The organism is Pseudomonas sp. B21-041 (assembly GCF_024748675.1).
Lineage (GTDB): Bacteria > Pseudomonadota > Gammaproteobacteria > Pseudomonadales > Pseudomonadaceae > Aquipseudomonas > Aquipseudomonas neuropathica.
Window position 1 is genome coordinate 3,057,813 of the sequence record NZ_CP087175.1, and the last position, 230,686, is coordinate 3,288,498.

210 protein-coding genes and 3 pseudogenes (2 of these 213 only partly in view) are annotated in these 230,686 nt (G+C 58.9%); 106 read left to right on the forward strand and 107 right to left on the reverse strand.

Translation table 11 applies throughout. The features are described 5' to 3' along the window. The 9 genes from LOY43_RS13610 to LOY43_RS13650 form a co-directional block, all read right to left on the reverse strand. A protein-coding gene (locus tag LOY43_RS13610; RefSeq protein ID WP_095048858.1) for a hypothetical protein crosses the window boundary here: on the reverse strand, nt 1-483 show its beginning. 822 nt of this gene lie to the left of the window's left edge; the window shows 483 of its 1,305 coding nt (coding positions 1-483); its start codon is at nt 481-483; its stop codon lies off the left edge, out of view. Nucleotides 484-528: 45 nt separating this feature from the next. Continuing rightward, nucleotides 529-1,275, reverse strand: coding sequence for a hypothetical protein (locus LOY43_RS13615; RefSeq protein ID WP_095048859.1), 747 nt, complete (start codon nt 1,273-1,275; stop codon nt 529-531). Between the two features lie 44 nt (nt 1,276-1,319). Further along, nucleotides 1,320-2,000: a C39 family peptidase gene (locus LOY43_RS13620; RefSeq protein WP_095048860.1), complete on the reverse strand. Its 681-nt coding sequence runs from the start codon at nt 1,998-2,000 to the stop codon at nt 1,320-1,322. Between the two features lie 63 nt (nt 2,001-2,063). Continuing rightward, entirely contained in the window at nt 2,064-3,056 is a 993-nt protein-coding gene (locus LOY43_RS13625; protein WP_095048861.1) for a heme utilization protein, read from the reverse strand. A gap of 73 nt (nt 3,057-3,129) precedes the next feature. Beyond that, entirely contained in the window at nt 3,130-3,705 is a 576-nt protein-coding gene (locus LOY43_RS13630) for an adhesin (RefSeq protein ID WP_095048862.1), read from the reverse strand. A 1-nt stretch (nt 3,706) separates the two neighbouring features. Next, nucleotides 3,707-4,159 carry a hypothetical protein gene (locus tag LOY43_RS13635; protein WP_038361181.1) on the reverse strand — a complete coding sequence of 151 codons (453 nt, stop codon included), beginning with the start codon at nt 4,157-4,159 and terminating at the stop codon, nt 3,707-3,709. A 357-nt stretch (nt 4,160-4,516) separates the two neighbouring features. Then, nucleotides 4,517-5,041 carry an AAA family ATPase gene (locus LOY43_RS13640; RefSeq protein ID WP_258709843.1) on the reverse strand — a complete coding sequence of 175 codons (525 nt, stop codon included), beginning with the start codon at nt 5,039-5,041 and terminating at the stop codon, nt 4,517-4,519. Then, complete coding sequence (pnuC, locus tag LOY43_RS13645) at nt 5,038-5,601, reverse strand: nicotinamide riboside transporter PnuC (RefSeq protein WP_095048865.1); 564 nt, start codon at nt 5,599-5,601, stop codon at nt 5,038-5,040. Before pnuC ends, LOY43_RS13640 begins: the two co-directional genes overlap by 4 nt. 295 nt (nt 5,602-5,896) lie before the next feature. Next, a complete protein-coding gene (locus tag LOY43_RS13650; RefSeq protein ID WP_095048866.1) occupies nt 5,897-7,531 on the reverse strand; it encodes a methyl-accepting chemotaxis protein in 1,635 nt (544 codons plus the stop codon). 305 nt (nt 7,532-7,836) lie between these two features. Between LOY43_RS13650 and LOY43_RS13655 the strand changes: the two genes are divergently transcribed. Next, nucleotides 7,837-8,667 carry an undecaprenyl-diphosphate phosphatase gene (locus LOY43_RS13655; RefSeq protein WP_095048867.1) on the forward strand — a complete coding sequence of 277 codons (831 nt, stop codon included), beginning with the start codon at nt 7,837-7,839 and terminating at the stop codon, nt 8,665-8,667. After that, nucleotides 8,664-9,095, forward strand: coding sequence for a DUF1294 domain-containing protein (locus LOY43_RS13660; protein WP_258709844.1), 432 nt, complete (start codon nt 8,664-8,666; stop codon nt 9,093-9,095). Before LOY43_RS13655 ends, LOY43_RS13660 begins: the two co-directional genes overlap by 4 nt. A 118-nt stretch (nt 9,096-9,213) precedes the next feature. Here the strand turns inward: LOY43_RS13660 and LOY43_RS13665 are convergent, their stop codons facing one another. Together LOY43_RS13665 and LOY43_RS13670 are read right to left on the reverse strand one after the other, a co-directional pair. Next, a complete protein-coding gene (locus LOY43_RS13665) occupies nt 9,214-9,573 on the reverse strand; it encodes an MmcQ/YjbR family DNA-binding protein (protein ID WP_258709845.1) in 360 nt (119 codons plus the stop codon). Continuing rightward, nucleotides 9,570-10,478 carry a LysR substrate-binding domain-containing protein gene (locus tag LOY43_RS13670; RefSeq protein WP_093432790.1) on the reverse strand — a complete coding sequence of 303 codons (909 nt, stop codon included), beginning with the start codon at nt 10,476-10,478 and terminating at the stop codon, nt 9,570-9,572. Before LOY43_RS13670 ends, LOY43_RS13665 begins: the two co-directional genes overlap by 4 nt. Before the next feature lie 128 nt (nt 10,479-10,606). Here LOY43_RS13670 and LOY43_RS13675 point away from each other — a divergent pair, with 128 nt between their 5' ends. Together LOY43_RS13675 and LOY43_RS13680 are read left to right on the forward strand one after the other, a co-directional pair. Then, entirely contained in the window at nt 10,607-11,218 is a 612-nt protein-coding gene (locus tag LOY43_RS13675) for an FMN-dependent NADH-azoreductase (RefSeq protein ID WP_095048870.1), read from the forward strand. A gap of 235 nt (nt 11,219-11,453) precedes the next feature. Beyond that, entirely contained in the window at nt 11,454-12,491 is a 1,038-nt protein-coding gene (locus tag LOY43_RS13680) for a dienelactone hydrolase (RefSeq protein WP_095048871.1), read from the forward strand. A 123-nt stretch (nt 12,492-12,614) separates the two neighbouring features. On the opposite strand, the gene LOY43_RS13685 is transcribed toward LOY43_RS13680, so the two are convergent. Together LOY43_RS13685 and LOY43_RS13690 are read right to left on the reverse strand one after the other, a co-directional pair. Continuing rightward, the gene (locus tag LOY43_RS13685; protein ID WP_095048872.1) at nt 12,615-13,802 is read right to left on the reverse strand and encodes an MFS transporter; all 1,188 of its coding nucleotides are present in this window, start codon (nt 13,800-13,802) and stop codon (nt 12,615-12,617) included. 258 nt (nt 13,803-14,060) lie between these two features. Then, nucleotides 14,061-15,647, reverse strand: coding sequence for an ABC-F family ATPase (locus tag LOY43_RS13690; RefSeq protein ID WP_095048873.1), 1,587 nt, complete (start codon nt 15,645-15,647; stop codon nt 14,061-14,063). A gap of 222 nt (nt 15,648-15,869) precedes the next feature. Here LOY43_RS13690 and LOY43_RS13695 point away from each other — a divergent pair, with 222 nt between their 5' ends. The 3 genes from LOY43_RS13695 (at nt 15,870) to lpxO (ending at nt 19,423) form a co-directional block, all read left to right on the forward strand. Continuing rightward, on the forward strand, nt 15,870-16,412 hold the full coding sequence (locus LOY43_RS13695) for a hypothetical protein (protein ID WP_258709846.1): 543 nt from the start codon (nt 15,870-15,872) through the stop codon (nt 16,410-16,412). Nucleotides 16,413-16,446: 34 nt separating this feature from the next. Continuing rightward, nucleotides 16,447-18,198: a hypothetical protein gene (locus LOY43_RS13700; RefSeq protein WP_258709847.1), complete on the forward strand. Its 1,752-nt coding sequence runs from the start codon at nt 16,447-16,449 to the stop codon at nt 18,196-18,198. 325 nt (nt 18,199-18,523) lie between these two features. After that, entirely contained in the window at nt 18,524-19,423 is a 900-nt protein-coding gene (gene lpxO, locus LOY43_RS13705; RefSeq protein ID WP_220556138.1) for a lipid A hydroxylase LpxO, read from the forward strand. A 117-nt stretch (nt 19,424-19,540) separates the two neighbouring features. On the opposite strand, the gene LOY43_RS13710 is transcribed toward lpxO, so the two are convergent. Continuing rightward, a complete protein-coding gene (locus tag LOY43_RS13710) occupies nt 19,541-20,407 on the reverse strand; it encodes a Ku protein (protein ID WP_095048876.1) in 867 nt (288 codons plus the stop codon). Nucleotides 20,408-20,596: 189 nt separating this feature from the next. Between LOY43_RS13710 and LOY43_RS13715 the strand changes: the two genes are divergently transcribed. Together LOY43_RS13715 and LOY43_RS13720 are read left to right on the forward strand one after the other, a co-directional pair. Further along, on the forward strand, nt 20,597-20,917 hold the full coding sequence (locus tag LOY43_RS13715) for a hypothetical protein (protein ID WP_220556139.1): 321 nt from the start codon (nt 20,597-20,599) through the stop codon (nt 20,915-20,917). Nucleotides 20,918-20,968: 51 nt separating this feature from the next. Continuing rightward, the gene (locus LOY43_RS13720; RefSeq protein WP_095048878.1) at nt 20,969-22,123 is read left to right on the forward strand and encodes a PQQ-dependent sugar dehydrogenase; all 1,155 of its coding nucleotides are present in this window, start codon (nt 20,969-20,971) and stop codon (nt 22,121-22,123) included. A 106-nt stretch (nt 22,124-22,229) separates the two neighbouring features. On the opposite strand, the gene LOY43_RS13725 is transcribed toward LOY43_RS13720, so the two are convergent. Next, the gene (locus LOY43_RS13725; protein WP_095048879.1) at nt 22,230-23,330 is read right to left on the reverse strand and encodes a GNAT family N-acetyltransferase/peptidase C39 family protein; all 1,101 of its coding nucleotides are present in this window, start codon (nt 23,328-23,330) and stop codon (nt 22,230-22,232) included. A gap of 92 nt (nt 23,331-23,422) precedes the next feature. On the opposite strand from LOY43_RS13725, the gene LOY43_RS13730 reads away from it, so the two are divergent. The 4 genes from LOY43_RS13730 (at nt 23,423) to nudC (ending at nt 27,773) form a co-directional block, all read left to right on the forward strand. Continuing rightward, nucleotides 23,423-24,997: a RimK family protein gene (locus LOY43_RS13730; protein WP_095048880.1), complete on the forward strand. Its 1,575-nt coding sequence runs from the start codon at nt 23,423-23,425 to the stop codon at nt 24,995-24,997. A gap of 7 nt (nt 24,998-25,004) precedes the next feature. After that, entirely contained in the window at nt 25,005-25,928 is a 924-nt protein-coding gene (locus LOY43_RS13735; protein WP_095048881.1) for a magnesium transporter CorA family protein, read from the forward strand. 195 nt (nt 25,929-26,123) lie between these two features. Then, nucleotides 26,124-26,936 carry a crotonase/enoyl-CoA hydratase family protein gene (locus tag LOY43_RS13740; RefSeq protein ID WP_258709848.1) on the forward strand — a complete coding sequence of 271 codons (813 nt, stop codon included), beginning with the start codon at nt 26,124-26,126 and terminating at the stop codon, nt 26,934-26,936. Nucleotides 26,937-26,942: 6 nt separating this feature from the next. Then, a complete protein-coding gene (gene nudC / locus LOY43_RS13745) occupies nt 26,943-27,773 on the forward strand; it encodes an NAD(+) diphosphatase (protein ID WP_220556142.1) in 831 nt (276 codons plus the stop codon). Here nudC and LOY43_RS13750 read toward each other — a convergent pair. After that, nucleotides 27,741-28,520 carry a TSUP family transporter gene (locus LOY43_RS13750; protein WP_258709849.1) on the reverse strand — a complete coding sequence of 260 codons (780 nt, stop codon included), beginning with the start codon at nt 28,518-28,520 and terminating at the stop codon, nt 27,741-27,743. The two genes, nudC and LOY43_RS13750, sit on opposite strands and share 33 nt — an antisense overlap. A 359-nt stretch (nt 28,521-28,879) precedes the next feature. On the opposite strand from LOY43_RS13750, the gene sfnG reads away from it, so the two are divergent. Further along, a complete protein-coding gene (gene sfnG, locus LOY43_RS13755) occupies nt 28,880-29,962 on the forward strand; it encodes a dimethylsulfone monooxygenase SfnG (RefSeq protein WP_258709850.1) in 1,083 nt (360 codons plus the stop codon). Between the two features lie 110 nt (nt 29,963-30,072). Here the strand turns inward: sfnG and LOY43_RS13760 are convergent, their stop codons facing one another. Together LOY43_RS13760 and LOY43_RS13765 are read right to left on the reverse strand one after the other, a co-directional pair. Continuing rightward, nucleotides 30,073-30,552 (reverse strand): nuclear transport factor 2 family protein, encoded by a 480-nt coding sequence (locus LOY43_RS13760; protein WP_095048885.1) that lies wholly within the window; start codon nt 30,550-30,552, stop codon nt 30,073-30,075. A gap of 54 nt (nt 30,553-30,606) precedes the next feature. Continuing rightward, nucleotides 30,607-31,170: a TetR/AcrR family transcriptional regulator gene (locus LOY43_RS13765; protein ID WP_258709851.1), complete on the reverse strand. Its 564-nt coding sequence runs from the start codon at nt 31,168-31,170 to the stop codon at nt 30,607-30,609. Between the two features lie 204 nt (nt 31,171-31,374). Between LOY43_RS13765 and pssA the strand changes: the two genes are divergently transcribed. Further along, the gene (pssA, locus tag LOY43_RS13770; RefSeq protein WP_186623279.1) at nt 31,375-32,718 is read left to right on the forward strand and encodes a CDP-diacylglycerol--serine O-phosphatidyltransferase; all 1,344 of its coding nucleotides are present in this window, start codon (nt 31,375-31,377) and stop codon (nt 32,716-32,718) included. A gap of 131 nt (nt 32,719-32,849) precedes the next feature. Here pssA and efeO (LOY43_RS13775) read toward each other — a convergent pair whose 3' ends face one another. From efeO (LOY43_RS13775) to efeU, 4 genes are read right to left on the reverse strand one after another with little or no spacing between them, the layout of a single operon-like run. Next, complete coding sequence (gene efeO, locus LOY43_RS13775) at nt 32,850-33,674, reverse strand: iron uptake system protein EfeO (protein ID WP_095126287.1); 825 nt, start codon at nt 33,672-33,674, stop codon at nt 32,850-32,852. Between the two features lie 28 nt (nt 33,675-33,702). After that, nucleotides 33,703-35,001 (reverse strand): iron uptake transporter deferrochelatase/peroxidase subunit, encoded by a 1,299-nt coding sequence (gene efeB / locus LOY43_RS13780; RefSeq protein WP_093432742.1) that lies wholly within the window; start codon nt 34,999-35,001, stop codon nt 33,703-33,705. A gap of 18 nt (nt 35,002-35,019) precedes the next feature. Beyond that, nucleotides 35,020-36,219, reverse strand: coding sequence for an iron uptake system protein EfeO (efeO, locus tag LOY43_RS13785; protein WP_095126288.1), 1,200 nt, complete (start codon nt 36,217-36,219; stop codon nt 35,020-35,022). 8 nt (nt 36,220-36,227) lie between these two features. Further along, on the reverse strand, nt 36,228-37,067 hold the full coding sequence (efeU, locus tag LOY43_RS13790) for an iron uptake transporter permease EfeU (RefSeq protein WP_095048889.1): 840 nt from the start codon (nt 37,065-37,067) through the stop codon (nt 36,228-36,230). A gap of 300 nt (nt 37,068-37,367) precedes the next feature. Here efeU and LOY43_RS13795 point away from each other — a divergent pair, with 300 nt between their 5' ends. From LOY43_RS13795 to LOY43_RS13820, 6 genes are all read left to right on the forward strand, one after another. Next, nucleotides 37,368-38,384: an AraC family transcriptional regulator gene (locus tag LOY43_RS13795; RefSeq protein ID WP_095048890.1), complete on the forward strand. Its 1,017-nt coding sequence runs from the start codon at nt 37,368-37,370 to the stop codon at nt 38,382-38,384. Nucleotides 38,385-38,651: 267 nt separating this feature from the next. Beyond that, nucleotides 38,652-40,316 (forward strand): AMP-binding protein, encoded by a 1,665-nt coding sequence (locus LOY43_RS13800; RefSeq protein WP_095048891.1) that lies wholly within the window; start codon nt 38,652-38,654, stop codon nt 40,314-40,316. Between the two features lie 16 nt (nt 40,317-40,332). Then, the gene (locus tag LOY43_RS13805) at nt 40,333-41,094 is read left to right on the forward strand and encodes an SDR family NAD(P)-dependent oxidoreductase (protein ID WP_095126290.1); all 762 of its coding nucleotides are present in this window, start codon (nt 40,333-40,335) and stop codon (nt 41,092-41,094) included. Nucleotides 41,095-41,106: 12 nt separating this feature from the next. Further along, nucleotides 41,107-42,300: an acetyl-CoA C-acyltransferase gene (locus LOY43_RS13810; protein WP_258709852.1), complete on the forward strand. Its 1,194-nt coding sequence runs from the start codon at nt 41,107-41,109 to the stop codon at nt 42,298-42,300. Nucleotides 42,301-42,442: 142 nt separating this feature from the next. Further along, complete coding sequence (locus tag LOY43_RS13815) at nt 42,443-43,570, forward strand: acyl-CoA dehydrogenase (RefSeq protein ID WP_220556146.1); 1,128 nt, start codon at nt 42,443-42,445, stop codon at nt 43,568-43,570. Nucleotides 43,571-43,585: 15 nt separating this feature from the next. Continuing rightward, complete coding sequence (locus LOY43_RS13820) at nt 43,586-44,359, forward strand: enoyl-CoA hydratase (RefSeq protein WP_095048895.1); 774 nt, start codon at nt 43,586-43,588, stop codon at nt 44,357-44,359. Nucleotides 44,360-44,556: 197 nt separating this feature from the next. Here the strand turns inward: LOY43_RS13820 and LOY43_RS13825 are convergent, their stop codons facing one another. The 10 genes from LOY43_RS13825 to argH form a co-directional block, all read right to left on the reverse strand. Then, the gene (locus tag LOY43_RS13825; protein WP_095048896.1) at nt 44,557-45,708 is read right to left on the reverse strand and encodes an acyl-CoA dehydrogenase family protein; all 1,152 of its coding nucleotides are present in this window, start codon (nt 45,706-45,708) and stop codon (nt 44,557-44,559) included. Nucleotides 45,709-45,711: 3 nt separating this feature from the next. Further along, the gene (locus LOY43_RS13830) at nt 45,712-46,818 is read right to left on the reverse strand and encodes an enoyl-CoA hydratase/isomerase family protein (protein ID WP_258709853.1); all 1,107 of its coding nucleotides are present in this window, start codon (nt 46,816-46,818) and stop codon (nt 45,712-45,714) included. A gap of 252 nt (nt 46,819-47,070) precedes the next feature. Continuing rightward, nucleotides 47,071-47,757: an HPP family protein gene (locus LOY43_RS13835; protein ID WP_258709854.1), complete on the reverse strand. Its 687-nt coding sequence runs from the start codon at nt 47,755-47,757 to the stop codon at nt 47,071-47,073. Between the two features lie 157 nt (nt 47,758-47,914). Beyond that, on the reverse strand, nt 47,915-49,093 hold the full coding sequence (locus LOY43_RS13840) for an MFS transporter (protein WP_095048899.1): 1,179 nt from the start codon (nt 49,091-49,093) through the stop codon (nt 47,915-47,917). A 163-nt stretch (nt 49,094-49,256) separates the two neighbouring features. Beyond that, complete coding sequence (locus LOY43_RS13845; protein WP_220556152.1) at nt 49,257-50,144, reverse strand: polysaccharide deacetylase; 888 nt, start codon at nt 50,142-50,144, stop codon at nt 49,257-49,259. Continuing rightward, entirely contained in the window at nt 50,137-50,982 is an 846-nt protein-coding gene (locus tag LOY43_RS13850) for a polysaccharide deacetylase (RefSeq protein WP_220556153.1), read from the reverse strand. Before LOY43_RS13850 ends, LOY43_RS13845 begins: the two co-directional genes overlap by 8 nt. Nucleotides 50,983-51,190: 208 nt before the next feature. Next, the gene (locus LOY43_RS13855) at nt 51,191-52,015 is read right to left on the reverse strand and encodes an ABC transporter substrate-binding protein (RefSeq protein ID WP_095048902.1); all 825 of its coding nucleotides are present in this window, start codon (nt 52,013-52,015) and stop codon (nt 51,191-51,193) included. Nucleotides 52,016-52,053: 38 nt separating this feature from the next. After that, the gene (locus LOY43_RS13860; protein ID WP_064587499.1) at nt 52,054-52,818 is read right to left on the reverse strand and encodes an amino acid ABC transporter ATP-binding protein; all 765 of its coding nucleotides are present in this window, start codon (nt 52,816-52,818) and stop codon (nt 52,054-52,056) included. Nucleotides 52,819-52,828: 10 nt separating this feature from the next. Continuing rightward, nucleotides 52,829-53,707: an amino acid ABC transporter permease gene (locus LOY43_RS13865; protein ID WP_095048903.1), complete on the reverse strand. Its 879-nt coding sequence runs from the start codon at nt 53,705-53,707 to the stop codon at nt 52,829-52,831. Between the two features lie 151 nt (nt 53,708-53,858). Then, complete coding sequence (gene argH / locus LOY43_RS13870; RefSeq protein WP_220556155.1) at nt 53,859-55,286, reverse strand: argininosuccinate lyase; 1,428 nt, start codon at nt 55,284-55,286, stop codon at nt 53,859-53,861. Nucleotides 55,287-55,582: 296 nt separating this feature from the next. On the opposite strand from argH, the gene LOY43_RS13875 reads away from it, so the two are divergent. Then, nucleotides 55,583-56,548: a LysR family transcriptional regulator gene (locus tag LOY43_RS13875; RefSeq protein WP_220556156.1), complete on the forward strand. Its 966-nt coding sequence runs from the start codon at nt 55,583-55,585 to the stop codon at nt 56,546-56,548. 2 nt (nt 56,549-56,550) lie between these two features. On the opposite strand, the gene LOY43_RS13880 is transcribed toward LOY43_RS13875, so the two are convergent. The 10 genes from LOY43_RS13880 to arnB form a co-directional block, all read right to left on the reverse strand. Beyond that, a complete protein-coding gene (locus LOY43_RS13880) occupies nt 56,551-57,069 on the reverse strand; it encodes a GNAT family N-acetyltransferase (RefSeq protein WP_258709855.1) in 519 nt (172 codons plus the stop codon). Between the two features lie 107 nt (nt 57,070-57,176). Further along, on the reverse strand, nt 57,177-58,799 hold the full coding sequence (locus LOY43_RS13885) for a glycosyltransferase family 39 protein (protein ID WP_258709856.1): 1,623 nt from the start codon (nt 58,797-58,799) through the stop codon (nt 57,177-57,179). Next, entirely contained in the window at nt 58,772-60,151 is a 1,380-nt protein-coding gene (locus LOY43_RS13890) for a UDP-glucose/GDP-mannose dehydrogenase family protein (RefSeq protein WP_258709857.1), read from the reverse strand. Before LOY43_RS13890 ends, LOY43_RS13885 begins: the two co-directional genes overlap by 28 nt. Beyond that, a complete protein-coding gene (gene arnF, locus LOY43_RS13895; RefSeq protein ID WP_258709858.1) occupies nt 60,148-60,552 on the reverse strand; it encodes a 4-amino-4-deoxy-L-arabinose-phosphoundecaprenol flippase subunit ArnF in 405 nt (134 codons plus the stop codon). Before arnF ends, LOY43_RS13890 begins: the two co-directional genes overlap by 4 nt. Next, nucleotides 60,549-60,893, reverse strand: a complete 345-nt coding sequence (arnE, locus tag LOY43_RS13900; protein WP_095048910.1) for a 4-amino-4-deoxy-L-arabinose-phosphoundecaprenol flippase subunit ArnE — start codon at nt 60,891-60,893, stop codon at nt 60,549-60,551. Before arnE ends, arnF begins: the two co-directional genes overlap by 4 nt. Further along, a complete protein-coding gene (gene arnT / locus LOY43_RS13905) occupies nt 60,890-62,542 on the reverse strand; it encodes a lipid IV(A) 4-amino-4-deoxy-L-arabinosyltransferase (RefSeq protein ID WP_258709859.1) in 1,653 nt (550 codons plus the stop codon). The genes arnE and arnT overlap by 4 nt, the downstream gene beginning before the upstream one ends. Next, on the reverse strand, nt 62,539-63,423 hold the full coding sequence (arnD, locus tag LOY43_RS13910) for a 4-deoxy-4-formamido-L-arabinose-phosphoundecaprenol deformylase (protein ID WP_258709860.1): 885 nt from the start codon (nt 63,421-63,423) through the stop codon (nt 62,539-62,541). Before arnD ends, arnT begins: the two co-directional genes overlap by 4 nt. Further along, complete coding sequence (gene arnA / locus LOY43_RS13915) at nt 63,423-65,414, reverse strand: bifunctional UDP-4-amino-4-deoxy-L-arabinose formyltransferase/UDP-glucuronic acid oxidase ArnA (protein ID WP_258709861.1); 1,992 nt, start codon at nt 65,412-65,414, stop codon at nt 63,423-63,425. Before arnA ends, arnD begins: the two co-directional genes overlap by 1 nt. Next, nucleotides 65,411-66,433 carry an undecaprenyl-phosphate 4-deoxy-4-formamido-L-arabinose transferase gene (gene arnC / locus LOY43_RS13920; protein WP_220556160.1) on the reverse strand — a complete coding sequence of 341 codons (1,023 nt, stop codon included), beginning with the start codon at nt 66,431-66,433 and terminating at the stop codon, nt 65,411-65,413. The genes arnA and arnC overlap by 4 nt, the downstream gene beginning before the upstream one ends. Continuing rightward, nucleotides 66,430-67,578, reverse strand: a complete 1,149-nt coding sequence (arnB, locus tag LOY43_RS13925; RefSeq protein WP_258709862.1) for a UDP-4-amino-4-deoxy-L-arabinose aminotransferase — start codon at nt 67,576-67,578, stop codon at nt 66,430-66,432. The genes arnC and arnB overlap by 4 nt, the downstream gene beginning before the upstream one ends. A 447-nt stretch (nt 67,579-68,025) precedes the next feature. Between arnB and xerC the strand changes: the two genes are divergently transcribed. Beyond that, nucleotides 68,026-68,871 (forward strand): tyrosine recombinase XerC, encoded by an 846-nt coding sequence (xerC, locus tag LOY43_RS13930; RefSeq protein ID WP_256579900.1) that lies wholly within the window; start codon nt 68,026-68,028, stop codon nt 68,869-68,871. A 5-nt stretch (nt 68,872-68,876) separates the two neighbouring features. Here xerC and LOY43_RS13935 read toward each other — a convergent pair whose 3' ends face one another. From LOY43_RS13935 to LOY43_RS13955, 5 genes are all read right to left on the reverse strand, one after another. Then, nucleotides 68,877-69,431: a membrane integrity-associated transporter subunit PqiC gene (locus tag LOY43_RS13935; RefSeq protein ID WP_258709863.1), complete on the reverse strand. Its 555-nt coding sequence runs from the start codon at nt 69,429-69,431 to the stop codon at nt 68,877-68,879. 17 nt (nt 69,432-69,448) lie between these two features. Further along, nucleotides 69,449-71,104 carry an intermembrane transport protein PqiB gene (locus LOY43_RS13940; RefSeq protein WP_258709864.1) on the reverse strand — a complete coding sequence of 552 codons (1,656 nt, stop codon included), beginning with the start codon at nt 71,102-71,104 and terminating at the stop codon, nt 69,449-69,451. Nucleotides 71,105-71,288: 184 nt separating this feature from the next. Next, a complete protein-coding gene (locus LOY43_RS13945; protein WP_258709865.1) occupies nt 71,289-72,590 on the reverse strand; it encodes an FAD-binding oxidoreductase in 1,302 nt (433 codons plus the stop codon). Beyond that, complete coding sequence (locus tag LOY43_RS13950) at nt 72,587-73,675, reverse strand: polyamine ABC transporter substrate-binding protein (protein WP_258709866.1); 1,089 nt, start codon at nt 73,673-73,675, stop codon at nt 72,587-72,589. Before LOY43_RS13950 ends, LOY43_RS13945 begins: the two co-directional genes overlap by 4 nt. Nucleotides 73,676-73,752: 77 nt before the next feature. Then, on the reverse strand, nt 73,753-75,111 hold the full coding sequence (locus LOY43_RS13955; protein ID WP_258709867.1) for a glutamine synthetase family protein: 1,359 nt from the start codon (nt 75,109-75,111) through the stop codon (nt 73,753-73,755). A gap of 162 nt (nt 75,112-75,273) precedes the next feature. On the opposite strand from LOY43_RS13955, the gene LOY43_RS13960 reads away from it, so the two are divergent. The 4 genes from LOY43_RS13960 to LOY43_RS13975 all read left to right on the forward strand — a co-directional run bounded on the left by LOY43_RS13960 (nt 75,274) and on the right by LOY43_RS13975 (nt 80,190). Next, on the forward strand, nt 75,274-76,173 hold the full coding sequence (locus LOY43_RS13960) for a helix-turn-helix domain-containing protein (protein ID WP_220556164.1): 900 nt from the start codon (nt 75,274-75,276) through the stop codon (nt 76,171-76,173). A 90-nt stretch (nt 76,174-76,263) separates the two neighbouring features. Then, nucleotides 76,264-76,773 carry a sigma-70 family RNA polymerase sigma factor gene (locus LOY43_RS13965; RefSeq protein ID WP_258709868.1) on the forward strand — a complete coding sequence of 170 codons (510 nt, stop codon included), beginning with the start codon at nt 76,264-76,266 and terminating at the stop codon, nt 76,771-76,773. Then, nucleotides 76,773-77,720 (forward strand): FecR domain-containing protein, encoded by a 948-nt coding sequence (locus LOY43_RS13970; protein WP_258709869.1) that lies wholly within the window; start codon nt 76,773-76,775, stop codon nt 77,718-77,720. The genes LOY43_RS13965 and LOY43_RS13970 overlap by 1 nt, the downstream gene beginning before the upstream one ends. A gap of 67 nt (nt 77,721-77,787) precedes the next feature. Then, nucleotides 77,788-80,190, forward strand: coding sequence for a TonB-dependent siderophore receptor (locus LOY43_RS13975; protein WP_258709870.1), 2,403 nt, complete (start codon nt 77,788-77,790; stop codon nt 80,188-80,190). Between the two features lie 47 nt (nt 80,191-80,237). On the opposite strand, the gene LOY43_RS13980 is transcribed toward LOY43_RS13975, so the two are convergent. The 6 genes from LOY43_RS13980 to LOY43_RS14005 form a co-directional block, all read right to left on the reverse strand. Next, nucleotides 80,238-81,230 carry a LacI family DNA-binding transcriptional regulator gene (locus tag LOY43_RS13980; RefSeq protein WP_258709871.1) on the reverse strand — a complete coding sequence of 331 codons (993 nt, stop codon included), beginning with the start codon at nt 81,228-81,230 and terminating at the stop codon, nt 80,238-80,240. A 75-nt stretch (nt 81,231-81,305) separates the two neighbouring features. Further along, nucleotides 81,306-82,775, reverse strand: coding sequence for a glycoside hydrolase family 32 protein (locus LOY43_RS13985; protein ID WP_408980838.1), 1,470 nt, complete (start codon nt 82,773-82,775; stop codon nt 81,306-81,308). A 29-nt stretch (nt 82,776-82,804) separates the two neighbouring features. Then, nucleotides 82,805-83,950 (reverse strand): ABC transporter ATP-binding protein, encoded by a 1,146-nt coding sequence (locus LOY43_RS13990; RefSeq protein ID WP_256579899.1) that lies wholly within the window; start codon nt 83,948-83,950, stop codon nt 82,805-82,807. A 27-nt stretch (nt 83,951-83,977) separates the two neighbouring features. Beyond that, entirely contained in the window at nt 83,978-84,820 is an 843-nt protein-coding gene (locus LOY43_RS13995; RefSeq protein ID WP_095048928.1) for a carbohydrate ABC transporter permease, read from the reverse strand. Next, the gene (locus tag LOY43_RS14000; RefSeq protein WP_258709873.1) at nt 84,817-85,779 is read right to left on the reverse strand and encodes a carbohydrate ABC transporter permease; all 963 of its coding nucleotides are present in this window, start codon (nt 85,777-85,779) and stop codon (nt 84,817-84,819) included. The genes LOY43_RS13995 and LOY43_RS14000 overlap by 4 nt, the downstream gene beginning before the upstream one ends. A gap of 21 nt (nt 85,780-85,800) precedes the next feature. Continuing rightward, the gene (locus tag LOY43_RS14005; RefSeq protein WP_095048930.1) at nt 85,801-87,075 is read right to left on the reverse strand and encodes an ABC transporter substrate-binding protein; all 1,275 of its coding nucleotides are present in this window, start codon (nt 87,073-87,075) and stop codon (nt 85,801-85,803) included. Between the two features lie 166 nt (nt 87,076-87,241). Here LOY43_RS14005 and LOY43_RS14010 point away from each other — a divergent pair, with 166 nt between their 5' ends. From LOY43_RS14010 to LOY43_RS14030, 5 genes are all read left to right on the forward strand, one after another. Then, entirely contained in the window at nt 87,242-88,807 is a 1,566-nt protein-coding gene (locus LOY43_RS14010; protein ID WP_258709874.1) for a carbohydrate porin, read from the forward strand. 93 nt (nt 88,808-88,900) lie between these two features. Further along, nucleotides 88,901-89,650, forward strand: coding sequence for a hydroxypyruvate isomerase family protein (locus LOY43_RS14015; protein ID WP_258709875.1), 750 nt, complete (start codon nt 88,901-88,903; stop codon nt 89,648-89,650). 129 nt (nt 89,651-89,779) lie between these two features. Continuing rightward, on the forward strand, nt 89,780-90,184 hold the full coding sequence (locus LOY43_RS14020) for a thioesterase family protein (RefSeq protein WP_258709876.1): 405 nt from the start codon (nt 89,780-89,782) through the stop codon (nt 90,182-90,184). 97 nt (nt 90,185-90,281) lie between these two features. Further along, nucleotides 90,282-90,815: a DinB family protein gene (locus LOY43_RS14025; RefSeq protein ID WP_258709877.1), complete on the forward strand. Its 534-nt coding sequence runs from the start codon at nt 90,282-90,284 to the stop codon at nt 90,813-90,815. 293 nt (nt 90,816-91,108) lie between these two features. Next, nucleotides 91,109-92,044 (forward strand): LysR family transcriptional regulator, encoded by a 936-nt coding sequence (locus tag LOY43_RS14030; protein ID WP_258709932.1) that lies wholly within the window; start codon nt 91,109-91,111, stop codon nt 92,042-92,044. On the opposite strand, the gene LOY43_RS14035 is transcribed toward LOY43_RS14030, so the two are convergent. From LOY43_RS14035 to LOY43_RS14050, 4 genes are all read right to left on the reverse strand, one after another. Further along, nucleotides 92,029-92,475 (reverse strand): heme-binding protein, encoded by a 447-nt coding sequence (locus tag LOY43_RS14035; protein WP_258709878.1) that lies wholly within the window; start codon nt 92,473-92,475, stop codon nt 92,029-92,031. The two genes, LOY43_RS14030 and LOY43_RS14035, sit on opposite strands and share 16 nt — an antisense overlap. An 11-nt stretch (nt 92,476-92,486) precedes the next feature. Beyond that, entirely contained in the window at nt 92,487-93,836 is a 1,350-nt protein-coding gene (locus tag LOY43_RS14040; protein ID WP_258709879.1) for an amidohydrolase family protein, read from the reverse strand. A gap of 188 nt (nt 93,837-94,024) precedes the next feature. Then, a complete protein-coding gene (locus LOY43_RS14045) occupies nt 94,025-95,182 on the reverse strand; it encodes a S9 family peptidase (RefSeq protein WP_258709880.1) in 1,158 nt (385 codons plus the stop codon). Nucleotides 95,183-95,241: 59 nt separating this feature from the next. Beyond that, a complete protein-coding gene (locus tag LOY43_RS14050) occupies nt 95,242-96,204 on the reverse strand; it encodes a LysR family transcriptional regulator (protein ID WP_258709881.1) in 963 nt (320 codons plus the stop codon). Between the two features lie 257 nt (nt 96,205-96,461). On the opposite strand from LOY43_RS14050, the gene LOY43_RS14055 reads away from it, so the two are divergent. From LOY43_RS14055 to LOY43_RS14110, 12 genes are all read left to right on the forward strand, one after another. Then, nucleotides 96,462-97,403, forward strand: a complete 942-nt coding sequence (locus LOY43_RS14055) for a VOC family protein (protein WP_258709882.1) — start codon at nt 96,462-96,464, stop codon at nt 97,401-97,403. Nucleotides 97,404-97,417: 14 nt separating this feature from the next. Beyond that, the gene (locus LOY43_RS14060; protein WP_258709883.1) at nt 97,418-97,780 is read left to right on the forward strand and encodes a Rieske (2Fe-2S) protein; all 363 of its coding nucleotides are present in this window, start codon (nt 97,418-97,420) and stop codon (nt 97,778-97,780) included. A gap of 134 nt (nt 97,781-97,914) precedes the next feature. Continuing rightward, the gene (locus LOY43_RS14065) at nt 97,915-99,051 is read left to right on the forward strand and encodes an FAD-dependent oxidoreductase (protein ID WP_122609318.1); all 1,137 of its coding nucleotides are present in this window, start codon (nt 97,915-97,917) and stop codon (nt 99,049-99,051) included. Between the two features lie 57 nt (nt 99,052-99,108). Continuing rightward, the gene (locus LOY43_RS14070) at nt 99,109-100,806 is read left to right on the forward strand and encodes a DUF1302 domain-containing protein (protein ID WP_258709884.1); all 1,698 of its coding nucleotides are present in this window, start codon (nt 99,109-99,111) and stop codon (nt 100,804-100,806) included. A 12-nt stretch (nt 100,807-100,818) separates the two neighbouring features. Next, nucleotides 100,819-102,207 carry a DUF1329 domain-containing protein gene (locus LOY43_RS14075; protein ID WP_095125958.1) on the forward strand — a complete coding sequence of 463 codons (1,389 nt, stop codon included), beginning with the start codon at nt 100,819-100,821 and terminating at the stop codon, nt 102,205-102,207. Nucleotides 102,208-102,266: 59 nt separating this feature from the next. Beyond that, nucleotides 102,267-103,370: a YCF48-related protein gene (locus LOY43_RS14080; RefSeq protein WP_258709885.1), complete on the forward strand. Its 1,104-nt coding sequence runs from the start codon at nt 102,267-102,269 to the stop codon at nt 103,368-103,370. A gap of 4 nt (nt 103,371-103,374) precedes the next feature. Further along, complete coding sequence (locus LOY43_RS14085; protein ID WP_258709886.1) at nt 103,375-105,849, forward strand: RND family transporter; 2,475 nt, start codon at nt 103,375-103,377, stop codon at nt 105,847-105,849. Next, nucleotides 105,839-107,086, forward strand: a complete 1,248-nt coding sequence (locus LOY43_RS14090) for an MFS transporter (RefSeq protein WP_258709887.1) — start codon at nt 105,839-105,841, stop codon at nt 107,084-107,086. Before LOY43_RS14085 ends, LOY43_RS14090 begins: the two co-directional genes overlap by 11 nt. 13 nt (nt 107,087-107,099) lie before the next feature. Further along, nucleotides 107,100-107,681, forward strand: coding sequence for a cupin domain-containing protein (locus LOY43_RS14095; protein ID WP_258709888.1), 582 nt, complete (start codon nt 107,100-107,102; stop codon nt 107,679-107,681). After that, nucleotides 107,678-108,661 carry a fumarylacetoacetate hydrolase family protein gene (locus LOY43_RS14100; protein WP_258709889.1) on the forward strand — a complete coding sequence of 328 codons (984 nt, stop codon included), beginning with the start codon at nt 107,678-107,680 and terminating at the stop codon, nt 108,659-108,661. Before LOY43_RS14095 ends, LOY43_RS14100 begins: the two co-directional genes overlap by 4 nt. Before the next feature lie 9 nt (nt 108,662-108,670). Then, nucleotides 108,671-109,672, forward strand: a complete 1,002-nt coding sequence (locus LOY43_RS14105) for an NAD-dependent epimerase/dehydratase family protein (protein ID WP_258709890.1) — start codon at nt 108,671-108,673, stop codon at nt 109,670-109,672. Beyond that, nucleotides 109,650-110,444 (forward strand): cyclase family protein, encoded by a 795-nt coding sequence (locus tag LOY43_RS14110; protein WP_095048952.1) that lies wholly within the window; start codon nt 109,650-109,652, stop codon nt 110,442-110,444. Before LOY43_RS14105 ends, LOY43_RS14110 begins: the two co-directional genes overlap by 23 nt. Nucleotides 110,445-110,539: 95 nt before the next feature. Here the strand turns inward: LOY43_RS14110 and LOY43_RS14115 are convergent, their stop codons facing one another. Then, nucleotides 110,540-111,613, reverse strand: a complete 1,074-nt coding sequence (locus tag LOY43_RS14115; protein WP_258709891.1) for an aromatic ring-hydroxylating dioxygenase subunit alpha — start codon at nt 111,611-111,613, stop codon at nt 110,540-110,542. A gap of 36 nt (nt 111,614-111,649) precedes the next feature. Continuing rightward, entirely contained in the window at nt 111,650-112,603 is a 954-nt protein-coding gene (locus LOY43_RS14120) for a PDR/VanB family oxidoreductase (RefSeq protein ID WP_258709892.1), read from the reverse strand. A 284-nt stretch (nt 112,604-112,887) separates the two neighbouring features. Between LOY43_RS14120 and LOY43_RS14125 the strand changes: the two genes are divergently transcribed. The 5 genes from LOY43_RS14125 (at nt 112,888) to LOY43_RS14145 (ending at nt 116,710) form a co-directional block, all read left to right on the forward strand. Further along, complete coding sequence (locus tag LOY43_RS14125) at nt 112,888-113,358, forward strand: MarR family winged helix-turn-helix transcriptional regulator (RefSeq protein ID WP_258709893.1); 471 nt, start codon at nt 112,888-112,890, stop codon at nt 113,356-113,358. Between the two features lie 100 nt (nt 113,359-113,458). Further along, nucleotides 113,459-114,175 carry an SDR family oxidoreductase gene (locus LOY43_RS14130; protein WP_258709894.1) on the forward strand — a complete coding sequence of 239 codons (717 nt, stop codon included), beginning with the start codon at nt 113,459-113,461 and terminating at the stop codon, nt 114,173-114,175. Nucleotides 114,176-114,399: 224 nt separating this feature from the next. After that, nucleotides 114,400-114,789, forward strand: coding sequence for a putative quinol monooxygenase (locus tag LOY43_RS14135; protein WP_258709895.1), 390 nt, complete (start codon nt 114,400-114,402; stop codon nt 114,787-114,789). A 127-nt stretch (nt 114,790-114,916) separates the two neighbouring features. Beyond that, nucleotides 114,917-115,432 carry a cupin domain-containing protein gene (locus tag LOY43_RS14140; RefSeq protein WP_258709896.1) on the forward strand — a complete coding sequence of 172 codons (516 nt, stop codon included), beginning with the start codon at nt 114,917-114,919 and terminating at the stop codon, nt 115,430-115,432. Nucleotides 115,433-115,651: 219 nt separating this feature from the next. Next, entirely contained in the window at nt 115,652-116,710 is a 1,059-nt protein-coding gene (locus tag LOY43_RS14145) for an ArsO family NAD(P)H-dependent flavin-containing monooxygenase (RefSeq protein ID WP_220556177.1), read from the forward strand. A 55-nt stretch (nt 116,711-116,765) separates the two neighbouring features. Here the strand turns inward: LOY43_RS14145 and LOY43_RS14150 are convergent, their stop codons facing one another. Continuing rightward, nucleotides 116,766-117,542 carry an SDR family NAD(P)-dependent oxidoreductase gene (locus tag LOY43_RS14150; protein ID WP_258709933.1) on the reverse strand — a complete coding sequence of 259 codons (777 nt, stop codon included), beginning with the start codon at nt 117,540-117,542 and terminating at the stop codon, nt 116,766-116,768. Between the two features lie 43 nt (nt 117,543-117,585). Next, nucleotides 117,586-118,524 (reverse strand): LysR family transcriptional regulator, encoded by a 939-nt coding sequence (locus LOY43_RS14155; RefSeq protein ID WP_258709897.1) that lies wholly within the window; start codon nt 118,522-118,524, stop codon nt 117,586-117,588. Between the two features lie 121 nt (nt 118,525-118,645). Here LOY43_RS14155 and LOY43_RS14160 point away from each other — a divergent pair, with 121 nt between their 5' ends. Continuing rightward, the gene (locus tag LOY43_RS14160) at nt 118,646-119,572 is read left to right on the forward strand and encodes an alpha/beta hydrolase (protein WP_258709898.1); all 927 of its coding nucleotides are present in this window, start codon (nt 118,646-118,648) and stop codon (nt 119,570-119,572) included. Nucleotides 119,573-119,740: 168 nt separating this feature from the next. On the opposite strand, the pseudogene LOY43_RS14165 reads toward LOY43_RS14160, so the two are convergent. Continuing rightward, a pseudogene (locus LOY43_RS14165) lies at nt 119,741-120,396 on the reverse strand (dTMP kinase). A gap of 57 nt (nt 120,397-120,453) precedes the next feature. Beyond that, complete coding sequence (locus LOY43_RS14170) at nt 120,454-121,635, reverse strand: XylR family transcriptional regulator (protein ID WP_077572858.1); 1,182 nt, start codon at nt 121,633-121,635, stop codon at nt 120,454-120,456. A 175-nt stretch (nt 121,636-121,810) separates the two neighbouring features. Here LOY43_RS14170 and xylA point away from each other — a divergent pair. From xylA to LOY43_RS14190, 4 genes and pseudogenes are all read left to right on the forward strand, one after another. Then, nucleotides 121,811-123,125: pseudogene (gene xylA, locus LOY43_RS14175) on the forward strand (xylose isomerase). 149 nt (nt 123,126-123,274) lie between these two features. After that, entirely contained in the window at nt 123,275-124,276 is a 1,002-nt protein-coding gene (gene xylF / locus LOY43_RS14180; protein WP_095048965.1) for a D-xylose ABC transporter substrate-binding protein, read from the forward strand. Nucleotides 124,277-124,439: 163 nt separating this feature from the next. Next, nucleotides 124,440-125,996, forward strand: coding sequence for a D-xylose ABC transporter ATP-binding protein (gene xylG, locus LOY43_RS14185; RefSeq protein ID WP_258709899.1), 1,557 nt, complete (start codon nt 124,440-124,442; stop codon nt 125,994-125,996). Further along, nucleotides 125,997-127,133 carry a sugar ABC transporter permease gene (locus tag LOY43_RS14190; protein ID WP_007913196.1) on the forward strand — a complete coding sequence of 379 codons (1,137 nt, stop codon included), beginning with the start codon at nt 125,997-125,999 and terminating at the stop codon, nt 127,131-127,133. It begins immediately after the preceding gene. Nucleotides 127,134-127,143: 10 nt separating this feature from the next. Here the strand turns inward: LOY43_RS14190 and LOY43_RS14195 are convergent, their stop codons facing one another. Both LOY43_RS14195 and LOY43_RS14200 read right to left on the reverse strand, forming a co-directional pair. Then, nucleotides 127,144-128,067 carry a LysR family transcriptional regulator gene (locus tag LOY43_RS14195; RefSeq protein WP_258709900.1) on the reverse strand — a complete coding sequence of 308 codons (924 nt, stop codon included), beginning with the start codon at nt 128,065-128,067 and terminating at the stop codon, nt 127,144-127,146. 94 nt (nt 128,068-128,161) lie between these two features. Then, entirely contained in the window at nt 128,162-129,361 is a 1,200-nt protein-coding gene (locus LOY43_RS14200) for an MFS transporter (RefSeq protein WP_095048968.1), read from the reverse strand. Nucleotides 129,362-129,668: 307 nt separating this feature from the next. Here LOY43_RS14200 and LOY43_RS14205 point away from each other — a divergent pair, with 307 nt between their 5' ends. From LOY43_RS14205 to LOY43_RS14225, 5 genes are all read left to right on the forward strand, one after another. Next, nucleotides 129,669-130,937 carry a c-type cytochrome gene (locus LOY43_RS14205; protein ID WP_408980839.1) on the forward strand — a complete coding sequence of 423 codons (1,269 nt, stop codon included), beginning with the start codon at nt 129,669-129,671 and terminating at the stop codon, nt 130,935-130,937. Continuing rightward, on the forward strand, nt 130,934-131,407 hold the full coding sequence (locus LOY43_RS14210) for a (2Fe-2S)-binding protein (RefSeq protein ID WP_095125976.1): 474 nt from the start codon (nt 130,934-130,936) through the stop codon (nt 131,405-131,407). Before LOY43_RS14205 ends, LOY43_RS14210 begins: the two co-directional genes overlap by 4 nt. Beyond that, nucleotides 131,404-133,638: a molybdopterin cofactor-binding domain-containing protein gene (locus LOY43_RS14215; protein ID WP_258709902.1), complete on the forward strand. Its 2,235-nt coding sequence runs from the start codon at nt 131,404-131,406 to the stop codon at nt 133,636-133,638. The genes LOY43_RS14210 and LOY43_RS14215 overlap by 4 nt, the downstream gene beginning before the upstream one ends. A 170-nt stretch (nt 133,639-133,808) precedes the next feature. Next, the gene (locus LOY43_RS14220) at nt 133,809-134,921 is read left to right on the forward strand and encodes an alkene reductase (RefSeq protein WP_258709903.1); all 1,113 of its coding nucleotides are present in this window, start codon (nt 133,809-133,811) and stop codon (nt 134,919-134,921) included. 251 nt (nt 134,922-135,172) lie between these two features. After that, nucleotides 135,173-136,132 (forward strand): DMT family transporter, encoded by a 960-nt coding sequence (locus LOY43_RS14225; protein ID WP_258709904.1) that lies wholly within the window; start codon nt 135,173-135,175, stop codon nt 136,130-136,132. Between the two features lie 20 nt (nt 136,133-136,152). Here the strand turns inward: LOY43_RS14225 and LOY43_RS14230 are convergent, their stop codons facing one another. Next, the gene (locus LOY43_RS14230; RefSeq protein ID WP_095048974.1) at nt 136,153-137,067 is read right to left on the reverse strand and encodes a hypothetical protein; all 915 of its coding nucleotides are present in this window, start codon (nt 137,065-137,067) and stop codon (nt 136,153-136,155) included. Between the two features lie 294 nt (nt 137,068-137,361). On the opposite strand from LOY43_RS14230, the gene LOY43_RS14235 reads away from it, so the two are divergent. Continuing rightward, nucleotides 137,362-138,660 (forward strand): MFS transporter, encoded by a 1,299-nt coding sequence (locus LOY43_RS14235; RefSeq protein WP_095048975.1) that lies wholly within the window; start codon nt 137,362-137,364, stop codon nt 138,658-138,660. Between the two features lie 42 nt (nt 138,661-138,702). Here the strand turns inward: LOY43_RS14235 and LOY43_RS14240 are convergent, their stop codons facing one another. Then, nucleotides 138,703-139,818 carry an aromatic ring-hydroxylating dioxygenase subunit alpha gene (locus LOY43_RS14240; RefSeq protein ID WP_258709905.1) on the reverse strand — a complete coding sequence of 372 codons (1,116 nt, stop codon included), beginning with the start codon at nt 139,816-139,818 and terminating at the stop codon, nt 138,703-138,705. 158 nt (nt 139,819-139,976) lie between these two features. On the opposite strand from LOY43_RS14240, the gene LOY43_RS14245 reads away from it, so the two are divergent. Beyond that, nucleotides 139,977-141,110: an alanine--glyoxylate aminotransferase family protein gene (locus tag LOY43_RS14245; protein WP_258709906.1), complete on the forward strand. Its 1,134-nt coding sequence runs from the start codon at nt 139,977-139,979 to the stop codon at nt 141,108-141,110. A gap of 111 nt (nt 141,111-141,221) precedes the next feature. On the opposite strand, the gene LOY43_RS14250 is transcribed toward LOY43_RS14245, so the two are convergent. Beyond that, nucleotides 141,222-141,917, reverse strand: coding sequence for a B3/4 domain-containing protein (locus LOY43_RS14250; RefSeq protein ID WP_258709907.1), 696 nt, complete (start codon nt 141,915-141,917; stop codon nt 141,222-141,224). Between the two features lie 157 nt (nt 141,918-142,074). On the opposite strand from LOY43_RS14250, the gene LOY43_RS14255 reads away from it, so the two are divergent. After that, nucleotides 142,075-142,677, forward strand: coding sequence for an XRE family transcriptional regulator (locus LOY43_RS14255; protein ID WP_180697804.1), 603 nt, complete (start codon nt 142,075-142,077; stop codon nt 142,675-142,677). A gap of 38 nt (nt 142,678-142,715) precedes the next feature. Here LOY43_RS14255 and LOY43_RS14260 read toward each other — a convergent pair whose 3' ends face one another. Then, nucleotides 142,716-143,630, reverse strand: coding sequence for a LysR substrate-binding domain-containing protein (locus tag LOY43_RS14260; protein ID WP_016984524.1), 915 nt, complete (start codon nt 143,628-143,630; stop codon nt 142,716-142,718). Between the two features lie 198 nt (nt 143,631-143,828). Here LOY43_RS14260 and LOY43_RS14265 point away from each other — a divergent pair, with 198 nt between their 5' ends. From LOY43_RS14265 to LOY43_RS14290, 6 genes are all read left to right on the forward strand, one after another. Then, nucleotides 143,829-144,578 carry an SDR family NAD(P)-dependent oxidoreductase gene (locus LOY43_RS14265; RefSeq protein ID WP_016984523.1) on the forward strand — a complete coding sequence of 250 codons (750 nt, stop codon included), beginning with the start codon at nt 143,829-143,831 and terminating at the stop codon, nt 144,576-144,578. A gap of 100 nt (nt 144,579-144,678) precedes the next feature. After that, nucleotides 144,679-145,977 (forward strand): MFS transporter, encoded by a 1,299-nt coding sequence (locus tag LOY43_RS14270; RefSeq protein WP_016984522.1) that lies wholly within the window; start codon nt 144,679-144,681, stop codon nt 145,975-145,977. A gap of 17 nt (nt 145,978-145,994) precedes the next feature. Continuing rightward, entirely contained in the window at nt 145,995-146,843 is an 849-nt protein-coding gene (locus LOY43_RS14275; protein ID WP_186615155.1) for a transketolase, read from the forward strand. Then, nucleotides 146,840-147,868, forward strand: coding sequence for a transketolase family protein (locus tag LOY43_RS14280; protein ID WP_258709908.1), 1,029 nt, complete (start codon nt 146,840-146,842; stop codon nt 147,866-147,868). Before LOY43_RS14275 ends, LOY43_RS14280 begins: the two co-directional genes overlap by 4 nt. A gap of 123 nt (nt 147,869-147,991) precedes the next feature. Next, entirely contained in the window at nt 147,992-149,113 is a 1,122-nt protein-coding gene (locus tag LOY43_RS14285; RefSeq protein ID WP_258709909.1) for an SMP-30/gluconolactonase/LRE family protein, read from the forward strand. 254 nt (nt 149,114-149,367) lie between these two features. Continuing rightward, nucleotides 149,368-149,619 (forward strand): DUF2790 domain-containing protein, encoded by a 252-nt coding sequence (locus LOY43_RS14290; protein WP_160040049.1) that lies wholly within the window; start codon nt 149,368-149,370, stop codon nt 149,617-149,619. Nucleotides 149,620-149,695: 76 nt separating this feature from the next. On the opposite strand, the gene LOY43_RS14295 is transcribed toward LOY43_RS14290, so the two are convergent. After that, nucleotides 149,696-150,622, reverse strand: coding sequence for a LysR family transcriptional regulator (locus LOY43_RS14295; RefSeq protein ID WP_150729215.1), 927 nt, complete (start codon nt 150,620-150,622; stop codon nt 149,696-149,698). A 221-nt stretch (nt 150,623-150,843) separates the two neighbouring features. Between LOY43_RS14295 and LOY43_RS14300 the strand changes: the two genes are divergently transcribed. From LOY43_RS14300 to LOY43_RS14310, 3 genes are read left to right on the forward strand one after another with little or no spacing between them, the layout of a single operon-like run. Then, a complete protein-coding gene (locus tag LOY43_RS14300) occupies nt 150,844-152,280 on the forward strand; it encodes an NAD-dependent succinate-semialdehyde dehydrogenase (protein ID WP_169841580.1) in 1,437 nt (478 codons plus the stop codon). A gap of 11 nt (nt 152,281-152,291) precedes the next feature. Continuing rightward, nucleotides 152,292-152,624, forward strand: a complete 333-nt coding sequence (locus LOY43_RS14305; protein ID WP_034154073.1) for a carboxymuconolactone decarboxylase family protein — start codon at nt 152,292-152,294, stop codon at nt 152,622-152,624. Beyond that, nucleotides 152,625-153,626, forward strand: a complete 1,002-nt coding sequence (locus tag LOY43_RS14310) for an NAD(P)H-quinone oxidoreductase (protein ID WP_258708221.1) — start codon at nt 152,625-152,627, stop codon at nt 153,624-153,626. A 208-nt stretch (nt 153,627-153,834) separates the two neighbouring features. Here the strand turns inward: LOY43_RS14310 and LOY43_RS14315 are convergent, their stop codons facing one another. Then, a complete protein-coding gene (locus LOY43_RS14315; protein WP_258708222.1) occupies nt 153,835-154,791 on the reverse strand; it encodes a fimbrial protein in 957 nt (318 codons plus the stop codon). 326 nt (nt 154,792-155,117) lie between these two features. Between LOY43_RS14315 and LOY43_RS14320 the strand changes: the two genes are divergently transcribed. Continuing rightward, on the forward strand, nt 155,118-155,657 hold the full coding sequence (locus LOY43_RS14320; protein ID WP_093431579.1) for a hypothetical protein: 540 nt from the start codon (nt 155,118-155,120) through the stop codon (nt 155,655-155,657). Between the two features lie 75 nt (nt 155,658-155,732). On the opposite strand, the gene LOY43_RS14325 is transcribed toward LOY43_RS14320, so the two are convergent. The 6 genes from LOY43_RS14325 to LOY43_RS14350 form a co-directional block, all read right to left on the reverse strand. Next, nucleotides 155,733-157,361, reverse strand: a complete 1,629-nt coding sequence (locus LOY43_RS14325) for a methyl-accepting chemotaxis protein (RefSeq protein WP_258708223.1) — start codon at nt 157,359-157,361, stop codon at nt 155,733-155,735. A gap of 115 nt (nt 157,362-157,476) precedes the next feature. Further along, complete coding sequence (locus LOY43_RS14330; protein ID WP_093431574.1) at nt 157,477-157,938, reverse strand: hypothetical protein; 462 nt, start codon at nt 157,936-157,938, stop codon at nt 157,477-157,479. A gap of 309 nt (nt 157,939-158,247) precedes the next feature. Then, nucleotides 158,248-158,631, reverse strand: coding sequence for a hypothetical protein (locus tag LOY43_RS14335; RefSeq protein WP_093431571.1), 384 nt, complete (start codon nt 158,629-158,631; stop codon nt 158,248-158,250). Nucleotides 158,632-158,735: 104 nt separating this feature from the next. Continuing rightward, on the reverse strand, nt 158,736-162,368 hold the full coding sequence (locus LOY43_RS14340; protein WP_258708224.1) for a transporter substrate-binding domain-containing protein: 3,633 nt from the start codon (nt 162,366-162,368) through the stop codon (nt 158,736-158,738). A gap of 7 nt (nt 162,369-162,375) precedes the next feature. Next, nucleotides 162,376-163,083: a response regulator transcription factor gene (locus tag LOY43_RS14345; protein WP_093431564.1), complete on the reverse strand. Its 708-nt coding sequence runs from the start codon at nt 163,081-163,083 to the stop codon at nt 162,376-162,378. Nucleotides 163,084-163,257: 174 nt separating this feature from the next. Then, nucleotides 163,258-164,478, reverse strand: a complete 1,221-nt coding sequence (locus tag LOY43_RS14350; protein WP_095048990.1) for an EAL domain-containing protein — start codon at nt 164,476-164,478, stop codon at nt 163,258-163,260. Nucleotides 164,479-164,800: 322 nt separating this feature from the next. Here LOY43_RS14350 and LOY43_RS14355 point away from each other — a divergent pair, with 322 nt between their 5' ends. From LOY43_RS14355 to LOY43_RS14370, 4 genes are all read left to right on the forward strand, one after another. Next, entirely contained in the window at nt 164,801-165,406 is a 606-nt protein-coding gene (locus LOY43_RS14355) for a fimbrial protein (RefSeq protein ID WP_093431558.1), read from the forward strand. Between the two features lie 68 nt (nt 165,407-165,474). After that, nucleotides 165,475-166,224 (forward strand): molecular chaperone, encoded by a 750-nt coding sequence (locus tag LOY43_RS14360; RefSeq protein WP_095048991.1) that lies wholly within the window; start codon nt 165,475-165,477, stop codon nt 166,222-166,224. Between the two features lie 197 nt (nt 166,225-166,421). Next, entirely contained in the window at nt 166,422-168,890 is a 2,469-nt protein-coding gene (locus LOY43_RS14365; RefSeq protein ID WP_408980843.1) for a fimbria/pilus outer membrane usher protein, read from the forward strand. 215 nt (nt 168,891-169,105) lie between these two features. Then, complete coding sequence (locus LOY43_RS14370) at nt 169,106-169,501, forward strand: hypothetical protein (RefSeq protein ID WP_258708226.1); 396 nt, start codon at nt 169,106-169,108, stop codon at nt 169,499-169,501. A 97-nt stretch (nt 169,502-169,598) separates the two neighbouring features. Here LOY43_RS14370 and LOY43_RS14375 read toward each other — a convergent pair whose 3' ends face one another. From LOY43_RS14375 to LOY43_RS14385, 3 genes are all read right to left on the reverse strand, one after another. Beyond that, entirely contained in the window at nt 169,599-169,730 is a 132-nt protein-coding gene (locus LOY43_RS14375; protein ID WP_086936038.1) for a hypothetical protein, read from the reverse strand. 147 nt (nt 169,731-169,877) lie between these two features. After that, a complete protein-coding gene (locus LOY43_RS14380) occupies nt 169,878-170,387 on the reverse strand; it encodes a nucleoside deaminase (protein ID WP_258708227.1) in 510 nt (169 codons plus the stop codon). 31 nt (nt 170,388-170,418) lie between these two features. After that, on the reverse strand, nt 170,419-171,750 hold the full coding sequence (locus LOY43_RS14385) for a nucleobase:cation symporter-2 family protein (RefSeq protein ID WP_258708228.1): 1,332 nt from the start codon (nt 171,748-171,750) through the stop codon (nt 170,419-170,421). A 214-nt stretch (nt 171,751-171,964) separates the two neighbouring features. Between LOY43_RS14385 and LOY43_RS14390 the strand changes: the two genes are divergently transcribed. Further along, nucleotides 171,965-172,879, forward strand: a complete 915-nt coding sequence (locus tag LOY43_RS14390) for a LysR family transcriptional regulator (RefSeq protein ID WP_095048995.1) — start codon at nt 171,965-171,967, stop codon at nt 172,877-172,879. Nucleotides 172,880-172,930: 51 nt separating this feature from the next. Here LOY43_RS14390 and LOY43_RS14395 read toward each other — a convergent pair whose 3' ends face one another. The 5 genes from LOY43_RS14395 to LOY43_RS14415 form a co-directional block, all read right to left on the reverse strand. Further along, nucleotides 172,931-176,020: an efflux RND transporter permease subunit gene (locus tag LOY43_RS14395; protein ID WP_258708229.1), complete on the reverse strand. Its 3,090-nt coding sequence runs from the start codon at nt 176,018-176,020 to the stop codon at nt 172,931-172,933. Then, nucleotides 176,017-177,126 carry an efflux RND transporter periplasmic adaptor subunit gene (locus LOY43_RS14400; protein ID WP_258708230.1) on the reverse strand — a complete coding sequence of 370 codons (1,110 nt, stop codon included), beginning with the start codon at nt 177,124-177,126 and terminating at the stop codon, nt 176,017-176,019. Before LOY43_RS14400 ends, LOY43_RS14395 begins: the two co-directional genes overlap by 4 nt. Before the next feature lie 125 nt (nt 177,127-177,251). After that, nucleotides 177,252-178,523 carry an OmpP1/FadL family transporter gene (locus tag LOY43_RS14405; protein ID WP_258708231.1) on the reverse strand — a complete coding sequence of 424 codons (1,272 nt, stop codon included), beginning with the start codon at nt 178,521-178,523 and terminating at the stop codon, nt 177,252-177,254. A gap of 201 nt (nt 178,524-178,724) precedes the next feature. Then, the gene (locus LOY43_RS14410; RefSeq protein ID WP_258708232.1) at nt 178,725-179,351 is read right to left on the reverse strand and encodes a TetR/AcrR family transcriptional regulator; all 627 of its coding nucleotides are present in this window, start codon (nt 179,349-179,351) and stop codon (nt 178,725-178,727) included. Between the two features lie 58 nt (nt 179,352-179,409). Beyond that, nucleotides 179,410-180,576, reverse strand: coding sequence for an MFS transporter (locus tag LOY43_RS14415; RefSeq protein WP_258708233.1), 1,167 nt, complete (start codon nt 180,574-180,576; stop codon nt 179,410-179,412). 94 nt (nt 180,577-180,670) lie between these two features. On the opposite strand from LOY43_RS14415, the gene LOY43_RS14420 reads away from it, so the two are divergent. The 4 genes from LOY43_RS14420 (at nt 180,671) to LOY43_RS14435 (ending at nt 184,269) form a co-directional block, all read left to right on the forward strand. Then, entirely contained in the window at nt 180,671-181,576 is a 906-nt protein-coding gene (locus tag LOY43_RS14420; protein ID WP_194935087.1) for a LysR family transcriptional regulator, read from the forward strand. 88 nt (nt 181,577-181,664) lie between these two features. Beyond that, nucleotides 181,665-182,918, forward strand: a complete 1,254-nt coding sequence (locus LOY43_RS14425) for an MFS transporter (protein ID WP_258708234.1) — start codon at nt 181,665-181,667, stop codon at nt 182,916-182,918. Nucleotides 182,919-182,985: 67 nt separating this feature from the next. Continuing rightward, nucleotides 182,986-183,810: an AraC family transcriptional regulator gene (locus LOY43_RS14430; protein ID WP_258708235.1), complete on the forward strand. Its 825-nt coding sequence runs from the start codon at nt 182,986-182,988 to the stop codon at nt 183,808-183,810. Between the two features lie 72 nt (nt 183,811-183,882). Beyond that, nucleotides 183,883-184,269 carry a cupin domain-containing protein gene (locus tag LOY43_RS14435; RefSeq protein WP_258708236.1) on the forward strand — a complete coding sequence of 129 codons (387 nt, stop codon included), beginning with the start codon at nt 183,883-183,885 and terminating at the stop codon, nt 184,267-184,269. A 234-nt stretch (nt 184,270-184,503) separates the two neighbouring features. On the opposite strand, the gene LOY43_RS14440 is transcribed toward LOY43_RS14435, so the two are convergent. After that, nucleotides 184,504-185,097, reverse strand: coding sequence for an NADPH-dependent FMN reductase (locus tag LOY43_RS14440; protein WP_258708237.1), 594 nt, complete (start codon nt 185,095-185,097; stop codon nt 184,504-184,506). Further along, nucleotides 185,094-185,951: a sterol desaturase family protein gene (locus LOY43_RS14445; protein ID WP_095126003.1), complete on the reverse strand. Its 858-nt coding sequence runs from the start codon at nt 185,949-185,951 to the stop codon at nt 185,094-185,096. Before LOY43_RS14445 ends, LOY43_RS14440 begins: the two co-directional genes overlap by 4 nt. Before the next feature lie 67 nt (nt 185,952-186,018). Here LOY43_RS14445 and LOY43_RS14450 point away from each other — a divergent pair, with 67 nt between their 5' ends. Next, nucleotides 186,019-186,981, forward strand: a complete 963-nt coding sequence (locus LOY43_RS14450) for an AraC family transcriptional regulator ligand-binding domain-containing protein (RefSeq protein ID WP_095049007.1) — start codon at nt 186,019-186,021, stop codon at nt 186,979-186,981. Nucleotides 186,982-187,131: 150 nt separating this feature from the next. Here the strand turns inward: LOY43_RS14450 and LOY43_RS14455 are convergent, their stop codons facing one another. Continuing rightward, nucleotides 187,132-187,521, reverse strand: coding sequence for a helix-turn-helix domain-containing protein (locus LOY43_RS14455; protein ID WP_095126004.1), 390 nt, complete (start codon nt 187,519-187,521; stop codon nt 187,132-187,134). 112 nt (nt 187,522-187,633) lie between these two features. On the opposite strand from LOY43_RS14455, the gene namA reads away from it, so the two are divergent. Together namA and LOY43_RS14465 are read left to right on the forward strand one after the other, a co-directional pair. Further along, a complete protein-coding gene (gene namA / locus LOY43_RS14460) occupies nt 187,634-188,674 on the forward strand; it encodes an NADPH dehydrogenase NamA (RefSeq protein WP_095126005.1) in 1,041 nt (346 codons plus the stop codon). A gap of 40 nt (nt 188,675-188,714) precedes the next feature. Then, nucleotides 188,715-189,098, forward strand: a complete 384-nt coding sequence (locus LOY43_RS14465) for a nuclear transport factor 2 family protein (protein WP_258708238.1) — start codon at nt 188,715-188,717, stop codon at nt 189,096-189,098. Nucleotides 189,099-189,227: 129 nt separating this feature from the next. Here the strand turns inward: LOY43_RS14465 and LOY43_RS14470 are convergent, their stop codons facing one another. Next, entirely contained in the window at nt 189,228-190,238 is a 1,011-nt protein-coding gene (locus tag LOY43_RS14470) for an NAD(P)-dependent alcohol dehydrogenase (protein ID WP_095126007.1), read from the reverse strand. Nucleotides 190,239-190,410: 172 nt separating this feature from the next. Between LOY43_RS14470 and LOY43_RS14475 the strand changes: the two genes are divergently transcribed. The 5 genes from LOY43_RS14475 to LOY43_RS14495 all read left to right on the forward strand — a co-directional run bounded on the left by LOY43_RS14475 (nt 190,411) and on the right by LOY43_RS14495 (nt 196,152). Next, on the forward strand, nt 190,411-191,325 hold the full coding sequence (locus tag LOY43_RS14475; protein WP_095126008.1) for a LysR family transcriptional regulator: 915 nt from the start codon (nt 190,411-190,413) through the stop codon (nt 191,323-191,325). Between the two features lie 170 nt (nt 191,326-191,495). Continuing rightward, the gene (locus LOY43_RS14480) at nt 191,496-191,957 is read left to right on the forward strand and encodes a hypothetical protein (protein ID WP_258708239.1); all 462 of its coding nucleotides are present in this window, start codon (nt 191,496-191,498) and stop codon (nt 191,955-191,957) included. Nucleotides 191,958-192,167: 210 nt separating this feature from the next. Then, on the forward strand, nt 192,168-192,683 hold the full coding sequence (locus LOY43_RS14485) for a sigma-70 family RNA polymerase sigma factor (RefSeq protein WP_150729239.1): 516 nt from the start codon (nt 192,168-192,170) through the stop codon (nt 192,681-192,683). Next, the gene (locus LOY43_RS14490; protein ID WP_258708240.1) at nt 192,670-193,650 is read left to right on the forward strand and encodes a FecR domain-containing protein; all 981 of its coding nucleotides are present in this window, start codon (nt 192,670-192,672) and stop codon (nt 193,648-193,650) included. Before LOY43_RS14485 ends, LOY43_RS14490 begins: the two co-directional genes overlap by 14 nt. Nucleotides 193,651-193,761: 111 nt before the next feature. Continuing rightward, complete coding sequence (locus LOY43_RS14495; RefSeq protein ID WP_220556211.1) at nt 193,762-196,152, forward strand: TonB-dependent siderophore receptor; 2,391 nt, start codon at nt 193,762-193,764, stop codon at nt 196,150-196,152. Nucleotides 196,153-196,324: 172 nt separating this feature from the next. Here LOY43_RS14495 and LOY43_RS14500 read toward each other — a convergent pair whose 3' ends face one another. Beyond that, nucleotides 196,325-197,539, reverse strand: coding sequence for an MFS transporter (locus LOY43_RS14500; protein ID WP_258708241.1), 1,215 nt, complete (start codon nt 197,537-197,539; stop codon nt 196,325-196,327). A 229-nt stretch (nt 197,540-197,768) separates the two neighbouring features. On the opposite strand from LOY43_RS14500, the gene LOY43_RS14505 reads away from it, so the two are divergent. The 5 genes from LOY43_RS14505 (at nt 197,769) to LOY43_RS14525 (ending at nt 203,873) form a co-directional block, all read left to right on the forward strand. Then, nucleotides 197,769-198,701, forward strand: coding sequence for an AraC family transcriptional regulator (locus tag LOY43_RS14505; RefSeq protein WP_258708242.1), 933 nt, complete (start codon nt 197,769-197,771; stop codon nt 198,699-198,701). 77 nt (nt 198,702-198,778) lie between these two features. Beyond that, entirely contained in the window at nt 198,779-199,234 is a 456-nt protein-coding gene (locus LOY43_RS14510) for a (2Fe-2S)-binding protein (protein ID WP_007955170.1), read from the forward strand. After that, nucleotides 199,234-201,486 carry a molybdopterin cofactor-binding domain-containing protein gene (locus LOY43_RS14515; protein ID WP_220556212.1) on the forward strand — a complete coding sequence of 751 codons (2,253 nt, stop codon included), beginning with the start codon at nt 199,234-199,236 and terminating at the stop codon, nt 201,484-201,486. Before LOY43_RS14510 ends, LOY43_RS14515 begins: the two co-directional genes overlap by 1 nt. A gap of 17 nt (nt 201,487-201,503) precedes the next feature. Then, a complete protein-coding gene (locus tag LOY43_RS14520; RefSeq protein ID WP_095049016.1) occupies nt 201,504-202,856 on the forward strand; it encodes a cytochrome c in 1,353 nt (450 codons plus the stop codon). 12 nt (nt 202,857-202,868) lie between these two features. Then, nucleotides 202,869-203,873: an XdhC family protein gene (locus LOY43_RS14525; RefSeq protein ID WP_095126014.1), complete on the forward strand. Its 1,005-nt coding sequence runs from the start codon at nt 202,869-202,871 to the stop codon at nt 203,871-203,873. Nucleotides 203,874-203,882: 9 nt separating this feature from the next. Here the strand turns inward: LOY43_RS14525 and LOY43_RS14530 are convergent, their stop codons facing one another. Beyond that, the gene (locus LOY43_RS14530; RefSeq protein WP_258708243.1) at nt 203,883-204,470 is read right to left on the reverse strand and encodes a TetR family transcriptional regulator; all 588 of its coding nucleotides are present in this window, start codon (nt 204,468-204,470) and stop codon (nt 203,883-203,885) included. 223 nt (nt 204,471-204,693) lie between these two features. On the opposite strand from LOY43_RS14530, the gene LOY43_RS14535 reads away from it, so the two are divergent. The 10 genes from LOY43_RS14535 (at nt 204,694) to LOY43_RS14580 (ending at nt 215,177) form a co-directional block, all read left to right on the forward strand. Then, a complete protein-coding gene (locus LOY43_RS14535; RefSeq protein WP_034154110.1) occupies nt 204,694-205,482 on the forward strand; it encodes an SDR family oxidoreductase in 789 nt (262 codons plus the stop codon). Nucleotides 205,483-205,589: 107 nt separating this feature from the next. Then, nucleotides 205,590-206,588: an NADP-dependent oxidoreductase gene (locus tag LOY43_RS14540; protein WP_220558870.1), complete on the forward strand. Its 999-nt coding sequence runs from the start codon at nt 205,590-205,592 to the stop codon at nt 206,586-206,588. A 118-nt stretch (nt 206,589-206,706) separates the two neighbouring features. Further along, nucleotides 206,707-207,519: a DUF1206 domain-containing protein gene (locus LOY43_RS14545; RefSeq protein ID WP_034154112.1), complete on the forward strand. Its 813-nt coding sequence runs from the start codon at nt 206,707-206,709 to the stop codon at nt 207,517-207,519. Between the two features lie 116 nt (nt 207,520-207,635). After that, nucleotides 207,636-208,538: a bestrophin family protein gene (locus LOY43_RS14550; protein ID WP_095049020.1), complete on the forward strand. Its 903-nt coding sequence runs from the start codon at nt 207,636-207,638 to the stop codon at nt 208,536-208,538. 315 nt (nt 208,539-208,853) lie between these two features. Next, nucleotides 208,854-209,411: a GTP cyclohydrolase I FolE gene (folE, locus tag LOY43_RS14555; RefSeq protein ID WP_034154114.1), complete on the forward strand. Its 558-nt coding sequence runs from the start codon at nt 208,854-208,856 to the stop codon at nt 209,409-209,411. 81 nt (nt 209,412-209,492) lie between these two features. Continuing rightward, nucleotides 209,493-210,035 (forward strand): DUF3833 domain-containing protein, encoded by a 543-nt coding sequence (locus LOY43_RS14560; protein ID WP_093431483.1) that lies wholly within the window; start codon nt 209,493-209,495, stop codon nt 210,033-210,035. Beyond that, complete coding sequence (locus tag LOY43_RS14565) at nt 210,032-210,742, forward strand: SDR family NAD(P)-dependent oxidoreductase (protein WP_258708244.1); 711 nt, start codon at nt 210,032-210,034, stop codon at nt 210,740-210,742. The genes LOY43_RS14560 and LOY43_RS14565 overlap by 4 nt, the downstream gene beginning before the upstream one ends. A gap of 14 nt (nt 210,743-210,756) precedes the next feature. Continuing rightward, a complete protein-coding gene (locus LOY43_RS14570) occupies nt 210,757-211,062 on the forward strand; it encodes a DUF6482 family protein (protein WP_034154117.1) in 306 nt (101 codons plus the stop codon). 325 nt (nt 211,063-211,387) lie between these two features. Further along, complete coding sequence (locus LOY43_RS14575) at nt 211,388-213,793, forward strand: glucose/quinate/shikimate family membrane-bound PQQ-dependent dehydrogenase (RefSeq protein WP_220556216.1); 2,406 nt, start codon at nt 211,388-211,390, stop codon at nt 213,791-213,793. An 85-nt stretch (nt 213,794-213,878) separates the two neighbouring features. Continuing rightward, the gene (locus LOY43_RS14580; RefSeq protein ID WP_258708245.1) at nt 213,879-215,177 is read left to right on the forward strand and encodes a carbohydrate porin; all 1,299 of its coding nucleotides are present in this window, start codon (nt 213,879-213,881) and stop codon (nt 215,175-215,177) included. 64 nt (nt 215,178-215,241) lie between these two features. On the opposite strand, the gene LOY43_RS14585 is transcribed toward LOY43_RS14580, so the two are convergent. Next, a complete protein-coding gene (locus LOY43_RS14585) occupies nt 215,242-215,487 on the reverse strand; it encodes a hypothetical protein (RefSeq protein ID WP_095049097.1) in 246 nt (81 codons plus the stop codon). A gap of 175 nt (nt 215,488-215,662) precedes the next feature. Further along, entirely contained in the window at nt 215,663-216,310 is a 648-nt protein-coding gene (locus LOY43_RS14590; RefSeq protein ID WP_093431462.1) for a hydrolase, read from the reverse strand. Between the two features lie 178 nt (nt 216,311-216,488). Between LOY43_RS14590 and LOY43_RS14595 the strand changes: the two genes are divergently transcribed. Together LOY43_RS14595 and alaE are read left to right on the forward strand one after the other, a co-directional pair. Continuing rightward, on the forward strand, nt 216,489-217,412 hold the full coding sequence (locus LOY43_RS14595) for a LysR family transcriptional regulator (RefSeq protein WP_095126019.1): 924 nt from the start codon (nt 216,489-216,491) through the stop codon (nt 217,410-217,412). Nucleotides 217,413-217,449: 37 nt separating this feature from the next. After that, nucleotides 217,450-217,911: an L-alanine exporter AlaE gene (alaE, locus tag LOY43_RS14600; protein ID WP_220556220.1), complete on the forward strand. Its 462-nt coding sequence runs from the start codon at nt 217,450-217,452 to the stop codon at nt 217,909-217,911. An 86-nt stretch (nt 217,912-217,997) separates the two neighbouring features. On the opposite strand, the gene LOY43_RS14605 is transcribed toward alaE, so the two are convergent. The 14 genes and pseudogenes from LOY43_RS14605 to LOY43_RS14670 all read right to left on the reverse strand — a co-directional run. After that, nucleotides 217,998-218,360 carry a hypothetical protein gene (locus LOY43_RS14605; RefSeq protein ID WP_258708246.1) on the reverse strand — a complete coding sequence of 121 codons (363 nt, stop codon included), beginning with the start codon at nt 218,358-218,360 and terminating at the stop codon, nt 217,998-218,000. Nucleotides 218,361-218,451: 91 nt separating this feature from the next. Next, the gene (locus LOY43_RS14610) at nt 218,452-218,940 is read right to left on the reverse strand and encodes a DUF2867 domain-containing protein (protein WP_258708247.1); all 489 of its coding nucleotides are present in this window, start codon (nt 218,938-218,940) and stop codon (nt 218,452-218,454) included. 77 nt (nt 218,941-219,017) lie between these two features. Next, nucleotides 219,018-219,152 (reverse strand): annotated as a pseudogene (locus LOY43_RS14615) (glutamine synthetase); the annotation flags it as partial. 51 nt (nt 219,153-219,203) lie between these two features. Beyond that, nucleotides 219,204-221,909 carry an AAA domain-containing protein gene (locus LOY43_RS14620; protein WP_258708248.1) on the reverse strand — a complete coding sequence of 902 codons (2,706 nt, stop codon included), beginning with the start codon at nt 221,907-221,909 and terminating at the stop codon, nt 219,204-219,206. Nucleotides 221,910-222,017: 108 nt separating this feature from the next. After that, complete coding sequence (locus LOY43_RS14625; protein WP_258708249.1) at nt 222,018-223,601, reverse strand: M20/M25/M40 family metallo-hydrolase; 1,584 nt, start codon at nt 223,599-223,601, stop codon at nt 222,018-222,020. Next, nucleotides 223,583-224,383, reverse strand: coding sequence for an amidohydrolase family protein (locus LOY43_RS14630; protein WP_176471316.1), 801 nt, complete (start codon nt 224,381-224,383; stop codon nt 223,583-223,585). The genes LOY43_RS14625 and LOY43_RS14630 overlap by 19 nt, the downstream gene beginning before the upstream one ends. A 63-nt stretch (nt 224,384-224,446) precedes the next feature. Continuing rightward, the gene (locus LOY43_RS14635; RefSeq protein ID WP_095049032.1) at nt 224,447-225,235 is read right to left on the reverse strand and encodes an ABC transporter permease; all 789 of its coding nucleotides are present in this window, start codon (nt 225,233-225,235) and stop codon (nt 224,447-224,449) included. Further along, nucleotides 225,232-226,035, reverse strand: a complete 804-nt coding sequence (locus tag LOY43_RS14640) for an ABC-2 family transporter protein (RefSeq protein ID WP_095126026.1) — start codon at nt 226,033-226,035, stop codon at nt 225,232-225,234. The genes LOY43_RS14635 and LOY43_RS14640 overlap by 4 nt, the downstream gene beginning before the upstream one ends. Beyond that, entirely contained in the window at nt 226,035-227,021 is a 987-nt protein-coding gene (locus tag LOY43_RS14645) for an ATP-binding cassette domain-containing protein (protein ID WP_095049034.1), read from the reverse strand. Before LOY43_RS14645 ends, LOY43_RS14640 begins: the two co-directional genes overlap by 1 nt. 81 nt (nt 227,022-227,102) lie before the next feature. Continuing rightward, on the reverse strand, nt 227,103-227,921 hold the full coding sequence (locus tag LOY43_RS14650; protein WP_258708250.1) for a hypothetical protein: 819 nt from the start codon (nt 227,919-227,921) through the stop codon (nt 227,103-227,105). 73 nt (nt 227,922-227,994) lie between these two features. Next, nucleotides 227,995-228,642, reverse strand: a complete 648-nt coding sequence (locus tag LOY43_RS14655) for a class I SAM-dependent methyltransferase (RefSeq protein WP_095049036.1) — start codon at nt 228,640-228,642, stop codon at nt 227,995-227,997. A gap of 36 nt (nt 228,643-228,678) precedes the next feature. Continuing rightward, nucleotides 228,679-229,803 carry a PQQ-binding-like beta-propeller repeat protein gene (locus LOY43_RS14660; protein WP_095126028.1) on the reverse strand — a complete coding sequence of 375 codons (1,125 nt, stop codon included), beginning with the start codon at nt 229,801-229,803 and terminating at the stop codon, nt 228,679-228,681. Beyond that, a complete protein-coding gene (locus LOY43_RS14665; protein ID WP_095049038.1) occupies nt 229,797-230,231 on the reverse strand; it encodes a VOC family protein in 435 nt (144 codons plus the stop codon). Before LOY43_RS14665 ends, LOY43_RS14660 begins: the two co-directional genes overlap by 7 nt. After that, nucleotides 230,228-230,686, reverse strand: the final stretch of a protein-coding gene (locus LOY43_RS14670; RefSeq protein WP_258708251.1) for a M48 family metallopeptidase. It continues 795 nt past the right edge of the window; the window shows 459 of its 1,254 coding nt (coding positions 796-1,254); the start codon falls outside the window, past its right edge; it ends in the stop codon at nt 230,228-230,230. The genes LOY43_RS14665 and LOY43_RS14670 overlap by 4 nt, the downstream gene beginning before the upstream one ends.

A 230,686-nucleotide genomic window follows, 5' to 3' on the forward strand; every position in this document is an offset into this window, starting at 1 on the left:
ATCCAGCGCGAGGAAGCCGTTGAGAATCAACTGGCGCGTGTCATAGCGCGAATAGGTGATGCCGGTTTCGACGCTGAACTTGCCGCCGCCGAAGAAGCCACTGGCCTCGTCGTACAGGTTGGAAACGCTCTGCGCCGGTTGCGAATCGTCCGCCAGCGATTGCCCGTAAGAAGCGCCACTGCCCCCGGCGGCGCCTCCTGATGCGGCTGCCGCACCGGTACCGGTGGCGACGCGGTTGCCTTTCATGTCCGATGGTGATTTGGCCAAACGTTTTGGCGGTGGGGCGGCGGGTTGCTCTTCAACCTGGCGGACTCGTTGTTCGAGGACCGCCAGGGCCTTTTGTTGTACTTCGTATCTTTGCTTCAGCTCCAGAAGCTCTTGTTTCAGGGTTTCTACATCGGCGTCCGGTGCCGCTTGCAGCATCGCGGCCGGGAGAAGAGTGCTCAAACACACTGCGGCACGCAGTGATACTGATCGATACATGAATAAGCCGTCCCTTTAAGCCCAATGATCGAGACTCAGCGTAGTTCAATATCCAATAGTGCGTAGTGCCCTGAGTTGACTCAGGTTGCAATCCAGTGCGCCGGCACTCATGCCGTTATTGTTCAATACGACGTTGAGTTGAGTCATGTTATTGACCACGTTGGCACTGCCCAGCAGACGGGTATTCTGCAGCAAGCCACCTTGGGCGACTTGTTGCAGGGCTGTGCCCTGATTGCCGGCGGCTTGAATGGCCATCTGTACGCCGCCACCGTTGGCCGAAACGGCCACGCTGCCCGCGGCATTGCTGCCGCCAATGGTTTGTCCGGCCATCAGTGCCTGCCCTTGAGTGGGCACCAGCGCGGGGGCCTGATTGGCTTCCGAAACGTTGATGGCTACATTGTTGTAGGCGGTATTGCTGTCGCCAGCGGCACGCACGCTCTGCGTCACGCCCTGGCTGCTGTTGAGGCCGGCGCCACCAGTGATCGTGCCGGTACCCGCAGGAAGGGGACTGCCGTTGCCGTGCTCCTTGATCGTTTGCACATAAAATTCGGGTCTAACCGTTGCTGCCTGAAGTTGCATCGAGGTGGCTGCCCCGATCAAATCTCCGCTGGCATTGCGCCAGGTACTGCTCATGACAATGCCGAAGCTGATAATCCGCCCCGGCATGACATAACGACCACGCAGCTCGGCGAGCTCCTGGTCCTTGATCTCTATGGGTTTGAATCCTGCATTGGCGTAGCCCGATGCGCTCGCTGCCAGGCAGGCGGCGGCCAGCCAGTATGAGGTTTTCATCTGCTGCTCCCGGGACATCCAGTCCCATTTTCTATAATCGGCGATTAAAAGAAGTCGCTCTGAATGAACCCAAAATCCATCAATTCAGCATCTTTGACCGGGTTGAAACCGTCGAGCTTGTTCTTGGCCGTCAATGGCACCGGAGGGCTGCGCAAGGCGTTGGCCTTGTCATATCCGGGACCGACGATGGCGAAGACAATGCCGTTCCAGCCTTTGACAAAGTCATCATGTTTGTAGCGTTTATGGCCGAGAACCGGGTCTCCGATGTAAACCCAATCCTTGTCCGAACGCTGCAACACGACGAAATGCTTGTAGCCGCGAATTTCCATCAGTACCACCACCGGGATCGTTACCGCTTCGAGCTTTTCCGGTGGAATCTTGTAACCCCTGGCGCGCATGCCGATGCTTTCTATGTAGCGCTTCATGTCGAGCATGGAAAACCCTTGAGTACGAACAAGGTCCTGGTCAGCGTTGACCAGCATGCCTTTGATGATGTGCTCCTCATCGACGTCGAGCCAATAGGCTTGGCGTAATACCGTGGCCAGTGCAGCAGCGCCGCAGCTGAAATCGGTTTTCTGTTCGACGATGTCGGCAAACTTGCGCTCACGGATGCTCTGCACGTTTTTGTAGACGAGCGTGCCACCCGGCAGGGCAGCGACGGGCATCTGACCGGCCTGAGTCAGGCCACAGACGAAAAGCAGAGCGAGGAGAGCAGGCTTACGCATGATCGATACGCCTTTGCGGACTGAGGAAAAGCCCCGTTTCCGGGGCTTTCGTTTCGATCGCAGTTACAGGCAGGCTCTGCAGCCAGCAGCGATGGACAGCGAGTTGCTTTGTTGGTTGCCCACACCCGCCGAGACGTTGGCTCCGCCGTTGCCGGAGAAGTTGTTCATCGAGTTGGTCATGTTGGCGTTGTTGACCACTGGCGCTTTCCAGCCGTCTTTGGTCATGACTTGCTGAGTGGTTACGCCAGCGAGGCCAAAGGTACCCACGGCTTCGAACTTGGCTTTCTGGTCATCGTTGCCACCGTGACCGCCGCCACGATTGCCCCAACCGCCGTGATCATTATCGTCTTCGATGGTTGCAGTGCCTTTTGCCTTGAACACGCCGGCAGCGGCATAAGTGCCGGTGAGGGTGTCGGTTTTGTAGGTCTGCACGCCTTTGTTTTCTACAACCAGGCCAGTGGAAGACTGGTTGGCAGAAGCAGCAGCCTGAGCTACGCGGCCACCGGATACGGCGATCGCCAGGTTGTTTTTCTGCTGGTTGAAGTTGCCGGCAGTGACGTTGATACCGATGTTGCCGGAACCATTGTTGCCTGCGTTGTTGAGCGTAGCGTTATTGAAGGTGGACGAGTTTTTCACATAGTTGTTGGTGTTGACTTGAGTGGCACTCGAAGCAGCAACAGCGTTACCGAAGATGAAGCTTTCGTCAGCGGTGGCCAGCGCAGCAGCGTTGTCCTGCTGGTTGCCGTCGCCGGCTGCAACGTTGGCGCCCATGTTGCCGTTGGAACCGTTGAGCGAATCACTGGCATTAGCGTTGTTCAAAGTGCCCTGGTTTTTCACCACGTTGCCGTCGCTGTCTTGCACGTCAAGCACAGCGGCACCGGCGCCTGCGGTGATTTGCAGCAGTTGTTCCAGGGTTGGGCCTTTAGGCTGGTTATTACCATGCCCGTTGCCGTGCCCATTACCATGATCGTCATCACGACCGCCTGCCTGTGCTGCGATTGCCATCACTGCTGCAAGTGCGAAAACCAGTGGTTTGAGAGCCATTGTAGGTTTCATGGTGTTTCTCCATCGTGCTTATTAGTTGGTTAAGTGTTGGTACTTTCTAATTGCACTGCTTTTGTTGTTTGGGTCAGTCAGCGACCCGGATGCTCAGGGTGTTAGCCATTCGGTTCCCCACCCCGGCACTCTGGTTCACCTGGATTACCCCGCGGCTGCCGGTGAAGGCCTGATCACTTGTCGTGACCTGGCGACTGCCGGGTGAGGTCCCAGTTGCTCCTGAGCTTGGTAAAAGCGCCACGTTCTGTTGTGAAAGGGCACTGTCGTCAACGCTCTGCGGGGCAGCACTGATGCTGACGCGCGTGACGTTGGCCATCTGGTTGTTGGCGCCGGCACCCTGGTTCACACCGAGGATCCCGTTGCCATTACTGAAAGAGGTGCCGCCAATGGATGCGCTGGCGTCGATGGAGCGCGAGGCCGGTGTGTCGATTTTCTGCATGACGCTGGTACTGGCGTGGGATTCGGTGCCGATTGCCACTGCCTTGACGTTGGTCTGCTGCATTTGATCGCCAGCCGCCTGGTTGACGTTGAAGTTGCCGCGATAATGGACGCCGGAGTCTTGAATATTGGCGTTGTTCACTGAAACGGGATCAGCAGCCATAACTGTGGTGCAACCGAGCAGGGCGAGCAGAAGGAGTGAACGATTCATCTCATTGGCCTCCGGCCATGCGGGTCAGGGGGGCAAGGCCGGAACTCATGGCGCGGTTGATCGTGCCGGAAATCGCACCACCGGAACCGCCGCCGTGTCCTGCGCTCATGCCGGGCATGCCGTTGGGATTGGTGACGGTATTGAGGCCTGGCAGGTTGCTGCCGGCCTGGACATTGTTGACGGTGCGGAACGCGCTGCCGCTGGCGACACCGGCGAAGTCGCCATCGCTCAATTCGGTGCTGTTCATGGTGGAATTGATGCGCGCGGACGGGTTGGCATTGACGGTGGTCGGGTAGGGGTCTTTGCCACCATTGCGACCGATAGGAATAGGCTGAACATCGCGGTTGAGGACGATGACGCCGTTGCCTTCCGCCTGCACGTTGAAGCTGATCAGCGTACTGGCTGCTGATCCGATCAGCAGAAGGCAGGTCAAACCTTTTTGGATATTCCCCACGGCTGCAATTCCTTCTTCAGTGGGCTGGCCCGAGTCAGCGTTGTGAAGGAGAGAGCGAAAGCTGTGCCGCTTTTTAAAAGTTTTTGAATTTCAATGAGTTGGCAAATAAACACGCGCAGCTGAAACACGAGCTGTTTCAGCGTTGAAACACCCACGGCCGCGCCGAGCTGTCTATTGGCTGAGCAAAGCTCTGGAACAAGGGTTTGCGACGATGTGTTTCAACCACGTAACAACTCGGATGACAAAGCCATGAACAGCGCTGAAACGGGCACTCTGCACGTCAACGAGTGTTTCAGAATCGGACACTTTGTCCCCAAAACAGGGGAAAGTGCCGGGGAAGGTGACCCGTTGACCGGGTCATTCGACCAGTAATTGCTCGACGGCGGCAAAGGCCTGCACTTGGCGCTCGGCCCAATTGCCCTGGATGACCTGAAAGTGCTGGTGGTGGTTTTCCAGCCAGTTCTGCGTGGCTTGGTAAAACGCCAGACGCTCGTCCAGATCCGGTTGGCAGCGCTGACCGTCATCGGTCCAGTTGATCTGTTCCGGGGACAAAAGAAGGTGCAGGTCGTAATGCCGTGCCAACAGCTCGGTTTCCAGCCAGTCCGGACAGTCAGCAAACAGCGTCTGGCTCCACAGCATGTTGCTCAGCAGATGGGTGTCGAGAATCAGCAGTGACGGCTGTTGCGCCCGAGCCTCATCCTCCCATTGCAACTGGCCCCGAGCGATATCAGGGATGTCGGCCAGGCATGTATCGCGGGGATTGAGTTCGATAAACCGACGCACGTATTCATCCACCCGCAAGCCGCCAAAGCGTTGTTGCAGGCCCGCCGCCAGCCAGCTCTTGCCAGTGGATTCGGGGCCGGTCAGGACCACAACCTTCATGGGCGCAACGCCGGGTCGGCGCGCCATTCGCGATAGCCTTGCACCGCCAGCAGGGTGAATAGCCCGTACAGCGCAGCGGTCAGGTACAGCCCTTTGTAGATGAACAACCCGACAAAAATCACATCGAGTACGAACCATAGCGCCCAGCATTGCAGGCGTTTCTGTGCCATCCACAGTTGCGCCACCAGGCTGAAACCGGTCAGCGCCGCATCCAGCCACGGTTGCGCGGCGTCGGTCCAATGCGCCATGGCCGCGCCGAGCAAGACACTGCCGACCGCGCCAACGCTGAGGCCGAGCAACAGAGTGCGGCGATCGAGGCGAGTGACCTCGCGGCCGTCATGCATCGTCCCGGCGCGGGTCCATTGCCACCAGCCATAAACTTGCAGCGCGGCGTAGATCACTTGCAGCAACATGTCCGAATACAGCTTCACTTCAAAGAAGATCCAGCTATAGAGCAACACCATGACCAGACCGATCGGCCAGCACCACGGATTCTGTTTGACCGTCAGCCACACGGCGATCACCCCGAGGGCGGCGGCAAACAGTTCAAGCCCGGACATGGGGGTTCCTTGGGGGAGTGAAAGAAGGGGGCGGATTGTACTGCATTGGGCTAGGTACTGATGATCGCTGTAGATCAAAAGCCCCTCACCCTAACCCTCCCGAAACGTCGGACCGCCCGTAGGGAGAGGGGACTGAGCGAGTTGGATGTTCGAGATACGCCGACCTGATCTTTCTGCGTTGAATCCATAATCGACTCGATTTTTCAGGTCGACGTATAGCTTGAGACACCTCGGTCGGCCCCCTCTCCTTGGGGAGAGGGGTGGGGTGAGGGGTGGGCTCACCACAGTACACGGGTCAGACGCGGAACTGGCGCAGGAGGGCGTTGAGTTGTTCGCTCAACTGGCCAAGTTTCAGGCTGGCCGCACTCGATTGTTCGGCAGCGATCGCCGTGCTGTGCGAGAGGCCGGCCGCCTGAGTGACGTTCTGATTAATGTCCTCGACCACATGCGCCTGCTGCAACGTGGCGCTGGCAATCGACGCGTTCAGGCCATTGAGATTACGCAGTGCCTGGCCAATGGCATTCAGGCTCGCACCGGCCAACCCGGCTTGTTCGATGGTCAGTTGCGACGCCTTGCTGCTGTCGCCGATCACTTTTACGGCGGCTTCGGAGTGGTTCTGCAGGCGCTCGATCATCGACTGGATTTCCGCCGTCGACTTCTGCGTACGTTGCGCCAACAAGCGTACTTCATCCGCCACCACGGCAAACCCGCGACCTTGCTCCCCGGCCCGCGCCGCTTCAATCGCGGCATTAAGCGCGAGCAGGTTGGTCTGTTCGGCAATCGAACGGATCACCTCCAATACGCTGCCGATCTGCGTGCTTTCGGCAGCCAGGGTGCGAATCACTTCCACCGCTTGATCAATGGTGCCGGACAGCTTGTCTATCTGCTGCAAGCTGCCGTCGATATTGATCTGGCCCTGTTGCGCCTGCGCTTCGGCATCGCGCATTTCGGCGGCGGCGTGCTCGGCGTTCTTTGCCACGTCCTGCACGCCATAGGTCACTTCGTTGATCGCCGTGGCCACCAGTTCCATCTGCTGCGATTGCTGCTGGCTGCGTTGCTGAGCCTGCGAGGCGTCGTTGCCCAGTTCGCTGGACGACTGGCCCAAGGCGCTGGCCGACACCTGCAAATCACCGATCACCCGGCGCAGCTTGGCGGTGAAGGCGTTGAAGTGATGCGCCAGTTCAGTGACTTCATCTTTGCCATGGGTATCGAGGCTGCGGGTCAGGTCGCTTTCACCGCTGGCAATGTTGGCCATGGCGTTCACGGTTTCCTGCAATGGGCGGACGATGCTGCGCGCGATGAGGATCACCAACAGCGCCATGATCACGGCGATCACCAGGCCGATGACCGTAGCCTTGATCACTTGGCCCTGGAATTCCGCCTGCACATCGTCGACGTAAACCCCGGAGCCGAGCACCCAGCCCCACGGTTCGAAAAGTTTGACGTAGGACGTCTTGGCCACCGGCTCACTGGCGCCCGGTTTTGGCCAGCGGTAGTCGACCATGCCCGCGCCTTTCGATCGGGCGATGGCGACCATTTCGTTGAACACCGCAAAGCCGTCCGGGTCACGGATCGCCGAGAGGTTCTGGCCTTCGAGTTTCGGGTTGGTCGGGTGCATGACCATCACGGGCGTGAGGTCGTTGATCCAGAAGTAATCGCTCTGGTCGTAACGCAGGCCGCGAATTGCCGTCAGCGCCTGTTTCTGTGCAGCCTCTTTGCTCAGGGTGCCGGCGGTTTCGAGGTCGTGGTAATAGGTCAGCAGGCCGCTGGCGGTCTGCACGACGTGCTGGGTTTTCTGGGCTTTGGCATGGTAGAGATCGTCGTGGATCTGCTTGAGCATCAACACGCCCAAGGTCAGCAACATGACCACCGCCACAATCAAGATGAGCCACAAGCGTCGGCTGATCGACACACTGCGCAAGCTGTTCATAACGCTGTCACTCCGGATTCTTTTTCTTGTAATAAACGACCGCCAGCATCCAACCACGATTTCGTGAGCGGGCATACGCGACCCAAGTCGTATAACGCGGCAGCGCTAATAAGGCTTGTCTGTTAGGATTTCGGCCCCGCGCGTGAAAACCTGAATCCAAATTGATATTTCACGGAATTTTGACCGTTTCGTGTGGATCCTGTGCGTGCGGAATCGGTACAGCCATAAACAGCTACGCTGATCGCAGTGAACGCTAGAAAAATACTATCGGGGCATGCCGGCGCGCATCGCTCTTTGGGGGATTGATGGATCTTTGGACGGCCTTGCAGGCACTGATACTAGGAGTTGTAGAAGGGCTGACGGAGTTTTTGCCCATTTCCAGTACCGGACACCAGATCATTGTTGCCGACTTGCTTGATTTTGGCGGCGAACGGGCCATGGCGTTCAATATCATCATCCAGCTCGGCGCGATCCTCGCGGTGGTCTGGGAGTTTCGACGCAAGATTTTCGATGTGGTCATCGGTTTGCCGACGCAGCCCAGCGCCCGTCGTTTCACCGCCAACCTGCTGATCGCATTTCTGCCCGCTGTGGTGCTGGGCGTGATCTTTGCCGACCTGATCCACGAATACCTGTTCAACCCGATTACCGTTGCGACCGCGTTGGTGGTGGGCGGCATCATCATGTTGTGGGCGGAAAAGCGTCAGCATGAAGTGCACGCCGAAACGGTCGACGAGATCACCTGGAAAGATGCCCTGAAAGTCGGCTTCGCCCAGTGTCTGGCGATGATTCCCGGCACTTCGCGTTCTGGCTCGACGATCATTGGCGGCTTGCTGTTCGGCCTGTCGCGAAAGACCGCTACCGAGTTTTCCTTCTTCCTTGCGATGCCGACCATGGTCGGTGCGGCGGTTTACTCGGGCTACAAGTACCGTGACTTGTTTGTACCAGCGGACTTCCCGGTGTTCGCCATCGGTTTCGTCACCGCATTCATCTTCGCCATGATCGCCGTGCGCGGTTTGCTCAAGTTCATCGCCAGCCACAGCTATGCAGCATTTGCCTGGTATCGGATCGTATTTGGTCTAGTCATTCTGGCGACGTGGCAGTTTGGCTGGATTGATTGGGCGGCGGCCAAGCCATGAGTGATTCCCGCGCACGCCGGCCCGAAGGGCGACCTTCGGGCGGCAACAACATCCAGCATCTGAAGCTGAAACTGCTGGTTCTGCTGGTCGTCTGCGCGCTGCCGTTGTTCGGCTCGGTGTCGATGTGGTTGCGCGGGATTTCGTTGGTGCCGCTGACGGCTTACGGTGTTGTGAGTGTGTTGGCGTTCTTCATGTACTGGGCCGACAAGCGCAAGGCGCGCGCCGATGCCTGGCGCACACCGGAGAATATCCTCCATGCTCTGGAACTGGCGGGCGGCTGGCCGGGCGCATTGATCGCCCAGCAGGTGTTCCGGCACAAGACGCGCAAGGTGTCGTTTCAGATTCTATTCTGGGTGATTGTCGTGTTGCACCAAGTGTTCTGGATCGACCAGCTGTTTCTCGGCTCGAACTTGCTGACGCTGTTCTGAATACACCGCAATTCCCTATGTAGGAGCTGCCGAAGGCTGCGATCTTTTTGATCTTGCTTTTAAAAGATCAAAGTCAAAAGATCGCAGCCTTCGGCAGCTCCTACACAGGGGGTCGGGTTTACAGCAACAAACCTATTTGGGTTTTCTTCGGCAACTTGCTCACCACCAACTGATGCGAGCGCTGCAACAACCCGCACAATTCCTCGGCACCCAGCGGGTAGGGCGGATGCATGATGATCCACTGCGCCCGCGCCAGATACGGCGCCGGGTGAATGCCCGGGCGGTCGCAATGACCGAGAAACAGATCTTTATCAACCTTGAACGCCAGCGAATCCCCACGCAGCCCCTGCAAGGCAAACATCTTGTTGCCGGCAATCGAAAACACTCGCACGCCGCCCCATTTGTAATCTTCCCGAGCGCCCGGCAATGCCAGGCAGAACGCCGCAACGTCGGCTTCGTTCATCTTTCCCTTGCTCATAACAACCGTTCCCCACAGGCATTGAACGACTCGACCAGATGATCGATCCACGCGCGCACCGCCGGCATCACCCCGCGTCGATGCGGATACACCGCTTGCAGCCAGCCGCCGGGCAGTGACCACTCCGGCAACATCTGCACCAGCGTGCCGTTTTCCAGCTCCGCCTCGCAATACATCATCGGTAACAGGGTAAATCCCTGACCGGCGAGGACGCAGGCCTTGCGTACGACAAAATCATCGATGCCCAGGCGAGCCTCCATGTTCAGTTCGAAACTGTGGCCCTGCTGATCGAGCAGGCGCACATGCACCATGCGATCGGCCTCCAGCGCACCCAGTACGGGCAGATGCTTCAAGTCTTGCGGATGGTTGATCGTCTTGCCCTGTAAAAACGCCGGGCTGGCCACCACGACCATCTGCGCCTGACGCAGGCGTCGGGTCACCAGCAGCGGATCCTCGTCACCGTGCTCACGCACGCGCAACGCGACATCAAAGCCTTCACCGACCAGATCGACCCGGCGATTGAGCAGTACGACTTCCAGTTGCACCTGGGGGAATTTGCCGAGGAAATCGCTGATCACCCACGGCAACATTTCCCGGGCCAGACCTGTAGGGCAGGAAACGCGCAGTCGCCCGCGCGGCTCGCTGGACATGCTCGCCACCGCCTCATCGGCCATTTCTGCTTCGAGAAGCATCGCCTGACAGTGGCGCAAGTAACGTTCGCCAACCGCGGTGAGATTGAGTTGCCGGGTGGTGCGTTGCAGCAAACGCGCGCCAAGGCGTTCTTCCAGTTCGGCAATGCGCCGCGATAACCGTGATTTGGGAATCCCGAGCAATCGCCCGGCCGCAGCAAAACCGCCGGCCTCGACGACTTTGGCGAAATAGTAGAGATCGTTGAGGTCTTGCATCAGGGACATCCGACTGTTCTATCAGTGGGACAAACTATCGCATTTCAGGCGGCTAATCATCCATTGGTTTCTTGCGTAGGATTGTCTCCATTCCGTCGCCACCGGCGATTCCTTCCAGGAGATTCCACATGAAACTGCTGCATATCGATTCGAGCATTCTGGGCGACAACTCGGCTTCCCGTCAGTTGAGCAGCGAAGTTGTCAAAGCCTGGCAAGTTGCCGAGCCAAGCGCCGTGGTGACCTATCGCGACCTGGCCGCCGACGCCATCAGCCACTTCTCGTCGACCACCCTGGTCGCCGCTGGCACCACCGCTGAGCTGCGTAACGCCGCACAACAGCACGAAGCCGAACTGAGTGCTTCGACCCTGGCCGAGTTCATCGCCGCCGACGCGGTTGTGATCGCGGCTCCGATGTACAACTTCACCGTACCGACCCAACTCAAGGCGTGGATCGACCGCGTTGCAGTCGCCGGTCAAACCTTCCGTTACACCGAAGCCGGCCCTGAAGGTCTGTGCGGTGGCAAGAAAGTGGTGATCGTATCGACTTCCGGCGGCATTCATGCCGGTCAGGCCAGCGGCATCGCTCACGAAGAATATCTGAAGCTGGTACTGGGCTTCCTCGGCATCACCGACATCGAAATCGTCCGCGCCGAAGGCTTGGCGTATGGCGACGAAGTGCGTAACAACGCCATGACCGCTGCACAAGCGAAGATCAGCGAGCAACTGTTCGCCGCCGCGTAAGGCTTGCGTAAAGAACAGCTGATGTTCAGGTAACACCCAAAAAACTCTGTATTCTGGTTCCGCAAGGGGCGAATACGGAGTTTTTTGTATCTGACTGTTACATAATCTGGCCCGGGTTATGCAGTCACACAATCAGCGTCTGAGTGCATTGTCGTACCGGAACACCGAATCCCCGGGTTTCAGGCCCGCAACGCAACGGAACTTTCGATTGAGTAACAACAGGGTGGGGCATCCCATGATGCGTCTTTGTGCAACGTTACTGATTTGCCTGCTCGGCAGCCTTAACACAGTGCATGCCGCGCCTGGGCGACACCCGGTCTGGAGCGTCGGTTATCACGAGATGACCTTCCTCGATCCGCTCGACCTGCAACCGATGCGCGCCATCGCCTTTTATCCCTCCAGCGATCGTGAACACCTGAGTCTGCTTGAGGGCTATTCGGTCGAAGCCGGCGAAGACACCAAAGTCGCCATCGGCCGCTTTCCGATGCTGATGCTGTCCCACGGCAACACCGGCACGCCGCTGGCGTTGCACGACCTGGCGACCTCGCTGGCGCGCAAAGGCTTTGTTGTGGTGGCGGTGATTCACCCCGGCGACAATTCCAAAGACCACAGCCGACTCGGCACCCTGAGCAACCTCTACGGGCGGCCGATCCAGATTTCCGAAGCCATCACCGCGACCTTGGGCGATCGCATGCTTGCGCCGTACGTCAACGCCGATCAAGTCGGGGTGATCGGTTATTCCGCAGGCGGCGAGACCGCGTTGATCCTGTCCGGGGCGCAACCGGATCTCGATCGCCTGCGTCGGTATTGCCAAGAGCGCCCGGACGATCGTGATGCCTGTAATACGCAAGGTGAGTTGATCGTTGATCGGGATGATCTGCAACCGGTGGCCGATCCGCGCGTTCATGCGCTGTTGCTGATGGCGCCGCTGAGCCTGAAGTTTGGCCGTCACACCCTGGCCGATGTGCATGTGCCGGTGCTGCTCTACAGCGGTGATGGTGACAAACTGGTGGCCTTCGACAAGAATGCGGCCGCGCTGGCGCGCAAACTGCCGACGGCACCGGATTTCAAATTACTCGCAGGGGCTGGGCACTTCGTATTTATGGCGCCGTGTAACGAAGAGCAGATTCGCGCGATGCCGGCGCTGTGCACCGATGCTGATGGTGTGGATCGCGAAGATATCCATCGCAACCTGATCTCGGAGGCCGGGCGATTCTTCTCGCACACCTTGGGTAAACCGACCCGGGCCGGCATGCAGACCGCGGATCAATAGTCAGGTGCAGAACCCTTGTGGGAGCGAGCCTGCTCGCGAAAGCGTCATACCATTCAACATATTAGGTGACTGACACACCGCTATCGCGAGCAGGCTCACACCTACAGGGGATCGCGGCGAACTTCAGGACATCGCCCGGCGCTGCAGCAGTAGGGTCAGCCCCAACCCAACCACCGACAACAGCGCCGCACTGAAGAAAATCCACGAATACCCCAGATTCAAAGCCACCGCGCCCATCAACGGCCCGGCAATCGCCAGTGCCAGATCGAAGAACACTGCATAAGCCCCCAACCCGGAACCACGACTGGAGCTGGGCACCTGTTTGATCGCCTCGACACCCAGCGCCGGGTACACCAGCGACAGGCCAAACCCCGCGAGTCCTGCGCCGATCAGGGCAAACGCGGTGGACGGTGCCACCCACAACAGCACCAGCCCCACGGTTTCGATGCTCATGCAGGCAATGGCTGAGCTGAAGCCGCCGAAACGACTGATCGCTGAAATAAACATCAGCCGTGACAGGATGAAGCACACGCCAAACACCGTCAGACAGTACGCCGCGCCGGACCAGCCACGGTTGAGGTAATACAGCGTGATGAAAGTGGTCAGGGTGCCGTAACCGATCGAGGCCAGGGTCAGACTGGCGCCATACGGGGCGATTCGCCCGAACACCGCCCAAAACGGCAGGCGTTCGCCACGGATCACCGGCACCGACGGTTTGTTGCGGATCAGCAGCAGTGCACCGGCCGCCAGTACGGCCAGCGCGATGCCGAGGCTGGTGAAACCGTAATCAGCGACCATCACCACGCCTAAGGGCGCACCAATGGCAATCGCCCCATAGGAGGCAATGCCGTTCCAGCCGATGGATTTTGCCGTGTGTTCAACGCCGACCTGGCCCATGCACCAACTGATCGTACCGACACCGATCAAGCCCTGCGCGATGCCGAGCAGCAAGCGGCCGATGATCAGAATGATCAGGCTTGTCAGCGGCCAAGTCTGCAGCAGGGTGGAGAGCAGCGTCAGCAAGCCACTGAGGACAATTCCCCACAAGCCATAAATGATCGCCCGTTTCGTGCCGACCGTGTCCGACATGCGCCCGGCCATTGGCCGGCTGAGCAGGGTGGCCAGGTATTGCGAGCCAATCACCAGCCCGGCGATGACCGCGCTGAAACCCAGTTGCTCATGCACATAACCCGGCAACACCGCGATCGGCAGGCCGATGCAGAGGAACGCAATAAAGGTGTAGAACACGATGGAAACGATCTGCAGGGTGATCGCCATGGAGCTTTGCGGTGGCAGTTGCTGCGCAGACATGAGGACTCGTTCGCGGGCGGCGGTGGGAGAGTTCGCATCATGGCTTGGGCTTGAGATAAAAGAAAGCAGGCTAACTATCTTTCCAGATTGATCGTTCCCACGCTCTGCGTGGTAACGCCGCCACGGACGCTCCGCGTCCCGCTCGTGTGACGCTCCGCGTCACGGGATGCATTCCCACGCAGAGTGTGGGAACGATCAGCGCGCTGAATGCAAAAAGCCCCGTCACATGGACAGGGCTTTTCAGTTTTCAGCTGCTTTTTAGAACACCACACCCTGACTACGCAGGTAGTCATCGTAAGTGCCGCTGAAGTCGGTCACGCCATTCGGGCTCAGCTCGATGATGCGCGTGGCCAGGGACGATACGAACTCACGGTCGTGGCTGACGAAGATCAGCGTGCCCGGGTAGTTTTCCAGCGCCAGGTTCAGCGCCTCGATCGATTCCATGTCCAAGTGGTTGGTTGGTTCGTCCATGATCAGCACGTTCGGCTTTTGCAGGATCAGCTTGCCGAACAGCATGCGACCTTGCTCACCACCGGAGATGACCTTGACCGACTTGAGGATTTCGTCGTTGGAGAACAGCATGCGCCCCAAAGTACCGCGAATCATCTGCTCGCCCTGAGTCCACTGACCCATCCAGTCGAACAGGGTGACGTCGTCTTCGAAATCGTGCGCGTGATCCTGAGCGTAGTAGCCCAGTTCTGCCGCGTCGGTCCACTTGATGCTGCCGGCGTCCGGGGTCAGTTCGTTGACCAGAGTGCGCAGCAGGGTGGTTTTGCCGATACCGTTCGGGCCGATGATCGCCACGCGCTCGCCGGCTTCAACCTGGAAGCTGAAGTCTTTGAACAGTGGTTTGCCGTCGAAGCCTTTGGCCATTTTTTCGACGATGACCGCCTGGCGGTGCAGCTTCTTGTTCTGATCGAAGCGAATGAACGGGCTCACGCGGCTCGAAGGCTTGACCTCGGCCAGCTGGATCTTGTCGATCGCCTTGGCGCGGGAAGTAGCCTGCTTGGCTTTCGAGGCGTTGGCCGAGAAGCGGCTGACGAACGATTGCAACTCGGAAATCTGCGCTTTCTTCTTGGCGTTGTCCGACAGCAGTTGTTCGCGGGACTGGGTCGCCACGGTCATGTACTCGTCGTAGTTGCCCGGGAACAGACGCAGCTCGCCGTAATCCAGGTCAGCCATGTGCGTGCACACGCTGTTCAGGAAGTGACGGTCGTGAGAGATGATGATCATCAGGCTGTTGCGCTGGGTCAGCACGTTTTCCAGCCAGCGAATGGTGTTGATGTCCAGGTGGTTGGTCGGTTCGTCGAGCAACAGCACTTCTGGATCGGAGAACAGCGCCTGCGCCAGCAATACACGCAGTTTCCAGCCTGGCGAGACTTCGCTCATCGGGCCGAAGTGCTGCTCGATGCCGATGCCCAGGCCCAGCAACAGTTCACCAGCGCGGGATTCGGCGGTGTAGCCGTCCATCTCGGCGAATTCGGTTTCCAGCTCGGCCACGGCCATGCCGTCTTCTTCCGACATTTCCGCCAGCGAGTAGATGCGGTCGCGCTCGGCCTTGACCTTCCACAGCTCTTCGTGACCCATGATCACGGTGTCGATCACGGTGAATTCTTCGTAGGCGAACTGGTCCTGGCGCAATTTACCCAGACGCACGTTCGGCTCGAGCATGACCTGACCGCCGGACGGGTCGAGGTCGCCGCCGAGGATTTTCATGAAGGTCGACTTGCCGCAACCGTTGGCGCCGATCAGGCCGTAGCGATTGCCAGCACCGAATTTGACCGAAACGTTTTCGAAGAGCGGCTTGGCGCCGAACTGCATCGTGATGTTAGCTGTGGAGATCAATTACCTTACCTATCAATGGGTTAGAGCTGGTGTTTTGTGTGTCTGATACCGCTTCGATACCAATCCGGAGCTTGTCCAGCTCCACCCAGTCTGAGCTTGAGTTAAGTCAACGCGCATACGTCGCCAGCAGCATTGACCGGTGTGGCCACGCTGCTGAACGACGAATACGGGGTCTGTGTTTGGACATTGCGCGCATTGTCGCATAAGTAGGACGGCAGTTGTATGACGGGCGATAACGAACGTCTAGCGCGAACAGGGCTTCTACGCAGCGCCGGTTTCGGTGGTCGCCTTCTGGCTATGGGCGAAAGTGCTGCTATTTTTACGGGGTTGTGGCACGGTGCCATGACTTGCGCGAGCTTCGGTAATGAAAGCAATCATTCGCTCGCCAGCGACTTCAAAACGCCCCGACAATCTGGACTCGAACCGATGCTCATGATTCGGCATGAACAGCTGCATGCATTTCAAACTGATTCGACGGTTAAGTTCGCCGAAAAAATTCTGCCTGAAATGAAAGCGGCTTACCCGGACGCGGTCGCTGGGGTCAGCGACGACGCATTCAGGCAGCGATTGATTACCTATATAGACAGGGCCCAATCCTATGGCCTGGAAGAATCGCGAGACATCGTGGCCTACATAAAGCTAACGCTTTGCATGGGCTGCGAATTCATGCAGCGGTCAGCGATAAGTCAGGTTTTGATGGATGTAAATATTCCGCCGCATCAACGGATGGGGATCCTGTTGAACTCGCTGATGTCGGTTCGTTAAAAATAGTTACTCGCGTCTATGGAGCAGCAATGCGATGGAATGCAAAAAATGTGTGAGTGTCGCCGACATTAAAAAGGCTCATGCCGAAGACCAGTCGGGCGAAAGTGTCGGAGTGAAAACGGTATGCCCCAAGGATAGCGCAAGCGCCAGTTCTTCCGTTGTCGAGTCATCGTTGTCTATGCCGGTCATGGTTTCTGTTCCTGTGGAACCCTACAAAACCATGGCAGAGTGCAAGACTGCTAAAAAATACATTGAGAGTCAGCGCGCCTATCAGAATTCGTTCATTGGCCATTGTTTTCGAAGTGTGATGACCGAACACTCGAGTGTGGGATTCGAGTTTGAGTTTACCGGACACTCAATATTTGCCCTGGATTCGCACGTTGCGCTGGGGAGTTCCGGGGCGTTATCGGCTTTGTTTGGTATTTGTTTCGAGCTGGAAAGCGATTCTGGGCAAATTATCGAAATAGGCATGCCGCCGTTTTTGATCCCTAGAATCGAAGGTAAACATAACAAGGAGGAAATCGCTGCGGTCTTCGCCTGTATGAAAGATGCGATGCTGAGCATTAAAAGGGTTGCAGTAAACGATAAGCACAGCCTTGATAAATTGCTTTGCCTTGTTGAGCAGGAAGGCATCGGAGATAAATGGTCAAAGAAAACCCAGCGCATTCTTGAGGTCTGCGAGCCCACTTCTGATAAGGCTAAAGGCGATAATGTCTATTCTCAAATGAATATTTCCATGAGCGCCATTGAAAGTGCGGATTTGATTACGGCGTCGAGAGAATGGTTTGCCGAAGAAAAAGACTGGAACGAATGTGAAAAATCGTTCATCGGTGATACTTACCGTACCCTGGAAAATTTGCACAACGGCAAGCAAGCGGCAGTCATTCACATCAACAAAGCCTTGGTGAATACACTGGCTATTCCTTCTCTAGTCTATCCACGACGCAACGGAAATCCGGTACCGGAGAACATGGATTACTCATCGATGGTCAAGGAAATGGCCAGTGTCTGGGTGAAGGATTCTCCAGCCAATATTTTGGCGACGTTGGCAGAGCCTGGCGATCGTGAAGAGTTGAAGCAGCATGCGGAGTTTGCATTTGAAACAGTTATCAAGCCGAAGCTCAACACGCTGATCGGTTATATGAGGGTTGATGAGGAGGGGGCTGTTGGCAGGCCATTCGCGTACGAGAAAGAACAGTGGGCAAAAATCAATACGGTTTTTCAAGGGGAACCGGAGTGGATCTGTGAGGACACTCGTAGCAAGTTATTGGTTTTAGGTAAAACTGTAGCCATTTCTTTTGAGCCTGTCCTAACTAGACTCGATGAGTGGGGAAAGCTAATCAAAAATGATGATTACAGGGAGTTTGATGATCTTGTTAAAGAGGGCTTTTTGGCAGTTGAGGTGGGTGATGAAAGCGTCGATCGTGAGTCGACGCGTGCTTCTTTCTATGCTGACCGTTATAGGCAAATAAAAGAGGCGATTGACACGGCGTGTCAAAAAGCAGTTGCGGAAGCGAGCACTCAGACTGTCTACAACGATATTGAGAAAGAAGTCACTCATATGATCGGCCGCTTAGGGGGCGGTGCCGTTGATTTTGGCGCGCACTCGTTTGGCAACGAAACATTTGGCGAAGGATTTGGCGTGAGAAAAGATACCTTCGTCAAATATTTCAAATCTGAGTGTCCGAGTCGGGCGTCGGGGATGCCAGAGCTTGTATATAACGTCGTCGAGATTCGCAGCGATCTTGCTGTTAAAAAGTACCTGGGTATCGCAGTTGTCGTATAGCGCATCTGAAGCCTTTTACCGCTGATCTTCCGTAGCCCTCTAGAGGATGATGCAAAGGGGAGGCGTCTGAAAAAGCGGCGGGACTGCTGTTGTGAAAGCGCTGCCAAGGACGCCGGGACAGCATCTGGCGCAATCGAAGGACAGATTTTCACAGATGAAGGCTCACCCTCAGTTACAAACTGTGGCTAAAATGCCACCTTTCACCGAGCGTCCGGTTACGGCGCGGGCCAAGGACGTGCCATGTGTATTCAGACCACTGCATAAGACGCTGGGCCTCAGGCCGCCAGGCGCGCAGTTTGTTCACTTTTGACGTGTGACGATTTCCGTGAAACTCATCATTGCTGCTATTTATGTCATTTCCATTGCGTACGTTCACCTGCGTGGGCGTGTGCGACACAAACTCGGTCGACAACTGAGCGACCATTCGACGTTTCTCGCGCCGATCAACTGCTTCCTTTATCTGTTTTCGAAAAAACCGAACAAGCCGTACCTGGACCCGAGCGAGTTTCCTGACTTGAGCCCGTTGCAGGCGCACTGGGAAGAAATCCGTGAAGAGGGGCAGAACCTGCTGCGTGCCGGCGAGATCAAGCGCTCCAACCAGTACGACGATGTCGGTTTCAACTCGTTCTTCAAAAGCGGCTGGAAGCGGTTTTACCTGAAGTGGTACGGCGAGAGCCATCCGTCGGCCATGAAGCTGTGCCCGCGCACCACCGAACTGGTGCAGAGCATTGGTTCGATCAAGGCCGCGATGTTTGCCGAGTTGCCCCCGGGTTCGAAACTGGTGCGTCACCGTGACCCGTATGCCGGTTCCTATCGCTATCACCTGGGCCTGGACACGCCGAACGATGCCGGCTGCTACATCAACGTCGACGGTGAAAATTACCATTGGCGCGATGGCGAAGCGGTGATGTTCGACGAGACGTTTATTCATTACGCCGAAAACACCACCGACAAGAACCGTATCATCCTGTTCTGCGATATTGAACGGCCGCTGAAGTACCGCTGGGCCGCCGCCTTCAACGCCTGGTTCAGCCGCACGGTGATGTCGGCGGCGGGCGCACCGAATGATGCCAGCGACCGCACGGGCGGGATCAACCGCTTGTTTACCCGGATCTACAAGATTCGTCTGCGTGGCAAAGAGCTGAAAAAGCGCAATCGCAAGCGCTACTACATGGAAAAGTGGGCGATCTTCGGTGGTTTGCTGGCGATCTTCATTATGATCTGAATTCAAGGTAAACGCTGCTGACGCCATCGCGAGCAGGCTCACTCCTACATTTGAAATGCGTTCCCCTGTAGGAGTGAGCCTGCTCGCGATGACGGTCTCAAGGGCAACCAATCACTATCAGGAAGCCTTCTTGGTCTTCTTCGCCGGCGCAGATTTCGCCGTTTTCTCTGCTTTCGCTTTCGGCTTCGCCACCGCTTTCCCGCCCAGACTGCGTTTGAGCAGCTCGGTCAAGTCGATCACATCAGCGGTTTTACGCTCTTCCTCGCCGCCCACCGTCTCAACATCCTCGATCTTGCCTTCATGGGCCTTTTTCTCGACTAGCGCCATGATCTTGTCTTCGAACTCATCCTTGTAATCCTCGGGCTTCCAGTCTGCGCTCATGTCCTGCACCAGCCGTTTGGCCATGTCCAGCTCACCCTTGGCTAACTGCGGCTTGGTCACTTCGCTGCCTAGTTCCAGCTCATCGAGACCACGTACCTCCTGCGGCCAGCGCAACTTCACCAACACCAGCGCCGATTCCAGCGGCATTAACGCTGCGAGGTATTGGCGCGTATGCAAGACAACGCGGGCGAGGGCGACCTTGTTGGTTTTGCTCAGGGTTTCACGCAGTAACGCGTAGACCTTGCCACCGCGTTTGTCCGGCGCCAGATAGTAGGGCGTGTCGATGTTTTGCAGGGGAATCTGATCGGCGTCGACAAACGAGAATATGTCGATGGTCTGCGTTGAAACAGGGTGTGCCGAGCGGATCTCTTCTTCGCTGAGCACCACATATCGGCCTTTTTCGTAGGCCACGCCTTTGACAATGTGTTCCTTGGTAACTTCTTTGCCGGTGACCTTGTTTACCCGTTTATAACCAACGGGATCCATGCTGCGGCTGTCGAGCCAATCGAAATCCACGCCCTGCGACGAGGTCGCCGAGACCAGTGCGACAGGGATGTGCACCAGTCCAAAACTGATTGCGCCTTTCCAGATTGCCCGAGCCATGGTGAGTTCTCCGAGTGATGATCGGATGACCTGCGGCCACGACTGAAAGTTTCCCCGGGATGCGCGGGTTACCAGCCACTTGGTCAAGCCGTGTTACATGTTGTTTAAGCCTGACGGGTTAACAAATCCGAACCCTCGGCGTAGCGTGGACTCGAAGGCTCTATCCCACGCCCATCGAGAGGCAGCGTCATGAACCGAATTCTGCTTGGCATCGTCGTCCTTGCCCTCAGTGGTGGGCTGGTTCATGCCGACGTGCTGTTGGCGCAAAGCCCCACTGGTAACAGCAATAACCCCTACAACAGCCCGATCCGCCGGGCCAATCCGAACAGCATGCAGGGCACTCAGCCCAGCGCTCCCCCCATTCGGGGGCCGAACACCGTACCAACGCCGCGCCAGCCTACGGTCGAGAACCGGGGCATTGGCAACGGCCAGCCGATCCGTTCGGTGCCGAGCACTCCCCCCACGTTCATTCCCAACCCACCTTCGCGCGGCGGAGACAGCAATCGTTGAGCGCCAGGACTGAAGTTCTGTCGGCCCTTCAAACGAAAAAAGGAATCGTGCATGTTGCGTAAAACCCTTCTAGCCACACTGTGTGCCGGTGCGCTGATCAGTGCTCCGGCCTTTGCCGCCGCGCCCAAAGAGCTGCAAAGCGAACAGGGCACCCTCGAAGTCACGACCATCACCGCAGGCCTTGAGCATCCATGGGCGCTGGCGTTTCTGCCGGATCGCCAAGGCATGCTGGTCACTGAGCGTCCGGGCAATCTGCGCGTGGTGGCGGCAGACGGCACGCTGTCAGCACCGATCTCCGGTGTACCGCAGGTCTGGGCCAAGGGGCAGGGCGGGTTGCTGGATGTCGCGCTGTCGCCGGACTTCAAACAGGATCGTCTGGTCTATCTGTCCTATGCCGAAGGCGGCGGAGCCGGCGACAAGGCTGGCACCGCCGTAGGGCGCGGGCGGCTTGCGGATGACCTGAAGACGTTGAAGGACTTCAAAGTGATCTTTCGCCAGGAGCCGAAGCTTTCGGTCGGCAATCACTTTGGCTCGCGGCTGGTGTTTGATCGCGACGGTTATCTGTTCATTACCTTGGGCGAGAACAACGACCGGCCGACTGCGCAGGATCTCGACAAGCTGCAAGGCAAGGTCGTGCGCATCTACCCCGACGGCAAGGTGCCGGACGACAACCCCTTTGTCGGCCAGTCCGGCGTTCGCCCGGAAATCTGGGCCTACGGCGTGCGCAATCCGCAGGGCGCGGCGCTCAATCCATGGACTGGCACGGTATGGGAGAACGAGCACGGCCCGCGCGGTGGCGACGAAGTGAACATCATCGAGCGCGGCAAGAACTATGGCTGGCCACTGGCGACCCACGGCATCAATTACTCGATGCAGCCGATTCCGGAAGCCCAGGGTAAAACGGCCGAAGGCACCGTCGCGCCGCATCATGTGTGGGAGAAATCGCCGGGCGTTACCGGCATGACGTTTTACGATGCCGATCGTTTTAAACCGTGGCAACACAATGCGTTTATCGGCGCACTGGTGAGTCAAGAACTGATCCGCTTGCAGTTCGATGGCGACAAGGTCGTGCATGAGGAGCGTTTGCTCGGCGAACTCAAGCAGCGGATTCGTGATGTGCGGCAAGGGCCGGATGGTTATTTGTATGTGCTGACCGATGAAGAGAAGGGTTCGCTGTACAAAGTTGGCCTGAAGCCGACACCTTGACGGGTAGGCCCCTGTAGGAGCTGCCGCAGGCTGCGATTTTTTTGATCTTGATCTTCACAACAAAATCAAAAGATCGCAGCCTTCGGCAGCTCCTACATGTGGAGGCTTACGTTTCGCGAGAATACAACACCACCGCCGCACGCAATTTACCCCGGCCAAACCGGCACATTTTCTCGAACTCGCCATGACTCACCGGCACATGCTGGCAATCCATGGGTTGTCGATGCTGGCTATGATCGACATCCGGATCATGCAGGTAAACGAAATCTTCGTCACAATCGGTCACGACCACCCAGTGCGGCGATTTGGAGCGCGTCAGTCGATAGCTGCTGATCAACACCAGTGGCTGCCCTCCGGCATCCAGCAAACGCGGCAAATCCAGCGACGCACCGATCACACACTCGACATCGGTCTCCTGCAATTGCGCCGTGAACTCTTCGTGTACCAGGCGCATGACGTCTTTTTTATGCGCATCCCGCACACCGTCGAGAAACAATGGCCCGGCAAGGCTTAGTTGCAAACCTACCTTGTAGCCTCGACGCCACGCCGCCAATGCCAACCCCTGAGGGCTGCACCCGCCGTGGCCGGAGGTCATGAACACCGTGGTCGCTTCCCGCCAGATCTGCAACTCTTCGCGCCGCTCCAATAAACGTTCCGATTGCAGTGCACCCATAGCCATCAACAGGCACGCCGGGCCACAGGTGAAATCGGTGGTTTGCGGGTAGTAAGGCACCTTGATGCTGCGCGAGTCGCGGTGCTGGAGAATGCGTTTCTCCAAGCGCAGCGCGTCGGCGTGGTCTTCGTAGTAATCATGGATCAGCGCAAAGCGCCGGTAGCCATTGCGTTCATACAGGGCGATGGCCGCAGGGTTGTCGATGCGCACCTCCAGGCGCAAGTACGCACAATCGTGCTCCAGCGCCATCGCTTCGATGCGTTGCAGCAGTTGCTTGCTCAGACCGGTCCCTCGCGCTTCAACGGCCAGTGCAATGGAATACAGCCGGGCGAGCGAAGTGCCGCGATGAAACAACACCAACGCATAACCCAATAATTGACCGTCGCACTCCGCCACCAGCAACTGCCCGTGAGCACGGGTGATCATCCACTGAAAGCTGCGACTGGTGAGCCGGTCTGTGGTGAAACATTGCATTTCCAGTGCCAGCAGCGCCGGCAAGTCTTCAACTACCGCCAAACGAAAAACAGCCTTCATATGACCACCGTAAAAGTTGCGTAACGAAACGAGACTTTCAAAAAACTTCGTGCTTAATAGAAAAGGTCTTGTTCTCCAACGGATCAATCTCTATGTCAGCGGTACAGGGTCATTGGCGCGAAGTATCCGAGCAAAGTTTGCCGGCGGCAACTTATTTAAGTTCGGCGATTAAGGCATCCAGCCAAGTGTTGATTATTGTCGAGCGCAAGGAAGACTGGGCTTCATACTTCCCCAGTGAAGACATCCTAACGGCGCAGGAATACCTCGAGCACAGCTGTGACAGCGAGCCGGGCAAGCGTGTGCAGGTGATCAATCTGTGCCGCAGCTACAAGTATCTCGGTCATGGCTACTACTGCTCGCTGCTGGCCGAAGCGCGGGGGCACAAGGTGATTCCCTCTGTGCGCACCATCAGCGAACTGACGAAAAAATCACTGTATGGCCTGGCGCTGGATGATCTCGATAAAACGCTCGAGAAAGCCCTCAGTCATCATCTCTACAGTGATACCGAAGGGTTTACCCTGACCCTGTATTTCGGCCGGACACATATCGAACCCTTGCAGGATCTGGCGCGGCAATTGTTTGAAGTGTTTCCCTGCCCGATTCTGTTAGTTGAGTTCCGCCGAACTAACGGCTGGCACATTGAAGGCATAAAATCCGGTGCTCTGCACAAGTTGCGCGATGATCAGGAAGATCAGTTCGCCAACGCGCTGGACGGGTTCAGCCGTAAAGTCTGGCGGGTGCCGCGCTCGCCGCAAGTGGCACGCTACGACCTGGCGATATTGCACGATCCGCAGGAGGCGTTGCCGCCATCCAACGCCAAGGCACTGGCGAATTTCGTCCGGGTCGGCAAAGGCATGGGCATCGACGTCGAGTTGATTGAGCGCAAGGATTACGCGCGTCTGGCCGAGTACGACGGCTTGCTGATCCGCGAGACCACCAGCGTTGACAACCACACTTATCGCTTCGCCAAGAAGGCCGAAAGTGAAGGATTGGTGGTGATGGATGATCCGACGTCGATTCTGCGCTGCACCAACAAGGTCTACCTGACTGACTTGCTCAACAGCCATCAACTGGGCATGCCCGCCACCGAAATCCTCTACAAGGAGCGACCCGAAGACTTCGAGCGTGTGGGCGAGCGCCTCGGCTTTCCGCTGGTATTGAAAATCCCCGACGGCTGTTTTTCCCGTGGCGTGATCAAGGTCGAAAGCCAGCAGGCTTTGCTTGAGGCGACCGCCGAACTGTTCGAACACTCGGTGTTGCTGCTGGCGCAGGAGTTTTTCTACACCGAATACGACTGGCGCATTGGCGTGCTCAATCGCAAACCGATCTTCGCCTGCCAGTACTTTATGTCCAAGGGCCACTGGCAAATCTACAATCACAAAGCCAAGGGTCAGGACGTCAACGGCGAATGCCGGACCATGGCGATCCACGAGGCGCCGCGGGCGGTGGTGGAACTCGCGGTGAAGACCGCTAACCTCATCGGCGACGGCCTCTACGGCGTCGATCTGAAACAGGCCGGCGACAAGGTGGTGGTGATCGAAGTCAACGACAACCCCAACCTCGACGCCGGCATCGAAGACGCCTATTTGCACGACGATCTGTACGCACTGGTGCTGGAGGAGTTCGTGCGCCGCCTGGAGCTGAAGCGTCGCGGTCAGGCGTGGTGAGGCGCCGATGATCAACAGCTTTGCACTGAGCCACGGCGCCCTGCAGCGGGTCGAGCGACTGGATGCCGAGGTGATGCTGTTCAGCAATCCCGATGCTGCCGAACGCGACTTGCTGCACAGTCATTTCAAGGTCGATGAGCATGCACTGGCGTCAGCGCTGGACCCGGACGAGGTGTCGCGCATCGAGTTCCATCCCGACCATTTGTTCCTGATCTGGAAACGCCCGGAAAACTATTCGGGTGGTGGCAGCCTGGCGTTTGAAGTGTCGTCCTGCGGATTGCTGTTTGCGCCCGGGCAACTGCTGGTGATCGCCACCGACGACACGCCGCTGCACGGCCTCGGCACCCGCCAACCGTTGAACACGCCGCTGGATGTATTGCTCGACTTGCTGTTCAACAACATCCATCACTACCTCGGGCACTTGAAGGTGATCAAACTGGTCGCCCGCGAACTGCAGCAGAAATTCAACGCCTCGATGCAAAACCAGCATCTGGTGCAGATGTTCAACCTCAGCGAAAGCCTGATCTATTACATCAACGCGTTGCACAGCAACGGCGCGGTCCTCACGCGCCTGCGCAACCATGCCGAGAAGCAGCATTTCGGCAGTGAAGCGCTTGGCCTGATCGACGACCTGATCATCGAGAACAACCAGTGCTACAAGCAGGCGGAAATCTACTCGACGGTGTTTTCCGGGCTGATCGATGCGCGTGGCAACCTGATGAACAACAGCATGAACAACCTGCTGCGCAAGCTGACGTTGATCAACGTGGTGTTTCTGCCGTTGAACCTGATTGCGAGTATTGGCGGCATGTCGGAATTCAGCATGATGACGGCAGGGACGCCGTGGTGGATTTCCTATCCGGCATTTCTGGCGGTGATGTTGCTGGGCGCGGGCGGGATGTTGTTTGGGCTACGGCGTTTGGCCAAATAATCGGCGTGTGCAAACAACCTATGTAGGAGCTGCCGAAGGCTGCGATCTTTTGATTTTGTTTTTAAGGGCCGGGATCGCAGCCTTCGGCAGCTCCTACAGAGAACGCGCTCTGCAGTCCCGCATTTGGCCGAACCGCCACTGTGATGCCTTGTTATAGTTCGGGCCTCATTTTCTGCCCGGTAAAGGATCACTGCCATGACTCAATACTCCGCTTTCAGCGTCGAACTGGCCGACAACATCGCCCATGTGCAGATCAATCGCCCGGAAAAGATCAACGCGATGAACGCGGCGTTCTGGAGCGAGATCGTCGAGATCTTCCAGTGGATCGACGACACCGACGAAGTGCGCGTGGTGGTCCTCAGTGGCAACGGTAAACATTTTTCCTCCGGCATCGACCTGATGATGCTCGCCGGCGTCGCCAATGAACTGGGCAAGGACGTCGGCCGCAACGCGCGCCTGCTGCGCCGCAAGATCCTCACCCTGCAAGCCTCGTTCAACGCCGTCGACAACTGCCGCAAACCAGTACTGGCGGCTATTCAGGGCTATTGCCTCGGGGGCGCGATCGATCTGATCGCCGCCTGCGACATGCGCTACGCCGCTGAAGACGCGCAATTCTCGATCAAGGAAATCGATATCGGCATGGCCGCCGATGTTGGCACTTTGCAACGGTTGCCACGGATCATCGGTGACGGCATGCTGCGTGAACTGGCTTACACCGGTCGCACGTTCGGCGCTGACGAGGCGCGCAGCATTGGCCTGGTCAATCGCGTCTACAACGACAAAGACGCGCTGCTCGAAGGCGTGCTGGACATCGCTCGCGAGATCGCTTCGAAATCGCCGATCGCGGTTACCGGTACCAAGGAAATGATCAGCTACATGCGCGACCATCGTATCGACGACGGTCTCGAATACGTTGCCACCTGGAACGCCGCCATGTTGCAATCCACCGACTTGCGCGTGGCCATGGCCGCCCATATGAGCAAACAGAAACCCGAATTTCTGGACTGAGAAACCATGACATCTCGCTGGACCACTGCAGTACTGGACACCGATCAACCCGGCGGCTGGGCCGTGGCGCGCAGCCCGGAAGGCTTTTTGTTCGACGACAACGGCGCGCTGTTCCCACGTGAATGGCTCAAGCGTCAGGACTTGTCGATCCTCGCCGAGCACGGCATTGGCCATCTCGACGGTGAGCCGGTGTACTTGCTGGAACTGCACAACGCCAGCGAAGTGCCGGGTTGTAACTGGAAAGGCCTGCGGGCGTTCATGCTCGATGGCGAGCACACGATCTACAAAGTCCTCGGTTACGCCGCACAGATCGGTACGTGGGCGCGCGAGCATCGTTTCTGCGGCAATTGCGGGCAGGCAATGACCCAGGTCCCGCGCGAGCGGGCGATGTATTGCCAGCCGTGCGATCTGCGCAGTTATCCGCGGATTTCGCCGAGCATGATCGTGCTGATCACCCGTGGCGACGAGATTCTGTTGGCGCGCTCACCGCGTTTCGTCACCGGGGTCTATAGCACGCTGGCCGGATTCGCTGAACCTGGCGAGTCGGCTGAGGATTGCCTGATTCGGGAAGTGCGCGAAGAAGTGCAGATCGAGGTGCAGAACATTCAGTACATGGGCAGCCAGTGCTGGCCGTTCCCGCATTCGATGATGCTCGGCTTCCATGCCGAGTACGCCGGTGGCGAGATTGTCTGTCAGGAAGACGAGATCGAAGACGCTCAGTGGTTCAACGTGCACGACCTGCCGCCGTTGCCGGCGTCAAAGTCGATTGCCCGTTACCTGATCGACGTCTACGTGGCGCGACGCTTAGGCCACGCTGAACCAGTGCTGCCAGGCTAGGCGCACGGTCAAACCCAGCACCACGGTGATGAACACCGGGCGAATGAACTTGGCGCCGCCGCTGATCGCGGTGCGCGCGCCAAAGAACGCGCCGACCATCACCGACAGGCCCATGCTCAGGCCGATGACCCAGTCCACCTGCCCGGAAAACACGAACACCGACAGCGCCGCAATGTTGCTGACGAAGTTCATGCTGCGCGCCACGCCGCTGGCCTTGACCAGGTCGATCGGGTAGAGCAGCAGGCTGCTGACTGTCCAGAAGGCGCCAGTGCCAGGGCCGGCCACGCCGTCATAGAAACCGAGGCTGAAGCCTTGGCTCGATTGCCATTTCTTTTTGATCGGCGCATTGCTGTCCAGCGGCGCTTTCGGTGTGCCGCCGAATAGCAGATACAAGCCACAGGCGAAGACGATCACCGGGAGCATTTTGTTCAGCCATTCTGCTGGCAGGTAATGGGCGACGACGGCGCCGGTCAATGCACCGACCAACGTGCCGACGATGGCGTGGGTCCACTGTCGCGGGTGGAACAATTTGCGTTTGTAGAAGGTGAAACTGGCGGTGGCCGAGCCGAACGTCGAACTCAACTTGTTGGTGCCGAGCACCAGATGCGGCGGCAGGCCAGCGGTCAGCAGGGCAGGCGTGGTCAACAGACCGCCACCGCCGGCGATGGCATCGATGAAACCGGCAATGAAAGCGACAAGGGCCAGGATGGCGAGGGTGGTGAGGTCAACGCTGAGTTCGAAAGGCATGGAATCGGCTTATTCGGCAGGGCGCAGAACGTGAGCTGCGGGGAGGGCGGTCATGTTACTCATTTCCAAGTGTTGCGGCGACCCATCTGACGCCATCGCTGGCAAGCCAGCTCCCACAGGTTTTTGCGTTGTACCCAAGATCATTGTTCACCCTGATCCTTGTGGGAGCTGGCTTGCCAGCGATGAGGACAGTCGAGCCAACAAGTAAACCAACTGTTGCCCACACAACAACCTGCCAACAAATCCCCCTCTACAAAACATCAATCTCACGCCGAACATCAATAAAGCCGGGCATTCCAGCCCTGGCACGCTTGCTGCTCTACCACTCCCATCTCCGCAAATGTCCCGAGGACACGCCAATGAGTCAGCAAGCCGTAAAATTTGCCTACTGGGTGCCGAACGTCAGCGGTGGGCTGGTGGTCAGCAAGATCGAACAGCGCACCGATTGGGGCATCGACTACAACCGTAAACTGGCGCAACTCGCCGAGGCCGCCGGGTTCGAATACGCGTTGACGCAGATCCGCTTCACCGCCGGGTATGGTGCGGAGTTCCAGCATGAATCCGTGGCGTTCAGCCACGCATTGCTCGCGGCCACCAGCAAACTCAAAGTGATCGCCGCGATCCTGCCCGGCCCATGGCAACCCGCGTTGGCGGCCAAGCAACTGGCAACCATCGACCAACTCACCAACGGCCGCATCGCGGTGAATATCGTCAGTGGCTGGTTCAAAGGTGAGTTCCAGGCCATCGGCGAGCATTGGCTGGAGCACGACGAGCGTTATCGTCGCTCCGAAGAGTTCATTCGCTCACTGCGAGGCGTGTGGAGCCAGGACAACTTCACCTTTCGCGGCGATTTCTACCGCTTCGATAATTACAGCCTGAAACCGAAACCATTGGGTCGTCCGGAAATTTTCCATGGCGGCAGTTCCCGTGCCGCGCGGGACATGGCCGCACGGGTTTCGGACTGGTATTTCACCAACGGCAACAGCGTTGAGGGGATCAAGGCGCAGGTCGACGATATTCGTGCCAAGGCAGCGGCGAACAATCATTCGGTGAAGATCGGCGTGAATGCCTTTGTCATCGCCCGTGAGACTGAAGAAGAGGCGCGGGCGGTACTTGCGCAGATCATCGATCAGGCCGATCCGGAAGCGGTAAACGCTTTTGGCGATGCGGCGAAACAGGCAGGCCGTGCATCGCCGGAAGGTGAAGGCAACTGGGCGAAATCAACGTTTGAGGATCTGGTGCAGTACAACGATGGTTTCAAGACCAATCTGATTGGTACGCCGTTGCAGATTGCCGAGCGGATTGTCGCGCTGAAAGCGGTGGGTGTGGATCTGGTGCTGGCGGGGTTTCTGCACTTTCAGGAAGAGGTGGAATATTTCGGGCGGCGGGTGTTGCCGCTGGTGCGCGAACTGGAGGCCGAGAGGACTGCGGCCGTCGCCTGAACACCACAAATCCCCTGTAGGAGCTGCCGAAGGCTGCGATCTTTTGATTTTGTTTTTTAGGATCAAGATCAAAAGATCGCAGCCTTCGGCAGCTCCTACAGGGTCGATTGTTACAGACCGAGGTCGGACAGGCTCGGATGATCATCCGGGCGGCGGCCCAGCGGCCAGTGGAACTTGCGTTCGCTTTCCTTGATCGGCATGTCGTTGATGCATGCATAGCGCTGGAACATCAGGCCATGCTCATCGAATTCCCAGTTTTCATTGCCGTAGGAACGGAACCAGTTACCCGAATCATCGTGCCATTCATAGGCGTAACGCACGGCGATACGGGTATCCGAGTAAGCCCAGAGTTCCTTGATCAAACGGTAATCCAGTTCCTTCGCCCATTTACGGGTCAGGAAGGCCTTGGCTTCTTCGCGGCTGTTGGCGAATTCGGCGCGGTTGCGCCATTTGGTGTCGAGGGTGTAAGCCAGCGATACCCGTTCCGGGTCGCGGGAGTTCCAGCCATCCTCGGCCAGGCGAACTTTCTCGATGGCTGATTCACGGTTGAAGGGCGGCAATGGCGGACGTACCTGGGCTGCAGTAGACATATCAGTCTCCCGATCTAATTAATAATTGAACAACAAGTCCGGCTTATTAAGGCGTTACAGGTCCAATAACTTTCGCGCCATGCATTGCGCATTATCGGCGACACTGTGATCACCCATCACAAGCGCTACGGTAATGGCACCATCAATCAGGATCAGCAGCTGTTTGGCCAGCAGTTGCGGATCCTCGGCGCCATGTTCGGTACACAGCTCGCACACGTAGTCGAGCAGCTTCTGTTTGTGTTCTTTCGCCACCAGCCGCACCGGGTCCTGCGGGTCACCGGTCTCGCCGCTGGTGTTGATGAACGCGCAGCCGCGAAAGCCTTCGGAGGCAAACCAGCTCTTGAGCACGGTAAACAGGTTGAGCAGGCGATCGGCCGGGGTTTCGGCCTGATCGACAGCGCTTCTGTACCAGTGCATCCAGCGCACGTCGCGGCGTTGCAGGGCGGCGACGGTCAGTGCGTCCTTGTCGGCAAAGTAGCGGTAAATGCTTTTTCTGGAGACGCCTGCGGTTTTCACCAGAAGATCCATGCTGGTGGCAGCGATGCCACTTTTGTAGATCAACTTTTCGGTGACATCCAGAATGATGTCGCGTGTGTCGTTGCTAGTGATTTCGTTCATGTGGCGAACAGTAGAACGATTGTTCTCCTTTGGCAATGGTTTTTTAAAATCAAAAGATCGCAGCCTTCGGCAGCTCCTACATTGGCCCGTGTAGGAGCTGCCGAAGGCTGCGATCTTTTGATCTCTTTACGGGCACTAACAAGACCCGAAGGATGCGATGGTGTAAGCTCTCGGGTTCTTCGGATTCGACCCATTGCGAGCCCTATGCCGTTGCTTTTCAAACGTTCCTTGCTGCCCAAATTGCGCAGCTTTCCGCTGACCGCCGAGGCCGTGACCATTCTGTCCGGCGCCGCCGAGTTTCGTCGTTGCCTGCTGGAGAAAATCGCCACGGCGACCCAGCGCATCTACATCGTTGCGCTGTATCTGCAGCAAGACGAAGCCGGTCAGGAAATCCTCGATGCCTTGCACGCCGCCAAGCTCAAGCGCCCCGAGCTGGAGATCGCCGTGGTCGTCGATTGGTTGCGTGCCCAGCGCGGGCTGATCGGCGCTGGCAAGCAGCCGGGTAACTCGGCGTGGTATCAGGAAATGACCCGCACGCACCAGAGCGAAGTGCCGGTGTACGGCGTGCCGGTGCAGACCCGCGAGTTGTTCGGTGTGCTGCATTTGAAGGGCTTTGTGATCGACGACTGCGTGGTTTACAGCGGTGCGAGCCTGAATAACGTTTATCTGCACAAGTTCGACAAGTACCGTTTCGACCGTTATCACGTGCTGCACAGCGCTGAGCTGGCCGACTCGATGCATCACTTGGTCAAACATGGCCTGATCGAATCGAAAGCCGTGCATCGCCTCGATCTGCCGAACCTGCCAACCACACGCAGCCTGCGCAACGACATCGGCGATCTGCGCAGCCGTCTCAAGTACGCGACGTACGACACCGCCAATGGCAGCGTCGCCAGAGACGGCCTGTCGGTCAGCCCGTTGCTCGGCGTCGGCAAGAACAACCCGTTGAACCGGGCGATTCTCGAACTGATCGCCAGCGCGCAAAAACAGCTGACCATCTGCACGCCGTACTTCAACCTGCCGCTGGGTGTGATTCGCGAGATCAACCGAGCGCTGGCCCGTGGCGTGAAGATCGATATCGTGGTCGGCGACAAGACGGCCAACGACTTTTATATTCCGCCGAGCGAGCCGTTCAAGGTGATCGCGGCGTTGCCGTATCTGTACGAAATCAGCTTGCGCCGCTTCGCCAAACGGCATCAGCGCAACATCGACAGCGGGCAGTTGAACCTGCACCTGTGGCGTGACGGCGACAACACCTATCACCTCAAGGGCATGTGGATCGATCAGCGTTATACGTTGCTGACCGGCAACAACCTTAATCCACGAGCGTTTCGTCTGGATCTGGAAAACGCCTTGTTGATCGATGACCCGAAAGGGGAATGGCTGGAGCCGCGGGCGAAGGAACTGGAAGAGATTTTCCGCCATACCACGCGGATTGACAGCTTTCAGAGCCTGGAGACGCTGCCGGAGTACCCGGCCGGGGTGGCCAAGTTTCTCAAGCGCGTGAGTCGGGTGCGGATTGAGCGGTTGCTTTACCGGATTTTGTAGGCTGCTGAAAATGCCATCGCTGGCAAGCCAGCTCCCACAGGTTCTATGGTGTACACAATATTTGTGAATGACCGAGAACACTGTGGGAGCTGGCTTGCCAGCGATGGGGCCCGCTTAGACGCTACAAAAAATCAATTCAGACCCAACTTGCCACGCAACGTGGACAGGTCTTCCGCCAGCGTATTCACCGGCCCAACCAACGCTTTACGGTCGTTGTCCTTCACCTTGTCATACGTCTCGAAACCACCATCCTTAGTCTTGTACTTGGCCAGAATCTTGTCGACCGTGGCAAAGTTCTTGTCCACCTTCGCAGCAAAAGCCTTGTCCTGCTGCTCGATCTGCGGACGGAACAGATCAACGATTTTCTTCGCGCCGTCGATGTTGCCCTGGAAGTCATACAGGTCGGTGTGGCTGTAGCGATCCTCCTCACCGGAGATCTTGGTCGCGGCGACTTCTTCCAGCAGCGCGGCGGCACCGCCGACGACTTTTTCCGGCGGGAAAGTCAGGCCGGCGACGCGGGTTTGCAGATCTTTTACGTCGCTGTTGAGCTTGTCCGCCAACTCGTTAAGGCCCTGGGTGCTTTTTTCCGAGAACAGCGAGTATTCGATGCGGTGGAAGCCGGTGAAGTCGTCAGCCTTCACGCCTTTCTCGTGGTCGTCGACGCGGGAGTCGATGGACGCATCGAGGTCACTGAACAGCTCGGCAATCGGCTCGATCGACTCGTAGTAAACGCGGGTCGGTGCGTAGAGCTTTTGCGCGGTGGCCAAATCGCCTTTCTTCACGGCATCGGTGAATTGTTGGGTGTGGCTGCCCAGCTCATCCAATTGCTCGGTAACGTAAATCTTGTAGTCCGAAACCGGCCCCACCAGATCCAGCGGTGCAGTGGCGGCGAATGCCGACAGCGGGGTGTTGAGCAAACCAAGGGTCAGCAATAACGCGAGTGGCGTCTTTTTCATCGGGGGCGGCTCCAGTGTCGAGATTGTTTTATGCGGCTGTTTTCGGTTGTGTGGCGTTGAGCAGCGAGCGACCGATAAAGTCCTTGTCGCCCGTGACACCCGGCAGGGTGAAGAAATAGCCGCCGCCGACCGGTTTGAGGTATTCCTCCAGCGGCTCGCCGTTGAGGCGGGTCTGCACGGTGATAAAGCCTTTTTCCAGGTCGGCCTGGTAGCAGATGAACAGCAGGCCCATGTCGAGCTGGCCGTTCTTGTTCACGCCATTCGAATAGTTGAACGGCCGGCGTAGGATCAGGTTGGCTTGGCTCGCGGCGGTGCGCGGGTTGGCCAGGCGAATGTGCGCGTCGAGCTTGGTCAGCTTGCCGGCCGGGTCTTTGCTGTAGTCCGGGACTTCAGTCTCATGCTGCGCACCCATCGGCGCGCCGGTAGTTTTGACCCGGCCGATGATGCTTTCCTGTTCCTGCAATGGCGTACGGTCCCAGCGCTCGACAAAGTTGCGGATGATCCGCACCGCTTGATAGCTGCCGTGAGCAGCCCAGGCCGGTTCGTCACTGCCCGGTTGCACCCAGACCAGGCGATCCATGGCTTTAGCGTCGTTGGAATCGGGGTTGGCCGAGCCATCGCGGAACCCCAGGAAGTTACGCGCCGATTGCGCCGGCACACCGGCTTTTGCCGGGGCTTGCGGCGGCACGCTGCCTTCCTGTTTCCAGCGCACCAGCAGCAGGTCGGGAAGGTTTTTGACGATATCGCGCAGGGCGTGAATGTTGGTGTCGGCGGTGTTCGAGCAGAACTGCAGGCTCAGGTCGCCGTGGCAGCAATCGGCGTCCAGCGCATCGTTGGGAAACCCGACCATGCGCATCAGACGCTTGGGCTTGGCGTCGGCCAGACCGAAGCGCTCGTCGAACAGCGACTCGCCGACCGAAACGGTGATGGTCAGGTTGTCCGGGGTTACATTCGGGCCAAGGATGCCGGAGTCCGGCGGCGGCAGTTTCGGATCGATCTGCGCCACCGGGCCGCCCTTCATCAGGAACGCGATGCGCTCGTTGAGGGTGCGGAACAGCCGCTCCAGATCTTCACGATCACTGGCCAACACGTCGAACGATACGAGCATGCCCGACGCCGGGCGCGGGGTGACGATGCCGGTCTGGTGGATGCCGTGGAAATCGTGACGGTCTTCGGTCTTGTCACTGCTCGGTGCTTCGGTGACTTGTGCCGGCGCGGCGGCCATGGCCGGACAGCTCAGGGCCGAGCCGGCGAGGGCGACACCGGCGGCGCCCATGCCCATCAGGACACGGCGACGTTGCAGGTTGAGTGGTTCGCTATCTTTCATCGTCAAAGGGTCTTCTGCTTACAGGCCGGAGAGGCCGAGGGCGGGATCGATGCCATCCAGAGCGTCGGCCAGAGCCTGGGCCTTGTCGGCAATCTGCTTGCGTTGTTCGCCGCTGATGGCGTCGTAACTGGCGTAGCCGTCCTTGATCTTGTAGGTGTCGAGTTCGCTGTCGAAGTCCGCCAGTGCCTGGTCGATTTTCGGCAACAGCTCGGCCGCCGACTTGGTCAACATTGGCCGCAACAGATCGACGACTTTGTGTGCGGTTTGCGCGTTGGCAGCGAAACCGTTGAGGTCGCTGTGGCTGTAGCGTTCTTCTTCACCGCTGGCAGCACGGACGTCGGCCAAGGTGTTGAGGTTGCGCACGATGATGCTGACCAGTTGCTCCGGTGGCAGGCTCTGCGCGAGCAATTGCTGTTTGAGCGTGGTGACATCGCTGAGCAGGCGCTGGGCAACGGGCGTCAGTTGGTCGAGATTGCGTTGCTGGAACAGTGCGTATTCGATGCGGTGGAAACCGACGAAGGCCGGATCCTGTTCGCGCTTTTCGAAATAATCGGCGCGGGCGTTGATGCTGTTGTCCAGTTCCGCCAGGCGTTGCGCGGCAGGGGCCAGACGCTGATAAGCCGCGCGGGCCGGTAAGTACAGCGCTTGAGCCTGACTCAAGTCGCCGCTTTCAATCGCTTGATCGAGCGCGGTCACGGCTTTGATCAATGCGTTGCTCTGGCTGGCCAGGTACACACGAAATTCCGACAGCGGCCCGACGAAGGCGACCATCGATGGCTTGGCTTTGGCCGCAGCATCAGAGGCGGCAGTTGGCGTCACGTGCAGGGTGCCGCGCGGGTTGCTCAGCAGGCCGCAGGTGATCGCGTAATCGCCCGGTTGCAGGTTGGCGTTGATCACTTGGCTGAGGCCCGGCGCAATGTTTTCCCGCTCCTCGACGACGAGCACGCCGTCGAGGATTTCCCATTCCACCGCGCGGTCGGAGCGGTTGACGATGCGGAAACTGGCGCGGCCGGCCGGCACCGTCAGCGCGTTGGGTTCACAACTGCCCGGATGAATGTTCACCACCACTTCATCGTGGTTGTGCTGACGCTTGGCCGCAGCCATTTTCGAGGCGTAATAAAACAGACCACCGGCGGCGATCATCACCACCACCGAACCGGCCACCGCCCAACGCAAGGCGCGAGGAGGGGAGGCCTGAGGAGTATTAGGCTTTGACATGAATGCCCTTATTGGCTGGAAACGGAAGACGATTGCGCGGAAGGCTTGGGCGCGGGGAGAAAGAACATCACCAGTGCCACCAGCAGATAAAGCAGATAGGCACCGAGGGTGCTGACGGTCGGCGCATCCTGATAACCGAACATACCGGCCAGCACCGAGCCCAACGGGCCATCCATCGGCAGCGTCGCGCTGAAGTCGAAGAGTACGGTTTGCAGGTGATTCCACAGCCCGGCTTCATGCAGGGCTTGCACCGAGTTGGCGAGAATCCCGGCGGCCACCACCAGAATGAACAGGCCGGTCCACTTGAAGAACGCTGAAAGATTGAGGCGCATGCTGCCGCTGTAGATCAGGAAACCGACGATGATCGCCAGAATCAGCCCGAGCAGGGCACCGATGGGCGCGCCGGGGCCTTCGCTTTGCTGGAATACCGCGAGCAGGAAGAACACCGTTTCCAGGCCTTCGCGAGCGACCGCGAAGAACACCATGGCGATCAGTGCGATCACTTGGTGTTTCGAGGACGTTAGCGCCTCGTCCAGCGAAGCTTGCAGCGAATGTTTGATCGAACGCGCCACTTTGCGCATCCAGAACACCATCGAACTGAGAATACCCACGGCCACCAGCCCGACGATGCCTTCGAACAGTTCCTGCTGCTTTTGCGGGAATTCAGCGCTGACCAATTCAAGACCACCGCCCACCAGCAGGGCGAGGGCAGCGGCGAGAAATACGCCGATCCACACGGCAGGCATCCATTGACCACGGCCAGTCTGTTGCAGGTAGCTGGCGATAATGCCAACGATCAGCGCGGCTTCAATGCCTTCGCGCAGCATGATCAGGAAGGGAACAAGCATTCGGTATCCAACAAGTCATTCGAAGAGGTTACAAGTTGTAACATAATGAAAGTCATTCTCACATGACATTGATTGACATAAACCTGAACACAAGCTGAACAAAGTAAAGAACAACCATTCTCATGCGGGTGACACCGGAACCCTGTAGGAGCTGCCGAAGGCTGCGATCTTTTGATTTATAGAATCAAGATCAAAAGATCGTCCGATCGCGGCCCGAACCTTCGGCAGCTCCTACATGGGTATTTGTGTTAGCTGCGGTAATATGCCTGCCACCCAAAACAACAAGGTTCACCGCGCTCCATGTCGGAAAAAGACACCATCGCCGTGCAACTGGTGCGTGAAGCGCTGCTGCAAAGTTGTGCCCCGGGCGCAGCCACCGAAGAGGTGTTGAACAAGGTCGGGATTGCTCCGGCGTTGCTGCAAACCGAACACGGCCGGGTGCCCGCCTCGCAGTACGCCAGACTCTGGCGCTTGTTGGCCCGACGCGGGGATGACGAGTTCTTTGGCATGGACCCGCGCAAGCTCAAGTCTGGCAGCCTCGAATTCCTCTGCCGCAGCACCATGGCGCAATCGACGCTGGCGGCGGGTTTGAATACGGGCCTGAGCTTTCTGTCACTGATGCTCGAACGCCTGCCCGCACAACTGGTGCACCAGCAAAGTCTGGCGGAAATCGTTTTGCTCGAGGACGATCCCGAGCCACGCCGCGCTTTCACCTATTTCACCTACTGGATGATCGTCCACGGCGTGGCCTGTTGGCTGGCGGGGCGGCGGATTCCGATTCTGGCGATCGAACTGCGCTGTGCGGCGCCGGAGTTCACCGATGACTATCGAGTGATGTTCTCGGAAAACCTGCGTTTCGAGCGTCCACGCACACGGATGATCTTCTCTGCCGATTGTCTCGATCTACCGATCAAGCGCACCGCCGAAGAACTGAAACGCTTTCTCGCCCACGCCCCGGCCAACATCCTGGTCAAGTACCGCGACCCGGAGAGCCTAGCCAGTCGGATCAAGCACGATCTGCGGGAGTTGCCGGCCGAGCAGTGGCCGGAAACCGAGGCCCTGGCCCAACAGTTGTGCATGTCGGCTTCGACACTGCGCCGGCGTTTGGCCGAGGAAGGGCAGACCTACCAAGGGCTCAAGGACAGCGTGCGTAAAGAGCTGGCGATTATCTGGCTGGCGGAGCCGTCGATCAGTTTTGTCGAGATTGCCAGCCGCTTGGGATTTGCCGATGCGAGTTCGTTCTACAAGGCGTTTCGCAAATGGTCGGGGTCGAATCCGGGCCACTATCGCCAACTGATCCTGAATGAGGTTGTCTGACCCAACACATTCCGCCGCTTGATCGTTCCCACGCTCCGCGTGGGAATGCCTCAAGGGACGCTCCGCGTTCCAGCTCTGGAGCGGACGCAGAGCGTCCGAGGCTGCATTCCCACGCAGAGCGTGGGAACGATCAGTGTGGTAGCGGTCTTGGCCAAACCAGTCAGCCACATTGATGGCTTTGACCATTGCCGCCGCCGCCCCACAGCGCGACTATCCCCCTGTTGTTTACGCTTCCCAGCCTAATAAAAAAACAGAGGGATTCTGGCAATGCGCGATTACTTGTCTGCCACTGAACAGTTCAACTATCAGCACACCGTGGATGCCGCGCTCAGCGGTACGCTGGCGGCGCTCAACGCCTGCGTCGAATGTTGCGACCGTCATGCCTTGCCCGGGCGCATTGCGCTGTTCTGGGAAGGCCGCGACGGCGCGAGTGCGACGTACACCTTCAGCGAGCTCCAGGACAAAGCCGCGCGTTTCGCCAACTTCCTCCTCGCCCAAGGCGTGCAGAAGGGTGACAAGGTCGCCGGCCTGCTGCCGCGCAACATCGAATTGCTCATCACCGTGCTCGCCACCTGGCGCATCGGCGCGGTGTATCAACCACTGTTCACCGCCTTCGGCCCCAAGGCCCTCGAACATCGCCTGAACAGCTCCGGCGCAAAAGTTGTGATCACCGATGCGGTCAACCGGCCGAAACTCGCCGAAGTCGCTGACTGCCCGACCCTCGTTACCGTTGGCGGCGCGAAAGGCCAGGGCATCGTCCGTGGCGACTTCAGCTTCTGGGCCGAACTGGCCAATTATTCCAACGTCTGCGAACCGGTATTGCTGACTGGCGAAGATCCGTTTCTGTTGATGTTCACGTCCGGCACCACCGGCCCTTCGAAAGCGCTGTCGGTACCGCTCAAAGCCATCGTCGCGTTCCAGAGTTACACCCGCGATGCCGTAGACCTGCGTCCCGAAGACGCCTTCTGGAACGTCGCCGATCCGGGTTGGGCCTACGGCATCTACTTCGGCGTCACCGGGCCGTTGTCGATGGGCCATCCAATCACTTTCTACGATGGGCCGTTCACCCTCGAAAGCACCTGCCGGGTGATCAACAAATACGGCATCACCAACCTCACCGGTTCGCCCACCGCTTATCGCTTGCTGATCGCCGGTGGCGACGAATTCGCCAAGTCGATCAAGGGCAAGTTGCGCATCGTCAGCAGCGCCGGCGAGCCGCTGAACCCGGAAGTCATCCGCTGGTTCGCCGACAACCTCGGCGTGGTCATCCACGACCATTACGGCCAGACCGAACTGGGCATGGTCCTGTGCAATCACCACGGCCTTGATCACGCGGTGCACGTTGGTGCCGCCGGTTTCGCCTCGCCGGGCCATCGCATCGTGGTGCTTGACGATCAGTACAACGAACTCGGCGTCGGCCAGCCGGGCATTCTCGCCATCGACCGTGCGCAATCGCCGATGTGCTGGTTTGGCGGCTATGAAGGTGCGCCAACCAAAGCCTTCGTCGGTGATTACTACCTCAGCGGCGACACCGTCGAATGGAACCCGGACGGCAGCATCAGTTTTGTCGGCCGCAGCGATGACGTCATCACCACATCGGGCTACCGCGTAGGCCCGTTCGATGTCGAAAGTGCGCTGATTGAGCACCCGGCGGTGGTCGAAGCAGCGGTCGTCGGCAAACCTGATCCGGAGCGCACCGAACTGGTCAAAGCCTTCGTCGTGCTGAGCGCGCAATACCGTGCCGCGCCCGAGCTGGCCGAAGAACTGCGCCAACACGTGCGCAAGCGTCTGGCCGCGCACTCATACCCACGTGAAATCGAATTTGTCAGCGAATTGCCCAAGACCCCGAGTGGCAAATTGCAGCGCTTTATCTTGCGCAACCAGGAAATCGCCAAGGCTCAAGAGGCCGCGGCGCATAACGTTTCAGCTTGAATCAGGAAATACAGTCATGCAGATCGAGAACAAGGTTTTTATCGTCACCGGCGGCGCCTCTGGCCTGGGTGCTGCCACCGCTGAATTGCTGGTCAGTGCCGGCGCCAAAGTGATGCTGGTGGACATGAATGCCGAAGCTGTCGCCGCACAGGCTCAGCGTTTGGGCGCGCAAAGCGTGGTTGCCGATATCAGCAACGAAGCCGCTGCTGAAGCTGCCGTGCAGGCCACCGTTAAAGCCTTTGGCAGCCTCAACGGTCTGGTCAACTGTGCCGGTATCGTCCGTGGCGAGAAGATCCTCGGCAAGAACGGCCCGCATGCACTGAGCAGTTTCGCCCAAGTGATCAACGTCAACCTGATCGGCAGCTTCAATATGCTGCGCCTGGCCGCTGCGGCCATCGCCGAAGCCGAGGCCAATGCCGACGGCGAACGCGGCGTGATCATCAACACCGCCTCGGTCGCAGCGTTTGACGGCCAGATCGGCCAAGCGGCGTATTCCGCTTCGAAAGGCGCGATCGCCAGCCTGACCCTGCCGGCCGCCCGTGAACTGGCACGCTTCGGCATCCGCGTGATGACCATCGCACCGGGCATTTTCGAAACGCCGATGATGGCCGGCATGACCCCGGAAGTCCGCGATTCGCTGGCCGCCGGCGTACCGTTCCCGCCGCGTCTGGGCAAGCCTGCCGAGTACGCCGCGCTGGTTCGGCATATCATCGAAAACAGCATGCTCAACGGCGAGGTGATCCGTCTCGACGGTGCCTTGCGCATGGCCGCCAAGTAAGGAGGATTTGTCATGACTATTTCCAACGATCCGATTGTCATCGTCAGCGCCGTGCGCACGCCGATGGGCGGTTTTCAGGGCGAACTGAAAAGCCTCACCGCGCCGCAACTCGGTGCTGCTGCGATCAAGGCTGCGGTTGAACGTGCCGGTGTTGCTAGTGACACGGTTGATGAAGTGCTGTTCGGTTGCGTACTGCCTGCGGGCCTCGGCCAGGCACCTGCACGTCAAGCGGCACTGGGCGCCGGGCTGGATAAATCGACCCGTTGCACCACGGTCAACAAGATGTGCGGTTCGGGCATGGAAACTACCATTCTCGCTCACGACATGCTGGTGGCTGGCAGTGCTGATGTGGTGATCGCCGGTGGCATGGAAAGCATGTCCAACTCGCCGTACCTGCTGGATCGTGCCCGCGCCGGTTATCGCATGGGTCATGGCCGCGTGCTCGACTCGATGTTCCTCGACGGCCTCGAAGACGCCTACGACAAGGGCCGCTTGATGGGCACCTTCGCCGAAGACTGCGCCGAGACCAACCACTTCAGCCGTGAAGCGCAGGACGCGTTTGCCATCGCCTCGACCACCCGCGCGCAGCAGGCGATCAAGGACGGCAGCTTCAAGGACGAAATCGTACCGCTGACCGTGACCGTCGGCAAAGAGCAGGTGCTGATCAGCCACGACGAACAGCCACCGAAAGCCAAACTGGACAAGATTGCCTCGCTGAAACCGGCGTTCCGCGAAGGCGGCACGGTGACGGCGGCGAACTCCAGTTCGATCTCTGACGGCGCGGCGGCTCTGGTGCTGATGCGTCAGTCGCAGGCACAGAAACTCGGGCTGAAACCGCTGGCGGTGATTCATGGTCATGCCGCGTTTGCTGATACCCCGGGCCTGTTCCCGGTGGCGCCGATTGGTGCAATCAAGAAACTGATCAAGAAGACCGGTTGGTCGTTGGGTGATGTCGATCTGTTCGAGGTCAACGAAGCGTTTGCCGTGGTTGGCATGGCGGCGATGACGCACCTGGAAATCCCCCATGACAAGTTGAATGTGCATGGTGGCGCCTGTGCGCTGGGCCATCCGATCGGCGCGTCGGGTGCGCGGATTCTGGTGACGTTGCTCTCAGCGCTGCGCCAGAGAAAACAGAAACGCGGTATCGCGGCGATCTGCATCGGCGGCGGCGAAGCCACGGCCATGGCCGTGGAATGCGTTTACTAACGTTGACACTGGACCCTGTGGGAGCGGGCTTGCCCGCGATGGCGGTGGGTCAGACAGCCAATATGTTCAATGACACGGCCCCATCGCTGGCAAGCCAGCTCCCACAGGGTTCTGTGTGGTAACCCGGATTTAAGGATTCACCATGATTCCCAACGAAGACCAAACCCAGATCCGCGACATGGCCCGGCAGTTCGCCGAGGAACGCTTGAAGCCGTTCTCCGCCGAGTGGGATCGCGAACATCGATTCCCCAAGGAAGCCATCGGCCAGATGGCTGAGCTGGGCTTCTTCGGCATGCTCGTGCCGGAGCAGTGGGGCGGCTGCGACACTGGTTATCTGGCCTACGCCATGGCCCTGGAAGAAATCGCCGCTGGCGACGGCGCCTGCTCGACGATCATGAGCGTGCACAACTCGGTCGGCTGCGTGCCGATCCTCAAGTTCGGCAACGACGATCAGCGTGAACGCTTTCTCAAACCGCTGGCCAGCGGCTCCATGCTCGGCGCTTTTGCATTGACCGAACCGCAGGCCGGTTCGGATGCCAGCAGCCTGAAAACCCGCGCACGGCTGGAAGGCGATCACTACGTGCTGAACGGTTGCAAACAGTTCATCACCTCCGGGCAAAACGCCGGGATCGTGATTGTGTTTGCGGTGACCGATCCGAGTGCCGGCAAACGCGGTATCAGCGCGTTTATCGTGCCGACCGATTCACCGGGCTATAAAGTCGCTCGCGTCGAAGACAAGCTCGGCCAACACGCTTCCGACACCTGCCAGATCCTCTTCGAAGACGTCAAAGTACCGGTAGCCAATCGCTTGGGCGAAGAGGGCGAGGGCTACAAGATCGCCCTGGCCAACCTTGAAGGCGGTCGCGTCGGCATCGCTTCGCAAGCGGTGGGCATGGCCCGCGCGGCGTTTGAAGCGGCACGTGATTACGCCCGTGAACGCGACACCTTCGGCAAGCCGATCATCGAACATCAGGCCGTAGCTTTCCGCCTCGCCGACATGGCCACGCAGATCGCCGTCGCCCGGCAGATGGTGCATTACGCGGCGGCCCTGCGTGACAGTGGGCAACCGGCACTGGTCGAGGCGTCGATGGCCAAACTGTTCGCCTCGGAGATGGCCGAGAAGGTCTGCTCGATGGCGTTGCAAACCCTCGGTGGTTACGGTTACCTCAACGACTTCCCGCTGGAACGTATCTACCGCGACGTACGCGTCTGCCAGATCTACGAAGGCACCAGCGATATTCAGCGCATGGTTATTTCGCGCAATCTTTGACAAGGAATTTTAATCATGACTTACCAAACCATTCTGCTCGAAACCCACGGCCGCGTTGGCCTGATCACCCTCAACCGCCCGCAGGCGCTGAACGCGCTGAATGCGCAACTGGTCAGCGAAGTGAACCAGGCCCTTGATGCGCTGGAAGCAGATGCGAACATCGGTTGTATCGTCATCACCGGTTCGAAAAAGGCTTTTGCCGCGGGTGCCGATATAAAGGAAATGGCCGAACTGACTTACCCGCAGATCTACATGGACGATCTGTTCAGCGACAGTGACCGCGTGGCCAACCGGCGTAAGCCGATCATTGCCGCCGTCAACGGTTTTGCCCTTGGCGGTGGTTGTGAACTGGCGTTGATGTGCGACTTCATTCTGGCCGGTGACAACGCCAGATTCGGTCAGCCGGAAATCAACCTTGGCGTGTTGCCGGGCATGGGCGGCACTCAGCGCCTGACCCGCGCAGTAGGTAAGGCGAAAGCCATGGAAATGTGCCTGAGCGGACGTTTGATCGATGCAGTGGAGGCCGAGCGTTGCGGCATTGTTGCACGGATCGTGCCGAGCGATGAACTGCTCGACGAAGCGCTGAAGGTTGCTGCGGTGATTGCCAGCAAATCGCTGCCGATTGCGATGATGATCAAGGAAAGTGTGAATCGTGCCTTTGAAGTGAACCTGACTGAGGGCGTGCGCTTCGAGCGTCGGGTGTTCCATGCGGCGTTTGCCACGCAGGATCAGAAGGAAGGGATGGCGGCGTTTATTGCCAAGCGTGAGGCTGAGTTCAAGGGCAAGTAACGCGTCCCCTCACCCTAACCCTCTCCCGGAGGGAGAGGGGACTGATTGGGGGATGCTTGGGAGGTACGCCGACCTGAAAGTGCTTTATTGAATCCGTAATCGACCCGGTCTTTCAGGTCGACGTATAACGCCAGACACCTCGGTCGGCTCCCTCTCCCTCTGGGAGAGGGCTGGGGTGAGGGAAGGGGCCAACACCATCACAACTGATAGTTCTTCAACTCCCGCGCAATCACCATCCGCTGAATCTCGCTCGAGCCTTCATAGATCTGGGTAATCCGCGCATCACGGTAATACTTCTCGACCGGATAATCCTCCAGATACCCATACCCGCCATGAATCTGAATCGCTGACGAACAGACCTTCTCGGCCATTTCCGACGCAAACAGTTTGGCCTGTGACGCCTCCGACAAACACGGTTTGCCCGCCGTGCGCAGTCGCGCCGCATGCAGGATCATCAGGCGCGCCGCGTTGATTTGCATGTGCATGTCAGCCAGCAGGTTGGCGATGCTCTGGTGTTCGTTGATCGGCTTGCCGAACTGGATGCGATCGCGCGAATACACCAGCGCTGCTTCAAACGCGGCACGGGCGATGCCCAATGCTTGCGCGGCGATGCCGATGCGTCCTCCTTCAAGGTTGGACAGGGCGATCGCCAGGCCTTTACCGCGTTCACCGAGCAGATTGGCCTCGGGAATGCTGCAGTCGTTCAGCGTCACCGCGCAGGTGTCGGAGGCGCGGATGCCCATCTTGTGTTCGGTGCGATCGACGATGAAGCCCGGGGTATCGGTCGGCACCAGAAACGCCGAAATGCCTTTCTTGCCCAGATCCGGATCGGTCACGGCAAAGACGATCGCCAGTTTCGCCCGTTTGCCGTTGCTGACAAATTGCTTGGCGCCGTTGATCACCCACTGGCCGTCACGCAGCTCGGCGCGGGTGCGCAGGTTGTGCGCCTCGGAACCGGCCTGCGGTTCGGTCAGGCAGAAGCAGCCGATGGTTTGCCCACTGGCCAGATCCGCCAGCCAGGTCTGTTTTTGCGCTTCGCTGCCGTAATTGAGCACCGGACCGCAGCCGACCGAGTTATGGATACTCATGAAGGCGCCGGTTGCGCCATCACCGGCAGAGATCTCTTCCACGGCCAAGGCATAGGCGACGTAATCGACGTAGGTGCCGCCCCATTCCTCGGGTACCACCATGCCGAGCAAACCGAGTTCGCCCATCTTCGCGACGAGCGCGTCATCGATCCAGCCAGCCTTTTCCCACGCCTGCGCATGGGGCGCGATTTCGCCACGGGCAAAGTCCCGGGCCATGTCGCGGATCATCACTTGTTCTTCAGTCAGTTCGAGATCGTGCATGGCTCAGCTCCCGCTCTCAGCAAACCCGTGGAAGAAACTCGCGACATGCTCTGCGTCCAGCGCAGCGAGGGTCGGCGGGTTCCAGCGAGGTGTCTTGTCTTTATCGATCAGCAGGGCGCGGACGCCTTCGATCATGTCGCCGCGGGCGAACCACTGGCGATCCAGATGCAGTTCCAGCGCGAAGCACTGTTCCAGGCTCAAGTGGCGGCCGCGACGCAGCATCTCCAGGGTCACCGCCATGGCCAACGGCGAGCGGGTTTCCAGCAGGTCAGCCGTTGTGGTCGCCCATTCGTGGCTGTTGGCAACCGTCACTGCGCGTAACTGCTCGACCATGCTCGGTACGTCCGGCAGGGCGAAGAAATGGTCGATGGCCGGCCGCAAAGCCTCAAGTGGCGCATCGGGCAAGGTTTGCACGGCGTGTTTGGCGAGCAGGTTTTGCAGGGCCTTGAGCGGCGTGTCCTGCCATTCCATCTGATCGAGTCTTTCGTCGAGCAGCGCCAGTTTGCTGCTGTCCAGATACCAGTCGGCCAAGCCGCAATACAGCGCGTCGGCGGCACGGATCTGCACGCCGCTGACCCCCAGATAGATGCCCAGCTCACCGGGAATGCGCGGCAGGAAATAACTGCCACCGACATCGGGGAAATAACCGATGGCCACTTCTGGCATGGCCAGACGGCTCTTCTCGGTGACCACGCGCAGATCGGCGCCTTGCACCAGGCCCATGCCGCCGCCGAGGACGAAACCGTCCATCAGCGCCAATACCGGTTTGCGGTAATGATGAATCGTCAGGTCGAGGGCGTATTCCTCGACGAAGAAATCTTCGTGCAGCGTATCGCCGCTTTTGAAACTGTCGTACAGGGAACGAATGTCGCCACCGGCACAGAAGGCTTTTTCACCGGCACCGCGCAGGACCACGGCGTGAACATCGATGTCAGTCGCCCAGGCGTCGAGCTGCTGCTGCAGCAAGCGCACCATGTCGAGGGTAATGGCATTGAGACCGGCGGGGCGGTTGAGGGTCAGGTGACCGATATGATTGCGAACCTCGGCCAGCACTTCGTTTTGCGTGGCATCCAAGGACGGGGTCCGCGGGGATGAAGCCTGAGCTGTCATCAGTAACTCCCTGCTTTTATTGTCTTTATTCGAGAAGCTCGCGCGCGAGCGTTACCGGATCGTAACAGTGCAAATTTGCCCTGTACAACCGGGATATTCGCAGGGGGAGTTTGCGTTTTTACATCACCCGAAATCACCGGGTTCCTATGTAGGAGCTGCCGAAGGCTCGGGCTGCGATCTGTTGACCTTTAAAACACAAGATCAAAAGATCGTCCGATCGCGGCCCGAGCCTTCGGCAGCTCCTACACGGGGTCAGCGGAATGTTTCGGTAATGCTGCGGCGCTTGGCGTGCAGTTCGCTGGAGTGAATCAGTTGCTCGAGATCTTCAGGGGTGACGTCGATAAACGCTTCCATCTCGGCCAAGGCAAGTTTCAGGTCTTCGGCGGTGATCGCCTGACTGTCTACCGGCCCAAGCAACGGCGCCGGTTCTGCCGGGCGTTTCGGGTAGCGGATGCGGGTCAGGTTGTTGTAGGCGAGCGCACTGAGCAGCATGCACGCGGCGCCGAGCATCACCGGTTCCATGGCTTTCCAGTCCATGGCGATTGTCGCCGGATCGGCTAGCACCAGCGTCAGCGCCAACGCGCCAGCGGGCGGATGCAGGCAGCGCAGCCAGCACATCAGGATCAGCGCCACACCCGCCGCCAGACAGGCGCTGCCAAGGGTTCGGCCAAGCACATGCGCCACCAGCAACGCGACCACGCCAGCACATAAATAGCCGCCGAGAATCGACCACGGCTGGGCGAGGGCGCCGGAGGACACGGCGAACAGCAACACCGCCGACGCGCCCAGCGGGCCGATCAGGTGGTAGGCCACTTCATGGCCGAACACCTGCGCGCACAGCCACACACTGAACAATGTGCCCAGCGCCATGCCGATGGCGGCGCGGCTCCATTCGGTCGGGCGGGTATTGATGGCGGCGGGCAACCAGCGAGCGAGCATGTGAATCCAATCCTTGCAGCAAATTCGAGGCAAAAAAAAGGACTTGTCCGGCATATCCGGAAAGCCCTCGAAGTGTTCCAACATTGGGGGAGGAACGCGCACAGTGTGCCGGGCAAACTCGATGCTGACAAATTCATATTAATGAAGATTTAGTGCATTAATGTTGAATTGAATCCGCGCGACGTCCGCTAAGAAAGCACAGGGTGCCGCCCATCGCGGTGAGTGCGCTCAAGGCATAGAACATCGTCGGTGCCGGTGTGTGCATCAGCAGGAAGCCGCAGATCACCGGGCTCAGTGCACCGCCCAGCGCCGCCAGATTCTGCGCGCCGTAGTAGCTGCCGCGCAGTTCTTCCGGAGCGAGGGTGTCGACAAAGAGGAACTCCGACGGGTAAATGATCATTTCGCCCAAGGTGAAGATGAACATGGCGATGCACCAGCTCAGCAAGCTGTCAGCCAGGCTGAAGCCGATAAGACCGAGAATGAACAGGCCGGTGCCGGCGGCGATCCAGTAGCGCAGTTTCTCGCGGCTGAGGAAGCGGCCGATCTGGTATTGCAGCAGGATCACCGTGATCGCGTTACAGGCGAGCAGGGCGGCCATGACTTGCAAGGCGCGCTTGGAGTCGCTGACCACCAGCAGGTATTGCGACAGATATAGGGTGAAGCGCCCGTGCACCACCGTGCTGAGCAGGCAACCGCAGGTGAACATGATCAGGGTGCGATCGTTTTTCAGGGTGACGAGGGTTTTCAGAAAGCTTGGCGGCTGACTGACCACGGCAATCGGGCTGGTGTCTTTGGGGATGCCGATCATCAGGAAGATACTGCCGAAGGCGATGGCGGCGGCGATCAGGAACGGTGCGATCGGGTAATGCCCGGCGATCACCACACCGAGCATCGGCCCGGTGGCGTAGCCGATGTTGGTCAGTGTATAGCGCAGGGAAAACGCCTTGGCCCGTTGGCTCATCGGCAGGTTTTCGCTGAGGATCGCCTTCGAGCCGATGAGGAACAGTGCCGACGCGGTTTCGGTAATCACCAGAGTCGCGGTGGTCAGGTACAGATCCTGGGCGAACGTCAGCAGGACGAAACCGATGGCACTGGAGAGCATGGCGACAATCAGCAGCCGGCGTTTTTCCAGGCGATCGATGATGTAGCCGCCATACAGCGCAAGCAGGGTGGCGATAAACACCGCAATGCCCAGCAGCAGCCCTACGTCCTGCTGGTTGAGACCGAGTTTGGTGCTCAGAAACAGCGTCAGCAGCGGGCTGGTGATGGCGCGGCTGACAACAATGGTCAGCGAGACAATCATCAGACGGCGGATGACGAGCGAGTAAGTGGCCACGGGGAATCGAATGTCCTTGTTTCAGTTGTTTTTGTGTTCGACTACAGACCGCGTCGTGCCCTTCGCGAGCAGGCTCGCTCCCACAGGGAATGTCTGAACAGTGAAGAACCCGTGTGGGAGCGAGCCTGCTCGCGAAGGCGCCAGATCAGCCAAATGCGTTCGGTCATGACAGATAGTCCCGATAGTGCTGCTCATAAACCGCTGCCGGGTGATCCGCGCCGACCGGTGCTGCGGTTTCTGCCCACCATTGCGCAACCTCGGCACCGGTGGCGATCCACACATCGTCATGTTGTTGAATGCCTTGCAGCAATTCGCGCAGCACGCTGATGCGTCCGGGTGTGGCGATGATTTCCGGGTGCAGGCGCAGCACATAACACAGGCCGAAGCGATGAAATCCGGCGAAGTCCATTTGCAGGTTGCCCAAGGTGTGACTGTAAGAGGCGATCCGCGATTGCGCCGGTGGCACGGCGGGGCTGAGATTGAAGGCGAAGTACGGTTCGTCTTCCAGTTCATAGTGCAACGGCAGTTCGATCACCTCAGGCGCAGTGGGATGGGCGAATGGCAGATCATCGCCGCGCCACGAAGAGGACCAGACGATGCCATGATCTTTCAACGCGGCCATAAAACCCGGCGCGCCGTTGCCGGCAGGGAGGCGAAACCCGCTCGGGCGTTGACCGGTCAGGGCTTCAAGTGCCGCACATCCCTTGCCGACGTCGGCACTTTGCGCCGCCAGATCAAGCCCGTCGTAATCCTGATGGTGGTAGCCGGCGCAAGCGATCTCATGCCCGCCGGCGCGAATCGCAGCGATGTGCTGCGGATTTTCTTCGGCGACGATACCGGGCACGAACCAGCTGCTGCGCACGCCCAGTTCCGCGAATAGGTCGAGCAAACGCGTGACGCCACGCTGGCTGCCATATCGCCAGACCGACAGGGTCTTGTCGCGACCTGCCACTTCCGGCGCCTGGGTGAGAATGCCGTGGATGTCGTTGTAATCGACGGTCAGCACAACTGCGCAGCGCTTGCCAGCGGGCCAGATCCTGGAATCAACCATGGTGATGCTCCTTCAGCCACCAACGGGCGACATCGCGGCAGGTGGCGAACCACACGTCATCTCGCTGGCGCATGTGTTCGAAGAGTTTTTCCAGCAACAGGATGCGTCCCGGTTTGCCGGTGATTTTCGGGTGGAACAGGGTGGTCAGGCACAGGCCTTCATTCATCGCGCCGTCGTATTCGCGCTGCCAGTTGTCGAGGGTCAACGCATAACTGGCGGTGCGATCAAGGCCGGACGGAAAGTTCGGCGCGCGGGTGTAGGCGAGGGAGGCGTAATCGTCCATCTCCCAGCGACCGGGGATTTCCACCAGCGGCGTGCTGTGGCCGGGGACGTTGACCAGATACGGGCGATCGTCGCCGCGCATGCTGCTGGAGTAAATGACGCCGTTGTCCGCAAGCATCGCCGGGGTTTCGGCGCGCCAGTCGCCGGACGGGGTACGGAAACCCTCGGCGCGGATGTGCAGGTGTTGCCAGAACACGTCCCTGGACTTAGCCATGACGGTTTGCTGTTGCTCCAGCGTCAGGGCGTAGAAAGATTCGTGTTTGTAGCCGTGATAAGCGACTTCATGGCCGCGCTCGACGATGGCCTGACATTGCTTCGGCCAGTTTTCCACGACCCATGCCGGGACGAAAAACGTGGTTGGCAACTTGAACGCGTCGAGCAGATCGAGCAGGCGAGGCAGGGCGCGGTAAGGGCCGTAGCCGCCGAAACCGAAGTACTCGGGTTTGTGCCAGATCGAGCCATTGAGCATGGCGTCGCCAGTCGGGCCGTCAAGGTCGAAGGCCAAGGCGAGGCAGGCTTTGTGTGGGGCGGGCCAAGTGGGTTGGCACGAAGACATGGTTGTGGCTCTCCGGTGTTGATCAATAGAAAACCTCACCCCAGCCCTCTCCCGGAGGGAGAGGGCGCCGACCGAGGTGCTCTTTAGCGCGACATCGACCTGAAAGACCGCGCCGAGCTCAGGTTTCGAACACTTGAAGATCAGCTCCCTTTCCCCCTCGCCCCCTTGGGGGAGAGGGTTGGGGTGAGGGGGGGATCGATCTCGAAGGTTACTTGCCAGCGTTGATGGTCACTTCCTTGATCGCGCCCAGTTCCAGCTCCCACTTCTTCAGGATCGCGCCATAGCTGCCGTCATCGACCATGCTCTGCAGGGCAACCTTCACCGCTTCACTTAGCTCAGGCTTTTTCTTGCTCACACCAAGGCCGGTGAACTGCACGGAGATCGGCTGGCCGACGGTCTTGTACATGTCCTTTTCCTGAGTCTTCAGGTACGACAAAGTCTCGCTGCCTTGCATCGCCGCGTCGATGCGACTCTGGCGCAGTTGCGCACGAGCGTCGGCCGAGCCTTCGGTGCCGATCACGTTGATCGCCGGTTTGCCGGCCGCTTCGCAGTTGGCCTTGCTCCACGCGGCGATTTCCGCCGGGAACGTGGTGCGGCGGCTGGTTCCGACTTTCTTGCCGCACAGGTCGATGATCTCGTTGGTCGCGGCGTTTTTCTGCAAGGTGTAGAACTGCGGGCCGCTGGTGAAGTAGTCGACGAAGGTGACGCTGGCCTGACGCTCGGCGGTGTCGGTCATGCCCGACAGCACCATGTCGACGCGGTCGGTGGTCAGCGCGTTGATCATTTGCTCGAAGCCGGTTTCCTGCCATTTGATCTTCACCCCCAGACGTTCGGCGAGGGCATTGCCCAGGTCGTAGTCCAGGCCGGTGAGGGTGTTGGTCGCCGGGTCCTTGAAATCCATCGGTGGATAGTTGGGCATGATCGCGACGACGATCTCGCCTTTTTCCTTGATGCTGGCCGGCAAATCGGCGGCCACGGCGAAACCGCAAGACATGACGGACGCGAGTACAGCGGGGATTACGAAATTCTTCATGGTCGTTCTCTTATGCGTGTTGTGACACCAATCGGTGCTTAGGTTCGAACGGCAGAAATGAAGCTTTGGGTGCGCGGGTTTTGCGGACTTATTAGTATTTCTTCGGGGCTTCCAGCCTCCACGATCTGCCCGCCGTCCATGAACACCATGCGATTGGAAACCTCGCGGGCGAAGCCCAGTTCATGGGTGACGACGATCATGGTCATGCCGGTCTGCGCGAGATCTCGCATCACCGACAGCACCTCACCGACCAGTTCCGGGTCGAGTGCCGAAGTGGGTTCATCGAACAGCATCAGCTTCGGACGCATGGCCAACGCTCGTGCGATCGCCACACGTTGCTGCTGACCGCCCGACAATTCGATCGGATAGCTGTCGCGTTTGTCGGCGAGGCCGACGCGGGCCAGCAGTTCCAGGGCTTCTTCGTGCGCCTCTTTCGGCGAACGCTTGAGCACCTGGCACGGGCCTTCGATGATGTTTTGCAGCACAGTCATGTGCGGGAACAGGTTGAAACGCTGGAACACCATGCCGGTGGCCAGGCGTTGCCGGGCGATCTGCGACTCGTTGAGTTCGTGCAGTTTGTTGCCGACCACGCGGTAGCCGACCAGTTCGCCGTCAACCCAGAGGCCGCCCTTGTCGATCTTTTCCAACTGATTGACGCAGCGCAGCAGGGTGCTCTTGCCCGAGCCGGACGGGCCGATGATGCACAGCACTTCGCCTTGCTCGACCTCGATGTTGATGTCCTTGAGCGCGTGGTACTGGTCGTAATACTTGTTCAGGCTGACGGCCTTGACGATGCTTCTCATGTTCGACTCCTCAAGAACGCTTGCCGGCGCCGCGAGCGAAACGACGCTCCAGACGGCTTTGACCGAAGGACAGCACGGTGACGGTGGCCAGGTACCAGATACCGGCGACGATCAGTAGCTCCATCACGCGGGCGTTGGCGTAGTAGATGTTTTGCGCGTTGTAGAGCAGTTCCGAGTACTGGATCACGCTGGCCAGCGAGGTCATTTTGACCATGCCGATAAACTCGTTGCCGACCGGTGGAATGATGATGCGCATGGCCTGCGGCAGGATGATCCGGCGCAGCGCTTGCAGGCGCGGCATGCCGATCGACTTGGCGGCTTCGTACTGGCCGGTGTCCACCGACAGCAGGCCGGCGCGCACCACTTCAGCGGTGTAGGCGCCCTGATTGATGCTCAAACCGAGCAGCGCGGCCACGAACGGCGTCATCAGGCTGACGGTGTCGAGTTCGAACACGCCCGGAATGCCGATGGTGGGGAAAATCAACGCCAGGTTGAACCACAACAGCAGTTGCAGAATCAGCGGCGTACCGCGAAATAACCAGGTGTAGGTCACGGCCACGTAGCGCAGGATCGGGTTGGCCGACATGCGCATGATCGCCGTGATCACCCCGAAAACGATGCCCAGCGCCATGGCCAGCACCGCCATGATGATGGTGTTGAACAGGCCCCACATGATCGCTTCAGAGGTGAGGAACTGGCCGATGTACGACCATTCGATCTTGCCTTCGGCGAAGGCGCGCACCAGGCCGATAATCGCGATGACAATCACGGTAGCGAAGAAAATCCGCCCGTAATAGCGCCGAGGCACGTGCTGGTACTGGGTGATATCGAACTGGTTTTCCGCCAGTTTGCGCTCCGACTGGAGTCGTTCTGCCTGGGTCTGGCTCATGGTGTTTCTCCCAACTGTTCTTTCAAATCCAACACATTCCACTGTAGGAGCGAGCCTGCTCGCGAAGGCGACAGCACCTTCAACATCGCAGTTGGCTGACCCATCGCTTTCGCGAGCAGGCTCGCTCCCACGGGGTTTTGCGTTGGCGGCTTCAGAGGCGGAAGCCCTGGTAGTTTTCGGTCCACTGCTGTTGCGCGGCGAGGGTGGTTTTCAAGCGGCCGATCTGTTCGCGCACCTGTTGCGGCGCAGTACCACCCCAACCATTACGGGCCGCAATGGCGGCTTCCAGCGTCAGGCTGTCGCGCACATCGGCGGTCAGGCGTGGATCGATCTCGGCCAGCAGCGCCGGCGAGGCCTCCCACAATTCGATGCCGTGTTTTTCACAGGCCTGCACCAGCGCCCCGGTGATTTCGTGGGCTTCCTTGAACGGCACGCCGCGCACTGCCAGCCAGTCGGCAACCTCGGTGGCGAGGGTGAAACCCAGCGGGGCTTGGCGGCGCAATTCTTCGACGTTGACGGTCATGGTCGCGACCATCCCGGCCATGGCTGGCAGCACCAGCAGCAACGTGTCGACGCTGTCGAGCACGCCGTGCTTGTCTTCGCTGAGGTCGCGGTTGTACGACAGCGGCAAGGATTTCAGCGTCGACAGCAAACCAGTGAGATTGCCGATCAAGCGTCCGGCCTTGCCCCGCGCCAGTTCGGCGATGTCCGGGTTTTTCTTCTGCGGCATGATCGAGCTGCCAGTGGCGTAGGCATCGTCCAGATCGACCCAGCGGAACTGCCGTGATGACCACAGGCAAAACTCTTCGGCCAGCCGCGAAATGTTGATCCCGAGCATGCTGGCGATAAACAGGAATTCGGCGACGTGATCGCGACTGGCGACGGCGTCGATGGAGTTTTCGCAGACCCCGGCGTAGCCCATTTCCTTGGCCGATTGCTGCGGCTGGCGGGCTATCGCCGAACCGGCCATGGCCGCTGCGCCGAGTGGCGACAATGAGGTGCGCGCGTCCCAGTCCACCAGACGCTGCACGTCCCGCAGCATCGATTGCGCGTGGGCCAGCAAGTGGTGAGCGAATACGATCGGTTGCGCCTGCTGCAAGTGAGTGAAACCCGGGCAGATGCTTTCGACGTGTTGCTCGGCCTGAGTCACCAGCGCTTGCTGCAAGGCGAGGACTTCGACGGCGAGGGTGCGTACGTGATCGCGCAGAAACAGGCGCAGGTCGTTGGCGGTCTGGTCGTTGCGCGAACGGCCGGCGCGCAGCTTGCCGCCGAGGGCGCCGAGGCGTTCGGTCAGCAGGCGTTCGATAAAGGTGTGAACGTCTTCGTCATCCAGCGTTGGCGCAATACGTCCGGCGCGGAAGTCGGCACCGATGCCGTCCAGGGCTTCCAGCATGGAGCGGGTTTCCTGCTCGTTGAGCAGACCGGCCCGCTGCAGTTCGCCGGCATGCGCCTTGGAACCGGCCAGATCGTACGGCGTCAGGCGGAAATAGCGCTCGGGGCACCGGGAGAGGGCGGCCAGGGCGGCTGAAGGGCCGCTTTTGAAACGGGCACCCCAGAGACGGTCGGTGGCTTGAGACATGTGTTGTTTTCCTCGTCGGTAACGCGAACTGAAATCGCTGTGCATGGCCGTGATCGTTGCTGGAAAGTCAGCAGACGGCGTCAGGCCAAAACAGTGTTCAAGAGGGCAGTTGCTAGAGAGCGAGAACTGATCGAAGTGTCAGCTTTTAATGTTTCGAGATCAGTGAGTTGGCACTGATGTTCGGGATTTTTTGGCGGTTGCCAAGGCTGGTTTTCTGTGATCATTATTATTAGCCGGCGATGTTTTTGTTGTTGGACACAGATTGTTGAACATTGCGCCAGAGGTAAATCAGCATTATGGAAACCCCACTTTCCAATTCCGGAAACCCGCCACCGAAAATGGCCCACCGAGCACCGCTGACCCTCAGCGGACTGGATTTCAAACTGCTCAAGGTGTTCAAGGCGGTGGTCGAGGCAGGAGGCTTCAGCGCCGCGCAAAACGAGCTGAACGTGGGCCTTGCGGCCATCAGCAAGCAGATCTCCGACCTGGAAATCCGCATCGGCATGCGTCTGTGCACACGCGGCCGCGAGGGGTTTCACCTGACCGAAGAAGGTCGCCTGGTGTATCAGGCGTCGATTGATCTGTTTGCGTCGGTGGACAACTTTCGTGATCGACTTAGTTCTGCGCAGAATGAACTTATCGGTGATCTGGGTGTGGGCGTTATCGACAATACGATCAGTGATGAAAACTCACCGCTAGTTGCCGCGCTAAAACAACTTAACGAACAATCGCCGAAGGTCAGGTTTCAACTTCAAGCATCGCAACTGGATGAAGTGGAAAGAGGCGTGGTAGAGGGGCGTTTAGTGGCTGGAATAGTGCCGGTTTATCAACGCCGTGAAGAGTTCGATTATTACCCGCTGTACGAGGAGCGCTCGGAAGTCTACTGCGCGGTCGGGCATCCGTTGTTCGACATGGCGGAGGCGCAAATGGGCAGCAATGTCTTGCAGGAATACGAGTGCATCAACCACCGCTACGCGATCCATCGCGACAAGCTCAACTATGCGCGCTATGACAGTTTCTCGGCGTCAGCGACCCAGGTCGAAGCCGTGGCCTTGCTGATCAAGACCGGCCGTTTCGTTGGTTTTCTGCCCCGGCATTACGCGGCAACGCTGGTGGCAGCAGGGCAGATGCGTGCGGTGCTGCCCGAGCGGATCAACATCATGACGCCGTTCAATCTGATCCTGCGGCACAACACCGTGCGCAGTCCGTTGGTGAAGGCATTCGCAGAGGCATTGGGCGTCGATCTGAAAGCCACGATCTGATTTCAAGGCAACGTCAGGCGCATGGCGCAGCGCCGGTGGCCGGGTAAACCGTGGGCGATTTCATCGTTCAAGGCGTCGACTAAATACCCGCTTGTTTCCTCGCTATTCAAACGCTGGAAACCGATCTTCTGATAGAACGGCGCATTCCACGGCACATCAAAGAAGGTGGTCAGCGTCACGGCGCAAAGTTGTTGCGCCCAGGCATGCTCGATGACCGCCGACAGCAACTTGCGGCCAATACCCTGACCCTGAAAGTGCTGGCTGACGGACAGCTCCTCTACATGCAGTTGGTTATCGACCGGGACGGCCCGCAAGAACCCGGCAAGTTGCCCTTCAGGGGATCGTGCGACCCAAACCCTGGCCTGCTCGATGGCCTGTAAATGCAATTCGACGCCGGCCACTTCGGCGTCGGCCAGCCAGGCCAGTTGCGGATCGAGGCGAAACAGCCCGGCGGCCGAGCGTTCGATGGCGGGGAGGGCGGGCGCGTCAGCGGGCTGCGCAAGACGGATGGTCATATTCATGTAGGAGATGCCACAGTCTACGATTTTGAATTTGGGACGCGGAGCGTCCCAGGCTGCATGCCCACGCAGAGTGTGGGAACGATCAAGATCGCAGCCTTCGGCAGCGCCTACAAGGGATTAGCGTAAAGCAGGACGTAATCGTTTTTGTCGAAGCGGCCACTGAGTATCGGTTGCAATTCACCCAGCGGCGTCCCCCGCAGGGCCAGAAAATCACTGCGATCCATCATCAGCCACGCCGGACCTTTGAGCGCCTCCAGTTGCTGGATCGAGTCGCTGAACTGCGGTTGCAGATCCTGCTCGATATTGACCATGAACTTAATCGCCTTCGCATCCTTGCCCATGCCATGCAACACCAGCGGCGCCGGCTTTTGTTGAACCTGGGCAAACACCGCGTGACTGAATCCCTGGGTGTCGTACAAACGCCGCTCCACCGGCTCGAACACTGCCGCGTACACCGTCCACAGCGCCAACACCGCAGACAACGCCAATACCTCGACACGCCAACGCGGGATCAACAATCGCGACAACGCCAAGAGTTGCAGCAGGCCCAGCACGATCAACACCAAAGACACTTCACTCAATTGCTCGGGAAAGCGCCGTCGAGCGACCAGTAACACAACCATCAACAATCCCGGCGTAACCAGCCAAACACCCAGCATCAACCCGCGCAACCAACGAAACACCCGCCCATGCGCGACCTGAAACGGATACGCCGCAATGATCGCCGCCATGGGCAGCATCGGCAGCAAATACCGCGCCTTCTTCGCCTGGGGAATCGACAGCCCGACCATCACAATCATTCCCGCCGCCGCGCAGTACTGCACCAGACGCAGCGCCGGGCCACGTTGCTGCGGTTTGCCCAGCCAGGCCGCCACCAGTACCAGTAATGCCAGCGGATAGGCCAGCGCATAGTTGCCGAACGAACTGGTGAAGTAATACAGCGAACCGCTGACGCCTTCGCTGCCGTCCATGCGCCCCATGAACTGCATGCGGATCACGTCCTGCAAGAAGACCGGGCCACCGCTGAGTTTCGCCAGCCACAACAGCAGGCCGACACAGACTGCGAGCAACAGCGAAGCCAGTACGCCGAACACCAGCAGACGCGTCCACTCACGGTTGAGCAGGTAATAGCTGCACAGCATGCCGGTCGGCACCACCAGACCAATCGGTCCGCGAATGCCGAAGCCGAGCAGCAGCAACGCGAAGATCAGCGGCCAGTGACGCTTGCCGGCAAAATGCTCATGGGCATAACCCAGATAGAACACCGTGAAGGCCACCGCTGCGAGCATCAAGTCCTGCGACACCGCGCGCACTTCAGTGACGAAACCGCTGGTGAGCATCAGCAACGCAATACTGATCAACGCCCAACGGCGCGAGTACGGTGCCAGCAGTCGATACATCAGCGTCACGATCAGCGCGCCGGCGCCGGCACTTGGCGCCCACGCCGTAAACGCATTCACCGCGCCGAACGGCAGCGACAGCAGCCAGATGAACAGCGTCGAAACCGCTGAATAATCCGCATACGGTTGATCATAGGTGGTCGGAAACACCGTCGGCCCATGCCGCAGCATTTCTTGCGCGAACAACACGAACCGCGAATCGAAACCGATCGGCGCCTGCCCGTAGACCCCGGCGATGAACACTAAAAACGCCAGCAGCCCTGCGATCAGGGACTGCCGGCGAATCTCAGGCGATAAGCTGATCAAGCGACGTCGGACGCGTGTGGCCATTGTTGCAGCGGGATCGGCAACTTACGCGATTCGCCACGGCCCATCGGGAAGTACTGGAAACCATTGCGCGCCAGTCGCTCGGCGTCGTACAGGTTGCGGCCGTCGAAAATCACCGGGGTGTTGAGGCGCTGCTTGATCAAATCGAAATCCGGGGCTTTGAACTGCTGCCATTCGGTGCAGATGATCAGTGCGTCGGCGCCGGGCAGTACCGATTCCGGCGTGCCCATCAACATCAGCTTCGACTCGTCCGGGTAAAGGTTCTGGGTTTCCTGCATGGCTTCCGGGTCGAAGGCGCGCACGCTGGCACCGGCGGCCCACAGCTCCTCCAGCAGGACACGGCTTGGCGCATCGCGCATGTCATCGGTGTTGGGTTTGAACGCCAGCCCCCACAGGGCGAAAGTCTTGCCGCGCAGATCACCCTTGTAGAACGCGTTGATGCGCTCGAACAGCTTGTGTTTCTGCCGCTGGTTGATCGCCTCGACCGCTTGCAGCAAGTCGCTGAAGCAGTGCGCTTCTTCGGCGCTGTGAATCAATGCGCGCATGTCTTTGGGGAAGCACGAGCCGCCATAACCGCAGCCGGGGTAGATGAAGTGGTAACCGATGCGCGTGTCGGCACCGATGCCCTGGCGTACCGATTCGATGTCGGCGCCCAGGTGCTCGGCGAGTTCGGCGATCTGGTTGATGAAGCTGATCTTGGTCGCCAGCATGCAGTTGGCGGCGTACTTGGTCAGCTCGGCGCTGCGCAGGTCCATGAACATGATGCGGTCATGGTTGCGGTTGAATGGCGAGTACAGATCGCGCATTACGTCGCGCACCTCATCACCTTCGCAGCCGATGACGATACGGTCCGGGCGGCGGCAGTCAGCGACTGCCGAGCCTTCCTTGAGGAATTCCGGGTTGGAGACGATATCGAACTGCAGCAGGCGGCCGACCTTGATCAAGGCTTTTTCGATGTGCGTGCGCAGGGTGTCGCCCGTGCCTACCGGCACCGTGGATTTCTCGACGATGATCAACGGCTGCTCACGATGCCGGGCAATCGCATCGCCGACCGATAGCACGTAACGCAGATCTGCCGAACCGTCCTCTCGCGACGGCGTACCCACGGCAATAAACGCTACCCGAGCGTGCTGCACAGCGAGTTTTTCATCGGTGGTGAATTGCAGGCGTTTCGAATCCAGACCTTCACGTACCAGGCTGGCCAGCCCCGGTTCGAAAATGCTCACGTGACCCTGGCGCAACAGGTCGACCTTCTTCTGGTCGACGTCCATGCACACGACATCATGGCCGACTTCGGCCAACACAGCCGCTTGCACCAGACCGACGTAACCGCTGCCAAATACTGTGATTTTCATGGAGCACTCCTGAATTCGGGCGCACGAGCCGGACGAGTGTTGATGGTGATGACCCCGAGCATGACCAGCGCCACGCCCAGTGATTTAGTGAAACTGAAGGATTCGTTGAACAGCGGCAGACTGGCCGCCAGCAGGTACACCAGCGCATAGCTGATGCTCAGCAGCGAGTAAGCCCGGCCCAGCGGCAGATCGCGCAGGGCGGCGAGCCAGCAAAGCATCGACAGGGCGTAGGCAAAAATCGCCGCAATGACCACGGCCAGGGCCAGCCAATCGAGGCTGTCGATGTGCAGCCATTGTTCCGGCACGGGCAGGCGGGTCATGCTCCAGCGCATGCCCAGTTGCGCAGCGCTGACGAGGAACACACTGCCTAGCGCGAAGGTGATGCCGCGACGTTGATTCATGACTGTTGTCCCAGCAAAACCACGCCGCCGATCACCAATGCCACGCCAAGCCAATGCTGGCGGTCGATGGGTTCACGGAAGACGAAGCGCGCGATCAGGGTGATCAGCACAAAGTTGAGGCTGAGCATCGGGTAGGCGATGCCGACTTCCAGACGCTGCAACACCAGCAGCCAAACCAACAGACCCGAGCCGAGGGCGAGCAGGGCCAGCCACAACCACGGCGTACGCAGTTTGTCGGCCCAGCCCGACTCGACACCGCGCCAGCTCTCCACGGCGTGCTTCTGCGCAACCTGCCCGAGGCAGGTGAGCAGGCACGCAGCCAACAGCAGCAACAGGCTCATGACGCCTCCTTGGGCAGGATCATGATCACCAGGTTGCCCTGCTCATAACGGACGCCGTCCTTTGGCAATCTGTCGATTTCGTCCAGTTCGTCCTGCCCCTTGACGCGCATCACCACGCCGACCGCACCGCTGCGGCGTGCCTCGCGCATCCACTGTTGCACGTGATCGGGATCGACCCGCTGTTGAATGCCGTCAGGATAGGCAAGGCCATATTTCAATTCGCCTATCGTGTTGTACAACGCGACTTGCGGGGTTTTCAGGCGCCAGGCCAGTGCGGACGCGGCACCGAGGTCGTTACTCAGCAGGTGGGTGGTTTGCGCCAGTTCGGTGACGTGATGCTTGATGAACTGATCCGGCATCTTGTTGGCGACCACCGATTTGGGCAGCGCCGCCGGCAACACCGCGATCAGCAACAGGCTGCCCAGCGCCGGAGCCGCCCAGCATTGCAGCGGCAGAAAGGCTTGCAGCAGGTTGGCGATGATCCAGCCGATCAGGGCAATGAACACCAGCACCAGGCTGTGCAGTTCGTGGTCGTAGACCGGTTTGGTCAGTTGCAGATAGACCAGCGCGATCAACGTGACGATGCCCAGCAACAGATTCAGCACACCGTTGATGCTCAGCGCCCGACCTTGTTCCAGACGCAAACGATCGGCCAGCGCATTGCCCAGCAGCAACGCCATCGGCAGCAGGCACGGCAGGATGTAGGTCGGCAATTTGCCGTTGCTCAGGCTGAAGAACAGCAACGGCAGCAGCAGCCACAGCAGCAGAAAAACCACTTTGGGCTGCGCGCGGGTTTGCCACGCCTGTTTGAATGCGGTCGGTAATAACCCGGCCCACGGTAGGCTGAATGCGATCAGCAGCGGCAAGTAAAACCACCACGGCGCATCGTGTTGCGCATCGTCACCGGCAAAGCGGCGGATGTGCTCATGCCAGAAGAAGAACCGCCAGTAGTCCGGCTCCTGTGCATGCACCGAGAGCACCCACGGCAGGCTGATGAGGATCGCCACGGCAATCGCCACCGGGCCGAAGATCAGCAGTTCACGCCAGCGTTTTTGCCAGAGCATCCACGGCAGGGCGATCAACACCGGCAGCAGCCAGGCAAGAAAGCCTTTGGTCATGAAGCCCATGCCACACGCCAGCCCCAATACCGCCCAGGCCGCCATGCGCTTGCCGCCGGTTTGACTGTCGACGGCAAACCACAGCGCCACCAGACTCAGGTTGACCCAGAAGGTGAATTGCGGATCGAGGTTGGCGTAACCGGCCTGACCGGCGACGATGGTGAAACTCATATAGAGCAGGGCGCAGACGAAGCTTTTGCGCGGTTCGTTCCACAAGCGCCGGGCGACCAGATAGCACAGCAGCACGCTCAGGCCGGTGCTCAGTGCCGATGCAAAGCGCACGCCGAACAGGTTCTGCCCGAACAACGCCTGACCCAGCGCGATCATCCAGTAGCCGGCAATCGGCTTCTCGAAATAACGCAGGCTCATGAAGTGCGGCGACACCCAGTTGCCACTGAGCAGCATGTCCTGGCTGATCTGTGCGTATCGAGTCTCATCAGGAATCCACAAACCGTGCGTGCCCAGCGGCAGCAGGTAAGCCAATAAGCAAATACCCAGCAACAGCAGTGGCAGCGTCCAGCGTTTAATCATGCGCCTTGTACTCCCAGCCAGCCTTCACGGCCGTCGAGGGTGCCGCGTTGCACGCGCCCCACGGGCAAGGTGTTGAAGAACTCGGGCAGCAAGTCGCCCAGTGGTTTGAAGTCGATTTGGCGCTGACGCGCATCGGCGAGTAATTGACGAAAACCCTCAGCCATCAGAATCCCTTCTACTTCGGCGTGAATGGTGTAGACGTTGAGCTGTTGCGGGCGGAAGTGATCAAGGATGAAACCGTTGAAATCCCGCGCCGCGACGATGGGGCCGACGACTTCATCGAAGGTCGGCAGGTCCACCGGAATCTGCGGCGTGCCCGGCGTGCCATCGGCCAACAGCGGACGAAACAGACGCCGCCCACGGCAATCGCTGTTGTAGCGAAAACCGAAGGCTTGCTTGGCCTCGATTACGCGCTCGTCGGCACGCCAACCGGCGGCGGCCGAGCACTGGATTTTCTCGCCGAGAATGTCGCTCAAGGTGTCGACGCCCTGACGGATCTGCTCGATCAGTTGCGCATTGCTCCAGCGCCCGGCGTTGGCCTGCCAGCCGTGGTGATCCCAGGCATGCAGACCGACTTCATGACCTGCATCGCGCGCCTGACGCATCAGGTGCCCGAGGTCACGGCCAATCGGTTTGCCCGGCCACGCGGTGCCGGCCAGTAGAATGTCCCAGCCATACAGGCCGGCGGCATTGGAGCGGAGCATTTTCCAGAGGAACTGCGGGCGGATCAGGCGCCACAGATGCCGGCCCATGTTGTCGGGGCCGACACTGAAGAAGAACGTTGCCTTGATCTGCGCCTCGTCGAGCATTTCCAGCAAGCGCGGCACCCCTTCACGGGTGCCGCGAAAGGTGTCGACGTCGATGCGTAGACCGGCCTGCATCAATGCTTGTCCGCTTGTTCGAGCATGGCTTCGCGCAGGAAGAAATCCAGCGTATTGCCGATGGTCTCGCGCATTTCCACGGTCGGCGTCCAGTCGAGCAGGCGCTTGGCGTTGGCGATGCTCGGTTTGCGATGCTCGACATCCTGATAACCGGCGCCGTAGAACGCCTTGCTCTCGACGTCGCGGAAACCGGCGAACGGCGGGAAGTTGTCGCGCAGCGGATGCGCTTCGAACTGGCGTAGCAGCTCTTCGCCCAACTGACGAATACTGGCTTCGTTGTCCGGGTTACCGATGTTGATGATCTGGCCGTTGCAGACGTCGTTGTCGTTATCGATGATCCGTGCAAGTGCCTCGACGCCGTCAGCGATGTCGGTGAAGCAGCGTTTTTGCTCGCCACCGTCGAACAGGCGAATCGGCGTGCCTTCGACCAGGTTGAGGATCAACTGGGTGATGGCGCGGGAGCTGCCGATGCGTGCCGAGTCCAGGCGATCGAGACGCGGGCCCATCCAGTTGAACGGGCGGAACAGGGTGAAATTCAGACCCTTGGCGCCGTAGGCCCAGATCACCCGGTCCAGCAGTTGCTTGGACACGGAGTAGATCCAGCGCTGCTTGTTGATCGGGCCGACCACCAGGTTGGAAGTGTCTTCATCGAAGTGTTTGTCCTGGCACATGCCATAGACTTCCGAGGTCGACGGGAAGATCACGCGCTTGTTGTACTTGACGCAGTAGCGCACCAGTTTCAGGTTTTCTTCGAAGTCAAGTTCGAACACACGCAGCGGGTTGCGGGTGTATTCGATCGGCGTGGCGATGGCCACCAGCGGCAGGACCACGTCGCACTTCTTGATGTGGTACTCGATCCACTCGGAGTGAATGCTGATGTCGCCTTCGACGTAGTGGAAGTGCGGATGGCTGCGCAGACGGTCGATCGCGTCGGAACCGATGTCCAGACCATAGACTTCGTAGCGGTCATCACGCAGCAGGCGCTCAGACAAGTGATTGCCGATAAAACCGTTGACGCCGAGGATCAGCACGCGAGTACGGCGTGGCGCACGGCCGGACTCGGCACCGCGCAACAGCGAGCCGTCGACCAGACCCAGTTCACTGGCCAGTTGCGGGCCGCTGAGGAACAGACCGTTGTCGTTGCGCTGACCGGAGAGGATCACCAGCGAATCTTCGCCGCAGGCAATGCGCAGCGGATTGACGCTGATTACTCGGCCCGGTGCCTGGCCGTCGTTGCCCTTGGCAACTTCAGCGCTCCAGACGATCAGTTTGTGCTCGCCCACAGCGCAGAACGCGCCCGGGTAAGGTTGGGTCACGGCACGCACGAGATTGAACAGTTGCTCGGCCGGTTTCGCCCAGACCAGTTTGCCGTCCGCGGCGGTGCGACGACCGAACACCGTGGCTTTCGATTCGTCTTGTGGGGTTTCGCTGATCTTGCCTTGCAGCATGGCCGGCAAGGTGTCGCGCAGCAGATCCGTCGCGGCGATGCGCAATTTGCCGTGCAGGCTCAACGCGGTGTCGCTGCGTTCAATGGCGATACGCTGTTGGGCAACAATGGCGCCGGCATCGGCACGTTTGACCATGCGGTGCAAAGTGACGCCGGTTTCGCTTTCGCCGTTGACCAGTACCCAGTTGGCCGGGGCGCGGCCACGGTAGCTTGGCAGCAGCGAACCGTGCAGGTTGAACGCACCTTTTTTCGCCAGTGCCAGCAGCGGCTCGCTTAGCAGGTTGCGATAGTAGAACGAGAAAATATATTCAGGATCGAGCTTGGCGATGCGCTCGATCCACAGCGGGTGGTTGACGTCTTCCGGCGCATGCACCGGGATGCCTTTGGTGGCGCACAGTTGTGCGACCGAGCTGTAAAACGCGTTCTCTTTCGGGTCATCGGCGTGAGTGAACACCGCCGCAATGTCATAGCCGCTGTCGAGCAGGGCTTGAATGCCGGCGCAGCCAATATCGTGGTAAGCGAAGACAACAGTTTTTGCACTCATGAGTGAACCTGACCGGTAGTAGAAGTAGAAGAGAGACCGTCAACCGTGACGGCAGGCGCTGGCTCGGCGGCGTGGCTGCGCAAGACTTTTTCGATGAAGAAACGCGGGCGGGCGCGCACGTCGCTGTACATGCGCCCCAGGTATTCGCCGAGCAGGCCCATGCCGATGAACTGGCCACCGGTGAACACAAACAGCACCGCGAACAGCACGAACATGCCGTCACCGGCCCAGCCGGAACCGAAAGCCAGACGCATAACGATCAGTGCGAAAGCAAACAGCAACCCAAGCCCGGCCATGGTGAAACCGACGATGCTCAGCAGGCGCAAAGGTGTAGTGGTCATGCAGGTGATCAGGTCGAACATCAGGTTGATCAGGCGCATCGGGCTGTACTTCGAATCGCCGTGCTCACGTTCGGCGTGGGCGACGACGATTTCGGTGGTGTGGCGGGCGAAGCTGTTGGCCAGAATCGGGATGAAGGTGCTGCGTTCACGGCAGGCGAGCATTGCGTCGATGATCGTCCGGCGGTAAGCGCGGAGCATGCAGCCGTAGTCGCTCATGGCGACGCCGGTGGAGCGTTGCACGGCGAGGTTGATCAGCTTCGATGGATAGCGACGCAGGGCCGAGTCCTGTCGGTTGCCGCGCACGGTGCCGACCACGTCGTAACCCTTTTCCGCTTCGGCAACCAGCCGGGGGATTTCTTCCGGCGGGTTCTGCAGGTCGGCGTCGAGGGTGATCACCACATCGCCTTTGCATTGTTCGAAACCGGCCATGATTGCTGCGTGCTGGCCGTAGTTACGGTTGAGGATGACCGCCACGAACGGGCTGTCTTCACGGGTCGCGGCTTCTTCCAGAAGGTTGGCGGACTCGTCACGGCTGCCGTCGTCGACGAGGACAATTTCAAAGTCGTGACGCAGCATCTTGCAGGCGGCTTCAGTACGGCGCAGCAGTTCCGGCAGGCTGTCCTGTTCGTTGTAGACCGGGATGACGATCGACACACAGCGGATCGGATAGGTTTTCACGGGCGTTTGTCCATAAGGGTGGCGATGGCGCCGACCACGCGATCAAGGTCCTGATCGCTCATGTCGGGGAACAACGGAATCGAGCACAGCCGCGCCGAGTTCCACTCGGTGTCGGGCAGGTAAAGGTCGGGGTCACGCTGGCGATACCAGGTGTGCAAGTGGGTGGCGATGAAATGGATGCCGGTGCCAATGCCTTGGTCCTGCAAGCCTTTCATGAAGGCTTCGCGGTCCATGCCGCAGCGCTCGCTGTCGATGCGCAGGATGAACAGGTGCCAGGCGTGGGTTTGTGCGTAGGCGGGCAGGGCCAGCGTTTGCACCGGCAGGCCTTCGAGTTTTTGCCGGTAGGCGGCGGCCAGTTCGGTGCGGCGCGCATTGATTGCGTCGAGACGCTCCAGTTGCACCAGGGCAATCGCGGCATTGATGTCGGCGAGGTTGTATTTGAACCCCGGTTCCATCACTTGCGCCTGCGGCTTGCGGCCACCGGTCAGACGATCGTAGGCGTCGACACCGAGACCGTGGAACTTGAGCATGCGCACGCGGCTGGCCAGCGCTTCGTCGTCGGTGACGAACATCGCGCCTTCGGCGCAGGTCATGTTCTTGATCGCGTGGAAGGAGAAAATCGCCGTGCCTTGCACACCGACGTGCCGGCCCTTGTAACGGGTGCCAGCAGCGTGGGCGGCGTCTTCGATAATGGCGATGCCGTGTTTGTCGGCCAGCGCGTACAGCGGATCAAGATCAAACGCGGCGCCGGCGTAATGCACAGGAATGATTGCTTTGGTGCGTGGGGTGATGGCGGCTTCGATGCGCGCGGCATCGGTCATCAGGGTGTCGCGATCAACGTCGACGAACACCGGTGTGGCGCCGAGCAGGGAGATCATGTTGGCGGTCGAGACCCAGGTCTGCGACGGGGTAATGACCTCGTCACCCGGGCCAATGCCCAAGGCCAGCAAAGTGATGTGCATGCCGCCGGTGGCCGAGGAAAGTGCCACGGCGTGTTTGCAACCGACATAGTTGGCGAAGTGTTCTTCCAGTGCCTGGTTTTTAGGGCCGGTGGTAATCCACCCTGACCGCAATACTTGTTCAACGGCGGCTATTTCTTCATCGCCGATACTCGGGCGGGAAAACGGCAGAAACGCTTGACTCATAAGAACCTCGAGGCGATAGCCATCCTTCAGCCGATTGTCTGAAAAACACGGAATTTCAAAGGGTTGAGATACCGGCCGGGGAATACCTGATTGACTTTTCAGTCCGCGGTCGGCAGGGTTGCAGGCCTTTCGGGGCAACCTGTTGTAACTAAGGTTATGCGCGTTTTTGTGAAAGGAACATGAAAAAACGGTCGGCGATTCGTCTATCTGTAAGCCATACAGCCACCGTTCAGACTTCTTCCGTTTATCGGCTGTTTTAGTAGAAAAGTTTTACGGAAGAGTCGCTCTTTATATAAGTTTCTTTGCACTTTTAAGTTGTTTTGTTGAACTGTTTTCTATTCAAGGCCGTTTCGTTTGATTGACTTGTCGAGTACTGAATCCACCCCGTCCAACACTAATCCGCTGACGCTTTATCTGGCCCGCCTGGCGCCGTCCAGCCAACTGACCATGCGTTATGTCTTGCAGGACGCCGCTGACCGTCTTGGTTTTGAAGACGTGGACATCGAGGAAATCCCCTGGCACGGGCTGCAACCGGAAGACGTCGTGGCGCTGGTCGCCGCATTGCGCTCCGACGGTTATGCGCCGAATACCTCGTCGCTGTACGTGAATGCCGTGCGCGGTGTGATGAATGAAGCCTGGCGCATGAGCCTGATCAGCCAGGATCATCTGCTGAAAATGCGTTCGGTCAAAGGCATCGCCGGCACGCGGTTATCTCAGGGGCGCAACTTGAAGCGCACCTTGATTCACGAATTGATGGAAGTCTGCGCCGCTGATCCGCGTCCGCAAGGGCTGCGCGACGCAGCGGTGATTGCGTTGTTGTACGGCACCGGCATGCGTAAATCAGAGTCGGTGGACCTGGACTTGAATCAGGTCGATTTCACGGAGCGCAGCCTGACCGTCACCGGCAAAGGCAATAAGCAACTGATCAAGTACGCACCGGCCTGGGCGTTCGCCAAACTCGATGCATGGCTGGAACTGCGGCGTTCAGAGCTGAAGGAGGGCGAGAGTGACGATGCCTTTCTGTTCAACCGCATCCGTCGCGGCAGCCATATCACTCGCGAGCGCATCACCAAACACGCGATCTATTACATCGCCCGCCAGCGTGGCACCCAGGTCGGGGTGAAGATCATGCCGCACGATTTCCGCCGTTCGTTTATTACGCGGGTGATCGAGGAGCATGATTTGTCGATTGCGCAGAAACTGGCGCACCACAGCAATATCCAGACCACCGCCAATTACGATGTGCGGGACGACAACGAGCGGCGGCGCGCGGTGGATCGCTTCGATCTGTAGGTCCGTCAGGACGGGGAAGGGCAGGTGCGCGCGTTGCCGGTTGCCGCCCGACTGATCTGCTCGGCCAGCCGTTTGACGTTGTGCTGCTGGGCCCCCACCAGATCATCGATGGTCGGGCCGGACGGTGTTTGCAGGGTCGAACGGCAGGTCAGCGAGCCATTGTCAGTGGCGCCGACAGCACGCAAGCGCCATTTGGCGTCGATCAGGCCGTACTGACCGGGGATCGAGTCGAAGCGTTGCACTTCGATGCGCACCGAAACGTTGCCTTGCCCACCGGTATTGCTCAATTGATCGGCCAACGCACCGCGCAACTCATCCGCCAGTGTCGCGCCCCACCAATCAGTTTCAAGAATCGCCAGGCCGCTGTTGCCCTGGCGGATAACGATTTGCGCACGGTCGACCTGCGGCGGCACGCTCAGCGCTTCAATCGGAATCTGCGCGCCGGTCCGTGTGTTGGCGATCTGCACCGGCGTCAGGGTGTGAAAGCTGATCGGGTCGCTGCGACAGGCGCTCAGCAGCATGAACGCAGCGAACACGGTGATCTTTAGCGGTAAAGCCATTGTGTTAGCTCCTGTGCTCAATTGCGTGGCGGTCCTTTCAGATCGATAGGTGCTGCGTTATCGGGGCGACCACGAATCAGCGATTCCGGATGACGACCGAGGTAATCCGACAGCTCACGCAGCGAACGCGACATGCGCCCGAGTTCGTCGAGGGTTTCCGTGAGTTTCTCGCGTTGTGGCGAATCTTCGGCCAGGGTTGAACTGGCGGACTGCAAGGTCTTGCTGACGTCGGCGAGCGTGCTCTGCACGCCCGGCAGGGTCTTGGCGTTGAACTGAGTCAGACCTTTGCGCAGCTCGATCAGATTGCTGTCGAGGTTGTTGGCGATGCGATCCACTGGCAACTTGTTGAGCTTGTCGACCACCGCTTCGAGTTTTTCCTGCAACTGTTCGAGGCTGCCGGGCACGGTCGGTAGAACGACCGGGCGAGCGCTCGGGTCGAACGCGACTTTCTCCGCTTTCGGGAAGAAGTCCAACGCGACGTACAACTGGCCGGTCAGCAGGTTGCCACTGCGCGCCTGGGCACGCAGGCCATTATCGACGAAGGTGCCCAGCAAGCGGATGCCAGCGGCTTCGTCGTTGGGGTCGTGCTTGAATTCGGTGAGCATCTTTTTGTAGGCCTGACCGAGACGCTGCGGGTAAATGACGATACCGACGTTAAGCGGGAAGGTGCGTTTTTTCGCATCGAAATCCAGGTTGATGCCCACGACCCGGCCGATTTCCATACCGAGGAACTCGACCGGCGCATCGACCTTGAGCCCGCGCAGTGACTGTTCGAAACGCAGCACCATGTATTGCGCCTTGCCATTCGGTGGGGCGAGGGCGCTCTGCTGGTCGGCGAACAGTTCGAAATCTTTGTCGTCTGCGGCGGCCACATCGTTGGGACTGTAATCCGGAGCACGGAACGCAATCCCGCCCACCAGCATGGTCGACAGCGATTCGGTCTTCACGGCAAAGCCGTTGGCACCGACATTGATGTCGATGCCGCTGGCATTCCAGAAACGGGTGTTTTCAGTGACGAACGCGTCGTTCGGCGCGTGAATGAACACCTCGATATCCACCCCTTTGCCTTCGGGGTTGAGGGCGTAGGTGACGACCTGGCCGACCGGAATCTTGCGGTAATAAACCGGTGAACCGATATCCAGTGAACCGAGGTCCGGCGCATGCAGCATGAAGCGCTTGCCGGGTTCGCCGTAGGTGATCGGCGGCGGATTTTCCAGGCCTTTGAAGTGTTTGGCGCGGTTGTCGGCCTGACCGACGTCGGCGCCGATGTAGTCACCGGAAAGCAGGGTGTCGATGCCCGAAACGCCGCCGGCGCCAATGCGCGGGCGCACCACCCAGAACTGTGAGTCTTCGCGCGTGAAGGTTTCCGCCTGTTTTGACAGTTTAATGGTGGCGTCGACACTTTTCTGGTCGTTACTCAACTCGACGTCCGTCACCTGACCGATGACCACGTTGCGGTATTTGACCTCGGTCTTGTTGGCCGTCAGGCCGCTGCCGGTCTTGAAGTTGACGATGATCGTCGGCCCTTCCTGCATCACGTTGTGCACCACCAGCGAGATGCCCACCAGCACCGCCACAATCGGCACGATCCAGACGAGTGAAATGCTGAAACGGCGGGTTTTGACTGGGGCTTGGCCTGGTGCTCGCGGCTCGTCGGTGGCTGACGACTTCATCCATGTCCTCCTCGATTGATTGGGCACTGAGCGTCAGGAACGCCAAAGCACCTCATCAATATAGAAGTGCTTGGCGATAGAGCAAATGTGAATAGCTCACCTGCGCTCGATGATCGTTCCCACGCAGAGCGTGGGAACGATCAAAGCCGGGATCGATTAGATCGTGTCAGCGCGGTTTGTGCTGTCAGCCGAGCATTTCCCGCAGGCGATACCAGAACATCCCCAGTGCCAGCAGTGGCGAACGCAAGGCCGGACCGCCCGGGAAGGTCATGTGCGGCACGCCGCTGAACACATCCATGCCTTGGCTGTGACCGGCATGAATCGCCTCGCCGAGCAGTTTCGCGCACCAGTGCGTGACGTTCAGGCCATGGCCGGAATAGCCCTGCGCATAGAACACGTTCGGGTGCTGCTTGAGCCGGCCGACCTGTGGAAAACGGTTGGCGGTGATGCCAATCTTGCCGCCCCACTGGTAATCGATGCGCACGTCGGCCAGTTGCGGGAAGACCTTGAGCATCTTCGGGCGCATGTAAGCGGCGATGTCCGCCGGATCACGCCCGGAATAGTGGCAGGCACCGCCGAACAGCAGGCGCCGGTCCGCCGAAAGCCGGTAGTAATCGAGGCCGACTTTCTGGTCGCACACCGCCAGATTGTGCGGGATCAGTTGCGCGGCGCGCGCCTCGGACAACGGTTCGGTGGCGATGATGTAACTGCCGGCCGGCAGCACCTTGCCACTGAGTTGCTGTTCGAGTTCGTCCAGATGCGCATTGCAGCCGAGCACCAGACTGCCGGCACGCACTGAGCCCTTGGCGCAACGCACCTGCACGGTCGGGCCATGGATGATTTCCAGCACTTCACTCTGCTCGAAAATCCTTACGCCCAACGATGCTGCAAGTCGCGCTTCGCCTTGCACCAAATCCAGCGGATGCAGATGACCGGACCCCATGTCGACCAGGCCACCGGCATAGATGTCGGAGTTGACCACCTGCTGGCGCACCTGCTCCGGGCCGATCAGGCGGGTTTCATGGGCATAGCCGAGTTCGGCGAGGTCGACCAATTCATCCTTGAAGGCAGCGAACTGCGCCGGGGTGTTGGCCAGATCGCAAAAGCCCCAGCGCAGATCACATTCGATGCCGTTGTCGCCGATGCGCTGACGCACCAGTTCGACCGAATCGATGCCGGCGCGCTGCAAGTAACGCACGCCTTCCTGACCGACATACTTGGCGAACCCCGTGACCTCATGACCGATCCCGCGAATCAACTGGCCACCATTGCGCCCACTGGCGCCCCAGCCGATGCGCCGGGCTTCGATCAACACCACCGACAACCCGCGTTGCGCCAGTTCGATGGCCGTGTTGACCCCGGTGAATCCGCCGCCGATCACGCAGACATCGGCAGTCAAGTCACCGTCCAGCAGCGGATAAGGTGTGCTCGCCCGGGCCGAAGCGGCGTAGTAAGAGCGAGCGTGTTCTTGGGTGTACTGATTCATTTGTTCGACTTCACTTTGCTCCAGGACCGGGTCATCAGACGCATGATCGCCTGGGGCGGGGTAGATGAGATGTAGAGCTTGTCCAGCACTGCCTGGGATGGGTAAACCTCAGGGTTGTTGACCAGCTCTTGATCCATGTATTGCTTGGCGGCCGGGTTCGGGTTGGCGTAACCGACCGAAGCGCTGACTTTGGCGATCACTTGCGGATCAAGCAGGTAATTGATGAAAGCGTGCGCTTCTTTGGTGTTGCTCGCATCGGCGGGGATGGCCAACAGATCAAACCAGAGATTGGCGCCTTCTTTCGGAATGGCGTAAGCGATGTTCACGCCGTTCTTGGCTTCCTTGGCGCGGTTGGCGGCCTGGAACACGTCGCCGGAGTAACCGAAGGCTACGCAAATATCGCCGTTGGCCAGATCCGACACGTATTTCGAAGAATGGAAATAGGTGATGTATGGACGGATGCTCAGCAGTTTCGCTTCAGCCTTTTTATAGTCTTCCGGGTTTTCGCTGCGCGGGTCCATGCCCATGTAATTGAGTACCGCCGGGAAGACTTCGTCGGCGGAGTCCATCATCGACACCCCGCACTGGCTGAGTTTCTTCAGGTTCTCAGGCTCGAACAGCACGGCCCAGGAATCGATGTGGTCGACGCCCAGCACTTGCTTGACCTTGTCGACGTTGTAGCCGATGCCGTTAGTGCCCCACAGGTACGGCACCGAGTGCTCGTTGCCCGGGTCGTTTTTCTCCAGCAGTTCGAGCAGTTTCGGGTCGAGGTTCTTGAAGTTCGGCAGTTGCTCGCGATCCAGTTTGAGGAACGCGCCGGCTTTCACCTGACGGGCGAGGAAATGGTTGGACGGCACGACCACGTCGTAGCCAGTGCGACCGGCGAGCAGTTTGCCTTCCAGGGTTTCGTTGGAGTCGAAAACGTCGTAGATCACCTTGATCCCGGTTTGGCTCTGGAAGTCGGCGAGGGTGGTTTCGCCGATGTAGTCGGTCCAGTTGTAGACGCTGACCTGGGGTTGAGCTTGGGCTACCGCGCTGAACAGCACGCTCAGGGCGACCGGGAGTACGGATTTCAACAGACGCATTTCGACACCTCTTTTTCGAATGATCGTTCCCACGCTCTGCGTGGGAACGATCGACACAGGGGATCTTTTGGCTTTGCTCAGACGCTCAGCATCAGGAACTCACGCTCCCACGAACTGATCACGCGTTTGAAGTTTTCATGCTCGGCACGCTTTACCGCGACATAGCCACGGACAAACTTGTCGCCGAGGTATTGCGCAACGGCTTCGCACTCTTCCATTTGCGTCAGCGCTTCTTCGATGGTGATCGGCAGGCGCAGATTGCGACGTTCGTAAGCGCGGCCTTGTACCGCAGCGCTCGGCGCGATGCCTTCAACCATGCCGATGTAACCGCAGAGCAGGCTCGCGGCGATTGCCAGGTACGGGTTGGCATCGGCGCCCGGCAGACGGTTTTCCACACGCATGGCTTCCGGGCTGGACGTTGGCACACGCAGGCCGACGGTGCGGTTTTCTTCGCCCCATTCGACGTTGACCGGCGCCGAGGTGTCCGGCAGGAAGCGGCGGAACGAGTTGACGTTTGGGGCGAACATCGGCAGCACTTTCGGGATGTACTTCTGCAAACCACCGATGTAATGCAGGAACAGTTCGCTCATCTGCCCGTCAGCGTTAGCAAAGATCGGTTTGCCCGTGGCGATGTCCACCACGCTCTGGTGAATGTGCATGGCGCTGCCCGGCTCGTCGCCGATCGGCTTGGCCATGAATGTCGCCGCAACGTTGTGCTTGAGTGCGGCCTCACGCATGGTGCGCTTGAACACAGTGATCTGGTCCGCCAGATCGAGGGCGTCGCCGTGACGGAAGTTGATTTCCATCTGCGCCGGGCCGTCTTCGTGGATCAGCGTGTCGAGGTCCAGGCCTTGCAGTTCGCACCAGTCGTAGACGTCTTCGAACAACGGATCGAATTCGTTGGCGGCATCGATGGAGAACGACTGCCGACCGCTTTCAGCACGGCCCGAGCGGCCCAGCGGTGCCTTCAGCGGCAGATCCGGGTCTTCGCAGCGTTGGGTCAGGTAGAACTCCATTTCCGGCGCCACAATCGGCTTCCAGCCTTTGTCGGTGTACAGCTGCAAGACTTTCTTCAACACGTTGCGCGGCGACAGTTCGATCGGGTTGCCGAACTTGTCGAAGGTGTCGTGGATGACGATGGCGGTCGGCTCGATCGCCCACGGAATCACGTAGACCGCGTCAGCTACGGGCTTGCAGACCATGTCGATATCGGCAGGATCGAGCAGGTCGTAGTAGATGTCGTCGTCGACAAAATCCCCGGTTACCGTTTGCAGCAGGACACTTTCCGGCAGGCGCATGCCTCGCTCATGCAGGAACTTGTTGGTCGGTGCGATCTTGCCGCGGGCAATGCCGGTCAGGTCGCTGACCACACATTCGACTTCGGTAATCTTGTGATCTTTCAGCCACGTGAACAGCTGATCGAAAGGGGCATTCATAAAGACCTCGTTATTGGTTTTATAGACGCCGGGGAGGGCGGGTTTCATCTTCCGCCCCTTCCCCTGTGGCGCGTTGACGACTATCTTGGGCGAGCCTTGCAGTTCCATCTATCCACTTTAAGCAGCACCAAAGCGCACCAAAAGAGTGCGCAAGGTCACCCCATGACAACGTGCAATTCGCTCCAGGTTCAAGCGTTCAACACCGCCGATGTGGCCGAACAAGTCCGCGCCACACCGGGCTGGGTCCAGCATTACCAACAGATGTCGCCGGGCCATTTCGCCGGGCAGATCCGCTATCTGGATCTGCAGGGCGTCGAGGTCTACGAAGAGCAGATGAACACCCGCGTCGAGCAGAACTTCAGCGCGCCGTCGGGTGCTTTGGCGTTCTGTTTCGATCGCAGTGACAACGCGCTGTATCTGCTCAATGAAGAGAGCCGCAACATCTGGATCACCCCGGAGAACTACCAGGAAATCGCCGTGGTGTTCGGTCCGGAATTTGTTCGCCAGCACGGTCTGAATGTGGCGAAACTCGAAGGGTTGTTCATGACCCAACTCAACTGCGGGCAGAACGCCTTGTTCAGTCGCTGGTTAAGCTCGACTCTCACGAAGATGTCGCAAGCTGTTGATCTGCTTGATAAAGATGCGCTGACAAAGCAACTGCTCGAAGACTGTCTGTTCATTCTCGACAACGCTCACACCAGTCTTGATCGCGGCGGATTACAGCGGCGTACTGAAGAGCGGATGATCATGAAACGGGTAGGGGAGTGGGCGGCCGATTCGCCGGAAGACACGGTCAATCTGCTGGAGCTTTCGCAAGTGGCCGGGGTGCCGTTGCGCCAATTGCAGCAGGCGTTCAAGGCCTACACCGGGATGACCCCGAGTCACTGGCTGCGCCTGCGCCGGTTGAACAGCGCACACCGTGAATTGCTCAAGCGCCGACCCACGGAAACCACCGTGGCGGAGGTGGCGATGCACTGGTCGTTCTGGCATTTGGGAAGGTTTTCCAGCAGTTACCGGGCGTTGTTCAAGGAGTTGCCGAGCGAGACCTTGAAGCGCTCATGAAAGCTGTCGCGGTTAAAAAGGCTTTGTGTCGGCGCTCAAGTTAAATAGAATCACTCTCATTTGAAACTGACTTCGCGCAGGACTCTTGAGATGACTGAAGCAGCGACGCCATCGCCGCAGCACCTGCACGAACTGTATCGCGACCATCGAGGCTGGCTGGAAACCTGGCTGCGGCGGCGCATGGGCAACGCGTGGGATGCGGCGGACCTGAGCCAGGATACCTTCTTGCGCGTGCTGTGCAGCGCTCAGCCGATTGCAGATATGCGCGAGCCGCGCGCGTATCTGCTGACCGTGGGCAAACGCCTGCTGAGCAATTTCTACACCCGCCGCAGCCTGGAAAAGGCCTATCTCGAAGCACTCGCGCAGTTGCCCGAGGAATTCGTGCCGTCGCCCGAGCAACGTTGGCTGCTGCTGGAAACCCTGCAAGCGCTGGATGAGCTGCTCGATGGTTTGCCGCGAGCGGTGCGTCGGGCCTTTCTCCTGAGTCAGCTCGAAGGCCTCGCTTACCGTGAAATTGCCGAACGGCTGCAGGTTTCTGAACGCAGTATAAAACGTTACATGGCAATGGCTTACGAACATTGCTTGATGTTGGATCTATGATGCGTGTTGCGCCCAGCACCGAATCGCGCGAAGTTGCCCGTGCCGCCGCACAGTGGTTGGCATTGCTCGAATCCGGCGAGGCCAGTGAAGCCGATCACGTGCGACTGAAGCACTGGCGCGACAGCGATAGCCGCCATGAAAACACCTGGCAGAAGATTCAATTACTGCGCCAGCGCTTTTCCAGTCTGCCAGCAGAATTGGCCATGGCCACACTCGATCGCCCGGATCTGGCGCGGCGTGCAGCTCTGAAAAGGGCGCTGGGTCTGGCGGCGCTGGTGCCGACGGCGTGGTTGATCAGTCGCCAGTTGCCGCTCGACGTCTGGCGCGCGGATTTGCAGACTTCCACCGGCGAACACACGCGAACACGGCTGGCCGACGGCAGCACCTTGCAACTGAACACCGCCAGTGCGGTGAACGTCGATCTGGCCAGCCGTCAGTTGACGTTGGTGCGCGGCGAAATGGCGCTCAACGTTCCGGGTAGCACGGCGTTGACGGTCAACGCGCCGTACGGTCGGATCATTGTCAGCCGCAGCGAAGTCTGCGTGCGCCTCAACCAGCGTGATTGCACCGTGTCGGTGGTCAGCGGTTCGGTGCAATTGCAGCCGTTGCACGGGCCGGCGCTGCAGTTGAACGCCGGGCAACAGGTCAATCTGCAGGCTTCCGGCGCCGGGTCGGTCGCGCTGTTCGACGCCAAAATGCCGGGCTGGCGTGACGGTGTGTTGATGGCGCAAAACCAGCCGTTGGGGGACTTTCTTCGCGAGTTGAGCCGTTATCGCTCGGGGCATCTGCGCTGGGAGCCGGCACTTGAACGTCTGCGTGTCACCGGCAGTTTCCGCCTCGACGACACCGATAAAGTGCTGACGCTGCTGGCGGCGAGCCTGCCGTTGGAGGTGCATTCGCGCACGCGTTTCTGGGTAACGCTGGCGCCGCGAAAAAATTTCGTCTGAAGCCTGTCCCTTTTTTTCGCCTCACCGGTCATTGCAGGTAAGTGAACAAAATCGAGAGCTTCTTCCAATGCCCGCAGTATTCCCAAGTCGTTTGCGTCCGTTGTTGCAGTTGAGCCTCCTGCTGAGCCTGAGTGCCAGCCCTGTGTTGATCCAGTCCAGTTGGGCCGAAGACGCCGCTCGGCGCAGTTACCAGGTGCCGGCCGGTAGTTTGAGCGCCGCACTGACCCGCTTTGCCGGGTTGGCCGGGGTCAATCTGTCGGTCGATCCGGCACTGGTGCGTGGCCGCAACAGCAACGGCTTGTCCGGTGAATTCGCTGTGGAGGAGGGGTTCGCTCGCTTGTTGCTGGGTTCCGGTCTGCAACTGCAACCGCTGGGTGAGCAGGCCTATACACTGATTCCAGCCGCCGAGGGCAGCAGCCTGCAACTGGCGCCGACGTCGATTCTCGGTGCCACCGGTTCCAGCGATGCCGATGTGTTTGCCGGCGGCCAAGTCGCGCGGCGTGGCTCGCAGGGTTTGCTGGGGTCGAAAGACTTCATGGAAACCCCGTTCAGCATGACTACCTACACCAGCGAGACGGTGAAAAACCAACAGGCGCGCACGCTGGGCGATCTGATCGCCAGCGACCCTTCGGTGCGCGCGACCAATCCGGCCGGTGGACGTTACGAGCAGTTCACCATCCGTGGTTTCAGTTTGTTCAACAGCGACGTCGCCTATAACGGCCTCTATGGGGTGCTGCCGACTTACACGATCGACATGGAAATGGCCGATCGCGTCGACATTCTGAAAGGCCCGAGCCAACTCATTAACGGCATCTCGCCACGGGGTAGCGTGGGCGGAGGCATCAATGTGGTGCCCAAGCGTGCCACCGACAAACCGATCACCTCGCTGACGGCCAACTATGCATCGAACAATCAGGTCGGCGGCGCGGTGGATGTCGGCCGGCGGTTCGGTGAGGACAATCAGTTCGGCCTGCGCTTCAACGGCGTCAAACAGTCCGGTGATACCGAGTGGGATGATCAAAGTGTCGACCGCGACATGGCCGTGCTCGGCCTGGATTTTCGCGGTGAGCGCTTGCGACTTTCGACCGATATCGGTCACACCGAACGCGACACCGACGCGCCGCAGGAGCGCGTGCAGGTCGCGGCCAATGCCAAGGTTCCGAGCGCGAACAAGGTGCATCGCAACTACGCGCAACCGTGGACTCAGGCGAAAACCGAGGACACCTTCGGCACGCTCAACGCTGAGTTCGACGTCAATGATTCGGTGATGCTGTACGGCGGCGTCGGCGCGCGCAAAAGTAATCATGACTTCTTGCGCCACGCCGTTTCCGTCACCAACGATGCCGGTGATTTCAGCGTACTGCCGCGCGACTTCACCCGCGACGAAAACGTGCGCACGGCCACGGCCGGCGTGCGCAACTGGTTCCATACCGGGCCGGTGAGCCATGAGGTCAATCTGGTGGCCAGCTACTTTTATATGGATTTCGAGAATGGCGGCGCGCGTTATGCGGCCGGGCGCAGCAATCTGTATGACCCGGTGGAAACCGCCAAACCCGGTACGCCGACGCGCTACGACGCCAAGGTGTACACCGAAAACCGCTTCAGCGGCGTGGCGTTGTCCGACACCTTGGGCTTCTTTGATGATCGGCTTCTGTTAACCCTCGGTGCGCGCTGGCAACGAGTGAAAGTCGATGACTGGAGCGATGACGTCAAAGGCGACACGGCTTACGACGAGGAAAAGGTTTCGCCCTCGGGCGGCATACTGTTCAAGGCGACTGACAAGCTGTCGCTCTACGCCAACTACATGGAAGGCCTGAGCCAAGGCAAGATTGCGCCGTCAACGTCAGTGAACGAAGACGAAATCTTCCCGCCGTTTATCAGCCGTCAGGTCGAGATCGGAGCCAAGTACGACGCCGGTTCGTATGCTTTAACGGCAGCAGTATTCAGGATCAAGCAACCCGCCTATGAAACCAACGCCACGACCCGGGTCTTCGGCCCGAACGGCAAACGACAGAACAACGGCGTGGAGCTGAGCATGTTTGGCGAACCGCTCAAAGGCGTCCGGTTGCTCGGCGGCGTGATGTACATCGACAGCGAGCTGACCCACACCACCAACGGCACGTTCGACGGCAACCGTGCGCCGGCGACGCCGAAATACAACGTCAATCTGGGCGCAGAGTGGGACGTGCCGAGTGTGCAGGGGCTGACGCTGACAACCCGTGGCATCTATTCCAGTTCGCAGTATCTGGATCAGTCGAACGAGAAGGAGATCGACGCTTGGGAGCGCTTCGACGTGGGTACGCGGTACGCCTTCAAAGTCGATGAAAAAAACATCACCCTGCGCGCCAATGTCGAGAACGTTCTGGATAAAAGCTACTGGAGTTCAGCAGGCGCTTCGGATGACAGTGAACCGGGGTTGACGTTGTCGACACCGAGAACTTATCTGCTTTCAGCGACAGTGGATTTCTGATTCCACTCGGAAAATCAAAAGCGTGCTATCAGCGAGCTGACCCACTCTTACAGTGATGTCCTGACCACCAATGGACAGTCAACTCGCTGAGTGCCCGAAAGCTCCAGGGTCTCGATCAGATGCCGTGCAGCCTGGCGCCCAATGTCGTAGTACGGCAGTTGCACGGTGGTCAGCGGAGGGATGAACAACTCGGCAATGCCGATCATGTTGTCGTAGCCGAGGACGGCAACATCGTCGGGAATTTTCAGGCCACGCCCCAACAACAACTGATAGGCACAAAAGGCAATGCGGTCGTTGCCGCAGATCAAAATATCAAATTGGGGACGACCATCAATGACATGCCGGTCGAGAATGGCGGCTGTTTCACCATAGGCATCATGATCGGAAAGGTCGTATTGCAAGAGCATTTCAGGCGCTAGGCCAAATGCCTGACAGGCACGCTGCAGGCCTTTTTGTCGCAGCCCCCATGCCAGACTTTGTTTCGGCAGATTGATACACAGCGGACGCTGGTAGCCGAGGCTCAACGCGTGGTGTACGGCGCGATACTGGCCCATTTCGTCGTCGGGTACATAGCTGACGAGGCTGCTGTCATCTGCCAGACAATTGGCAAGCACTAAAGGCTTGCTCTTCAAGCGCTCGGGAATGCTGACCTGGCGAAATCCCATGGCGCTGAAGATCAAGCCGTCCGGACGGTGCGACAGCATCAGGTCGATGTTCTGGTCGGTGGGCGGGTTGCTGAGCAGGTTGAGGATAAAGACATTCCAGCCGGCCTGTTGCGCGGTCTGCTCAATGGACAGCAGCAGTTCGACCGCGAAGGGCGTGGTCGCAGTGTCCAGCGCGAACACACCGATGGTTCGCGACTGCAGGTTGTCACCGCGCATCTTGCGCGCTGACAGGCTGGGTACGAATTGCAGTTCATCAATGGCACGACGCACCCGTAGAAGGGTTTCGGGGCTCAGTTTTTCCGGAGTATTGAGCGCTCGAGACACCGTCATCAGGGACACGCCGGCCAGTTGTGCAACGTCTTTCACTGAAGTCATGCGAGGTGCGGCCGGTCAGGTTGACGCAGAATCATGACACAGGGCCCGGGCTTCTCGCGACCCGAATGACGCCGCTCATGACCATGCAGAACCGAGCGGCCATGCCTTGGCAATCGAGACGCGTCCGCCACTCCCGCTTGCCACCAGCTTCACGCCCAGACTGTCGGAACGCGGATAGAGGCGACTGCTGAGGCTGAAGCGGCCGTTTTCGTCGAATACCTCGATGGATGAGCGATCAAGAAACACGCGCAGTTCCAGGCGCTCTTGTGTCGGGTCTATCGCCACGCTGCGCTGGCCTGTGACTTGCGCACCCGAGCGGCTGCGATCAAGCACCAGACGCTGCAGTGATGCATCGTAATAGAGCAGGGTTTCTTCACGGCCATCGTCGCTGCAACGCAAAGCGACTCCCAGGTGGCCGTCAGTGCAGCCGAGCAGATCCAGATGCACATGGATTTCGAGCATGTCGCCGTTTACTTGCGGTACCCAGCGAGTTCCCGAATCTCCCCACCACGGCGTACCCGGCAATTGCGCCATTCGCAGCGCGCTGAGCTCCCGTGCCGGATACACGCAAAGGCGATCGGCGCGCAGCTCAAGTTCGCGGGGCAATCCGAGCATGCCGCACCAGTGATGGGCCTGGCTGGGCATCGGGCTTTCCCACATGTCCAGCCACGCCCAGATGAGGCGCCGACCATCGGCGGCCAACAGCGTCTGCGCCGCATAGAAATCGTGGCCGTTATCCAGCTCGATAAAAGGCCCGCCCGTGAAGTGCCACTGGTTGTCGAGTTGGCCCACTCGATAACCGGTCTGGTACTTGTTGAGCCGATCGTAACCGTCGGCTTGCATGCCTTGCGGAGAGTACAGCAGCACATCGCGTCCATTCAGGCGAAACAGGTCCGGGCATTCCCACATATAGCCATCGCCTTCGCTGCCGGCGGACACATAGTCGAGGAATTCCCAGACGCGCAGATCCGTGGACCGGTACAACGGCAGCAGCGGTCTGTCGCCCAAACGTGCGCCGGCAATCAGGTACCAATAACCATCGTCCTGCCAGACCTTGGGGTCACGAAAGTGCATGATGGCGTCTTGCGGCGCGCTGTCGATGACGGCCCCGTGTTTGACGAAGCGGATGCCATCGGTACTGGTTGCCAGGCACTGCACTTGACGGATCAAGCGTTCGTCACCCACTTCGCCCAGCCAGGTGTGCCCGGTGTAGATCAGCGCCAGGGTATCGCCACAGACCACGGCGCTCCCGGAAAAACAGCCGTCGCGGTCGCAGTCATCGCCGGGTGCCAGCGCAATGGGCAGGTGTTGCCAATGCACCAGATCGGCACTCTTGGCGTGGCCCCAATACATCGGCCCCCATTTCGCATCGAAGGGGTGATGCTGATAGAAAACGTGATATTCGCCACGGAAGTACACGACCCCGTTCGGGTCGTTCATCCAGCCTGCCGGCGGGGCAATATGATAACCGGGTAGATAATCCTCGATGACGCGAGACTGGCTGTCAGCCAGGGCGCGCTGCGCAAGGTCAAGGGTCGAAGACATGGGATCGCTCGGAGTATTCAAAGACAAGGTCATAGGGCGCCTGCTCGGACTGAGCGCAAAGAGAGGTCATCCTGCGCGGATTCAATGGCGTGCGGGTGGCGCTTCAATGCCGTGCCGTCGCTGTCGAACAGATGGATCTTGTTGATGTCCAGCTGCAGTTCGACCCGATCGCCCGCCTGCCATCCGGCGTTGACTTCACAACGACAGATAAGTGGCTCGTCCTGCCCGGTATCCAGGTGCACATAGGTTTCACTGCCCAGGTATTCGACCCCGGTCACGACGACGCCTGCCGTGCCCTGCGCCGCTTTGAGCGACAGGTGTTCCGGACGAACGCCCAGGCTCAGCGAGGCTTCTGCCGCCAGGTCCGAGCTGTCGAAGGGCAGGGTGGTCATCCCCAAAACAGTTGCATCGACCAGGCTGGTTTCGCCCGGCGCATGCAGGCGGGCCGGCAGGAAATTCATTCTCGGCGAACCGAGAAAACCGGCGACAAAGCGGCTGGCAGGGCGCTCGTAGAGTTCGCGCGGTGAGCCGACCTGCTCGACGTGACCGCCATTGAGCACGACAATTTTGTCGGCCAGGGTCATCGCTTCGACCTGATCGTGGGTGACGTAGATCATGGTTGAGCGCAGTCGCGCATGCAGCCGGGCGATTTCGTTGCGCATCTGCACCCGCAAGGAAGCATCCAGGTTGGAGAGCGGCTCATCGAACAACAAAATGTCCGGTTCCCGCGCCATGGCTCTGCCCATTGCTACACGCTGACGCTGCCCTCCAGACAACTCTTTTGGCTTGCGTTGCAGCAGTTTGTCCAATTGCAGGATTTGCGCAGTTTTCAGTACGCGCTCGCGCAGGCTGCTCTTTTCAGTCTTGGCCAGTTTGAGGCCAAAACTGATGTTGTCGTAGACGCTCATGTGTGGGTACAGCGCATAGGACTGAAACACCATGCCGACGCCACGCTCGCGCGGCTCCAGGTCGTTGACCCGGCGCCCGTCGATCAGCAGGTCGCCGGCACAGATCGAATCCAGTCCGGCGATCAGCCGCAGCAGCGTCGACTTTCCGCAGCCCGAAGGGCCGACGAACACCACGAATTCACCCGCAGCGATCTCCAGGTTGATGTCGCGAAGAATCCGCGCGCCGCCCAATTGTTTGTTCACGTTGTCCAGTTTCAATTTCATCACGATGCGGTTCCTTGTCTTTATTGGGCATCAACCCTTTAACGCGCCGGCAGTGAGGCCGGAAACGATTCGGCGCTGGAAGATCAGCACCAGAATCACCAGTGGGACGGTGACCAGCACCGAGGCGGCCATCAACAAGCCCCAAGGCAACTCATGGGGGCTGCCGCCGGAAATCAAGGCAATGGCCACCGGCACCGTGCGTTGGCTGTCGGTGAGGGTGAACGTCAGGGCAAACAGGAACTCGTTCCACGCCGCGATGAAGGCCAACAAGCCAGTGGTGATCAGGGCGGGCCAGAGTAGCGGCAATAGCACGCGGGTCAGCGTCACCCAGGGCGACGCACCATCCATGATTGCCGCTTCCTCCAGTTCATGGGGCAGTTGTCCCATAAAGGTGGTCAGCACCCAGACGGTGAAGGGCAGGGTGAAAATCGTGTAGCTGAGGATCAACGCCCACGACGTGTTGTACAGGCCCAAGGCGCGGATCACTTCGAACAGTCCCGACAGCACCGCGACCTGGGGAAACATCGACACGCCAAGCACCATCATCAACACCGTGCCACGCCCACGGAATTTCACCCGGCCCAAGGCATAAGCAGCGGTCAGGCTGAGGAAAAGCGCCAGGGTGACCACGCACAGCGCAACCACCAGTGAATTACCGATTGCTCGCAGGAACGAGGCCTGGTGGAGGACCGCAGCGTAATTGGAGAAGTCAGGATTTTCGATCCAGTAGCTCACCTCGAACAAGGCGCTGGAGGGCTTCAGCGACGTCACGATGGCGTAGTAGAACGGGAAAACCGCATACAGCAGCAAAACCCCGATCAGGCACCAGAATCCGAGGCGCAACAGCGCTTTTTTCAGCAGGCGCGGGCTCATGCGCGGACCTCCAGTTGACGGCGTCCGAGGTAGAGGTAAAGCATGGCGATCACCGCGACCACGAGAAACAACAGCGTCGACGCCGCGCTGCCGTAACCGACATCCTGGAACTCCACCAAGTGCTGGCGGGCATACACCGACATGCTCATGGTGCTTGAGGAGTTCGAGGTCAGCACATAGATGACGTCGAATACCCGCAGCGAATCAAGGATGCGAAAGATCGCCGCCACCAGCAGTGCAGGCATCAACAGTGGCAGGGTGACGCGCCAGAACACCTTCAGCGGATGAATGCCATCGACCCTGGCCGCTTCGTAGCAATCGCTCGGCAACATCTGCAAGGCCGCCAGCATCAGCAGCGTGACGAAAGGCACGGTCTTCCAGACATCAACGATGATCACCGCCCACATCGACAGGTCGGCATCTGCCGTCCAGGCCAGGGGAGCATCAATCAGGCCGAGGCTGAGCATCAGGTGATTGATGATGCCGAACTGGTCGTTGAGCATCCATGACCAGATCTTCGCCGAGACAATCGTCGGAATCGCCCACGGAATCAGAATCAACGCCCGCACCAGAGAACGGCCGGTGAATTTGATGTTCAGCAGCAACGCCACCAACAACCCCAGCACGACCTCCAGTCCCACCGAGACCACCGTGAAATACAACGTGTTGCGCACTGCATTCCACCACTGTGGATCGACGAGGATGCCCGACCAGCCGGAACCGCTGAACAACAGATAATTGCTCAAGCCTATGAAGGTTGCGCCACCGGTGTCCGCCAGGCTGGCGTCGGTCAGACTGAACCAGAATGTGCGCAGCAGCGGCCAGGCGGCGACCAGGGCCAGGCAGACCAGCATTGGCGTCAGAAACAGCCAGGCAGCGCGCACCCGGCGACGTTGTACAGGCGTTTCCCTCGTGAGCAGCAGCTCGTCAAAGAGGGCATGGGTTGTAGAGACAGACATGGTGATTTCCTTCCTTGTGGCTTACCAGTTCCGGCGTTTGATGCGCGTAAGTTCGCTTTCCAGTTCGGCCAGTGCCTGATCGACGGGCAACTCGCCCGCCAGCACGCCATGCACCCGATCGAAGAACGCATTGGAGACCCGTGGATAACGATCGGCGGTGATGGCGGCGGGGCGCATGACCCCAGCGTTGAGAATGCTGTGCAGTTGAGCGTAATAAGGCATGGCCGCGAGCAACTCGGGATCTTGATACAGCGACTCGATTACCGGGTTATAGCCGCCTTTCAGCGCTCGACGTTTTTGCTCTTGGGCACTACTCAGGTAGCTCACCAGCTCAGCGGCAAGTTTGGGATGCGCGCTGTAACGCGATACCGCCAGGCCCCAGCCACCGAGGGTGGAGGCATGCTCGCCGGTTTCGCCGCCGCGGGGCAGGGGAGCGACGCCGACCTTGTCTTTTACGGCACTGTCCTGGCTTTGCACCAAGGCCCAGACATAAGGCCAGTTACGCATGAACAGCGCATTGCCCGACTGGAATACGCCACGTCCTTCTTCCTCGGTGTAATTGAGCACGCCACGCGGAGAGATGTCTCCGACCCAGCTTTTCGCCAGGGTCAACGCCGCTCTCGAGGCCTGACTGTTGACCACGATGTCGCCGCGTTGATTGATCAGGCCGCCTTGCGGTTGGCTACTGATCCACTCCAGCGCATTACACGTCAGCCCCTCGTAGGCACGTCCCTGAAAGATGTAACCCCAGGCATTGGCGTTCCCGGCGTTGCGTTCAGCCTGTTGCACATCCCTGGCGGTAGCGGTCATTTCCTCCCACGTTTGAGGAACCTGTTTGTTGTATTTCTCAAGCAGGTCCTTGCGGTAATACAGCAACCCCGAGTCGGTGAACCACGGCATCGTCACCAGCCGGCCGTTGACCGTGGCGTTATCGACCTGGGCCTGGAAATAGCCTTGGGTCGCGTTGGCGGGAAGCACCTCCCGCAGATCCAGCAGGTGTTTGGCCAGCATCCCCGGCCACACCATGTCGATTTGAATGATGTCGATGTCGGTGGACTGCGCACTGAGGATCTGCTGGTAGAACGACAACCTTTCGGTTGCCGAGTTAGGCGTGGAGACCACCTCGACGTTGTTGCCGGTCTGTTTCGACCATGTCTCGACGGCCTCTTTGCACAGTTGCAACTCCGCACCCACCGCACCGCAAGAGATCGTCAGATCGGTTGCGTTCGACACGGATGGCAGTGCGGCAGACAGGGTGATCAATGCGACTGGCAGGAGCGATTTCAGGTGTTTCATCGAGCGTCCTTTATTTTTGTTTTTAGAAAAGTTAACGTTAACATCGCCAAATGTAGCAGCGTATTTGCGAGGAGGCATCCTTTTTTTGTCGTTTGTGACAACTCGCGATTCACGCAAAAAAGGCAACTGCGGCAACCAAAAAATAAAAACAAAACAGGGAATCAACATGCAGAAAGGATCAAGCTGGCTACTGGTCGGCGTGCTCGGCACATCGGCGGCGGCTTCTCAGGGCGCGACACTGGAAGAGCGCATGGCCGCACTTGAAGCGCGTGCCAGCGCAGCGGAAAAGCGTGCAGCCACGGCCGAACAGCAGACCCAGGCACTTGCCCAGGAATTGCAGCAGGTCAAACGCGCGACGCCGCCCTTGCAACCGGTCGCCTCTAACGCAACAGCCATTTCGGCACCTGCTCTGGACACCCGACTGGCAAAACTCGAAGCCCGTCAGCAAAGCCTGGAAAAGGAGGGCAGTACTGGGAACCTCACCGATGGGTTCAGCTTCAACGGCTATGCGCGCTCCGGATTGCTGGTTGACGAGGGGCTGGGTGGCGGGCGTGGCGGCCCTTATACAACGCCGGCCGGTTCGGTGGGCGGGGCAGTCGGGCGACTCGGTAACGAGGACGACACCTACATGCGTATCGACCTGTCGAAAGAGGTCTATGCGCAAAACGGTACCCGTTCCAAGTTCACGGTCTCCATCGCCGACGGCGTGGAAAGCTCCAATGACTGGACGGCCGACGAAAGCAACCTCAACGTGCGCCAGCTGTTCGCCACGCTCGATCATGTCGCTGCGTTCAAAGGCAATTCAGTCTTCGAGAACGCTACGCTGTGGGCGGGCAAGCGCTTCGATAGAGATAATTTCGATATCCACTGGCTGGACTCCGACGTCGTTTACCTGGCCGGCACCGGCGGTGGAATTTACGATGTGCAGATGAACAAGCATTGGCGCTCGAATTACTCGTTGATTGGGCGTAGCTACGGAGATTTCAGCCAAGGCGGGATTAATGCCGATGTGGAAAGTTACATCCTGACCTCCAACCAGTTCTTCGAGGATGGCCAGTGGCAGTGGATGTACAACGCCATCGGCGCCAAGAAAAACGATTTCGGCACCCGCACCAACAAAGCCGGTTTGACGCCTGCGGATTCCGGTTTGCACAGCATGTTGGCCAACCATCAGAAAAGCTTTTTCGGCAGGGAAGGCTTCTTCAAAACGGCGCTGCTCTATGGGCAAGGTCTGGGGGCCGAGGTCAAGAACGTTGGCTCGGACGGTGAGTTGATCGACGAGGCCCGCGCGCTGCGTCTGGCGCTTTACGGTGAGACCCCGCTGACCTCTGACTGGCGCATCGGGCCCAGCTTGCTGGCCGAACAGAGCAAGGATCGATACGTCAAAGGTGACGACTACCGCTGGCTGACCCTCAACGTGCGCTTGGCCAACAAAATCAACAGCAACTTTGAAATGGCCTACGAAATGAGCTGGCAAACCATGAACCTCGACCCTAAAGGCTATCTACAACGTAATGCGGTCGATGGTAACTTCTGGAAATTCACGGTCGCCCCGACATTCAAGCTTGACGTTGGCGATCTACTCACGCGTCCGGAGTTGCGAGTGTTCGCCAGCTACATGAACTGGTCTTCTGATCTGGACAGGTTCAGTACTAACGACTCCTTTGGCATGTCCGACTTCCAGGCGGGAGGCGTGTGGCAATACGGCATCCAGATGGAAACTTGGTTTTAATCGTTGAACGCACTTGCGATAGTGCAGTGCTGGAGCGGTGAAGGATGCTCCAGGCTAATGATGTCGTTTCTTCCCAGGATGGATGATTACCCAATGCTCAAGTTCAATGCTCATCTCGGTTTCCAATTCAATGAATTGCCTTTTCTGCAACGCATCGAAGCCGCCGCAGCCGCCGGTTTCCGGGCAGTGGAGTTCCCGTCGCCGTATGAATTCGACGCCAGTCTGCTTGCCGACCATCTAGCCCAATACAGTTTGCCGTTGATTCAGTTCGCCGCCCCGGCGGGCGTGACCAAAGGCATCGCCGCGTTACAGGGCAGGGGCGAGGAGTTTCGCGACGGGTTGCTCCAGGCCGCCCGCTACGCAAAGACCTTGGCGTGTGCGGATGTCCACATCATGTCGGGCGTCACCACGCAGAATGACGCTGAGCGAACCTACGCTGGCAACCTGGAATATGCGGTCAAGTACTTGGAAGACCAGGGGCTGCGGCCGCTTATCGAAGTGATCAGCGCGGAGGCGATGCCGGGCTATTACATGTCCGACTTCAGCAAGGCGCAACAGGTACTGGAGACCTTCCCGAGTGTCGGGCTGATTCTTGATCTTTACCATGCCCAGCTTTTGACTGGAGACGCAGCGGATGTGCTGGCGCGGTTTTATGACAGAACCGTGCATGTGCAAATTGCCGATTGCCCGGGTCGTCACGAGCCGGCAACGGGGAGTATCGACTTTGCTGCCTTGTTCGAGGCGCTGGAGCAGCGCGGCTACGCAGGATGGATCGGATGTGAATACCGTCCTTCTGGAACTACCGTTGCGAGTCTTGACTGGTTCAAGCAGCTAAGTGCTTAGGTGCTAGACGAAAATCTTTGAGTCGCTGATGTGGGGACAATCGCCGGCCATCAAAGGCAGAAGCCCTTGATGGCCGAGCGAGAAGAACTCATCGATATCGGCCTGACGTTGGCGAGTAGGGGGGAGTAAATGCCTGATGCGGTTTTTGTAAGCAGAACTATCTTGTTCGGAGATTGTGATCCGGCAGGGGTGGTTTACACCCCGCGATTCTCATATTTTGCTGTAGAGGCCATTGGTGTAGCACTCGACAGATGGGTAGGGGGGCCGGGGCTTAGAGCGGTGATGAGTTTTAATATATTGCCGCCGGTGCGTGCGATGTCGATCGAGTTGCTGGCTCCGGTGACGTGGGATGACGAAATGATTATTAAAGTTGGCGTGGCCAGGTTGGGCGAGCACTCTTTTACTTTTTTGGTTGAGGGGTTTATAGGCGAAGGCGTGCTGGCATTTACAGCGAGTGTCACACACGTTTGTGTCTCACCGGAAAGTAAGGAAGTTGTACCCATTCCAGCTCCGTTGCGAGCGCTTCTTTCATAGACGATCAGACGGTTCCTCACAACAAAGCGCAACACTGGGCTGGGATGCAAGATAAGCGTGGATCGATTGCAAGCGATTCATTGAAAGGACGAGGACGATGAGCCGAACCAGTCATATTTGCCTGATGGCCAACTATAACGAATGGATGAACGCAAAGATTTATGAGGCAGCCAGAAGCCTGTCAGATGAAGAGCTCTCAGTGGATAGGAAAGCATTCTTTGGTTCAATTCTCGGGACGTTGAACCACGTGGTGGCCGGCGACACTGTCTGGCTAAATCGATTCGCCAAGCACCCTGCTAACTACTTGGCACTGGCACCGATTCAGCAGCTTCCTGCCCCCAAAAGCCTCGACCAGTTGCTTTTCTCGAATATCCGAGATCTTTCGGCACATCGAGTGTGGCTTGATCAGCAAATTGTAAAGTGGTCTGACTCCATTGCAGAGCCGGACATGGATGCCCCCCTCAATTACACAAGCATCAAAGGAATACCCGCTGACAGGAGCTTTTATGGCTTGGTCATGCATTTTTTCAACCATCAGACGCACCACCGCGGACAAGTGACAACGTTGCTTTCACAAGCGGGTGTCGACATAGGTGATACGGATCTGGTCGCCCTCATTCCGCTTACATAAAGGGGCAAGGCATCGTGCTCTACAATCGCTCATCCCAAGCAGTGTTTGATGTAGCGTTCGGTCAGTTCGACCTTCTTCTAAAGGGTGAATCAGTACCTATCGCAACAACGTTTGGTGGCTTCCCTTGTGTAACTGATTCACGCGCACTGGCGCTTGGTATCTTCGTTAGCGATACCTCCCAACGACGCATGCGATTGGCGCATGGGTACACAGCTCGCTAAGGTCATGATTCGGTTTTGATCCTGCCCGTAAACAGTGGCAAAAACGTCACCATCACCTTCAGCGGAACCTACATGCGATATCGACGCCTCGACCTTAATCTCTTGGTTGCGCTCGACGCTTTACTGAGCGAATGCAGCGTCAGCAGGGCGGCCGAGCGTTTGTGCCTGGGACAGTCAGCTGCCAGTTCGGCACTGGGTCGCCTGCGTGAACATTTCAACGACCCGTTACTGGTGCAAGTGGGGCGCCGCCTGGAACCCACGGCGCTGGGTCTGGAGTTGCTGCCAAAAGTGCGTGCAGCGTTGGCACTGACCCGGGAGATCGTCGACGCGCCGCTGAATTTTGACCCGGCGAACTGCGATCGGCACATCACTCTGGTAGCCTCCGATTACGTCGCCGATGTGCTGCTCCCAGCGGTCAGCCGTGTTTTGGCGCGTATCGCTCCGGGTATTCGCTTGAGCCTGCGCGACATGCCTGTTCCACGCGACGGCGATGTCGTCAGCGAAGCGCTGGATTATCGGCGCAGTGATTGCGTGATCGTGCCGCAACGACGGCTGAATCCGGCCTATCCCCAGGTGCCGCTCATGACTGACCAGCTCTGTTGTATCGTCTGCGCGCAACAACCACAGTTTGCCGAGCAACTGAGCCTGGCCGACTTTTGCGGCGCGGCGCACGTGGTGCGCGAGTTTGCCAACGGGCAAAACCTGGCAATGGATGCCGTGCACCTGCATGAGCTCGGCATTGAGCGGCGAGTGGCGGTGACCGTTGAAAGCTTTGTGCTGATGCCGCAATTCATTGTCGGTACCGCACGCATTGCCACGGTGTTTCAACGACAGGCGCAACGCTTCGCCCAGTGTTATCCATTACGCGTCCACCCGGCGCCGTTGGCTTTTCCCGAGGCCGTGCAAGTCTTGCAATGGCATCCCTATCAAGAACATGACCCGGCCATGCAGTGGTTTCGCGGCCTGCTCCTGGAACAGGCCGCATTGCTCGATCAGCCCTCTGGTTGATCGCCGCTGTCGGCGACCAATCCAGCCTTGGCGATTGCCAGTAACGCGCAGCGTTCGTCATTGTCCGAGGTATCGCCGCTGATGCCGATGGCCCCGAGAATCATGCCCTCGGCATTTCGAATCAGCACGCCGCCCGCTACCGGAATAACCTCGCCGCCGGTCAAACTGTTGATAGCGTCGAAAAACGCCGGCATGGCCTGCGCGCGCCGCGCCAGCTCACGTCCGCCAAAACCCATGCCCAAGCAGCCACGCGCCTTGCCGATGGCGATTTGCGGGCGCAGGAAAGTGGCGTCTTCGTCGCGCAAAACCGCCAAGGGATGACCGGCAGCATCCATTACGGCGACGCCCAGAGGTTTGATCCCGGTTTCCCGAGCGATGCGGATGGCATCGCTGGCCATGTTCGTCGCAGTCAGTAGATCAAGTCGTTGCATGGCCTCAGTCCTCATACAGCCCACTTGCCCAGTTGAGCAACGCGGTCGCGGGTGTAAAGGTCCGTCCATTTCAGCGAATTGAAGTCGGACACTTGCTTGGGGTTGTAGGGGCTGCGATCCATGCGCACCGGTTGGCCGGCCTTGTAAACGGCCTTCAGGCGCGAACGATCCTGAAGGATGCGGATGTCATTCAGCGGTGAACCGTCGAGCACGAGGAAGTCTGCCTGCTTGCCCACTTGCAGCGAGCCGAGGGTTTCACCGCGCGGCATACAGCGCGCACCGACAGCGGTCGCGGCATATAGCGCTTCGGCCGGAGTGAATCCCAGGCGCGTGACCAACAGCTCCAGTTCGCGCGCATGCCATTCGCCATAGGGCGTCACCGCAAAACCGCTGTCACTGCCGCAGGCGAACGGTACGCCGGCCGCTTTGGCGCGTTTGAGTACCGCCGAGCCGACGTCCAGTGTGCGAGCACAATAACCGGCATAGCCGGTGCTGATCGCCGGATCATGGGGCTGGCAGAAGTCCACGGTGTTCTGCGGGAACGTCATGGTCGGGGCAAGGATGCTGCCGGCCTCAAGCAGCGCTTCGATGCACGCGTCGTCCATGTAAAAGGCATGAAAGACCAGATCAACGCCCGCGCGCGCCGCGTACATCACGGCTTCGCGACCGTAGGCATGGGTGGCGACCTTGCAGCCCAGACGATGCGCTTCCTCGACCATTTCGAAGGTTTCGTCGGCAGTGAAGGCCGCAATGATTTCGCCGTTGGGACGGCGGTGCGTGCCGTCCATGGCGATCTTGATCAGGTCGACGCCGTCCTTGGCCTGCTTGCGGATCTCCGCGAGGGCGTCGCTACGGCTGGTGACCAATTGGGCGGTGAAGTATTCAGGAGCGCCGACCCGACTCGGGAACCAGTCATTCAGACTCTGGCGATTGGTGATGACGCGGCTGCTGGCTGCGATCCTCGGCCCTTCAAATAAACCGGCGGTCACCGCATTGCGCACGGCGATGCTGAGCTGGCCGCTATCGCCGGGGCAGACCATGCTGGTGACGCCGGCGGCCAGTACGTGTTGCGCGAAGAACATCCCGCGCAACGCGCGAAATTCGTCACTGGTCCATAGATCAATGTCTTCTTCGCTTTGAGCGTTGCCGAAGGCCAAATGCGTGTGCACGTCCACCAGCCCCGGCATCACGAAATTATCCCCCGCATCCACCTGGGTATCGCCTGGCTTGGGAGCGGGTGCCAGCGCGGTGGGTCCGACGTAACTGAGCAAGCCGTTTTCGACGATCAATGTCTGTTGTTGGCGGGTTTGCAGTCCGGTGCCGTCAAACAGGGTCTGGCATTTCAGGTACAGGGCAGTCATGGCGTCTTCGCTATGTGATTGTTATGCAAAGAGAGGCTAGTGAGCAGGCGAGGAGACGACCAGCAGATTGCATCGATGGCTGCGTATTGATGGCATCAATAACTGCGCCAGCGCTTGAATTCGTTAATGCAAAACGCCGGACAATCGAAAGATTGTCCGGCGTTTTTTATGGCGTGTTTTTCAGTGGATCAAGCGGTGCGACCGCCGAGGGTTTCAGCAACCCAGTCAGCAATGTATTGCCCGGCATTGATGCTGTTGTCGAAGCTCGAATGCTGCACACCACCTTCACGTTCGGTGAAGATTTTCAGTTCACATTTTGGACTGTTGACCAATTGTTCGTAGGTGCGATGCGCCCATTTCAACGGAATCTGCGAATCCTGCTCACCATGGGTCACGAGGAAGGGCACCTTGATCCGGTCGAGCACGCCATCGAGGTGGACGTTTTCGGCGATGGTCATGAACTCTTCGACGTCCTTGGCGCCCCACACCCAGCAGACATGCGCCCAGTAGTGCGGTACCGGGAAGCTGCCTTCTTTTTCCAGTCGACGCTTTTGCACATCACGCCAGTCGTGGTTGGCGCCCCACACAACGCCGCAGGCGAAGCGCGGTTCGAATGCAACCGCACGCGGGCAGTAATAGCCGCCCAACGAGACACCTTCGAGTCCAATGCGTGCAGCATCAACGTCGCTTCGGGTTTCCAGCCAATCCACCACGCGACTGGCCCAGTGTTCACTGTCGAATCGTGCGGTCAGGCCATGCAGGCGCAGCGCTTCGCCGGTGCCGGGCTGGTCGATGATCAGCGAAGAGATGCCGCGTTTCGCCAGCCACGCTGGCAGGCCCACGCGGTATTTCATTTCTTTGGTCGAGTCCAGACCGTTGACCTGCACCAGTATCGGCGCCGGCCCCTCGACGCCTTCGGCGCGCACGAGCAAGCCGGAAAGATGTTTGCCCTCGTAAGGGATTTCCACCCGTTCACAGTTTTCACGCGACAGTTCGATGCCGCGCTTGAAGGTTTGCAGGAAGCGTTGATAGAGCTCGGTACGCCCCGGCGCGCCATGGGCTTGCAGGCGCTCGCAGGTTAAATAGTAGGTGGCGGCGCGGTTGTATTTTTCGCCTGCCGAGAGCATCCGGCCATTGCCTTCGTCTTCTTCGGCCAGACCGCAGAGCTTGTCGGCCATTTTCGCCCAGGTTTCGCGAAAGGCTCGAGTGCCGGCGGCGTCCGGCTGCTTGGCCGCCTCTTGCAGCGGGGCGCACATCTCTTCGATTTCGCCCATGCGCGCGCCCATTTCAATGGCCAGGTCGACAGAGAGATTCCAAACGTAGTTGGTCGGGAAATAGCGAAACATGATTATTGTTGTCCTTATGGTTGCCTTGGCATTCCCAAGGCACGTTAAGGATCACCCGACTAATTGGCCAATCGTGACGGCGGATACGAGGTATCGCGAGATACGATGGGCACGTGTTGCAGATGCTGGATGGATTCGCTGATGCGTTCGCGCAGCCAGCGGTGCATCGGGTCGCCGTCAACGCTGCGGTGCCACAACATGTACTCGCGCATGACCGGGATTTTCACCGGTGGCGGCAGGATGCGCAGCGGCAGATAGCGCGCGTAGAGGTTCGCCAGACGCTGGTGCATCGTGGCGATGCGCTGCGTGCCGACAATCAGTTGCGGCAAGGTATTGAAGTCGCTGGTGATCACTTCAATGCGCCGATTGAAGCCGTACTGATTCATGAACCATTCTTCGATGCTCATGTGCCGGGTACGGCCGAAGCCCACCGAGACATGGCCCATTTCCATGTACTGCTCAAGGGTCAGGCTGTCGCCGACTTGCGTATTGCCTTGCCACACCACGCACACGTGTTCTTCTTCGAACAGCAGGCGCGAAGGGTGGCCTTCAATGATGTAGCGCTCGGGAACAATCATCAGATCGACCTCGCCACGCACCAGCAACTCGCCGGAATTGTCGCTGGGGCCAAGCATTTCAAAGGTGATGTTGGGCGCTTGCTGGTGAATGTTCTGGATCACCTGGGCGAACAGCACGCTGATCAGATAGTCCGAGGTCACCAAGCGAAAATGGCGCTTGCTGGTGGCCGGGTCGAACACCGGTTTGGCGGTGATTGAAGACTGGATCGTCAGCAGGACTTCACGCACCGGTTTGGCCAGTTCCGTGGCATAGGGCGTGGGCTGCATCTTGCGTCCCACCTGGACCAGCAACTCATCCTCAAAGTAGGTGCGCAAACGCGCGAGCACGCCGCTGGTGGCGGATTGGGTCATGTGCAGGCGTTCGGCAGCGCGGGTGATGTTCTGCTCCTCGAGCAATACATCGAGCGCGACCAGCAGGTTCAGGTCCAGATGGTTGAAACGCATGGGCAGGTCCGTTTTTGTATTTATTTTCGCAATACATTCGAACGAATCCATCGGCGCGTCAACCTTCGTCACAGGTATCGCGTTTGCCGATAGGTCGCATCCCGACTCGCGATTAGTCAGCGCTCAGCCCTTACGCCAATCTTCGCCGCAGTCGGCCCTGCAGCCGACACCACCACCGGTTTCCAGTCAGGCCTGACGTGCTGCAAGGCGTCCATGGCGACCGTCACCGGATCATAATTTCAATGGAGTGGTAAGCCATGAACATCATTGGCCTTGATGCCCTGATTTTTGGCGTCGATGACATTCAAGCCTGCACCGATTGCCTGCGCGACTACGGCCTTGCGCCGGTCGGCGTTGACAGCGAAGGCGGGCGTTTCGAAGCGCTGGACGGCACCGCCGTGATTATCCGTCGAGCCGACGATCCTGATTTGCCGCTGGCGATCGGCCCGGCGCCGTCGATTCGCGAGACGGTCTACGGGGTCGGCGCGATCAGCGATCTGGATGCCATCGAAGATGAGCTGGCCCGAGATCGCATCGTCCGTCGTGATCAGCACGACGTGCTGCACAGCGTTGACGACATGGGTTTCGCGATCGCTTTTCAGGTCAGCGTACGCAGGCCTTACAGCGCACCGGATGACCTGACCAATGCCGCCGGTCATGCGCCACAGCGGCCACTTAACCAGCCGGGCATTACCCTCGATATGGGCGCTGCTCCGCGCACTTTGTCCCACGTGGTGTATTTCGTCCCTGATGCGGCAAAGGCTGAAGCCTTTTACGCCGAGCGTCTGGGTTTTCGCACCACCGACACCTTCATTGGCGCCGGGCCGTTCATGCGACCGGCAGGCTCTGATGATCACCATTGCCTGTTCATGATCCAGACCCCGCCGCACATGAAAGGCTGCGAACACTTCACCTTCCACATGGGCAGCGGCACCGAAGTGCTGCTGGCCGGGACGCGTTTCGAGCAAAAAGGCTGGACCAGTTTCTGGGGGCCGGGCCGTCACCTGTTTGGCTCCAACTGGTTCTGGTACTTCAACAGTCCGCTGGGCTGCCACATCGAATATGACGCCGACATGGACAAGCACGATGACGCCTGGGAGGCCCGTCGCGCACCGCTGTCGGCGGATAACTCGCAGCTGTTCCTGTTCAGCGCCAAAGAAAAATGGGCCCCGGGCGGACCACCGCCAAAACTCGGTTGAGGGCCGCGCTGATCATGAGCGCTATTGCGCAGCCATTGTGTCGGCTGGACGAACTGGAGGAGGGCCGGGCGCGCGGGTTCGATCCGTTGGCGCAGGGGCGCGACAGCGTGTTTGCCCTGCGTCACGACCATCAGGTGCGGGTCTATCGCAACCGTTGCCCGCATCTGGACGTGCGCCTGGAGTATCGCAAGGACAAGTTCCTGTCCGCCGATGGCCAGTTGATCGTCTGTTACGCCCACGGTGCGCAATTTCTGCCGGCAACGGGCGAGTGCATTTACGGGCCGTGCCTGGGCCAGACGCTGGAGGCGCTGCCGTTCTGCGAAAAGGATGGCTGGCTGCTGGTGCAAATGCCTGAAGGCTTGCCGCTGCCAGGATAAATCGAGGTATCGCGTACGGCGATACATCGCATCCCTACTCGCGATTAGTCAAATCCCTGCTTTGCCGGGAAGCTTCATCCAACGATGCCGTGCCCGACGCAGCATCGATCACAAGAATAAAAAGAGAGAACACCATGAGTGCAGTGAACAACGTTCTGATCGTGGGCGGTGGTATCGGCGGCTTGTGTGCGGCCATCGCCTTGCGGCGTAAAGGTATCGAGGTCGACCTGATCGAGCTCAAGTCCGAATGGACAGTCTACGGCGTCGGGATTATTCAGCAGAGCAACGTCGTCCGTGAAATGGCCAAGCTGGGCGTTCTCGACGGTTATCTGGACGCCGCGTATGCCTTCGAAGACGTCGCCATCTACGGCCCCGGCGGACAGCAACTGGCGCGCATTCCGGGTCAACGCCTCGCTGGTCCGCAGTACCCAGCCAACGTCGGCATTTCCCGCTTGGCGCTGCACAAGGTCCTCAGCGAAACCGCCTTGCAACTCGGTGCCAACGTCCGTTTGGGCCTGAGTGTGGAAGCGCTGGACGACAACGGCACAGAGGTCGACGTGTTGTTTACCGACGGCAATCGCGGCCACTACGACCTGGTGGTCGGCGCCGATGGTCTGTTCTCAAAAGTGCGCAGCCTGGTCTTCGGCGATGCCTACACCCCGCGTTTCACTGGCCAATCGGTGTGGCGCTACAACTTTCCCCGCGCGCCACAAATCGATCATCTGGCCAACTATCAAAGCGCTGACGGCAACGCCGGGCTGGTGCCGCTGGCCGGCGATTTGATGTACCTGTTTCTGACGTCCCACGAACCGTCCAATCCGTGGATGGATCCTGCCGATCTGGCTGCGCAGATGCGCCAGCGCCTGCAAGGCTTTACCGGGCTGATCGGCGAGCTGCGCGAGCAAATCACCGACAACAGCCAGGTCGTCTACAAGCCGATGGAAGTGGTGTTCGTCGATGAGCCGTGGCATCGCGGACGCGTCCTGCTGATCGGCGATGCGGCCCATGCGACCACGCCGCACCTCGGCCAAGGCGCCGGCATGGCCATCGAAGACGCGATTGTGCTCAGCGAAGAACTGACTCGCGAGCAGTCCGCCTCCACCAGCGTCGAGCAGCAGTTGCAGCGCTTTATGGCGCGGCGTTTCGAACGTTGCAAATACATCAGTGAAAGCTCGGTGCTGGCCGGCGACAAGGAGATGCAACACGACCGCGCCTTCGATCGCATTGGCCTGGTCAAGCAAATGCTCGCGCGCACTGCCGAGCCAATCTAAGCCCCACCTGCGACGCATCCACAGCAGTTACCACTATAAAAACAAGAGGTTAACGCGATGGTTAGTTCTACGACTGCGGCGCTCGCGCGTCGCTCGGTCTGCTCGTCTGCACCCTTTGGTTTGAGCGTTGCTGCGCTGCTGGTGCTGTGCAGCCAGGCCGCTCACGCTTTCGACATCGATACCGGCAACCCGGATTTCAAGCTGCGCTGGGACAACACGATCAAGTACAGCGCTGCCTGGCGCACGCAGAATCCGAGCAGCAAGTTGACCGAGGGTCAGGTGGCGCTCAATCAGGACGATGGCGATCGTGCGTTCAAAAAAGGCCTGATCTCCAATCGCACCGACATCCTCTCGGAGCTGGATCTGTCGTTTCAGGATTTCGGCGCACGTTTGAGCGGTGCAGCGTGGTACGACAGCGAGTACCAGGGCAACAACGACAATAACGATCCGTCCCGTGCCAACGCACGTTCCGTGGGCTACGACGAGTTCACCGATGACACCCGTCATTTACACGGGGGTGACGGCGAAATCCTCGACGCGTTCGTCTACTGGAACGGTGAACTGGCCGACCGCGCAACGTCAGTGCGCGCCGGCCGTCATGGCCTGATCTGGGGCGAAAGCCTGTTCTTCGGCGCCAACGGCATTGCCGGTGGCATGGCCCCGGTTGACGTGGTCAAGGCGCAGTCGGTGCCTAACACGCAGTTCAAGGAAATCACCCGTCCGGTCAATCAACTGTCTGGCACCTTCCAACTGACCGATGACGTGTCCCTCGGTGCGTTTTACCAACTGGAGTGGGAAGAAACACGCTTGCCTGGCGCAGGCAGCTACTTTTCTACCAGCGACACCATCGGTGAAGGCAATGAACGCCTGATTGTCGGCGCACCGTTTCCGGCGTTTCTGGGTGGTAACGCCAGCAGTCCGGCGGCGTTTTTCCATGGCAAAGACAAAGATGCCAGAGATTCGGGGCAGGGTGGCCTGCAACTGAAATACAGCGCCGAGACCGTGGAGTACGGTCTCTATGCCATTCAGTACCACGACAAGACCCCCAAGCTGTACCTCAGACCTTCCACTGGCGCACCGAACTTCAGCACGGGCCAAATCGGCGATTACTACTGGGTTTACCCAGAATCCATCCGCGCGCTGGGCGCGAGTTTCTCCACCACGGTCGATGCCTACAGCTTTGCCGGTGAAGCCTCGATGCGCTGGAACATGCCGCTGGTGTCCAACGGCGTCACGGTGCTACCGGGGGTTGCTGCCGACAACGATGATGACGCGCTTTATGCCGTCGGGCGCACCGCGCACATCAACCTCAATGTGATCGCATCGTTCGGGCCGAACTTCATTGCCAAGGAGTCCGGATTCGTCGGTGAGGTCGCCTGGAACCGTCTGCTCAGCGTCACGAAAAACCGTGCCGCACTAGACCCCAACGCCACCGATGACGGTCTCGGCTTCAAGATGGTTTACACCCCGACTTATCGGCAGTTTTTCCCCGGCGTGGATATCAGCATTCCGGTTGGCCTGAGCTATTTCCCGCTTGGCAAATCGGCGGTTGTCAGTTCGTTCGGCGCGGATAACGGCGGTGACATGAATATCGGTATTACCGCGACCTACCTCGACCGTGTGACCGCCGGCCTGACGTACACGCATTACTACGGCCCCGAGAACACCAACCTCAACGCGGCCAGCCAATTCAATTTCCAGCAATCGCTGAAAGATCGGGATTACCTGGCTTTCTCCGTCAAGACCACGTTTTAAGAGGACTTGCGCATGACTTCTCACCACCACAATCGTCTCCCGCGCCTGAAGGCTCTGTGCTTTGCCTTGCTCGGAACGCTTACCGTCCTGAGCCAGGTTGCGACTGCGGCCACCGCAGAAGAGGCGGCCAAACTGTCGAGCAGTCTCACGCCAATGGGGGCCGAGCGCGCAGGTAATGCCGACGGCAGCATTCCGGCGTGGCAGGGCGGTTACACCAAAGTTGACCCGGCGTACAAACCCGGCGGCAAACGCAACGATCCGTTTGCGGCCGACAAGCCGCTGTTCAGCATCACCTCGAAGAATCTTGCGCAATACGCCGCCAAGCTCAGCGATGGCACCAAGGAGATGTTCAAGCGTTTTCCCGACACCTATCGCATCGATGTCTATCCGACCCGTCGCACGGCCGCCGCACCGCAATGGGTGTATGACAACACCCTGAAAAACGCGACCCGCGCCAAGCTGGTCGAGAGCAGCGCTGGACCTGTGCCCGAAGGTGCGTTTGGCGGTATTCCATTCCCGATTCCGCATAACGGCGCGGAAGCCATGTGGAACCACATCCTCAACTGGCGCGGCACGTCACTGGCCATGCACTTTCGTCATTACCTGATGACTGCAGACGGCAAACAGGTGATGACCACCGACGGCCAGGCGATCCAGGACATGCCGTATTACTACCAGGACGGCACGCCGGAAAGTTTCGCCGGTGATTACTGGCTGTTCCGCCTGCTTAACGTCGGCCCGCCGTTGCGTGCCGGTGAGCAAATCATGGGGCGCACCAATATCAACGGCGACAAGTCCCAGGCCCACGTCTATCTGACCGGCCAGCGCCGCGTGCGCAAGTTGCCGAATGCCTGCTGCGACACACCGACGCCGGCCACCGCCGGGGTGATGTCGTTCGATGAGTTGAGCGTGTTCCAGGGACGCATCGATCGCTTCGACTGGAAGCTGGTCGGCAAGCAGGAAATGTACATCCCTTACAACACCAACAAAGTCCTGACCGCCGGCAAACCGGAAGACCTGTTTCTGGCTCACCACATGAACCCTGATTACGTGCGCTGGGAATTGCATCGCGTGTGGGTGGTGGACGCCGAACTCGCGCCGGGCAAGCGTCACCAGTTGCCGAAGGGCCGCTACTACCTCGACGAAGACACCTGGCAGGCCATGCTCGGCGATCGCTGGGACGCCAACGGCCAACTCGCCAAAACCTTGTGGTCGCTGCCCGCCGTGCTGCCGGATCTGCCAGCGCAGGCGCAGCTGTCTTCGGGTTTCTACGACCTGACCTCCGGCGCCTGGTTTATCCAGAACGTCTACACCGGCCTGCCTGAGCAATATGGCGTGGTCGATCGCTACAAGGCGTCTGAATTCTCGCCGGCGGCGATGGCGGGTGCCGGGGTTCGTTGAATCGGGCCGGATCGCGACAGGTGTGGCGATCCGGTTTCACAGGTGGTTTCGAGGTCGGTATGAATAGAATCTGTCAGGTGCTCGGGCGGTTGTTAGCGCTGCTGGCGCTGCCTTGCGTATTACCCGTAAGCCAGGCTCAGGCCGCTGCCGTCGGCGATGTATTGCACACCCCGGCGATGCGCGCGCCACAGGCCCGGCAAGCGGTCTTGCTTGATCTGGCGCGGGCAGGTGCGCGGTTGGTGGCGGTCGGCGAACGCGGCATCGTCTTGCTCTCCGACGACAACGGCATCAATTGGCGGCAGGCGCAGGTGCCGGTGTCCGTCAGCCTTACGGCGGTGCAATTTGTCGATGCGAACACGGGCTGGGCGGTCGGTCATGCCGGTGCGGTGCTGGTCTCCCATGACGGTGGTGAAAAATGGGCTTTGCAGCTGGACGGCAACCGTGCTGCGCAACTGGAGTTGCACGCCGCACGCGAGCAACTGCCCACAGCGACTGACCCCGACGCAGCGACGGCACGCGTGCAAACCGCCGAACGGATGGTCAGCGAAGGCGCGGACAAACCGTTTCTCAGCCTCAAGTTCACCGATGCGCGTCACGGCCTGATCGTCGGCGCCTACGGCCTCGCCTTTACCACCGAAGACGGCGGCGTGAGCTGGCAGTCGCTGATGGGCCATATCGACAATCCGATGGGCGCGCACCTGTATGCCATCGCGCAACAAGGCGAGCGTTGGTTCATCGCTGGCGAGCAAGGCTACGTGGCCCGTTCCGAGGACGGCGGACAATCCTTCATCGCGCTCGACAGCCCGTACAGCGGCAGTTTCTTCGCCCTGCAACTGCGCGATGACGGAGCGCTGCTGGCGGCAGGGCTGAAAGGCAACGCCTTCATTTCCACCGACGGCGGCAACAGCTTCGTGCCCGCGCCGGTACCGATGCCGGTGTCCTTCAGTGATGCGATCCGCAGCGCTGACGGCCAGTTGCTGTTGGTCAATCAGACGGGCGCAATGTTTCGCACCTCGGGTGATGCACCCACCCTAGAGCCTTTCGGCAAACCGCTGGGCAAACCGATTGCCAGCGTCGTGCAGGCCGCCGATGGCAGCCTGGTGCTGGCCGGTTTCACCGGGGTGACGCGCTTGGCGTCGCCCACTGCTACAGCTTCGGAGTGAGGTTATGAAACCATTCGACAACGCCACGGCGAGCCTGGCGAGTTTCGACCCGCGCTCCGGCTCGGTCGTGGAACGCACTTTGTTCAATCACCGGTTGTGGGTGTTGCTGGTGTGCCTGGTGACCACGCTCTTCTTGGGTTATCAGGCCACGCGCGTCGAGCTGAACGCCAGTTTCGAAAAGATGATTCCCACGCAACAACCCTACATCGCCAATTATCTGCAACATCAAAAGCAACTCAGCGGTCTGGGCAACTCCTTGCGCATCGTCGTCGCCAATCGCCAGGGCGATATCTACGACGCTGACTATCTGAAAATCTTGCAGGCGCTGAGCGACAAGCTTTACCTGCTGCCCGGCGTCGACCGTGCCTACATGAAGTCGCTGTGGACGCCGGCAACTCGCTGGGTCGCAGTGACGGAAGACGGCCTGGATGGCGGCCCGGTGATCCCGGACGATTACGCTGGCACCCCGGCCAGTCTCGAGGCCTTGCGCCGCAACGTGCAGCGCTCCAACGAACTCGGCCAACTGGTCGCGTTCGATCAAACCTCGAGCATCATTTATGTGCCGTTACTGGCGACGACTGCCGACGGCCAGGCGCTGAATTACTCGGTGCTGTCGGAGCAACTGGAAGCGTTGCGCAGCGAGTACCAGAACGACAGGATCGACATTCACATCACCGGTTTCGCGAAAAAGGTCGGCGACCTGATTGCCGGGCTCAAGCAGATCCTGTTGTTCTTCGCCGTAGCGATTCTGATCACCACCGCCGTGCTGTTCTGGTACACACGCTGCCTGCGCAGCACGTTGCTCGTGGTGTTCTGTTCGCTGGTGGCGGTGGTCTGGCAGCTGGGTCTGTTGCCGTTGCTCGACTATCAACTGGATCCGTATTCGGTGCTGGTGCCGTTTCTGGTGTTCGCCATCGGCATGAGCCACGGCGCGCAGAAAATGAACGGCATCATGCAGGACATCGGTCGCGGCATGCACCGGGTCGTTGCCGCACGGTTCACTTTTCGACGGCTGTTTCTGGCCGGGCTGACGGCATTGCTCTGCGATGCAGTGGGTTTCGCCGTGCTGATGCTGATCAAGATCCAGGTGATTCAGGATCTGGCGGTGATCGCCAGCATCGGTGTGGCGGTGCTGATTTTCACCAACCTGATTCTGCTGCCGGTGTTGCTGTCCTATGTCGGCGTAACGCCGCGAGCGGCGCAACTTAGCCTGAAGAGCGAGCAGAACGATCAGGCCGGCGCGCGGCGTCATGGCTTCTGGCGTTTTCTCGATCTGTTTACCCGACGTCGCTGGGCCAGCCTGTGCATTGCCATCAGCCTGGCGCTGGCGGCATTGGGTTTTGTGGTCAGCCTGCAATTGAAGATCGGTGATCTGAATGCCGGTGCACCGGAGCTGCGGGCCGACTCACGCTACAACCAGGACGATGCGTTTTTGACCCGGCATTACGGCGCCAGCAGTGATTTGTTCGCGGTGATGGTCAAGACCCCGGCCGGGCAATGTGCGCGTTACGACATCCTCGCCAAGGTCGATGCGCTGGACTGGCAACTGCGCGCGCTGCCTGGGGTGGATTCGACCAACTCGCTGGCCTTGCTCAACCGACGCATGCTGGTTGGTCTGAGCGAAGGCAGTGCCAAGTGGTACGAGCTGCAGAACAATCAGGCGATGCTCAACATGATCACCGCCAGTGCGCCACGCGGCTTGTACAACGAGGATTGCAGCCTGCTCACGCTGTACGCCTACCTCACCGACCACAAGGCTGAAACGCTGACGCGGCTGGTCGAGCACGTCGAGCAATTCGCCGCCGCCAATAACAACGATGATGTGCAATTCCTCCTGGCAGCGGGCAATGCCGGCATCGAAGCGGCGACCAATATCGTGGTCAAGCAAGCCAATCGCGAGATGTTGTTCTGGGTCTACGGCGCGGTGATCGTCCTGTGCCTGATCACCTTCCGTTCGTGGCGCGCAACGCTGTGCGCGGTGATTCCGCTGATGGTCACCTCGATCCTCTGCGAAGCATTGATGGTCTGGCTGAACATCGGCGTGAAGGTCGCGACGTTGCCGGTGATCGCGTTGGGTGTCGGCATTGGTGTCGACTATGCGTTGTACGTGATGAGCATCTTGCTCGGCCATCTGCGCCAGGGCGCAAGCCTTTCAGAAGCCTATTACCGCGCACTGGTGTCCACCGGCAAAGTGGTGATGCTCACTGGCATCACGCTCGCCATTGGCGTGGCCACGTGGATCTTCTCGCCGATCAAATTCCAGGCTGACATGGGCGTGCTGCTGGCGTTCATGTTCGTCTGGAACATGGTCGGCGCGCTGCTGCTGTTGCCAGCGCTGGCGTACTTCCTGCTGCCTGCACGGCGGACGAACACCGACGCAGAAACGCCGGAGGAGGCCATCAGTCTGGCCGTGCCGTCGCGAGCGGTGGCGGTAGATGTTCATCAAGCGCGTCATCGGGAGACCTGTCATGGCCGTTGAGTCTTCAATTGAAAACAGCGGCCGCCACGCCGGTTTGACGCAATCGTTGCTGTTGCTGCTCGGCAGCTGTCTGCCAGTGCTCGGCGCGGTATTGCTCGCACCGGTATTGCCGCGCATGCAGGCCCATTTTGCCGAGGTCGCGGGCAGTACCGTGCTGGTGCCGATCGTGCTGACCTTGCCAGCGTTGGTGATTGCATTACTGGCGCCGTTCGCCGGGGTCATCGCCGATCGGCTCGGACGCAAACCGCTGTTGTTGGCGAGCATGGCCTTGTACGCGCTTTGCGGTGTGTTGCCGCTGTGGCTGGATTCTCTGCTGGCGATTGTCGCCAGCCGCGCCGGCATCGGTCTGGCGGAGGCGGGGATCATGACCTGCTGCACCACGCTGATGGGCGACTACTACAGCGGCGCACGCCGTGAACGCCTGTTTGCACTGCAAATGGTCGCGACGTCTCTGTCTGCTGCGGTGTTTATCGCACTGGGTGGTTTCCTCGGACAGGACGACTGGCGTACACCGTTTGCGCTGTACGCGGTCGGGCTGATTTTCCTGCCGCTGATGGCGTGGAAACTCTGGGAACCGCAACCCCGCGTGCAACCGGTGACAACGGTGCCGGTGTCAGCCCCGCGCACATTTCCATGGCGGGCACTCACGCCTATGTATGCGTTGTCGCTGCTCGCGGGCCTGAGCCTGTTCATCGTGCCGGTGCAGGCCGGCTACTTGCTCAACTTGTTGCACGTGGATGCGCCGCAGCAGATCGGCATGACCATGGGCGCCAATCAACTTGGCGTGCTCGTCGGGGCCTTGAGTTTTCGCCTGTTGAGCGGCCTGCGCAGCCAGCATGTGTTGCTGATTGCCTTTGGCCTGGCCGGCATTGGCGGCTTGTTGATGGCCGCGGCCGGCAGCCACGCGCAGGTGGTGGTCGCGGTCTTGGTCAACGGTCTGGGCATCGGCCTGATGTTGCCGACATTGATCACCTGGATCATGGCGCAAGTCGGCTTTGCTCAGCGTGGGCGAGCGGCGGGGTGCTTCACCGCCGCGATTTTTGCCGGCGAGTTCATCAGCCCGCTGGTGGTACTCGCCATCACTTCCGGGACTTCCACGGCGTTGCCTCAAGCATTAGCCATGATCGGTTGGTTGCAACTGGTCGTGGCGCTGTTTTGTCTGTCCGTACCGAGGCTCGGTGGACTGTTGACCCGCACCCATGTCGGCGGTCACGACTCCATCGGCAACGGCCATTGAACGAGGATTTTCCATGCAAGCGCTTCCCCCTTTCAAACGCGTGGTCACCGGGCATGACGCCCAGGGCCGTGCGGTCGTCGCCAGTCTCGGAGCAACCGCTAACGTCTTCGCACTGCAAGCGGTGCCAGGCACGGTGTTTCATGAAATATGGAACAGCAGCGGCAGTCCGGCCCTGCTCGACAATGCCGATGATCCAACCAGCAAACCCTTACAACTGAGCCCCGGCCCGCAGGGCAGTGTGATTCGCGTCGTCGACATTCCGCCAGACAGCGTGCAGAACCAGGTCAGCGCTGCCGATGCAGCAGCCGCATTTGCCGAGATTGGCCAGACGCATGCCGGTACCGGTCAGGCGAACTCGCGGCACAAACTAATGCACCGCACCGAAACCCTCGATTACGGCATCGTCACCGAAGGCGAAGTCTGGCTGGTGCTCGACGATACAGAAGTCCACCTCAAACGCGGCGATGTGGTGGTTCAGCGCGGCACCAACCACGCGTGGAGCAACCGTACCGAGGCCATGGCGCGCATGGTGTTTATTCTGCTGGACGGGCGTTTCGCCGCTGAATTGCAAGACTGCCCGGGAGAAAAATCATGAAGCTCGCAACCTTGAAAAACGCTAGCCGTGACGGCCGATTGGTGGTGGTTTCGCGCGACATGGCCCGGGCGCTGGACGCCCGTTCGGTAGCGCCGACCTTGCAGCACGCCATCGAAAACTGGGCTGAAGCCGAGCCGCGTTTGCAAGCCCTGGCGCGTGAACTTGAAAATAACGATTGCCGCGAAGCCTTTGCCTTCGACCCCGCGCAGGCGATGGCACCGTTGCCGCGTGCTTACCAATGGTGCGATGGCTCGGCGTTTCTCAGTCACGGTGCACTGATGCAGAAGGCGTTCAACCTCGACCCGATCGAAGGCGCTGACCGCACGCCCTTGATGTACCAGGGCGCCGGTGATGACTTTATCGGCGCACACGATGACATCGAACTGCCGAGCGAAAGCCAGGGCATCGATTTCGAAGGCGAATTTGTCGTGCTGATCGATGATGTGCCGATGGGCTGTTCGGCCGAAAGCGCGTTACAGCACGTCAAACTGATCCTGCAGATCAACGATGTCAGCCTGCGTGCACTCGCTCCGCGGGAAATGCGCACCGGGTTTGGTTTCCTGCAAGCCAAACCGTCCTCCAGTTTTGCCCCGTTGGCGATTACCCCGGATGAACTCGGCGAAGCCTGGCGAGACGGCCGCGTCAATTTGCCCTTGCAAGTGCAGTGGAACGGCGAGTGGTTTGGACAGCCGCACGGCGCGCAGATGAACTTTCACTTTGGCGAGCTGATCGCTCACGCGGCCCTGACCCGACGCTTGCGCGCCGGCACGCTGATCGGTTCCGGCACGGTGTCGAACGCCGAGCGCAACGTAGGCTCGGCGTGCATCGCCGAACGCCGGGCCATTGAGATGATCGAGCAGGGCGCGCCGGTGACAGGATTTATGCGCTTCGGTGATCGCGTGCGCATGGACGTCACCGGCAGCGATGGTAAGTCACTGTTTGGTGCGATCGATCAACGCGTCGTCAAAGCCAACGGCTAAGGAACGCTCATGCGTGTACTGATTACCGGAGCCAATGGCTTTGTCGGCCGTGAACTGCTGCGTTGTCTGCTCGCACGCGGCAGTTTGCGCGGGCAAGTCATTCGTTCGTTGCTGGTGCTGGACACCGATATCCAAGGCCTGCCAGACGACCCGCGCCTGCGTCGGCACAGCGGCAGCGTGACGGATGCGGCGTTGATGCGCCGTGTCCTGGCCGATGGCATCGACGTGGTGTTTCACTTGGTCAGCATTCCCGGCGGAGCGGCGGAGGCGCATTACGAATCGGGTTATCAGGTCAACCTGCTGGCCAGCCTCGAACTGCTTGACCAATTGCGCAACAAGGCGCGACCTCCGGTGTTGGTGTATGCCAGCAGCGTGGCGGTGTACGGCGCTGATCTGCCGGCAAAGATGAACGAGCAGGCTGAACTGCACCCGCAATTGTCGTACGGCACACACAAGATGATGGTCGAGCGCGCGCTGATCGATCTGGGTCGGCGCGGTGAGGTCGACAGCCGCGCGGTGCGCCTGCCGGGCATAGTCGCGCGCCCGCGTGAACCCAACGGTTTGCGCTCGGCCTTCATGAGCGACTTGATGCGGGCCTTTGCCGAGTGCGCTGAGTATTGCTGCCCGGTATCACCGCAAGCAACAGCGTGGTGGATGTCGGCGCGCTGTTGCGTGAACAACCTGATCCACGCCGCCGAACTGGATGACGCCACCGCGCAACAGCGGGTCTGGCAACTGCCGGTGCTGCACTTGTCCATTGCCCAGGTCATTGATGCACTGGCGGCGAATTACGGCGAGCAACGCCGTGCGCTGATCAGTTTTGCCGCTGACCTTGACCTTGAAAATCTGTTTGGGCGCATGCCGCCCTTGAAAACCCCGCAAGCCCGCGCTGTCGGCTTCAGCCATGACGGCAACGTCGCCACGCTTATTCGCAACGCCCTCAACCCAGCCCCTTTTCGGCATCTGCCGTTGAACGGAGATACGCCTCATGTCACAGCCTATCCAGCGTAAACGTCGTCTGGTCGACCTTTCGGTGACCCTCGATAACAACCCGTACACAGATCCGCCGCCGCTGTTGCCGAAAATCGATTACATGGACCACCAGCAAGGCTGGCCGGAGATGGCGGCGATGTTTCCGGGTTTGCAGCTTGAGCAGATGCCCGGCCATGAATCGTGGGCCGCCGAGCGCTTGCAGATCACCACCCACAGCGGCACCCACATGGACGCGCCGTGGCATTACGCCTCGACCACCGATGGCGGCGAGCCGGCGTTTGGCATTGATGAGTTGCCGCTGGACTGGTGTTTGCAGCCGGGGGTCAAACTGGATTTTCGCCATTTGCCCGACGGTCACGTGGTCACGGCAGAAGAGGTCGAAGCGGAGTTGGCGCGTATCGAGCACACGCTGCAACCACTGGATATCGTGCTGATCAACACACGCGCCGGTGCACTGTTCGGGCAGCCCGGGTATCTCGACGCCGGCATTGGCATGGGACGCGAAGCGACGATGTATCTGCTGGAACGTGGTGTGCGCGTGGTCGGCACTGACGCCTGGAGCTGGGACGCGCCGTTCAAATACACCCGTGAGCGTTTTGCTGCCAGCGGCGATGCCTCGATCATCTGGGAAGGGCATAAGGCCGGGCGCGATATCGGCTACGGGCAAATGGAAAAACTGGCCAACCTCGAATCCCTGCCAGCGAGCGGCTTCACGGTGTCGTGCTTTCCTTACAAGATCCGCCATGCGTCGGCAGGTTTTGTGCGCGCGGTGGCAATTTTCGAAGAGTGATCGGTCTGTTTGAGGCATTCCTTTAACGACAGTAAGAGAACGGCAGGCTTTGAACACAGTGGACGGCGTTTGCCGCCGCCACTGTTCTGAAGCAATCAACCCGTTGGATTGCGCAGCCGCTCGATGATTCTGCGGGCACGATTGGCCCCGACGTCGACGTGAATATCAATCATCGGACGTGTACCGAACCGGCACATGTTCTGGTACTGCGCCTCGATCACCACTTTGTCTTCATCGAACGTCAATCGCGTCTGATGCAGAACTTTGGCTGTGACGGCCTCGGGATCATGTTCAGGGTTAGTGGCCATGGTCCAGAAATAGTGGCTTGTGGTGTCTGTTTCAGGTGTCACGCCGTGAAAACCACGCATGTGGAAGCCGCCTCGATCCGGGTTGTTCAGATCGTCCGTGCCCGCATCTATCGCGCCGGTCCAGATGCGCAGGTGATTGATGTGAAATTCGATCTCCTGCCAGCGGTCAATGTTGCCTTTGAACGGGTAGGCCGCGGTGTAGGTCGGCGGCGGAACGGAATCGGGCATGTGGCGAACCACGCGAACCATTGAGTCATCACCATCGACGTTCATCTTCGCGTTCATATGAATGCTGGCGTTGCCGCCAATGGTGTGCAGATGGACGTAGCCCAGGTGACTGAGATCCATGAGGTTGTCGTGGATGAGTTGATAAGGCGCGTCGTAGTGATAGACATCACCGTCGAACAGGTATTTGCCGCTGCTGTGCACGTCGTAGGTCGGTGGCGCGAATGTCGGCTCGGGATGCTCGGCGCTGCCGAACCAGATCCAGATGATCTGATCCTGCTCCCGGACGGTGTAGGCAGGGACTTTGGCTTTGCTCGGGATCTTGTCCTGGCCCGGAATTTCAATGCATTTACCGCCTTCATTGAATAGCAGGCCGTGGTAACCGCAGCGCAAACCGCGCTCTTCCACCGTGCCGCCGGACAGCGGCAATGCGCGATGGCAGCAGCGGTCTTCTAGCGCGGCGACCTGGTTATCTGCCGTGCGGAAAAGCACCACCGGTTTGTTCAGTAACGTACGGCCAAGGGGTTGGTCTTTCAGCTCGCGGCTCAAGGCTGCGACGTACCATTGATCGAGGGGGAAGCTCGGCGCAGTGGCCGAGGCAATTTCATGGGCAAGGGGGTGGTCAGCGGTAGTCATGATGTTCTCCGGCGAGCGGTCGAGGCTCGGTTCAGGTCAAAGATCCAATACCAGGCGGGGCGATTTGGCACGTGAGCAGCACGGGGTGAAACGGTCGTTGGCAGCGTGTTCTGCAGCCGTCATGAACTGATCACGATGATCAGCAATGCCTTCGAGCAAGCCGGTGACACAGGTGCCGCAGACGCCTTGCTCGCACGATGACTCGATGGCAATCCCGGCCTCATCGAGCACTTCGAAAACCGTGCGATCGGCGGGGATGTAAAAAATCTGCCCTGTGCTCGCCAACTGAACTTCGAAAGGCGAATCAGCGCTTGCATCGACAGGTGCGGCGGCGAAGAACTCTCTGTGCACGTGATCTTCGGGCCAGCCAGCGGTCTGCGCGGTGTCGAGGATGAAAGTCATGAAGCCGGCCGGGCCACACACGTAAAGGTGGCTTGTGGTGTCTGGCGTGGCGAGGAGGGCGGTTGCATCAAGTTTCTGTTCGAACTCTCCGCTGTCGTCATGCAAATGCACGTGGCTGGCGAAGGGCGCTTGCCTCAGGTATTGGATAAACGCGGCACGCTCGCTGGATCGGAAGCTGTAATGCAGCTCGAAATCTGCGCCTTGATGATGAAGTTCATGGGCCATCGCCAACATCGGTGTGATGCCAATGCCGCCGCCGAACAGCAAGTGACGCTTCGCTGAATCGGCGAGTGGGAAGAGGTTGCGTGGTTCGCTGATGCTGAGTGTCTGTCCCTGACTGATGCTGTCGTGCATCGCGTTGGAACCACCGCGGGAGGCGGGATCCTTCAGCACACCGATCACGTAGCGATGACGCTCTCGGGAGTCATTGCACAGCGAGTATTGCCGGGTGAGGCCGCCGGCAATGTGGATGTCGATGTGTGCACCGGCGTTGAACGGTGGTAACGGCTGCTCGTCCGCTGCGCACAGCTCGAAACTGCAAATACCCTCGGCCTCAACGACTTTACGGGTGACGTTGACTTGAAGCATGACTTCTCCCTCCACATTGAAGTGGCTGCTGAAAAACGAAAGGGGGCTTGCGGGTGACGAATCAGCCAGGCAAGAAGAAGTAGAAAGGCTGGGTAATCAAGGGCGCCAAGGAAGGGCACAGTTGGGGAGCGTTCATAAGCAAGACCTGTTAATTATTTTTTTGAGGTTGTGCTACGGCGTATCATGCGGCGCATCGTCCGCAATGCCAGCCTGAGTGAATCCTCAGATAATTTAGTTGCGGTGTCAACCAAATTGCAAGATCTTCGATCTACGGTGTTTTCTCGATGCCTACCGATACACAACTGAACCTGTCGCGTTATGTACCTGGCCTGGTGACGTTCCTGGCGAACAAACTCGCCACCGGAGCCTCCCAGTGCTATCGCAAACACTTCGGCATCGGCGTGGTTGAATGGCGAATGCTTTCGATGCTTGCCGTTGAATCCGACATCACCGCCAATCGAATCTGTCAGGCGATCGGTCTCGACAAGAGCGCGGTTAGTCGTTCATTGCAGACGCTGGAAGCGGCGGGGCGGATCACCAGTCAGCTGGATCCCAAGGACGCGCGGCGTTACACCGTGCGATTGACGGCCAGCGGCAAGGAATTGCATGACCGCGTGCTGAAAGTTGCACTTGAGCGAGAGTCGCGCCTGCTCAGCGGATTGACCCCGGCTGAGGTTGATACGTTGGTTGACTTGCTTGGGCGCCTGCATTTGCAAGTGCCCAATGTGAACAGTTATGAGCCGAGTGAGGAGTAAGTTGCGGCAGACTGCAGCGTTGAAAGCAGCTGGTGCCGCTCAGCGCCTCAAGTGGACTTTGTTAGCAATAGATTTGGCGTCGGATGATGAGAGAGTAACCATGAACAACAGCCGAACGGCACTGGTCACTGGTGCAACCAAAGGAATCGGTTTCGCGCTCAGTACTCAATTGAATCAGGCAGGCTGGAATGTGGTCGGCATTGCCAGGCATCCGGTTGATGATTTTCCCGGAAAGCTGTTGCTCTGTGATTTAACCGATGCTCAACAAACGAGGGAAATGCTCGAGAAACTCCTGGAGCGAACCTCTATTGATGCCGTCGTCAATAACGCAGGCGTTGCGTCTCCGCAAAGCCTGGAAACGCTTGAACTTGAAACACTCCAAAACGTTTTTGACCTGAATGTCCGAGCCTCGGTACAAATCGCCCAGGCTTGCCTGCCGTCTCTCAAGCGATCTTCTGCAGGGCGCATCGTGAATGTCTGCAGCCGTGCCATTTTTGGAGCCCGGGACAGAACCGCTTACGCTGCCGCAAAAAGCGCATTGGTGGGAGTTACTCGTACGTGGGCACTTGAGTTGGCGCCCATTGGCATTACGGTCAACGCCGTCGCACCTGGCCCTATAGACACCGAGCTTTTCCGAAAAAACCGACCCGTGGGAAGTGAGGGTGAGCGTCAAATATTGTCCACGATTCCGATGCAGAGACTGGGAACGCCATCAGAAGTGGCCTCGCTGATTACCTTCCTGCTCAGCGAGGAGGCATCCTTCGTTACCGGCCAAGTGATCAGCGTCGATGGGGGAGGGAGTCTCGGTGGGAAATAGCGATACGAAGCGGATTTTCAGCCTGCGTTGTTAATCTGTCAGTCTGCAGTCTCGAAGCGCTCGACAGACGAAATCGGCCAGAAGCGGTCGGTGGACAAAGACCTTCACAGGGAAAACTCGTCGCCCTTTACCAAGAGGCTGCCCCATGGATGTTATTGCCGATTACTCAAAACACCATCGACCTTGCGCGGGCGTATGCGCTGCCGCAGTGAAGGAGGGGAAGCATGATAGGTAAACGTTTATTAGGTATGGTCGCATTGGCAGGATTACTAGCAGGACGAGCCCTGGCCGACGAGGAAAATGGCTTGGTGGTGCGCATCGCGCAACTCGAAATCGATCCTGCACAGGTTGCGGCCTATCAAGCCGCAGTCCAAGAAGAGATCTCAGAATCGACTCGAACAGAGCCGGGCGTTATATCAATCTATGCTGTCGCCGAAGTCGACCGCCCGAACTGGTTTCATTTCTTCGAAATCTACGCCAGCGATTCGGCATACCGAAGCCATATCGAATCGCCGCACTTCAAAAAGTACGCTGCCACTACCAAGTCGATGATTGTGTCAAAGCGCTTGATTGAAACCACACAAATCGAACTTAGTCCCCATCCTGGTCCGTAATTCAAAAGCAGTGGCGCGAGCGTGGCCCTATATTTACTAGAAAGCTTGCAGTTCATGTTTAACTACACTAAATGGTCGTTTAGTCGAGTTAACGTAAATTAGCAGCATATTCGGCGGAGAAGAGCCCATGATCAAACGTGAAGCCAAAGCTGGAGACATTATTAGAACATTGGATCTGCAGCCTCACCTCGAAGGTGGCTACTTCCGCAGAACCTATCAGGCCGATCATCGCGACCCACTCGAAACCCCCAGCGGCCCACGGTATCTGATGACCTCGATTTACTATCTGCTGGATCAGCAATCACCGGTGGGCCAGTTTCATTTCAATCGATCCGACATCCTGCATTATTTCCACCTGGGCGACGCCATTGAGTACAGCCTGATTCATGCTGACGGCTCGTTGCAGACATTGGTGATGGGCGCCGACATTCTGGCAGGACAGCTTTTACAATTACACGTACCGGGTGGACTATGGAAAGCTTCGCGGTTGCTCGAAGGCGAAAACGGATTTGGGCTGATCAGCGAAGCCGTTTCGCCAGGATTTGATTTTGCCGATATGGAAATGGGTGATCGGCAGAAACTCACGCAACAATTTCCACAGCATCGAACGCTGATTGAAAAGCTGACGCGTGATGAGGGTTGAGCGCCGTCGAATTCAAGGAAAAGCAGTGGATCGGATTCAGGTCGATTCTGTAGGTTGAAATCCACTGTGCAACCGGGCTGATCTCGAAACATCTTGTTACGTGTAATGTATATTATGTTAAATCATATCCATTACAACGCCGCCGATTGAGCAACATCAACAAACGTCCGCTTCAAATGTATTAACTTAACCTGAACCTCGCTGACCCAAGGATTCCCCATGCCTGCCGACGTGGATGTTGCAATTATTGGCGGTGGCCAGTCTGCACTCGCCGTGGCTTACTTCCTGCGCCGTACCGGGCGTTCCTTTGTGATTATTGATGCCGAAGCAGCACCGGGCGGCGCTTGGCGGCATGGCTGGGATTCCCTGCGACTGTTTTCACCGTCGACCTGGAGTTCCATCGCCGGTTGGATGATGCCTCCGGTCACTGACGGTTACCCCAGTCGCGACAACGTACTCGATTACCTGCGCCAGTATGAGCAACGCTACCAGTTTCCTGTCGCACGGCCCTACTGGGTCAACGCTATTGAACGTCGGGGTAATCACCTCAACGTAAAAGCCCAGGGCCGCAGTTGGCTGGCCCGCACCGTGGTCAGCGCGACCGGCACCTGGCGCCATCCTTACCTGCCGCATTACCCCGGCAGCGAAACCTTTACCGGCCAGCAATTGCATTCGGCCCACTACGTTAACGCCAAACCGTTTGCCGGAAAAAAAGTCCTGGTGGTAGGTGGTGGCAATTCCGGTGCACAGATCCTCGCTGAAGTCTCGCAAGTGGCCGATGCCACTTGGGTCACTCCGCAGCCACCAGAGTTTCTTGCCGATGACGTTGATGGACGCGTGCTCTTCGAACGCGCCACCGAGCGCTGGAAAGCGCAACTGGCCGGTATCGTCATTGAACAGCCGGTTGGCGGCCTGGGCGATATCGTGATGGTGCCGCCAGTCGTTGAGGCACGGGAGCGCGGCGTGTTGCACGCGGTTCGGCCGTTCCTGCGCTTCACCGAGACCGGCGTGACTTGGGCTGATGGCTCGCAAACGCCGGTCGACGCGGTGATCTGGTGCACCGGCTTCCGCCCTGCCCTCGGCTATCTGGAATCACTGGGCGTGTGTTCCGCCGACGGGCGCGTGGCCGTCAAAGGTACGCATTCGATTCAGGAACCGCGTTTGTGGTTGGTGGGTTATGGCGACTGGACTGGCGCCGCTTCCGCGACACTGATCGGCGTAACCCGAACGGCGCGCAGTACCGTTGAGGAAATTGAGCGGTTTTTGCTGGAGCAGTGAGTCAGCGCGGCGCGGTTCAGGCAACGTTGAGGTCCCTCTCAGGAATTAAAATGTCTTAACCCGCTTTGTTCTCAACCAGGCAATTGCCTCCATCCACCACGAGCAATTCCCCTGTGATGTAACTCGCTTCAGGTGAAGCCAGGAATACAACGGCTGCGGCCACTTCGTCTGGTCGCCCCGCTCTCCCGAGAGGCGTAGAACGTGCGGCTTTGACTTCATCAGGCGTGCTCGACCCTGTAGCTATCCAGCCAGGGGCAACTGAATTCACAGTGATACCTTGATGAGCCACCTCAAGAGCTAGACTCATGTTCATTCCTACCATTCCCGCCTTTGCAGCACTGTAAGCAGCCTCCCCTGGATTACTCGCCCGTGTGCCGGTAGTTGAGCTGATGTTCACTATGCGGCCATAGCCTCTCGCTCGCATCCCAGGCAACACCCCTTGGGTTAACAGAAACGCAGTTGTCAGATTTCTAGCGATGGAAAGATTCCAGCTTTCGAGGCTCGTACTCGTGAACTCGGAGAACTGTTCTGGACTCCCTTGCATCGCCATACCGGCATTATTTACAAGAATATCGATGCGGCCCCAGACGGCCTCAGCCCAAGCGACGAATTCACTCACCTGAGTTTCCTGAGTCAAGTCGACCGGTCGACCCACTGCTTCGAAGCCGGCGCCACGTAACGCCGCAACCCGCTCATTGATGCGTGCGCTGCTTGCCGTGACGATCAACTTGGCCCCTTGAGCCCCAAGACGATGGGCAATGGCCATACCGATTCCAAGCTCACTGCCCGCTCCACTCACAAGTGCCACTTGATCTGCCCAGGTTGAATTCATCATCGTTGCCTCTGTAATTGCAATTACGCACCTCGCTCACTGATCAACCTGAGTGAGTGCCTTCCCCTAGGTGATGCTCCCATGGCGGGCATGGCGACCAAGCCTCCACGAGCTTATCGATGAAGAGTCGAATTTTTGGAGATAGGTGCCGCTTGCTAGGGTAGATCACCCGAATAGGCTCTGCGGCCTCTGCATACCCAGCGAGCAATTGAACAAGCTTGCCGCTCCTCAAATCGTCGTTCACCACGTAGGAAGGAAGAGTCGCGATACCCAGGCCAGCTACAGCTGACTGGTGTAATGACTCAGCACTGTCCATCTGTAGCCTTCCACCATGAGTAACGGACACAGAGCTACCATTCACGCGAAAATTCCAAGGAAGCAATCTCCCACCACTCACGAAATGCAGGCACTGGTGCTCGGATAAATCCTCCGGCGTTTTAGGCTCGGCGTGCTCAGCCAAATATTTGGGGGAAGCGCAGGTAATCATTTGTTGGTAGGCCACAGTGCGCGTCAACAACCGAGAATCTTCCTTCGGTGGCCCGATGCGCATGGCCAAATCAAATCCCTCATCGATCAGATCGACCAGCCTGTCAGAAAAGGTGATATCCACGCTCAGGGAGGGCCAATCCTTAAGGCAGCACTCAATGTGCTGAAGGACATGAAGTCTGCCCAGCGCAACCGGCAGACTCATCCGCAGTCGCCCACTGGGTGTCGAACGACGAAACGCAAGGGCATCCTCCACGTCGTCCAGATCCTGAAGAACGCCCACACAGCGCTCATACAGAACCTGGCCGTCATCCGTCATGCTTAAACTGCGCGTAGTGCGATTCAGTAAACGTACCTGTAAACGAGCCTCGAGCCTGACTATCGACTTCCCCACTGCAGAGCGCGTAAGGCCAAGCTGTTTTGCCGCCGCAGTGAAGCTTCCAGCGTTTACCGAGCTCACAAACGCGGCAATATCATTCAGGTTATGGAGTTCCATACGGCCTCGGTAGTCTCAACGTTCGGGCGGCTCAGCACCTGTTATGGGGAACCCTATTCCCCAATACTAAGCATAGTATCTCAATTAGCTAATCCACTCCCAACGATCAATTGAGGTCATTATGAACACTAAAGTCCAAGCAGCCGTCCAAACCTGGGCCAATAGCCTTAGCGATCTGGTACCCGTTCTTAAGGAAATCGATACCACCACAAAAATGAGCGACATCCGCGACTTTTACGCAAAAATGCTCGCGCAAAATCCAGCGCCAGCTGGCGTTAAATTCGAAGCAGTCGACATGGGCGGCGTACCCGGCACACTGGTTACTCCGGACGAGATCAAAACCGACGCGGTCGTGATGTACATCCACGGCGGCGCCTACATTGTAGGTAGTCCAGACGGCTACCACGGCATCGGCGGCAACTACGCGAAAATGCTCGGTGCTCGTGTGTACATGCCGGACTACCGACTCGCTCCTGAGCACAAGTTTCCAGCCTCTATTGACGACACATTGCGCGCTTACGAATGGTTGCTTGAGCAGAAAATCCCGGCTAACAAAATTGCGTTCTCTGGCGAGTCGGCTGGCGGCGCAATGGTTGTCAGCGTCATGGTCGCGGCTAAATCGAAAGGGCTTCCATTGCCTGCGGTTGGCTCCTCCATCTCACCATGGGCGAACCTCGAACACACCGGTGCTTCCATGAGCAACCGTGAAGGTCTGGATCCTCTGAACTCCAAGCCTGTCCTGGACATCCTCGCCAGAGCATTCCTGGGCGACACATTGGCCAGTCATCCTCTGGCCTCACCTGTGTTCGCGGACGTCACCGGTCTTCCACCAATCTTGGTGCAGATCGGCGAGAACGAGCTGATGTTGAGCGATGCAATGCGCCTTGCAACTCACCTGGCTGATAACCGAGTTCGCGTGAACCTGGAAGTATGGCCTGCGATGTTCCACGCCTGGCACTTCTACGCCACCATGCTGCCAGAAGGTCAGCAGGCTATGGAGAGTTCCGTTCGCTTCATCGAGGCTGGCTTGGCCGACGCTAACCGCTAAAACGCAGAACAACCGCGATGGCTTTGTGGCTGTCGCGGTTTTGCTCATCCTGTTTCTATAAAACCTTCATCAGGCTATTCACAGAGCCTGAGCAAACGCCCTGCCCAACCCCAGAAAATCTAACCAAACGGCCTTCCTGGCAGGGCCGTGTCCACTGAACTTCAAGGTCTACGCGATACCCTGAGCGCCAAGCCTGGCATCCACTTCGACGTTCAACCCAAGCACCTCATAGATCCGAGAAACCACCAGCATCGTCGCCTGCTCAACCGTTCCTTCATTACGGCACAACATCCAGCCGTGATCCTTGACCGCTTGCTCGAACATTTCCGTACACGCCACATGCTCTGCGTGCTTCTGGATCACAGTGCCGCCCAGTCCTCGTGATCGGTTAGCAGCCCTGGCCCATGAAATATCCGGATCGGTGACGACGCCGACATGCAGATCTGGCACCCGCACGTCTCGTTCCATATTCAATTGAAGAATCTCGGCAAACGGGATGGTTTGGCGAAACGCGGCATCCGAGGGATACCAGCGATCGATCAAGATGATGCTGTCCAGCGGCTGCTTCGTCAGAACGTTCTGGGAGATCCAGCGACGGCTATCCGCGAGGCGCTGACACACAGCCCACTCCAGATCCCGGCAAGGATTTCTCGCCAGAGTGTTGACCAAGGCCATGGTTTCACCCTGAACGGATCGCTTTTTCTCTCGCAAAGCCGGATGACTTTCTGGTTGCCCGCCCTCAATACTTGCGTAACGGCTTCCAACAGTGTGGTTTTGCCGGTGCCTTTGGGCCCATCCAGAGAAACGAACAGCGGACGATTCATTGTTCACGCAACAATCAAGACATTGATGCCCACTCTAACCTCATTTCCGGTATTCCATCAGCGCATCCCTGCCCCTTGCTGATACTCACGCGGCGTACAGCCAAACTCCCGGCGAAACACCGTGTGCAGATACTGCGCAGATTTAAACCCGCAACTGCGCGCCACGTCGGCGATCACCGAGTCAGTATTTTTCAATCCGCTGGTGGCAGCTGCCAGTTTGAAACGCAGGATCTCGTCGTGCACGCTGCAGCCTCGCTCGGCGCGGAAATGCGCTTCGAGTGACGAACGCGACACACCGACATACGCCGCCACCTGCGCCGTTTTGATGCCCTGGCAAGCATATTGTCGGATAAACAGCAGCGCCTGCATCACGTACGGATTGCCCAACGGTTGGTGCAAGCTCGACACCTGCACGTTCACAGCATCCGGCGGGATCAGGATCTGCGTACCGGTGGACGGCATGCCGTGCAGCATCTGGTGGAGTAATTGCGCAGCGGTTCGGCCCATGGTTTCCGTGCCCTGAATAACAGAACTCAGCGGCACGCGGGTCAGGCTGCGTGTCAGCGGATCATTGTCGATGCCGATCAATGCCACCTGTTCCGGCACGGCAATCCCGGCGGTCAGACAGGCTTGCAGCAACTGGCGCGCGCGGGCGTCGCTGACGGCGATGATGCCGATGGGTTTGGGCAGGCTTTGCAGCCAGGCGATCAGTTGTTCGACGGCGCTGTCCCACAGCGGTGCGCTGGTGCCCATGCCGCGATAGATTTCGCCGTGCAGGCCGTCGCGTTTCATCAGTTTGCGAAAGGCTTTTTCCCGCTCCTGCGCCCAGCGATTGGCTTGCGCTTCCGGCAGGCTGAAGCAGGCAAAACGTTGCAGTCCTGCTTCTATCAAATGCGTATAGGCCAGCGTCATCAGCGCGTTGTTATCGGTGGCGACGTAGGGAATCGCTTTCGGATAGGCGCGCTTATCCTCGTACGAGCCCCCTACCGCTACCACTGGCATCTGGATATCGGCCAGCGCCTCGCCAATCAGCGGATCGTCGAAGTCGGCGATGATCCCGTCGCCCTGCCAGCGCTCGATGCCTTTCAAACGACAGAGAAAATCCTCCTCGAGAAACAGGTCCCAGGAGGCACGGGTGCTGCTCAGGTAGTTGCCGATGCCGCTGATGATGCCACGGTCGTAGATCTTGCTGCCGTTGAACAACAGAGCGATGCGGTGAACAGGCGGTACGGTTTTCATTGTTTTTATGCTTGTCCCGAGCCCCTTGTCACAGAGGCGATTGACACAGACTAGGCGCCTGGTCGAAGAAGCTCAATACGCAAAATCGCACTCCGTGTTGATGCTTTTCATAATCAGCGGGGTCGGGGCCGTTGCTAGTATCGAGACACCGCCAAGAACAACAAGGACAAGGTCCATGCAGTATTTCCCTGATGTCGAGCCGATTCGCTACGAAGGCCCAAACAGCGATTCCCCCTCTCCTTCCGTCACTACGACGCCGACAAACTCATCCTCGGCAAACCCATGCGTGAACACCTGCGCATGGCCGCCTGTTACTGGCACACTTTCGTCTGGCCGGGTTCCGATGTGTTCGGTGCGGGACGTTCAAGCGCCCTTGGCAACACGCCGGCGATCCCATGGAATTGGCGATCGGCAAAGCAGCCGCGTCCTTCGAATTCTTCTCCAAACTGGGTATCGACTATTACTGCTTCCATGACACGGACGTCGCCCCGGAAGGCCAGTCACTGAAGGAGTACCGCAACCATTTCGCGCAAATGGTCGATCACCTCGAGCGACATCAGGAACAAAGCGGGATCAAGCTGTTGTGGGGCACCGCCAATTGCTTCAGCAACCCGCGTTTCGCTGCCGGCGCCGCGAGCAATCCGGATCCTGAAGTGTTCGCCTGCGCCGCTGCGCAAGTGTTCAGTGCCATGAACGCGACCCATCGCCTGAAAGGCGCCAACTACGTGTTGTGGGGCGGTCGCGAAGGCTACGAAACCCTGCTCAACACGGACTTGAAGCGTGAACGCGAACAACTCGGGCGTTTCATGCGCATGGTGGTCGAGCACAAGCACAAGATCGGGTTCACCGGCGACCTGCTGATCGAACCGAAGCCGCAGGAGCCGACCAAACACCAATACGATTACGACAGCGCAACGGTGTTCGGCTTTCTCCAGCAGTTCGGGCTGGAGCACGAAATCAAGGTCAACATCGAGGCTAACCACGCGACTTTGGCCGGGCATAGCTTCCATCACGAGATTGCGACCGCTGTCTCCCTGGGGATTTTCGGCAGCATCGACGCCAACCGGGGTGATCCGCAAAACGGCTGGGACACCGATCAGTTCCCCAACAGCGTCGAAGAAATGACCCTGGCCACCTATGAAATCCTCAAGGCTGGCGGGTTCAAGAATGGCGGTTTCAACTTCGACTCCAAAGTGCGCCGGCAAAGCCTCGATCAGATCGATCTGTTCCATGGCCACGTCGGCGCCATGGACGTTCTCGCCCTTTCTCTGGAGCGCGCAGCGGCCATGGTCCAGAACGACGAGCTGCAACGGCTCAAGGATCAACGCTACGCCGGCTGGCAAAAGCCGTTCGGGCAGGCGGTGATGGCCGGTGACTTCAACCTTGAGTCGTTGGCCGAGCACGCGTTCACCAACGAGTTGAACCCGCAAGCCGTCAGCGGCCGCCAGGAAATGCTCGAGAACATCGTCAACCGCTACCTCTATCGCTGATCGCTACGAGAATCTGCCGGCGCTTTGACGCTGTGACAATTGCACGACAAATCTGTGCCTGCGGCGTCTGCGGATTCTCTACAGTTTTACCAGCCCGATACTCATCGTCAGGCCGTGTCTTTCCAACAACAATAAAAGGACGCCCCACTATGAAGAACGTAAAACGCACGCTGTTGGCCACTGCCCTGGCGCTGCTGTCACTGCCGGTGATGGCTGACGCTGCCCACCCGAAAATAGGTTTCTCCATTGATGACCTGCGCCTGGAACGCTGGTCGCGTGACCGTGATTACTTCGTCGCGGCGGCAGAAAAAATGGACGCCAAGGTCTTCGTGCAATCGGCCGATGCCAACGAGCAAAAGCAAATTTCCCAGATCGAAAACCTTATTTCCCGGGGCGTCGATGTCATCGTCATCGTGCCGTTCAACGCCACGGTGCTGACCAACGCGGTGGCCGAAGCGAAGAAAGCCGGGATCAAAGTTGTGTCCTATGATCGGCTCATTCTCAACGCTGATGTCGACGCCTACATTTCCTTCGATAACGAAAAGGTCGGCGAGATGCAGGCCCGCGGCGTGCTGAATGCCGCACCCAAGGGCAACTACTTTTTGCTCGGTGGTGCGCCCACCGACAACAACGCCAAGATCCTGCGTGAAGGCCAGATGAAAGTGCTGCAACCGGCCATCGACAAGGGTGATATCAAGATCGTCGGGCAGCAGTGGGTGAAGGAATGGAACCCGACCGAAGCGCTGAGCATTGTTGAAAACGCCCTGACCCGCAACGACAACAAAATCGACGGCATCGTTGCCTCCAACGACGCCACGGCGGGTGGTGCCATTCAGGCATTGGCGGCGCAGCAACTGGCCGGCAAGGTGCCGATTTCCGGGCAGGACGCCGACCTTGCTGCTGTCAAACGTGTGATCGCCGGCACGCAAACCATGACCGTTTACAAGCCGCTGAAACTCATCGCCTCCGAAGCGGCCAAGCTTTCGGTGCAACTGGCACGCAACGAAAAACCCGCCTTCAGCTCGCAGTACGACAACGGCAGCAAAAAAGTCGACACCATCCTGCTCACGCCAACCCCGCTGACCAAGGACAACATCGACCTGCTCGAACAGGACGGCTTCTACACCAAGGCGCAAATTGCCGGGAAGTGACCCCATCACAAATCCCCGGTTATACGAAAACCCTTGTGGGAGCGAGCCTGCTCGCGAATGCGCTGTGTCAGTCAACGAAGCATTGTCTGAACTGACGCTTCGCGAGCAGGCTCGCTCCCACAGGTTTCGTGGTGTGTGAGTCTTTGATATACGAGCCCTCTCCATGTCCGACTATCTGCTGCAAATGAACGGCATCGTCAAAACCTTCGACGGTGTCAAAGCGCTGAACGGCATCGACATCAAGGTCAGGCCCGGCGAGTGCGTTGGCCTGTGCGGCGAGAATGGCGCCGGCAAATCCACGCTGATGAAGATCCTCTCGGCGGTGTACCCGCACGGCGCCTGGGACGGTGAAATCCTCTGGGACGGGCAACCGCTCAGGGCGCAATCGATCAGCGAAACGGAAGCCGCCGGTATCGTCATCATTCACCAGGAACTGACGCTGGTGCCCGACCTGTCGGTGGCCGAAAACATTTTCATGGGCCACGAGCTGACACTACCCGGCGGACGGATGAATTACCCGGCGATGATTCACCGCGCCGAAGCGCTGATGCGCGAACTGAAAGTCCCCGACATGAACGTGTCGCTGCCGGTTTCGCAGTACGGAGGCGGCTATCAGCAATTGGTGGAAATCGCCAAGGCTCTGAACAAACAGGCCCGCCTGCTGATCCTCGACGAGCCATCATCGGCGTTGAGCCGTTCGGAAATCGAGGTGTTGCTGGATATCATCCGCGACCTCAAAGCCAAAGGCGTGGCCTGCGTCTACATCTCGCACAAGCTCGATGAAGTCGCCGCCGTGTGCGACACCATTTCGGTGATCCGCGACGGCGAACACATCGCCACCACCGCCATGGCCGACATGGATATTGCGCAGATCATCACGCAGATGGTCGGGCGGGAAATGAGCAACCTCTACCCCTCCGAGCCGCACGATATTGGCGAGGTGATTTTCGAGGCCCGGCACATTACCTGCTACGACGTCGACAACCCCAAGCGCAAACGGGTCGACGACGTTTCCTTCGTGCTCAAACGCGGCGAGATCCTTGGTATCGCCGGTCTGGTCGGTGCCGGCCGCACCGAACTGGTGACCGCGCTGTTCGGCGCCTACCCCGGTCGCCATGAGGGCGAAGTCTGGCTCGATGGGCATCCCATCGACACCCGCACGCCGCTCAAATCAATCCACGCCGGCCTGTGCCTGGTGCCGGAGGACCGCAAGCGCCAAGGCATCATTCCGGACCTGGGCGTTGGCCAGAACATCACCCTCGCCGTGCTGGACAACTACTCGAAACTGACCCGCATCGATGCCGAAGCCGAACTGGGCAGCATCGATAAGGAAATCTCGCGCCTGCACCTCAAAACCGCCAGCCCGTTCCTGCCGATCACCAGCCTCTCGGGGGGTAATCAACAAAAAGCCGTGCTGGCGAAGATGCTGCTGGCCAAACCCCGGGTGTTGATTCTCGACGAGCCGACCCGAGGCGTGGACGTCGGCGCCAAATACGAAATCTACAAGTTGATGGGCGCACTGGCCGCTGCCGGCGTGTCGATCATCATGGTCTCGTCGGAACTGGCCGAAGTGCTTGGCGTTTCCGACCGCGTGCTGGTGATCGGCGAAGGCCAGTTGCGTGGTGACTTCATCAACCATGAACTCACCCAGGAACAGGTACTCGCCGCCGCCCTCAGCCAGCCTGGCAGTCATAACAATAATGATCGGAAAACCGCGTAAATGAATCAGGTCAAACAACTGTTCACCCGCTACAAAATGCTCGCGCTGGTGTTTGCCGTGGTGCTGATCTGGCTGTTCTTCAGTTGGCAGACCGAAGGCGGATTCCTGACCCCGCGCAACCTCTCCAACCTGCTGCGGCAAATGTCGATTACCGGCATTCTTGCCTGCGGCATGGTGCTGGTGATCATCAGCGGCGAGATCGATTTGTCAGTCGGTTCATTACTCGGCCTGCTCGGTGGTCTCGCGGCGATTCTCGATGTTGTCTACCACATTCCGCTGCTGGCCAACCTCAGTCTGGTCGCCCTGTGTGGCCTGATGATCGGCCTCGCCAACGGCTACATGACGGCTTACCTGCGCATCCCCTCGTTCATTGTCGGACTCGGCGGCATGCTGGCGTTTCGCGGGATTCTGCTGGGGATTACCGGCGGCACGACCATCGCACCGGTATCGCCGGAGCTCGTTTACATCGGTCAGGGTTACCTGCCCCACGCGATCGGCACTGGCCTGGGCATTTTGCTGTTCGCGCTGACCGTGTTCCTGACCTGGAAACAGCGGCGCAATCGCGCCCTTCACGGCCTCGCGGCGCATTCGTTGGTGCGTGACGTCATCCGCGTATTGGTGATCGGCGCCGTGCTCGCCGGTTTCGTTCAGACGCTGAACAGCTATGACGGCATTCCCGTGCCGGTCTTGTTGTTGCTGATTCTGCTGGGCGTGTTCAGTTACGTCACCAGTCAGACCGTGTTCGGCCGGCGCGTCTATGCCGTGGGCAGCAATATGGAAGCGACGCGCCTGTCCGGGATCAATGTGCAGGCGGTGAAGCTGTGGATTTTCGGGATCATGGGCGTGATGTGCGCCCTCGCCGGCGTGGTCAACACCGCGCGCCTCGCCGCCGGTTCGCCCTCGGCCGGGAGCATGGGCGAACTCGACGCCATCGCCGCCTGCTTTATCGGCGGTACCTCCATGCGCGGCGGCTCCGGCACGGTGTACGGCGCCCTCCTCGGTGCGCTGGTCATCACCAGTCTGGATAACGGCATGTCGATGCTCGACGTCGACAGTTACTGGCAGATGATCGTCAAGGGCAGCATTCTGGTGTTGGCGGTTTGGGTGGATGTGAGTACGCGGACCGGGCGCCGTTGAGCCGCAGGCATCACGCAGCGGGCGTGGTCGCGGGCGTCGGGCTGAGAATTTCCATCAGGAAGTCGATAAACACATTGATCCGGCTGGACCCACGGTGATTGGGTAAATACAACGCGTTGATGCACGTGCTGGCGCTGCCGGGATTGACCTCGTACTGTTCAAGCAAGCGGGTCAGCCGGCCGGATGCGACGTCGTCGCGTACCAGCCAGTCAGCCAACAGCGTCACCCCGCCGCCGCCGATGGCGGCTTCGCGCAGGATGTCGGCATTATTACTTTGCAGCCGCCCGTGGACATTGAGCTGAATGGGCGCGTCTTCATTCTGAAAAGTCCAGTGCTGGTGGGTGGCGCCGTAATCGAAACGCAGGCATTGATGCTCCAGCAAATCCCGTGGGTGACAGAGCACTGCGCTACGCGCCAGATACGCCGGACTCGCTACCACCCAGCGTTCGAACTGCCCCACGCGTTTGCTGACGATGTCTTCACTGACCACCGACGATCCGAGCCGCACGGAAACATCGATCTGCTCGCTGAGCAGGTCGCTGACCTGATCGCTCAGCGACAGACTGATCTCAAGTCCCGGATGCCGCTCGAGCAAGCGGCTCAGGTGCGGCGCAATCAGGCGCCGGCCGAACTCCACCGGCACGCTGATGCGCAGACGGCCCTGCGCTTCGGCGCCACGATCGGCAACGACGGCATCGGCCTCGTCAATCGCGTCGAGAATCGCCACGGCTTTTTCGAAATAGGTCTGGCCGGCAACGGTCACGCTGGTGTTGCGCGTGGTGCGATTGAGCAGGCTCGCGCCCAGCTCGTGTTCCAGCCCCGCGACTTGCCGGGTCACTGACGACGTTGATATCCCGAGTTTGCGCGCTGCCGAGGAATAGCCCCCGCAGCGCACGGTTTCCACAAACATCTTCAGTGCCAGCAACTTGTCCATAAGCGGAGTCCGGTCGAAAGGGAACGCGGATGATTGTGCATCACTGTTCCCCCGTCGTCTTGTACCACCGTGCTTGCCCGCGCTCGCCGGTTGTTCAGACATCGGCCTGGCGACCCAGGAACAAGCCGAGCGCCAGCGCTGGCAACAGCGCCACCGCGACAGCGGACAGGTTCCAGCCGAAATGCTCGTACAACGGGCTTGCAACCAGCGACCCCAGCGCGCCGCCGACGAAAATACTGGTCATGTACACGGCGTTCAGGCGCGCACGGCTGTGGGGATCGAGGGCGTACACCTCACGCTGGCCGAGCACCATGTTCAATTGCACGGCGAAATCCAGCAGCACCGCGCACACCACCAACCAGACATAGCCGCTGCCCGGGAGCGCAGCGATCAGCAGCGAAACCGGCGCCAGCAGCAATGCGACCAGCGTGCCGCGACGACCATGCCCGGCATCGGCCAGACGTCCGGCAATCGGCGCGGCAATGGCACCCACCGCACCGACCAGCGCGAAGATCGCGACTTGTGCCTGAGTGAAGCCGTGGTGACGCATCAGTTCAATCGGTGCAAGGGTCCAGAACAGGCTGAAACTGGCAAACAGCAACCCTTGATACAGCGAGCGCTGACGCAACAGTGGATAGCGCCGGGCCAAGGCAAACACCGAACCGATCAACGCAGCATACGAAGCTTTATGCGTCGGCAGCCGACGCGGCAGCGCCACCGCAGTGATCAGCGCGATGACCGCCATCAGGGCCGCCGCGCTGTAAAACACCCCGCGCCAGCCGAACACTTCAACCAACAGGCTCGACAGTGGCCGCGACAACAGAATACCCAGCAGCAGACCGCTCATGATATTGCCGACGACGCGGCCACGACTGGCCTCGGGCGCCAGGTGTGCCGCCAACGGCACAAGGATCTGCACGGCCACCGAGGTCAGACCGATGAGTAAAGACAACAGCAGGAACATCGACGGTGAATGGGTCAGCCCGGCGCACAGCAATGTGACGCTCGCCGCCAGGGTGAAGCCGACCACCAGCCGACGGTTTTCCATCAGGTCGGCCAGTGGCACCAGCAGTAACAGGCCCAGTGCGTAGCCAAATTGCGTCAGCGAAACGATCAAGCTGGCATTGGCGCTGGACAGTCCGATCTGCGGTGCAATCAGTTCGACGATCGGCTGCGCGTAATAAAGATTGGCCACGACCGCGCCACAGCAAAATGCCAAGAACGCGACCATCAGGCCGGACAGTGAAGTTGGCTGTTCGGCATTCGCCGCAACGGCCGGATTGCCTGTGAGCATGATGACACCTCATTGAGTTCAGGAAAGTGCTGCCAAGGCTACGGCCCTGTGGCGATGCGCAGAATCCACGCGGCGGGCAACGCAGTGATGCGTCCGGCGCAACGGCGCAGGCGTTGCTTCTCGCGCAACGCGCTGTTGCGCGCGCCGCTGATTCTCCCGCGCAGACGGTTTCTCTACGCTTTGGCCTCTGGCGCTGTCGTCCCCAGCGGCGCCCTCCCCCGGCTGTTACAAGGAGCGTTGTCATGATCCGTATCCCATCCGTTCTGCCATTGCCTGCCGCGTTGTTCTCCGTCCCATGAACCGCCATTTGCTGAAGTCCAGAACGCTATGGATCAGCGTGGCAGTCATCGCTGTGCTCGGCCTGATCGGTGCCGTTTGGTTGATGTGGCGTCCGGCAATTACACCCATCGAGCGCCCGACGCTGTTCGATACTGCGCAATTGCAACGCGGGGCGCGGGTGGTCGAGGCCGGCGATTGTGCGGTCTGCCATACCCGCCCCGGCGGTGAATATCTGGCCGGCGGGCTGCCGCTGGTAACGCCGTTCGGCACGCTGTACAGCACCAACATCACCCCGGACGCTGAGACCGGTATCGGCCAATGGTCACTGCCGGCCTTCGAGCGGGCGATGCGTCAGGGCATTGCTCGCGATGGTCACTTGCTCTATCCGGCGTTCCCCTACGTGCACTACCGGCGCATGAGCGCAGCAGACATCGCCGACGCCTATGCCTACTTGATGAGCGGCCCCGCCGTGCACGCGCCGGCCGCGCAGAACCAGATGAATTTCCCGATGAATATTCGTCCGTTGGTGGCGTTCTGGAACCTGCTGTTCCTGCACGGTGAGCCACTGACGCCTCTGGCGGGACGTAGCGAGGCGTGGAATCGCGGGCGTTATCTGGTCGACGGCCCGGGCCATTGCGCCGGCTGCCATTCGCCGCTGAACCTGATCGGCGCGGAAAAGTCCTCGGCATACCTACAGGGCGGCAGCGTTGACGGCTGGCACGCGCCGGCGCTGGTCGGCATGGGCCAGCGCAGCAACCCGTGGAGTCGTGAGCAACTGGTCGGCTATCTGCGCGCTGAGATCGTTGATGGCCACGGCACACCCGCCGGGCCGATGCGTCCGGTCAGCTTGAGTCTGGCCCGCTTGCCCGCCAGTGAGGCCGAGGCGATTGCCGAATACCTGCTCAGTTTGGAAAACCCGCTTTCGGTGACAGAGACAACAGCGCAGCGCGCCGCCAATGCCCCGGCAGACCACTCGACCGGCGCCCTGCTCTTCAGCAGCGCCTGCGCCGGTTGCCATGGCCCAGCGGCGCCGATGCGCACCATCGATGGTCGCCCGGGGTTGCAAAACACCTCGGCGCTGCAAGCGGCCAGCTCGCGCAATTTCCTCAAAACCGTGCTTGAAGGCTTGCCCGCCACACCCGGATCGCCCGGTCCGCTGATGCCTGCATTCGCCGCCAGCCTCGACAACGCGCAACTCGGCGCACTGGCCGCGTATCTGCGTCAGCAAGCCAGCCCCGATCAACCGTGGGCCGACCTCTCTTCCACTATTGAAGCGTTACGTCAGGAGACGAAATGAGCCAGATCACTCTCAACGTCAACGGAGCCGCGCAAGCGCTTGAGCTGGAGCCGGACATGCCGCTGCTGTATGCGCTGCGCAATCACTTGAACCTCAACGGCGCCAAATACGGCTGCGGTCTCGGTCAGTGCGGCGCCTGCACGGTGATCGTCGATGATCAACCGGTGTTCGCCTGCCTGACGCCCTGCGCCGGTCTCGAAGGCAAAAAAATCCGCACCGTGGAAAGCCTCGGTAGCGCAGAAGATCCTGGCCCCCTGCAAGCGGCGTTCATTGAGAAACAGGCCGCGCAATGCGGTTACTGCATTGCCGGCATGCTGATGCGCGCGCAAGCGTTGCTTGAGCGTAATCGACACCCGGATGAGGCGACCATTCGCGAGCACATGGCTGGCAACCTGTGTCGCTGCGGTACGCACTTGCGCATCATCGAGGCGATCAAACAGGTGGCCGGGCACAACGGGAGCCTGACATGAGTGAGTCGAATGAATTGAATCCGAGCCGACGCGCCGTCCTGCGCGGTGGTGCGTTGCTGATGGCGTTCACCCTGCTGCCGGTCGCGCGGCGTGTGTTAGCGGATACGGAAGTCGATACGCTCGGCACCGTGGTCCTCGCCCCCGACCTGCCCGGAAGCCTGCGCACCAATCCGTTTCTCGACGCTTGGATCCGCATCGGCGCCGACGGCATTACCGTCTACACCGGCAAGGTCGAATTGGGCACCGGGGTGAAAACCGCGCTGCTGCAAATCGCCGCCGAACGTTTGCAGGTGCCGGCGTCCGCGATCAACCTACTCACCGCCGACACCGCGCTGACACCCAACGAAGGCTACACCGCCGGCAGCCACAGTATTTTCGACAGCGGTACCGCGTTGTATAACGCCGCCGCACAGGTACGCGAAATGCTCGTCGATGCCGCCGCGCGCAGTTGGCAGGTTGATGCAGCACTGCTGAGCACCCGCGACGCTGTGATCGAAGGCCCGGCCGGCCAGCAGATGAGTTACGCCGACGCGGTCAAGCATGTCGATGTGCATCAATATGCCAAGGCTCAGTCACCGGCGATGGCCGCCGCTGATTTCAAACTGATCGGCCATTCGTTGCCGCGCCTCGACATTCCGGCGAAGGTCAGCGGTGGTGCGGCCTTCGTCCAGGACATGCGCCTGCCGGGCATGCTGCATGCGCGGGTGATCCGCCCGCCTCGTCCGGGCTGCACGCTGCAAGCATTCGATGCGGCGTCCATCGAAGCGCTGGCTGGCGTGGTCAAGGTGATCCGCGACGGCAACTATCTGGCGGTGGTCGCCGGTGATGAGTGGCAAGCGATCAAAGCCATGCGCCGTGCCAGCGAAGTCGCGCAGTGGAGCAGCGGCGAGGCGATTCCCGAGGCGGCCGAGATTCATGGCCTGCTCAAACGCCTGCCCTCACGGCGCTATCCGATCAGCCACAGCGGCACGCCAAACGGCGCGGCCGACACGCGTTTTCAGGCGCGGGTCACCAAGCAATATCTGATGCACGGCTCGATCGGCCCGTCTTGCGCAGTCGCCTGGTTCAAGGACGGCACGCTCACCGTCTGGACCCACACCCAAGGCGTTTACCCGCTGCGCGCCGGCATTGCCGAAATGCTCGGCCTGCCACCTGAGCGGGTGCGCTGTATTCATACTGAAGGCTCAGGGTGTTACGGCCACAACGGCGCAGATGATGCCGCCGCCGATGCAGCATTGATTGCCCTGCGCGTGCCCGGTACGCCGGTGCGCGTGCAATGGATGCGCGAACAGGAAAATCTTTGGGAGCCGTATAGCTCGGCGATGGTCACCGAAGTCGACGCCGGCCTCAGCCAGGGCCGCCTGCAGGACTGGGCCTACGAACTCTGGACCACGCCGCACAACGAACGCATCGTCAACGCCGGGCGTCTGTTGCCGGCCCGCTTGCTCGCGCGCCCCTTCGCCTCGGCGCCCTCCGTGCCGATCGCCCAGCCCGAAGGCGATGGTGATCGCAACGCGGTGCCGCTGTACGAGTTGAACTCGACGCGCATCAACATGACCTTCGTCACCGAGATGCCCTTTCGCACCTCGGCCATGCGTTCGCTGGGTGCGCACATCAACATCTTCGCCATCGAGGCGAGTATCGACGAGCTGGCGATCCGGGCCGGCATCGACGCGGTCGCCTTGCGTCTGGCCCATCTCAGCGACCCGCGTGCTCGCGCGGTGGTGGAACGTGTGCGTGATGAGATCGGTTGGCCGCAAAAAAGCAACGAGCCCGGCGCCGGTATCGGTTTCGCCTTTGCCCGCTACAAAAACATCATGGGTTACTGCGCCATCGCGGTGAAACTTCGCGTGCATCCGCAGACTGGCGAGATCCGCATCGATCACGTGGTGACGGCGGTGGATGTCGGCCAGATCGTCAGCCCCGATGGCCTGCGCAATCAGGTCGAGGGCGGCATCGTGCAGTCCGCGAGCTGGACCCTGTACGAAAAAGTCGCCTACGACGCGGGGGGCATTCGCAGCTACGACTGGAGCGGTTATCCGATTCTGCGCTTCACGCAACTGCCGAAAAAAGTCGATGTGCATTTGCTCGACCAACCGGGAGAACCCTTCCTCGGTGCCGCTGAAATCGTTCAAGGGCCGATGGCCGCCGCCCTTGGCAACGCCGTCGCCAACGCCACTGGCCGGCGCTGGCTGAACCTACCGCTCACGCGCTCAAACCAATCCGACTGAGCCACGCCCGTGTTCATCGCTGATGAGCACGGGCGCCGTTGCGTTGCGCGCAAAACAGCGTAGCGCCGGTCGCCGATTATCAGCCCCGCTGAGCGCGGTTAAGTTAGCGGCACTGGTTCGCGGCCCCGCTGCCGCGCTTGAATTCCTTCAATTGAAATCTGGAGCTACCCATGACCCGTCGTCTGTTCCAACCCCTCGCACTCGGTCCTTACACCCTCGCCCATCGCGTGGCGATGGCGCCGTTGACGCGCTCACGCGCCGGCCAACCGGGCGATGTACCGACGCCGATGAACGCCGAGTACTACCGCCAGCGGGCCAGTGCCGCGCTGATCATCACCGAGGCCACACAAATCTCCCGGCAGGCTCAGGGTTACGCCTGGACGCCGGGCATCTACAGCCCCGAGCAGGTCCGCGCTTGGCGTGATGTCAGCGCGGCGGTGCATGAGGCCGGCGGCCTGATCTTCATGCAACTGTGGCACGTCGGCCGGGTGTCCCACCCCAGTTTTCAACCCGATGCTGGCCTGCCGGTTGCGCCCAGCGCGCTGCCGGTGCCGGGCAAGACGTTTATCGTCGACGAAAACGGTAACGGTGTCTGGGGTGATGTGCCGGTGCCGCGCGCGCTGGAAACCGCGGAAATCGCCGGCATCGTCGAGGACTACCGCGTGGCCGCGCGCAACGCATTGCAGGCAGGCATGGACGGTGTAGAGATTCATGCCGGCAACGGTTACCTGCTCGACCAGTTTCTTAACAGCAACAGCAACCAGCGTGACGATGCCTATGGCGGCAGCGTGGAGAACCGCGCGCGGTTTCTGCTGGAAGTGGTCGCGGCCGTGGCTGAAGAAGTCGGTGCCGAACGGGTCGGCGTACGCCTGACGCCGATGGGGCGCTTCATGGGCATGGGCGATGACACCCCGGAGGCAACCTTCGGCCACCTCGTCGAAGCGCTCAATCATTGGAATCTGGCCTACCTGCACCTGGTCGAGCCGGCGATGGTCGGCACAGTCAAAGACGAGAACTTCGACCCGCGCTGGGACGCGATCATTGCCCTGTTGCGCAAGACCTGGAACGGCGTGCTGATCCTGGCCGGCGGCTACGATGCGCAATCTGCCGAACAGGCGCTGATTGCCGATCGTGCCGACATCATCGCGTTTGGCCGGCCGTTCCTGGCCAACCCGGACTTGCCGCGTCGGCTGCACGATGGCCTGGCGCTCAACGTGCCGGATCCGAGCAGCTTCTTTGGCGGGGATAAGCGTGGCTACATCGATTATCCATTTCATGCCTGAGCAGAAGCAGACCACCCACCTCTCATGATGTGTAAATCCAAGCAGGGGCCGATGCGCCCCTGCCCTACCAAGTCGTACGATCTCTACGCTTAGTCAAATAGGTAAAAAACCGGCTTAACGCCGAACATATGCGTAGCTGTGCGCTTTCAGGTCTATTGCCCGACGTCGCCGAATGCGATAAAACGGGCTAGTTGTACGATAACCTAATAAAAACCAAGTCGTTCGAACGGCTAACAATCCTGAGATCTGCCATGCCTCGCCCTACCGCTACGCAAACCGTGCCGCCACCCTACCCCCGTTATCTGGCGGTGATCATTCTGTTGTGCATGGGCTGTGCGTTTGCCGGCAATCATGTGGCGGCGCGAGTCGCATTTGATGATGGTGCGGGAGTGTTGCTGGCGATTTTGATGCGTTCCGGCGGGACCTTGCTGGTGCTCGCCATGCTGGTGCTGTGGCAAAGACAAAGCCCGCGTTTGCCGGCGGGCGCATGGCGCTGGCAACTGCTGCTGGGGTTGCTGATCACTGCGCAGAGTCTGTGTCTGTATTCCGCTGTCGCACGGGTGCCGGTGGCGCTGGCCCTGCTGGTGGCGAACGTATTCCCTATTCTGCTGGCATTGCTCACCTGGGCGTTGGGTGGTCCGCGACCGAGCGCCCGCACCGCGACGTTAATGGGGTTGATTCTGTTGGGTCTGGTGTTTGTGCTGGACGTGCCCGGGCGCCTCTCGACCACGACAGACGTCAGTGCGCAATGGCTGACCGGCGTCGCGCTCGCGTTCTGCGCCGCCAGCGTGTTCGCCTGCGCGCTGTGGATCACCGACCACAAACTGTCTCAGGTACGCGGCTCGGTGCGCAGTCTGCTGACCATTTTCATCGTGTTCAGCAGCGTCAACCTCGCAGGGCTGACGGGCGCTCTTCCCGGCGGATTGAACCTGCCCGCCACCTCGACCGGATGGCTGGCCCTCGCCACTCTGGTGGTGCTGTACGGCACAGGTTTTATCGTCTTGTTCATTTCCGTACCTCGACTCGACATGCCGCGCAATGCGCCGGTGATGAACATCGAACCATTGGCAACGCTGCTGATGGGCTGGATTGTGCTGGATCAGATGCTCAGCAACGGACAGATTCTCGGCGGGGTAATTGTGGTCACGGGCATCGTTTTGCTGACATATCGTAAATCAGTGGCTAAGGCTGAGGTTAAAGCCAGTGCGTGAAGGGTTCTCGCCAGCGGTTCTCACGGTCGAGTTTGGCCTGCTTCGGCCAGCTTCTTTTGCACATAAAAAAGCATCAACACCGAATTTGTCTGAGCCTGTCGAGATTGCTGCTCAAACAACGCCACAAGCTCTTCTTCACGCTTGCACTCAGCGTTGATATCGCCCCTTGCAAATTCGCAGCTACCGTATTGGCCCCAGCCTTTGCGGGCCTCATCGGTATCTCGGGCGGGATACACCCAATACGCTTGCCATGCACCGTCGACGACAGGTTTGCCGGCCGCGTCTATCTGCTCAATCGCCTGCAAGGTTGCTGTCGCAGCGGCGTCCAGAAAACCTTGAGGGGTGGCGTCGGCTTTACTCGCCTCATCACGAAGCGCCTGACACTGCGCGTCAGACAAGTCGAACAATGGCAGCGCTTCAATGCTCTCGAACTCATCAAACGGATCGGCATGATTGCCCGGCAACTTGGCGTGGTAAGCCGGCACGACATGGCCGGGGACGCTCATGTCCTGTATGTAATGCAAGACCCTTCCCGCTTGCTCGTATACCGCAACGGGATCGGCACCGGGTTCCACCAGCAGCGCGTTCAGCTTTTCAATACGTTTGGAAAAGATCACGTCCAGGCTTCGGTTGGCGAACCAGAATGGCTCAAGTTTTTTGTTGCGGTTATAGAAGTGCCAATTGGTAGCGCGTTGAGGGAGCGTTAGCAGGTTTGAATCCTCAGCGTCAGTGCCTGCCGCCAAAGCCTCCGCCAACTGTTCGGGCAACTTCACCCCCGGGCAGCGTTGATACGCCTGAGCTGCTTTCAGTGCATAGGCCGAATGCAAGTCGGGGTTGAAGGCGAAGGCTGGGGTTGACGGGTTGAACAGCAGCGATAGGCCAAATACTGCGAGGTAACGTGTTGCGGCTCTTCGGCCTATCCGGGTGGCTTCCATGCTGTTGATCTCCAGAAACTTGCGTGATTGCGGAACACTTATCGTACGCGCGGCAATTTAGCACTTAGGTGGTGGCAAAAAGCTGTTTTTTGCTCAGCCACTCAGGACAAGCATAAAGGGCAACCCCTGCGTCCTAACGTCGCAGCAAACAACTATTGGCAAATCCTGCACAAGCCTTAGAATCCCGCGCTCTCTTGCAGCCCCCTCGGTGTCTGCCTGCACCACAACACACTTCGGCTTGGCAATCGCATGCGCAGCGGCGCACGTTGCGCTGTTCGTCCTCTAGAGGTTTTTATGTCTCCGCGTTTGCTGGCCATGGCGCTGGCGCCCCTGCTCGGGCTGTTCATTGTTGCGCTGGGCAACGGTTTCATGTCGTCGCTGACCACCCTTCGACTGGACGCTGCCGGTGCCTCCACCACGATGATCGGTATCGTTTCATCGGCCTACTTCATCGGCCTGACCCTGGGTGCGGTGTTCAATGACCGTTTGATTCTGCGCATCGGCCATATCCGCGCCTATGGCAGTTTCGCCTCGCTGATCGCCGTGACCATCCTGCTGCAGGGCTTGTTCTATGACACTTGGGGCTGGTTCGCCCTGCGCCTGATCAACGGCTGGGCCACGGTCGGCGTGTTTCTGGTGATCGAAAGCTGGTTGCTGCTGGCGGGCGACGCGAAGATTCGTGGGCGCTTGCTCGCGTTGTACATGATCGTCTTGTACGGCGCCGGTGTGCTGGGTCAGGCAACGCTAGGGAAAATCACCGGGTTGAGCGACAGCGCACCGTTCATGGTCGCCGGCATGCTCGCCTCGTTGTCGGTGCTGCCGATCGTGATTCTGCCGCGCGTATCGCCATTGCTTGATCAGGTTGAACCGCTCAAACCCCGGCAACTGCTAGGCGTGACGCCGACCGGGCTGGTCGGCTGTTTCGGCTCGGGTGTGACCATCGCGGCGATCTACACCTTGCTGCCGCTGTATCTGCAACGCAGCGGTCTGAATGTCGGTGAAGTCGGCAGCATGATGGCTTGGACGATTCTCGGCGCGATGCTCCTGCAATACCCAGTCGGGCGCTGGTCTGACCGCAAGGATCGCTTGCAAGTGCTGACCATTCTGACGGTGGCATGCACGGTGCTATCGCTGGTGATCGTTCTGGTGCCGTTGTCCTCGACCATGCTCGCGGTGATGTTGTTTCTGCTTGGTGGTGGTGTGTTCGCGCTTTACCCGGTCGCGGTCAGCCACGCCGCCGACCGCGCCCCGGCCGAAGCCTTGGTGCCGATGATTCAGGGCTTGCTGCTGATCAACTCGCTGGGCTCGGCGATCAGTCCGATGATGATTTCGCCGGTGATGAATTCGTTCGGTGCCAATGGTCTGTTCTGGGTGTTTGCGCTGGTCAATCTGTGCATGGTCACCTTCTTCCTGTGGCGCCGTGGCAAACGCCCGGTTCCGGCCAATCCCGCACCTTTTGCGGCGGCAGCGACGTTCTCGCCGACTGGTGCGGAGCTGCGGGTGACTGAAGACTTGCGTCAAGCGGTGCAGGAGCATCCGCCGATGGTCGATGCACTGAGCGGCGAGCCTTCGCCGCAATGTGAGACGCGCTAGGGGTTGCGCCAGTCTGCGCCAAGCGCAGGCTGGCTCGCACCACTATTGGGATTCGTGGGTGATGTCCACGAGCGGAATCGGCTCAATCGCCCAAGCGCGAATCTGACGACGTTCAGGGCTGGGTATCGCGCAGGCCTTGCGTCCGGTGAAAGTACGCGCAAGACGCTCTTCATCGATGCGCCAACCGCGCTGTTCCAGTGCCTGTACGTCTCGGCGAAAGGCAATCTGCAGCGCGTCGGATTTCAGCGAAACCTCCTGCTGAAAAGAGTCCGGCACACGTTCCGGCCGCACGTTTTTCAGTACGGCGTGATCTTGTTCGAAGATACGGATATTGCTCGCAATGAACCTGCGATCCAGCAGTCGGGTGCGCAGGAACGTTCTTCCCATCATCCACCAAGTGCGCGTGCGGTTAGCGTCAATCGGAACATGCGCCGAGACGATGTAGATCCGCCAGCCGTTCGGTAATTCAAGTTCCAGCGTTGTGCATGGGCCCGACAAATGGAAGCCCGGAACAGTCACCACACTGACAAACTCAGTGGAGGATTTACGCCGCAGCAGCCCTTTGCGTGCCGGCCTGCGCATAAGCATTTGCGCGCTGCCGCTCCACGCATCGCTGTCGACTTCGAATGATTCAATCTCGGGATGATCCGGATCGCCGAAGGTTGATCCATGGACAAACGGTGCGTGCGCGAAGTCCAGACCGTTTTCGATAATCCGGTCCCAACTGGCCTGCCAGTCAAAGTGACCCGAGACCACGCGGATGGCGGGATCGTCGATCCAGTCGAGCATCGGCAAGGGTGGACGCTCAGACTCAGGCAGATCACCTAAAAACGCCCAGATCCAGCCGTATCGCTCCAGTGTCGGGTAGGCATCGACGCGGGCCTTGGCGGGAATCCGCAGGTCGGGCTGCGCCGGTATCTGCGTGCACACGCCATCACCGCCAAACCGCCAGCCGTGATAGGGACACTGCACGCTGTTGCCGACCTTGCTGCCGGCTGACAGTGAACCGCCGCGATGCACGCAAATATCTGAAAGCACATGAGCGACGCCCGCGTCATCGCGGAACGCAACGAACGGTTGTCCGAGCAATTTAACCGGCATCAGTCCATCAGTCAGCTGTGACGATGGGAGAACGACATACCACAGGTTTGTAAGCATGGGGGGCGTGCGATCCGTCAGTACGGTGAGTTCAAATCAGAAAAACCCTGGAGTGCAAAACTAAACCAGAGGGCTCCACTTGGCCAACGTGATTTGCCAGTGCCCTTTGCCTACACTTGCTTGCCAATGATGTTTACCTCTCTGCCGAAGGAGTCACCATGTCCAAGCTCTATCCGAGCATCGATCCCGAGGGATTGGTCGAGTATTCCGTGGTCTACACCGACCGCTCGCTCAATCACATGTCGCAGTCCTTTCAAGGCGTGATGAAGAACATTTCCACGACCCTGAAACAGGTCTACCACGCCGAAGCGGTGGCGGTGGTTCCGGGCAGCGGCACGTTCGGCATGGAAGCGGTGGCGCGGCAGTTCGCCACCGGCCAACAGTGCCTGGTGATACGCAACGGCTGGTTCAGTTATCGCTGGAGCCAGATCCTTGATATGGGCAATATCCCGGCGGCCACCACGGTGCTCAAAGCCCGGCCGATCGAGACGGGTCGCCAGGCAGCCTACGCCCCGCCGCCACTGGACGAAGTGCTGGCAGCCATCGCCGCACAGAAACCGCAGGTGGTCTTCGCGCCCCACGTTGAAACTTCATCCGGGATCCTCCTGCCCGACGAGTACCTGCGGGCAGTCGGCGACGCCGTGCATGCAGTGGGCGGGCTGTTTGTGCTGGACTGCATCGCCTCCGGCACGATTTGGGTGGATATGCACCAATGCGCCGTCGACCTGCTGATCAGCGCCCCGCAGAAAGGCTGGAGCGCCTCCCCTTGCTGCGCCCTGGTGATGTTCAGTGCTGCGGCGCTCGAGCGTATCGAACAGACGCAAAGCAGCAGCTTCGCCTGCGACCTGAAAAAGTGGCTGCAGATCATGCAGGCCTACGAACAGGGCGGACATGCCTATCACGCGACCATGCCCAGCGATTCCCTCGCGCGGTTCAACGACGTGATGAAAGAGACGCAAGTGTACGGCTTCGACAAGATCCGCGATGAACAACAGGCGCTGGGCGATCGGGTGCGCGTCCTGTTGACCGGCAGAGGTTTCAAAAGCGTCGCCGCAGCCGGCTTTCAGGCCCCGGGCGTGGTGGTGAGCTACACCGATGATGCGGATATCAAGAACGGCAAGAAATTTGCCCAGCACGGCCTGCAGATAGCCGCGGGCGTGCCGTTGCAATGCGATGAACCGGCGGACTTCCAGACCTTCCGCCTCGGGCTGTTCGGGCTCGAGAAGCTGCAGAATATCGAGCGCACGGTCAGCATGCTTGAGCAGGCATTGGATGAGGTGATGGTTGGCTAAGACCCAATGGTGCCCGCAGCAAATTCCGAACCTTTGAACTCAAGAACGGCATCCCGACGTGTGCCCTTCTTCCAGCGAGGCGGCTCATCATTATGTTCAGTGGTCTGGCGACTATTTGGCCCCGGGGCCAATCAGCGAGCTTTCAATCTGCACGCCGGGCATCATTTGCTGCAAACCTGCGATCAGCTTGTCCCCGGCTTCAGTCAAGGCTTCAAGCGGCATCGCTGGCAAACTCTCGAGAATGAACCACATGTTCTGCGCATCGGCACCGAGACGGGTTCTGACACCTTGTCGCCAATTCCAGCGGCGGCAGGTCACGCCTTTCTCATCGCGCCAGACAACTTCGCCGGCATCAGGATACTCGACAGCAGGAACGCCCTCTTTCATCGTGTCAAACGGCTCGGTGCCATCGGCGACGACAAGACGCGGAGAGCCGGCATAGGCGTCTATGTTTTCCCCGCCCACCGGAATGGCGTACTCGATGCTGATGGCGTTGTAGAGATCGACGATGGGATCGAGGCTCGGCAAGGTCCCGTCACGTAAAACCCTTTTACGCAACGCTTCGGCTGAACAAGGCGTGCGCTGCGGCTTGGCCCCGAACTTTCTGAAGGCGTCGGCCCAGGCGGCAAGGTGAGCGTCTCCCCAGCTTGGACCACCTGCCTGCACAGCCTTGCAAGCATGATCCAGGGCGGCCCGAGCAACTTCAGGACGAGTGAGTGGTGCAGCTTCCACCACAATGCTCAGGGCCCGGAACTCCGGAGCCAGTTCTGCAACGGCTGGATCGATCAACGGCAGTACGGACAGCATCAAAAACCTCCAGGATTCAAATGGTGTTTCATGCTATCTATCGATGACCGATTTAGTCAATATAATGACCGCCATGTTCCGCTTCAGTGGGTGAGTCGATTGACGCCACGATCGTTAAGGGCCGAAAATTCCAGCACTTTTTTCATGAACCTGATCAATGACCATGAATGCCAGTTTGTCGACTACCCCGGGTGCTGATGCTCAAGCCGTCAGCCTGGCCGTCGCACGCACACTCAAACAAGCCCGCAAGGCACAGAAAATTACGCTGGACGAGCTTTCTCGGCGCTCAGGCGTGAGCAAAGGAATGGTCGTTGAAATAGAAAAATGCACCGCGAATCCCAGTATCGGCATTCTTTGCAAAATCGCAGCCGCGCTCGGCCTGTCGGTTGCCGACATCGTCAATGTGACCGAGGCACCCTCTGCCCATATCATCGAAAGCCAGGATATCCCTACGCTCTGGACCGGTGACCTTGGAGGGACCGCGCGACTTCTTGCAGGAACGTCCGGCCCGAACATGATCGAGTTATGGCGCTGGGAAATGCATCCAGGCGAATCGTTCGCTTCACCGGGGCACCCTCAAGGCACGCTTGAACTGTTCCATGTAGAGAAAGGCACGTTGAAATGCATGATCGGGGAAACAGAGCTGATCATTCCTGCCGGGAGTTCGGCAGTGGCGAAAACCGATGTACCTCACTCCTATTCCAACGCGGGCAGATCCAAATTGGTGTTCACCATGTCCGTGACCGAGATACATCAGTAGATACCCGACATTCGGGCACAGGCTTCCCGACATAACCGTCAGTAGTTGAAGTCGTGCCCCAGCTCATTCTGCATCCACTCCAGAAATCGCCTGACCCGAGGAAAGCCGGCATGCGCTCTCGGGAACACCAGGTGGTGTGCGGTGATCGGGGCACTCAAGCCTGGCGTCACTTCGACTAACGCGCCGCGCGCCAGATAATCCTGCGCAAGCAACGTGCTTTCCAACGCAAACCCAAGACCGTGGCTGGCCGCCTCCAATGTCATGTAGGAGCGGTCAAAGCTGAGTGAATAGGGTTTTTCAGGGCGCGACAGGCCATGTTGAGCAAACAGCTGCGGCCACTTGATCAGCGTCGCTTCCGACAGGATCAGATTGCAGTCGAGCAGATCCGCGACTGTGCGGATCGGGCGCTGCTGCAGCAGTTTCGGTGACGCCAGAACCGCGATCTTTTCATTGCGCACCGTACGGACTTCGAAACTTGGCCAATTGGGCATGCCGTGACGGATGTCGACATCGATCTTGTCGCGACTGAAATGCAGTGATTCGTAAGAACACGACAGATTGAGCTGGATGTCGGGATGACTCTGGCGGAACTGTTCCAGCCGCGGCATCAGCCACAGCAGCCCGAAGCTGGGCGACGAGTGCAACCGCAGGCAATCGAGGCTGACATCGCTGGCGGCACGCTCTGTCGCCACCGCCAGGCTGTGCAGGATGCCGGACACTTCAGTCAGGTATTGCTCGCCCACTGGAGTCAGTGTCACGCCTCTGGCTGTTCTGAGAAATAGCTGACGCCCGATCATCGCCTCCAGCTTGGCCAACTGGTGACTGACCGCTGACGGGGTCAAGTCCAGCAATTCGGCGGCGCGGGCAACGTTGCCGAAGCGCGCCGTTTGCTCAAAGGCCTGAATGGCTTTCAGGGGTGGCAGGGTCGCAGGTGCATCGCCAGATGAACTCATGATGATTGTTTTTCCGCTGCAAGTGGCTTGGGCCGGGCTTATGGCTATTCAAGCATTGGCAGACAGCGCTGGCGAGTGCTGAATTTTTTTCAGCACCCAGTGAAGTTTGCGTTATTGCTCAGGGCCGGTCTGGAGGACAAGCTGAGTCATCGGTTCTTTGCGGACCGAACCCATAAAAACAATTAGAGGAACACCTCCATGCTTCTCCAAGGCAAAGTCGCAATCATCACCGGTGCCGCATCTGCCCGTGGCATCGGCCGCGCTACTGCGACGACGTTCGCACAACAAGGCGCACGTGTCGTCATTCTCGATCTGGATGCCTCCGCAGCGCGTGACGCCGCCGCATCGTTGGGCGAAGGTCACCTGGGACTGGCGGCTAACGTCGCGGACGATGCACAGGTTCAGCAAGCCGTTGCCACCATCATCGAGCACTTCGGTCGTATTGATATCCTCGTCAACAACGCCGGCATCACCCAGCCACTCAAAACCCTCGACATTCGTCCTTCGGACTATGACAAGGTGCTGGACGTCAGCCTGCGCGGCACCCTGCTCATGTCCCAAGCGGTGATTCCGCTTATGCGTCAACAGGCCAGCGGCAGCATCGTCTGCATGTCGTCCGTGTCAGCCCAACGCGGTGGCGGCATTTTCGGTGGCCCGCATTACAGCGCGGCCAAGGCCGGTGTGCTGGGTCTGGGTAAAGCCATGGCGCGGGAACTGGGCCCCGACAACATTCGCGTCAACTCCATCGCGCCGGGCCTGATCCACACCGACATTACCGGCGGCCTGATGCAGGATGAGCGCCGTCACGCCATCATCGACGGCATTCCGCTGGGTCGCTTGGGTGAGGCGCAAGACGTCGCCAACGCTGCGCTGTTTCTCGCCAGCGACTTATCCTCTTATCTGACTGGCATCACCTTGGATGTGAACGGCGGCATGCTGATTCACTGAGTACTTCTGGGCGGGCCTGTGCGGCCCGTGCGGTTCTGGATCGATGATGCAGCCGGGCCTGATGGCCTGGCGGTCAATAAAAACAAGAGATCAGACCATCATGACTACCCTGTCGCTCGAAGCGGTTTCGACCGTGCGCTCCTCTGCCTATCGCAAAACGGCCTGGCGCCTGATGCCGTTCTTGATGCTGTGCTATTTGTGCGCCTATCTGGATCGGGTCAACGTCGGCTTCGCCAAGCTGCAAATGATGAACGATCTGGCCCTCAGCGAAACGGTCTACGGATTGGGCGCCGGCGTGTTCTTCATCGGCTATTTCCTCTGCGAAGTGCCGAGCAACATCATCCTGCACAAGGTCGGTGCGCGCGTGTGGATCGCGCGGATCATGATCACCTGGGGCATCGTCTCCGCGCTGTTCGCCTTCGTCGAAACCGCGTGGCAATTCTATGCGTTGCGCTTTCTGCTGGGGATTGCCGAAGCCGGTCTGGCGCCGGGCCTGTTGCTCTACCTCACCTACTGGTTTCCGTCCTACCGTCGGGCACGCATGACGGTGCTGTGGTTCATCGCCATTCCGCTGTCAGGCATGGTCGGTGGTCCGCTGTCCGGCTGGATCATGAACCACTTTGCCGGCGTGCACGGTTGGGCCGGCTGGCAGTGGATGTTCGTTCTGGAGGCGGTACCGACCGTCATCGTCGGGCTGCTGGTGCTGAGCTATCTGAAAGACGGCGTGCATCAGGCCACTTGGCTGAATGACGAAGAAAAAGCCTTGATCACCCGCGAACTGGCCGAAGACGATCAGCAAAAAGTCACCCACGCCTCGGTTGGCGAGTTCATTCGCGATCGCCGTCTGTGGCTGCTGGCGGCCATCTACTTCTGCGTGGTCATGGGCCAGTACGCAATCACCTTCTGGCTGCCCACACTGGTGCGCAATGCGGGGGTTTCCGACCCGCTGCACATCGGTTTCATGACCAGCCTGCCCTACCTGTGCGCCATCGTCGCGATGTTGTTGGTGGGCCGCAGTGGTGACAAACATCGCGAACGCCGCTGGCACCTCATCGTGCCGATGATTGCCGGTGCGATCGGTTTAAGCCTAGCGGCGATGATGGGCGGCAACTCAACGCTGTCGATCCTCAGTCTGTGCCTGGCCGCTTCCGGCATTTTGTCCGCAACGTCGCTGTTCTGGATGCTGCCCACCACGCTGCTCGGCGGGGTGTCTGCCGCCGCCGGCATCGCTGCGGTCAACAGCTTCGCCAATCTCGCCGGGTTTTGCTCGCCTTATCTGATCGGCTGGATCACCACCCTGACCGGCTCCAGCGCCATCGGCATGTACCTGATTACGGGGGTGCTGTTCCTCGGCGCCAGTCTGGTCCTGCGCATTCCCGCCGCCCTGGTCAATCGTTGAGTTAATGGAGTTTCATCATGACGACTAATCTTTCACACGCTGCATCCCTGAGCCTGACAGAGCGCGCGCACAACATTCGCCGCCATGCGTTGCGCATGGGCCAGGTCCAGGGTCAGGGCTACGTCGGCCAGGCTCTCGGCGCTGCCGATCTGCTGGCGGTGTCTTACTTTCATGCGATGAATCATCGCCCCGCAGACCCTGAATGGGAGCAGCGCGATCGCTTCTACCTCTCCATCGGTCACTACGCCATTGCGCTGTACGCAGCGCTGATCGAAGCCGAGATCATCCCGCTCGAAGAGCTGGAAACCTACGGCTCGGACGACAGTCGCCTGCCGATGTCGGGCATGGCCGCCTACACCCCGGGCATGGAAATCACCGGCGGCTCGCTGGGCCAAGGCTTGGGCATCGCGGTCGGCGCCTGCCTGGGACTCAAGCGCAAAGATTCGCCCTCCTTCGTCTACAACCTGCTGTCCGATGGCGAGTTGAACGAAGGCTCGACGTGGGAAGCGGTCATGTCGGCTTCGCACTGGAAGCTCGACAACCTGATCGCCATCGTCGACGTCAACAACCAGCAAGCTGACGGTCACTCCAGTGAAATCCTTTCGTTCGAACCCATCGTCGATCGCTGGCAGGCGTTTGGCTGGTTCACCCAGCGCGTCGACGGCAATGATCTGGAGGCGCTGGTCAGCGCATTCGATGCCGCGCGTAATCATTCCGGCAGCCAACCACGAGTGATCATCTGCGACACCAAAATGGGCAAAGGCGTGCCCTTCCTGGAAACCCGCGAGAAAACCCACTTCATCCGTGTGGAAGAGCACGAATGGGACCTGGCGCTGCGCAATCTTGAAGAAGGAAAAAACCAATGAACAACGCCGTGAACACACCCATGCCGACTGCCGAGCCGAGCAAGAAACGCCTGACCACGTCGGCGATGATCGCGTCCATCGCTTCTGAGGGCCAAGCCACCAAAGCCGCGCCTTTCGGTCATGCGCTGGCGGCGCTGGCTGATCAACGCCAGGACATCGTCGGCCTGTCCGCCGACCTGTCCAAATACACCGACCTGCACATCTTCGCCAAGGCCCACCCGGACCGTTTCTATCAAATGGGCATGGCCGAACAACTGCTGATGAGTGCAGCCGCGGGCATGGCCCGTGAAGGCTTCGTCCCCTTTGCCACGACCTATGCGGTGTTTGCTTCGCGGCGTGCCTATGACTTCATCTGCATGGCCATCGCCGAGGAAAACCTCAACGTCAAAATCGTCTGCGGCCTGCCCGGTCTAACCACCGGATACGGCCCCAGCCACCAGGCCACCGATGACCTGGCCATCTTCCGTGCCATGCCCAACCTGATGATTGTCGACCCCTGCGATGCCCTGGAAATCGAACAGGCCGTACCAGCGATCGCCGCGCATCAAGGGCCTGTGTACATGCGCTTGCTGCGCGGCAACGTACCGCTGGTGCTCGACGAGTACGGCTATCAGTTCGAGATCGGCAAAGCCAAAACCCTGCGCACCGGTAACGATGTGCTGATCATCTCCACCGGCCTGATGACCATGCGTGCACTGGAAGCCGCCAAGGAACTGCAAGCCGATGGCTTGGATGTCGCCGTACTGCACGTACCGACGATAAAGCCGCTGGATGAGCAAGCCATTCTTGCCGAAGCACGCAAATCAGGTCGTTTGGTGGTCACCGCAGAAAACAGCTCGATTATTGGTGGTCTCGGTGAGGCCGTCGCTGGTGTGCTGCTGCGTAACGGGGTCACGCCAGCGTTCAGGCAGATCGCCTTGCCGGACGCGTTTCTGGACGCGGGTGCTTTGCCGACACTGCATGATCGTTACGGCATTTCTACCCAGGCCGTCTGCGCGCAGATCAAGCTCTGGCTGGACCGCTGACCGATCAGGGCGCTTATGGACAAGCGCCCTACAACTCGCAGACAACGAACAACTTGTACGATGTCCTATCACAAGGTATTACTACGTCTCCCACAAAAAAAATAAAACCACGGAGATCGCTACATGGACTCACGCCTGTCCGCCAAACCTGAGAGCTTCAACCAAGCGCAAGGCAACACCCGCCGCAGCTTCCTGAAAAAGTCCCTCGCCGTTTCCGCCACGCTCGCCACCGTTGGCAGCACCGCACTGACGCGGATCGCCGAAGCCGCCGAACCCTTGAGTCAGCGCTACCCTGATCCGCTGATTCACATCCTCGACGATAGCTTCCTCGATCTGCGTATTTTCAACGCCAGTGTTGAAAAACTTGCCACCGGTATGCGCTGGGCCGAAGGTCCGGTCTGGGTCGGTGATGGCCGCTATTTGCTGGTCAGCGACATCCCAAATAATCGCATCATGCGCTGGGATGAAATAACCGACACCTTCAGCGTGTACCGCGAACACTCGAACTTTTCCAACGGCATGTGCCGGGATCGCCAAGGACGTCTGATCGTCTGCGAAGGCTCCACCACCACCAGCGAAGGCCGGCGCGTCACGCGCACCGAAGCCAATGGCACGATCACCGTGCTGGCCGACAGCTTCGACGGCAAGCCCTTCAACTCGCCCAACGACATCGTCTGCAAAAGTGACGGATCGATCTGGTTCACCGACCCGCCCTTCCAGACCAGCAACAACTACGAAGGCCACAAGATCACTCCGAGCCAACCCCACGCCGTGTACCGCATCGACGGCGAGAGCAAAAAGGTCACGCGGGTCATCGACGACCTCAACGGCCCCAACGGCCTGTGCTTTTCGCCTGATGAAAAAACCCTGTACGTCGTCGAAGGTCGCGCCAAGCCCAATCGCCTGATCTGGGCAATCGCCGTGAAGGACGACGGCACACTCGGCGAGCGCCGCAAGCACATCGAAGGGCTGGACTATGCCGCCATCGACGGCATCAAATGCGACGAAGCCGGCAACCTGTGGTGCGGCTGGGGCGGCAATGGTGATCCCAAGGCCGACCTGGAAAAACTCGACGGCGTGCGCGTTTTCAATCCGCAGGGCAAGGCCATCGGGCACATATCGCTGCCAGAGCGTTGCCCGAATTTGTGCTTTGGCGGGCGCGAAGGGAATCGGCTGTTCATGGCCAGCAGTCACTCGATCTATTCGCTGTTTGTGAATACTCGGGGGACTACGTTTGCGTTGTAAAAGCCAGGTTCGTCTCGCGACAGTTTCGTGAGTATCGAAACGATAGTCTGCCGCGCATCCAAGGGTGCGCGGCATTCAAGCCCGGTTACCATCCCGCCTCGCCGGCCCCTGTGAAACGCCCTAGCGTCAGACACCCCAAGATTGTGTTCGAAATTGATAAAAGTCTTTCCCAGATTCACGCCTGTTTGCGCAAAACCCTCAAGCCTAAAGTTCGTCCTGCCAGCAACATCACACTTACTTTAGGAAATCACATCATGAAAACGGCAATGATCATCGTCGCACTGTTGGGCTTCAGCTCTGTGGTAGCAGCGCAGGAAGGTTCTGCAACGACTAAACAGGTCGAGCAATATCGCTACGGTACCCACCTGGATGTCGCCAAGGTCATCTCTGAAGACCCGGTGCCGGATGTTTGCGCAGTGGTACCGACGCACATGACCTACCAGGATTCGCAAGGCAAACGCCATGTACTGACCTATAACGTCATGGGCCGTTGCAGCCAGGGCTAGGTCAGCTGTTCGCCGATCATTGCGCCTCGGAGAGTGGTCTCATCGAGGCGCAAATACCTTTTTGCTCCGCAGTATTTCAATCGATCAGTTCTTTGGCCGTGGCTGCCAGCTGACTGCCAACCCGATCTTTCAGCGTTTCAATAAACCGGGTGATTTTTGCATCGACAAACTGCCGAGAGGTATAGACGGCGTACACGTTACGCTCATAGGTATGGTAGTCAGGCAAAACCCGCACTAGCTTGCCGGAACGCAAATCGTCGATGGCCGTAAACCCGGCCAGCAAGCCAATCCCCGCGCCCTCTCGAATGGCATGTGCCATCGCATCCATATCGTTAACGCTGAAACTTGGCCCTGTCGGGACAAATGTCGCGTCCCCCGCCTTGCTTTTGAGTTGCCACTCATCCCGGACATAGTCCACGGTACCCAACAACAGACACTGGTGATCCCGCAGGTCTTCAGGTGTTTCCGGGGCCGCATGCCTAGCCAGGTAATCCGGCGACGCCGCCAACACACAATGGCTGACGCCGATCTTCTGGCTGACATACGCCGAATCGGGGAGCGCGCGGGCGATCAGAATCGAGACGTCAAGTTGGTCTTCCAACAGGTTAGGCATGCGTTGCGAGAGCAATAAATCCACCGTCACCTCCGGGAATTGCTGGCGGTACTCCAGCACCGCCCCCGTGACCAGATGCCGGGCCAGCCCAGGAACGCAATGCACCCGCAGTGTTCCCCGAGGCTCCAGCGCGGCATTGCTGGCTTCGGCTTCGGCACTCTCCAGATCAGCGAGGATTTTCGTGCAGCGCTCATAAAACCGTCGCCCGGCATCGGTGACCGACAGGCGTCGGGTCGAGCGTTGCAACAGGCGTGCGTCGAGCACGTTTTCCAGCGCCGATACAGCACGCGAGACGTTACCGACGGTGGAATCCAGATGATTGGCCACGGCCGTGAAACTGCCCATCTCGACAACCTTTATGTACACCGACATGTTCGAAAGCTTATCCATCGCGACCTTCCTGTAGATCTGACGCTCACCCGTGATAACGCGCATTTTTTCCGGATGCTACACGTTCGGCTCGACACTCGATATTACCTCTGGCGACAACAATGATTCCCTTTGGCCCGTCTAAATCAATGGGCCCTCCTTCCATAGACTTGGTTGCACAGGCCGCCTGAACAGGCGCCGGGTTTCTTACGAATCTCTGACAACCAACTGAAGGGCACATCATGAAAACCTCCTACGACCCGCTTTATCTTTTCATCGGTGGTGAATGGATCAGTGCCGAAGGGCGCGATACTGCCGCCGTCTTCAACCCGGCAACCGGCCGGGAAATCGGCCGCGTCCCACTCGCCACCGCAGGCGACCTTGATCATGCCTTGGAAGTGACTCGCCTGAGCTTCGAGCAATGGCGCCAGACCGTGCCTGACCAACGCGCAAAAATCCTCAAGCGTGCCGCCGACCTGATCCTCGAGCGTGCACCGCAGATCGCCGCGCAGATGACCCTGGAGGAAGGCAAGCCGCTGAATGAAAGCCTGGATGAAGTGACCCGTGCGGCGGAGTATTTCGAATGGTTCGCCGAAAGCGCCCGGCGTATCGATGGCCGGGTGGTCCCGGCCAACCGTCCAGGCGTGCTGCAACTGGTCAAACGCCAGGCCATCGGCCCAGTGGCCGCATTCACACCGTGGAATTTCCCGGCCATCACCCCGGCACGCAAGCTCTCGGCAGCACTGGCCGCCGGTTGCAGCGTCATCCTCAAACCGGGTGAGGAAAGTCCCTCCACAGCACTGGCCCTGGCGCGTGCACTCGACGATGCAGGATTGCCCAAGGGTGTGCTGCAAGTGGTCTTCGGCGTACCGGATCAAGTCTCCAGCCATCTGATCGCCTCGCCGATCATTCGCAAGGTGACCTTCACCGGCTCGGTGCCCATCGGTCGTCTGCTGTCTGCACGCGCTGCCGAAGGCGTGAAGCCCATCACCCTTGAACTCGGTGGGCACGGACCGGTGCTGGTGTTCGAAGATGCCGACATTGAAAAAGCCGCCGTTGAGGGCGTCGCCAACCGCTTTCGCGGCACCGGGCAGGTGTGCATTTCATCCACTCGGTTTCTGATCCAGCGTGGCGCCTATCAAGCCTTTGTCGATCACTTTGTCGCGGCGGTCCAAGCCCTGAGAATCGGTGACGGCCTGCATCCGGATACTCAGGTCGGCCCTCTGGCCAACCCAAGGCAATTGGCAAAAATGGAGGAACTGGTCGCCGATGCCGTCGAAAAAGGTGCACGGGTATTGGTCGGTGGCGAAGCCTTGTCAGGCGAGGGCTACTTCTTCCAGCCCACCGTTCTGGCAGATGTGCCGATGAACGCCCGCGTCATGCACGAAGAACCCTTCGGCCCCATCGCCGTGCTGATGCCGTTCGATGAACTGGCCGATGGACTGCAAGAAGCCAACCGCCTGCCCTACGGACTCTCGGCCTACGCGTTCACCTCCAGCGCGCGCACGGCCATTGACGTCGCCGACGGATTAGAGGCCGGGATGATCGGCATCAACCAATACCGCATCGTCGCGACCGAGCTCCCGTTCGGCGGCATGAAAGAAAGCGGTCACGGCTCCGAAGGCGGCATTGAAGGCATCGAGCACTATCTGACCCACAAATTCATCAGCCAGGTTTAAGGAACTCGCCCATGTCCAAGCTCAATTTCAGCAGTCCTCGCGAAGCCGCGCGCGCGTTCACGCCAAAGCTGTCGCAATTCGTCGACTCGACGCTTTATCCGCAAATCTGGAGTGACCCGGCGCTGTCCCCGCGCGACCGTAGCCTGATCACCGTGGCGGCATTGATAGCCGCTGGTCACTCGGAAGAGTTGCCTGCCCACTTACGCCGCGCGGCTGGCAACGGTGTAACCCAAGACGAACTGGCGGCAGCGATCACGCACCTGGCTTTCTATGTGGGCTTCCCTGGCGCCATCACTGCGTCTGCTATCGCCAACGCCACGTTCAGCGAAACGGAGAACAACTGAATGAAAGCCATCAACATCAGAGAATTTGGTGCGCCAGACGTCCTCGAACTCGTCGAGGTCGCCGATCCTGAAGTCCGTCCTGACGACCTGCTGGTACGTGTCTATGCCGCCGGAGTGAACCGAGCGGATCTGACGCACCGGACCGGTGGCTACGGCCATCCGGGTTTCGGCGACTCGCTGATCATCGGCTTGGAAATCGCCGGCGAAGTGATCGGCAAAGGTAACGCGGTGACAGGGTTCGAGGTCGGAGATCGCGTCATGGGTGTGGTCGGCGGCGGCGCCTACGCCGAGCGGGCACGCATCGATTACCGCATGGCCATGCACATCCCTGCGCAGCTTGATTATGTACACGCGGCGGCCATTCCCGAGGTCTTCGTCACGGCCCATGAAGCGATGATGCACCTGGCCCGGCTCAAGGCCGGCGATTCGGTGCTGATTCATGCGGCCGCCGGCGGCGTCGGATCTGCTGCGGTGCAGTTGGCTTACGCCACCGGCGCCACGGTGTATGCGACCACCGAAGGCAGCAAGTTGGCGCGTGTCGAGCATTTGGGCGCAGACGTGGCGATCGACTACAAGACCCAGGATTTCGCTGAGGTGATCGCCGACAAAACCCAGGGTCGTGGCGTCGATGTGATCATCGATTTTATCGGTGAGCCCTACTTCGCCCGCAACATCGCGTCCCTTGCACGCGGCGGTCGCTTGGTTCAGGTGGGAATTCTCGGCGGTGGCGGCAACGTCACGGTGGCGCTGGAGGACATTCTTTACCGCCACCTGCAAATCATCGGCACGGTGATGAAGTCGCGCACGCAACCGGAGAAGCACGCCATGATCAAGCGTTTCCGCGAGCACTGGCTTGATCGCTTCGAGGGTGCCGGAAGCCTTGAACCGGTCGTCGATAGCACGTTTGCGCTCTCACGGGCTTCCGATGCGCATAGGCGGATGGAGTCTTCCGAAAACGTCGGGAAAATCATTTTGACCATGCAGCCCGAGGACTTGATTTAAAACGGGTCGAATGGTCGATTAACAACGGTGCACTTGATGGGCACCGCTTTCCGCTTATGCATTGACATGCATAGTGTTCGTGCTTAGTCGACCTGTTCCGTATTGTTGACAACCCGCTTCTCATGCCTTTTTTTGAAAGTTCGACGTGGGCCTGGCCATGCTTTTCGACATTGCGATGATTGTGGCTAAGGTAAAGAAGCTGTTGGCCTCATAGATACTCAACGACAAAGGCAATTTCGGCATTGGCATCGCCCGCCTTCATTTGCGCATTGGAAGGTTCAATGCGCACGAAGCGCGCTTGCAGGTCTACAGCTGCATTCCCGCCTTCCGATGTAGGCGCTTTCATTATGTAGTTCTGATTCAGCTTGAGTGGCTTCCCGTCTCTGAAGCGCATCTGCAATGCCAAACCTTTGGCAGTGGAGCTACTGTTCAGATTTACCATGCCAGTATTAGCGTCCCACGCAGGGCTGCCCGCAGTGGGCGAAAAGGAGTAGCGGAAGTTGTTTATTCCGGTAGGACAGTTTTTCATACTGAGAAAAAAGTATTGCTCCTTGGCAAAGGCACCGTTCTTCGGGAAATCGCTCAAGTTATAACTACCCATATCAACTTTCACATCGGGTGTTTCGCAAGACTGTGAGACGACCCGCGTGCCATTTGTATTCATTGCCAGAGGCTCGATTTCAGCGGCGACAAATTTCCCCAATTGGCCTGAGGGTATCGTCGCACTACCGGAAATCTCACCCGTCTTTACAAGACGCAAGATGTGCTGAGTGCCATTCCACCCCCAACCGCCAGCAACGTCGGTGTCTCCCGGAAAGCCTTTCCATGCTTTGCCCGATGGCGGTCGAATCCATTGCCAGCCGATCCCGGTATTTCCAACAGGAAAAATCTGCGCGCCTGATTGGGTGACGCCCACAGAATTGCGAACACCTTCATTGTGTACCGCAGAGCACCTGAACGAACTGGGAATGGCTCCCAGGGTCACGATTGGGCTTTCATAGATAACCGTGCCGTTCGGCGTGTCCCGCGGCACCGAGATCGTGGCCGGAAGGACAACTCGGAGGTCGCCCATGGAATTGTCGGGATAAAATTCGCATACCGCCGCCATTGTATTTGACGACAGCATATACAAGAGTCCGACAATTGATATACGGGATAACTTCATAGCACTCTCTCTGACTCTGCATTGCATGCAAACAACTGAATGATTGACGATGGCGCGAATATTTAATCGGCTGCAAAATCACCACAATCGGAACGAGAAGATAATAAATAAACAGCACTTGCGCAAAAAGTTTATTTATTCAACAAACAGACAATTCTCATAGATTTATAGCTAACTAGCCAAATCGGAAAAACCTATAAAAGGACACGTTATTGAACACCATCCTTTACCAGCGCAGATAACCAACAGACAATTTAAGACTCGTCTTAAAGGCGCAACGGAATTCGGTCATTACACTGTCCACTCTTGAAAGGAGAAACGATTCCGTGAGAGCCCTCGATACCCTCAATAGCCCAAAACCCCAGAGCAACGCCGCCATCTATTGCCTGACGATTCTGGCACTGGCGCTGATCGCCATGACTGTCGCCGCCGGTTATGAGCTCAACAATCTGTTTCCACTGAAGGCCGTGGTGCAAAAGCAGGAGATTCAGCTCACACAGCGAGCCGATGCCATCCAGTCAATGAGCGCAGAACTCAAGCGTCTGGCAGAACAAAAGCAGGCACTGGAGACTGACCTGCTTACCGCGAAGGAACAGGCGAAGGCCGCCGAGACGGCAAAGACGGAGCTCGAAAACACTCAACGCGCGGCGCAAACCAGCGCCGCGTTAGAGGATGAAGATTCACTGTGCGCGATCATCGAGCAAAATATCCGCCTCGTAGCGGACCAGCTCAGTCGCGATGACTTCTTCCGCTTGCGTGATGAGCGCGAAGCTGAAGCCGAAGCGGTGCTTGAAAGCTATGAAAAACAACTCGCCACCTGTATTGAACAACTGACGGCACAAACCGAGCAGCCAACACAGAAATGAGGTAGCGGCCGCTGCACAACAGGATTGACCGCGGATCAAACAAAGCCCTGGTGATCAGGGCTTCCTGCTCACTCTTTACAGCTTGAATTCCTTGGTCAACTTATTCAGCGATGCCGCTAATTGCGAAAGCTCCGCCGACGCAACGGCGGTCTGTTTCGAGCCTTCTGCAGTTTCGCAAGACAGGTCGCGAATGCTGATCAGGCTGCGATCCACTTCGCGCGCAACCTGAGCCTGCTCTTCGGCAGCGGTCGCCATCAGCAGGTTTCGTTCATTGATAAGATTCAGCGAGCCAGTGATGTCGGTCAGCACTTCGCCGGCGATATTGGCCATCTCGAGTGTTCTTTCGGCCTGAGAGCGGGTGTGGCTCATGGACGTAACTGCCCTGCTGGTGCCCGACTGAATGGAGCTGACCATGGACTCAATGTCCTCGGTCGATTTCTGCGTACGCTGCGCCAGCCCTCTCACCTCATCTGCAACCACGGCAAAGCCGCGGCCCGCCTCCCCCGCCCGCGCCGCCTCGATGGCCGCGTTCAACGCGAGCAGATTGGTTTGTTCGGCGACTTCTCGGATCACGTCCAGCACGCTGCTGATATCGCTCGCCATCGTAGAAAGCGCCTGCACTTCTGCCGAGGTGCCATGCACGCTGGAAACCATCAGATTGATTGCCGCGACCGTTTCGCTGACCTGGGCTTTACCGGCAATGGCTGCGGCGCTTGATTCCGACGTCAGTTGCGAGGTCGATGCGGCGTTGTCCGCGACCTGCTCCACCGCCGCACTCATTTGCGTCACGGCGGTGGCGGCCATTTCGATTTCATGACTCTGACGTTGAGTGATACGCGAAATATCTTCGGTGACGCCGTGCATGACTTCCGAGGTTTCGGCCAACTGCGTGGACGAGTCACGGATCATGATCAGCGCATCACGCAAACTGGCTTGCATCGCGGCCAACGACGACAGCATCTGCGCTGCCTCATCGGAGCCATCCAGCGCGATGGTTTCGCTCAGATCGTTGGCGGCGATGCATTCCGCCACCCTCAGCGAGCCTGCAATCGGCACCGTCAGGCTGCGCGTGTACAACACCGCCAGGGCCAAGGAAGCACCGATGGCAATGATAATGAACACACTGACGATCCACAGCGTGTGTTCGTAGACATTGTCGGCCTGCTTGCCCGCTTCATAAGCTTCGATCTCATTGAGAGCAATCAGCTTCTTGAGCGCGACCTGCACGCCGTCCGAGGCGGCACGCATCTGATTCTTTGACAGCGCAATGGCCGCTTCAAGCTGCCCGTTCGCCACGGTTTCAAGGTATTGGTCCTGCGCCTGATCATTGACCTGTTGTGCTTTGGCGAACGCCTCGAAGGCCTCACGTCCGGCGTCAGTTGCCAGCAGATCAATGAGTGCGCGCTGATGATTTTTGATGAGCTGACGCGATTGCTGAATGTCCATCAGGGCCTGAGCCTTGCGCTCAGGGGTTTCAATAGGGTTGCGCAGGCGGGCGTTATTGCCCTTGATTTCGATGAGTTCACGATCCAGTTGTCCGAGCAGCTTGATACTCGGCACGATGGTCGTCTCGACATAGGTCTCCGCCTTATTGAGCAAGTCGACTTGCTGCAAGGCGATCAATCCGATCGCGATAATCATGAGACAGAACAAGCCAAAACACAGCGCCGAACGCGGCGCGAGATTGAGTTTACGAAGCAGCATGATGCCTTACCTTAGAGTGTATTCAAGACAATGGGGCAAACGAGCGGGCAGCAAAGCAGGCGCTGAGCAATAGCACCTCAAAGCACAAGCGGATTACCGCGCGAAGGCGCAACAGCTAGCGGTTTGCGCCCGAAGAAAGCGTGGAGTCGGATGAGGCCGGCTCCGCCAGCTCCTTGAGCGTCGGGTCGGCCAGCATCAGAAAATCCGCCAATCGCGGCAGATCGATTTTCGAGACCAGACGCATCCAGCGTTGCGGATGCGGGTTGAAGACGGTCTTCGACCACTGATGATCATCACTGGGGTTGAAAATCAGCAGGTGACGAATCAGCGGATTTTCCCCAAAAAAATCGAGCGGATCCATCGCCATCTCGTTGAGCAACTCAGCATTGACGACGACCAGGCTGAGCCGTTGGGGGCAGTAATACGTCAGTACTCTCAGGTCACGATAAGTACAGACGTTCACTACGCTGAGACAGCCCAGCTTGTTGAACTGTTGTTCAATCGACAGACCTCTACGCACGTCGTTATCGGCGATCAGGATCCGCAAGGATCGACTTCGGTTATTTTCAAGAAACATCGGACACCTTTGGCAGCTCCATTCTTCCTTTCAAGAAAATAACCAAGGGGCCAACCTGGCCGATATGAGACTTGTCTCAAAATGACCACAGGGATCGCTGAGCGAAAACCACACCTTGATGACAAGCCCGCGCTAGCGAGGCCCGGCCTGGTTCAAAGTCTTTGGAGGGAGGGATTTTGCAACGGTGGCGAGCGGCGCAATGCCAGAAGCGCGGGACGGTCGTATACGAACCAGACAATTCTCATTATTAACGCCCCTTGTTTTCAGTAACCTTGAAACAAGGGGCGCAAACTCATTCTTCTCAGTCCATCAAGGCAGCGTCAGCGTCACGACGTAATTGCCAGTCGTTATCTGATGGCCCTTGTTGTCCGTGAGCAGCAAACGCTGGTCGTAATATTTTTCCTGCTCGTGGGTATCGGCAATCATCTTCACGAACACTTGCTGGCGCGGCTCACCCCGCCCTGCCGCACTAACGTTGGTCACCGAGAACATCTGACCAGTGCTCGCCTGCGGACAATCAAGCAGCTCGACAGAAGCAGAAGCACGGCTGGCGCCACTCGCCATGCAACTTGTCTCGACGATCTGTCCGCTGAAGCGAATCACTCCGCTGACAGGCGCAGACTGGGCCGCGCTGACGGTGTCAAAACTCAGCAGGCAGAGACAGGCAATCAATAAAGGACGTCGAATGATCATCGCGAAACTCCATGGTTATTAACCAAGGTATCGCCCGTTGCAAAATGATCTTTAACGTCCCCCTTCAATGCAAGGCCAGTCAGCAGAGCCCTGCGCCAATACGGTTACAGCTCGACCCGTTTGATTTTCTTGATCAGATCAGCCTGTGCATGCTCCAGCTTCAACGCGCTGCGATTGATATCCAGTGGATCGATGACCGGCGCTTCGCACTCGGCCTCAAGGTCGTTACACGCCTCGATGACCTGATGCTCGGCGACAATGCGCGCCGCGCCCTTGATCCGATGTGCCAGGTCAGCCAACAACCCGGGATCGCTTTCGGGTATCAGCGAATGCAGCTCCTCCAGATCCTTCTCACAACTCGACAGCGCCTCGCGCAGCAGTTCTTTCATCATGTCGAGATCGCCTCCGGTGAGCTCGGTCAGACGCTCGCGAATCGACCCCAGCTCCTTGATACCCGCCGCAGGCGGGCTTTCAACTGGCTCGGTTTCGACGTCCTTTTCCCAGCCGGCAAGCAGGGTCGACAAGGTGCTGAGGCTGATCGGTTTGAACAGACAGTCGTCCATCCCCGCCTCTCGGCATTTCACTTTTTCTTCCGGCTGCGCGTTGGCTGTGAAGCCCAGCACGATACACCGCGCTCCACCACTGTCGCGTTCGTCCTGGCGAATAGTGCGGGCCAGTTCGTAGCCGTTCATGACCGGCATGTTGCAGTCCGTGATCACAATGTCGAACGGCTCCGAACGCCACAATGCCAATGCCTGCGCTCCATCGGCAGCATCACGCACCGCCTGGCCAAGAAAGCTGAGCTGCTGCGTCAGCAGCAGACGGTTGGCGCTCTGGTCATCCACTACCAGAATCCGCAGCGTCGGCACTGGCTTGTCCTGGACAACCGAAACAGGCAGCACCTTGCCGCCGAGCGGACTGAGGATATTGAAGAACAGCGACACTTCCAGGCAGGTGCCTTTGCCCAGCGTACTGGTGATGTTCAGTCGCCCGCCCATCAACTCGCACAACGAACGTGAAATCGCCAATCCCAGACCGGTGCCGCCCCGGTTCGAGGGGCCGTGATTGGCTTGCGAAAACGGCTGGAACAGGTTCTGCAGATCAGCGCTGGAAATGCCGATGCCGGTATCCTCGACTTTGAGGTCGACCTGCAAACGTTCGTCAGCAAGGCGTTGGCCGCGAATCGAGACGCTGACATGCCCGGTATCGGTAAACTTGATGGCATTGCCGACCAGATTCGAGAGCACCTGCTGGAAGCGCATCGGATCAACCAGTACGTCACAGCCGACTGTGGCGTCGATATCGAGCTTCAACACCAGACTCTTCTGCCTGGCCAAGCCGTCGAACACCCGCGCCACGGACTCCACAAGTTCGCGCAGGTTGGCACGTTTGGGCGAAAGACTGACATGCCCAGACTCGATGCGAACCACATCGAGGATATCGCCGATCAGCTCCAGCAGGCCTTTCGCCGAGTCGTAGGCGACTTCAATCGCCGGTCGATCGAAGTGGCCCTGCTCGGCGCGCTTGAGGGTGAGTTCGAGCATGCCGATCACGGCACTCATCGGCGTACGGATCTCGTGGCTCATGGTCGCGAGGAACGTGGTTTTGGCGCGGCTTGACTCATCGGCCAGCTCTTTCGCCGAACGCAACTCCTCGATCAGTTCGCGGCGTTCGCTGATGTCGATCCAGCCGCAGATCACGCCTCTGACTTCCCCCGTCGTGTCGTGATAAGGCTGGATCCAGTGATAAATGATCAGCCGCGTTTCACCAACATGCAGCGTGCGATCCACCTCGTAAGGTTCGTCCCGCTCGATGACGCGCAGATAGTCATCGTGAAATTGCAACGCTTCCTGGCGATTGCGCTTGCCGCTTTCGAGCACGGTCTTGCCGATCACGTCTTTTTCCAACAGGCCAAACGTCTGCAGATAATTGTTATTGCAGGTGACAAGCCGACCTTCCCGATCGCGTACGTAAATGGGATGCGGCGTGCCGTTGATCAGCGCCCCCATGAACTTCAGCTGATCGCCGAGCAAGCGCTCTGCCCTACTGCGCTCGCGGATCTGCCGGCGAATATAGAAATTCCACGCCAGCGATCCGAGGATAATCAAGAAGGCACCAGCGCTGATTTGATAGATCAACACCTTGTAATCGCGCCACGACAGTCCCGAGAACGCGGCAATGGGACGCCAACGGTTGAGAATCACGTCCAGCTCATCGGGTGGAATGCTCAGCAGAGCCTTGTTCAGAATGCTGACCAGTTCGGTATCGGCGCGCCGGGCGGCGAAGGCGAGGAAACCCTTGTTCATGCCGACGATGTTGGAGATGCGCAAACTGTCACTGTAGATGTGAGCGATGTAGTAGCGCGCACCGTGCAACGTGGTAATCATCGCATCCGCTCGCCCATCCTTCACGTCAGCCAGCGCACCCAGCACTGTCTCGCTGTCGACAATTTCAATGTCGGGATAATCCTTGAGCAACTCACGCTCCGCGGAGCTTTCGGGGACGGCGACGCGCTTGCCGCGTAGCTCCTGCAGGCTTGAAGGCGCGCCTGCATCCTTGGCGGTGACGATCACAAAGGGACTGGCGAGGAATGGGTGAGTGAAACGCATACCGACTTCACGGGAGACCGTTGGCGTCAGCAATGAGATATCGGCGCTGCCATCCAGCAGGCGTGTGCTCAAGCTGGAAAAACTGTCAGTACGCTCCACATCGATCTGCAAACCGGTGCGCCGCTGAATCAGTTCCAGCAGATCGGCGCCGATTCCGCCAAAGTTGCCATCGCCATCAAAGAACGCAAATGGCGCCTGATCGTCATTGATCACGAACCGCGCGACCGGGTGCAGCTCAAGCCAGCGTGCTTCGCCGGGTGTCAGGTCAATACGTTTGGGTGTCAGTGCCCCGCCGCCACCGGACCAGCGCTTGGTGATTTCGGCTATCTTGCCGTCACCCATCGACTCGATGACCGAGTCGATCAGACGCAGCAGTTGATCATTACCTCGGCGCAGGGCAAAGCTGAAACCGTTGGTTTGCGTTTTGACGAACGAGTGCAGGCGCACATAGTTGAAGTAGTTGAGGTTGATCAGATAGTTGCTGGACACCGTATCGCCCAGAAACAGATCGACTTTGCCAAACGCCAGCGCGGCCAGTGCCAACTCGTTCGATGGAAAAAGTACGAACTCGGCATTGGGATACAAACCATGGAGCTGACTGGATGGCAGGTAATCGTCGGCAACCGCAATACGCAAACCGGCCAGATTGGCCGGCATCGGTCGCCGATCATCGCCGCGCATGAACATTGCCGGCACGTCTTCGACATAAGGCTTGCTGAGCGCGACGAGGCCGTCGATCAACTCGAAACTGTTGGAGCTGCCCAACATGTCGATGTCGCCGCGTTCAAGCGCCGCCATGGCATCGCGACGGTCGGGATATGCCTTGACGGTAACTTCGACATGCAAGGCCTGGCCGATAATGCAGGCGATGTCGGCGGCAATGCCCTCATAACGCGTACCGCTGGCGGTCATGACATAAGGCGGGAAATCCGGAAGTGCCGATCCCAATACGAGGCTGCGTTTCTGCCGCAGCCAACTCCAGTCTTCATTGCCCAGATCGACCTGCAGCGTCTTGCAGTCTGATCGACCGAACACCTGCAGAGTGCGCGGCTCTGCTGCCCACAACGACCCGCTACCGAATACGAAAAGCACACTGACGAGCAAAACACCGCGCAACAGTTGAAACATAAGCGTGTTATCCCTGGTTGTCGGCTGTCAGGCTGTGCTGCAACTTGAACAGCTCTGCATCACCACGAATGCCAAGCTTTTTGAAAGCGGCCTGTTTTTGCCCACTGATGGTTTTGCGACTGCGCGAGAACTTCAAAGCAATCTGCGTCACCCCCATACCCTCGAGGCAGCAACGCAAGACTTCTTTCTCTTTCGGCGACAGCAAAGGATTGCTCAGGAAATCGTCGCTGTGCGCCGCGCCGTCATCATTGGCACCAGCAGGTTCATCGACCGACGCAGGCAGCACATCAAGCTCGAAGGCCATTGCCGGCGACAGGTACAACTGGCCGGACGCTGCGCAACGGATGCCCGTGATCAGGTCATCGACTGGCTGGGACTTGCCGAAGAATCCGCTGACGCCCGCTCCGATCGCCATGTTCACCACCGCCGGGCGCTCTTCAGAGGATGAGACGAGGATGCGCATGTCTGGATATTGCTTGCGCAGCAGGCGAATCAGATTGAGCCCGTCCAGCTCACCATCGTGCAGCTTGTAGTCGAGTATCAGCAGGTCGATTTCGACCTCGCGCAATCCAGCGAGCAACTGCGCGCTGCTCCCGTACACGCCCACGACACTGAACTCGGCTTCGCGCGTCAGCCGCGATTTCATCGCCAGACGTATGAGCGAGTGATCATCAAGGATGGCAACGCGTAACGGATTCACGACTGACCAATGCATGAGCAACTCCATGATGAGGAGGGTTGAAGGATCATCAGCACTTGGCAACCGCAGCAGATCCCGGGCATCACCGAAGCTTTCAGGTGCATCTGATTGATTTCTCGGCACATGATGATTGTTTTGAAGACACGACGAAATAGGGCTTTGTCCCAAAAGTCAGACCGCGAGCGCGCATCAAAGGTCGGACGTACCTATTGCGCGGCGCCAGGACGACTTTTGACCCTCGAAGCGCCAATCGACCAGATGCGCCCAATTCATGGGGCGAGCGTAGAAGAAGCCCTGCCCCCACTGGCAACCGAGTCGAGCCAGGTGATGAACCTGGTCTGCGGTTTCAATACCCTCTGCCACCACACGCATGTCCAGCTCGCGCGCCAAGGCCAAGGCACCGTGGATGACCGCACTGTAGCGAGCCTGCTGGAAATTCTGCACGAAGCCGGCGTCGAGTTTGATTTCGTTGAACGGCATCTGACACAGTCGCTCCAGCGAAGAATAGCCGACACCGAAATCATCGATTGCCAGGCTGAAGCCGAGCATGCGCAGACGCACCATGTTTTCCATGCTGATCTCGGGCATCTGCAGCAGACCGGTTTCCGTCAGCTCGAATATCAGCCCGGCTGGCGAGGCACCGTGAATGCGCAACAGCGCCTTGATCCGATCGACAAGATTCGGGTTGGCCATCTGCGTCACGTCGAGATTGAACGCGAGCTTGAACGGTTTGCCGTGGGACTGCACGAAACGCTGCAGACTCAATCCTTGCGTGAGCAGGCTGAAAAACATTTCGTCAAGCAGCCCGCAACGCTCGATCGTGGGCAAGAACATGCCCGGTGAAAGTAACCCGCGACTGGGGCTTTGCCAGCGCACCAGCACCTCGGCGCCATCCACTTCACCACTGCGCAGATGAAACTTGGGCTGGAAGTACGCGCGAAATTCCTGCCGACGTATCGCTTCAAGCACTTCGTTCTCCGAAGGCTGATCGAGATGACTTTCCGCCACTTTGACATCGACCTGGCTGTGCGGCCGATAGCGCGCCAGCAATGGCGCCAGCACATCGACCATCAACGGCTTTGCAACACTGCCGAGCAATTCCAGGCCCTGCAACGTGACAATTCGATCAACCGTGCGCAACAAGTCTTCAGGCAACGAACTGCAGATGATCACTGCGCGAATCAATCCGGCCTCTCTCGCCAGGCGCAAAAAGGTCAAACCATCCATCCCGGCCATGCTCAGGTCACACAACGCAACGTCCACACCCCCTGCCTGGGAGATCACAGCCAGCGCATCTTTGCCATCAGCCGCCTGAAAGATATTTTTGTAACCCAGACTATTAAGCGCGCTGACCGCAGCCGTGCGCTGGAAGGCGTGATCTTCCAATACCAATATTCGAAGCGTGCTCACAAACCGGGAACCTCTTTCTATCAGCCATTAATAGCAAAACATCTGAATTATCTTTCAAGCAGAAAGACCGCTCACAAACTTTGCACTGACTAAGAATTTCTGCATCCGCAAACAGTAACCGAACAGAACCCGTGCGACTTTGAGAATTGTCTCATTTAGCCTGCCGTAAAATTGACTGAAGATATAAATACTCACTTCCGATATTGCCGCCTTGTTCGCACTTGTCACGCTTTAAGACAAATCTCAAAGACCCATCGCTATCACCGACCTAACATGGCCTGGCATTTCAATGCAGCACTTCACAATAACTTCGGATATAAACATGAAAAAGTTCGCTTTCGCAGTACTCACTCTTTCCGTACTGGCTGCCTCCACTGGTGCACTGGCTGAAGAAGAAGCCGCTAAAGCCGTCAAGGGCGGCAGCGGTCAAATCAGCTTCACCGGCGTCATCAACAACGATGCGTGCTCGGTAGATGGCGCTTCGGGTAACGACAAGATGATTGCCGTGGACATGGGCAGCGTATCGATCAAAGACATGGGCACCGATTCTGCCCCGGGTGCTGGTCGCGTGGCTGCCAACGATTTCAACCTGAAAGTGAACTGCAACGCCGGCACCAAGGTGTCGATGCTGTTCAAACCAACCGTCAACGGCGGTTCGGGCCTGGTTGATGGCAAGAAAGTTCTCAAGCTGCAAGGTACTGATGCGGCCAAAGGCGTAGGTATCGCGCTGCTGGACAGCAACGGCCAGTTGATCGACCTGAGCTCCGAAGCCACAGCCAAAGTACAGACCAGCCTGACTGGCGACGGCACCACTGGCGGCGACGGCACCCTGTCGTTCGCAGCCGCTTACGTCACCACCGGCGACAAGGCCACCGCTACTGCAGGTACCGGTAACGCCACTCTGCCGTTCGTTCTCGAATACGAATAAGCAGCGCGCAATACCTGGACGGGGCCGCTGTGCCTCGTCCTTCCCGACCAGATCAATCGGTGAAAACTATGTTAAGTCGCTATTTTCCGCTGTGTCTGGGGCTTGCCGGGGTGTTGATGACGCACTCGGCATTCGCCAGCATCTCCTTGAGTTCCACCCGGGTCATCTTCGATGGCGCGCACAAAGAGGCAAACGTCACCGTGCGCAACGGCGGGCAAACCATCCTGGCGCAATCGTGGCTGGATGCCGGCGACACCGCTGGCAGCGCGCCGCCATTTGCGGTGACTCCACCGCTGGCCCGACTCGAACCCAATCAACAGCAACTGTTGAGGATTCTCTATGAGGGCCGGGGCATGCCTGCAGACAAAGAGTCGGTGGTGTGGCTGAACGTGCAGGAAATCCCTCAGGCCAGTGCTGCCGATGTCAACACCCTGCAACTGGCGGTGCGTCAGCGCATCAAGGTTTTTTTTCGCCCGAACGGACTGACCGGTGACGCCGCGCAAGCGCCGGTGCAACTTGTATGGCAATTGGTCACGCAAGCTGGCAAGTCGGTACTGAAAGTAAAAAACCAGAGTAATTACCATGTGTCGCTGGCCGACCTGAAAGTCGCTGCAGGAAAAAAAGCAGAGTTGGTGATTGATTCGACAATGATCGTTCCGGGCGAAGTTCGTTCATTCAACTTGAAAGAGTTGCCACCTGGATCTCCGCGCCTGACGTTTTCAGCCATTAACGATTACGGCGCACAACAACGATTCGATGCACCACTCAGCGCTACCGAAAGTCATGCCGAGCGCGTGAAAGATGCATCCGCCCAGTAACTTCCCCGCCCCACCCCGCCAATTCACAAGCTATTTACGAGTTCCGGACTCCGGTTGAAGCAACACGGACTGATAAGGCAAATTGCATGTTTTCCTCCCAACACCACACATCTGCAAGTTGTGTAAAGCATCACGTTGCGCGCCATAAAAACAAAACGGCGTTGGGCTGCCTGCATCCATTGTGCTTTGCCATCAATATGGCCATTTGTGGATTCGCCATGGGTGCCGAAGCCCCCGCCGCGGTAGCGGGTGAGGCGTTCAATACCTTGTTTCTGGAAGGTTCATCTGCGGTCGATCTGCAACCCTTGTTGAATGCCAACAGCGTTCTGCCGGGCCGATATCGCGTTGACGTATTCAGCAACGGCACGCTGGTCGGTCGCCGCGACGTTGATTTCGCGGCCAATCCGCTCAACGGCAAAGTCGAGCCACGCATCACCCTGGAATTGTTACAGCAGCTAGGCGTAGACATGCGCAAACTGCGTGAGCAAGGTCTGGTTGACGAGCAACGGCCGGCCGATCACTACGATCTTGCGTCGATGATCGAACAAGCCAGTCTCAGTTTTGACGCCAACCGCCTGCGCCTCAATATCAGCGTGCCGCAGGTTGCTATGGCACGCGGCATGCGCGGCTATGTTGACCCAGAGCTTTGGGACGATGGCGTGGCCGCCGGATTCATCAACTATCAGTTGAGCAGCACCCGCAGCAAAACCGATTACTCGACGCAAATCTCCAATAACCTGGGTCTGCGCAACGGCATCAACTTCGGTGCCTGGCGTTTGCGCAACGAGTCCAATCTGAGCAGTGCCACCGGCCGGCCCAACCGGTTTGTCAGCAACCGCACGTTCATCCAGCGCGACCTCACGGCGATCAAGGGGCAACTGAGCGCGGGTGAAATCTTTTCCGACTCAGACCTGTTCGACAGCGTGCGCTATCAAGGCGTCAAGGTGGCCTCTGATGAGGGCATGCGCGCAGACAGCGAGCGCGGCTATGCGCCGATCATTCGTGGCGTGGCTGAAACCAATGCGAAGATCGAGGTCCGCCAGGATAACTACATTCTTTACACCACCAACGTGCCGCCGGGTCCGTTCGAGATCAGTGATATCTATCCATCGGGCTCCAATGGCGATCTGGAGATCACCATTGTCGAGGCGGATGGTCGGCGCAAGGTCACCCGACAGGCGTTCTCCGCCTTGCCGACGATGGTGCGTGAGGGTCAATTGAAGTACAGCCTGTCGAGCGGAAAATTCAACAACAACAGCGAGGGCTACGACAAGCCGGCCTTCCTGGGCGGTACTTTCGCCTACGGTTTGACCAGCAACCTGACAGGCATTGCCGGCATTCAGGCCAGCAATGGTTTCAAGGCGCTTTCCGTCGGTGCGGCGAAGAACACTTCGATTGGCGCGATGTCGCTGGACCTCACGCAATCGTCTAGCAAGGCATTCGGTAAAACGACCCAGGGCAGCAGCGTACGCGCGCTCTATGCAAAAACCTTCACCGGCACCGATACCAGCTTCACCCTCGCCGCCTATCGTTATTCGACCGAGGGTTACCGCACGCTGACCGACCACGTTCAGGACACCAGCACCGGCGCTACGCGGCGCGCAGGTAACGCCAAAACCCGTACCGACCTCACGGTCAACCAGACCCTGGGCGAAGCGCGCCAGTACGGCTCGCTGTACTTGAATGCCAGTGATCAGCGCTATTGGGATCGCGGTGGCTCGCGCAGCTTTTCTGCCGGTTACAACAATAATTGGCGCGACCTGAACTACAACATAAGTTTGAGTAAAACCGAGGAATTCGGCACACGCGGTGACACCACTCACGACACTCAATTGAGCGTTTCGATCTCATTCCCGCTCGGATCGACACCTCGCGCGCCTCGTGCCTATATTTCCAGCAATCATCAGAACGCCGGCACCAGTACGCAAGCCGGGATCAATGGTTATCTGACTGAAGACAGTGACACCTACTATTCCGTACAGACCGGCCGCAGTGTGCAAGGTGATCGCTCTGGCTCGCTCAGCCTGAGTACCCGCACAGCGATGGGTGATCTGGGATTGGGCTACAGCCGAGGCAGCGGTTATGAATCACAGAACCTGAGCGCGGCCGGCTCGATCGTGGCCCACGCGGGGGGCATCAACATGGGCCAGACCGTGGGCGAAACATTCGCCCTGGTGGCGGTGCCTGGCATGTCAGGGGTAGAAGTCAGCAGCTACTCCGGCGTAAAAACCGGCCTCAACGGCTATGCCGTCGTTCCAAATGCACAGCCCTATCGCGTGAACTGGGTGACGTTGGATACACGCAATCTCGGCGGTGAAATCGAGTTGGACAACGCCACTCAACAACTCGTACCGAGACGAGGTTCAGTCGTGCTCGCGCGCTTCGAAGGCAGCAAAGGGCGACGGATCCAGTTCGAACTCTACGATGCCGAGGGCAAACCCCTTCCATTCGGAGCGGTATTGATGGACGCCGACGGTAAACAACTGGCGCTTTCCGACCCCACCGGCAAGGCGTTAGCGCTTGTTACCAAAGATCAAGGCATCATCACAATCAAGTGGCAGGGCAAGAGTTGCCCCGCCCCTTACAAGCTTCCAGAAAGACTGAAGGATTTGAACTATGAGCATTACCGGCTTTCTTGCTCAACCAGCGTAGACACATCGAAATAACACGTTCAATTCTTCAATCTTCAATATCAAGGCTCTGATTTATTCAGAGCCTTGTCGTTTCTGCGCGTCTAGCCATGGCGCATAAAAACAAGACAATTCCTATATCCACATGCAGAAGACTCATTACCATAAAAGGCGTAGTGAGCACTCACGCGCAACCGTGTGAGATCAATAGCCCCAACGCCCTATAGCCGAGAAAGCCAAGAGAATTAGCCATGCCAAAAATCAGTGCAATGAGCGTAACCATCTATAAGAAAAAACCAGAGAACAACCAACACATAAAATCAGATTCGCAAAATCATCTATCACTTACGAAGAAAACCACTAGCGACGACAAGATTAGAATTGATTCCAGAGAAGAAGGTGTTAATACGGTCAAACAGCCTATTAGTGCAGTCGAGCTCATAAAAAAACAAATTGCCGAGATGCAGCAACAACTTGCCACTCGCAGAGCAGAGCTGGCTAAAATCGAAAGAATGAATATGCCAGAAGAAGAGAAGTCTCAAAGAACAATCGAGATTCAAAATCAGATTTCTGTATGTTCTGGCAACCTCCACGCGCTGCAGGCAACATTGATCCAAATGACACTCAGCGTTGACACACACGCTTGAAATCCCCGCCGATGGCCGCACTGGCGCAGGCCAACGCCTCATGGCGCGTCGCAAAGCGACGCGCCGAAGGTACGTGGCCCGAGCCAGTGCCTACCCATCAGCAGCTGCCGGGCGGGATGCCTTCCTTGTTAAAATCTTTGAGGCGCTTTTGCTCTTCCTCTGTGGAATGCGCCGGCGTCGATTGATCAGGTACTTCTTCCTCTGGAAATTGTGCTGTTTCTTCAGTCATTGCTTTGCCCTCGTTCTGGTTACTCATTCGGCATCGGCCGAGGGCTGGCAGTTCCAAAACTTCGCACCTTCTCCCTCTCGGCGAGCAAGTACTCTTAAGTCTCTGGATAGCGCAACCTCACACCACGCGCGCTTCGTTTCAAAGCGGTTACAACCAGAAGCCCTTGTGCGGTTCAGCCGCCTCCCCCTCCAGCATCGGCCCCAGCACACTGACCTTGCGCTGCCCCTTGGCGAACACCTCGCGGCACGGCAGCAAGAACGTCGGGTTCTCCGGATGGTCACCGGTCAATCCCAGTAACGCATGCTCCGACAAGGCGTAAACCACCCGCCCGATGCCGGTCCAGTACACCGCGCCGGCGCACATGCAGCAAGGTTCGGCGCTGGTGTACAGCGTGCACAGTTCCAGCTCTTGCGGTGACAGCAGTTTTGCCGCTGCTGCGGCCGCCACCAACTCGGCATGCTGAGTCGGATCGCCTTCCGGTGGCATCGAATTGTTCCCGGCTTCGACAATCACCTTGCCGTTGCGATCGGCCACCAATGCCGCGAACGGATGGCGACCGCGTTGTTTCGATGCCTCGGACAAGGCGATGGTCTGGCGCAGCAAGGTCAGATCAAGCTCGCTGACGCCGGCCGGGATGAGCTGAGTGAATTGATTCATGGGTAACTCCTGGGCAGTTGAAAACAAACAGTCAGTCGGCCAGTTCAGCGCCGATGGTTTCAGTGGATTTTTTATCGTTGTTGAGCAGGATGTTGAGGACGATGGCGGTGATCGCACCGAGGAAAATCCCGCTGTCGAGCACCAGTTTCAGGGTCGGGCCGACGTGTTCGAACAGCGCCGGAAAGGACATCGGCAGCACGCCGACGCTCACCGAGACGGCGACGATAATGCCGTTGCGCGTCCCCTCGAATTGCACCCGCGACAGTTCTTGAATGCCCGCCACCGTGGTCATGCCGAACATCACGATCGCGCAGCCACCGAGCACTGGCGTCGGCACTGCGGCGATCAACGCGCCGAGTTTCGGGAACAGCCCCATCAGCACCATGATTGCCCCGGCCGCGGCCACGACGAAGCGGCTTTTCACGTTCGAAAGCGCGATCAAACCGGTGTTTTGAGTGAAAGCGTTGTAGGGAAAACTGTTGAACAAGCCACCAAGCATGGTCGATAGGCCATCGGCGCGGAATGCGTTGCCGAGGGTCTGTTGCGTGGTGGCTTTGCCGGTCAGTTTGCCGATCGCCAGGCAGTTGCCGGTGGTCTCGGCCATGATCACCAGCATCGCCAGGGTCATGATCAGAATCGGCACCGGCGCGAATTCCGGCGCGCCGAAGGCCATCGGCGCACTCAGCTCGAACCACGCCGCTTCGCTGACCCGACCGAAGTGAGTCATGCCGCAAGCCGCTGCGATCAGGCTGCCGACGAACAGGCCAATCAGCACGCTGAGGTTGCCAATGAAACCCTTGAATTTGGCGTAGATCACCAACGTCACGCTGACCGTGGCCAAGCCCAGTAACAGGTTGGCGGGATTGCCGAAGTCCGCCGAGTCGGGATTGCCACCGCCCAGCCAGATCGCCGCTGCCGGCATCAGCGAGATGCCGATAATGGTGATCAGACTGCCAATCACTACCGGCGGAAAAAACCGCAGCAAGCGGCTGAACACCGGTGCCAACGCAATGGTGATAAAGCCCGCCGCGATCACCGCACCGAAAATCTGACTGAGGCCGAATTCCTTGCCGATCATGATCATCGGCGCCAGGGCTATGAACGAGCAGCCCTGAATCAGCGGCAGCCGCGCGCCGAACTTCCAGAAGCCAAGGGTTTGAATCAACGTCGCCACCCCCGAGGTCAACAGGTTGGCGTTAATCAGTAAAACGATCTGCGCCGAGGTCAGCCCCATCGCACTGCCGAGAATCAGCGGCACTGCCACCGCTCCCGCGTACATCACCAGCACATGCTGCAAGCCAAACGTGAACAACTGTCGCAGTGGCAAAACCTCGTCCACCGGATGAATGCGTTGTGTAGTCATTTCACACGCTCCTGAAGGTGCGGCATCTGTTGAGATCGCGGGCATGCTCAGGGGCGCTTGAAAGTCAGATCCGCCCCGGAGATCGTTTGACGCGGGGCCATAGTTGAACGTTTATTACGATGAAACAAATTAGCAACCATCGTTTTTTTCGATGGCACAATCACGCATTCGTTAGCCGCTCCAAACCTTTATTTTCGACCCGGGAGTTCACCGCTTGCGCTTCTCACTCGATCAACTGTTGATGTTCGTCCAAGTGGTCAAAAGCGGATCGTTCTCCGCAGCCGGGCGCCAACTGGGCAAGACCCAATCGACCATCAGCGCGGCGATTGCCAACCTCGAAACCGACCTTGGCGTCGACCTGTTCGATCGCAGCAACCGCAGCCCTGCCCTCACCGCCAGCGGCCACAAATTGCTCGTGCAGGCCGAAGCCGTGCTCGAACGCTGCATGACCTTCGAAGCCCACGCCGATTGCCTTTCGGACAATGTCGAAACCAGCCTGACACTGGCGATTGAAACGCCGTACGGCCCGATCATGCCGGTGCTCAAGGCCTTCGAAGCCGCGTTCCCCTTTGTCGACCTGATCATCCGCCATCCGGTGTATGGCGACGTCAGCGAATTGGTCAGCAGCGGCGAAGCGGTACTCGGTGTGGCGTTTTCGCAGCCCGGCTACCCCAAGGAACTGGCGTTCCAGCAACTGGGCAAACTGATCATGCTCCACGTCTGCCATCCCGAGCATCCATTGGCGCAACTCGATGACGTCACCTTCGACGACCTGCACGTCCATCGCCGCCTGGCCTTCAGCGCCCACGCAAGCAAACTGCCGAGCAGCGAATACCTGCGCTCGACCCAGTTGTGGCAAGCGGAAAGCTATCTGGCGTTATTGGAAATGGTCCGCGCCGGGCTCGGCTGGGCCACCCTGCCCCGTCAGCTTGTTCAGCGCGAACTGGCCAATGGTGAGCTGGTGGAACTGCAGCTCTCGGCGTATCCGCATACGGACTGGCAGATCGGTGTGGATTTGTTGTGGGCGCGGCAGCGACCGCTGGGCAAGGCCGAGCGGTGGCTGAAGGAGAAATTGCAGGGCAACAAGGTGTATGAGCTGGACCGCAACGGGCAGATCACCACACTTTGACGGGGGGACAAAGAGGCCCGCCAAAGCGGGCCTCGATTGCAGGCGTTGTCACTACGCCAGTTTGACTGTTTCAGTCTGAGCGTTGTGCTCAGGACGGATCTTGAACCAGATGGAATACATCGCCGGCAGGAACACCAGCGTCATGATGGTACCGACGAATGTGCCGCCGATCAGGGTGTAGGCCAGCGTGCCCCAGAACACCGAGTGTGTCAGGGGAATAAACGCCAGGATGGCCGCCAGCGCCGTCAGCAGGACCGGCCGCGCGCGTTGCACCGTGGCCTCGACCACGGCGTGGAACGGGTCCAGCCCTTCCAGCGTGTTGTGATGGATCTGCCCGATCAGAATCAGTGTATTGCGCATCAGGATCCCCGACAGCGCAATCAGACCGACCAGCGCATTGATGCCAAACGGCTGATTGAAGATCAGCAGCGTCGGCACCACGCCAATCAAGCCTAGCGGTGATGTGAGGAAGACCATGATCATCGCCGCGATCGAACGCACCTGCACGATGATGATCAGCAACGTCATGGCGATCATGATCGGCAGCAAGGGCAAGATCGCCTTGCCCGCCTTGCCGGACTCCTCGATAGCCCCCGCCTGCTCGATGCGGTAACCGGAAGGCAACGTGTCGATGATCGGCTGCAACTGCTTGATGATCGAACTCGATACATCCGGTGGCTGCAAACCTTCGGCAATGTCGCCACGCACAGTGATCGTCGGTGTGCGATCACGGCGGCGCAGAATCGGGTCCTCCATGCGCACATCGACTTCGCCAATCTGCGACAACGGGATGCGTTGCCCTGCCGCACCGACCAGGGTGAAACCCTTGATTTGCGCCGGGTCGAGCCTGATATTGCCCGCCGCACGCCCGACGACCTGCACAGAACGAATATCCTCGCGCACCGCCGTGATCGGCACTCCACTCAGCAGAAACTGCAGTTGCTGGGCGACCGCATTGGAGGTCAGCCCCACTGCCTGCAGACGGTCCTGATCGAGACTGAAATGCAAGGTCGGGGTCAGCGGTCCCCAGTCGGTGTTCACCGTTCTCATCATCGGGCTGTCTTGCAGCACGCTCCGGACCTGCTCGGCGATATCGCGCAGCTTCGCCGGATCAGGGCCCATCACCCGGTAGGCAACCGGAAACGGAGAATAAGGACCGAACACAATTTGCGTGGCCCTGACACGGGCTTCCGGCGCGAGCCCCTCGGCAACCGCTTCGCGCAGCCGGAACTTGAGGGTTTCGCGTGCTTCCTGACTGTCCGTCAGCACCACGATTTTCGCAAACGAAGGGTCGGGTAATTCTGGCGCCATCGCCAGGAAGAAACGCGGCGCACCCTGGCCGATATAGGCCGTGACGATTTTGGCCTCATCCTGCTTTTGCAACCAGGCTTCGACCTTGGCGGCCGTGGCGCTGGTCTGCTCGATCGAAGTGCCGTAGGGCATTTGCACCTCGATCATCACCTCGGGGCGGTCAGAGGTCGGGAAGAACTGTTTCTTCACCAGCCCCATGCCTGGCACGGCGACAAAAAACAGCGTGACCACCGTGCCTGCTACTAACCATTTGCGGGCGATCACCGCGGTCAGCAGCCGGCGGAAGCGGTTGTAATTCGGCGTGTTATAGATCGCCGCGTGGCCACCTTCGACCTTCTTGATGTCCGGCAACAATTTCACGCCCAGATACGGGGTGAACGCCACCGCGACGACCCAGGAAGCGATCAATGCGATGCCGACGATCCAGAACATGTTGCTGGTGTACTCGCCGGCAGTGGACTGGGCAAAACCGTTCGGCAAAAAGCCGATTGCCGTCACCAGCGTACCGGACAGCATCGGCGCTGCCGTATGGCTCCAGGCATAGGCGGATGCCTTGATGCGGTCGTAGCCCTCCTCCATTTTCACCACCATCATTTCAATGGCGATGATCGCGTCATCGACCAACAGCCCGAGCGCAAGGATCAATGAGCCGAGGGTGATGCGATCGAAATTCTTGCCAGTGGCGGCCATCACCACGAACACGATCGCCAGGGTCAACGGCACAGCCGCTGCGACCACCACCCCTACTCGCCAGCCCATACTCAGAAAACAAACGAGCATGACCACCAGCAGCGCGACAAAAAACTTCACCATGAACTCGCCGACCGCCGAGTCGATATTGACTGCCTGGTCGGTGACTTTGGCGAGTGTCATGCCCAATGGCATTTCCGCATTGATCCGCGCGGTCTCCGCATCCAGCGCCTTGCCCAGATCCAGACCGTTCCAGCCCTCGCGCATCACCACGCCCAGCAGCAGCGCGTCTTCACCGTTATTGCGTACAACAAAGGTCGCCGGATCTTCGTAACCGCGTTCAACCGTCGCCACATCAGAGAGCTTGAGTGTGCGCCCCTGCACGAAGACCGGTGTGTCGCGAATTTTCTGCACCTTGTCGAAGGCACCGTCGAGACGCAGAAAAACCTGCGGCCCATTGGTTTCGATGGAGCCGGCGGGCGTCAGCACGTTCTGACTGTTCAGCGCGGCGAAGATGTCCTGCGGCGACAAGCCGAGGGTCGCCAGCCGGTCATGGGAAAACGAAACGTAGATGCGCTCGGCTTGCTCACCGATGATGTTGACCTTCTTCACCCCCGGCACATGCAACAGACGCTGGCGCATGGCTTCCGCATCACGCACCAGCAAGCGCTGCGGCTCGCCTTTGGCTTTCAAGGCGAACAGCGCGAAGGTCACGTCGGAAAACTCATCGTTGACCATCGGCCCGATCACACCGGCCGGCAGCCTGATGGCCTCATCGTCGAGTTTCTTGCGTGCTTGGTAGAACTCTTCCTGCACTTGCGAGGGTGGCGTGCTATCGAGCAACGACACCATCGTGAACGCCAGTCCAGGACGAGTGTAGGTTTCCGAGCGGTCATACCACTTGAGTTCTTGCAGGCGCTTTTCAAGGGGTTCGGCGACCTGACCCTGCATCTCTTGCGCCGTCGCACCGGGCCACGCGGTAATCACGGTCAACTGCTTGACCGTGAACGGTGGATCTTCCGCACGTCCCAACTTAAAGAACGACAACGTCCCTGCAACAGCGATCAGAAAGATCAGGAACACCGTGATCGCCCGCTCGCGCACGGCGATGGCCGAAAGATTGAATCGCCCTTGGCTCATGGACGGCTCCCGGCAACGCTGGCTGCGCTCTGCTGCGGCAATCGCACCTCTTCGCCATCGCGCAGCAGATGGGCGCCCAACGCTACAACCTTGTCACCGGCTGTAAGGTCGCCAGCGATGCGCGCCGAATCATCGCTCACCCCCAGCACCTGAACCGCTCGCCAGGTCACAGTTGCCGGTGTTCCGGCAATCACCCACACACCGGGGCCTTTGCCCGGGTCGTAAACGGCGGCGATGGGGACTTGTAACGCTTGAGTCTGGGTGGCGCCCTCGGCAATGCTGAGGGTCACGGTCGCACCGATTGGCGCATTGGCCAGCGGCCCCTCAAGCACATAGCGCGCTTCGAACGTGCGCGTTGTACGGTCTGCCGAGTCCGAAAGCAGCCGCAGTTTTGCCGTGACAGCCGCTGAATTCATGCCGTAGAGGCTGGCTTGCGCGGTGGAGCCGGCGGCCGGACGCAGGGTTTCGGGCAGATGCACGATGGCTTCGCGCTGACCTGCACGGGCCAGTCGAACCACCGGTTGTCCCGGACTGACGACTTGTCCCGGTTCAGCGAGTGTTTCCACCACCACGCCGTCCGCATCAGCGACCAGCAGCGCATAACCCGAGGTATTGCGCGCTACATCGGCTTGCGCTTGCGCGGCGTTGAGCTGCGCTTTTGCCGTCTCTGCGGCGGCTCTGAACTGATCGTAGGCTGATGCCGAAATAGCGCCAACGCCGACCAGTTTGCGATAGCGAGCCTCATCGTCGGCTGTCTGTTTGGCGCTGGCGCGAGCAGCTATGACCGCCGCCTGCTGCGCCCGCGCTTGCAGCCCGAGGTCGACCGGGTCGAGACGCATCAGCGGCTGCCCTCGCTTAACGGCCTGCCCTGTATCAACCAGGCGTTCCAGCACTTTGCCCGATACGCGAAAACCCAGGTCGCCCTGAACGCGCGCCGCGACCACTCCGGTGAAAGAACGAGCGACATCGGGTGACGCCTGAACAGCAGCGGATCTGACCAGCGGCGCCTGTGTGCGAGGATCCGCAACGCTGGAAGATTCGCCACAGGCGCTCAGGGCGAGAGGCAACAAGCATGCGGCAATGGGGAAAGGTCGGAGCCGGCGCATAGGTTCCCTTACTGAGGAATAGGATGATCATCATATTCTCAGCCTTGTGACCAATAACGTCAATGGTCACAAACTGCATCCTGACCACCTGCAGTATCGAACTACGAATCGGCTGACGGGCCTGCCTAAAAACGGTAGCTCACCGAAGTCCCGAGCCCGTTCGCAGTGTTCTTGTATCTGGCACTGTAGGCTCCTCTCGATGCCGAGGTGTCGTTGACCTCGACGCTCTCCTCCCAAAGGTAGGAATAAGCCAGGTCGATCGTGACATTTTCCACCGGCGTCCAGCCGGCACCGAAGCTGAGCACCTTGCGGTCGCCCGTCGGAATGCGCGGCCCCCGGTTAGTGTTGTTGGCCGGTGACTGATCAACCGAAAAACCGGCACGAAGCACCCATTGGTTATTCAGTTGATAGGCCGCACCGATCGCGTGAGCCCAGGTGTCGTGCCAGTTCTGCTCTTCGCTGATCGTCCCCAACTGGCCACTCAGCAACGGCGGCAAGCCACTGTTCTCGATCGTCAGCTCCTTGAAGCGGCTCCAGCGCGTCCAGGTACTGCCCAGATAAAGCGTCCAGTCGTTATTGAATTGATGCGTGACCGAAAAGTCCACCGACTCGGGCGTGTCGACGTCCAGCGACGCGTCATAGCTGCGGCCGCTGACGCCCAGCACGCTGAAGATGCCATCGGTGACCTTGGTTTTCGCATCAAGGTGGTAACTGACTTTGGAGTGATAGGTCAGCCCCAGGCGCGTCCGGTCTGTTGCCTGCACCAGCACGCCGGCGTTGAAACCTAGCGCGGTGTCATCGCCGGTGCTTTTCAGCTTGCCGTCATTACGCCCTGGGCTGAGTGGATTGGGGACCATGCCGGATATCTCGCCGCTGATACGGTTGATGGTCGGACCAAAGCCGATCGAGACTTTTTCGTTAAAGGCGTAGCTGATGGTCGGTTGGAAAGTCAGCGTGGTGACTTCGCTCTTGTTGGCGTAATAGCGCCCGGCAAAACCACTGCCGTAGTCGGTGATCAACCCGAACGGTACATAAAATCCGACGCCGAATGCCCAGTGGTCATCGATGGGTTTGACGTAATACCCCATCGGTACGGTGGTCGTCGGCACCATGTCGCCATCTTCATTGCCGCCGAACGTACTGCGCGTCCGGCTGATATCCGACTTGGCGAACAGTGTCGCCGCGCCCACGCTGACCTGCTCCCGTTTAAGCCGCGCCATGCCCGCCGGGTTGCCATAAATCGTACTGGCGTCTTCGGCTGATGAAGAGCGCCCGGCAAAACCAGATCCCATCCCGCTGATGCTTTGTTCGTTGAGTGCAAAGCCACCGGCTAGCACATTGGAAGACGCAAGCACGACGGCCAGGCCCACGGGACTCTTGAGCATTGTTTTTTTCATTATCGGGACTCTATGGAGATCACTGGAATAGAACATTGAGCACTACAGCGACGCCATATTATCCATGTGACCATTTCAGTCAATGGTCACGTTGAGCTAAATTCAATGCCCTCCCGGTACTCATGTACCGGGGACAGGAAACTTGATAAGGGGGGATGTCGCCTTGACTCGAATCGCCTGAAAACTTTGCTCAGCGATGGGTCAAGGCATGAGGCTGCGCAGGATGAGGTTGGTGGTCAGCGTGGGCGCTTGTTCGATCAGATCCAGATTGTGTTGCAACAGCAGCGGGTTGACGAAAGGTCGCAGCGCCAGATTGATCGCCTCGACGGTCTCGTCCAGCGGGGTCTTGCGCTCGAACTCCCCCGCTTCTCGACCTTGACGCACGATGTCGAGGATAAAGCCCTTGATCTGCGCTTCGTACACCTGGGCGCTGTTCCAGCGCTCTGATGCGGAAAACGCCGCGATGTCGTAGAGCTTGCGATCGTTGAAGAACAGATCCACACCCGTGGCGATCACGGTTTTCACCAACCTGCGCAAGCGCTCGGTGGCTGAAACCGCTTCGGTATTCACCGCTTGTTCGACGGCTGCAGCGATTTGGCCCAGACAGTTGGAGCAAATGGCCTCGCCAATCGCTTGCTTGGAATCAAAGAATTTATAGATGTAGGCCTTGGAAAAACCGATGGCCTTGGCCAGGTCGGAAACCGTGGTTTTACCGTAGCCGTATTGGCTGAAGTGCTCGTTGGCCGCGGCGACAATCTGGTCGCGAATGTCGTGTTCGGCGGGGCCGCGAGTGCTCGGCGAGGAGGCAGTTAGGGATGGCTGATTCATGGGGGCAGCTTACTCACCCTATGAATGACTGACAACTCGCCGAGCATTGTTGAACGTGTTACACCACGGCGGCTTCAATCGTCCTGGAACGCCACGCAAATCCCAACACCATCAGCAGCCCCAGGCCCGCCATTGCCGCGCCGGCCAGGGAGATCGCCGGATAACCCAGCCCGCTGCTGATCACCGCGCCGCCCAGCGCCGCGCCAATCGCGTTGCCGAAGTTGAAGGCGCCGATGTTCACCGCCGAGGCCAGATTGGGTGCGTCCTTGGCCGCTTCCATTACACGCATTTGTAACGGCGGCACCAGAGCGAAGCTGGCGATACCCCAGATCAGGATGGCCACGGCGGCTGGCAGCGGCCAGCGCATCAGTACGGTGAACGCCAACAAGACCAGAATCAGCACGCTCAGCGAGACGATCAGGGTGCGATCTATCGAGCGGTCAGCGGCCTTGCCGCCCCACATGTTGCCCAGCGTCAACCCGACACCGTAAAGCATCAGCATGGCGGTGATGTAGGCAGTGGATGCATGGGTCTCGCTGCTGAGGATTGGCGCGATGTAGGTGAAGACAGTGAACATGGCACTCGAGCCGACGACAGTCAGGGCCAGTGCGGCCAGCACCGGGCCGCGCCCCAATACCCGGATTTCCGCCATGACACCGACGCTTTGCGGCGCCCGAACGTTGGGCAAAGCGAACCACAACGCGGCCATGGTCAGCACGCCCAGGCCGGTAATGCCCCAGAAAGCCGTGCGCCAACCGAACAGTTCGCCAAACCAGGCAGCCAGCGGCACACCGCCGATGGTCGCCAGGGTCAGGCCCATGAACATCGCCGCAACCGCCCCGGCACGTTTTTCCGGGGCGACCAGGGTGGCGGCGACGACGGAGCCAACGCCAAAAAAGGCACCGTGGTTCAGTGAGGTCACGACCCTGGCGACCATGAGACTGTAGTAATCGGTGGCCAGGGCCGACATCAGATTACCGAGGGTGAAAATCGCCATAAGCCCGATCAGCAGATAGCGCCGGGGAATTCTGCCGGTGGTCAGGGTCATCAGCGGTGCGCCGAGCAATACGCCCAGCGCATAAGCACTGACCAGCAAACCGGCAGCGGGAATGGAAACGCCCAGATCCGCAGCGATACCCGGCAACATGCCCATGGGGGCGAATTCTGTTACGCCGATGCCGAAGGCACCGATGGCGAGTGCAACAAGTGGTGGATTGATACGCATGGAAAGCTCCTTATCTATGCCGCCAATGCTACGATCCTGTCTTTTAAGGCGGTAGATAGCATTTTTGGCAATCACCTTTGCGTAGGAGGCACAAGTGGATTTCAACGGCAGATCAGGTGAAATGAGCGTATTCACCACCGTCGCGCAGGAAGGCAGCCTGTCGGCCGCCGCGCGTGCACTGGGCCTGACACCCTCGGCAGTCAGTCGGATCATCGCGCGCACCGAGCAACGGCTTGGCACTCGCCTGCTGTTGCGCACCACCCGAGCGATCACCTTCACGGCCGAGGGCGAAGCGTTCCTGCGCGGCGCCCGACGAATCCTCGCCGACATGGATGAAGTCGAAGAAGCCATCGCCGATCAAGGCGTGCCCAAGGGGCGATTGCGGGTCAGTGCCGCCCTTGGCCATGGACGGCTGGCCATCGTTCCCTTGGTCGCAGCCTTCAGCGCCCGTTACCCGAACATCGTCGTCGACCTCAACCTCGGCGACGAAGTGGTCGACATTCTTGGCGGGCAAGCCGACGTCGCGGTGCGCTTCGGCCATCTGCCCGACAGCCCGCTGACCGCACGCAGGATCGGCACCACCGGCCAGGTCGTGGTGGCATCGCCGGAGTATCTGCAACGCCACGGCATCCCTCAGGAACCGGAAGACCTGCTACAGCACAACTGCCTGCGCTTCAATTTCAAGCGTGCCGAACCCAACTGGCCATTCATTCGCGATGGCAAAGCGTTTTCCCTGAAGGTCAGCGGCAACATCGAATGCAGCAGTGGTGAAGCGCTGGCGCAATTCGCGCGAATGGGCGCCGGCATTGCCCGTATCGGGGAGTTCAGCGTGAGTGAGGATCTGCAGCGCGGCGAACTGATTGCGCTGTTGCAAGACTGGAACCCGGGGGATCAGGAACCGATTCATGCGGTGTTCGTCGGTGGCGCGGCAATGCCGGCGCGGGTTCGGTTGTTCGTGGACTTCTTGGTGGAACATCATCGGATGTCAGCGCAGGTATAAGCTGATATTTCCGCAGCTGCATTGCGGACAATTTGGCGCGTGCGCATGACATCCCAAACAACAAGGTGCGGAGCAAGGAAGTCACCCCTTGAGTACATTTCGAAAGTATCTTTGCCTGGACTTGTTACTTTGGATCTACCTCGGCTGTTGGAATACCACGCTACCGCTGATCATCGTGCAGCGAGGAAGCCTGCTGGAGCTGGCCGCCTACGAAACAGCGCTCGCACTCGCGGCGATCATTTCGATGTTGTGTCTGGCGCCGCGTGTTGAGTCGATGCGCCGCAGTACGGCGCTCAAGGTGGGCTGTTTTGCGATCTTGATGGCCAGCGTATTGCGATACGTTTTTACTGCAAACTGGTATTCGCTTGATGCGCTGATATTGCTCGATGTGATCGCTGCATCAGCATTTGGAATGATCCAGCCTCTTTTGGGCATCTATCCTGCGGAAACCGTTGATAAACATCGTGCGGAGGCTGCATTTCGCGCCCGGCGCATCGTTGTTACGGTCGGCCGGGTTGCCGGGCCTTTGTTGGCGGGTATTGTGATTACGGTTTCTTCACTGGAAATCTCGCTGCTATTCGTGTCGATCGTGGGATTGGTCATTGTGGTTTTCGCCATGGCATTACCGATCAGCACTGCCCCTGCCCTACAACACCGAAAATCATCAACCGATCTTATTAATGACATGCTGTTGGGGCTTAAACTCAAATGCGTTCTACCGCCAGAACAATTTTTGACCTTTTCCGGATTACTGCTTGGTCTGGCCGTTACCGCGACCATACCGATGCTGGTGCCAGCGCTCATACACACTCGGGGTCTGGCTGAAGGTAGCGTTGGCCTGTTCAATGCGATATTCGCGGGCGGAGCCGTTGCAGGTTTGTTCTTTTTAAGCCCGCTGATTAGCAAAAAGGAAAATCAGCGCAACAAGTATCTTGGATGTTGGGCCCTATTAACGTTTGCACTCTGTGCAGCGACACAAGCCGACGAGATCTGGCAGTTGAGTACTTGCCTGTTTTTCGTCGGGGCGGCGAGTGCTTGCATTACGATGGTCGGAATGGACAAGAGGCTCATGTCGATCCCCTCCGGCGTACGCGTGCGACTGATGGCATCCACATTAGTGATCAGTCAACTAGGCGGCTCGGTGTCATTCATGATGACGGGCACCATCATGTCCGTATCCGGTGCATCCAGTTTGATGTGGCTTTATCTCGGGGTATTTCTGGTTATCGTCATATATTCCATGCGATCAAAAAAGATATGGCACTTCCTCGAAGATGACGCTGAGTCAGAGCTGTATTACGCAAAAAACCATCCGAAACTGGCGGCAGTCATGAGTCGATGAAATGTCTCCTGAGAATGTGCCCGACATGCCGGGACGACGCGATCACCCATATTGGAGAGGTACATTCATGGATCAGAAAAATGGCCAACGTGCCAACGCCGACTGGGTCATCCGCAGTGTTCAACCGGGAGGAATCGAGCGTATCGAAGCGTGGTTCGGCAGCCACGGCTACGATCCTCATCGACACGACACCTACTCGATCGGCCGTACGTTGGCGGGCGTCCAGAGCTTTCACTACGCAGGCTCGCTGCGCCACGGTATCCCCGGCAACACGCTCGTGCTTCACCCCGACGAACTCCACGATGGCATGGCCGGTACGGACGCAGGCTTTCGTTATCGAATGGCCTACGTTGATCCGGCATTAATCCAGAACGTTCTGGGTGGGGAACCCTTGCCCTTTATCGCAGGGGGACTTTCGAGCGATCCGCGTCTGTTCCGTGCCAGCGAAGCATTCGTGCAAGCGGTGGATCATCCACTGGAAACACTGGAGGAACAGGACGCGCTGTATGACCTGGCGATGGCGTTGCGTGCGGTCGGCGGCAAGCCGCGCGGGCGCAAGCGTCTGGATTATCGCGCAGCCGAGCGCGCCAGAGCATTCATCCTGGAACATCTGCACACATGCATTTCGCTGGAGATGCTGGAACATGCCAGTGGGCGCGAACGCTGGAGCCTGTCACGCGACTTCAGAACACTTTACGGTACGAGCCCTTACCGATTTGTCACCCTGCGCCGTCTGGATCGGTTCCGCGCATTGGTGCTTGAAGGTTTCGCCCTGGTGGATGCGTCCCTCATCGCGGGTTTCCACGATCAAAGTCATATGACGCGACACTTCACCCGCTGCTACGGAGTTCCGCCCATGCGCTGGCTGGAACGATTGCGGGCCGCACGCTGACTTGCAGGATCGTACAAGAGCGCCCTGCTCCATGCTCTATAGGATGACGACTTCGACCACAGAGGATCTGTCATGTCAAAGCTCCGTCATCAACAATCATCAGTTCCTGTAAACCTGGCACGTAAAGCTTCGCTCATCGAACAGCAATGGAGCCCCAGGGTTGTTGCAGAGATGAATGACTACCAGTTCAAGGTTGTGCGAATCGAAGGCGAATTCATCTGGCACTCACATCCTGAGACCGACGAAGCATTTCTTGTCCTGGAAGGCACCTTGCGCATCGACCTGCCGGATAGCTGCGTCTATGTGAATCCGGGTGAACTGTATGTAGTTCCCCGTGGTGTTGAACATCGGATGGCTGCTGAAGGTGAAACAAAACTGATGATGATCGAGCCACGAGGTATTTTGAATACCGGGCATGAAGATGGCGAAAGAACGGCTTTGAACGACGTCTGGATATAATCCAGCGTCATCCTGTGTAATGTCTGAGCTGAGTTGGAAATAGTTGACCTTGACCGGTAGCTATCGGCCAATAGCAGACGTTCGTGAACGACCGGTTTCGACCCAAAACGGACATTCATTGCAGGCAACTATCGGCCGATGCTTGTCTATCGCGAAGTATTTACTCTGGCGTCATGAGCCAACTAAGGTTTAGCTTTAACAGTTGCATTTTAAACTTATTGAGGTGCGACAACCTCACATCCCCGTAGAGAACTCAGGAGGATGTTTGATTGCAGCTCGCATCGTACGCAAGGCGTCATTGTATTGGCAAAGAACATGCAAAACCCAATCGGCACGTGCGCGGATGCGCATATCATTTTCATCTGAAGGGCACTCACTATTAAACATTGATTCAACGTTTCTTATAATCAGTTGCTCAGGCAAATACAGGATCCGGCTATTTTTATAGCTTGAAGCACGTAACTCTGTAATTGGGTAGGCTCCCCCAAGTCCAGCCGAAACGCCAACTAGAAGCGCGGGCTTATGTCCTAGTTCGCTGAGCCCTGCGTACAAAAAGAAGTTCTTCAGGGCCGGGCAAGCCATGCCATTCCATTCCGGGCTGATCACGATCAATGCTGTTGCTTTTTTGAGGATGGATTGCTGGACACTCCAGGCTTTCTGAGTGTCTTCTTCTGGCCACAGCGGTAGCGGACTCGACGCCAGATCTATTAGTTCATTTGAGTCACAAAGCTCAAGTGCTGCTAACCGGTCGCGCAGATAATGGGCAACTTTGATTGATTGACTGTTGGATCTATTCGATCCAGACAGCAAAACGATATGACGACTCATTGTGCGACCTTCTGTTTAGCTTCACTTACCTTGGGTGCCGTGCGATGGGAGCGAACGATTGGCCAGAACAATTCTTCTTTCCAGCTTATCGGTGACAAGTGTTCGATACCGTATGCTGGCGGACGCCTACGGGTAATTTTGGCTGTTCCGAACAACACATCCCATAAAAATAACAGGTTACCGAAATTACCTTTGTAGTGAGTCACGCCATCCTCTGCAGTCAAACCGTGATGCGCAGAATGAGTGGATGGAGTGGAGATGGTTCGCTCAAGAACCCAGATGATCGGCCGTAAAGCGCGAATGCGATAGAGTTTGTCGTCCCACGCAACATTGCTGTGTGCGGCGAAGATCACAGTCATTTTTATAATCAGATAAACATAATAAACGGGTGCGAGCCCCAGATAAATCAACACGCCTGATAGCCAGATGCCCGGCATCAAGAGATAGTAGAAACTATTGTTGCGGTAGACGATGCGAATACTCATATAGGGCGCGGAATGATGTGCGCGATGCAATGCATAAAGAGCAGGAATACGATGCGTCAGGCGATGCCACCAATATTGGGTCATGTCATCCAGCAGTAGAAACAACGCAAATCCTGCGATCCATGGAATAGAGGTCAGTGCGCCCTTCATTTCCGGGATGGCGTGATTTAATATCAGACCACTTAGCCACATGACTAAAGGAAATGTGACCATCACTAATATACCGGAGCCGACGACTTCAATGAGCACGTCACGTTTACTACCTGACGACTGACGAAGCGAGGAACAGGCAAGTTCCAGTAAAATGAAGGAGAGGAAAATCCCGGCTACTATCACAGCGGGGTTATTGACGAGCATTGTTGTATTCATGGCACTCTCGATTTAGGCCCTTGCGGGCAATGCCCTTTCATTAGAAACCTGCGAGCAAGTCCTCCCAATGCGCGAAATGGACAAAATTGAGCTAGAACCGGCCAACCGCCCCCCCCAACGCTTTCATCGCGGCAGGCTGGGCCAGGTATTGGAGCGCTTCCTTGATAGCCAGGTTGCCCGGAAAAGTACGGATTACAACCTGATCGAACTGGATCAACTGTGGCGCGAAGCGGCACGTATCGATCCGGCGATCGGATTAAAATTGTTCGCGCTATTCACACCCCAGGACTGGCATGTCTTGGCTTATCTTTGCCTGTACAGTCCAGATATTTTGTCAGCCATGCACCTTTGGGCCCGGTACGCACCTCTTGCCTCGGACACAGACAATGTCAGGTTGGTTAATGACGAAAACGGCGTCGGAGTCGAATTGAACGTTGATGCGCCAGGAGAGTTGGCGCGGTATGTCGTCGAACACTACGGGGTTATGTCCATAGCGCAGTTACGACGAGGTACAGGACACAATGTGCAGCCGATTTTGGCAAAGTTCACTCATTCGCGTCCGTCGTATTACAAGCAATACACCGAATGGTTTGGTGATCGAGTCGAGTTTGATTGCTCGATCAACTGCTTCTATTTTCATGCTCGAAGCTTAAGCCTGCCAATGCAAACCCGTCATCACGGGATGTTGGAATTATTAACGCAGGAGCTGGATCGACGGATCGCCGCGCATCGGAACTTCAGCGGTTGGTCAGCCAAGGTTGCTGAAGGAGCGCGACGATCTCTAGCGAGACGTGAAACTCCCAATCTGGACAATCTGGCGAAGTCGCTGCACCAGACGCCAAGGACCTTGCGCAGACGGCTGGAAGAGCAAGGTACAACCTTCAGACAATTGCTCGATCAGATTCGCGCAGAATTGGAAATGCATCTTGAATTGCAGGGAGAGTCATTAACGGAGATTGCAGCTCAACTAGGTTACAGCGATTTGACGGCGTATCTACACGCCCGAAGCCGATGGCGTGACATGAAATAAGGTGGCAGCCCGAATTTTTCGTAACGGCAGTGCGACCTCAAAAATTCGCCTCATCACGCGCGAGTGATTTTCGTGCAGTTTCAACCCTGCGCCAAGCGGGCATCAAACTTCGTATTGTTCACCCCCTCCACCTCTCAACATCGGCATGATTCAAGCCAGAGATTCCAACTTGTCGTCACAGACGGCAGAGCGCCTGAGCTCCAGGATCGTGCGTTCATGCACTGCGCCCCACTCTCGCATCGCACTCACCAATGGCGCGAGTGAGTCACCTAACGCTGTAAGCGAATACTCAACTTTGGGTGGCACCTCGCGATAGATTTCGCGATGAATCACCCCGTCAGTCTCCAGTTCTCTGAGCTGAAGTGTGAGCATCCTCTGCGTGATATCTGGAATTAGCCGACGCAGCTCGTTGAAGCGCTTCGTGCCCGACATCAGGTGAAAAAGCATGAGCGATTTCCATTTTCCACCAATGACATCAACAGTGAAGGCGACGGGACACGCGAAAGCCTCAATCTCATCCTGAGGGTTACATTTTTTCACTGTTATCACCTTGGTATAAAAAGTGTGCCTACCGCACAAAATTGTGCGTACTTACGTCGATGTGCTGCAAAAGTTAGCATGATTCCATGTTCACCACGATGGAATCTGCCAGATGAGTTTGTTGTTATCACCCTATGAAATTAAGGGCCTCACCCTGAAAAACCGGGTCGTCATGTCCCCTATGTGCATGCACATGGCGGCGGATGATGGCTTCGTGACCGACTGGCACCGCGTTCATTACGGCGCTCGTGCCCTGGGTCAGGCAGCACTGATTTTTCCCGAAACGCTGGCCATTCAGGCTGACGGTCGTATTGGAGCCGGTGACCTTGGCATCTGGAGCGATGAGCACGTTGTTGGCTTGAAGGCGCTAACAGAATTGCTTCACGGTTTTGGTGCAAAAGCCGGCGCTCAGATCGGCCATGCGGGGCGCAATGCTGACCTGCCCGGTCTGATTCACATCGCGCCATCGGCGATTCCATTTACGCAAACCAGCCCTGTTCCTCGCGAACTCGCGGCTGATGAGATTCCGGCTCTGGTAAAGCTTTACGGCGATGCCGCACGTCGCGCCAGCGAAGCGGGCTTCGATGTGCTTGAGATCCATGCCGCGCACGGCTACTTGTTAAGTGAGTTTCTCTCGCCGCTGGCTAACACCCGCGACGACGAGTATGGCGGTGATGCCAAGCGTCGTTATCGCTTCCTGCGCGAGGTACTGGAAGAGGTTAAAACTCATTGGGGGGATCGCCCTCTATTCGTTCGCATCTCCAGCTCTGATTACGCCGAAGGCGGAAACACGCCCGAATCGTTTCTCGAATATGGTCGCTGGATGAAAGCGCAGGGCGTTGACTTGATCGACTGCAGCTCCGGCGGGATCAAGATGGTCAAGGTCGAGACCTACCCGGGTTACCAGGTGCCGGCCGCTGAATTACTGCGTAAGGAATTGCATATTGCGACAGGCGCTGTGGGGGTGATCCAGAGTGGGCGTCAGGCGGAAGAAATCTTGCAGAACGGCCGAGCTGATCTGGTGTTTGTCGGGCGGCAAATGCTCCGAGATCCATTCTGGGTTCGCACCGCTGCAGATGATCTTAAGGAAATCATCGAGATTCCTACCGCCTACACACGTTATGGATCTGTCTGGCTTGATACCAAAGCCTGATGCCTTTGTTGCACTAATCCTATGAAGCAGGAGCAAGCACATGAGCAAACCGACTTACGTTGAAGAATACCAAGCCATCACCGAGGTGCTTAACAAATACATTGAGGGCTGCAAGCAGGCCAAAAGCAGCATCATGAAGCCCGCTTTCAGTGAGCAAGCAACCATGTTCAGTGTCGATGGTGACGGTAAGCTGGCGGGCGGCGCAATTTCAATCCTGTTCAACGGGATCGACAAGGGTTTCCGCCCTTCTCCTGACGCACCAGCAGCTATCGTCCGCGTCGAAGTCGTCGGTACGGCGGCTAGTGCTCGCATCGACGCCAACGACATGTCAGGCATCTCTTTCACCGACTTTTTTCATCTGCTGAAAGTTGATGGCAAGTGGACTGTGATTAGCAAGATTTTTCAAACTCATGTAGGGCCTTGATGGAATGGTCGTCCGACGGCCCCTGCTTATCGTTGACATCGGAATCTGAGCCTAGCCCGGCTCAGACTCTGGTGGCGAATAAGCTGCGATGAGCGAGAAAAAAGGCGCCAAATTGGCGCCTCAACGTTATCAAGCGACTTTGATCACAACCTTCCCAAACGCTCCCCTCGCGAGATGTTCGTAAGCTTCTCGTGCTTTCTCGAACGGATAAACCTGATCGATCACGGGACGGATTTCGTGCTCGTTGAGGAACGCGTTCATCCGGTCGAATGATGAACGCGGCGCCACGGCGATTCCGCGAATGGTCGTCTGGCGGAAAATAAGTGGCATCAGATTGAGCTCAACGGTTTGTCCAGTGAGAAAGCCGATCTGTGCAATGCGCCCCGATGCTTTGGTTGCTGCGACCGATTGATTGATGCCGCTGCCACCGGCCACATCGAGTAGCAGATCCACGCCCTTGCCGTCGGTTAATTTCAGCACTTCGTCCGCCCACTTCGGGGTGGTTCTGTAGTTGATGCCAGCCACGGCTCCCAGTCCCGTCACAGTTTGCAGATTCTGGTCGCTGCTCGACGTTGCAATGACCTTCGCACCAAGTGCACTAGCAATCTGCACGGCAAATATCGATACACCTCCAGTGCCCTGAACCAATACGGTTTGGCCCGGCTGGATTTGTCCAAAGTCCACCAGCGAATACCAGGCTGTGAGCGCAGCAATGGGCAGTGTTGCCGCCTCTTCGTCGCTCATGTTGTCGGGGGCACCGACGGCACTGTCTTCATGGATGATCATGTATTCGGCCAGACCGCCGGGCAACGGCGAACCGAAGCAGTAATCGGGTTCGTTCGGCCCTGGCTCGCCATCCAGCCAACGGGAGTAAAGGTGGGAGTTGACGCGATCACCGACTTTAAAGCGCGTGACGTTGTCACCAATCGCAACTACCGTGCCGGCAGCATCGCTCACTGGAATCAGCGGCTTGGGCACCATGTGCGGTTCATAAATGCCGTCGACGATAGCCTTGTCGCGAAAGTTGAGCGAGACAGCGCCGACCTTCACCAGTAACTCGCCAGCCTTGGGTTGCGGGGTCGCAACCTCTCCCAATTGCAGGTTGTCGAGTCCGAAATCTTTCAATAACCAAGCTTTCATTGCCAGTCTCCAATTACACATCAATGGCCACGAACCAGAGCCGGTTCCGCCTTGGGTGCATTTTTCGCTGCTGAAGGCGCGCAATAAATGCGTGGAAAAAGACATGATTGTTCTATTCTTGGATAACAATCATGTTCAACCTTTGATTCATTCGGGTTCATAGGAAAGCGTCATGGAATTGCTTCAATCGATGCGCCTGTTCGCCAGGCTTGCCGAACTTGGCAGCTTTACCAAAGCTGCCGAATCGCTAGACATCGGGCGACCTCAGGTCACTCGATATATCCAGGAGCTGGAAACGTCATTGGGCGTGCGCTTGTTCCAGCGCACCACGAGAAAGGTCGCACTCACCGCCGAGGGCGAGAGATTCTATGAACGGGTACAGGAAATTCTGGCGGGTATTGCTGCTGCGACCTCAATGTTCGATCGATCAGGAGCAACGCTCACAGGCCGGCTGCGCGTCGATATCCCGAGCGCCTTCGCGCAGATGAAATTCATCAATAGCCTTAAAGAATTCACCGTCTGCTACCCCAGTATCAACATGGTTCTGGGCGTGACTGATCGGGCCGTCGACTTGATCGGCGAAGGCGTCGACTGTGCGTTGCGTATCGGCGATCTACCTGATTCGACGTTGATCGCTCGCCCTGTCGCGATGGCGACGATGGTGACGTGTGCCGCGCCCGGGTATTTGAACGAACATGGCGAACCCAAGACACTTGACGATCTGGCCTCCCATCGAGGCGTCAACTTCTTGTCCGGTCAGAGCAACAGAACATTGCCCTGGCATTTTTCGGTAAAAGGTCGGGATCGATCCTTTGTGCCTGACGCCGGCATCACCGTCACCGAGTCGAATGCGTACGTTCAGTGTGGCGTGTCTGGCTTCGGAATAATTCAGGCGCCCGGGATCGCCGTGGCCGAGCATTTGGAAAGTCGCGGTTTGGTGGAGATTCTAAAACCCTATCGGCCAGCCCCTCGCCCGGTGTCGTTGCTATACCCGAGCCGGACTCATCTGGCGCCCCAGGTTCAAGCTTTTATTGAGTGGCTGCAAGAGCGCTTTCCGTACCTTCATTCTGACTGGCTGGAACTCTAGCGATCAAGCTGTGTAAACGGTGGTTACAGGGCGGAACCGGTCCTTTGCAAACGTCCGTTCCTGCCCAATTCACATAACCCCCTTATGTAACCCGAAAACACGCCGATACCGTGCTGCAGCACGGAAGCACCGCAGCAGCACTTACTTCATGGACGGCAGGAACCCGAACAATGTTGGAATACCTCTGGCGCAGCATCCATTCCCCGGACTACTTGCCCAACGTACTGGACTGGATGCTCCATATTCTCCTCAGCCCGTTCATGGTGATCATGTGCCTGATGGTCGGCGCGCTGGCCGGTAAATGGTGGAGAGCACTGCCCTACGGCAGTCTGACTTGCTATGTGGTCTTTCTGAGCCGGTCTTCTTTCTATCGGTGGGAAAGCATTTTCCCCATAGCCGGCCTGCCTGCGCTCGCCATAGATGGCGCACTGCTTGCGCTCCTCGGCTTCTATTTGAAAGGCGTACTAAGAACCCGCTCTGAAGCAAAACCCGAAGGTCATTGGCTGCGCAGGCTTTATCAAGGCCTTAAGGCCGTCATGCTGACAATCATGGTGATGTTCTGGGGAGTCGTCGTGCTGTTTGTCGTGGTCTTCACTGTCTCAGTCGCGACCCAACCGTCATTGGTGCACTGAGCAGCCTTCCGCTGGCCAGGGTCTGTACGAAAAAGTGCCCGGTGGTTAGCGTTCAAATCGTCCAGACGCTGGATGCATTCTTTTACTCGCAGCCCCTACAGAGTGATGCCATTCGCGCCAATGCGAACGCTGAACGCCTCGTATTTGCCTAAGGCCTGTCGCCTGAGTAGAATGCGATTAATTATCAATCATGTACTTTCCGGGGATTCGATGCGCAGCGATGAAACGCTAGGTACTGCAGATCTAGGGCTGCTCTATCGCACCCACCACTCGTGGTTACACGGCTGGCTGATCCGACGCATTGGATGTCGCGATAACGCAGCAGATTTGGCGCAGGACACCTTCGTACGCCTGCTTAAATCCCGTCAGACCAGCCCCTTGCGCGAACCCCGTGCCTATTTGAGCAGTATCGCCCGTGGACTGATGATTGATCAGTATCGTCGTCGCGAACTCGAGCGTGCCTACCTGGAAAGCGTCACGTTGCTGCCTCAACACGAGGTTCCCTCGGAAGAAAGCCGGCTGCTGATTCTTGATGCGCTGGAGCGCATAGACCGCATGCTCAGCATGCTTAAACCAAGGGTTCGTCAGGCGTTTTTATTTGCCCGACTCGACGGTCTGACATGCGCGCAAATAGCCGAAAAGCTCGGTGTTTCCCGGGCGACGATTGAGCGCGACCTGGCCACGGCCCTGCAACACTGCTATCACTTGCGTTATGTCGAGGCCTGAGCCGCAGGCGCTGGATCCGGCCATTGTTGAACAGGCGATCCAATGGCTGGTGCGCCTGCGCTTCAATCAAGCCGATGAACAAACACAGCACTCTTTTGAGCACTGGCTGCAGCAGCGCCCAGAGCATGTGTTGGCGTGGCAGCGTGTGGAAACGCTTGGGGATGAATTTACCGGCGTACCCGCTCAACTGGCGCGACAAACCCTTGATGGCAGCCATCAGGGAATGCGGCGGCGGGACAGCCTGAAGCTACTGGGTATATTGGCCACCGTTGGCACGGCAGCCTGGCTCGGCCGGGACTACACACCCGTACCCGCCATGCTTGCACAGCAGCGCAGCAGCACCGGCGAGCAACGACGCTTCCAACTCGATGATGGCAGCCTTATCCAGCTCAATAGCGATAGCGCCGTCGACAGCGATTTCGACGCCAAGCGACGCCTGATCATCCTGCGACGGGGTGAAATCATCGTGAATGTCGGCGCCGATCAACACTCGCCGCAAGCGCGACCGTTCTGGGTGCAATCACGTGACGGGATCATGCGCGCCCAGAGTTCCCGCTTTCTGGCACGCGAGCTTGACGAAGGCACTCTGGTCGCAGCTCAGGAAGGATCAGTCACAGTGTTCCCCGGCGCCAGTCAAAGTCCTGCAAGCCGCAGCGTTCAGGCAGGCAATCAACTGCTGTTTACCTCAAGCAGCGCCCGAACGTTCAGCGACAACGGCCTCGATCTGTGGAGCTGGGGTGACGGCGTGATCAGTGCGCGCAATATGCGCCTCAAGGATTTCATCGTGGAGTTGTCGCGTTATCGCCCCGGGGTATTGCGCTGCGCCGAAGAAGTCGCGGATCGCCGAGTTTCCGGCACCTTCCAGCTCGCCGACAACGATCAGGTTCTGGCACTGATCGCGCAGTCACTGCGCTTGCACATTGATTACCGAACCCGTTACTGGGTAACCGTGACCGCTGCGACCTGAGCCCATCAAAACCACCTAAAAAATAATGAGGTGGTTTCTCATTATCGTTCGACCTCTAAGGAAGGCCGGAATACAGGCCAGTCTGTCGATGTCCTTTCTTGGAGCGAGAAAATGAGTTCGTCCCCGGTTTCACAGCGCCATCCATTAAATCGTGCCTTGCAGGGTGCGATGCTGGGTTTGATCGTCAGCAGCTACGCATTGCCATCACTGGCGCAAACGTCGAGCGCTGACCACAGCAATCAAGTCAAGCAATGGAACATCGCTGCCGGCCCACTGGCGCCGGCGCTTGATCGCTTTGCGCGCGAGGCCGGCATCAGTCTTTCCTTCGACGCGTCGAGTGTTGCGAACCGCACCACTGCCGGCGTGAATGGCTCGCTCGATACGTCGGCAGCGCTGTCATCGTTGCTGCAGGGGAGCCAATTGCAGATCGAACAGCAAGGCCCGAATGCTTACTTGCTGATCCCTCAAGCCAAGACCGCCGGCCCGCTGGAGCTCGACGCAACGGATGTCGAGGATTACCGCCTTGCCCCCCTCATCATCAATGCCAAGGTCAGGGTCAGTGCCGACGACGATGCCAACTCGGTGGTCGCCAAGGAACTCTGGGTTGGCGGCAAGGTGGCAACCAGCATTCTCAACACACCGGCATCGGTATCAGTTGTTACCAACAAGGAAATGGAGCAACGCAGCGTCAGCACCACAGAAGAGGCGCTGCAATACACGCCCGGCGTGATCACTGACTTCTACGGTACGGATGACCGCAATGACTATTTCCAGATCCGCGGCTTCCAGGCCACCACTTACCGTGACGGCTTGACCCTGAGTTCGATGCGCGGCGTACGCGAAGATCCATTCGCTTATGAGCGCATCGAGATTCTGCGTGGCGCCAACTCCACCCTGTTTGGCCCGGCGGACCCTGGCGGCTCGGTAAACTTCGTGAGCAAACAGCCGCGATTCGAGCAGTTTGGCCAAGGCTATGTGACCTACGGTTCCTTTGACCATGTCGAGACAGGCATCGATGTCGGGGATGCACTGAACGACGAGAAAACCTTGGCCGGCCGATTTACTGCCAAAGGCCAAAACAGCGACCGCGAGTACGATCACTCGCAGGACGATAACCAGTTGTTTATGGGTGGCCTGACCTGGGCACCGACGGATTACACGTCGGCGACGATGATTCTGGACTACCTGAAAACCGAAAGTTCGCCCAACAGTGGCGGTTATCCGCTGGACAAGGAATACGACCGCAGCAAGTTTTATGGCGAGCCCAGCTACAACTTTCACGATGTCGAGCGCACCAGTCTCAGCGGTAACGTCACCCATGACTTCGACAACGGCTTCGTACTGCGCAGCAATCTGCGTTACAGCAAGTTGACCGATGATTTTGGCTACGTTTACCTCAGCGACAGCGCCGCACGTGTCGGTACTACAGTTGACCGCTATCAGTTTGGAACGGACACCGAAGCCGACCAGTTCAACGGCAATCTGATGCTGCAATACGATGCCCGCTTCGAGAACATCGACAGCAGCAGCCTGGTCGGCGTGGAGTACCTCGATTCGACCACCAAGGAAAGCTCGGTCTACGCCCCGACGACCTCGATTGACATTGCAAACCCCGTGTTTACAGGCGTTTCACGCTCAATCGCGCCGTATGCCGTCAACAAGCGAGACGCGACCACCAAGGCCGTATTCCTTCAGCAGAACCTGTCGTTCTACGAGCGTTTCATCGTCACCGGCGGTGTGCGCAACGACTCGATGGACCTGACCAGCAAAGGTTTGCAATCCACAGAGAAAGACACTTTCTCCGAAACCTCCTACCGAGGTGCGTTGACCTATATCGTCAACGACGAGGTGTCCACTTATATCAGCATGGTGGAATCGGTCTCGCCGCCGCAGGTTGGCGTCACCCCGCAGACGGGCCGGCAGTACGAAGTGGGCGTGAAGTATGCGCCGATGGGGATGGACGCACTGTTCTCCGCAGCCGTTTATGACCTGACCCAGGAAAACGTCACCATCGCTGTGGTGCTGCCGAGCGGCATCATTGAGCAACAGACCGTGGGCGAGTCGCGGGCGCGTGGCCTCGATCTGGAGGCGAAAGCGCAGGTGACGCAGAACCTCAGCCTGATCGGTGGTTATTCCTATATGGAGTCCGAAGTACTGCGCGGTTCGTTATACGACGGCAGTTCGCTGAAGGGTAATGAGTTCTCCACGGCACCCAAGCATTCCGCTTCGCTCTGGAGCTATTACGACGTGCCCGCGACTGATGTCAGCGTTGGCTTGGGGGCGCGCTACGTCGGTTCTTATTACTTCGATGCCGCCAACTCCGACAAAAGCGATGGCACCACGCTGTTCGACGCCGCCTTCAACTACAAGATCGCCAAAGGCACCGACCTTGCGGTGAACCTCAGCAACCTGTTCGATGAGCAGCACGTGGTCGGTTCCGGCACGGCGAACTTCTACAACCCGGGTCGCGAGATTACCGCCAAAGTGAGTTACAAGTGGTAAGCAGGCGTGTAGGCCTTTTTTCCCATATAGAAAGCAGTGCCCGCTTAACCGCGGGCACCGTCAATTCTAGCGATCGAAGACTCGGTCAAGTCTGGCTTTATTGGGTCAACGAGCTGCGCCAGTACATATGCTGAAAACTGACGTTCTACACTCGCCCAATTTCAGATGGGCATCAAGCTCCCGCCGGCGCATTCGCCTCGACAAGATGAACCTCCGTGGCATTGCGCCCCGCCACCCAGGCCAGCACTGACGCGACAACCAACACCGCAGCACTGAGCTCGAATGTGGCTTTGTATCCGCTCAGGTCAAAAGCCAGACCACCAATGATCGCGCCTCCGGCGATCGCCAGTTGCACAATGGCCACGAGCAAGCCGCCTCCGGCTTCCGCATCATCCGGCAGCGTCTGCGCCAGCCATGTCCACCAGCCGACCGGCGCGGCCGTGGCAACCAGTCCCCAGAGGCCGAGCAACACGGCGGTCAGCACCGGTGATTTGCCGAAGCTGACCAACGCCAGCGCGATGGCCGCCATGATCAGCGGGATGACGGTCAACGTGCGGTAGAGGCCGCGCCCCATAAACCGTTCGATCAGAAAGGTGCCGATAAAACCGGCCAGTCCCAGCCCCAGCAGCATCAAGGACAACGTTGAGACACTGACGCCCGTCACGCCTTCAAGAAAGGGCCGCAGGTAGGTGAACAGCATGAATTGGCCCATGAAAAAGACGCTGACGGCGACCATGCCCAAGGCCACCGGCGGCTGCTTCATCAGGCGCAGGACGTTGCCGCTATTTGCCTGGCGCTCAGCCTTGAACGACGGCAGGCTGATCATCAGCCACACGGCGGCAAGCACCGCGACCGGAACCACACAGAAGAATGCGCCACGCCAGCCAATCAGCGAGCCAAGAAAGCTGCCCGCCGGAGCGGCGATTACGGTGGCCAGCGCGTTACCGCCATTGACGATGGCCAGCGCTCGCGAAACCTGTTCAGGCTTCACCAGACGCATTGCAGTCGCCGCCGATAGTGACCAGAAACCCCCAATCGCTATCCCGATCAACGCACGCCCAACCATGAATGACGGATAACCCGGCGCGACCGCGACGACCGTACCGGAGACGATCATCAGCAAGGTCAGGCCCAGCAGCAATTTCTTGCGTTCGATGCGCGCGGCGACCGAGGCAATCAGCAGGCTGGTGATCAGGGCAAAGGCACCGGACACGGAAATGCCCTGCCCGGCCTGGCCTTCGGTGATATGCAGGTCGGCTGCAATCGGCGTCAGCAGGCTGACCGGCATGAATTCTGAAGCGACCAAAGCGAATGCGGCCAGCGACATGGCCAGCACAGCGCTCCAGCCGCCGGTTCTTTTAGAAGGATCTGTAGAAGGAAACGTCATGGGAACTACCTGTGGTGCGAAAAACCTGTGGATGTTATGCGCAGGGACAAGCAGCTTGAAACCCATTCGGGCACTGCCCCTGTAACAGATAGACACATTCTCCCGGTCAATCCGGCCCTTCCCTAGCGCATTCCTCTTGAATGCTTGCCTGATCCTCTGGCGATGCAGGGTGATGGATAGGAAACGTCTCGCGCGCGGATTAGAGTTCGGTCAACAGGAGTGACCCGACATGATCCCTACCCCTCTGCCCCAGGAATCGCCTTTGGCGTTGAACATTGACCCGCGTGTGAGCGCGCCGGGTGACTTCGCCACGGCCATACCCGGCTTGTCGCTGTTTCGTCGCGACCAGCCGGCGCCCCCCGTTGTGTGCATGATCGAACCGAGTCTGATTCTCGTCGGTCGCGGCGAAAAGCGCTTGTGGGTCGGTGGCGAGGGTTACAGCTACGACCCTTCGCGGTTTCTGGTGACCTCACTGGACCTGCCCGCCAACTCCGAAGTGATGCTCGCCAGTCCAGCACAGCCCTGTGTCGGCCTGGTGCTGAAACTGGATGTCAGCATGCTCGCCGAGGTCATCACCAAGAGCGGCTTGCCGGCCAAGCGGCAGCCAGCAACGGGCACGGGCGCCGCGATTGGCAGTCTGTCGTCTGCCCTGGAAGGCGCACTCGATCGCCTGCTGGCATTGCTTGATGAACCCGAGGCGATCCCCGTGCTGGCGCCGCTGATTCTGCGCGAAATCCACTATCGGCTGCTGCACACCGATCAAGGCGCACGGCTGCGGCAGATCACGGCCGTCGATGGCCAGGGTTACCGCATTGCCAAGGCCATCGACTGGCTCAAGGTCAACTACACCGATGCCCTGCGCATCGACGATCTGGCCGCGCGGGTGCAGATGAGCGCGCCGACCTTTCACCATCATTTCCGCCAGCTCACCGGCATGAGTCCGTTGCAGTACCAGAAATGGCTGCGGCTGAACGAGGCCCGCCGGCTGATGCTGGTCGAGCGCCTCGACGTTTCGCGGGCGGCGTTTGCGGTTGGCTATGAAAGTCCTTCGCAGTTCAGCCGCGAATATGCCCGGCTGTTCGGCACCGCGCCGAGTCGTGACATCGCCCTTCTGCGCGGTCAGCCATTCGAGGCAGAGGCGCTCGGCACAGTCGCGAATTGAACGAAAACCGGTGATGAGCCTCGCCGCGCGTCACCGCTCATAACAATGCACGTCAACCGATGATCAGCGGGTGAATCATGGAACTACGAATCAACCAGAAGACCTATCAGGTCGATGCCGACGCCGATACACCCTTGCTGTGGGTGATCCGCGATGATCTGGGCATGACCGGCACCAAGTACGGCTGCGGACTGGCGCAATGTGGCGCCTGCTCGGTGCTGGTGGATGGCAACGTCGTGCGCTCGTGCGTCACACCGGTGGCGGGTGTGGTCGGCCGCGAGGTCACCACCATTGAGGCGATCGAAAGCGATGACGTGGGCAAACGGGTGGTGTCGACTTGGGTCGATCTGCAGGTCGCGCAGTGCGGCTACTGCCAGTCCGGGCAGGTGATGGCCGCCACTGCGCTGCTCAAACAAAACCCTAAACCGAGTGATGCGCAGATCGAGGCAGCGATGGTCAATCTGTGCCGCTGCGGTACTTACAACGCGATTCATGCCGCCGTGCATGAACTGGCCGGCAAGGGAGAAGCGTGATGAACGTTCGTATCGACCCTTCACAGCAAGCCTCGGTACTGGATCTGCACGAACCGATCAATGTTTCGCGCAGACGTTTTCTCACCGGCACCGCCGTCGGCGCTCTGGTTCTCGGATTCGGTCTGCCGCTGGGTGCGACACGCGTGCAAGCTGCCGTTGCAACGGCGACGGCTGAGCGCGGCACGCAGGTCCCGGCGTTTCTCGAGATCCGTCCGGACAATCGCGTGCGTTTGCTCTGCCCGTTCATGGAAGGCGGACAAGGCACTTTCACGGCAATGGCGCAGATTGTCGGTGAAGAACTGGATGCCGACCCGGCGACCTTCCTGGTCGAAGCGGCGCCGCCCGGCGAAGCCTATGTGGTGTTGGAAAACGGCATGCGCATCACTGGCGGCAGCATGTCGGTGCGCATGAGTTACCCGGTGATGCGCCGCCTCGGCGCCCTTGCCCGCGCCATGTTATTGCAGGCGGGTGCGCAGCAACTTGGCGTACCAGTGAGCGAGTTGAGCACCGAGCCAGGCAAAGTCGTGCACGCCAAGTCGGGCCGCTCGCTGGCTTACGGTGAACTGGCCGAGCGCGCGATGGATCTGCCGGTTCCCGATCCGGCCTCCGTGAAGCTGCGTGATCCGAGCCAGTTCCGCTGGATCGGCAAACCGGTGAAGCGCCTCGATGCCTACGACAAGTCCACGGGCAAGGCGCTCTACAGCATCGATCTGAAGGTCGACGACATGCTCCATGCCGCCGTGCAACATGCCCCGCGCCTGGGCATGACGGTCGGCACTTTGCGCAACGAAGAGCAGGTCAAGGCAATGAAAGGCGTGCATTCCGTGCATCGTCTGCCGGGTGCCGTGGCGGTAGTCGCCGAGCGCTGGTGGCACGCCAAACGTGCGGTCGAGGCGATTCAGGTCGACTGGCAAGAGCCAACGGCCGACAGCAAAGTGCGGCCGATGCCCGCCGACTTTTCCAGCGATGCCTGGTTCAAGCGCCTCGCGGAAGATAAAGGCCCGGCCAAAGATGATGAACATGAAGGCGACGTGGCGGCGATTCTCAAGGAAACCAAGACCCGGATCGACGCCACTTACCACAACCAATACCTGAACCACGGGCAGTTGGAGCCGCCGTCGGCACTGGCGCGATTCAACCCGGACGGTTCGCTGGAAGTCTGGTTGCCGAATCAGGCGCCGGACATGTTCCGTGCGGACATCGCCAAACGCACGGGCCTCGATATTTCGCGCATCACCTTGCATTCGCCGCTGCTGGGCGGGTTCTTTGGCCGGCATTTCCTCTACGATTCGGCCAGTCCCTATCCGCAGGCGATCGCGCTGGCGCAAGCGGTTGGCCGCCCGGTCAAACTGATCTGGAGTCGCGAAGAAGAGTTCCTGCGTGACGTGCTTCGTCCCGTTGCCGCAGTGAATTTCCGTGCCGCACTGGACAGCGACGGCTGGCCGCTGGCAATCGAAGCGATCAGTGCCACCGAAGGCCCGACCGAAGCCCTCGCCGGCAAGCAGGGTGAGAAGCTTGATCCGACGGCACTTGAAGGCTTGTCCGGCAAGTCCTACGCGATCCCTAACAAGCGCATCGCGCAGATCTACGTCAAAGGCCCGGCCATGCTCGGTTACTGGCGTTCGGTGGGCAATTCGCTCAACGACTTCTTCTATGAATCGTTCCTCGACGAACTGGCCGACAAGGGCGGCAAAGACCCGTTCGATTTGCGCCTGCATCTGTTACGCGACAACAAGCGCTTGACCACTCTGCTGCAAGCGGTGGGTGAGCTATCCGGAGGCTGGAAGCGCGGGCCGTTTACCGCCGAGGATGGCAGCAAACGTGCGCGCGGCGTGGCCATGGCTTCGCCGTTCGGTACGGAGACCGCGGTGATCGCCGAGGTGTCCATCGAGAACGGCCAAGTCAAGGTGCACGATATCTGGCAAGCGATTGACCCGGGCAGCATCGTCAACCCAGCGATCGTCGAGGCTCAGGTCAATGGCGCCGTGGCGCTGGGGCTGTCGCAAACCCTGGTGGAAGAAGCCGTGTGGATTGATGGCAAACCCCGGGCGCGCAACTACGACTTGTATCCGATCCTGCCGCCTGCGCGGATGGCTCGGGTCCATGTGCGTGTGGTCGAGAGTGGCGAAAAAATGGGTGGCATCGGTGAACCGCCGCTGCCTGCGGTCGCGCCCGCCGTCGCTAACGCGGTGGCAAGGCTAACCGGTCAGCGGGTGCGCAGCCTGCCCATGAGCCGACACACCTTCACTTGATCAGCGCCGGAGCGTCCATGAATAACAGCCGATTCGCAAGAACCGCTGGCTGGCTGGCAGTGCCGTGCCTGGTCGCGGCAGGCCTGCTGGCCTGGTATGTCACTCGCGAGCCTGTCTCGCGCCTGGAAACCCATCAGATCGCCGTTGCTGACATCGATCCGGCACTGGTCGCCCGTGGCGAATACGTCGCCCGACTCAGCGATTGCGTGGCCTGTCACAGCGTGCCGGGCGGTGCGCCGTTCGCCGGCGGCCTGGAAATGGCCACACCGCTGGGCTCAATCCATGCGACCAATATCACCCCGGACACGGAAACCGGCATTGGCCACTACAGCCTGGCGGACTTCGACCGGGCGGTACGCCACGGCGTGGCGCCCGACAGTCGCCGGTTGTATCCGGCGATGCCCTACCCGTCCTACGCCAAACTCAGTGATGACGACGTACGAGCGTTGTATGCGTTCTTCATGAAAGGCGTGGCGCCGGTGAAACAGGCGAACATCCCCAGTGCGATTCCGTTTCCACTGAACCTGCGCTGGCCGATTGCGCTGTGGAATGGCGTGTTTGTCGACGCCGAGCCTTATGCGGCGAAACCTTCGCAGGATGAACAGTGGAACCGTGGCGCTTACCTCGTTCAAGGCGCCGGGCATTGCGGCAGTTGCCACACGCCGCGCGGTTTGGCGTTCAACGAAAAGGCACTGGATGAGGCCGGTAAGCCATACCTCGCTGGCGCTTTGCTCGATGGCTGGTACGCACCGAGCCTGCGTGATGATCACAACACCGGGCTGGGCCGCTGGAGCGAACCGGAGATCGTCCAGTTCCTCAAGACCGGTCGCAACAAACATGCGGTGGTCTACGGCTCGATGACCGAAGCATTCAACAACTCCACGCAGTTCATGACCGATGACGATCTGACCGCGATTGCCCACTACCTGAAGTCCTTGCCTGGCGACCGCCAGCGCGATGGCGAGCCTTGGCAGTATCAAGCCGTTTCGGCGGCGGAGCGTCTCGACTCGCCCGGTGCTCATACCTACGTGACGCGCTGTGCTTCCTGCCATGGTCTGGACGGCAAGGGCCAGTCCGAATGGATGCCGCCGCTGGCCGGCGCGACTTCTGCACTGGCCAAGGAAAGCGCCTCGGCGATCAACATCACCCTCAATGGCTCGCAGCGTGTCGTCGCGGCTGGCGTGCCGGATGCCTATCGCATGCCGGCCTTCCGTGAACAGCTGTCGGATCAGCAGATCGCCGAAGTGCTGACCTTCATGCGCAGCACCTGGGGCAACCAAAGCACTGCGGTTGATGCGCAGACGGTGGGCAAACTGCGTGAACACACCGATCCGGCCAGCAGCAGCCCGATCATTCTGCAGATGCGCTAAGAGGAGACACTGATGGAAAGCATCGACTTGCTGGTCCTGCGCACAGCGCGGGACTGGCTTGCCGCTGGCGAGCGTGTATTGCTCGCCACGGTGGCGCGCACCTGGGGTTCTTCACCGCGTCCGACCGGTTCGATGATGGCTTTGCGTGACGATGGTCGCGTGGTGGGCAGTGTGTCCGGCGGCTGCATCGAGGACGATCTGATCCATCGCTATACCACGGCCCATGGCGGCAGCGCTTTTAGCGACAGCGCGCCGCAAGTGGTGCGCTATGGCGTCAGCGCCGATGAAGCGCATCGCTTTGGCTTGCCGTGCGGTGGCACGCTTGAACTGATCCTTGAGTTCAACCCGGCGTGGCAGTCGCTCGATGAACTGCTGACGCAACTGGACGCCGGGCAACTCGTTCGCCGTCGTCTGGCGTTGGAGTCTGGTCAGGTGATGCTCGAACCGACCGCAACGCCGGAACAGTTCAGCTTCGATGGCGTGCAGATGCTCAACACCTTGGGGCCGGGCTATCGAATGCTGATGATCGGTGCCGGCGCGCTGGCCGAGTATCTGGCGACCATGGCCTTGTTCAACGGTTTCAAGGTGGCGGTGTGCGATCCGCGTCCCGAGTACATCGAGACTTGGGCGGTAGACGGTGTGGAGCGCATTGTCGGCATGCCGGACGACGTGGTCCGCGACTTCGCGGTCGATCTGCGCACCTGCATCGTCGCCTTGAGTCATGATCCCAAACTCGACGATCTGGCCTTGCTCGAAGCGCTCCACGGCCCGGCGTTCTATATCGGCGCCATCGGCTCGCGGCGCAACAGCCAGCTGCGTCGCGAACGCCTGATCGAGCATTTTGGCGAGACCGAGGCGTCGCTTGCGCGTCTACACGGGCCGATCGGCCTGTACATTGGCAGCAAGACACCTGCGGAAATCGCCGTCAGCGTGATGGCCGAGATTCTTGCGGCGAAGAATGGCGCCCAACTGCCGCAAGCGTTCTCCATCGTCAGGGCCAAAGCGCTCGCCGAATGAGCCGCGCTGCTACTCTGCGACGGCGTTATCGGCAGGCAACGAAGCGAGCATTTCTGCGCGGCATACCTCAAGAATCTCGTCTGCCAGCGCGGAATCATCCGGGCAGGCACGCGACAGGATAATCGCGCCGACGGCCCGCGACAGCAGGTCGATCATCTGCTTGCGCCCCTCACCCGCCTCGGCATCCGGCCCGCTCGGGTATTTCTCGCCCAGGGTTTGCAGGGTGTGCTCAATGCCCTCGGCAAACGTCGCTTTCACCTCATCCGACTGACGCGCCGCGTCGCCGCCCAACGCGGCCATGGTGCAACCGTCGCCGCGTCCGTCGCGATGTTCTCTGTTCACATAGACGTTGATGAAGCCCGGAACATCCAGCGCTTGGGCGGCTGTCAGCGATTTGGCCAGACTGCACGCCGAGGCTTCGGCCATCAGGTCGGCCTTCGACCCGAAATGTTTATAGAAACCACCATGGGTGAAACCGGCGGCCGCCATGAGGTCCGCCACGCCGACGCCGTCAAAGCCGCGCTCACGGAACAGCTCTGAGGCGGTTTCAACGATGTGTTCTCGATTGGCCTGCGCCTGGGCCTTGGTCACTCTCACGTGCAATACCTCGTGTTTCCGGGGAAATCCTGCGTCCGATGATACATAGATGTTGGCCATAATCAAAACCATTGACAGTTTAGATTTAGATCATCATCCTAATTGCTCGCACCATCGATCTTCATCAACGGGCACGGAACAACCTCAATCGCCGCTGGCTGAATCGAGCATCAGCGCAAGCTGAGCGCGTTCTGCTTCTCACACCCTCAAAGAGAGATAAACCATGAGCACTCGCCCTACTGTTCTGATCACTGGCGCCTCCACCGGCATCGGCGCGGTCTACGCCGAACGCTTTGCGCAACGCGGCCACGATCTGGTGCTGGTCGCCCGCGATCAGGCGCGCCTGGATGCACTGGCTGCGCGCTTGCGCAGCGAGCATGACGTCGCCGTCGATGTGATCCCGGCGGACCTGACCCAACCCGGCGATCTGACCACTGTTGAAAACCGCCTGCGCGACGATGCCCGTATCGGCGTCCTCGTCAATAACGCCGGCGCGGCGCTGTCCGGCCATTTCGTCGAGCAAAGCACCGACAAAGTGGCGCAACTGGTCGCCCTCAACACCACCGCACTAGTGCGGCTTGCCAGCGCCATCGCTCCACGCCTGGCCAAGGCCGGTGACGGTGCGATCATCAACATCGGTTCGGTAGTTGGCCTCGCACCGGAGTTCGGCATGACGGTCTACGGCGCGACCAAGGCGTTTGTATTGTTCCTGTCCCAAGGACTGAGCCTGGAACTGTCGCCTCAGGGTGTCTACGTGCAGGCCGTGTTGCCGGCCGCCACACGCACGGAAATCTGGGATCGCTCCGGCGTCGACATCAACACCTTGAGCGAAATCATGGAGGTGGGTGATCTGGTGGATGCTGCGCTCGTCGGCTTCGATCGTCGCGAACCGGTGACCATTCCGCCGCTGCACGAAGCAGAGCGCTGGGATGCCTTGCAGGGCGCACGGCTGGGCCTGATCGGGCAAATCCGCCAATCTGAGGTTGCCCAGCGCTACCAGACGCCAGAGTGATCCTCAGCTAGCGAGCATGCGTTGCGGATTCGATGCAGTCACAAGGCACTGCATCGAATCCGCAACGCACCGACTACCATCCGTACACCGACAAGAGCCGCACCTCGATGAAAGCTTTTTTGATTGATCGCTATGGCAAACACCCCGGGCGCATCGGCGAAGCGCCGTTCCCGGCAGTGGGTTCTCACGACGTCTTGATCGAGGTCCATGCCAGCAGCGTCAACGTGCTGGACTCGAAGATCAGCACCGGCGAATTCAAGTTGATCCTCCCCTACGCGTTTCCATTGATTCTGGGCAACGATCTGGCAGGCGTGGTGACTGAAGTCGGCACGCAAGTGACACGCTTCAAACCGGGAGACGAGGTGTACGCTCGCCCACCCGAAGCACGAATCGGCACCTTCGCTGAGTTGATCGCCGTGAACGAAAATGCGATTGCCCTCAAACCGGCCAATACCGACATGGCACAGGCTGCTTCCCTGCCCTTGGTGGCACTGACCGCCTGGCAAGTGCTGGTCGAAACCGCCCAGCTGAAAAAAGGCCAGAAAGTACTGATTCACGCCGGCTCCGGCGGCGTCGGCACCGTTGCCATTCAGCTTGCCAAACACCTCGGTGCCTTTGTCGCCACAACCACCAGCACCGCGAATGTCGAATGGGTCAAGGCGCTAGGGGCTGACGTGGTGATCGATTACAAACAGCAGAACTTCGAAAGTGTCTTGCACGACTACGACGTGGTGTTGAACAGCCTCGGTTCTGATGTCCTGGAGAAGTCAATCAAGGTGCTCAAGCCCGGTGGCCAGCTGATTTCCATCTCTGGGCCACCCACCGCGCAATTCGCACAGGAGCAAGGTTTGTCCTGGCCCTTGCAGCAGGTCATGCGCCTGTTGAGCCTCGGCATTCGGCGCAAGGCACGCAAGCAGGACGTCAATTACGCATTCGTGTTCATGCGCGCCAACGGCGCCCAACTGCAGCAGATCAGCGCACTGGTCGAGGCCGGCATCATCAAACCGGTGATTGATCGAACGTTCCCCTTTGAATCTACAGCAGAGGCGTTGAAATACGTCGAGCAGGGACGCGCCAAGGGCAAGGTCGTTGTTTCGATCAAATGACGATTCCGGCTATTGCTGAGTCATCTATGGAAATCCGCTCACGGCGTTCTTCGACAGGTCATAGAACCCCTCCCGGCAAGAAGGGTCTGCTCTCTTATAACCTCTCAGGAATACCCCCATGTCCGCGCAACGCAACCTCGTCCTCCTCGCTCGGGGAGGCTATGCCGCCCGAGGAATGCTTTATCTGATCATCGGTATCTTTGCGTTGCTGGCAGCCCAGGATTCGACTAAACCGAAGGACAGCCACAAGAGTCTGGAAGCCTTGTTAGGCCAGCCATTCGGCTATTTTCTGGTTGGACTTGTCGTGGCGGGACTGCTCGCATTTGCCGCCTGGCGTGTCCTGCAGGCAACGCGTGATGTCGATCATCACGGCACAAAACTCAAAGGTCTGGTGATCCGCACAGGGTTGTTTGTGGGAGGTCTGGTCAACGGTGCTCTGGCGTTCTTTGCATTGGGCCTGCTCATCAGCGGGATTAAAAGCTCGGGCAATTCCGCAGGACAAACCAAAGACTGGCTGGCGAATCTTCTGTCCTGGGAACATTCGAACTGGCTGGTGTACCTGATCGCCCTCGTGCCGCTCGGTGTAGGCATTGCTCACATCATCAAGGGCTGGAAAGCGTCGTTCGAGAAGTATTTCGAGGCCGACGAAGAGGTCATGCGCTACGTCCGCCCGGTCTCGCGGTTTGGCCTGATCGCGCGCGGCGTCGTGTTTATCGAGATCGCATTGCTCCTGGCAATCAGCGGCTCTACCTATCAGGCCATGGATCCCCCGGGTATGAAGGAAGCGCTCGATGCGCTGCAGAATCTACCCGCTGGCTGGCTGATCTTGATGGTAATAGCCCTGGGGCTGATGGCGTTCTCGGTCTACAGTCTGTCGGAAGCTTGCTGGCGCAAGATCAATATGGATGTGCCAGGCGTATCGAGCACATAGCGTGTAACGTCTTTGCCGATGATCACTCGGGCGCTGCATCGATGAGCGAACCTTTCCCCCGAAAACAGCGTCCGAGCTAAAGCGTTAACGCTTACCGCTCGCCACGAGGTTTCCGTTTGAAAGCTGCCATCGTCAGAAAATACCGATTGATCATCAAAACGCTGGGCTACGTCGGCTGGGCCTTGTTCTGGCTGTTGCTCTGGGACATCGCTGTCACTGTCGACTTCATGTTGTTTCTCAACACCAAGCTGAATTTACCCCTCATGCCCCTGACTTTATTGGGTTCGGCGTTGATTGTGTTGATCAGTTTCCGCAACAGCAGCGCCTACAACCGCTGGTGGGAAGCACGCACGCTGTGGGGTTCGATGATCAACAATTCGCGCAGTTTCGCCCGGCAGGTGCTGACGTTGCTGGATGACGCTGACAACGAGGTCAATCCGGTCAAGTCGACTCTATTACGCCGCCACGTCGCCTATGTGAATTGCCTCGCAGCGCATTTGCAAGGCCAGCCTTGCCCTGAGGAAGTCCGCGCGTTCATTCCCGCCGAGGAGTTCGCCCGCAGCGGCACCACCAATAACTTTGCCAACGACATCCTCACCGGCTCGGCGACTTTGCTCGCGCGGGAATACAAGGCCGGGCGCCTCGACAGCATTCGCTTGGCGCGGCTGGAATCGACGCTGGTGGACTTGTCCAACAGCCAGGGTGGCATGGAGCGGATTGCGAATACGCCGCTGCCCTACCCTTATGTGTATTTTCCGCGGCTGTTTATTTCGCTGTTCTGCCTGATCGTACCGATCGGACTAGTGGAATCCCTGGGCTGGTTCACGCCGCTGGCGTCGACCGTGGTGGGCTTTATGCTGCTGGCCATCGAGCGCATCGGCACCGATCTGCAAAGCCCGTTTCGCCACAGCGAGCATCAGATTCAGATGGAAGCGCTGTGCGAAACCATCGAGAAGAACCTGCAGTCGATGCAGCGTGACTCCCTGGGTGACGTGCGCAGGCTTGCAGAGAACGCTTGAGGTGCGGCAATCGGGAACCGTCAGGATGTCTGACGGTTTCCAAATCAATCAGAACGCCGCACGACATCGCTCGGTTGTGCCCCGTGCTCCTGCTTCTGCCGTAGCGCTCACTGTCATCCCCCCCCTTCCCGCTCCTCGCGCCACCTCACATTTTGCGATGTGAGGTTTTCGCATCTGCATAAAAAAGATTGCCGATTCATTGTCAGGTGATTTTTTTCAGCCTATCTTCAATAAAACCTATACAAAGCACTTCATTGCGTACAACTCTTTCGCTATGGATTGGCCTCACGCACAGCACTGCCGCGAGCACCTTGAATGAACCCACTATTAGCCAGCCATTACCGTGAAATTCTCGTCGGCGTCGGTGAAAACCCCGAGCGCGAAGGACTGTTGGACACACCCCAGCGCGCCGCCAAAGCGATGCAGTATCTGTGCAATGGCTACACGATGAGCCTGGAAGACGTCACCAACGGTGCCCTGTTCGAGTCGCAGAGCGATGAAATGGTGATCGTCAGCGACATCGAGCTGTATTCCTTGTGCGAGCACCACATGCTGCCCTTTATCGGCAAGGCACATGTCGCGTACATCCCCACAGGCCGGGTCCTGGGGCTGTCGAAGGTCGCGCGGGTGGTAGACATGTTCGCGCGGCGCCTGCAGATCCAGGAAAACCTCACGCGGCAGATTGCCGACGCCATTCAGCAGATCACCGATGCCGCCGGTGTGGCGGTGGTCATTGAAGCGCGGCACATGTGCATGATGATGCGCGGCGTTGAGAAGCAGAATTCGGTCATGACCTCCTCCGTGATGCTGGGGGCTTTCCGGGATAGTTCGACGACACGGCAGGAGTTCCTGCAACTGATCGGACGTCGATAAAGCTATACAGGGGACAGTCACTGTACAAGCCGATAGTTCGAATCTCACCCTCTTCACTCGTGCGTTTCAGGGAGTTAGGCAATGACCCGATTTCTGCTGTTACTGACACTGGCACTCAGCGTCGCAAGCTGCGGCAGCGTGGATGTTGCCCGTTATGCCGAGCAACAACCGGCCTTGGACCTGCAGCGCTTTTTCAGCCAGCCCGTCAAAGCCTGGGGGATGTTTCAGAAGCGCAGCGGTGAGGTGGCCAAGCGTTTTGAGGTCAACATCGTCAGCCGGCGTGAGGGCAACAACCTGATTCTCGACGAGCGCTTCCTGTACAGCGACGGCACCCGCCAACGCCGCGTCTGGACCCTCACGCCTGAAGGCCAGGGGCGTTGGAGCGGTCGCGCGGCTGACGTGGTGGGTGTCGCCGAGGGCCAGGTCGCGGGCAACACGTTGCACTGGCGTTATCGCCTGAACCTGCCGGTCGATGACTCGACTTACGAAATGAGCATGGACGACTGGATGTACTTGATGGACGAGGACACGTTGATTAACCGCACCAGCATGTCCAAATTCGGCGTAGAGGTCGGACAGGTGACATTGTTCTTCCGTCGCCAGGGTGCCGGAGTCAGCGAATGAACCGCGCATTGACCCTGGCCTCGCTCGGCGACGGTTATCGCGCGCTGGTGATCGGCGCCAGTGGCGCCCTCGGCACAGCCTTTTGCCAACGGCTGAAACAGGATCCGCGCTGTGCCGGCGTTCGCGCGCTGGGGCGCCGTACGCTCCCCGCGCTCGACCTTGAACGGCCCGAAACGATTGCCAGTGCCGCCACCGAACTGGCAGGCGAAGCGCCGTATCAACTGATCATCCACGCGGCCGGTCTGCTCCATCGCGAAGGGATCAAACCGGAAAAAAGCTTCAGCGCAATCGATCCGGAGGCGCTGCAAACCGTGTTTCAAGTGAACACGCTGGGACCGGCATTGGTGTTGCGCCATTTCCTGCCACTGCTCGATCCTCGGGGAGCGATGGCGATGCTTTCGGCCAAGGTCGGGAGCATTGGCGACAACCGATTGGGCGGCTGGTACGCCTACCGCGCCTCCAAGGCTGCGCTGAACATGCTGATCAAGACCGCCGCCATCGAACTGGCACGCACGCGCCCGCAGAGTCGCTTGCTCAGTCTGCACCCAGGCACGGTGGTGTCGGGGTTGTCGCAACCTTTTCGCGGCGCCTCCAGCGCCCGTCCGGCAGACGTTGCCGCTGAACAGTTACTGACCTTGATAGACCAGTTGACGCCGGCCGACAGCGGCCATTTCTTTGCCTACGATGGAGAACGCCTACCCTGGTAGGCAAGGAGTGAAGCATGAACCTGCAAGCCCTCACCGAACGTGCGGCCAACAGTGAAATACGTGAACTGGAGCTGCTGTCGCTCGAAGGTGGTTTTTATCTGGCGCGGATCCGCCTGGATCACGGCCAGTTCACCCTGCTGGATGACGCGGCCAAGCCGATGCACCTGCGTTCGATCACCCACCTGCGGGACTTGCTACAGACCGTGCCGGCCTTTCCCTGCGTACTGGTGCAGCAATGCGTGCACGACGAAATGTGCGGGCGCGATTCAGGGCCTGTCGAAGAGCTGCGCATTCCGTTTTCGCTCACTACGCCCGTATGAGTCGAACCACGCACATCAACTGGTAACGAGCGGGGCCGCGCCATTTGTCGCGTACCCGCTAAGCTGGTTTTAGGGCCGTGCGTCAGTTGAACGTTGTTGGCTGACTGAAAACAGCAAAATAGAAATGCTGTCATAACCATGATTTTTTCTGACAAAACGGCGTCTTTTGCAGGTTTTCAAAAGCTCTGCTGAAGCCTGTTAGAGCGCTATTTACGGCCCAAGCGGGTTATCAAAAATCCAACAACACTTTATTACTGAATTAGTGATTTAACTAGGTAGTTACCTAACTATATAATGCCCTCCTCATTTCAACGGGACATTCAACGTGAAGCAGAGTCAACGCCTCTCGGGCATATCAAAATTCATTCTGGTCGGGCTGGGCGTCGTCATCGCCCTGCTCGGCTTGGCGCTGGCTGCGGGCGGCGTGAAGTTGGTCAGCCTGGGAGGCTCGTGGTACTTCCTGGTGGGTGGCTTGGTCATGGCCGTTTCCGGTCTGCTGATCGCGCGCTACAAGCCAGCCGGTGCCTGGTTGTTTGCCGCGTTTCTGGTTGGAACAGCGATTTGGGCAGTGAGCGATGCCGGGCTGGTGTTCTGGCCGGTGTTCTCGCGCCTGTTCATGTTCAGCGTGATCGGCCTGGTCGTGACGCTGGTTTATCCTCTGCTCAAGCGTGCCAACGGCAGTGTTGCAGGTCGCGGCGCTTACGCCGTGGCTGCGGTGCTGGCGGTCGGCGTGGCCGTGGCGGCTGGCAACATGTTCGTCGCGCACCCGACCGTTGCCGCCACCGGCACTGGCCCGGGCCTGACCCCGGTCGAGCCGGACAAGGCGCAAAAGGACTGGGCGCACTACGGTAATACCGAAGGTGGCAGCCGCTTCGCCGCGCTGGATCAGATCAATCGCGCCAACGTCGACAAACTGAAAGTCGCGTGGACCTACCACACCGGTGACGTCGCCGAGAGCGATGGCAATGGCGCTGAAGACCAGCTCACTCCGCTGCAGGTTGGCAACAAGGTGTTCATTTGCACCCCGCACAACAACCTGATCGCCCTTGATGCCGACACCGGTAAAGAGCTGTGGAAGAACGCGATCAACGCCCAGTCGAAAGTTTGGCAGCGTTGCCGTGGCATGGCCTACTTCGACGCCAGCGCTGCCATTGCTCAGCCAGCCAATTCGAAAATCATCGAAGCCAAACCAGCGCCGGCCGCCAACTGCCAGCGCCGTCTGCTGACCAACACCATCGATGCCCGTTTGATCGCGGTTGATGCTGACACTGGCGAGTTCTGCCAGGGTTTCGGCAACAATGGCCAGGTCGATCTGAAGGCCGGTCTGGGTGATGTCCCGGACAGCTACTATCAGTTGTCTTCCGCTCCGCTGATGGCCGGCACCACCGTGGTGGTTGGCGGTCGCGTGGCTGACAACGTGCAGACCGACATGCCCGGCGGCGTGATCCGTGGCTTTGACGTGATGACTGGCGCCATGCGCTGGGCCTTCGACCCGGGCAACCCGCAGGATAAAAAGGCGCCGGCAGACGGCAGCACCTATGTGCGCAGCACGCCGAACAGCTGGGCACCGATGTCCTACGACCCGGCGACCAACACCGTGTTCCTGCCGATGGGCAGTTCGTCCACCGACATCTACGGTGTCGAGCGCAGCAAACTCGATCACACCTACGGCGCTTCGATCCTCGCGCTGGACGCCACCAGCGGTGAAGAGCGTTGGGTGTTCCAGACCGTGCACAACGATCTGTGGGACTTCGACCTGCCGATGCAGCCAAGCCTGATCGACTTCACCAAGGACGGCAAAACCGTACCAGCAGTGGTCATCGGCACCAAGGCCGGCCAGATCTACGTGCTCGACCGCGCCACCGGCAAACCGCTGACCGACGTTAAAGAAGTACCAGTCAAAGCGGCAAACATCCCGAACGAACCGTACTCGCCAACCCAGCCGAAATCGCTGGGCATGCCGCAAATCGGCGCACAGCACCTCACCGAATCGGACATGTGGGGCGCTACTCCGTACGATCAGTTGCTCTGCCGTATCGATTTCAAAGGCATGCGCTACGACGGCCTGTACACCGCGCCGGGCACCGATAAATCGCTGAGTTTCCCGGGTTCGCTGGGCGGCATGAACTGGGGCAGCATCTCCACTGACCCGGTACACGGCTTTATCTTCGTCAACGACATGCGTCTGGGCCTGTGGATTCAGATGATCCCGTCGCAGAACAAAGGCCAGGCTGCTGGTGGCGGCGAAGCGCTGAACACGGGTATGGGCGCCGTGCCGCTGAAAGGTACGCCGTACGCCGTGAACAAAAACCGCTTCCTGTCGGTAGCCGGCATTCCGTGCCAGGCACCACCGTTCGGCACGCTGACTGCGATCGACATGAAAACCCAGAAAGTCGCCTGGCAGGTTCCGGTCGGTACCGTTGAAGACACCGGTCCACTGGGCATCCGCATGCACCTGCCGATCAAGATTGGTCTGCCAACGCTCGGCGGCACCCTGTCGACCCAGGGTGGCCTGATCTTTATCGCCGGCACCCAGGACTTCTACCTGCGCGCGTTCAACAGCGGCAACGGCGAAGAAGTCTGGAAAGCACGTCTGCCAGTCGGCAGCCAAGGTGGCCCGATGACCTATGTTTCGCCGAAAACCGGCAAGCAATACATCGTCATCACCGCCGGTGGTGCGCGTCAGTCAACCGATCGCGGCGACTACGTGATGGCTTACGCCCTGCCGTAAACCACGGTGTTCACGTAAAGCGCGGCACCTTCGGGTGCCGCGCTGCTTTCCCCCTATTGCTCATGTTTTTTGCAGGAAGATTTACATGCTATCGGCTGTTGGTTTTTCCCGTTCCGACCTGTTCAAAGGCCTGTTGCTGGGCCTGACGTGCACCACCGCCCTCCCCGCGCTGGCCGACAACGATTCCGATTTGTTGACCCGCAGCACCCTCACTGGTGACTGGGGTGGCTTGCGTCACCAGATGGATGAACAGGGCATCAAGTTCACCGGCGACTACAGCGGCGAAATGGCCTACAACGCCGACGGTGGTTTGCATCGCTCGGCGCGTTACTCGCAGAACATCAAGCTCGGCGTGCAGTTCGACCTGAGCAAACTGTACGGCGTCGACAATGCCGGCAAGGTTCAGTTGACCATCAACGATCGTCGCGGCAACAGCGCCTCGGAAGATCTGGTCGGCAACCGTCTGCCGATCCAGGAAAACTACGGTGGCCTGTACACGCGCCTGACCGAACTGAGTTACGAGCGCACGCTGTTCACTCCAGCACTCAATGTGAAACTCGGCTACATGGCCATGGGCAACGACCTCGGCGGCCTCGACAGCGGCATTCTGTGCAACTTCATGAACGCCGGTTTCTGCGGCCATCCGCTGAACATGTCCGGCGGCAGCGGCTGGACCAACTACCCCAATGCGCGCCTCGGTGTGCGGGTGAAATACGACTTGTCGTCTTCCTGGCAACTGCGCGTGGCCGCGTTCAACGTCGACCCGGAAAGCAACGGCAACTCCAGCCGTGCCTGGCACCTCGGGCCAAAACACACCACCGGCACCGTGGTGCCGATCGAGCTGGTTTACAAACACGCGGGCGAGCTGCCTGGCGAATACAAGCTCGGCTACTACTACGACAGCTCCGACGTAAAACGCATCGGCAGCGACAAAGAAGTGTCCGGTCGCGGCGGTCATTATCTGCTGATCGATCAGGCGGTCTGGAACTCGCCAACTTCCGAAGGCCGCAGCCTGCATGCCTTCGGCCAATACTCGGCGGCCAGCGAAGCGGCGTCGCCGTTCAGCAAGTGGTATGGCACCGGGGTGGTTTTGTACAAACCGTTCGAAGGTCGCCCGCGTGACACCGTCGCCCTGGGTTACGGACGCGCCGTGCCGAACCCGCGCAGCCGTGACGTGCTGCAGGACGCCGCATTGAGCAACGGCACGGCGTTGCCGAACCTGGACAGCGCCGAGCAATTGATCGAACTCGGCTACGGTTATCAGGCCACGCCTTGGCTGACCCTGCGCCCAAATGTGCAGTACATCATCGAGCCGGGCGCGTTTTCCGGGCAGGACATCGACAATGCACTGGTGTTTGGTTTGCAGATGAAAGCAGCGCTCTGAGGCCCCGAAAAGCAGACAATAAAAAACCCGGCTCGAATTGCCGGGTTTTTTCTTGCCTTCAAGATCACTTTTTCTTTTTGGCCGGCTTATCAGCCTTCTTCGAATCCTTGGCCTTCTCTGGCTTGCTATCGGCTTTTTTCGCCGACTTCTTCGGCTCGGCGTCTTTTTTCTTGTCCTTCTTGTCGGAAGATTTTGAAAGCGCTGAGGCTGCCGCTGATTTCTTCTCAGGTGATGACTTTTTGTCTTTCAAGTCCTTGCTGGCTTTCGAAGCGTCACCTTTGTCTTTGCTTTTCTTTTCGTCTTTAGCCACGTTGACCACCTCTCGGAGTGTGCCGTTATTGACACATCGCCTGTGCGATTGACCACAAGCTAATCATTAGGCGAGCGGCTCCGACAGCGGTTCAGATTATTTTCAAGCGTTGAAACAGGCCAAATGAAGGCAGCGCCGGCTATCGCCCACGCCACCTTCAGCAACACCTCGTGAATCAGGCCTTGTTGCCCGCCGCCTCCAGCGCCTTTTCAGCGTTGAAGCCATCGAAGTTTTCGAACACGCCCATAAAGCCTGGCACGGTCACCTCGCGCGCCCAGTCGCGCTGCAGTTCGCAGTACATCTGTACCCGGCTGATGAGCTTCGCCCCCGCCTGTTCCATTCGGCGCAACGCCGCCTCGTGCGCAGCGAGCGACGTGCCGCCCACCGCATCGACCGGCACGTAAACTTCATAGCCTTCCTGAATGGCGTCGAGCACCGGGAAGGTCAGGCAGGCTTCGGTCCACAGCGCGGTCATGATCAGTTTCTTGCGCCCGAGCGCTTTGACTGCCTGCTTGAACCCGGTGTCCTCCCAACTGTTGATCGACGTGCGGTCATAGGTTGGCAGATGGCCGAGCACCGCTTGCAACTCTTGAATCGGCGGTTTGTTGCGGCCGGTCGCGACATTGACGGTCGAGTGGATGATCGGCAGGTTGTAGTTGAGCGCCGCCTTCGCAACGCTGGTGATATTGAAGACCAGTTCATCCCGTGGCATCGAGCGGATCGAGGACACCTGAACCGGTTGATAGTCGATGATGATCAACGCTGAATTGTCGGGCGTCAGCAGTTGATCGGTGTGCGGGTTACGGATGGGTTCGCTTGCCATTTGCAGGTCCTTTTGTATGGGTAACGCACGCGGGTGAAACGGCCGGAGCCCGTGCGGCTAAGGGTTCCAGAATGCACGCGAGTGACGCCGTGCCTGGAAAACCCATTGTGCTGTTCCCCTGTTCGCGGCAGTAGTAGCATCCCGAGGCGAACTGTGTCGCGCCAAGGGGAACGCGAGAATGGATATCGAAGAACTGCAAACCTTCGTCGAAGTGGCCGATGCCGGGGGCATTTCACAGGCAGCGCTGCGGCTCGGGGTTTCGAAATCAATCGTCAGCCGCCGTCTGGCCCGGCTTGAAGCAGAACTGGGCGTGCAACTGCTGGCACGCTCGACGCGCGGGGCATCACTCACCGAGGCCGGCGCGACGTTCCGCGATTACGCCGCCCGAGTCTGCAGCGAAATCGACATCGCCAAGGAAACCATCCTGCCCGCCGGCGCCCTGCGCGGTCGCTTGCGCGTAGCAGTGCCCTTGTCGTTCGGGCCGACACACTTCGCCCCGGTGCTGGCGGAAATGGCTCGCCGTCATCCTCAGTTGCACATGCAGACCTGCTACAGCGATCGCTTCGTTGACCTGATTACCGAGGGCTATGATTGCGCCATTCGCGTGGGTTATCTGCAGGACTCCAACTTGATCGCGAGGCGTATCGGCCCGGTCTACACCAAGCTCGTCGCAAGCCCCGACTACATCAAAGCGCACGGCGCCCCGGAAACCCCGGACGAACTGCACGCTCATCAGGCGCTCATGCAAGGCACCGAAGCCTGGCAATTCATGGCGGCTGACAAGGTCATCACGGTTCGCCCGCAAGGACGCTTCAAGGCTGACAACGGCACGGCCCTCGCCGCGGCCGCAGCTGCCGGCCTCGGCGTCGCCTACTTGCCCGATTGCCTCACCCACGAACACATTGCCTCGGGTGCACTCGTGCCGATCATGACCAACCATCCACCGCCCCCGGCCGGCGCCTACCTCCTCCGCGCGCCGGGCCCGCACCCCGCGCGCAAGATCCGCGTGCTCACGGATCTGCTGATCGAGTACTTCGGCGAATCGCCGCACCTCGCCGTGCAGCCGCTGTCACAGCACGATGAAGCGCCGGCGTCTAGCTGAGGAAAGATCAACGCTAAGCCATGAAAGGGGAATTGAGGTGCCGCAACGCCTGCAACAGTCAACGCGTCGGACTGCATTTATTGCAGACACCACGGCGCTGATCCTGTTTTTCACCACCACCGGCATCCTCAATGAACGTTTGATTGCCGGCATGACGTGGGATCAGGTTCTGCACGCGCGCCTGTTGGGAGCCGCCCTGATGATTCCGGTCGCGAGACCTTACGGTATCTGGCGCGATTGGTTAATGAAGCGCGCCAGTCAGGCTCGGGTGTCGAGGTTGTTATGGGACAGCATCGCGCTGGTCAGTTTTCAGGTGCCGATCTATGCCGCGATCATTGCCTTCAGTGGTGCATCGGGCGAAGGTCTGGTGCGCGGCACACTGGGTGCGGCCGTGATGATGCTGGCTCTGGGGCGACCCTATGGGGCGTTTCTTAATCGGGTGCGGAAGCTGTTTGGTTTGCCGCCGGGTGGGGACAAGCCGATGTCGTTGAAGGGTTGAGTGGCGGGGGAAAAATTCAGGGAAGACCCCATTCAGAAAAACGTGATCTGTTCTTTAATCCCGCTCTACTGGCCAGTTTCAGCAGTTCATGCTCTTGCTCCGGTTTCATAAAAGTGGTCAACGCAATAGGCTCTTCCCTTGAGTACAGGTTGCTGGCAGTCCTTCGCCAGACAAGCAGATGTACCCAGACCGCCATGATTCTCGACGATGCGTAGCTTTATCAAAGATTCCATTTCAGCTGATTCCCAGCCCTCGGGCGAGTCCAGTTTGCGGGCGTACAGGGTTTGATATTTATCCCACTCATCCGCTCGCCAAAACTGCCCGCACCCGGGACATTGCAATAGTTTGATCCAGTCCCCCGTTGCCAGGCAGCGCATTCCTGCGACAAACGCCGTGTAACGCTGACTGATATCTACCAGGTTGTCTTTACCGTTGCAGGTGCATTGCATGGTTCCACTCCAAATCTTCTTGCTTCTACTCGTTCCACCGTCAACGTCTGCCTCTGCCCCACAGTAGCTGTCCCGGCGCTGGCACCGTTAACTACATTTGGGCGGCGCCTGTATTCCGCTTGAGACGCTCGAGGTCCCTATTGATCAGCACCTTATGGACTACGCCCACCGGCAACATATAGATGCGCCCAAAGACGTTATGCGTTACGACAGACGATGTGATTGTGAACACATGATCTGTTATCGACAGGCAGATCATGACATCCAGATGTCGGTCTCTTACGCTCAGAACGAGCACGTCGGGGGCACTATGCTCCACCAGAAAAAAATCCAGCTTTTCGCCAGCCTGTATTGCCTCTCGACGGGCGCCAGAGAAACCGCCGATGCGCTTCACGCCAACTAACGAGGAAATCGCATCCCTCGTTCGAAACGCCAGTCGCATGACCAGTCCCGGCTTGGCCCGCATGCAGTTCCAGGCATCAAGAGTGGTTGTTTCAACAGGCAGCAGCACCGATCGGCTGTGATAGTAATCAAGATCAGGCAATGCCCTCAGGGTGTGAGCAGATGAAGGGGTGGTCATACATGATTCCTTTCAATGGGCCGATTTGTTACTCGGCATCACTTTCCTTGCGTCTCTGCGCAACGACTGTGGAGATCATCGACAAACTCCGCGCCCAACCCGCCACGCGGCTGCGGCTGCGGCTGCATTGCACGCACGGCTTCGCACATCTCTTTAGGGAAGTCGATCCCGCTGCTGCGATCTTCATTCAGCGGCGCAATCGGTTCCTTGCCCGGATCAATTGGGGGCAGACCCTCAGTATCTGAGGGCCTCTGCCCCAGTGCTTATGCGCCATCTGCAGGACTGGCCCACTGCCCGATAAAGTCGCCAATTCTGCGCTCAATATCACTCTCAACGGTCCGCAGCCGCAGAATGGGAATGCCACTTCTAGCCAGAATCTCGTTTTTCATGGCGTCCCGAGCTGCCTGTACGGGGTGGTCGTGATACCCGCCATCGACTTCGATCACCCCTATCGGTTGCTTGCCCACTTTGAAATAGATCACGAAATCGCAACTGGCGCGCCGCATGAACGCTCGCTGCGGCTCTGTCCAGCTGAGGCCAACCGGCGATGCAAGCTTATCCAGCTGGATCTGTGTGTGGTACTTCAATGCCTGGCACGCCGGGGCGGACAGCGCTTCGCGCAGCAACTGTGCCACGATCTGCTCGGACCTGTAGCGTGAATCCTCGGGCCGCAAGCGGGCGTCCAGGCGTGCCAGAGACTGGTTGTACTCGCGGTACAGCAAGTCGAATGCCGACACCACGGGCGCGCGCACGATCTGCTCGTCTTGCGCGTAATAACTGATGTAGCGAATCAGCGCGGCGATGTGCCCATTGTTGTCCGTGAACACCTCGTCGCCGGTCACCAGGGTGAAGCGATGTTTGGCCCGCGAAACGGCCACGTTGATCATGCGGGGGTCGTCGACGAAATCCAGGCGTGTACGCGCCTGGTTGTAGCGCTTCTTGTCGAGCACCGTGGAAAACACGATCTCGTCGCATTCGCGCCCCTGAAACTTGTGCACGGTGTCCTTGACGAAATCCGCCGGCAAGTGCGTGCCGGACAGGTTGACTTGTGCCCTGTACGGGGCAATGTAACCGCGGCCTTCGCCGTCTATTCCGACGGGTTGCCCCTCCTCCTCAAGCACCTTCAACAGGGAGTCCAGTTCCCGAAGGTTGGTGTTCTGCCTGGCGTGGTTGCCCTTGGCGGTCACCACCAGGCGCAGGGGTTCTTCGCCGTTGTCCTCGGTCATCGGCACCAGTGCGTTGTCGTAGAACTGCTGGTTGCAGAACTGGATGATCCTGGGGTGGCAGCGGTAATGTTCTTTCAGCAGGGTTCTGGGCAGCGCGTCCAGGAACACGGCAATGCATGAATCCAGCAAGCTGTAGCGCTCGCAATCGTAGGCCTCGGCGGGCGCTTGAAGCCCAAGTTTCACGGGGATATGCGGCAACTGGCGGTTGTCACCCACGACAATCAGGTTCTTGGCGCAGCCCAGCGGCAAGATACCCGGCACGATGTCCTGCAAAGAGGCTTCGTCGATGATCACGTAGTCGAGGACCGCTCCCGGCGCGATCGAATTGACGATGGAGTGCGTGCCGCTGCCCAGGATTGGGAAGCGCTGCATAAAGGCATCGAAACGCTCACGGTAGGTTTTGACATCAAAGCTGTCCGACGGCATTACCTGAAGTTGCATATGGCGCTTGAGATGCTGCATCGAAGCGGTTGTGAGTTCTTTGAGCAGCGCCGTGAAATTCGCGCGTGCCAATGCTTCGCGACACTCGCGCAGTTGCGCTTCTTTGTCGCGCAGCGACTGGTCGTAATAATGCATTTGCAGTGCATGGAAAACGGCCATCCGCGCCTCGCCGTCGGCAAATGGCCTGGTGCGAAAGATCCTGAATTTGAACAGTAGCTCGATACGGTCTTTGAGATGAATGCGCTGCTCGCCGAGGTAAGCCAGGTAGGCCATGAGGTCCGCCGTCTTGCGCGGTGTCAGGCCGTACTTGTCGAGCGAGGCTGTGACCGGCACAGCGCTTTCTGCCTGCCACTGCTGCAGGTAGCGTCGCTCGATGACCAACTCGTCCAGCTCGATTTGCAGTTGCGCCGCCCTGTTGTGGTTTTGGAGATGCTGTTTCAAGCGGGCCAGCAAGGCCTGGATCTCATCCAGGGAAAGTGCCGGCTCCGGCACACTTGACGGCCACGCAGGCAGGTCGGAGAAGAAGGCCTTGCGTTTGTCCTGGTTGCCAAGCTTCGCGACCAAGTGGCCTAGGCCGTATTTCTCCAGTTTTTCGTAGACGTTTTCCACAGCAGCATTGTTGTTGGACAACACCGCGACCGTCTGCCCACGTAGCAGAATATTGGCGAGGATGTTGAGGATTGTCTGGGTCTTGCCGGTCCCTGGCGGGCCTTCGATTACGCTGACTTGCGCGCTGAACGCCCGCTCGACGGCCTGAAGCTGACTCTCGTTCAGCCCGAATGGATAGATGAGCCCCTGCCCCGGCGCCAGAGTGCCGTTGCGCCCGGTACAGTAGGCTTGCAAGGCTGTGCCAGCGATGGCCGGCAGTTTTTCGAGCTGGCGCACCACATTGTCGGCAATTTCACGATCATTCTGCGACTTGGCGTGATGCTGTCGCGCGTTCGCCACGGTAGTGAGATAGCGGAAGACCGGCGTGTCCTTCATCGGTGTCGGAGCGGAAAAGCCGATGCCGTCCATCTTGTAGACATAGGGCTTTTTACTGTCCGGGTAGTGCACAACGGCATAGCGCTCACCGTAAATCGTAGCGCTGGCGATGGGCTTGGTGCTGCCGCGCTGGTGCAGCAAGGCATTGCTCAACTCGCGGGTGGGCGAAACCAGGCAATCACTGAGCGGGCGGGTGTATTTTTTCCTGGAGGGGTAGTGACAGGTCAGCTCCAGCAATGCGTCTTTGTCGCTCCAGCGAATCGCCCAGTCGCTGATCTTTGCGGTTTTGTCCTCACCATCCATCTGAATCGAAGCCATATTCCTCGTCCCTATACGCATGACATCCGGCTTCGCTTCGCGCCGGACGCTACCTCTCCAAGAGGTGACATATTGCCATCATTGCCTACAAGGTCGATAGCCCGGCCGTTAACGCCCCCGCAGCGCCGGACGCAGTGACGAGTCGCCGAGCAGATGCAGGGTTTCTTCAAGGACGTCGACGTCAGCGATGAGGCTGGCGAAATCCCAGTAGCGGTTGAACGTATCGGATGTGCGGTGGTAGGTGTTCGAGTCATAGAAATCATGCCGCTTCATGCCTTCCTCGATGCCTCCTTTGAGCAAATCGTCGCCACTGCTCACCTGCACCGTGGGGATATCAATTTTGGCGAAACTTGCCTGATCGGAGCGAAAAAAATATCCCGCCGAAGGCTCTTCATCGAGGCTGATTTTGCGCCCGAGGGTGTGGGCAGCGCTGACAAACACCTCGGGCAAATCGGACTGATCGCCGTCCACCAGAAACAGGTCACGGGTTCTGCCAATCGGTACGAAACCATCGACATTGAGCGCCGCCACCACATCCAGCCCCGTCTCGCGGATCAACTGTGCGACCCGTGCGGAACCGTGCATGCCGACCTCCTCGGCAGACGTCCAGGCAAAGAGCACCGTGCGCCGCAGCGGCGCCGTGGCGGCCAGACGCCTGGCCAGCTCAAGCAAGACCGCCACACCGATCGCGTTATCGACAGCGCCGGGGTAATAGCCTCTGCCGTCGGCGGTTTTGCCGAGGTGATCCAGGTGCGCGCAGAACAGGACACACTGGCGGGGAAACAGTCGGCCCTTTTTCATCGCCAGCACATTCCGGCAATGCCGAATGACAATGTCGCAATCGAGCCGCAGTTGCAGGTGTGCATCGAGCCGGCACGGGCGTCCCGCCATTGGCCTGGGGGCAGCGATGAATGCATCAAGGTCAACACCGCCGTCGGCTAACAGTCGCCGGGCAAACCGTTCACTGCAGAACCCTTCGAAATCCAGCCGACTGCGCACAGCGTGCGGAAGAAAGCGAAACGGCCGGCGCATTTCGTCCTGCACAAGGTGAAACGCGCTGCCGAACAGTTCATCGGTGTGGACGATAATGACGCCCGCCGCACCCTGGCGGGCCGCTTCCTCGTACTTGTATTCCCAGCGCCCGTAGTAACTCATGCGCTGGCCGAGGAACAGTTCGCCTCCCGGGCTGTTGCGTCCAGGATCATTGGGTAACACTACGACCACTTTGCCGACGACATCCAGTCCGGCGTAATCGTCCCAGTCGAACTGCGCAGCGACAATGCCATAGCCGACAAAGACCAAAGGCGCGTGGTCGAGCCAAACCCTGGTTTGCTGTGAGCGAATCAGCAGTTCATCGTCCTGTTCGAGGTCGTAGCGGGTATCACCCTGAATAATCGTCCGACAACTTTCGGCGCCGGATCGCGCCGTCGCGCAACCGAGAGGTACTGACTGGAACAGGCCCCGGCGGCCCTGCCAGGGCGTCAACCCCTGCGCCCGTACTTTTCGCGCAATCCACAGGGAGGCTCGCCACGCACCGGGCTCCCCTGCCCCGCGCCCGGCAAACCGGGCACCGGCCAGGGTTCGACAGGTGTCGGCGAGCGCTGCCGCATGCAGCTTGTTTTTCAGGTAACCGCGAAACACCGGGGCACGAGAGTTTTTTTGCCTGGTTTTTTTCAGGAGCGCTCGTCGCATGTCGGCTCCTCTTCCTCCGTCCACTTGAACAGTCGTGCGGCGTTGTCAAAGAACACTTGCCGGTGATACTGCTCGTCGATGGCACTGGCGCACGCGGCCACGTAGCCAGGGTAGTCGACGCTGGGCCAGCCCGATCCGAAGAGGAACCGCTCCGGTTTGCCGGTGTAATCGAGCATCCAGCGGATCGGTTCGACCATCAATCGGCCAAGCGTGGCTTGCGAAACGTCGCTTAGCGATCCTTCGATGATCGAACTGAGTTCGAGCCAGACATTGTGGTTTTTCGCCGCCAGCACAGCGGCATCGGTAAACCACGGGTTACCGCTGTGAACCAGAACGAAGTTCACGTCCGGGTGGTCCACGATGACCTCGTCCAGGCTGAGTGGGTGGGCGTACTTGAGCTTGGAGCGATGCCAGCCTGTGTCGCCACTGTGGAACAGCACAGGAACATCAAACTCACGCGCCAGAGCGTACAGCGGCATGAGCCTGGGATCGTCAGCATGCACATGCATAAATCCCAGATTGATTTTGATGGCCCCATAGATACCGCGCGCCAGTCCCTGCGCCAGCGACGCTGGCGACCACTCAGGCTGAGCGATGACCGCACACCTGGCCACGCCCAGCGCCTGCAACTGCCCGGCATCGCAACCGGGGTTATGCGAATCCGTTACGGATGCGCGGATGTCGAAGCGCGCTTGCAGCGCCTTGAATGCTTGCAGACTGTCCGTTCGCGCAAATTCGGTGTGCACGTGCGCGTCGAAAACAGGCCCGGAATAACGACTCATCGAAGACTTCCCTGTGTAGACGATCCTCATTGCCGCGCATCCAGTTGCGCGGTTTCTCAAGCGCTAGCTGCTGGCACTGCTGTAAGAGCGCAGCGCAAACAGCCAGAACACCCGTGACAGACAAACAAACGCGACGGCAAAAAGCAGCGCGCCCATGACTTCCTGCCAGCCGACCATGCCCATCGCCGCCGCTACCGGGACATTGGAAACGAAATACACCGGGACCAGAAACGTCAGGACCATGCGGATCGTCTGCGGAAACGCCGTGACCGGAAACCGCGCGATCTCCATGAGCGTGTAGCTGATGATCCAGACATCACCGATCTTCACAAACCAGATCGACAAGGTGCAGGTAATCAGGAACAACGAGTAGAAAATCGCCACCCCTGCCGCCATCAACCCCAGAAACGCCGCGAGATTGCCCAGCCCTAGCGCACCTTCGCTGTGCATCGCATACACAACGACCGCGAGTCCGATCAATACGCGGGGCAGTTCCCAAAGGCTGATTTTCGAGCATGACACCAGAAACTGGCTGTCGACCGGGCGCACCAGCATGTAGTCCAGATCCCCGGTGCGCACTTGCTCCGACAGCGCATGCAGGCTCGGAAACAGCCAGACCTCAAGCAAACCTTCCAGCACCAGAGCCACGCCGAACAGCGCCAGTACCTGATGCAGGTTCCAGCCGCCCAGACTTCCGACTTCGCTGAACATGGCATCAAGGAAGTACAGCGCCAGGAGCATCCCGACCACCGTGTTCAGGGCATTGGTGACGGCATTGATACGAAACTCCAGTTCCGCAAGCATCGAATGCCTGATCAGCGCCAGCAGCACTTTCAACGGTCGCAGGTTCATATGCCGGCCCCCGAAAAACGCTTCAACCCTTGGCGCCACAGCCCCCGACGCAGCCCCACCAGCAGCACCACCCAGAACAGTTGCACCGCAAACCCCTGCAGCAGATCGCCGTCGGCGGCCTTGCCGATCAGCACCTTGACCGGAAAATCCAGTGAGGCGGAAAACGGCAGCAGCGCCACCAGATGACGGGTCGCTTCGGGAAACAGGTCAACCGGAATCAGCATGCCGCCCAGCACCGTGTACATCGACCAGACCATTGCATCCAGCGCCAGCGAATTGGCCATCCAGAACGCAAGCAGGCCGACGCAGTAATAGATATGGAAAATAATGATCCAGGCCAGCACCAGCGAGACGAGGAACAACGGTAATCGCCAGGCGACAGCTGCCAGGTCGATGGCAAACAACGAGGCGCCGACACAGAACACGGTGATGACGATCGGTGCGCGCACCACCATCTGCCCCAAATGCTCTGCCACGTGAAACCAGAAAGGTGCGACCGGTTTCAGCAGTCGACCGGACAGCGTGCCTTGGCGGATTTCGTCGTTCAGAACGAAGATGACCCATACGGCAGTCAGCTGTCTGACCAGATAGATGCCGAGGAAATACGCCACGAAATCACTGGGCGCATAACCGCCGATGACCTTGTCCCGTGACAGCTCCCACCAAATCATCATCATGAACAACGGTGCGACGCCGCTGATCAACCAGACAAACAACTGCGCCCGGTAGACCACGGTCACCAGCACGCTTGTGCGCAGCAGGCGTCCGGCAATGCCGGGCCACGAAGCCAGCGCAACCATTACGCGTGCTCCTTTGGCAGCAGCAGGCGCGGAAACGCCTGCTCCAGGGAGGGCGTCTGGATCGAGATGTCTGTCACCGGAAAGTTCGCCAGCAGTTGCCCCACGGTGTCGGCGAATTGCTCTTCAGGCACCAACAACTCGGCACTATCACTGTCCAGGCTGAGCAGAGTGCCGTAAACGCTCAGTTCGTCACTGCCCACTTGCGAGGAAAAGCGCAGGCTGACCTGGCGTTCATTGACGTGCGCCTTGACCAGTGCCTGACGTGCGCCATCGAACACCACGCGTCCCTGGTCCAGCACAATGACGCGGTTGGCCAATGCCTCGATGTCCGCCATGTAATGTGAGGTGAGAATAATCGTGGCGCCGGACTCGCGATTGTACTCAAGGAGGAATTTGCGGATGGCGACCTGCATCTCCAGATCGAGGCCGATGGTCGGCTCGTCGAGAAACAGGATACTCGGGCGATGCAGCAGCGACAGGATGAGCTCGCATTTCATCCGCTCGCCCAGCGACAGCTTCCTGACTGGACGCCGAATGATGTCACCGGCCGACAGCAACTGGCACAGCTCATCGATCCGGCGCCTGCATTCGACAGGCGCAATATCGTACAGCGCACCATGAAGATGGAAGGACTCCAGCGCCGGCAGATCCCATGTCAGTTGCTGCTTTTGCCCCATCACCAGGGCGATTGACTTGAGGAACTCCGCGCGCCGCTTGAACGGGTCATGGCCCAATACCGAAAGATGGCCGCCGCTCGGTCGCACGATACCCGAGAGCATTTTCAGCGTGGTGGTCTTGCCCGCGCCATTACCGCCGAGAAAACCGACCACTTCACCCGCGTCTATCGAGAAGGAAACATCCGTAACAGCCGGCACGTACGTCTTCTCGCGACGAAAGTAACGCAACAGGCTGCGCGATTGGTCGTCACGGGCCCGGTAAACCTCGTAAACCTTGCTGATACCACACAGCTCGATTGCTTTTGACATACCTATCCTTGAAATCCCGCATCCCTCACTTCAGTCAACACGCCAGCATGTAACGGTGGCGATCCCTGTATGTTGGCGTACTCAGCCACGGCGAGCCAGCAGTTGATCGTGATGGGCTTGCACAGACAAACCGTCGTCGATCACCAGGCAAACCGCTGGCGCCAGACTCGATCGGGCCAACAGGCCTAGGCCGAGTACTTCTTGCAGTTTGAAACCGGCCGCCTGCAGCAACGCCTTCGTCCGATCGACGTCGACCGTGATCAGGTGCACCAGACACGGCGCCGCCATCAGAGCGGTCGACGCGTTGCCGGGTAACGCCTGACGCTCAAGAAAGGCCAGACGCTGCTGACCGATCATCAAGCGTCCCGGCTCCATTGCGATGCTGACCCGGTCATCCAGGTGTGTGAAGTAATGGTGTTGTTCCTGCTTCGGCCGGGCACAGAGCAATGACACTCCGCCGAGCGCAAACAAACCGTTATCCGAGACTTGAGTGGCAAGGTCGCCACCTATGCCGCGCACGTACTCGATGAGCGACACACTGACATCGCCCGTATCACCGGCGGGTAAGTCGGCGATCAGCCAGGCCGGCGCCGTCTCGCCCGCCGGAGCCTTGGCCGACAGGGCCAGGGCTGCGCGCTGCGAGGGCAAAAGGCACGCCAGATGTGCCATCAGATCCGTTGAACACAGCCAGATTGAACAGCCTCGATCGCTCCCCGGCGCAATGCCCGTGCAGAACTCCAGATACCCGCCGCTCAACCGGAAGAATGCGCTGACGCGGCCATCATCGTGACGCACTTGTCGCGTATGCGGCATGAAGCCTGCGCGGGTGAACTGACCGATGACCTCATCGAACAGGCCTTGCGACACGGGGTAGACGACGTGATCCAGATGGGAAATCACCGGCGCCTTCCCCGCAAAGCACATCGCTCACCCGCTACACCTGGCGACTGCCGCAATGGTTTTTTGCGCTGCGTCACGCAGCTACGCCTGTCGAGGCTTTTGTGCCTCGGGTGCAGAGCGTTACGCCATGCTCGTGCACACCACCACGTTTTTCCTCCTGGCTGACGGCTTGCAGGCCAGCCGCTTCGAAAGCTTCGAGGAATCGGCTTCGTGACCAGCGTGTCAGCTTGACCTCCAGCTCTTGCTCCCATCCCTGCGACTCTTCGCTTTCTTCGTAATAGTCCACCATGACAATCAGCTCGCCACCGGGCGCCAGCAGGCCGGCGGCTTTTTCGATAGCGGCGGTGACGTCTTCGAAGTAATAGAACACCTCCATGGAAAAAATCAGCTCAAACTGCATGCCCGCCGGTGGGCGCCAGTTCATGAAACTCTCGACATCGATGTCGACATTGTTGCAATCCTCGACTCTGGTTCTGCACATGCGCGCCATTTCCTGACTGAGCTCCACAGCCCGGCAATAGCCGTTGGCAAACTTCGAGCGAGCCATATACTCCAGGGCATATCCGTTGCCCGGACCGATCTCCAGGTAGCGACCTGTAGACGATTCAAGCGCGGACAATACCGGCTCGACCCGTGCCCAATGCTCGCGCGCCATGTCCACCGCGCCATCCTCGATGGCCCATTCGTCGAAGAGCGTCTCGACTTGCAGTTCGTGACTCATCCACCACTCCTGTTTACTGCCGGGGTTCGATCCACGCTAGCGGATCCATTGATAAAAATGCACAGCGTTACGGTGCGAGCCAATCACCAGGTGCCCATCATCAGTGAGCAACGGAGAGGAATGAAATCCCGTGTCGTGCTCCAGTTGCCACAAGGTTTGTCCGCTATGTTGCGCCAGGCAGTGCAAACGCTCGTCGGTGCCGACGAACAACGCGTCGCCGCTTGGCAGCACGGTAAAGGGTGTGTAGCGGAACTCGCAGGCGAGATTGACCCGCCACAACATTTTCAGGCTGTGCAGATCAATGCCGTACACGTGACCGTCATTGCTGCCGACGTACGCCACACCTTCCGGTGACAGACTCGGACACGAGACCACGAAACCGTCGGTGTGAAATTGCCGCAGCACCGTACCGTCGGCAGCATCGAAGACAATGATCTTGCCGTCGACTTCGGTGCCGATGATCCCGCGCCCCGAGGCATGATCGATCGCAGCAGTGCCTTCAAACCGGCTGGTTTCGGTAATTCTCCAGCGCTCCTCGCCTTCGGGGCTGAAGCACATCAGCACATTGTCTGTGCCGACGATGACATTGCCGTTCCCGTCCAGTGCCGGCGAGCTATAGAGGTCATCCTCAACCTGCTCGTCGAAGGACTGCTTCCACAGCAACGTGCCCGAAACGTGGTCGACGGCGTAGAGCGTATGGTCGTAGCTGCCGGCGTAGACGATATGTCTGGCGGAGTCGATGGTCGGGCTGGCGTGAAACGGCCCTTGCGCCTGAAACGTCCACAGGCATTCGCCGTCACAGGTTATGCGACGTAGCAGATGGTCCTCGCAGCCCACGACGAAACTGCCGTCCGCCGACACGGCGGGCGAGCTATAGACCGGTCCCTGAGTCGCAAACCGCCACTGCGGCTCGCCGTCACTCAAGCGTACGCACTGCAAGCTGTTGTCCCAGCAGCCGAACAGAATCCGGTCATCAGCGATCCTGCCGGGAATGCTCCATACCCTCTCGTCGCAGGAAACCGTGCGTTGAAAAGCAGGAGGAGCCTGCCAGTTCTTGTGCGAGGTTTCGCGCCAGGGTCTGTGGCTGCGCAGCGCCTGGTTGTTTTTGTACCAAGTGCTTTGCAGGTGCTGCGCATATGCCGTTCCGGGTCCGTTCAGCATGAGGTGTGCCTGGCACTTTCGATACCGCCGCCGTACTTCTCGGAGATTTCGACTTTGTAACCGTTAGGATCAATAAAATAAACGGAACGTGAAGAATGGTATTGAACTTCATAGTCCGGCAGCAACTTTACGCCGTGATCGCGAAGTTGCGTCAGCACCCGATCGAAGTCTTCTACTAAAATCCCGAAGTGGGTAATTTCCAGTCCGTCGTTTTTTACGCCGCGGCCTTCTGCATATTCATGCATGCATAAGTAAAGTGTTTCATTGGCACCGATCGTCATCCAGCGGGTAAATGCGCGAATGCCCACTTCCTTGACTTCGAAGCCAAACACGCGCGCATAAAAATCGCGACTCTCTTCAATGTCGGCGACGTCCAGTTGAATATGATCCACAGCAACTATCTTGATCTTGTCGAGTGCAGCGCTCATTGGACTAACCCTCGATATTCGTCGGGCAATATACCGTCAGCTTGCCAACGGTCGATGCAGGACCTGAAGAAAGGTAATTGTTCTGGAAGGTGCTGTAAGGCGACCTCATAACCGGCGACGCCTGCGGATATATTGGTCGTGTCCAGCGACAAGGTGTCTTTGAATGCCGCCAGTGCCTGATCGAAGTTACCCATTTGCTGATGACAGGCACCGATCATGTACTGCGAATACGTCACGCGTGGAAAACCGATATCGTAAGCTTGCTGATAACGTTGCAACGCACGCTGCCACTGCTGATCCTTGACTTCGATTTCGGCAGCCTCGTGATAGGAAATGCTCCAGTGAGGATCGTAGGCGATCAACTCGTCGGCCACCTGGCGTGCGCTCTCGATGTCGCGGGCGACATAGAGCATTTCCTTGAGCTTGGATTCGTAAACAGTCTTGCGCGCTTCCCT

Coding starts and splice junctions, on each gene's coding strand:
- LOY43_RS13615 (WP_095048859.1), bottom strand. CDS start 1,275: ATGAAAACCTCATACTGGCTGGCCGCCGCCTGCCTGGCAGCGAGCGCA.
- LOY43_RS13620 (WP_095048860.1), bottom strand. CDS start 2,000: ATGCGTAAGCCTGCTCTCCTCGCTCTGCTTTTCGTCTGTGGCCTGACT.
- LOY43_RS13625 (WP_095048861.1), bottom strand. CDS start 3,056: ATGAAACCTACAATGGCTCTCAAACCACTGGTTTTCGCACTTGCAGCA.
- LOY43_RS13630 (WP_095048862.1), bottom strand. CDS start 3,705: ATGAATCGTTCACTCCTTCTGCTCGCCCTGCTCGGTTGCACCACAGTT.
- LOY43_RS13640 (WP_258709843.1), bottom strand. CDS start 5,041: ATGAAGGTTGTGGTCCTGACCGGCCCCGAATCCACTGGCAAGAGCTGG.
- pnuC (WP_095048865.1), bottom strand. CDS start 5,601: ATGTCCGGGCTTGAACTGTTTGCCGCCGCCCTCGGGGTGATCGCCGTG.
- LOY43_RS13650 (WP_095048866.1), bottom strand. CDS start 7,531: ATGAACAGCTTGCGCAGTGTGTCGATCAGCCGACGCTTGTGGCTCATC.
- LOY43_RS13655 (WP_095048867.1), top strand. CDS start 7,837: ATGGATCTTTGGACGGCCTTGCAGGCACTGATACTAGGAGTTGTAGAA.
- LOY43_RS13660 (WP_258709844.1), top strand. CDS start 8,664: ATGAGTGATTCCCGCGCACGCCGGCCCGAAGGGCGACCTTCGGGCGGC.
- LOY43_RS13665 (WP_258709845.1), bottom strand. CDS start 9,573: ATGAGCAAGGGAAAGATGAACGAAGCCGACGTTGCGGCGTTCTGCCTG.
- LOY43_RS13670 (WP_093432790.1), bottom strand. CDS start 10,478: ATGCAAGACCTCAACGATCTCTACTATTTCGCCAAAGTCGTCGAGGCC.
- LOY43_RS13675 (WP_095048870.1), top strand. CDS start 10,607: ATGAAACTGCTGCATATCGATTCGAGCATTCTGGGCGACAACTCGGCT.
- LOY43_RS13680 (WP_095048871.1), top strand. CDS start 11,454: ATGATGCGTCTTTGTGCAACGTTACTGATTTGCCTGCTCGGCAGCCTT.
- LOY43_RS13685 (WP_095048872.1), bottom strand. CDS start 13,802: ATGTCTGCGCAGCAACTGCCACCGCAAAGCTCCATGGCGATCACCCTG.
- LOY43_RS13695 (WP_258709846.1), top strand. CDS start 15,870: ATGACGGGCGATAACGAACGTCTAGCGCGAACAGGGCTTCTACGCAGC.
- LOY43_RS13700 (WP_258709847.1), top strand. CDS start 16,447: ATGGAATGCAAAAAATGTGTGAGTGTCGCCGACATTAAAAAGGCTCAT.
- LOY43_RS13710 (WP_095048876.1), bottom strand. CDS start 20,407: ATGGCTCGGGCAATCTGGAAAGGCGCAATCAGTTTTGGACTGGTGCAC.
- LOY43_RS13715 (WP_220556139.1), top strand. CDS start 20,597: ATGAACCGAATTCTGCTTGGCATCGTCGTCCTTGCCCTCAGTGGTGGG.
- LOY43_RS13720 (WP_095048878.1), top strand. CDS start 20,969: ATGTTGCGTAAAACCCTTCTAGCCACACTGTGTGCCGGTGCGCTGATC.
- LOY43_RS13725 (WP_095048879.1), bottom strand. CDS start 23,330: ATGAAGGCTGTTTTTCGTTTGGCGGTAGTTGAAGACTTGCCGGCGCTG.
- LOY43_RS13730 (WP_095048880.1), top strand. CDS start 23,423: ATGTCAGCGGTACAGGGTCATTGGCGCGAAGTATCCGAGCAAAGTTTG.
- LOY43_RS13735 (WP_095048881.1), top strand. CDS start 25,005: ATGATCAACAGCTTTGCACTGAGCCACGGCGCCCTGCAGCGGGTCGAG.
- LOY43_RS13740 (WP_258709848.1), top strand. CDS start 26,124: ATGACTCAATACTCCGCTTTCAGCGTCGAACTGGCCGACAACATCGCC.
- nudC (WP_220556142.1), top strand. CDS start 26,943: ATGACATCTCGCTGGACCACTGCAGTACTGGACACCGATCAACCCGGC.
- LOY43_RS13750 (WP_258709849.1), bottom strand. CDS start 28,520: ATGCCTTTCGAACTCAGCGTTGACCTCACCACCCTCGCCATCCTGGCC.
- sfnG (WP_258709850.1), top strand. CDS start 28,880: ATGAGTCAGCAAGCCGTAAAATTTGCCTACTGGGTGCCGAACGTCAGC.
- LOY43_RS13760 (WP_095048885.1), bottom strand. CDS start 30,552: ATGTCTACTGCAGCCCAGGTACGTCCGCCATTGCCGCCCTTCAACCGT.
- LOY43_RS13765 (WP_258709851.1), bottom strand. CDS start 31,170: ATGAACGAAATCACTAGCAACGACACACGCGACATCATTCTGGATGTC.
- pssA (WP_186623279.1), top strand. CDS start 31,375: ATGCCGTTGCTTTTCAAACGTTCCTTGCTGCCCAAATTGCGCAGCTTT.
- efeO (WP_095126287.1), bottom strand. CDS start 33,674: ATGAAAAAGACGCCACTCGCGTTATTGCTGACCCTTGGTTTGCTCAAC.
- efeB (WP_093432742.1), bottom strand. CDS start 35,001: ATGAAAGATAGCGAACCACTCAACCTGCAACGTCGCCGTGTCCTGATG.
- efeO (WP_095126288.1), bottom strand. CDS start 36,219: ATGTCAAAGCCTAATACTCCTCAGGCCTCCCCTCCTCGCGCCTTGCGT.
- efeU (WP_095048889.1), bottom strand. CDS start 37,067: ATGCTTGTTCCCTTCCTGATCATGCTGCGCGAAGGCATTGAAGCCGCG.
- LOY43_RS13795 (WP_095048890.1), top strand. CDS start 37,368: ATGTCGGAAAAAGACACCATCGCCGTGCAACTGGTGCGTGAAGCGCTG.
- LOY43_RS13800 (WP_095048891.1), top strand. CDS start 38,652: ATGCGCGATTACTTGTCTGCCACTGAACAGTTCAACTATCAGCACACC.
- LOY43_RS13805 (WP_095126290.1), top strand. CDS start 40,333: ATGCAGATCGAGAACAAGGTTTTTATCGTCACCGGCGGCGCCTCTGGC.
- LOY43_RS13810 (WP_258709852.1), top strand. CDS start 41,107: ATGACTATTTCCAACGATCCGATTGTCATCGTCAGCGCCGTGCGCACG.
- LOY43_RS13815 (WP_220556146.1), top strand. CDS start 42,443: ATGATTCCCAACGAAGACCAAACCCAGATCCGCGACATGGCCCGGCAG.
- LOY43_RS13820 (WP_095048895.1), top strand. CDS start 43,586: ATGACTTACCAAACCATTCTGCTCGAAACCCACGGCCGCGTTGGCCTG.
- LOY43_RS13825 (WP_095048896.1), bottom strand. CDS start 45,708: ATGCACGATCTCGAACTGACTGAAGAACAAGTGATGATCCGCGACATG.
- LOY43_RS13830 (WP_258709853.1), bottom strand. CDS start 46,818: ATGACAGCTCAGGCTTCATCCCCGCGGACCCCGTCCTTGGATGCCACG.
- LOY43_RS13835 (WP_258709854.1), bottom strand. CDS start 47,757: ATGCTCGCTCGCTGGTTGCCCGCCGCCATCAATACCCGCCCGACCGAA.
- LOY43_RS13845 (WP_220556152.1), bottom strand. CDS start 50,144: ATGGTTGATTCCAGGATCTGGCCCGCTGGCAAGCGCTGCGCAGTTGTG.
- LOY43_RS13850 (WP_220556153.1), bottom strand. CDS start 50,982: ATGTCTTCGTGCCAACCCACTTGGCCCGCCCCACACAAAGCCTGCCTC.
- LOY43_RS13855 (WP_095048902.1), bottom strand. CDS start 52,015: ATGAAGAATTTCGTAATCCCCGCTGTACTCGCGTCCGTCATGTCTTGC.
- LOY43_RS13860 (WP_064587499.1), bottom strand. CDS start 52,818: ATGAGAAGCATCGTCAAGGCCGTCAGCCTGAACAAGTATTACGACCAG.
- LOY43_RS13865 (WP_095048903.1), bottom strand. CDS start 53,707: ATGAGCCAGACCCAGGCAGAACGACTCCAGTCGGAGCGCAAACTGGCG.
- argH (WP_220556155.1), bottom strand. CDS start 55,286: ATGTCTCAAGCCACCGACCGTCTCTGGGGTGCCCGTTTCAAAAGCGGC.
- LOY43_RS13875 (WP_220556156.1), top strand. CDS start 55,583: ATGGAAACCCCACTTTCCAATTCCGGAAACCCGCCACCGAAAATGGCC.
- LOY43_RS13880 (WP_258709855.1), bottom strand. CDS start 57,069: ATGAATATGACCATCCGTCTTGCGCAGCCCGCTGACGCGCCCGCCCTC.
- LOY43_RS13885 (WP_258709856.1), bottom strand. CDS start 58,799: ATGGCCACACGCGTCCGACGTCGCTTGATCAGCTTATCGCCTGAGATT.
- LOY43_RS13890 (WP_258709857.1), bottom strand. CDS start 60,151: ATGAAAATCACAGTATTTGGCAGCGGTTACGTCGGTCTGGTGCAAGCG.
- arnF (WP_258709858.1), bottom strand. CDS start 60,552: ATGAATCAACGTCGCGGCATCACCTTCGCGCTAGGCAGTGTGTTCCTC.
- arnE (WP_095048910.1), bottom strand. CDS start 60,893: ATGAGCCTGTTGCTGCTGTTGGCTGCGTGCCTGCTCACCTGCCTCGGG.
- arnT (WP_258709859.1), bottom strand. CDS start 62,542: ATGATTAAACGCTGGACGCTGCCACTGCTGTTGCTGGGTATTTGCTTA.
- arnD (WP_258709860.1), bottom strand. CDS start 63,423: ATGCAGGCCGGTCTACGCATCGACGTCGACACCTTTCGCGGCACCCGT.
- arnA (WP_258709861.1), bottom strand. CDS start 65,414: ATGAGTGCAAAAACTGTTGTCTTCGCTTACCACGATATTGGCTGCGCC.
- arnB (WP_258709862.1), bottom strand. CDS start 67,578: ATGAGTCAAGCGTTTCTGCCGTTTTCCCGCCCGAGTATCGGCGATGAA.
- xerC (WP_256579900.1), top strand. CDS start 68,026: ATGCGTTATGTCTTGCAGGACGCCGCTGACCGTCTTGGTTTTGAAGAC.
- LOY43_RS13935 (WP_258709863.1), bottom strand. CDS start 69,431: ATGGCTTTACCGCTAAAGATCACCGTGTTCGCTGCGTTCATGCTGCTG.
- LOY43_RS13940 (WP_258709864.1), bottom strand. CDS start 71,104: ATGAAGTCGTCAGCCACCGACGAGCCGCGAGCACCAGGCCAAGCCCCA.
- LOY43_RS13945 (WP_258709865.1), bottom strand. CDS start 72,590: ATGAATCAGTACACCCAAGAACACGCTCGCTCTTACTACGCCGCTTCG.
- LOY43_RS13950 (WP_258709866.1), bottom strand. CDS start 73,675: ATGCGTCTGTTGAAATCCGTACTCCCGGTCGCCCTGAGCGTGCTGTTC.
- LOY43_RS13955 (WP_258709867.1), bottom strand. CDS start 75,111: ATGAATGCCCCTTTCGATCAGCTGTTCACGTGGCTGAAAGATCACAAG.
- LOY43_RS13960 (WP_220556164.1), top strand. CDS start 75,274: ATGACAACGTGCAATTCGCTCCAGGTTCAAGCGTTCAACACCGCCGAT.
- LOY43_RS13965 (WP_258709868.1), top strand. CDS start 76,264: ATGACTGAAGCAGCGACGCCATCGCCGCAGCACCTGCACGAACTGTAT.
- LOY43_RS13970 (WP_258709869.1), top strand. CDS start 76,773: ATGCGTGTTGCGCCCAGCACCGAATCGCGCGAAGTTGCCCGTGCCGCC.
- LOY43_RS13975 (WP_258709870.1), top strand. CDS start 77,788: ATGCCCGCAGTATTCCCAAGTCGTTTGCGTCCGTTGTTGCAGTTGAGC.
- LOY43_RS13980 (WP_258709871.1), bottom strand. CDS start 81,230: ATGACTTCAGTGAAAGACGTTGCACAACTGGCCGGCGTGTCCCTGATG.
- LOY43_RS13985 (WP_408980838.1), bottom strand. CDS start 82,775: ATGTCTTCGACCCTTGACCTTGCGCAGCGCGCCCTGGCTGACAGCCAG.
- LOY43_RS13995 (WP_095048928.1), bottom strand. CDS start 84,820: ATGAGCCCGCGCCTGCTGAAAAAAGCGCTGTTGCGCCTCGGATTCTGG.
- LOY43_RS14000 (WP_258709873.1), bottom strand. CDS start 85,779: ATGTCTGTCTCTACAACCCATGCCCTCTTTGACGAGCTGCTGCTCACG.
- LOY43_RS14005 (WP_095048930.1), bottom strand. CDS start 87,075: ATGAAACACCTGAAATCGCTCCTGCCAGTCGCATTGATCACCCTGTCT.
- LOY43_RS14010 (WP_258709874.1), top strand. CDS start 87,242: ATGCAGAAAGGATCAAGCTGGCTACTGGTCGGCGTGCTCGGCACATCG.
- LOY43_RS14015 (WP_258709875.1), top strand. CDS start 88,901: ATGCTCAAGTTCAATGCTCATCTCGGTTTCCAATTCAATGAATTGCCT.
- LOY43_RS14020 (WP_258709876.1), top strand. CDS start 89,780: ATGCCTGATGCGGTTTTTGTAAGCAGAACTATCTTGTTCGGAGATTGT.
- LOY43_RS14025 (WP_258709877.1), top strand. CDS start 90,282: ATGAGCCGAACCAGTCATATTTGCCTGATGGCCAACTATAACGAATGG.
- LOY43_RS14030 (WP_258709932.1), top strand. CDS start 91,109: ATGCGATATCGACGCCTCGACCTTAATCTCTTGGTTGCGCTCGACGCT.
- LOY43_RS14035 (WP_258709878.1), bottom strand. CDS start 92,475: ATGCAACGACTTGATCTACTGACTGCGACGAACATGGCCAGCGATGCC.
- LOY43_RS14040 (WP_258709879.1), bottom strand. CDS start 93,836: ATGACTGCCCTGTACCTGAAATGCCAGACCCTGTTTGACGGCACCGGA.
- LOY43_RS14045 (WP_258709880.1), bottom strand. CDS start 95,182: ATGTTTCGCTATTTCCCGACCAACTACGTTTGGAATCTCTCTGTCGAC.
- LOY43_RS14050 (WP_258709881.1), bottom strand. CDS start 96,204: ATGCGTTTCAACCATCTGGACCTGAACCTGCTGGTCGCGCTCGATGTA.
- LOY43_RS14055 (WP_258709882.1), top strand. CDS start 96,462: ATGAACATCATTGGCCTTGATGCCCTGATTTTTGGCGTCGATGACATT.
- LOY43_RS14060 (WP_258709883.1), top strand. CDS start 97,418: ATGAGCGCTATTGCGCAGCCATTGTGTCGGCTGGACGAACTGGAGGAG.
- LOY43_RS14065 (WP_122609318.1), top strand. CDS start 97,915: ATGAGTGCAGTGAACAACGTTCTGATCGTGGGCGGTGGTATCGGCGGC.
- LOY43_RS14070 (WP_258709884.1), top strand. CDS start 99,109: ATGGTTAGTTCTACGACTGCGGCGCTCGCGCGTCGCTCGGTCTGCTCG.
- LOY43_RS14075 (WP_095125958.1), top strand. CDS start 100,819: ATGACTTCTCACCACCACAATCGTCTCCCGCGCCTGAAGGCTCTGTGC.
- LOY43_RS14080 (WP_258709885.1), top strand. CDS start 102,267: ATGAATAGAATCTGTCAGGTGCTCGGGCGGTTGTTAGCGCTGCTGGCG.
- LOY43_RS14085 (WP_258709886.1), top strand. CDS start 103,375: ATGAAACCATTCGACAACGCCACGGCGAGCCTGGCGAGTTTCGACCCG.
- LOY43_RS14090 (WP_258709887.1), top strand. CDS start 105,839: ATGGCCGTTGAGTCTTCAATTGAAAACAGCGGCCGCCACGCCGGTTTG.
- LOY43_RS14095 (WP_258709888.1), top strand. CDS start 107,100: ATGCAAGCGCTTCCCCCTTTCAAACGCGTGGTCACCGGGCATGACGCC.
- LOY43_RS14100 (WP_258709889.1), top strand. CDS start 107,678: ATGAAGCTCGCAACCTTGAAAAACGCTAGCCGTGACGGCCGATTGGTG.
- LOY43_RS14105 (WP_258709890.1), top strand. CDS start 108,671: ATGCGTGTACTGATTACCGGAGCCAATGGCTTTGTCGGCCGTGAACTG.
- LOY43_RS14110 (WP_095048952.1), top strand. CDS start 109,650: ATGTCACAGCCTATCCAGCGTAAACGTCGTCTGGTCGACCTTTCGGTG.
- LOY43_RS14115 (WP_258709891.1), bottom strand. CDS start 111,613: ATGACTACCGCTGACCACCCCCTTGCCCATGAAATTGCCTCGGCCACT.
- LOY43_RS14120 (WP_258709892.1), bottom strand. CDS start 112,603: ATGCTTCAAGTCAACGTCACCCGTAAAGTCGTTGAGGCCGAGGGTATT.
- LOY43_RS14125 (WP_258709893.1), top strand. CDS start 112,888: ATGCCTACCGATACACAACTGAACCTGTCGCGTTATGTACCTGGCCTG.
- LOY43_RS14130 (WP_258709894.1), top strand. CDS start 113,459: ATGAACAACAGCCGAACGGCACTGGTCACTGGTGCAACCAAAGGAATC.
- LOY43_RS14135 (WP_258709895.1), top strand. CDS start 114,400: ATGATAGGTAAACGTTTATTAGGTATGGTCGCATTGGCAGGATTACTA.
- LOY43_RS14140 (WP_258709896.1), top strand. CDS start 114,917: ATGATCAAACGTGAAGCCAAAGCTGGAGACATTATTAGAACATTGGAT.
- LOY43_RS14145 (WP_220556177.1), top strand. CDS start 115,652: ATGCCTGCCGACGTGGATGTTGCAATTATTGGCGGTGGCCAGTCTGCA.
- LOY43_RS14150 (WP_258709933.1), bottom strand. CDS start 117,542: ATGAATTCAACCTGGGCAGATCAAGTGGCACTTGTGAGTGGAGCGGGC.
- LOY43_RS14155 (WP_258709897.1), bottom strand. CDS start 118,524: ATGGAACTCCATAACCTGAATGATATTGCCGCGTTTGTGAGCTCGGTA.
- LOY43_RS14160 (WP_258709898.1), top strand. CDS start 118,646: ATGAACACTAAAGTCCAAGCAGCCGTCCAAACCTGGGCCAATAGCCTT.
- LOY43_RS14170 (WP_077572858.1), bottom strand. CDS start 121,635: ATGAAAACCGTACCGCCTGTTCACCGCATCGCTCTGTTGTTCAACGGC.
- xylF (WP_095048965.1), top strand. CDS start 123,275: ATGAAGAACGTAAAACGCACGCTGTTGGCCACTGCCCTGGCGCTGCTG.
- xylG (WP_258709899.1), top strand. CDS start 124,440: ATGTCCGACTATCTGCTGCAAATGAACGGCATCGTCAAAACCTTCGAC.
- LOY43_RS14190 (WP_007913196.1), top strand. CDS start 125,997: ATGAATCAGGTCAAACAACTGTTCACCCGCTACAAAATGCTCGCGCTG.
- LOY43_RS14195 (WP_258709900.1), bottom strand. CDS start 128,067: ATGGACAAGTTGCTGGCACTGAAGATGTTTGTGGAAACCGTGCGCTGC.
- LOY43_RS14200 (WP_095048968.1), bottom strand. CDS start 129,361: ATGCTCACAGGCAATCCGGCCGTTGCGGCGAATGCCGAACAGCCAACT.
- LOY43_RS14210 (WP_095125976.1), top strand. CDS start 130,934: ATGAGCCAGATCACTCTCAACGTCAACGGAGCCGCGCAAGCGCTTGAG.
- LOY43_RS14215 (WP_258709902.1), top strand. CDS start 131,404: ATGAGTGAGTCGAATGAATTGAATCCGAGCCGACGCGCCGTCCTGCGC.
- LOY43_RS14220 (WP_258709903.1), top strand. CDS start 133,809: ATGACCCGTCGTCTGTTCCAACCCCTCGCACTCGGTCCTTACACCCTC.
- LOY43_RS14225 (WP_258709904.1), top strand. CDS start 135,173: ATGCCTCGCCCTACCGCTACGCAAACCGTGCCGCCACCCTACCCCCGT.
- LOY43_RS14230 (WP_095048974.1), bottom strand. CDS start 137,067: ATGGAAGCCACCCGGATAGGCCGAAGAGCCGCAACACGTTACCTCGCA.
- LOY43_RS14235 (WP_095048975.1), top strand. CDS start 137,362: ATGTCTCCGCGTTTGCTGGCCATGGCGCTGGCGCCCCTGCTCGGGCTG.
- LOY43_RS14240 (WP_258709905.1), bottom strand. CDS start 139,818: ATGCTTACAAACCTGTGGTATGTCGTTCTCCCATCGTCACAGCTGACT.
- LOY43_RS14245 (WP_258709906.1), top strand. CDS start 139,977: ATGTCCAAGCTCTATCCGAGCATCGATCCCGAGGGATTGGTCGAGTAT.
- LOY43_RS14250 (WP_258709907.1), bottom strand. CDS start 141,917: ATGCTGTCCGTACTGCCGTTGATCGATCCAGCCGTTGCAGAACTGGCT.
- LOY43_RS14255 (WP_180697804.1), top strand. CDS start 142,075: ATGACCATGAATGCCAGTTTGTCGACTACCCCGGGTGCTGATGCTCAA.
- LOY43_RS14260 (WP_016984524.1), bottom strand. CDS start 143,630: ATGAGTTCATCTGGCGATGCACCTGCGACCCTGCCACCCCTGAAAGCC.
- LOY43_RS14265 (WP_016984523.1), top strand. CDS start 143,829: ATGCTTCTCCAAGGCAAAGTCGCAATCATCACCGGTGCCGCATCTGCC.
- LOY43_RS14270 (WP_016984522.1), top strand. CDS start 144,679: ATGACTACCCTGTCGCTCGAAGCGGTTTCGACCGTGCGCTCCTCTGCC.
- LOY43_RS14275 (WP_186615155.1), top strand. CDS start 145,995: ATGACGACTAATCTTTCACACGCTGCATCCCTGAGCCTGACAGAGCGC.
- LOY43_RS14280 (WP_258709908.1), top strand. CDS start 146,840: ATGAACAACGCCGTGAACACACCCATGCCGACTGCCGAGCCGAGCAAG.
- LOY43_RS14285 (WP_258709909.1), top strand. CDS start 147,992: ATGGACTCACGCCTGTCCGCCAAACCTGAGAGCTTCAACCAAGCGCAA.
- LOY43_RS14290 (WP_160040049.1), top strand. CDS start 149,368: ATGAAAACGGCAATGATCATCGTCGCACTGTTGGGCTTCAGCTCTGTG.
- LOY43_RS14295 (WP_150729215.1), bottom strand. CDS start 150,622: ATGGATAAGCTTTCGAACATGTCGGTGTACATAAAGGTTGTCGAGATG.
- LOY43_RS14300 (WP_169841580.1), top strand. CDS start 150,844: ATGAAAACCTCCTACGACCCGCTTTATCTTTTCATCGGTGGTGAATGG.
- LOY43_RS14305 (WP_034154073.1), top strand. CDS start 152,292: ATGTCCAAGCTCAATTTCAGCAGTCCTCGCGAAGCCGCGCGCGCGTTC.
- LOY43_RS14310 (WP_258708221.1), top strand. CDS start 152,625: ATGAAAGCCATCAACATCAGAGAATTTGGTGCGCCAGACGTCCTCGAA.
- LOY43_RS14315 (WP_258708222.1), bottom strand. CDS start 154,791: ATGAAGTTATCCCGTATATCAATTGTCGGACTCTTGTATATGCTGTCG.
- LOY43_RS14325 (WP_258708223.1), bottom strand. CDS start 157,361: ATGCTGCTTCGTAAACTCAATCTCGCGCCGCGTTCGGCGCTGTGTTTT.
- LOY43_RS14330 (WP_093431574.1), bottom strand. CDS start 157,938: ATGTTTCTTGAAAATAACCGAAGTCGATCCTTGCGGATCCTGATCGCC.
- LOY43_RS14335 (WP_093431571.1), bottom strand. CDS start 158,631: ATGATCATTCGACGTCCTTTATTGATTGCCTGTCTCTGCCTGCTGAGT.
- LOY43_RS14340 (WP_258708224.1), bottom strand. CDS start 162,368: ATGTTTCAACTGTTGCGCGGTGTTTTGCTCGTCAGTGTGCTTTTCGTA.
- LOY43_RS14345 (WP_093431564.1), bottom strand. CDS start 163,083: ATGCATTGGTCAGTCGTGAATCCGTTACGCGTTGCCATCCTTGATGAT.
- LOY43_RS14355 (WP_093431558.1), top strand. CDS start 164,801: ATGAAAAAGTTCGCTTTCGCAGTACTCACTCTTTCCGTACTGGCTGCC.
- LOY43_RS14360 (WP_095048991.1), top strand. CDS start 165,475: ATGTTAAGTCGCTATTTTCCGCTGTGTCTGGGGCTTGCCGGGGTGTTG.
- LOY43_RS14365 (WP_408980843.1), top strand. CDS start 166,422: ATGGCCATTTGTGGATTCGCCATGGGTGCCGAAGCCCCCGCCGCGGTA.
- LOY43_RS14370 (WP_258708226.1), top strand. CDS start 169,106: ATGCCAAAAATCAGTGCAATGAGCGTAACCATCTATAAGAAAAAACCA.
- LOY43_RS14375 (WP_086936038.1), bottom strand. CDS start 169,730: ATGACTGAAGAAACAGCACAATTTCCAGAGGAAGAAGTACCTGATCAA.
- LOY43_RS14380 (WP_258708227.1), bottom strand. CDS start 170,387: ATGAATCAATTCACTCAGCTCATCCCGGCCGGCGTCAGCGAGCTTGAT.
- LOY43_RS14385 (WP_258708228.1), bottom strand. CDS start 171,750: ATGACTACACAACGCATTCATCCGGTGGACGAGGTTTTGCCACTGCGA.
- LOY43_RS14395 (WP_258708229.1), bottom strand. CDS start 176,020: ATGAGCCAAGGGCGATTCAATCTTTCGGCCATCGCCGTGCGCGAGCGG.
- LOY43_RS14400 (WP_258708230.1), bottom strand. CDS start 177,126: ATGCGCCGGCTCCGACCTTTCCCCATTGCCGCATGCTTGTTGCCTCTC.
- LOY43_RS14405 (WP_258708231.1), bottom strand. CDS start 178,523: ATGAAAAAAACAATGCTCAAGAGTCCCGTGGGCCTGGCCGTCGTGCTT.
- LOY43_RS14410 (WP_258708232.1), bottom strand. CDS start 179,351: ATGAATCAGCCATCCCTAACTGCCTCCTCGCCGAGCACTCGCGGCCCC.
- LOY43_RS14415 (WP_258708233.1), bottom strand. CDS start 180,576: ATGCGTATCAATCCACCACTTGTTGCACTCGCCATCGGTGCCTTCGGC.
- LOY43_RS14430 (WP_258708235.1), top strand. CDS start 182,986: ATGGATCAGAAAAATGGCCAACGTGCCAACGCCGACTGGGTCATCCGC.
- LOY43_RS14435 (WP_258708236.1), top strand. CDS start 183,883: ATGTCAAAGCTCCGTCATCAACAATCATCAGTTCCTGTAAACCTGGCA.
- LOY43_RS14440 (WP_258708237.1), bottom strand. CDS start 185,097: ATGAGTCGTCATATCGTTTTGCTGTCTGGATCGAATAGATCCAACAGT.
- LOY43_RS14445 (WP_095126003.1), bottom strand. CDS start 185,951: ATGAATACAACAATGCTCGTCAATAACCCCGCTGTGATAGTAGCCGGG.
- LOY43_RS14450 (WP_095049007.1), top strand. CDS start 186,019: ATGCGCGAAATGGACAAAATTGAGCTAGAACCGGCCAACCGCCCCCCC.
- namA (WP_095126005.1), top strand. CDS start 187,634: ATGAGTTTGTTGTTATCACCCTATGAAATTAAGGGCCTCACCCTGAAA.
- LOY43_RS14465 (WP_258708238.1), top strand. CDS start 188,715: ATGAGCAAACCGACTTACGTTGAAGAATACCAAGCCATCACCGAGGTG.
- LOY43_RS14470 (WP_095126007.1), bottom strand. CDS start 190,238: ATGAAAGCTTGGTTATTGAAAGATTTCGGACTCGACAACCTGCAATTG.
- LOY43_RS14475 (WP_095126008.1), top strand. CDS start 190,411: ATGGAATTGCTTCAATCGATGCGCCTGTTCGCCAGGCTTGCCGAACTT.
- LOY43_RS14480 (WP_258708239.1), top strand. CDS start 191,496: ATGTTGGAATACCTCTGGCGCAGCATCCATTCCCCGGACTACTTGCCC.
- LOY43_RS14485 (WP_150729239.1), top strand. CDS start 192,168: ATGCGCAGCGATGAAACGCTAGGTACTGCAGATCTAGGGCTGCTCTAT.
- LOY43_RS14490 (WP_258708240.1), top strand. CDS start 192,670: ATGTCGAGGCCTGAGCCGCAGGCGCTGGATCCGGCCATTGTTGAACAG.
- LOY43_RS14495 (WP_220556211.1), top strand. CDS start 193,762: ATGAGTTCGTCCCCGGTTTCACAGCGCCATCCATTAAATCGTGCCTTG.
- LOY43_RS14500 (WP_258708241.1), bottom strand. CDS start 197,539: ATGACGTTTCCTTCTACAGATCCTTCTAAAAGAACCGGCGGCTGGAGC.
- LOY43_RS14505 (WP_258708242.1), top strand. CDS start 197,769: ATGATCCCTACCCCTCTGCCCCAGGAATCGCCTTTGGCGTTGAACATT.
- LOY43_RS14510 (WP_007955170.1), top strand. CDS start 198,779: ATGGAACTACGAATCAACCAGAAGACCTATCAGGTCGATGCCGACGCC.
- LOY43_RS14515 (WP_220556212.1), top strand. CDS start 199,234: ATGAACGTTCGTATCGACCCTTCACAGCAAGCCTCGGTACTGGATCTG.
- LOY43_RS14520 (WP_095049016.1), top strand. CDS start 201,504: ATGAATAACAGCCGATTCGCAAGAACCGCTGGCTGGCTGGCAGTGCCG.
- LOY43_RS14525 (WP_095126014.1), top strand. CDS start 202,869: ATGGAAAGCATCGACTTGCTGGTCCTGCGCACAGCGCGGGACTGGCTT.
- LOY43_RS14535 (WP_034154110.1), top strand. CDS start 204,694: ATGAGCACTCGCCCTACTGTTCTGATCACTGGCGCCTCCACCGGCATC.
- LOY43_RS14540 (WP_220558870.1), top strand. CDS start 205,590: ATGAAAGCTTTTTTGATTGATCGCTATGGCAAACACCCCGGGCGCATC.
- LOY43_RS14545 (WP_034154112.1), top strand. CDS start 206,707: ATGTCCGCGCAACGCAACCTCGTCCTCCTCGCTCGGGGAGGCTATGCC.
- folE (WP_034154114.1), top strand. CDS start 208,854: ATGAACCCACTATTAGCCAGCCATTACCGTGAAATTCTCGTCGGCGTC.
- LOY43_RS14560 (WP_093431483.1), top strand. CDS start 209,493: ATGACCCGATTTCTGCTGTTACTGACACTGGCACTCAGCGTCGCAAGC.
- LOY43_RS14565 (WP_258708244.1), top strand. CDS start 210,032: ATGAACCGCGCATTGACCCTGGCCTCGCTCGGCGACGGTTATCGCGCG.
- LOY43_RS14570 (WP_034154117.1), top strand. CDS start 210,757: ATGAACCTGCAAGCCCTCACCGAACGTGCGGCCAACAGTGAAATACGT.
- LOY43_RS14580 (WP_258708245.1), top strand. CDS start 213,879: ATGCTATCGGCTGTTGGTTTTTCCCGTTCCGACCTGTTCAAAGGCCTG.
- LOY43_RS14590 (WP_093431462.1), bottom strand. CDS start 216,310: ATGGCAAGCGAACCCATCCGTAACCCGCACACCGATCAACTGCTGACG.
- LOY43_RS14595 (WP_095126019.1), top strand. CDS start 216,489: ATGGATATCGAAGAACTGCAAACCTTCGTCGAAGTGGCCGATGCCGGG.
- LOY43_RS14605 (WP_258708246.1), bottom strand. CDS start 218,360: ATGCAATGCACCTGCAACGGTAAAGACAACCTGGTAGATATCAGTCAG.
- LOY43_RS14610 (WP_258708247.1), bottom strand. CDS start 218,940: ATGACCACCCCTTCATCTGCTCACACCCTGAGGGCATTGCCTGATCTT.
- LOY43_RS14620 (WP_258708248.1), bottom strand. CDS start 221,909: ATGGCTTCGATTCAGATGGATGGTGAGGACAAAACCGCAAAGATCAGC.
- LOY43_RS14625 (WP_258708249.1), bottom strand. CDS start 223,601: ATGCGACGAGCGCTCCTGAAAAAAACCAGGCAAAAAAACTCTCGTGCC.
- LOY43_RS14630 (WP_176471316.1), bottom strand. CDS start 224,383: ATGAGTCGTTATTCCGGGCCTGTTTTCGACGCGCACGTGCACACCGAA.
- LOY43_RS14635 (WP_095049032.1), bottom strand. CDS start 225,235: ATGAACCTGCGACCGTTGAAAGTGCTGCTGGCGCTGATCAGGCATTCG.
- LOY43_RS14640 (WP_095126026.1), bottom strand. CDS start 226,035: ATGGTTGCGCTGGCTTCGTGGCCCGGCATTGCCGGACGCCTGCTGCGC.
- LOY43_RS14645 (WP_095049034.1), bottom strand. CDS start 227,021: ATGTCAAAAGCAATCGAGCTGTGTGGTATCAGCAAGGTTTACGAGGTT.
- LOY43_RS14655 (WP_095049036.1), bottom strand. CDS start 228,642: ATGAGTCACGAACTGCAAGTCGAGACGCTCTTCGACGAATGGGCCATC.
- LOY43_RS14660 (WP_095126028.1), bottom strand. CDS start 229,803: ATGCTGAACGGACCCGGAACGGCATATGCGCAGCACCTGCAAAGCACT.
- LOY43_RS14665 (WP_095049038.1), bottom strand. CDS start 230,231: ATGAGCGCTGCACTCGACAAGATCAAGATAGTTGCTGTGGATCATATT.